The 230686-nt window shown below is 44.6% G+C and carries 230 protein-coding genes, 3 rRNA genes, 1 pseudogene and 5 riboswitches (2 of these 239 cut by a window edge); of the genes and pseudogenes, 164 read left to right on the forward strand and 70 right to left on the reverse strand.

Features of this window, described 5'->3' with window-relative positions:
* Window positions 1–108: the 3' portion of a M20/M25/M40 family metallo-hydrolase gene (locus tag OC538_RS14190; RefSeq protein ID WP_262176609.1), read on the forward strand. 1260 nt of this gene lie to the left of the window's left edge; only the last 108 of its 1368 coding nucleotides appear in the window; the start codon falls outside the window, past its left edge; it ends in the stop codon at window positions 106–108.
* 230 nt (window positions 109–338) lie between these two features.
* Here OC538_RS14190 and OC538_RS14195 read toward each other — a convergent pair whose 3' ends face one another.
* From OC538_RS14195 to OC538_RS14205, 3 genes are all read right to left on the reverse strand, one after another.
* Window positions 339–467 carry a YvrJ family protein gene (locus OC538_RS14195; protein ID WP_239431882.1) on the reverse strand — a complete coding sequence of 43 codons (129 nt, stop codon included), beginning with the start codon at window positions 465–467 and terminating at the stop codon, window positions 339–341.
* Between the two features lie 64 nt (window positions 468–531).
* Window positions 532–750 carry a DUF2922 domain-containing protein gene (locus tag OC538_RS14200; RefSeq protein WP_262176620.1) on the reverse strand — a complete coding sequence of 73 codons (219 nt, stop codon included), beginning with the start codon at window positions 748–750 and terminating at the stop codon, window positions 532–534.
* 32 nt (window positions 751–782) lie between these two features.
* The gene (locus tag OC538_RS14205) at window positions 783–1001 is read right to left on the reverse strand and encodes a DUF1659 domain-containing protein (protein ID WP_251696093.1); all 219 of its coding nucleotides are present in this window, start codon (window positions 999–1001) and stop codon (window positions 783–785) included.
* Window positions 1002–1267: 266 nt separating this feature from the next.
* Here OC538_RS14205 and OC538_RS14210 point away from each other — a divergent pair, with 266 nt between their 5' ends.
* A complete protein-coding gene (locus tag OC538_RS14210; protein ID WP_262176625.1) occupies window positions 1268–1543 on the forward strand; it encodes a hypothetical protein in 276 nt (91 codons plus the stop codon).
* Between the two features lie 102 nt (window positions 1544–1645).
* Window positions 1646–1876, forward strand: a complete 231-nt coding sequence (locus OC538_RS14215; protein ID WP_262176627.1) for a hypothetical protein — start codon at window positions 1646–1648, stop codon at window positions 1874–1876.
* Between the two features lie 341 nt (window positions 1877–2217).
* Here the strand turns inward: OC538_RS14215 and OC538_RS14220 are convergent, their stop codons facing one another.
* Both OC538_RS14220 and OC538_RS14225 read right to left on the reverse strand, forming a co-directional pair.
* Window positions 2218–2709 carry a cysteine hydrolase family protein gene (locus tag OC538_RS14220; protein WP_262176630.1) on the reverse strand — a complete coding sequence of 164 codons (492 nt, stop codon included), beginning with the start codon at window positions 2707–2709 and terminating at the stop codon, window positions 2218–2220.
* A 250-nt stretch (window positions 2710–2959) separates the two neighbouring features.
* A pseudogene (locus OC538_RS14225) lies at window positions 2960–3287 on the reverse strand (phosphoribosyl-ATP pyrophosphohydrolase).
* Between the two features lie 516 nt (window positions 3288–3803).
* Between OC538_RS14225 and OC538_RS14230 the strand changes: the two are divergent.
* The 5 genes from OC538_RS14230 to OC538_RS14245 all read left to right on the forward strand — a co-directional run bounded on the left by OC538_RS14230 (window position 3804) and on the right by OC538_RS14245 (window position 7215).
* Entirely contained in the window at window positions 3804–4574 is a 771-nt protein-coding gene (locus tag OC538_RS14230; RefSeq protein ID WP_262177816.1) for an NERD domain-containing protein, read from the forward strand.
* Window positions 4575–4716: 142 nt separating this feature from the next.
* On the forward strand, window positions 4717–5145 hold the full coding sequence (locus OC538_RS14235; RefSeq protein ID WP_262176634.1) for a DnaA N-terminal domain-containing protein: 429 nt from the start codon (window positions 4717–4719) through the stop codon (window positions 5143–5145).
* 451 nt (window positions 5146–5596) lie between these two features.
* Window positions 5597–5680 carry a putative holin-like toxin gene (locus tag OC538_RS17990; RefSeq protein ID WP_410055889.1) on the forward strand — a complete coding sequence of 28 codons (84 nt, stop codon included), beginning with the start codon at window positions 5597–5599 and terminating at the stop codon, window positions 5678–5680.
* A gap of 460 nt (window positions 5681–6140) precedes the next feature.
* Window positions 6141–6710, forward strand: coding sequence for an HNH endonuclease (locus OC538_RS14240; RefSeq protein ID WP_262176637.1), 570 nt, complete (start codon window positions 6141–6143; stop codon window positions 6708–6710).
* 76 nt (window positions 6711–6786) lie between these two features.
* A complete protein-coding gene (locus tag OC538_RS14245) occupies window positions 6787–7215 on the forward strand; it encodes a DnaA N-terminal domain-containing protein (RefSeq protein WP_262176640.1) in 429 nt (142 codons plus the stop codon).
* Window positions 7216–7623: 408 nt separating this feature from the next.
* Here the strand turns inward: OC538_RS14245 and OC538_RS14250 are convergent, their stop codons facing one another.
* From OC538_RS14250 to OC538_RS14285, 8 genes are all read right to left on the reverse strand, one after another.
* Entirely contained in the window at window positions 7624–7947 is a 324-nt protein-coding gene (locus tag OC538_RS14250; protein WP_262176642.1) for a hypothetical protein, read from the reverse strand.
* Between the two features lie 113 nt (window positions 7948–8060).
* Entirely contained in the window at window positions 8061–8450 is a 390-nt protein-coding gene (locus OC538_RS14255) for a hypothetical protein (protein ID WP_262176645.1), read from the reverse strand.
* Window positions 8451–8690: 240 nt separating this feature from the next.
* Window positions 8691–9143, reverse strand: coding sequence for a hypothetical protein (locus OC538_RS14260; RefSeq protein ID WP_262176649.1), 453 nt, complete (start codon window positions 9141–9143; stop codon window positions 8691–8693).
* A 470-nt stretch (window positions 9144–9613) separates the two neighbouring features.
* Complete coding sequence (locus OC538_RS14265; RefSeq protein WP_262176652.1) at window positions 9614–10012, reverse strand: hypothetical protein; 399 nt, start codon at window positions 10010–10012, stop codon at window positions 9614–9616.
* A 39-nt stretch (window positions 10013–10051) separates the two neighbouring features.
* Window positions 10052–10423, reverse strand: coding sequence for a hypothetical protein (locus tag OC538_RS14270; protein WP_262176656.1), 372 nt, complete (start codon window positions 10421–10423; stop codon window positions 10052–10054).
* A gap of 159 nt (window positions 10424–10582) precedes the next feature.
* A complete protein-coding gene (locus tag OC538_RS14275) occupies window positions 10583–10729 on the reverse strand; it encodes a hypothetical protein (protein WP_262176659.1) in 147 nt (48 codons plus the stop codon).
* 267 nt (window positions 10730–10996) lie between these two features.
* The gene (locus tag OC538_RS14280) at window positions 10997–11452 is read right to left on the reverse strand and encodes a hypothetical protein (RefSeq protein ID WP_251696106.1); all 456 of its coding nucleotides are present in this window, start codon (window positions 11450–11452) and stop codon (window positions 10997–10999) included.
* Between the two features lie 137 nt (window positions 11453–11589).
* On the reverse strand, window positions 11590–12138 hold the full coding sequence (locus tag OC538_RS14285; protein ID WP_262176666.1) for a lysozyme inhibitor LprI family protein: 549 nt from the start codon (window positions 12136–12138) through the stop codon (window positions 11590–11592).
* Between the two features lie 270 nt (window positions 12139–12408).
* Here OC538_RS14285 and OC538_RS14290 point away from each other — a divergent pair, with 270 nt between their 5' ends.
* The gene (locus OC538_RS14290; RefSeq protein ID WP_262176670.1) at window positions 12409–13446 is read left to right on the forward strand and encodes a putative zinc-binding metallopeptidase; all 1038 of its coding nucleotides are present in this window, start codon (window positions 12409–12411) and stop codon (window positions 13444–13446) included.
* 69 nt (window positions 13447–13515) lie between these two features.
* A complete protein-coding gene (locus tag OC538_RS14295) occupies window positions 13516–13965 on the forward strand; it encodes a hypothetical protein (RefSeq protein ID WP_262176672.1) in 450 nt (149 codons plus the stop codon).
* Window positions 13966–14117: 152 nt separating this feature from the next.
* Here OC538_RS14295 and OC538_RS14300 read toward each other — a convergent pair whose 3' ends face one another.
* The 5 genes from OC538_RS14300 to OC538_RS14320 all read right to left on the reverse strand — a co-directional run bounded on the left by OC538_RS14300 (window position 14118) and on the right by OC538_RS14320 (window position 19214).
* Window positions 14118–14891 carry an SH3 domain-containing protein gene (locus OC538_RS14300; RefSeq protein WP_262176675.1) on the reverse strand — a complete coding sequence of 258 codons (774 nt, stop codon included), beginning with the start codon at window positions 14889–14891 and terminating at the stop codon, window positions 14118–14120.
* 347 nt (window positions 14892–15238) lie between these two features.
* Window positions 15239–15736 carry a DUF1456 family protein gene (locus OC538_RS14305; protein WP_262176678.1) on the reverse strand — a complete coding sequence of 166 codons (498 nt, stop codon included), beginning with the start codon at window positions 15734–15736 and terminating at the stop codon, window positions 15239–15241.
* Window positions 15737–15919: 183 nt separating this feature from the next.
* Window positions 15920–16606, reverse strand: a complete 687-nt coding sequence (locus OC538_RS14310) for an Ltp family lipoprotein (RefSeq protein WP_262176681.1) — start codon at window positions 16604–16606, stop codon at window positions 15920–15922.
* A gap of 362 nt (window positions 16607–16968) precedes the next feature.
* Window positions 16969–18015 (reverse strand): threonine aldolase family protein, encoded by a 1047-nt coding sequence (locus OC538_RS14315; RefSeq protein ID WP_262176685.1) that lies wholly within the window; start codon window positions 18013–18015, stop codon window positions 16969–16971.
* Window positions 18012–19214 carry a dicarboxylate/amino acid:cation symporter gene (locus OC538_RS14320; protein WP_262176689.1) on the reverse strand — a complete coding sequence of 401 codons (1203 nt, stop codon included), beginning with the start codon at window positions 19212–19214 and terminating at the stop codon, window positions 18012–18014. The genes OC538_RS14315 and OC538_RS14320 overlap by 4 nt, the downstream gene beginning before the upstream one ends.
* A gap of 343 nt (window positions 19215–19557) precedes the next feature.
* On the opposite strand from OC538_RS14320, the gene OC538_RS14325 reads away from it, so the two are divergent.
* The 7 genes from OC538_RS14325 (at window position 19558) to OC538_RS14355 (ending at window position 25711) form a co-directional block, all read left to right on the forward strand.
* Window positions 19558–19896, forward strand: coding sequence for a hypothetical protein (locus tag OC538_RS14325; protein ID WP_262176692.1), 339 nt, complete (start codon window positions 19558–19560; stop codon window positions 19894–19896).
* A gap of 35 nt (window positions 19897–19931) precedes the next feature.
* Window positions 19932–20552, forward strand: a complete 621-nt coding sequence (locus OC538_RS14330; RefSeq protein WP_262176696.1) for an NUDIX hydrolase — start codon at window positions 19932–19934, stop codon at window positions 20550–20552.
* A gap of 120 nt (window positions 20553–20672) precedes the next feature.
* Window positions 20673–21584, forward strand: coding sequence for a tetratricopeptide repeat protein (locus OC538_RS14335; protein ID WP_262176699.1), 912 nt, complete (start codon window positions 20673–20675; stop codon window positions 21582–21584).
* 261 nt (window positions 21585–21845) lie between these two features.
* Entirely contained in the window at window positions 21846–22460 is a 615-nt protein-coding gene (locus OC538_RS14340; protein WP_262176701.1) for a sterol desaturase family protein, read from the forward strand.
* A gap of 57 nt (window positions 22461–22517) precedes the next feature.
* Window positions 22518–23234: a GntR family transcriptional regulator gene (locus OC538_RS14345; protein WP_262176704.1), complete on the forward strand. Its 717-nt coding sequence runs from the start codon at window positions 22518–22520 to the stop codon at window positions 23232–23234.
* 68 nt (window positions 23235–23302) lie between these two features.
* A complete protein-coding gene (locus OC538_RS14350) occupies window positions 23303–25225 on the forward strand; it encodes a bifunctional metallophosphatase/5'-nucleotidase (RefSeq protein ID WP_262176706.1) in 1923 nt (640 codons plus the stop codon).
* A gap of 303 nt (window positions 25226–25528) precedes the next feature.
* Window positions 25529–25711, forward strand: a complete 183-nt coding sequence (locus OC538_RS14355) for a hypothetical protein (protein ID WP_251696132.1) — start codon at window positions 25529–25531, stop codon at window positions 25709–25711.
* Window positions 25712–25928: 217 nt separating this feature from the next.
* On the opposite strand, the gene OC538_RS14360 is transcribed toward OC538_RS14355, so the two are convergent.
* On the reverse strand, window positions 25929–26708 hold the full coding sequence (locus OC538_RS14360) for an MBL fold metallo-hydrolase (RefSeq protein WP_262176711.1): 780 nt from the start codon (window positions 26706–26708) through the stop codon (window positions 25929–25931).
* Between the two features lie 129 nt (window positions 26709–26837).
* Here OC538_RS14360 and OC538_RS14365 point away from each other — a divergent pair, with 129 nt between their 5' ends.
* Window positions 26838–27248: an Lrp/AsnC family transcriptional regulator gene (locus OC538_RS14365; RefSeq protein ID WP_262176714.1), complete on the forward strand. Its 411-nt coding sequence runs from the start codon at window positions 26838–26840 to the stop codon at window positions 27246–27248.
* A 197-nt stretch (window positions 27249–27445) separates the two neighbouring features.
* Here OC538_RS14365 and OC538_RS14370 read toward each other — a convergent pair whose 3' ends face one another.
* On the reverse strand, window positions 27446–28195 hold the full coding sequence (locus OC538_RS14370; protein ID WP_262176717.1) for a class I SAM-dependent methyltransferase: 750 nt from the start codon (window positions 28193–28195) through the stop codon (window positions 27446–27448).
* Between the two features lie 259 nt (window positions 28196–28454).
* Between OC538_RS14370 and OC538_RS14375 the strand changes: the two genes are divergently transcribed.
* Both OC538_RS14375 and OC538_RS14380 read left to right on the forward strand, forming a co-directional pair.
* Window positions 28455–28904 carry a universal stress protein gene (locus OC538_RS14375; RefSeq protein ID WP_262176719.1) on the forward strand — a complete coding sequence of 150 codons (450 nt, stop codon included), beginning with the start codon at window positions 28455–28457 and terminating at the stop codon, window positions 28902–28904.
* Between the two features lie 85 nt (window positions 28905–28989).
* Window positions 28990–29694, forward strand: coding sequence for a CBS domain-containing protein (locus OC538_RS14380; RefSeq protein ID WP_262176722.1), 705 nt, complete (start codon window positions 28990–28992; stop codon window positions 29692–29694).
* A 76-nt stretch (window positions 29695–29770) separates the two neighbouring features.
* On the opposite strand, the gene OC538_RS14385 is transcribed toward OC538_RS14380, so the two are convergent.
* From OC538_RS14385 to OC538_RS14395, 3 genes are read right to left on the reverse strand one after another with little or no spacing between them, the layout of a single operon-like run.
* Complete coding sequence (locus OC538_RS14385; protein ID WP_262176725.1) at window positions 29771–31000, reverse strand: dicarboxylate/amino acid:cation symporter; 1230 nt, start codon at window positions 30998–31000, stop codon at window positions 29771–29773.
* A gap of 34 nt (window positions 31001–31034) precedes the next feature.
* Entirely contained in the window at window positions 31035–31898 is an 864-nt protein-coding gene (dapF, locus tag OC538_RS14390) for a diaminopimelate epimerase (protein ID WP_262176728.1), read from the reverse strand.
* 26 nt (window positions 31899–31924) lie between these two features.
* A complete protein-coding gene (locus OC538_RS14395) occupies window positions 31925–32938 on the reverse strand; it encodes a D-cysteine desulfhydrase (RefSeq protein WP_262176730.1) in 1014 nt (337 codons plus the stop codon).
* Window positions 32939–33411: 473 nt separating this feature from the next.
* Here OC538_RS14395 and OC538_RS14400 point away from each other — a divergent pair, with 473 nt between their 5' ends.
* Window positions 33412–33843: a hypothetical protein gene (locus OC538_RS14400; RefSeq protein ID WP_262176733.1), complete on the forward strand. Its 432-nt coding sequence runs from the start codon at window positions 33412–33414 to the stop codon at window positions 33841–33843.
* A 2-nt stretch (window positions 33844–33845) separates the two neighbouring features.
* Complete coding sequence (locus tag OC538_RS14405) at window positions 33846–33980, forward strand: hypothetical protein (RefSeq protein WP_262176736.1); 135 nt, start codon at window positions 33846–33848, stop codon at window positions 33978–33980.
* 199 nt (window positions 33981–34179) lie between these two features.
* Here the strand turns inward: OC538_RS14405 and gltS are convergent, their stop codons facing one another.
* Window positions 34180–35370: a sodium/glutamate symporter gene (gltS, locus tag OC538_RS14410; protein ID WP_262176739.1), complete on the reverse strand. Its 1191-nt coding sequence runs from the start codon at window positions 35368–35370 to the stop codon at window positions 34180–34182.
* 490 nt (window positions 35371–35860) lie between these two features.
* Here gltS and OC538_RS14415 point away from each other — a divergent pair, with 490 nt between their 5' ends.
* The 20 genes from OC538_RS14415 to OC538_RS14510 all read left to right on the forward strand — a co-directional run bounded on the left by OC538_RS14415 (window position 35861) and on the right by OC538_RS14510 (window position 55094).
* On the forward strand, window positions 35861–36547 hold the full coding sequence (locus tag OC538_RS14415; RefSeq protein ID WP_262176741.1) for a GntR family transcriptional regulator: 687 nt from the start codon (window positions 35861–35863) through the stop codon (window positions 36545–36547).
* Between the two features lie 21 nt (window positions 36548–36568).
* Window positions 36569–37717, forward strand: a complete 1149-nt coding sequence (locus OC538_RS14420; RefSeq protein WP_262176744.1) for an LLM class flavin-dependent oxidoreductase — start codon at window positions 36569–36571, stop codon at window positions 37715–37717.
* 2 nt (window positions 37718–37719) lie between these two features.
* Window positions 37720–38298, forward strand: coding sequence for an amino acid synthesis family protein (locus OC538_RS14425; protein WP_262176746.1), 579 nt, complete (start codon window positions 37720–37722; stop codon window positions 38296–38298).
* A complete protein-coding gene (locus tag OC538_RS14430) occupies window positions 38298–39101 on the forward strand; it encodes an alpha/beta fold hydrolase (protein WP_262176748.1) in 804 nt (267 codons plus the stop codon). The genes OC538_RS14425 and OC538_RS14430 overlap by 1 nt, the downstream gene beginning before the upstream one ends.
* Window positions 39091–40611, forward strand: a complete 1521-nt coding sequence (locus OC538_RS14435) for an aldehyde dehydrogenase (RefSeq protein WP_262176751.1) — start codon at window positions 39091–39093, stop codon at window positions 40609–40611. The genes OC538_RS14430 and OC538_RS14435 overlap by 11 nt, the downstream gene beginning before the upstream one ends.
* A gap of 41 nt (window positions 40612–40652) precedes the next feature.
* Window positions 40653–40952, forward strand: coding sequence for a hypothetical protein (locus OC538_RS14440; protein ID WP_262176754.1), 300 nt, complete (start codon window positions 40653–40655; stop codon window positions 40950–40952).
* 35 nt (window positions 40953–40987) lie between these two features.
* Window positions 40988–42433, forward strand: coding sequence for an aldehyde dehydrogenase family protein (locus OC538_RS14445; protein ID WP_262176757.1), 1446 nt, complete (start codon window positions 40988–40990; stop codon window positions 42431–42433).
* Between the two features lie 10 nt (window positions 42434–42443).
* Window positions 42444–42716: a YciI family protein gene (locus OC538_RS14450; RefSeq protein WP_262176758.1), complete on the forward strand. Its 273-nt coding sequence runs from the start codon at window positions 42444–42446 to the stop codon at window positions 42714–42716.
* A 98-nt stretch (window positions 42717–42814) separates the two neighbouring features.
* Window positions 42815–43480 carry a cysteine hydrolase family protein gene (locus tag OC538_RS14455; RefSeq protein ID WP_262176760.1) on the forward strand — a complete coding sequence of 222 codons (666 nt, stop codon included), beginning with the start codon at window positions 42815–42817 and terminating at the stop codon, window positions 43478–43480.
* 47 nt (window positions 43481–43527) lie between these two features.
* Window positions 43528–44973, forward strand: coding sequence for a cytosine permease (locus OC538_RS14460; protein ID WP_262176762.1), 1446 nt, complete (start codon window positions 43528–43530; stop codon window positions 44971–44973).
* Window positions 44974–45027: 54 nt separating this feature from the next.
* Window positions 45028–45543, forward strand: coding sequence for a flavin reductase family protein (locus OC538_RS14465; RefSeq protein WP_251696167.1), 516 nt, complete (start codon window positions 45028–45030; stop codon window positions 45541–45543).
* 668 nt (window positions 45544–46211) lie between these two features.
* Entirely contained in the window at window positions 46212–46925 is a 714-nt protein-coding gene (locus OC538_RS14470; protein ID WP_251696169.1) for a DUF5058 family protein, read from the forward strand.
* 33 nt (window positions 46926–46958) lie between these two features.
* Window positions 46959–47675, forward strand: coding sequence for a small-conductance mechanosensitive channel (locus OC538_RS14475; RefSeq protein WP_262176769.1), 717 nt, complete (start codon window positions 46959–46961; stop codon window positions 47673–47675).
* A gap of 18 nt (window positions 47676–47693) precedes the next feature.
* A complete protein-coding gene (locus OC538_RS14480; RefSeq protein ID WP_262177818.1) occupies window positions 47694–48953 on the forward strand; it encodes a M20 family metallo-hydrolase in 1260 nt (419 codons plus the stop codon).
* A 530-nt stretch (window positions 48954–49483) separates the two neighbouring features.
* Complete coding sequence (locus OC538_RS14485) at window positions 49484–50143, forward strand: GntR family transcriptional regulator (RefSeq protein ID WP_262176771.1); 660 nt, start codon at window positions 49484–49486, stop codon at window positions 50141–50143.
* Between the two features lie 14 nt (window positions 50144–50157).
* Complete coding sequence (locus tag OC538_RS14490) at window positions 50158–51363, forward strand: CaiB/BaiF CoA transferase family protein (protein ID WP_262176774.1); 1206 nt, start codon at window positions 50158–50160, stop codon at window positions 51361–51363.
* A complete protein-coding gene (locus OC538_RS14495; RefSeq protein WP_262176776.1) occupies window positions 51364–52269 on the forward strand; it encodes a hydroxymethylglutaryl-CoA lyase in 906 nt (301 codons plus the stop codon). It abuts the gene before it with no gap.
* Window positions 52269–53294, forward strand: coding sequence for a DctP family TRAP transporter solute-binding subunit (locus OC538_RS14500; protein ID WP_262176778.1), 1026 nt, complete (start codon window positions 52269–52271; stop codon window positions 53292–53294). The genes OC538_RS14495 and OC538_RS14500 overlap by 1 nt, the downstream gene beginning before the upstream one ends.
* A 28-nt stretch (window positions 53295–53322) precedes the next feature.
* Entirely contained in the window at window positions 53323–53820 is a 498-nt protein-coding gene (locus OC538_RS14505) for a TRAP transporter small permease (protein WP_262176781.1), read from the forward strand.
* Window positions 53817–55094: a TRAP transporter large permease gene (locus OC538_RS14510; protein WP_262176783.1), complete on the forward strand. Its 1278-nt coding sequence runs from the start codon at window positions 53817–53819 to the stop codon at window positions 55092–55094. The genes OC538_RS14505 and OC538_RS14510 overlap by 4 nt, the downstream gene beginning before the upstream one ends.
* Window positions 55095–55374: 280 nt before the next feature.
* Here the strand turns inward: OC538_RS14510 and OC538_RS14515 are convergent, their stop codons facing one another.
* Complete coding sequence (locus OC538_RS14515) at window positions 55375–55956, reverse strand: protein-L-isoaspartate(D-aspartate) O-methyltransferase (RefSeq protein ID WP_262176785.1); 582 nt, start codon at window positions 55954–55956, stop codon at window positions 55375–55377.
* Window positions 55957–56134: 178 nt separating this feature from the next.
* On the opposite strand from OC538_RS14515, the gene OC538_RS14520 reads away from it, so the two are divergent.
* Window positions 56135–57487: an amino acid permease gene (locus OC538_RS14520; protein ID WP_262176788.1), complete on the forward strand. Its 1353-nt coding sequence runs from the start codon at window positions 56135–56137 to the stop codon at window positions 57485–57487.
* On the opposite strand, the gene OC538_RS14525 is transcribed toward OC538_RS14520, so the two are convergent.
* The 3 genes from OC538_RS14525 to OC538_RS14535 all read right to left on the reverse strand — a co-directional run bounded on the left by OC538_RS14525 (window position 57472) and on the right by OC538_RS14535 (window position 60230).
* Window positions 57472–58098 carry a LysE family translocator gene (locus OC538_RS14525; protein WP_262176790.1) on the reverse strand — a complete coding sequence of 209 codons (627 nt, stop codon included), beginning with the start codon at window positions 58096–58098 and terminating at the stop codon, window positions 57472–57474. The two genes, OC538_RS14520 and OC538_RS14525, sit on opposite strands and share 16 nt — an antisense overlap.
* Window positions 58099–58261: 163 nt before the next feature.
* On the reverse strand, window positions 58262–59728 hold the full coding sequence (locus tag OC538_RS14530) for a hypothetical protein (protein ID WP_262176793.1): 1467 nt from the start codon (window positions 59726–59728) through the stop codon (window positions 58262–58264).
* Window positions 59721–60230 carry a sigma-70 family RNA polymerase sigma factor gene (locus OC538_RS14535; protein ID WP_262176794.1) on the reverse strand — a complete coding sequence of 170 codons (510 nt, stop codon included), beginning with the start codon at window positions 60228–60230 and terminating at the stop codon, window positions 59721–59723. Before OC538_RS14535 ends, OC538_RS14530 begins: the two co-directional genes overlap by 8 nt.
* 170 nt (window positions 60231–60400) lie before the next feature.
* Here OC538_RS14535 and OC538_RS14540 point away from each other — a divergent pair, with 170 nt between their 5' ends.
* Window positions 60401–60952 (forward strand): hypothetical protein, encoded by a 552-nt coding sequence (locus OC538_RS14540; RefSeq protein WP_262176796.1) that lies wholly within the window; start codon window positions 60401–60403, stop codon window positions 60950–60952.
* A gap of 73 nt (window positions 60953–61025) precedes the next feature.
* Here OC538_RS14540 and OC538_RS14545 read toward each other — a convergent pair whose 3' ends face one another.
* A complete protein-coding gene (locus OC538_RS14545) occupies window positions 61026–61577 on the reverse strand; it encodes a hypothetical protein (RefSeq protein WP_262176797.1) in 552 nt (183 codons plus the stop codon).
* A gap of 46 nt (window positions 61578–61623) precedes the next feature.
* Entirely contained in the window at window positions 61624–61809 is a 186-nt protein-coding gene (locus tag OC538_RS14550) for a hypothetical protein (protein WP_262176799.1), read from the reverse strand.
* A 304-nt stretch (window positions 61810–62113) separates the two neighbouring features.
* Between OC538_RS14550 and OC538_RS14555 the strand changes: the two genes are divergently transcribed.
* The 3 genes from OC538_RS14555 (at window position 62114) to uvsE (ending at window position 65552) form a co-directional block, all read left to right on the forward strand.
* On the forward strand, window positions 62114–63586 hold the full coding sequence (locus tag OC538_RS14555; RefSeq protein WP_251696199.1) for a BCCT family transporter: 1473 nt from the start codon (window positions 62114–62116) through the stop codon (window positions 63584–63586).
* Window positions 63587–63659: 73 nt separating this feature from the next.
* Complete coding sequence (locus OC538_RS14560) at window positions 63660–64319, forward strand: hypothetical protein (RefSeq protein WP_262176802.1); 660 nt, start codon at window positions 63660–63662, stop codon at window positions 64317–64319.
* 267 nt (window positions 64320–64586) lie between these two features.
* Window positions 64587–65552, forward strand: coding sequence for a UV DNA damage repair endonuclease UvsE (gene uvsE / locus OC538_RS14565; protein ID WP_262176804.1), 966 nt, complete (start codon window positions 64587–64589; stop codon window positions 65550–65552).
* 102 nt (window positions 65553–65654) lie between these two features.
* Here the strand turns inward: uvsE and menC are convergent, their stop codons facing one another.
* Genes menC through OC538_RS14580 form a run of 3 tightly spaced genes read right to left on the reverse strand, consistent with a single transcriptional unit; the run spans window position 65655 to window position 68747 of the window.
* Window positions 65655–66800, reverse strand: a complete 1146-nt coding sequence (gene menC / locus OC538_RS14570) for an o-succinylbenzoate synthase (protein WP_262177821.1) — start codon at window positions 66798–66800, stop codon at window positions 65655–65657.
* 3 nt (window positions 66801–66803) lie between these two features.
* Window positions 66804–67934: a M20 peptidase aminoacylase family protein gene (locus OC538_RS14575; RefSeq protein WP_262176807.1), complete on the reverse strand. Its 1131-nt coding sequence runs from the start codon at window positions 67932–67934 to the stop codon at window positions 66804–66806.
* An 18-nt stretch (window positions 67935–67952) separates the two neighbouring features.
* Complete coding sequence (locus OC538_RS14580; RefSeq protein ID WP_262176809.1) at window positions 67953–68747, reverse strand: MurR/RpiR family transcriptional regulator; 795 nt, start codon at window positions 68745–68747, stop codon at window positions 67953–67955.
* Between the two features lie 120 nt (window positions 68748–68867).
* Here OC538_RS14580 and OC538_RS14585 point away from each other — a divergent pair, with 120 nt between their 5' ends.
* From OC538_RS14585 to OC538_RS14595, 3 genes are all read left to right on the forward strand, one after another.
* Complete coding sequence (locus tag OC538_RS14585) at window positions 68868–70268, forward strand: YfcC family protein (RefSeq protein WP_262176811.1); 1401 nt, start codon at window positions 68868–68870, stop codon at window positions 70266–70268.
* Window positions 70269–70522: 254 nt separating this feature from the next.
* Window positions 70523–70723, forward strand: coding sequence for a cold-shock protein (locus tag OC538_RS14590; RefSeq protein WP_147058293.1), 201 nt, complete (start codon window positions 70523–70525; stop codon window positions 70721–70723).
* A 155-nt stretch (window positions 70724–70878) separates the two neighbouring features.
* A complete protein-coding gene (locus tag OC538_RS14595; RefSeq protein ID WP_251701714.1) occupies window positions 70879–71256 on the forward strand; it encodes an SET domain-containing protein in 378 nt (125 codons plus the stop codon).
* 176 nt (window positions 71257–71432) lie between these two features.
* On the opposite strand, the gene OC538_RS14600 is transcribed toward OC538_RS14595, so the two are convergent.
* Window positions 71433–71681 (reverse strand): hexameric tyrosine-coordinated heme protein, encoded by a 249-nt coding sequence (locus OC538_RS14600; protein ID WP_262176815.1) that lies wholly within the window; start codon window positions 71679–71681, stop codon window positions 71433–71435.
* A 265-nt stretch (window positions 71682–71946) separates the two neighbouring features.
* Here OC538_RS14600 and OC538_RS14605 point away from each other — a divergent pair, with 265 nt between their 5' ends.
* The 11 genes from OC538_RS14605 to OC538_RS14655 all read left to right on the forward strand — a co-directional run bounded on the left by OC538_RS14605 (window position 71947) and on the right by OC538_RS14655 (window position 79955).
* The gene (locus OC538_RS14605) at window positions 71947–72483 is read left to right on the forward strand and encodes a hypothetical protein (protein ID WP_262176817.1); all 537 of its coding nucleotides are present in this window, start codon (window positions 71947–71949) and stop codon (window positions 72481–72483) included.
* A 72-nt stretch (window positions 72484–72555) separates the two neighbouring features.
* Window positions 72556–72966 carry a DUF6843 domain-containing protein gene (locus OC538_RS14610; protein WP_262176820.1) on the forward strand — a complete coding sequence of 137 codons (411 nt, stop codon included), beginning with the start codon at window positions 72556–72558 and terminating at the stop codon, window positions 72964–72966.
* A gap of 133 nt (window positions 72967–73099) precedes the next feature.
* Window positions 73100–73291, forward strand: a complete 192-nt coding sequence (locus OC538_RS14615) for a DUF6366 family protein (protein ID WP_262176822.1) — start codon at window positions 73100–73102, stop codon at window positions 73289–73291.
* A gap of 81 nt (window positions 73292–73372) precedes the next feature.
* On the forward strand, window positions 73373–73654 hold the full coding sequence (locus OC538_RS14620; RefSeq protein ID WP_251696218.1) for a hypothetical protein: 282 nt from the start codon (window positions 73373–73375) through the stop codon (window positions 73652–73654).
* Between the two features lie 253 nt (window positions 73655–73907).
* Window positions 73908–74885 (forward strand): DUF2268 domain-containing putative Zn-dependent protease, encoded by a 978-nt coding sequence (locus tag OC538_RS14625; RefSeq protein WP_251696220.1) that lies wholly within the window; start codon window positions 73908–73910, stop codon window positions 74883–74885.
* A 105-nt stretch (window positions 74886–74990) separates the two neighbouring features.
* Window positions 74991–75191, forward strand: coding sequence for a hypothetical protein (locus OC538_RS14630; protein WP_251696222.1), 201 nt, complete (start codon window positions 74991–74993; stop codon window positions 75189–75191).
* A 184-nt stretch (window positions 75192–75375) separates the two neighbouring features.
* Window positions 75376–75975 (forward strand): hypothetical protein, encoded by a 600-nt coding sequence (locus tag OC538_RS14635; protein WP_251696224.1) that lies wholly within the window; start codon window positions 75376–75378, stop codon window positions 75973–75975.
* A gap of 310 nt (window positions 75976–76285) precedes the next feature.
* On the forward strand, window positions 76286–77563 hold the full coding sequence (locus OC538_RS14640; RefSeq protein ID WP_251695186.1) for an IS110 family transposase: 1278 nt from the start codon (window positions 76286–76288) through the stop codon (window positions 77561–77563).
* A 476-nt stretch (window positions 77564–78039) separates the two neighbouring features.
* Window positions 78040–78369, forward strand: coding sequence for a hypothetical protein (locus OC538_RS14645; protein WP_262176826.1), 330 nt, complete (start codon window positions 78040–78042; stop codon window positions 78367–78369).
* Between the two features lie 556 nt (window positions 78370–78925).
* Entirely contained in the window at window positions 78926–79474 is a 549-nt protein-coding gene (locus tag OC538_RS14650) for a GNAT family N-acetyltransferase (RefSeq protein WP_251696227.1), read from the forward strand.
* A 232-nt stretch (window positions 79475–79706) separates the two neighbouring features.
* A complete protein-coding gene (locus OC538_RS14655; protein WP_251696229.1) occupies window positions 79707–79955 on the forward strand; it encodes a hypothetical protein in 249 nt (82 codons plus the stop codon).
* A gap of 446 nt (window positions 79956–80401) precedes the next feature.
* Here the strand turns inward: OC538_RS14655 and OC538_RS14660 are convergent, their stop codons facing one another.
* The 3 genes from OC538_RS14660 to OC538_RS14670 all read right to left on the reverse strand — a co-directional run bounded on the left by OC538_RS14660 (window position 80402) and on the right by OC538_RS14670 (window position 82946).
* Window positions 80402–80908 carry a DUF4825 domain-containing protein gene (locus OC538_RS14660; RefSeq protein WP_262176829.1) on the reverse strand — a complete coding sequence of 169 codons (507 nt, stop codon included), beginning with the start codon at window positions 80906–80908 and terminating at the stop codon, window positions 80402–80404.
* Window positions 80909–81276: 368 nt separating this feature from the next.
* Window positions 81277–81681 carry a hypothetical protein gene (locus OC538_RS14665; protein WP_262176832.1) on the reverse strand — a complete coding sequence of 135 codons (405 nt, stop codon included), beginning with the start codon at window positions 81679–81681 and terminating at the stop codon, window positions 81277–81279.
* 65 nt (window positions 81682–81746) lie between these two features.
* On the reverse strand, window positions 81747–82946 hold the full coding sequence (locus OC538_RS14670) for an iron-containing alcohol dehydrogenase (protein ID WP_262176833.1): 1200 nt from the start codon (window positions 82944–82946) through the stop codon (window positions 81747–81749).
* A 291-nt stretch (window positions 82947–83237) separates the two neighbouring features.
* Between OC538_RS14670 and OC538_RS14675 the strand changes: the two genes are divergently transcribed.
* Together OC538_RS14675 and OC538_RS14680 are read left to right on the forward strand one after the other, a co-directional pair.
* Window positions 83238–83687 carry a DUF4362 domain-containing protein gene (locus OC538_RS14675; protein ID WP_262176835.1) on the forward strand — a complete coding sequence of 150 codons (450 nt, stop codon included), beginning with the start codon at window positions 83238–83240 and terminating at the stop codon, window positions 83685–83687.
* 63 nt (window positions 83688–83750) lie between these two features.
* Entirely contained in the window at window positions 83751–84050 is a 300-nt protein-coding gene (locus OC538_RS14680) for a hypothetical protein (RefSeq protein ID WP_262176837.1), read from the forward strand.
* A 70-nt stretch (window positions 84051–84120) separates the two neighbouring features.
* Here the strand turns inward: OC538_RS14680 and OC538_RS14685 are convergent, their stop codons facing one another.
* Complete coding sequence (locus OC538_RS14685; RefSeq protein WP_262176839.1) at window positions 84121–84675, reverse strand: hypothetical protein; 555 nt, start codon at window positions 84673–84675, stop codon at window positions 84121–84123.
* Window positions 84676–84786: 111 nt separating this feature from the next.
* On the opposite strand from OC538_RS14685, the gene OC538_RS14690 reads away from it, so the two are divergent.
* The 3 genes from OC538_RS14690 to OC538_RS14700 all read left to right on the forward strand — a co-directional run bounded on the left by OC538_RS14690 (window position 84787) and on the right by OC538_RS14700 (window position 87075).
* The gene (locus tag OC538_RS14690) at window positions 84787–85287 is read left to right on the forward strand and encodes a GNAT family N-acetyltransferase (protein ID WP_262176840.1); all 501 of its coding nucleotides are present in this window, start codon (window positions 84787–84789) and stop codon (window positions 85285–85287) included.
* 74 nt (window positions 85288–85361) lie between these two features.
* Complete coding sequence (locus tag OC538_RS14695; protein ID WP_262176842.1) at window positions 85362–85991, forward strand: hypothetical protein; 630 nt, start codon at window positions 85362–85364, stop codon at window positions 85989–85991.
* 409 nt (window positions 85992–86400) lie between these two features.
* The gene (locus OC538_RS14700) at window positions 86401–87075 is read left to right on the forward strand and encodes a DNA alkylation repair protein (protein ID WP_262176843.1); all 675 of its coding nucleotides are present in this window, start codon (window positions 86401–86403) and stop codon (window positions 87073–87075) included.
* Between the two features lie 44 nt (window positions 87076–87119).
* Here the strand turns inward: OC538_RS14700 and OC538_RS14705 are convergent, their stop codons facing one another.
* The 5 genes from OC538_RS14705 to OC538_RS14725 form a co-directional block, all read right to left on the reverse strand.
* Window positions 87120–87728 (reverse strand): ABC-2 transporter permease, encoded by a 609-nt coding sequence (locus tag OC538_RS14705; protein ID WP_262176846.1) that lies wholly within the window; start codon window positions 87726–87728, stop codon window positions 87120–87122.
* Window positions 87709–88590, reverse strand: coding sequence for an ABC transporter ATP-binding protein (locus OC538_RS14710; protein ID WP_262176847.1), 882 nt, complete (start codon window positions 88588–88590; stop codon window positions 87709–87711). The genes OC538_RS14705 and OC538_RS14710 overlap by 20 nt, the downstream gene beginning before the upstream one ends.
* Window positions 88590–88967: a GntR family transcriptional regulator gene (locus OC538_RS14715; protein WP_262176849.1), complete on the reverse strand. Its 378-nt coding sequence runs from the start codon at window positions 88965–88967 to the stop codon at window positions 88590–88592. Before OC538_RS14715 ends, OC538_RS14710 begins: the two co-directional genes overlap by 1 nt.
* Window positions 88968–89127: 160 nt before the next feature.
* Entirely contained in the window at window positions 89128–90645 is a 1518-nt protein-coding gene (gene opuFB / locus OC538_RS14720; RefSeq protein ID WP_262176851.1) for an osmoprotectant update ABC transporter permease/substrate-binding subunit OpuFB, read from the reverse strand.
* Window positions 90638–91588 carry an ABC transporter ATP-binding protein gene (locus OC538_RS14725; RefSeq protein WP_262176853.1) on the reverse strand — a complete coding sequence of 317 codons (951 nt, stop codon included), beginning with the start codon at window positions 91586–91588 and terminating at the stop codon, window positions 90638–90640. The genes opuFB and OC538_RS14725 overlap by 8 nt, the downstream gene beginning before the upstream one ends.
* A gap of 238 nt (window positions 91589–91826) precedes the next feature.
* On the opposite strand from OC538_RS14725, the gene aspA reads away from it, so the two are divergent.
* Window positions 91827–93242 (forward strand): aspartate ammonia-lyase, encoded by a 1416-nt coding sequence (gene aspA, locus OC538_RS14730; protein ID WP_262176855.1) that lies wholly within the window; start codon window positions 91827–91829, stop codon window positions 93240–93242.
* 64 nt (window positions 93243–93306) lie between these two features.
* Here aspA and OC538_RS14735 read toward each other — a convergent pair whose 3' ends face one another.
* The 4 genes from OC538_RS14735 to OC538_RS14750 form a co-directional block, all read right to left on the reverse strand.
* Window positions 93307–94854 carry a cation acetate symporter gene (locus tag OC538_RS14735; protein ID WP_262176858.1) on the reverse strand — a complete coding sequence of 516 codons (1548 nt, stop codon included), beginning with the start codon at window positions 94852–94854 and terminating at the stop codon, window positions 93307–93309.
* A gap of 15 nt (window positions 94855–94869) precedes the next feature.
* Window positions 94870–95232 carry a DUF485 domain-containing protein gene (locus tag OC538_RS14740; RefSeq protein WP_262176861.1) on the reverse strand — a complete coding sequence of 121 codons (363 nt, stop codon included), beginning with the start codon at window positions 95230–95232 and terminating at the stop codon, window positions 94870–94872.
* A gap of 254 nt (window positions 95233–95486) precedes the next feature.
* On the reverse strand, window positions 95487–95861 hold the full coding sequence (locus OC538_RS14745; RefSeq protein ID WP_262176863.1) for a DUF2500 domain-containing protein: 375 nt from the start codon (window positions 95859–95861) through the stop codon (window positions 95487–95489).
* A gap of 168 nt (window positions 95862–96029) precedes the next feature.
* Entirely contained in the window at window positions 96030–96410 is a 381-nt protein-coding gene (locus tag OC538_RS14750; RefSeq protein WP_262176866.1) for a VOC family protein, read from the reverse strand.
* Between the two features lie 179 nt (window positions 96411–96589).
* On the opposite strand from OC538_RS14750, the gene OC538_RS14755 reads away from it, so the two are divergent.
* The 4 genes from OC538_RS14755 (at window position 96590) to OC538_RS14770 (ending at window position 101173) form a co-directional block, all read left to right on the forward strand.
* Window positions 96590–98131 carry a DEAD/DEAH box helicase gene (locus OC538_RS14755; RefSeq protein ID WP_410055878.1) on the forward strand — a complete coding sequence of 514 codons (1542 nt, stop codon included), beginning with the start codon at window positions 96590–96592 and terminating at the stop codon, window positions 98129–98131.
* A gap of 17 nt (window positions 98132–98148) precedes the next feature.
* Window positions 98149–98940 (forward strand): YqhG family protein, encoded by a 792-nt coding sequence (locus tag OC538_RS14760; protein ID WP_262176872.1) that lies wholly within the window; start codon window positions 98149–98151, stop codon window positions 98938–98940.
* A 210-nt stretch (window positions 98941–99150) separates the two neighbouring features.
* Window positions 99151–100401, forward strand: a complete 1251-nt coding sequence (locus tag OC538_RS14765; protein ID WP_262176877.1) for an amidohydrolase family protein — start codon at window positions 99151–99153, stop codon at window positions 100399–100401.
* 142 nt (window positions 100402–100543) lie between these two features.
* A complete protein-coding gene (locus OC538_RS14770; protein ID WP_262176880.1) occupies window positions 100544–101173 on the forward strand; it encodes a hypothetical protein in 630 nt (209 codons plus the stop codon).
* A gap of 81 nt (window positions 101174–101254) precedes the next feature.
* Here the strand turns inward: OC538_RS14770 and OC538_RS14775 are convergent, their stop codons facing one another.
* Window positions 101255–102055 carry a class I SAM-dependent methyltransferase gene (locus tag OC538_RS14775; protein WP_262176883.1) on the reverse strand — a complete coding sequence of 267 codons (801 nt, stop codon included), beginning with the start codon at window positions 102053–102055 and terminating at the stop codon, window positions 101255–101257.
* A 257-nt stretch (window positions 102056–102312) separates the two neighbouring features.
* On the opposite strand from OC538_RS14775, the gene OC538_RS14780 reads away from it, so the two are divergent.
* The 10 genes from OC538_RS14780 (at window position 102313) to OC538_RS14825 (ending at window position 113507) form a co-directional block, all read left to right on the forward strand.
* Window positions 102313–103521, forward strand: coding sequence for an RtcB family protein (locus tag OC538_RS14780; RefSeq protein ID WP_410055890.1), 1209 nt, complete (start codon window positions 102313–102315; stop codon window positions 103519–103521).
* Between the two features lie 412 nt (window positions 103522–103933).
* Window positions 103934–104698 (forward strand): transporter substrate-binding domain-containing protein, encoded by a 765-nt coding sequence (locus OC538_RS14785; RefSeq protein ID WP_251696275.1) that lies wholly within the window; start codon window positions 103934–103936, stop codon window positions 104696–104698.
* 152 nt (window positions 104699–104850) lie between these two features.
* Entirely contained in the window at window positions 104851–105495 is a 645-nt protein-coding gene (locus OC538_RS14790) for an amino acid ABC transporter permease (RefSeq protein ID WP_251696277.1), read from the forward strand.
* The gene (locus OC538_RS14795; RefSeq protein WP_285847227.1) at window positions 105492–106220 is read left to right on the forward strand and encodes an amino acid ABC transporter ATP-binding protein; all 729 of its coding nucleotides are present in this window, start codon (window positions 105492–105494) and stop codon (window positions 106218–106220) included. Before OC538_RS14790 ends, OC538_RS14795 begins: the two co-directional genes overlap by 4 nt.
* A 118-nt stretch (window positions 106221–106338) precedes the next feature.
* A complete protein-coding gene (locus OC538_RS14800; RefSeq protein ID WP_251696279.1) occupies window positions 106339–106710 on the forward strand; it encodes a nuclear transport factor 2 family protein in 372 nt (123 codons plus the stop codon).
* A 251-nt stretch (window positions 106711–106961) separates the two neighbouring features.
* On the forward strand, window positions 106962–108992 hold the full coding sequence (locus OC538_RS14805) for a catalase (RefSeq protein ID WP_262176891.1): 2031 nt from the start codon (window positions 106962–106964) through the stop codon (window positions 108990–108992).
* A gap of 535 nt (window positions 108993–109527) precedes the next feature.
* Complete coding sequence (nhaC, locus tag OC538_RS14810; RefSeq protein WP_262176893.1) at window positions 109528–110946, forward strand: Na+/H+ antiporter NhaC; 1419 nt, start codon at window positions 109528–109530, stop codon at window positions 110944–110946.
* Entirely contained in the window at window positions 110943–111809 is an 867-nt protein-coding gene (locus OC538_RS14815) for an MBL fold metallo-hydrolase (protein WP_262176895.1), read from the forward strand. The genes nhaC and OC538_RS14815 overlap by 4 nt, the downstream gene beginning before the upstream one ends.
* 65 nt (window positions 111810–111874) lie before the next feature.
* Window positions 111875–112780, forward strand: coding sequence for an acetamidase/formamidase family protein (locus tag OC538_RS14820; protein ID WP_410055879.1), 906 nt, complete (start codon window positions 111875–111877; stop codon window positions 112778–112780).
* A gap of 58 nt (window positions 112781–112838) precedes the next feature.
* Window positions 112839–113507, forward strand: a complete 669-nt coding sequence (locus OC538_RS14825) for a DNA alkylation repair protein (protein WP_262176899.1) — start codon at window positions 112839–112841, stop codon at window positions 113505–113507.
* Window positions 113508–113600: 93 nt separating this feature from the next.
* Here the strand turns inward: OC538_RS14825 and OC538_RS14830 are convergent, their stop codons facing one another.
* Window positions 113601–113783, reverse strand: a complete 183-nt coding sequence (locus tag OC538_RS14830; RefSeq protein WP_262176901.1) for a hypothetical protein — start codon at window positions 113781–113783, stop codon at window positions 113601–113603.
* A gap of 137 nt (window positions 113784–113920) precedes the next feature.
* Between OC538_RS14830 and OC538_RS14835 the strand changes: the two genes are divergently transcribed.
* Window positions 113921–115567 carry an FAD-binding dehydrogenase gene (locus OC538_RS14835; protein WP_262176903.1) on the forward strand — a complete coding sequence of 549 codons (1647 nt, stop codon included), beginning with the start codon at window positions 113921–113923 and terminating at the stop codon, window positions 115565–115567.
* Window positions 115568–115631: 64 nt separating this feature from the next.
* A complete protein-coding gene (locus OC538_RS14840) occupies window positions 115632–117218 on the forward strand; it encodes a M2 family metallopeptidase (protein WP_262176907.1) in 1587 nt (528 codons plus the stop codon).
* A gap of 46 nt (window positions 117219–117264) precedes the next feature.
* On the opposite strand, the gene OC538_RS14845 is transcribed toward OC538_RS14840, so the two are convergent.
* The gene (locus OC538_RS14845; protein WP_251696296.1) at window positions 117265–117489 is read right to left on the reverse strand and encodes a hypothetical protein; all 225 of its coding nucleotides are present in this window, start codon (window positions 117487–117489) and stop codon (window positions 117265–117267) included.
* Between the two features lie 131 nt (window positions 117490–117620).
* Between OC538_RS14845 and OC538_RS14850 the strand changes: the two genes are divergently transcribed.
* Window positions 117621–118076, forward strand: coding sequence for a DIP1984 family protein (locus OC538_RS14850; protein WP_262176912.1), 456 nt, complete (start codon window positions 117621–117623; stop codon window positions 118074–118076).
* A 310-nt stretch (window positions 118077–118386) separates the two neighbouring features.
* On the opposite strand, the gene OC538_RS14855 is transcribed toward OC538_RS14850, so the two are convergent.
* Window positions 118387–119202 carry an MBL fold metallo-hydrolase gene (locus OC538_RS14855; protein ID WP_262176915.1) on the reverse strand — a complete coding sequence of 272 codons (816 nt, stop codon included), beginning with the start codon at window positions 119200–119202 and terminating at the stop codon, window positions 118387–118389.
* 144 nt (window positions 119203–119346) lie between these two features.
* Here OC538_RS14855 and OC538_RS14860 point away from each other — a divergent pair, with 144 nt between their 5' ends.
* Together OC538_RS14860 and OC538_RS14865 are read left to right on the forward strand one after the other, a co-directional pair.
* Window positions 119347–119877, forward strand: coding sequence for a DUF1572 domain-containing protein (locus tag OC538_RS14860; protein WP_262176918.1), 531 nt, complete (start codon window positions 119347–119349; stop codon window positions 119875–119877).
* A 377-nt stretch (window positions 119878–120254) separates the two neighbouring features.
* Window positions 120255–121835, forward strand: coding sequence for an FAD-dependent oxidoreductase (locus OC538_RS14865; protein WP_262176920.1), 1581 nt, complete (start codon window positions 120255–120257; stop codon window positions 121833–121835).
* A gap of 260 nt (window positions 121836–122095) precedes the next feature.
* On the opposite strand, the gene OC538_RS14870 is transcribed toward OC538_RS14865, so the two are convergent.
* Complete coding sequence (locus tag OC538_RS14870; protein ID WP_262176924.1) at window positions 122096–122995, reverse strand: hypothetical protein; 900 nt, start codon at window positions 122993–122995, stop codon at window positions 122096–122098.
* A gap of 140 nt (window positions 122996–123135) precedes the next feature.
* On the opposite strand from OC538_RS14870, the gene OC538_RS14875 reads away from it, so the two are divergent.
* The 5 genes from OC538_RS14875 (at window position 123136) to OC538_RS14895 (ending at window position 128432) form a co-directional block, all read left to right on the forward strand.
* Window positions 123136–123561 carry an SRPBCC family protein gene (locus OC538_RS14875; protein ID WP_262176927.1) on the forward strand — a complete coding sequence of 142 codons (426 nt, stop codon included), beginning with the start codon at window positions 123136–123138 and terminating at the stop codon, window positions 123559–123561.
* 556 nt (window positions 123562–124117) lie between these two features.
* Complete coding sequence (locus OC538_RS14880; RefSeq protein WP_262176931.1) at window positions 124118–125524, forward strand: serine hydrolase domain-containing protein; 1407 nt, start codon at window positions 124118–124120, stop codon at window positions 125522–125524.
* Between the two features lie 141 nt (window positions 125525–125665).
* On the forward strand, window positions 125666–125782 hold the full coding sequence (locus OC538_RS14885; RefSeq protein WP_251628850.1) for a YjcZ family sporulation protein: 117 nt from the start codon (window positions 125666–125668) through the stop codon (window positions 125780–125782).
* 329 nt (window positions 125783–126111) lie between these two features.
* On the forward strand, window positions 126112–127293 hold the full coding sequence (locus tag OC538_RS14890; RefSeq protein ID WP_251696308.1) for a NupC/NupG family nucleoside CNT transporter: 1182 nt from the start codon (window positions 126112–126114) through the stop codon (window positions 127291–127293).
* A 122-nt stretch (window positions 127294–127415) separates the two neighbouring features.
* Window positions 127416–128432 (forward strand): LLM class flavin-dependent oxidoreductase, encoded by a 1017-nt coding sequence (locus OC538_RS14895; protein ID WP_262176940.1) that lies wholly within the window; start codon window positions 127416–127418, stop codon window positions 128430–128432.
* Window positions 128433–128493: 61 nt separating this feature from the next.
* On the opposite strand, the gene OC538_RS14900 is transcribed toward OC538_RS14895, so the two are convergent.
* Window positions 128494–129714 carry a dicarboxylate/amino acid:cation symporter gene (locus OC538_RS14900; RefSeq protein ID WP_262176943.1) on the reverse strand — a complete coding sequence of 407 codons (1221 nt, stop codon included), beginning with the start codon at window positions 129712–129714 and terminating at the stop codon, window positions 128494–128496.
* Window positions 129715–129859: 145 nt separating this feature from the next.
* Here OC538_RS14900 and OC538_RS14905 point away from each other — a divergent pair, with 145 nt between their 5' ends.
* The gene (locus tag OC538_RS14905; protein WP_251696314.1) at window positions 129860–130228 is read left to right on the forward strand and encodes a spore germination protein GerW family protein; all 369 of its coding nucleotides are present in this window, start codon (window positions 129860–129862) and stop codon (window positions 130226–130228) included.
* Between the two features lie 41 nt (window positions 130229–130269).
* Here OC538_RS14905 and brnQ read toward each other — a convergent pair whose 3' ends face one another.
* Complete coding sequence (gene brnQ / locus OC538_RS14910; RefSeq protein WP_262176946.1) at window positions 130270–131586, reverse strand: branched-chain amino acid transport system II carrier protein; 1317 nt, start codon at window positions 131584–131586, stop codon at window positions 130270–130272.
* A gap of 300 nt (window positions 131587–131886) precedes the next feature.
* On the opposite strand from brnQ, the gene OC538_RS14915 reads away from it, so the two are divergent.
* Window positions 131887–133611 (forward strand): sulfate adenylyltransferase, encoded by a 1725-nt coding sequence (locus OC538_RS14915; protein ID WP_262176949.1) that lies wholly within the window; start codon window positions 131887–131889, stop codon window positions 133609–133611.
* 300 nt (window positions 133612–133911) lie between these two features.
* On the opposite strand, the gene OC538_RS14920 is transcribed toward OC538_RS14915, so the two are convergent.
* Window positions 133912–135006: a DUF2325 domain-containing protein gene (locus OC538_RS14920; RefSeq protein ID WP_262176952.1), complete on the reverse strand. Its 1095-nt coding sequence runs from the start codon at window positions 135004–135006 to the stop codon at window positions 133912–133914.
* A gap of 183 nt (window positions 135007–135189) precedes the next feature.
* On the opposite strand from OC538_RS14920, the gene OC538_RS14925 reads away from it, so the two are divergent.
* A complete protein-coding gene (locus OC538_RS14925) occupies window positions 135190–136578 on the forward strand; it encodes an MATE family efflux transporter (protein WP_262176956.1) in 1389 nt (462 codons plus the stop codon).
* Between the two features lie 62 nt (window positions 136579–136640).
* Here the strand turns inward: OC538_RS14925 and OC538_RS14930 are convergent, their stop codons facing one another.
* Together OC538_RS14930 and OC538_RS14935 are read right to left on the reverse strand one after the other, a co-directional pair.
* Window positions 136641–136934 (reverse strand): hypothetical protein, encoded by a 294-nt coding sequence (locus tag OC538_RS14930; protein WP_251696323.1) that lies wholly within the window; start codon window positions 136932–136934, stop codon window positions 136641–136643.
* A gap of 92 nt (window positions 136935–137026) precedes the next feature.
* Window positions 137027–137800, reverse strand: a complete 774-nt coding sequence (locus tag OC538_RS14935) for a DUF2268 domain-containing protein (RefSeq protein ID WP_262176961.1) — start codon at window positions 137798–137800, stop codon at window positions 137027–137029.
* A 143-nt stretch (window positions 137801–137943) separates the two neighbouring features.
* Here OC538_RS14935 and cysK point away from each other — a divergent pair, with 143 nt between their 5' ends.
* From cysK to OC538_RS14955, 4 genes are all read left to right on the forward strand, one after another.
* Window positions 137944–138885: a cysteine synthase A gene (gene cysK / locus OC538_RS14940; protein WP_262176964.1), complete on the forward strand. Its 942-nt coding sequence runs from the start codon at window positions 137944–137946 to the stop codon at window positions 138883–138885.
* A gap of 66 nt (window positions 138886–138951) precedes the next feature.
* A complete protein-coding gene (locus tag OC538_RS14945) occupies window positions 138952–139794 on the forward strand; it encodes an ABC transporter ATP-binding protein (RefSeq protein ID WP_251696328.1) in 843 nt (280 codons plus the stop codon).
* Window positions 139727–140479 carry an ABC transporter permease gene (locus OC538_RS14950; RefSeq protein WP_251696330.1) on the forward strand — a complete coding sequence of 251 codons (753 nt, stop codon included), beginning with the start codon at window positions 139727–139729 and terminating at the stop codon, window positions 140477–140479. The genes OC538_RS14945 and OC538_RS14950 overlap by 68 nt, the downstream gene beginning before the upstream one ends.
* A 23-nt stretch (window positions 140480–140502) precedes the next feature.
* Window positions 140503–141486: an ABC transporter substrate-binding protein gene (locus tag OC538_RS14955; RefSeq protein WP_251696332.1), complete on the forward strand. Its 984-nt coding sequence runs from the start codon at window positions 140503–140505 to the stop codon at window positions 141484–141486.
* Window positions 141487–141597: 111 nt separating this feature from the next.
* On the opposite strand, the gene OC538_RS14960 is transcribed toward OC538_RS14955, so the two are convergent.
* Window positions 141598–142767 (reverse strand): MFS transporter, encoded by a 1170-nt coding sequence (locus OC538_RS14960; protein ID WP_262176970.1) that lies wholly within the window; start codon window positions 142765–142767, stop codon window positions 141598–141600.
* 36 nt (window positions 142768–142803) lie between these two features.
* Window positions 142804–142903: riboswitch (purine riboswitch) on the reverse strand.
* Window positions 142904–143018: 115 nt separating this feature from the next.
* Between OC538_RS14960 and OC538_RS14965 the strand changes: the two genes are divergently transcribed.
* Together OC538_RS14965 and OC538_RS14970 are read left to right on the forward strand one after the other, a co-directional pair.
* Window positions 143019–143534 carry a hypothetical protein gene (locus tag OC538_RS14965; RefSeq protein ID WP_262176972.1) on the forward strand — a complete coding sequence of 172 codons (516 nt, stop codon included), beginning with the start codon at window positions 143019–143021 and terminating at the stop codon, window positions 143532–143534.
* 251 nt (window positions 143535–143785) lie between these two features.
* Window positions 143786–145342, forward strand: coding sequence for an ABC-F family ATP-binding cassette domain-containing protein (locus tag OC538_RS14970; protein ID WP_251701401.1), 1557 nt, complete (start codon window positions 143786–143788; stop codon window positions 145340–145342).
* Window positions 145343–145652: 310 nt separating this feature from the next.
* On the opposite strand, the gene OC538_RS14975 is transcribed toward OC538_RS14970, so the two are convergent.
* A complete protein-coding gene (locus tag OC538_RS14975; RefSeq protein ID WP_262176976.1) occupies window positions 145653–145850 on the reverse strand; it encodes a small, acid-soluble spore protein tlp in 198 nt (65 codons plus the stop codon).
* Window positions 145851–145979: 129 nt separating this feature from the next.
* On the opposite strand from OC538_RS14975, the gene OC538_RS14980 reads away from it, so the two are divergent.
* The 4 genes from OC538_RS14980 (at window position 145980) to OC538_RS14995 (ending at window position 149983) form a co-directional block, all read left to right on the forward strand.
* Window positions 145980–147263: an MFS transporter gene (locus tag OC538_RS14980; protein WP_410055880.1), complete on the forward strand. Its 1284-nt coding sequence runs from the start codon at window positions 145980–145982 to the stop codon at window positions 147261–147263.
* A 137-nt stretch (window positions 147264–147400) separates the two neighbouring features.
* Window positions 147401–148141, forward strand: a complete 741-nt coding sequence (locus OC538_RS14985) for a hypothetical protein (RefSeq protein WP_262176982.1) — start codon at window positions 147401–147403, stop codon at window positions 148139–148141.
* 85 nt (window positions 148142–148226) lie between these two features.
* Window positions 148227–148976 (forward strand): RNA polymerase sigma-I factor, encoded by a 750-nt coding sequence (gene sigI / locus OC538_RS14990; protein ID WP_262176985.1) that lies wholly within the window; start codon window positions 148227–148229, stop codon window positions 148974–148976.
* Window positions 148973–149983, forward strand: a complete 1011-nt coding sequence (locus tag OC538_RS14995) for an anti-sigma factor domain-containing protein (protein ID WP_262176989.1) — start codon at window positions 148973–148975, stop codon at window positions 149981–149983. Before sigI ends, OC538_RS14995 begins: the two co-directional genes overlap by 4 nt.
* 409 nt (window positions 149984–150392) lie before the next feature.
* Here OC538_RS14995 and OC538_RS15000 read toward each other — a convergent pair whose 3' ends face one another.
* Window positions 150393–151214, reverse strand: coding sequence for a phytoene/squalene synthase family protein (locus OC538_RS15000; protein ID WP_262176992.1), 822 nt, complete (start codon window positions 151212–151214; stop codon window positions 150393–150395).
* Window positions 151215–151754: 540 nt separating this feature from the next.
* On the opposite strand from OC538_RS15000, the gene OC538_RS15005 reads away from it, so the two are divergent.
* The 3 genes from OC538_RS15005 (at window position 151755) to OC538_RS15015 (ending at window position 152821) form a co-directional block, all read left to right on the forward strand.
* Window positions 151755–151877, forward strand: a complete 123-nt coding sequence (locus OC538_RS15005; RefSeq protein WP_262176994.1) for a hypothetical protein — start codon at window positions 151755–151757, stop codon at window positions 151875–151877.
* Window positions 151878–151913: 36 nt separating this feature from the next.
* Window positions 151914–152069 carry a hypothetical protein gene (locus OC538_RS15010; RefSeq protein ID WP_251696350.1) on the forward strand — a complete coding sequence of 52 codons (156 nt, stop codon included), beginning with the start codon at window positions 151914–151916 and terminating at the stop codon, window positions 152067–152069.
* A gap of 182 nt (window positions 152070–152251) precedes the next feature.
* On the forward strand, window positions 152252–152821 hold the full coding sequence (locus tag OC538_RS15015) for an NADPH-dependent FMN reductase (RefSeq protein ID WP_251696351.1): 570 nt from the start codon (window positions 152252–152254) through the stop codon (window positions 152819–152821).
* A gap of 38 nt (window positions 152822–152859) precedes the next feature.
* Here OC538_RS15015 and OC538_RS15020 read toward each other — a convergent pair whose 3' ends face one another.
* Window positions 152860–153984: a methionine biosynthesis PLP-dependent protein gene (locus OC538_RS15020; protein WP_262177000.1), complete on the reverse strand. Its 1125-nt coding sequence runs from the start codon at window positions 153982–153984 to the stop codon at window positions 152860–152862.
* Window positions 153985–154062: 78 nt separating this feature from the next.
* A riboswitch (SAM riboswitch) is annotated at window positions 154063–154169 on the reverse strand.
* A 137-nt stretch (window positions 154170–154306) separates the two neighbouring features.
* On the opposite strand from OC538_RS15020, the gene OC538_RS15025 reads away from it, so the two are divergent.
* The 25 genes from OC538_RS15025 to purD all read left to right on the forward strand — a co-directional run bounded on the left by OC538_RS15025 (window position 154307) and on the right by purD (window position 184421).
* Window positions 154307–154645, forward strand: a complete 339-nt coding sequence (locus tag OC538_RS15025; protein WP_251696354.1) for a DMT family transporter — start codon at window positions 154307–154309, stop codon at window positions 154643–154645.
* 3 nt (window positions 154646–154648) lie between these two features.
* Window positions 154649–154963 carry a DMT family transporter gene (locus OC538_RS15030; RefSeq protein WP_251696356.1) on the forward strand — a complete coding sequence of 105 codons (315 nt, stop codon included), beginning with the start codon at window positions 154649–154651 and terminating at the stop codon, window positions 154961–154963.
* A gap of 13 nt (window positions 154964–154976) precedes the next feature.
* On the forward strand, window positions 154977–156314 hold the full coding sequence (locus OC538_RS15035) for an MATE family efflux transporter (RefSeq protein ID WP_251696358.1): 1338 nt from the start codon (window positions 154977–154979) through the stop codon (window positions 156312–156314).
* A gap of 90 nt (window positions 156315–156404) precedes the next feature.
* Window positions 156405–157874 (forward strand): nicotinate phosphoribosyltransferase, encoded by a 1470-nt coding sequence (locus tag OC538_RS15040; protein ID WP_262177005.1) that lies wholly within the window; start codon window positions 156405–156407, stop codon window positions 157872–157874.
* A gap of 13 nt (window positions 157875–157887) precedes the next feature.
* Window positions 157888–158712, forward strand: coding sequence for an ammonia-dependent NAD(+) synthetase (nadE, locus tag OC538_RS15045; protein ID WP_262177007.1), 825 nt, complete (start codon window positions 157888–157890; stop codon window positions 158710–158712).
* Between the two features lie 189 nt (window positions 158713–158901).
* Window positions 158902–159852, forward strand: coding sequence for an AAA family ATPase (locus OC538_RS15050; protein WP_262177011.1), 951 nt, complete (start codon window positions 158902–158904; stop codon window positions 159850–159852).
* Window positions 159849–161054, forward strand: a complete 1206-nt coding sequence (locus OC538_RS15055; RefSeq protein WP_262177013.1) for a DUF58 domain-containing protein — start codon at window positions 159849–159851, stop codon at window positions 161052–161054. The genes OC538_RS15050 and OC538_RS15055 overlap by 4 nt, the downstream gene beginning before the upstream one ends.
* Complete coding sequence (locus OC538_RS15060) at window positions 161054–163246, forward strand: transglutaminaseTgpA domain-containing protein (RefSeq protein WP_262177015.1); 2193 nt, start codon at window positions 161054–161056, stop codon at window positions 163244–163246. The genes OC538_RS15055 and OC538_RS15060 overlap by 1 nt, the downstream gene beginning before the upstream one ends.
* Window positions 163247–163277: 31 nt before the next feature.
* A riboswitch (purine riboswitch) is annotated at window positions 163278–163379 on the forward strand.
* 106 nt (window positions 163380–163485) lie between these two features.
* Complete coding sequence (gene guaA, locus OC538_RS15065) at window positions 163486–165024, forward strand: glutamine-hydrolyzing GMP synthase (protein ID WP_262177017.1); 1539 nt, start codon at window positions 163486–163488, stop codon at window positions 165022–165024.
* Window positions 165024–165125, forward strand: a riboswitch (purine riboswitch). It overlaps the preceding gene by 1 nt.
* Before the next feature lie 148 nt (window positions 165126–165273).
* Window positions 165274–166608 carry an NCS2 family permease gene (locus tag OC538_RS15070; protein WP_262177019.1) on the forward strand — a complete coding sequence of 445 codons (1335 nt, stop codon included), beginning with the start codon at window positions 165274–165276 and terminating at the stop codon, window positions 166606–166608.
* 406 nt (window positions 166609–167014) lie between these two features.
* A 16S ribosomal RNA gene (locus OC538_RS15075) occupies window positions 167015–168566 on the forward strand.
* A gap of 358 nt (window positions 168567–168924) precedes the next feature.
* Window positions 168925–171858, forward strand: a 23S ribosomal RNA gene (locus OC538_RS15080).
* 87 nt (window positions 171859–171945) lie between these two features.
* A 5S ribosomal RNA gene (gene rrf, locus OC538_RS15085) occupies window positions 171946–172061 on the forward strand.
* Together the 16S, 23S and 5S rRNA genes form the textbook arrangement of a ribosomal RNA operon.
* Before the next feature lie 609 nt (window positions 172062–172670).
* Complete coding sequence (locus OC538_RS15090; protein WP_251696645.1) at window positions 172671–173198, forward strand: DUF2179 domain-containing protein; 528 nt, start codon at window positions 172671–172673, stop codon at window positions 173196–173198.
* The gene (locus OC538_RS15095; protein WP_262177023.1) at window positions 173195–173386 is read left to right on the forward strand and encodes an NETI motif-containing protein; all 192 of its coding nucleotides are present in this window, start codon (window positions 173195–173197) and stop codon (window positions 173384–173386) included. Before OC538_RS15090 ends, OC538_RS15095 begins: the two co-directional genes overlap by 4 nt.
* A gap of 84 nt (window positions 173387–173470) precedes the next feature.
* Window positions 173471–173571: riboswitch (purine riboswitch) on the forward strand.
* A gap of 170 nt (window positions 173572–173741) precedes the next feature.
* Window positions 173742–174230 carry a 5-(carboxyamino)imidazole ribonucleotide mutase gene (gene purE, locus OC538_RS15100; protein ID WP_262177025.1) on the forward strand — a complete coding sequence of 163 codons (489 nt, stop codon included), beginning with the start codon at window positions 173742–173744 and terminating at the stop codon, window positions 174228–174230.
* Window positions 174227–175345: a 5-(carboxyamino)imidazole ribonucleotide synthase gene (gene purK, locus OC538_RS15105; RefSeq protein ID WP_262177027.1), complete on the forward strand. Its 1119-nt coding sequence runs from the start codon at window positions 174227–174229 to the stop codon at window positions 175343–175345. Before purE ends, purK begins: the two co-directional genes overlap by 4 nt.
* 52 nt (window positions 175346–175397) lie before the next feature.
* Window positions 175398–175652: a phosphoribosylformylglycinamidine synthase subunit PurS gene (gene purS, locus OC538_RS15110; RefSeq protein ID WP_262177029.1), complete on the forward strand. Its 255-nt coding sequence runs from the start codon at window positions 175398–175400 to the stop codon at window positions 175650–175652.
* Window positions 175649–176335: a phosphoribosylformylglycinamidine synthase subunit PurQ gene (gene purQ / locus OC538_RS15115; protein ID WP_262177032.1), complete on the forward strand. Its 687-nt coding sequence runs from the start codon at window positions 175649–175651 to the stop codon at window positions 176333–176335. The genes purS and purQ overlap by 4 nt, the downstream gene beginning before the upstream one ends.
* The gene (gene purL, locus OC538_RS15120) at window positions 176319–178550 is read left to right on the forward strand and encodes a phosphoribosylformylglycinamidine synthase subunit PurL (protein WP_251696633.1); all 2232 of its coding nucleotides are present in this window, start codon (window positions 176319–176321) and stop codon (window positions 178548–178550) included. Before purQ ends, purL begins: the two co-directional genes overlap by 17 nt.
* A complete protein-coding gene (gene purF / locus OC538_RS15125; protein WP_251696632.1) occupies window positions 178526–179953 on the forward strand; it encodes an amidophosphoribosyltransferase in 1428 nt (475 codons plus the stop codon). Before purL ends, purF begins: the two co-directional genes overlap by 25 nt.
* A gap of 12 nt (window positions 179954–179965) precedes the next feature.
* Window positions 179966–181024 carry a phosphoribosylformylglycinamidine cyclo-ligase gene (gene purM, locus OC538_RS15130; RefSeq protein ID WP_251696630.1) on the forward strand — a complete coding sequence of 353 codons (1059 nt, stop codon included), beginning with the start codon at window positions 179966–179968 and terminating at the stop codon, window positions 181022–181024.
* Complete coding sequence (gene purN / locus OC538_RS15135) at window positions 181021–181611, forward strand: phosphoribosylglycinamide formyltransferase (protein WP_251696628.1); 591 nt, start codon at window positions 181021–181023, stop codon at window positions 181609–181611. Before purM ends, purN begins: the two co-directional genes overlap by 4 nt.
* Window positions 181608–183143 carry a bifunctional phosphoribosylaminoimidazolecarboxamide formyltransferase/IMP cyclohydrolase gene (gene purH, locus OC538_RS15140; RefSeq protein WP_251696626.1) on the forward strand — a complete coding sequence of 512 codons (1536 nt, stop codon included), beginning with the start codon at window positions 181608–181610 and terminating at the stop codon, window positions 183141–183143. Before purN ends, purH begins: the two co-directional genes overlap by 4 nt.
* 18 nt (window positions 183144–183161) lie before the next feature.
* Window positions 183162–184421 carry a phosphoribosylamine--glycine ligase gene (gene purD, locus OC538_RS15145; RefSeq protein ID WP_251696624.1) on the forward strand — a complete coding sequence of 420 codons (1260 nt, stop codon included), beginning with the start codon at window positions 183162–183164 and terminating at the stop codon, window positions 184419–184421.
* Window positions 184422–184472: 51 nt separating this feature from the next.
* Here the strand turns inward: purD and OC538_RS15150 are convergent, their stop codons facing one another.
* The 3 genes from OC538_RS15150 to OC538_RS15160 are packed head-to-tail and all read right to left on the reverse strand — an operon-like array spanning window position 184473 to window position 188040.
* Complete coding sequence (locus OC538_RS15150) at window positions 184473–185594, reverse strand: Ger(x)C family spore germination protein (RefSeq protein WP_251696622.1); 1122 nt, start codon at window positions 185592–185594, stop codon at window positions 184473–184475.
* Complete coding sequence (locus OC538_RS15155; RefSeq protein WP_251696620.1) at window positions 185573–186691, reverse strand: GerAB/ArcD/ProY family transporter; 1119 nt, start codon at window positions 186689–186691, stop codon at window positions 185573–185575. The genes OC538_RS15150 and OC538_RS15155 overlap by 22 nt, the downstream gene beginning before the upstream one ends.
* On the reverse strand, window positions 186688–188040 hold the full coding sequence (locus OC538_RS15160; RefSeq protein WP_251696618.1) for a spore germination protein: 1353 nt from the start codon (window positions 188038–188040) through the stop codon (window positions 186688–186690). Before OC538_RS15160 ends, OC538_RS15155 begins: the two co-directional genes overlap by 4 nt.
* Window positions 188041–188226: 186 nt before the next feature.
* Between OC538_RS15160 and OC538_RS15165 the strand changes: the two genes are divergently transcribed.
* From OC538_RS15165 to OC538_RS15220, 12 genes are all read left to right on the forward strand, one after another.
* Window positions 188227–189945, forward strand: coding sequence for an adenine deaminase C-terminal domain-containing protein (locus OC538_RS15165; protein WP_262177040.1), 1719 nt, complete (start codon window positions 188227–188229; stop codon window positions 189943–189945).
* A gap of 9 nt (window positions 189946–189954) precedes the next feature.
* Window positions 189955–191034, forward strand: a complete 1080-nt coding sequence (locus OC538_RS15170) for a DUF3048 domain-containing protein (protein ID WP_262177042.1) — start codon at window positions 189955–189957, stop codon at window positions 191032–191034.
* 24 nt (window positions 191035–191058) lie between these two features.
* Window positions 191059–191376, forward strand: a complete 318-nt coding sequence (locus OC538_RS15175) for a YerC/YecD family TrpR-related protein (protein WP_251696612.1) — start codon at window positions 191059–191061, stop codon at window positions 191374–191376.
* A 105-nt stretch (window positions 191377–191481) separates the two neighbouring features.
* Window positions 191482–192174: a heptaprenylglyceryl phosphate synthase gene (locus OC538_RS15180; RefSeq protein WP_262177046.1), complete on the forward strand. Its 693-nt coding sequence runs from the start codon at window positions 191482–191484 to the stop codon at window positions 192172–192174.
* A 54-nt stretch (window positions 192175–192228) separates the two neighbouring features.
* Window positions 192229–194463: a DNA helicase PcrA gene (gene pcrA, locus OC538_RS15185; RefSeq protein WP_251696609.1), complete on the forward strand. Its 2235-nt coding sequence runs from the start codon at window positions 192229–192231 to the stop codon at window positions 194461–194463.
* Window positions 194464–194475: 12 nt separating this feature from the next.
* Window positions 194476–196485, forward strand: a complete 2010-nt coding sequence (ligA, locus tag OC538_RS15190; RefSeq protein WP_262177049.1) for an NAD-dependent DNA ligase LigA — start codon at window positions 194476–194478, stop codon at window positions 196483–196485.
* 6 nt (window positions 196486–196491) lie between these two features.
* Window positions 196492–197610 carry a CamS family sex pheromone protein gene (locus OC538_RS15195; protein WP_262177050.1) on the forward strand — a complete coding sequence of 373 codons (1119 nt, stop codon included), beginning with the start codon at window positions 196492–196494 and terminating at the stop codon, window positions 197608–197610.
* Window positions 197611–197721: 111 nt separating this feature from the next.
* Window positions 197722–198009, forward strand: a complete 288-nt coding sequence (gene gatC, locus OC538_RS15200) for an Asp-tRNA(Asn)/Glu-tRNA(Gln) amidotransferase subunit GatC (protein WP_251696603.1) — start codon at window positions 197722–197724, stop codon at window positions 198007–198009.
* A gap of 24 nt (window positions 198010–198033) precedes the next feature.
* Window positions 198034–199500 carry an Asp-tRNA(Asn)/Glu-tRNA(Gln) amidotransferase subunit GatA gene (gene gatA / locus OC538_RS15205; protein ID WP_262177053.1) on the forward strand — a complete coding sequence of 489 codons (1467 nt, stop codon included), beginning with the start codon at window positions 198034–198036 and terminating at the stop codon, window positions 199498–199500.
* Entirely contained in the window at window positions 199500–200930 is a 1431-nt protein-coding gene (gene gatB / locus OC538_RS15210) for an Asp-tRNA(Asn)/Glu-tRNA(Gln) amidotransferase subunit GatB (RefSeq protein WP_251696599.1), read from the forward strand. The genes gatA and gatB overlap by 1 nt, the downstream gene beginning before the upstream one ends.
* A 145-nt stretch (window positions 200931–201075) precedes the next feature.
* A complete protein-coding gene (locus OC538_RS15215) occupies window positions 201076–201645 on the forward strand; it encodes a thioredoxin family protein (RefSeq protein WP_262177824.1) in 570 nt (189 codons plus the stop codon).
* Window positions 201646–201755: 110 nt separating this feature from the next.
* Window positions 201756–202703, forward strand: coding sequence for a diacylglycerol kinase (locus OC538_RS15220; protein ID WP_251696596.1), 948 nt, complete (start codon window positions 201756–201758; stop codon window positions 202701–202703).
* A 58-nt stretch (window positions 202704–202761) separates the two neighbouring features.
* Here OC538_RS15220 and OC538_RS15225 read toward each other — a convergent pair whose 3' ends face one another.
* A complete protein-coding gene (locus OC538_RS15225; protein ID WP_262177057.1) occupies window positions 202762–203196 on the reverse strand; it encodes an NUDIX hydrolase in 435 nt (144 codons plus the stop codon).
* Window positions 203197–203490: 294 nt separating this feature from the next.
* Here OC538_RS15225 and OC538_RS15230 point away from each other — a divergent pair, with 294 nt between their 5' ends.
* From OC538_RS15230 to OC538_RS15300, 16 genes are all read left to right on the forward strand, one after another.
* Window positions 203491–204837, forward strand: coding sequence for a cytochrome ubiquinol oxidase subunit I (locus tag OC538_RS15230; protein ID WP_262177059.1), 1347 nt, complete (start codon window positions 203491–203493; stop codon window positions 204835–204837).
* A complete protein-coding gene (locus OC538_RS15235) occupies window positions 204834–205859 on the forward strand; it encodes a cytochrome d ubiquinol oxidase subunit II (protein WP_262177061.1) in 1026 nt (341 codons plus the stop codon). The genes OC538_RS15230 and OC538_RS15235 overlap by 4 nt, the downstream gene beginning before the upstream one ends.
* 15 nt (window positions 205860–205874) lie before the next feature.
* Complete coding sequence (cydS, locus tag OC538_RS17995; RefSeq protein WP_410055881.1) at window positions 205875–205985, forward strand: cytochrome bd oxidase small subunit CydS; 111 nt, start codon at window positions 205875–205877, stop codon at window positions 205983–205985.
* Between the two features lie 272 nt (window positions 205986–206257).
* Window positions 206258–207619 (forward strand): 23S rRNA (uracil(1939)-C(5))-methyltransferase RlmD, encoded by a 1362-nt coding sequence (gene rlmD / locus OC538_RS15240; RefSeq protein WP_262177063.1) that lies wholly within the window; start codon window positions 206258–206260, stop codon window positions 207617–207619.
* 509 nt (window positions 207620–208128) lie between these two features.
* Window positions 208129–208971, forward strand: coding sequence for a phosphate ABC transporter substrate-binding protein (locus OC538_RS15245; protein WP_251696587.1), 843 nt, complete (start codon window positions 208129–208131; stop codon window positions 208969–208971).
* Window positions 208972–209074: 103 nt separating this feature from the next.
* A complete protein-coding gene (pstC, locus tag OC538_RS15250) occupies window positions 209075–209926 on the forward strand; it encodes a phosphate ABC transporter permease subunit PstC (protein ID WP_251696585.1) in 852 nt (283 codons plus the stop codon).
* A gap of 1 nt (window position 209927) precedes the next feature.
* Window positions 209928–210752 (forward strand): phosphate ABC transporter permease PstA, encoded by an 825-nt coding sequence (pstA, locus tag OC538_RS15255; RefSeq protein WP_251696583.1) that lies wholly within the window; start codon window positions 209928–209930, stop codon window positions 210750–210752.
* 34 nt (window positions 210753–210786) lie between these two features.
* The gene (pstB, locus tag OC538_RS15260; protein WP_262177066.1) at window positions 210787–211554 is read left to right on the forward strand and encodes a phosphate ABC transporter ATP-binding protein PstB; all 768 of its coding nucleotides are present in this window, start codon (window positions 210787–210789) and stop codon (window positions 211552–211554) included.
* Between the two features lie 41 nt (window positions 211555–211595).
* Window positions 211596–212255, forward strand: a complete 660-nt coding sequence (gene phoU / locus OC538_RS15265; protein ID WP_251696579.1) for a phosphate signaling complex protein PhoU — start codon at window positions 211596–211598, stop codon at window positions 212253–212255.
* Window positions 212256–212377: 122 nt separating this feature from the next.
* Window positions 212378–213718: a sigma-54 interaction domain-containing protein gene (locus tag OC538_RS15270; RefSeq protein ID WP_262177068.1), complete on the forward strand. Its 1341-nt coding sequence runs from the start codon at window positions 212378–212380 to the stop codon at window positions 213716–213718.
* Window positions 213719–214009: 291 nt separating this feature from the next.
* The gene (locus OC538_RS15275; protein WP_262177070.1) at window positions 214010–215215 is read left to right on the forward strand and encodes an ABC transporter substrate-binding protein; all 1206 of its coding nucleotides are present in this window, start codon (window positions 214010–214012) and stop codon (window positions 215213–215215) included.
* A 168-nt stretch (window positions 215216–215383) separates the two neighbouring features.
* Window positions 215384–216283 carry a branched-chain amino acid ABC transporter permease gene (locus tag OC538_RS15280; protein WP_262177072.1) on the forward strand — a complete coding sequence of 300 codons (900 nt, stop codon included), beginning with the start codon at window positions 215384–215386 and terminating at the stop codon, window positions 216281–216283.
* Window positions 216284–218098, forward strand: a complete 1815-nt coding sequence (locus OC538_RS15285; protein WP_262177073.1) for an ABC transporter permease subunit — start codon at window positions 216284–216286, stop codon at window positions 218096–218098.
* Window positions 218070–218789: an ABC transporter ATP-binding protein gene (locus tag OC538_RS15290; RefSeq protein ID WP_262177075.1), complete on the forward strand. Its 720-nt coding sequence runs from the start codon at window positions 218070–218072 to the stop codon at window positions 218787–218789. The genes OC538_RS15285 and OC538_RS15290 overlap by 29 nt, the downstream gene beginning before the upstream one ends.
* 114 nt (window positions 218790–218903) lie before the next feature.
* Window positions 218904–219671 (forward strand): 3-hydroxybutyrate dehydrogenase, encoded by a 768-nt coding sequence (locus OC538_RS15295; protein ID WP_251696567.1) that lies wholly within the window; start codon window positions 218904–218906, stop codon window positions 219669–219671.
* A 361-nt stretch (window positions 219672–220032) separates the two neighbouring features.
* The gene (locus OC538_RS15300) at window positions 220033–220158 is read left to right on the forward strand and encodes a hypothetical protein (RefSeq protein WP_262177869.1); all 126 of its coding nucleotides are present in this window, start codon (window positions 220033–220035) and stop codon (window positions 220156–220158) included.
* Between the two features lie 548 nt (window positions 220159–220706).
* Here the strand turns inward: OC538_RS15300 and OC538_RS15305 are convergent.
* From OC538_RS15305 to OC538_RS15325, 5 genes are all read right to left on the reverse strand, one after another.
* The gene (locus tag OC538_RS15305) at window positions 220707–221903 is read right to left on the reverse strand and encodes a DHH family phosphoesterase (protein WP_262177079.1); all 1197 of its coding nucleotides are present in this window, start codon (window positions 221901–221903) and stop codon (window positions 220707–220709) included.
* 87 nt (window positions 221904–221990) lie between these two features.
* Window positions 221991–224057: a S9 family peptidase gene (locus OC538_RS15310; RefSeq protein WP_262177080.1), complete on the reverse strand. Its 2067-nt coding sequence runs from the start codon at window positions 224055–224057 to the stop codon at window positions 221991–221993.
* Between the two features lie 202 nt (window positions 224058–224259).
* Entirely contained in the window at window positions 224260–224607 is a 348-nt protein-coding gene (locus OC538_RS15315; protein ID WP_251696561.1) for a spore coat protein, read from the reverse strand.
* Window positions 224608–224675: 68 nt separating this feature from the next.
* On the reverse strand, window positions 224676–224951 hold the full coding sequence (locus tag OC538_RS15320; RefSeq protein ID WP_262177083.1) for a hypothetical protein: 276 nt from the start codon (window positions 224949–224951) through the stop codon (window positions 224676–224678).
* A gap of 89 nt (window positions 224952–225040) precedes the next feature.
* Entirely contained in the window at window positions 225041–225340 is a 300-nt protein-coding gene (locus OC538_RS15325; RefSeq protein WP_251696557.1) for a hypothetical protein, read from the reverse strand.
* Between the two features lie 460 nt (window positions 225341–225800).
* On the opposite strand from OC538_RS15325, the gene OC538_RS15330 reads away from it, so the two are divergent.
* The 4 genes from OC538_RS15330 to OC538_RS15345 all read left to right on the forward strand — a co-directional run.
* The gene (locus OC538_RS15330) at window positions 225801–227198 is read left to right on the forward strand and encodes an NCS1 family transporter (protein ID WP_262177086.1); all 1398 of its coding nucleotides are present in this window, start codon (window positions 225801–225803) and stop codon (window positions 227196–227198) included.
* A 308-nt stretch (window positions 227199–227506) separates the two neighbouring features.
* A complete protein-coding gene (gene allW / locus OC538_RS15335) occupies window positions 227507–228976 on the forward strand; it encodes an allantoin permease (RefSeq protein ID WP_262177088.1) in 1470 nt (489 codons plus the stop codon).
* 77 nt (window positions 228977–229053) lie between these two features.
* Window positions 229054–230412, forward strand: coding sequence for an allantoinase AllB (allB, locus tag OC538_RS15340; protein WP_262177089.1), 1359 nt, complete (start codon window positions 229054–229056; stop codon window positions 230410–230412).
* Window positions 230413–230482: 70 nt separating this feature from the next.
* Window positions 230483–230686: the 5' portion of an allantoinase gene (locus OC538_RS15345; protein WP_262177091.1), read on the forward strand. The gene runs 1140 nt beyond the window's last position; 204 of the gene's 1344 nt are visible here — the first part of the coding sequence; the start codon lies at window positions 230483–230485; its stop codon lies beyond the right edge, outside the window.

Genomic DNA, 230686 nt, shown 5'->3' on the forward strand with positions numbered 1-230686 from the left:
TGCTATGGAACCTATCAGTTCATTATGGAAATATTGAATGAGTGCCGTCAACTTGCTAGATTGAACGGGCATTCTAATCGTCTGACAGGAAGAAAAGCAGCTAATTGAAAAACGGTTTAACAGTGAAGTGAATTCACAAGCTTCCAAGAGTGGCGCAACGGATGTGCTATGCTAAGCACATTTTCAAGACGATTCCACATCGCGTTAAAATGCCCACAACCAAAGAATTGAATGAGGGCGTGGATTACAATTTAATTTTCTGAATTAAAATTTGGAAATAGGTACCAGGCACCCAATCAATTCTTAATTGCGCGGGTGCCTGGTACCTTTATTTAAGTTCAATTCACTTTCAAAGAAACAAGTGCATTGTGTATGGCCTCGAGTTTCGTTTCAAGCCGGTGCAAGAGATAAAAAGATACAAAGATCGGAAATCCGATTTGTTGTATAAAATTTAGCCATTGTTCCATTTTGAATTCGCCTCCTCAATTTTAATGATAAAAGGCTCCCCAGCCAAGCCGGAGAGCCTTATTCTTATGCTTTTACAAGATCATCTACGGTGCGTTCGATAATGCGGGCGCCTTTTACGGTTGCAAGAAAAGAGCCATCCACTTCAAACACCTGTGAATTGATAATCTCCTGCATGGCTGCCTCCACCTCGGCTGGCGTCAATCCAGCTTTTGGCTCGTCCACTGTTAGGGATGTTTGTTTTCCCGCAGCAGTCGTGAAGTTTAATTGTAACGTTTTCGCCATTCCTCATCTCCCCTTTCTACTTAGTTTTCTACTTAGTTCATAATGTCTCCTGTTTCTACCCTTTCTGCTCCGATTAATGGATATTCGGAGAGCTGTGCCAATTGTGTAAGGGCGTTGTGTAGGTTGTCAGCCGTCGCCCCTTCTGCGATGTTACGGTAGGATTTCGATTTTCGGATCAATTTCCCATCCTCCGTCATCCCGCCATCGAAGTACACCTTTCCTACTGCATTTTTGAATTCGATTGTCGCCATTTGCTTTCCCCCCTTTCACATACTATATAGATTTGAAATGATGAAAAGGATACTATCTTCATGAATTTATTCAAAAAAGATTTTAAAGGTTATTTCCGTTGCAAGGCTCTCATTTACATTTGGACTGTTTTAGAACGGTATCTATTTAATTTATTTTCACTTTGATTTCATCGGTAAATACATATAAGATATACTTCTGTACTTCTAAGATTTGCAGAAGAAGGATGGACTGATATCAAGAATAAATGATGTAACGGAGGCTGCTTATGAATTATAGAATCAGTAACAAGCAAGTATTTGAACAAGCACAGATGCGTTCGGTTTCAGATGTACCGTTTACTGAGGAAGAACGTCAAAATGGCATGAAACTTGTAGTTTCTAAGGTGGATAATACGCTGGCTTTGTATTTGGTGGAGATAGATGGTCATAAGAAGTTTGAGGTTCGTTGGGACGATTCGCACGAGATCTTCACCGGCTGGTATTCCGCGTGGGAAAACTTCACTTGGTGTCTAAATGTCGCAGGCAACTCAGTGACTAATTAAAATCGTTTGCAGCGCCAGGTTAGGTTTTAGTCGAATTTTAAATTGCTTCGGAAACTTGCGCTCTTCGGTCTGGTATATACATAAGGGGAAGGGGTTGATAATATGAAAGTTGATAGGGAATATTTTTATGAATTAATTGACAAAATACCAAAAGAAAAATTACCTGAATTAAGAATAGAGTTGCTAAAAATGGCGATTCCCGAAGTAGAACCAACACCTGAGGAAATAGAAGCGATTGAAAGAGGCCTTGAAGAATTTGCACGGGGTGAAGTTTATTCCTTTGAAGAAGTATTTGGGGAAACGCGGAAACACGACAAGGAAGATAATGAATAAAGGTTAGCACCAGGTTAGGGTTTATATTAAAACAAATAATCCATCCTTGAGTGACTAGCTCGCATAGGATGGATTATTTCATCTCGGGCTGATCCCCCTTGAAGGAAACCTGCTATTACAGACCGCCTAATGTTAGCGCATTAGGTGGTCCTTTTTAGTTTATTCGTACTTTCACACATTATATGAATTGAAATGATGAAAAGGATACTTCTCTGTATGTTTTATTAAAAGGCTATGTTAAAGCCCAATGTGGATTTTTCACACCTGTTAATTGAGACTTCGAGATGAGAGCAGCGGGACAGGTGAGACCCCTTGGTATAAGTTTATGGACCTGGAAATTGTTAAATCAATAAGTCGTTCAAACGTATTATCTCGCATCCTTTACTTTCATAATAGTCTATCATCCCATCAATTTTCTTTTTATCATAACTGGTAATGCAATCTGATAGTACACTAACCCCATAGTTTGATTTACGTAAGTTATAGCAAGTTGACTTAACACAAGCAACAGCATCCGCTCCAGTGATGTAGAAGTCGTCTATTTTATTTATATTAATAAATTCTGTGAATTCTTCACATGTTAATGCGTTTCCTTTATATTTTGTAAAAACATTTTCTGATACTATTTTCAAATCTGGAGCTAATTCGGCACCTAGTGTATCTGTTTTAAAAGTTCTCGTACCAGGTGACAAATTCTCATGTCTTATATAAACAACATGAATATTATTTTCGACCGCCCAATCAATTGATTTGTTGATATTGTCAATGATATCTTTGTAATTCTTTGTTATATCATTTTGAATATCAATAATTACCAAAGCTTTATTCTGCATAATACATCCTCCTAATAAATAAACTGATTATTTTTTCTTGTAAACCTATTATAGAACAGGGGTTCGGCTGTGGCAAATATTAACAAAATTCTTTAACATAGCTTATTAAACACGGTTTAAGGAATAAATTTTTAGGTCTTCTGAGATGCCCGGTTGTAATGGGGATCGTAGTACAGTGAAGGATCCACAAGGGTAGAGAAACTTCTTTGGGGGAGTTAAAGATGAGGTACTTCATTTCGAATTAATAAATTTAGTCATCTTCTACTTCCACTAAAAAGATCCGCTCCTCAAAACTACCGCGTTCAACCGCTTTGTCAGCACGCACCGCTTCCAGTTCTTCCACCGTAACCCCGTGAAACTTTGCTGCAGCATGAATCAACTCCAGCAAATCGGCCAGTTCCTCAACGGCATCATCCGATGTGATAGCTCCCTCATATTCCGCTAATTCCTCATGCATCTTCTTGTTTACTTCCGTTATGTATTGCGAGTCGTCCAATATATAGGTGACACACGTCTTACCTGTCCTTTTCGATAATGCCGGGTATCAGGTCTCGAACAAGTTTGTTGTAGATTGGCATATGATCTTCTCCTTTGTGTAGTAATTTTCTATATTCTAGCACAGCGCTAAATAGAGATGTTGATAGTAATGTAAGAGAAATGTATTTTGCAAGAATTATCCCTAAATTATAAGGAATATTTTACATGTTATATGGTACTATTTAATTAATGCGAATTATGTAGAAAAAAGGCGGGGGATTTGAATGTTGAGCTTATTTAAATCAAGATGTGGAATCTGTAAAAGGATAGTATCAGAGTTCCAACGTTATAGGTTACCGAATAATAAGGTAGGGAAAGTCTGCTTAGCTTGTTGTGTGTATGCGGAGAGAAGGGCTTATCGGAAGTGTTGAAGCAGCAACGACGCGAACTTCACTGGTACTGAAAGCGCATGCTGTTCAATTAAGAGTAAAGGTGGTGTTGTTATGATTTCGGGTTTCTTTGGAGGGATTCTCTCTGTTTTAATTATGCTGATAACATCGAGTGTCTTTCCGTTACTAGTTTCATTCATAGTCTTATCGTTAGTAGTGCAGTGGAAAATGCCCATTATCAAAGGAAAGTATGGAGAGTGGGTTGTGAATTCCAAGCTTCAAAAATTAGGGGATGCATACACTGTCTTCCATGATGTGTATATTCCGAATGGCGAGCGGGGATTGACGCAAGTGGATCATATTGTGACGTCAGAGTATGGTGTGTTTGTCATTGAAACGAAACATTACAGCGGCTGGATTTTCGGCGATGAATATAAACCGTACTGGACACAAGTCATTTACAAACGGAAGACAAAAATGCACAATCCAATCCGACAGAATTACGGCCATGTGCAAGCTCTGTTTACGTACATAGGACAAGCGGAAATGAAGGATGTCCATTCGATCATCGCCTTTTCACCTAACTCTACTTTTAAATTCAAAAAGGATTTCACGTTAGCACATGTCATTCAGTTTACTGAATTGCTAGCGACAATCAAACAGTACAAAGAGCGACGTATTAATGAGACTACCGTGAGAGAAATTAATGCAAAGCTTGGAGAGCTGTTGGTTGAAGATAAAAGAGAGAAGAAGCGTTTGAAGGCAGACCATTTGCAATCAATCCGAAAGGTGAAAGGTGCCAAACAGACGGCACGGCCACATACCGGCGATTCGAAAAATATGTCCACGCAGGTCGCCTCGACTTTACAAACTACTTGTCCCAAGTGCGGTGGGCAACTGACTATGAAGGCGGGTAGGTATGGGAAGTTTTATGGGTGTAGTAATTATCCGGGTTGTAGGTTTACAGAGAATTTGAACACGAAGCAGCAGAGTGTTTAGAAAAATATATAGGGACTATTGTGGAATGAAGGAATTCACGGGATAAATTCCTTATAGGATTACCTCTAGAAGTACCATAGGTAGTCTTTTTTAGTTTCTATGAATGGACTGATACTAAATGAACGAAATAGGAGGCCCAAAATTGAAGAAAATCACAAACAAAATCGAGTTATTTGAACACTTTAGGAGCCTTGCAGTACGAAAAAGGGCTTCTGAAATTGAGATACCCGGAGTAGGGAAGTTTCGGATATTTTATCAAGAATCCGAGGGTGTCGACCGAGATGTTGCTGCAGACTTGGACGGAATAACGATAAATGATGACGAGCGATTTACACTCTGGGACAATGTATTATTGAAGGTGAAGCAAACAATCAGTTTTCCCAGTTACGAGACATGGTTCAAAAACACATCTGCAATCCTGCTCGATGATCATTATATCGGTGTAGTGTGCAGCAATAGCTTTCAAGTGGATTGGTTGCAATCATACTATAGAGACACTCTACTCACTATACTTAAAGAAGTGACAGGGGAACAAATCGGGATAGAGTTCTTTGTAGAGAACTCTCAATAAGTAGTAGAACCTAACACCGTTCATTGCATTGTCATCATGCTTGTCCTACAGGTACCGACCAATAAAACTGGAGGTAAATTATGAAAATAAAAATACACGCTGATAAGGTGATTGTCGATGGCTTTGAAATTTACGGTCATATCGATCAAGAACAATCTTGTTCTACATGTAAGAATAACTTGATTTACTATGATGACTTTGATGCGTTCTTTTGTGCGGCATGCAATTGTTGGAGTGAGTCAACATGTAGTGAGCCTAGCTGCAGGTATTGCCCTAATCGACCAGAAACGCCGCTTCCTAATCAAAGTTAGGCTGCGCAGTGCGAAGAATCATATGTGTACACACATGAACTTCCATAGAGTTGGGAACGTACGTATGGTACAATAAAATAGTAATAGAATAGGTGACTCAAGGGTGGTCGGCCATTTCCCATTAGAGGGGAGGTGGTCGTATGTCAGTATCTGAAGCGCTGATGCTCATGGTAACTTTCGGAGTATTAATCGTAGCGATATTGTCGTTCCACAATAAAAAATAATCCATCCTTGAGTGGGAGCTCATAATTGGATGGATTATTTTCATAGCTGAGCTGATCCCCTTGAAGGGAACCATCTATTACACCTTGTAGACCGCCTAATGTTGACGCATTGGATGGTCCTTTTTAGATTGGTTATTGAAACCAATTATATACCTGTTATCTTTATTATAGAGGAGTATATTGGTCGTTACAACCAATTGACGCTCCAAAACAACTCAGGAGTAACCCCCATGCCTAACCACCAAATAAAGCTTAGTCATCTTTTACTCCCGTTAAAAAGATCCGATCCTCGAAACCGCCGCGCTTAGCACTTTAACATAGAGGTGGGAAGCACGAACGGAAAAATAGAAGTTCCCTTAAGAACGGGGATATCTTTCATGTTCCATGGTATTATTGTAATAATTGAAATATTAAACAGTTGACCTGGTTGTCATAAAAAAAATCGGCTGGAGGTGATGAAGTGGGAGTAAGTATCGGTGATTCCTGCACTCTCTATAAACGATGCAAAATATGCGAAGAATACAAACACAAGATGAGTTTTCCATCACTAGGCGGAAAGGGAAGGAGCGCAGGGAAAAGAAGGTCATTTTGCTATGATTGTAAAGAACGCAGGCATGAAAGGATAATTGAACCTGTCAAGGAATACAGTTATGACACTTCCATCCTCGATGCCAACGGGGAAATAACTATCCGCGGACGAACTAAGAATAATCGTAAATATGAAAGTGTCATCAGCTATGAAAAAGCGAAGAGAATAGTGGAAGAAGGATCAGCAGGAATCTACCATAGTACGTTAATTCACCATTTCTATAATAGAAGAACAATAAAGGCGTTTATTTTAGAGCGTGATGACTATTCATGCCACTATTGTGGAAAGTATGGAGATACGCTGGATCATAAAATCCCGAAGGCAAAAGGTGGTTTAACCACGATAGCAAACTGCGTCTGTGCCTGCTCGAAGTGTAATACAAAAAAGAGCGACATGGAGTATGATGAATATATGGAGAAAATTCACGGAATCATGTCCTGATAGGATTACCACTTACAAGTGCAATAGGTGGTCTTTTTTTAGTTTCTATTAAATAAACGAAACAGGGGGCCCAAAATTGAAGAAAATCACAAATGAAATCGAGTTATTTGAACACTTTAGGAGCATGGCAATACGAAAAGGGGCTTCTGAAATTGAGATACCCGGAGTAGGGAAGTTTCGGATATTTTATCAAGAACTTGAGGATGTCGACCGAGATGTTGCTGCAGACTTGGACGGAATAACGATAAATGATGACGAGCGATTTACACTCTGGGACGATGTATTATCGAAAGTGAAGCAAACAATCAGTTATCCAAGTTACGAGACATGGTTCAAAAATACATCCGCAATCCTGCTCGATGATCATCATATCGGTGTAGCGTGCAGCAATAGCTTCCAAGTTGATTGGTTGCAATCACACTATAGAGACACTCTACTCAATATACTTGAAGAAGTGACAGGGGAACAAGTCGGGATAGAGTTCTTTGTAGAGAACTCTCAATAAGTAATAGAACTTAACACCTTTCATTAGATTATCATAGTTTATCGTACAGGTACCGACCACTAAAACTGGAGGTTTAATTATGAAAATAAAAATACACGCTGATAAGGTGATTGTCGATGGCTTTGAAATTTACGGTCACATCGATCAAGAATAATCTTGTTCAACATGTAAGAATAGCTTGATTTACTATGAAGACTATGACGTGTATTTTTGTGCGGCATGCAATTGTTGGAGTGAGTCAACATGTTGTGAGCCTAGCTGCAGGTATTGCCCTAATCGACCAGAAACGCCGCTTCCTAATCAAAGTTAGGGTGCGCATAATATTTCTGTTACCAGGTTCACATCGAGTTTCGAATTGTTTCAGAACCTGGTATCGTTTCAAAGCTCCTGTTAGCAAAAAACAGTGCATTATAGTCGTTGCTTTTCTTCTTTTGTACTTTTAGATTTGATTAGCGAATAAATATCTTTGACATGAAGTACAAGCAACCCTATCATAAGCAACCAAACAAAATGTACTTTGTTACCCAAATCGTCCATCATATATTCACGATATTTAAACGTAAAGTAGCAAACAAATATAAATAATAGCAGGTCCCAGATTACGGTCACTATTTCTTTTAGTTCTTTTTTGTCATTCAGTAATCCAGTTAAGATTAGCCTCACGATTAGAAAGGCTGCGAGTGCACTTGGATAATTTGACATATCTACATGAAAACCACGAAAAGCATCCATTGATAACCTCCTTTATTTTGATGTCCGACTTTTTTGAAATTATTTAATAAAGTGCCGACTAAGCAGCTCTGATCCTTGAGTAAAGCACTCGTTAGTTGAAGAAGAAATCCTATCTAGTTAAAAGTTTCTTCTTCCCATATTTCAAATATAACAGCTTTAAGAAACTTTCCCTCTTTGACTTCGATAGCTATAGCTTCCTTTTTATTAATATCGGTTATCTCATAATACTTTGTTCCTTCTTTATATTTATTCGAGAAATTCCCACTAGTGTCAGAAATCCCTTGTTGAGAATAGAAAGTAACTTCGCCAATTTCAGCACCTATTTCCTCTTCATTAACTTCCTCTTCTGTAACAACATAAGATTCATTCTCCCATGTAACGAATTCAGTTACCCAGCTTGCACTAGAAACAGTTTGTATTTCATTCTCTGATTTTCCATCAATCAAAGAACAACCTGCTAATATAACAACTCCAAGAATTGTTACTATTAAAATCCTTTGCATAGGTATACCTCCGATATATTAGACATTCCTAGTTTGCTACGTTGGTTCAATAAGAAAAAAGACTTTACTCCTTCCTGAAGTAAAGCACCCCGTTACTTTAAGTACAATTCTTCACAAATTCATAAATGTGAAATACATTAAAGTGGTGAATGCCATAAAATTGTTTTTTTATATGGATTTACGACCAATGAAAAGAAAAAGGAGCCACCAAAAATCTGGTTGACCCCTTTTTTAGCCCTCTTAATCAGGCGTGCATCCTAATACAGTAACAGAACCTGGTGGAAGTTCAGCAGACTGTGCCTGTAGTACAAATCCATTTATTTCTTGAATGAGGGCAAAATCGTCATTTAGACCTCCACTGTCTTGAAATATAATTGTAAAGTTTCGTGGTGTGACTTCACCTGTGACGAGACCCATACCGAGTACAACTATTCTACAACCACCCTGTGGCTCTAATGGTTCACAAATAACAACACTAATTTGACCAGGGATAGAAGTAAATACAAAAGAGTTATTATTTGGGATAGGTTCATTATCTACAAACACTACTTGAAGTGAACTTTGTTCAAGTCTATCTCTGCAAATATTTGCTGTAAAGCTAATTTGTCCAGTAGCCCTTTCATTAACAAAGTCAATTGGTACTTCGGGATCTGTGCCAGTTACAATAGCCCCACAACTACATATTAATCCCAATGGTATACACATCCTTTCCATTATAATACTATATTATATGTGAAAGGGCGGATACTGCTTGGACTAGTAGTTGTTTATCAAAAGTGTATTAATCGTTCAAGGATCAACGCACCTTTGTAGTTTAATACTTGATGGATTGCACAAATATCACCTCATCCTCCAGTGTCTTTTGATTTAGGTTACTTATACATTCGAATAAGTTCCTTTTTTACATCAATATTCAAATAAGCTCTTACATCACTTTCGCTTGGTTGCCTTAACAGTACATTCTTCCCTACTATTATTGGAACCTCATTCAAACAGACCACACTTTACATTTTATATTTCATAAATAAGGGATTCGCTGAACTCTAAATAAATCCTTCTTCAACTAACTGCACCGTTAGTTCAATAAGGAAAAATGCTTTACTCCTTCTTGAAGTAAAGCACTAGTTAGTTGAATAAGCTGAGAGTTTCCAACCCGACACTATCTAATAAATTTTCAAATCATCAATCTTCGTACGAATTTGTTTAACCATATTTGACTTGAGAAACTCATCAACACTCCAGAAAAGGAAAGATGATAGGAGGGAAATAAATAAAAAGAAATTTACTGGTTCCCAACCCTCTCCCGAAAAAACGAAAAAAAATTGTACAAATACAATGGCAAGAAGTAAATGAGTTGCTAAAGCTACTCCACCTCGTACTACTCCTTCAAGCTTCTTTGATAATAAGTCAGACAATATAGAACTTGGCAAACCGTAAGTCAAGAGAATAGGGAATAAATACATTCCAATCATAATGACAAATCCTGAAGGTTCTATAAGGAAAAATATAAACATTACCAATATACAGGCTGCTACGGCAGAAACTAATTTTCTTATTATCAAATCACCCCTCCTGTCTTCTAGTTCAACTAACCTGCTGCGTTAGTTCAATAACTCATTAATCGTTTTTGCTGAACTTTTTGACAGGGTATAGATGGTATGAGTATCGTTTAAATTCATTATCGTGCCACTATCTTCATTTATCCAAAGAAAATAGGATTCTTCACCAAATTCAACTTTATACTCAGGCTCAGCCATATTAACTATACCTGGCATTTTTACAGCGTTGTTGAACGCTTTCACAAAATCATTAACAATTTCGGAGTCTGTAAAGGAGGTCAATGAATCTTTTTTGATATCCGAAAAACTATCCATTTCGTAAACATCTACTTTTTGATTGTTTTTAGAGGAACATCCACCAACGAAAAATAAAGTGAAAACCACAGCTATCAAGAAAAGAGACAATCTTTTCAAAGTAGCACCTCCTTATAAAATAATTAGACAAAATTAAACAAATAAAGTTTCACATTTATCTTTTGCTTATTGAACTAACTGCCGCGTTAGTTGAATAAGACAAAGGTGCGGTCAAAGCTCAACGACCTTCAAGTAAAGCACCCGTTTAGTTGAATATGATTACTGTATCAGACCGACTATCCAAACTACCAAATACATTGGAACTGCAACAATTATCGCCCCTGCAAGTAAATAGCTAATCGACCATATAACAAATTTAATAACATCATATATAGCACCTGCAAAGTCATCAACAAATCTTAACACTAAAAACCCCTCCTACAACATATAGCTTGATAATTATATTTTAACAGTATTTCCCTCTACGAAAATGTTATATTAGTCCAGTCAGCGATGTTCTTCTTTAACTCTTTGCCCCGTTAGTTCAAAAAAAGCGACTTTTCCAGACTTGAAGTCAATCCTTTTATGAAATAATTTACAACATATATTATCTATTCAACAAGGTCGTAAAAAAACCTGCTTCTTCAACTAAACTGCCACGTTAATTCAATAAGCAACGAGTACCCGAGCTGCTCAGAAGGGTTCAACAAACTCTTTTTCCACCTTCTTCAAAAACTCTTCATACACTTTATAATGCTCTAGTAGACGCTTATGTGCCTGTTCACGCTCTTGGGATGTTGTTGCCTCTTCATAAGCAATAACAATTTGAACATATTGTTTCTTTGTATCCAAATACTCGTTAAGATACTGTTCTTCAATTTGTCGCTCTGCTCGTACAATTCCACCCGTAGAATTGTAGACATCAGCAAACGCATTAAATAATGTTTCAATTAATTGAGCTCTTTGAGCATCATCATACTTCTCTGCTGTTTCTTGGTATTCCAAAATTCGTTCTATCGGCTTTTGTATGATAGCCAACTCCCCATAAATGGACGCCCGATAATCTATTATCACTTGATGTTGATGATAAAAAACTGTACTGGTTGCAATCAGTAGTATGAGTAGTGCGCCGATGTAAATCTTTTTCACTAATCTATGCCTCCCCAATGTCAAGATGTATTTAGCTGCTCTTGTTTATAAGTCATTTCGAGTACCAGGTTCCCACAGAATTTCGAATTGCTTTAGCACCTGGTACCCTTCACTATCGCACAGGTATAGACAAAAAATTATTCCATAAAGTCCTCAACCAGTTCATAGCATCTCTCTTCCGTAAGGTCTGCTAGCACAACCACATATTCCAAATGTTCCTGTGTACCGCCTTGGTATTTGAGCGATGCTTCCTTCGCGGTATCATCTCTATATGTTATCCAGTTACGTTGTTCGTCCCTCAATTGATTCATTTCCTCTTTAGAAAGCTGCTCCTTTAGCACTCCATACACTTCATTCAATAACTCATCCCACAGATCATAGCGTTCTCCTTCGACTTTTTTCAATGCGAGAGTTGATGAGTCATTGGAATAAGTTTTTCGTATTTTGTCCACTTCTTTGCTTCGATTAGCAAGTTTTTGTTGATATACTTCCTTCATACTCTTTGGGGTAGTTGCAATGTCTTTTTCAGTTTCCGTGAGCGATTCATTGTCGTTGCTGTTTGAAATGTTTTGTGATGGGTCTGTAGTAGAAGTATGGGCATTCTGTGACTCTTCGGACGTGTTTCCACAAGCCGCCAATATGGCTACTAGTAGGAGTCCTACTAATGACTTCTGATAGCTTTTCATTCTATACCAACTTTCATCTTATCCGGATTTCCGGGTACTAAATATTGATAGTCAGGCAAAAAAGATTATTGTAATTATACACTTCAATTGTTTGGAGTGCTTTGATTACGAGGTCCGTAATTATCAACAAGCTGCCTGTTAATCAAACAAACTGGCTTTATAATCTTTCGGAACTTTCCGACAGACTTGCCCGTATACCATACTACGCGGGCTCTGTCGGTTTTTTAATGCTATCAAATCGCTTTTCTTACAAAGAATCGGGGGATGGATATGGGAGTATCGAAAGGGATGATCATGGGGGTATTCGCTGCAATAATGGTTTCACTTGCGGGATGTGAGGAGGAAGAGAAGGCGATTGCTGACTTGGTGGAGACGGAAATTGTTGAAGAGGTCCATCAAGTAGATGAACCAGTAGTCGATGAATACTGGTCGCAGCCGATTGATTCGGAGATATGTCAGACAGTAGGTGAATGCCGCGATGTAGGGGATGCAAACGGAAGCGAGTATTTTACTAGTTTTTCAGGAGATCTCAAACAGACAAACAATATGTCATATCTGAATGTGCAAGCGGTAGGAGATGAATCTGTTCTTGCATTTTCTGCTAATGATAAGGACGATGAAAAATCCATTATCGCTCGCTATGAATTAATAGAAGATGAATTTGTTTTGACGAAAGGCGAAGAAACGACGATCTTCAATGGGATCGCTGATATTGTGCTTGCGTTATACGATCGGGATAAAATGAATTTGCAAATCCTTGAATTTCAAGAGAACGTTTACCCGAATGTTAATACTTATGAGGGGAAATTGGTGTTGCCTTCTAATTTGGTACAGCATTGGCTTCAGTCGTCCACGGTGGCTATACTGGTTCATGAGTATGGCCATATGCTGACATGGAATAAGGCGGATCTGGTAAATTCGTATACCTGTCCAGCAGATCAGTTTCATTTGAAATTGTACTGGGAATGTTATAACGCTGACAGTTATATGAATCTCTATTATCAAGCTTTTTTGAAGGAATATGAGGAGCAGTGGTTAGATGCAGGCAATAAAACTGTGGAAGAAAGAATGGCTTTTTATGAAAGTAACAAGGATTCATTTGTGAGCACATATGCTACGGTGAATCCATATGAAGATATCGCAGAGTCTTTTGCCCACTTCATGTTAACACCGTACAATGAAAGCCCTCAAACGGTGCCAGAGACAAAGGTGAATTTCTTCTATCAGTTTCCCGAACTGGTCGAGTATCGGGCATTTGTGCTTAAAGAGCTGAAAGATCGAAAAGACGAGATGTGGTCTTTTTATTAAGGATAAAAACCTCGTATATCTAAAGCAAAGAGTCGGTAATATCTATAAAATGGGAAAGTTGGCCAGTACATGATAAAAAAACTAAAACTAATCACTTGGGAACCTACCGTTGAATTTACTAAAGAATTTATTGAAGTAGTTAAATTTGATATGAGTTTCAATGACAAGGGGCTAACTATAATCCTAGTTGATAAAAAGGGAACTAGAGTAGACATCACTTATGATAAGGGGACAAAATACTTAGGGGATTATGTAGTATCGTATCGTTATACCAGTGAAATCCCCATGTCCATACTTGCCTTACTAGCAGAGAAAGCGAGGGATGATAGTGGTCTAAATAATTTCGACTCTTGTTTTTATAAAGCACTACACTCTGATTATCTAGACCAGTTCAAGCCACATTTTCCCGGCAACTTAGCAGATGGTTTGGAACATCATATATTTCCAGTTGGCACAGGAATAGTCGAGGTTATAAGCGACTATGAGCCAAGCATTACTTTAACTAAGACCACTTACTAATTAGCAAAACCAATGTAACCATAAAAAATAATCCATCCTTAAGTCGCAGCTCATAGCGGATGGATTATTTTATCCAACTAGCTGATCCCCCTTGAAGGAAACCTATTGCTATTATTAATTATAAACCGCCTTCCCGTAAATAAAACCTCTTTCTATTTCCCTTCCTTCACAGAAACCAACTCCGTAAAAATCTTGCCGTTTTTATCTGCGATTTTTAGGATTCCGATCCCTTTTGCGAAGTAAACTCTCGAGCCACTCGGATAACGAAGAATGACAACGTTCTTAAATGTACCGGCTTTCACGGTGACTGTTTTCGTCGTGCTTTCAACCAGAACTTTTTGCTCCTCGAACATCAAAGATGAATCTATTATGGTAGCCCCTTGTTTCAATGGATAGGGGACGTTGATGAAGATGTGGTCGGAACTCGATACACCCATAAGCAGTCGTTTCCCGTCTTCGATGTAGGTAAAGTTCGATAAATCCGGGTACAGGGAACTCTTTTTATTGTACAAGTACGTGTATTCATCTTCTTTTTCAACAGTAAACGTTTCTTTCTTCTCTTCTAAGAACGATGGTGCATACGTAAGAATCAACCCTGCTTTAGGTGCGAGGCCACCGGTAACCGTTGTTGATGCGCTTTTCGGGTTTTTCTTGGATAAAGCGGACGTATACACATATCCTTTGCTTTTGCCGGCTTGTACATAGGACCATTCCTTTGCTGAAGAGATGACAGTAACTTTCGAATGGTTCTTAATGGTGCCAAGCTTTTTCGCGTTTTGTTTTGGTTCTGCACGCAGGACAATATCATTTTTCGCATGTACATACATTTCGGTTGTTGCTTTAGCGGTTGTATGCTGAGGAACCGCATAAGAACAGCCAAGGATTAAGACCATCATTGCGAAGATTATTTTTCTAATTTCAACCACTCCTCACTATAGTTACTACTAAACGAGGTTATGAAGCCTGTTATGAAAATAGAACATATTGCAGGGGAGGACGCCTGGCATGAAGCTCACCGATCAGGAAGTATACGGATTAGTTACTAGTTCTGTACCCCATAATACTGAAATGCATTCGAATCTAGTATCGAATGATGACTTTCAATTGCTTCACAACAAAAAATCCATCCTTGAGTGTCTAGCTCACATAGGATGGATTATTTCTACCTCGTCAGATCCCCCTTGTAGGGAACCTTCTATTACAGACCGCCAACTGTTGGTAGCATTTTGACGGTCATATAGATAACTAAATACCTGTGTTTTACACCTTAACATTAGGCCCTATATTTTAAAGCCAACCCTTTTAAGAAGTTCCTGGCGTATCGATCCAGGCACGGTTTATAATTCTTGTGCCCTTCTTTTCTCAATACGGCGCTTAATTCGCTTTTAGAGATACTGACTCCTGCGTCTTCTAAAATCTCAAGCATATCCTCACTTGTTAACGCGAGTGCTATTTTCACTTTCTTTAGAAGGAGATTATTCACACTTTCATTCGTCACGGCAGATACTGCTGGACCTTGAGGTTGTCCTGGTTTTGGTTCTTGTTTTCCTCTTTTATAGATAATCAGGCCATTTAAAAATGAATCCAACATTTGATTCGTACACTTCATTTGTTCTACATTTTCCGTTTCATCATCATTTGATTTTGTAAGCAACTGGAGCACATCTTCTTTTGTCACTTCAACGCCGCCCAGTTTGAAAATGTCTACCATCTCAGTATTGTTAAAATCCAAAGCATATCGTAATCGGATTAATATATCATTATTATTCATTTGGAGACCTCCTGTATATAGTGCCGTACGTACAAAATGACTCAATCCTTATTATTGCCATTTTGTTTGTTACTAGTATGTAGTTAATCGATTTACCCCTAATAATAGCACAAAAAAAGTGCAAAAGATTCCTGTGCATAAAAACGCCCTCGCCATAGAATTGGACGAGGGCATGATTGTGTTTTATTTATCTAAGTTTGCAATAGCGTAATCGGCTTCTGCTTGTGTGAATTTCTCACCGTAATCAGAAGTCAGTTGGTCTCTTATTGCTTCCGGTGACATACTCATTGATTCCTGATAGCTTTTTGCTTTTTCTAGGGCGTTCTTATTAAAATCCGCTTTCATATTGTCAACAGCGTACTGTGCTTCATCGGCAGTAAATTGTTCACCATGTTCAGAAGTAAGTTGATCATAGACTCCTTTTTTGGACATATGCATGGATTCGGAATAGGATTCGGCCTTTTTCAAAGCGTTTGCTTTCCAGTCAAATTCAAGATTAGCCATTGCATACTCGGCAGCTTCCACGGAGAACTTTTCCCCATATTCGGATGTTAGTTGATCAAAAATAGCGTTTTTGGACATGTTCATTGTTTTTGCGTACGATTCAGCTTTACTCAAAGCAGATTTATGTTCTCTTGGTACGTTATCCTCTACCTTAGTATCTTCTTTTTTCGGCTCCTCTTTTTGGGGTTCCGCCTTTTTCTCCTCAGGCTTATCCTTTGCCGATTCAGTTACAGCCGGCTTGTTTTCCTCTTTGGTTGCGTCCGCTTTGTCATCATCGTTGCTATTGACAGCAAACACAATAATAATGGCAATCAGCCAGACCCACCATTTTTTATAGAATGGTTTTTTCGGTTTTTGTTTCTCCATTTTTCGTATCTCCTTTTATGTATCTTCAGGTAAATTATATCATATATCAAACTGGTAATATAGTTCCAGTTTCTTCATGTGGTATGGTACTATTATTATAATAGTTGAAAAGTAGATACACTGATTTGGTTGCAAACTGAAATGGGGGATATCCTAGCGCTAATGCTTATATTTACATTCGGGGCATTAAGGAGAGCAGTCGATGAACGCGACATCTGTCGCAACGGACTGCATGACCCGCGTCCTGTGGGCCTCGATATTGTCATTCCACAATAAAAAATAATCCATCCTTGAGTGGGTAGCTCATTACGGATGGATTATTTTATCTCTAGGACTGATCCCCTTGTAGTGAAACTGCTTCTTCATCCCTTGTTTTCTAGAAGTTCCTTAAATGAACTAACAACATAATTTACCTCATCATCCGTAATTAAATAATGTACAATCATTCGAATTTTTTTTTGCCCTATCTGTTTTACTTTTATCCTTTTTTCTTTAAGAAAGCTAATTAGTTGCTCTGCATCCATTTCACAATGACGTATATCTACTGAAATGATATTCGTTTGTACATCTTTCAAATTAATAATGAGACCTTCTATAGTAGATAGTTTCTCAGCCAATCGTTTCGCTCTATCATTATCCTCTTTCAATCGATCAATCATATTTTCCAGTGCATAAATCCCAGGTGCTGCAATTATACCGGCCTGTCTCATTCCACCGCCTAGTCTTTGGCGGTTTATTTTTGCCTTATCGATAAATTCTTTTGTCCCAACTAGGACAGATCCCAGTGGACAACCCAATCCTTTCGTTAGGCAAAATTGAGCTGCATCTACATACTTACAAAACTCCGAGGGTTCTATACCTAGTTCAACTGAAGCATTGAAGATCCTAGCTCCATCCAGGTACACAGGTAGGTTATATTGCTTTGCTACATCTTGAATTTCTTTCATGTTTTCAAGAGAAACAATTTGTCCAAGGTTTAAATTATACGTATTCTCCAGGGAGATTAAAGCTGTTTTTGCTCTCTGAATATCGCCTGTGGAAATTGCCGACTCCACTAATTCCGGATCGAAATATCCATCCTGTACATGAATAGGCCTTGCCTGCACTTGTGCTACTGCCGACATTGCAGCCCCTTCTAAGTTATAAATATGAGATTCGTTTCCAAGTATTATTTCCTGTCCTCGTGTTGAAAATCCCATAATTGCAATTTGATTTGCCATGGTGCCAGATAGGACAAGCATTGCGTCTTCCATCCCAAGTAGAGTAGCGGCTTTTCGTTCGAGCTCATTTACAGTAATATCTTCACCCATAATATCGTCGCCGAGAGTTGCGTTTGCGATTGCTTCTATCATTTGGGGTTTCGGCAGGGTGACTGTATCACTTCGAAGATCAATTTCTTCGATTATCATACAAGTTCGTCCTCTATATTAGACGAATCCGCAGTTACTTGAACATCTTCTTTCTTTCCGAAAAAACGATTGACAATCATCAATATCGATCCGTCACCTGCAATATTTGTAGCAGTTCCAAAGCTATCTTGAATCATGAATAGCGCTAGCATAAGACCAATTGCTTCATCTCCGAATCCGAGGGTTGACTGTAATATTCCGATTGCGGCTAAAGCGGATCCACCAGGGACGCCTACAGCTCCTACCTCAATTACGCCAAGAATAAGAATGAAAGAGATGATTAGGCTGACTGGTGGAAGGACCCCGTCTGTAATGAGTGAAACTGTGATTGCACTTATTGTTAACGTCATTGCAGCGCCTGAAAGATGAACGTTCGCAGTAAGCGGCATGACAAAATCTGCAATTTTCTTATTAATAAATGGAATCGTTCTAGCTTGTTTAAGAGAAACTGGCATTGTGACTGCGCTAGACATTGTCCCGAATGCTGTGAAATAAGCGGGTAGCATAGCTTTGAAAACAATAAATGGATTCTGCTTAGAAATTACCCCTGCTATTGCATATTCAATGATTAGCCAAATAAACTGCATTATAACAATTAAAACGAGCATTTTACCGAAAATCGATATGGTTCCAAACAATGCTCCCTTTGCCGCTATCCCTGCAAATATGCAAGCGATGAAAATCGGGATAACAGGAATAATAAATTTTTGAATTACACGCTCAATTACGTTTCTAAATTCGATGACAGCACCAGAAAGGATGGTTGCTTTACCCCAGGTTGAAGCCATTCCGATAATTATCGCTAATACCAAAGCGGAAATTATATTCATTAGTGGTGGGATGTCAAGGGTGACAAAAGGTGCGCCGATTGCAATACTTTCTACAGCTTGGCTTGCTTGTAAGGCGAAGTTCGGGATAATTAAATATGCGGCTACGGCAGCTAGTGCACAAGCTATTATCGTATCCAAATATGAAATACCTATTGTGAAACTCAATAGTTTACCTGCTTTTGTTTCAAATTCTGCAATACTTGCCGCGACGAAAGCAAAAATGATTAAAGGAATAAAGAATTTGATGAGGTTGCCCAATAACATATTTCCGGTTTCCGTGAGGCGGATCATCCAGTCGGGGCCAAAGATTCCTATCAAAATACCGATACCAAGACCGAGCAACAATTTAGGAATAAGACCAAACTTCATATACTCTCCCCCTATCAAATGTATCTTGCTGCGTACACAAGACTATATGCTTGGACACCATTAGCCATGCCTTCATCCTTAGTGGAGGGGTATCTGGAAATGGGATGATTCTGTTAATTTTATTTGAAGGTTGCATGCAGTATACGACAGGCAATTCGGATGAAATCAATTTATTCCAATGCAGTACCTGTTGTGAATATAAAGGATGCTGAGAACTGAAGTTGCAATGAATGAATTGGTTATTGACCGGTAGTATATCGCTGTTCGAGAAGGATTGTGAGGGCGGTTGAGGCTTTGAATGTGAAGCAGTAGAATATAGTAGTGTTTAAAAGGAGAGGTTCGAATGTACAATACTGATTTGTTTGAAGAAGAAGAGTATATTCTTTGTAAAAGTAAAATGGAAAAGCAGACATTTACTATATTAATGGATGCTTGTGATAGGAACGAAGGGGAAGGAATCCCGTTTCCTCTGATAGGCATTATGGATGTATGCGAAGATAAGGCCCATTATGGTAAGTTCTGGACTAGACTTTCAGATTTCAAGAGGGAATATCTGTCCCATAATAGTTATTATGGAGATCTGTTTAAGGTTTTAGCTTATACAATCTTTGGATATGGAAATTGGTCAAACAACGATCGACTCAGAAAAGGTTTGAAACCAATTCGATTTAAACAGTTGTAATGAGTGACTGTTTTGGCGGAAAGGGGAATGATGTCATGAATCAGGAAAGATGGAGAGAACAACTGCGTACCAATCAAGAGTTGTTCATTGGTGAGGCGACTGCTCTCCGTTCAGCTGTTTTGATTCCACTCGTCCAATTGGAAGGGCAATGGCGTGTGTTGTTCGAAGTCCGTTCGGCGACGATGAGGAGCCAGCCTGGCGATATTTGTTTTCCTGGCGGCCGAATTGATCCTACCGACGAATCTCCTCTATTCGCGGCGTTACGGGAAACGCATGAGGAGCTTGGGGTGAGCCCCGATACTGTAGAAGTGCTGGGTTCACTAAGTCCGTATGTTGCCTCTCCGTCATTTGTTGTCTATCCGTTTGCCGGGATTGTGGATTATAAGGAAATCATTCGGTCCTATAATAAAAATGAGGTTGAAGAAGTGTTCACCGTGCCGCTTGATTATCTGCTTAGTCATGAGCCGTATATGCATCCGGTTATGGTGAGTCTCTCGCCCGATTCGAATTTTCCTTACGATAAGATCCGGAATGGTGAGAACTACCAATGGAGAGGGCGTACGATGGAAGAATGGTTTTTCGAGTACGGACCTTACACGATTTGGGGACTTACCGCGAGGATTTTGAAGCATTTCATTGAGATTATCCGTAGATAGTTCTGTGTAAATGGTTGTTGAAGGAAAACCAGAATAAGTATGCTGCATCCTTTAAAGGGTGCTTTTTATATTACATAAGCTTCATTAGCAATCATTGATTTTGGAGAGGAGGGTAAAGATATGGCCATCAATGAAAAAGCGCTTCAGTTATTTGAAGACAATAACTATACAGAGGCACTCGAGCTGCTAGAACAAGCGGTTATAGAAGAGCGCACTGTGCAATCGCTGAATAATCTTGCGTGGATGTATCTATATGAAGAAGAGGATGCTCACCGTGCAAAACCGCTTCTCGAAGAAGTGGTGGCACTGAATCCACAGTCATATTTTCCGTATAATATGCTCGGTGAAATTGCGCTACAGGAAAAAGACTGGGAAGGCGCAAGGGATATTCTGAAAAGATCAATCGCCATCCAGCCGTCGCCTGAAGCGATTCATAATTTGGCGGTTGCCGACTATCATACCGGCCGTTTCCGACAGGCGGCAGAAGGGTTTCATTCCATCGCTAAAGACTCGGATTGCATCAGCTGGTATGAAGTGATTGCGCGCATCCAAAATGAAGAGACGGCGGATGCCAAATTGATATTGGACAGATGGAACAGCGAGTCAGATCATTATCTAGGTGCTCTCGAAGCAGCGGATGCCTATGTGGAACTAGGCTGTTTCCAAGAAGCGCGGGAGATGTATGAAAAAGAGTGGGCGGACTATTTTATTTCGCCTTATGTAATTAGCCGGTATGCGTATGTTTTATTTCATCTGCAAGAATTGCAGGTTTGTCGGCAAGTGATCGATCAGGGAATTGCAGGCAAGTTGAATGAATTAGAGGAAGAGAGACAGGAACTTTGCGATGAAAGTTGGTCTGAAACCGATAAAGCAGAAAGGATAGAGGAGCTGAAAGAAGAATTGAGCGGACTGCAGCAATTGTTTTCAAAATTGCAGTCGGGATTCCGTCCGGCTTTTGAATTTGAGTTGCATCATGAAGGCGGTTGCTATCTATTCGGATGCAAGCTGCACGGACACCCGGAATATGTTTAGGAATAGATCGTAGCCATACTGTCGTTCCACGATGAAAAAACCTATCGCTATTATTTATTACAGACCGCCTAATGTGGGTGGTCTTTTTAGTTTATTCATTTGCCCACTCGCCAAAATATAAATTGAAAAGAAACAATTGTAAAACTATCCCGGACGTTATATAGTTAGGTAACACCAAAAAATAAATTGGTCTTACCAAGTGAACGCTTTCCAAGTTAGGAAATTGGGAGGAAGTTCAACTGACAGACAGGGGGATTATCAATGAATGCCAAGTACGTGAAAGAGTTTGTTACGTATCCGGACGTTACGATCATGCTTGTTCTGCTTGCTCCGCTCATGGGCTATACGTTTTTCCATCTTCTTTCCTATGGTACGTGGATTGCGTTCGGCATCGGGATGGCTACGTATGGAATTAGTGAGTATGTCATCCATCGTTTTATATTTCACATGAAAACGCCGGAAAATCCTTTTTTATTGAAAGTGATTAAGCGCTTACATTTCGATCACCATGCCTACCCGGATGATCTAAAATTGCTTTTCCTACCGATTTGGTTCAGTTTGCCCGGCTTCGCAATCTTTTCGACCATTTGCTACTTCATCACAAACAATTTCACATTCACGATTGCTTATCTTGCAGGTATTGTCCTCTATTTTATGATTTATGAATGGAAGCATTATGTTGCGCACCGGCCGATTCAGCCGCGCACAGCATTCGGAAAAAAGATTAAGAAAGTGCATCTATGGCATCATTTCAAAAATGAGAACTACTGGTTTGGTGTGACGCATACCTCTATCGATAAAACATTTGGAACGTTTAAAGATCAAAAACTGGTCGAGAAAAGTGAGACGGCCAAGAATTTGGAGAAGCGCGCCTGAATGAAAGGGAATCGTGCCCGGCACGCTACGGGTTGCGCAGTCAAAGGAGATTTTGCGATGAGTCGAACAGCAGCTGTTGAAAAAGAACTGATAAAAGCAATTCTCCAAGGAGACTATCCGGCAGGAAGTCAGTTGGAGACGGAAAGAGAATTAGCTGTGATGTATCAAATAGGGCGTCCAGCCATACGGGAAGTATTGCAGCGCCTTAGCCACGGTGGATGGCTGTCGCTCAGAAAAGGGCAGCGTGCGGTGGTGAATGATTATTGGTATGAAGGCAACAGTACGACAATCGTCGATATTATCGAGTACTTCGATGAGGTGCCGGATGCGTTTGTTCTCTACTTTTTGGAGATGCGAGTTGCACTGACACCCCATTATGTAAAAAACGCATTGAAGCTCCATCAACCTAAAGTCATCGGATTGCTGTCGGAAATCGATGAGCTGCCGGATACTGCGCAAGCTTTCGCTTCTTATGATTGGAAGATCCAAAAAGGGCTGGCAAGATTATCCGGGAATCCCCTGTTCTCGCTTGTTCTCAATAGTTTTGATTCGGCCTATGAGAAGATAGCAATCAAGTATTTTGAAAGCGCTTTTCGGCGCCGGGCATCGTTAGGCTATTATAAGGAATTGATGGACGCCGCTTTAAGAGGGGACTACGGGCAAGCAGAAGAGCTCGCACGCGCCGAAATGGAAAAGAGCCATGCGCTGTGGAGAGATGAATTATCACCTCACGAAAAAATCGGCGTGAGGTTCAGCTTCGCAGACATGCAGTAAGAGAGCCATACTGCAGAGATAGATGGAAGAGGGGGATTCCGATTCGTAAAGTAGGGAGCAGTTTGGTTTTGTTCATTTTTATTACATCAATCGTCTTTTTTATGCCTATTCCTAATGGAAGCGCAGATACACCCGGAGATTCCATCACAATCCTTTTCACGCATGACATGCATGACAATCTGCTGCCATTTGAAGTTGAGAGGGAACAAGGGAAAATGACCGTCGGCGGATATGCCCGATTATCCAGCGCCATTCAGGAACAGAGGAGTAAAGATCCGGATGCAATCGTAGTGGATGCCGGTGATTTCTCGATGGGGACGCTGTTTCAAACCGTCTTCACTTCACACGGACCGAGCCTCACCATGCTTGGTCAGATGGGATATGACGCGACCACATTTGGGAATCATGAATTTGACTTCCGGGCAGACGGTCTTGCAGAAAGCTTGCTCGCTGCGAAAGACAGCGGCGTGCGGCTTCCCGGCATTGTTATGTCCAATATGGAATTCCCGAAAGATGAAGACGGAAAGATAGCTGCCGACGTACAAGCGTTAAAAGAAGCGGTGGATGCATACGGCGTAAAGGATTATATCGTCCTCGAACGTAAGGGGGTCAAGATTGGCATCTTCGGGCTGATGGGGGAAGAAGCCGCCGGTAACGCACCGATGTCTGGTGTGACTTTTCGTGACGCGGTAGAGAACGCCAAGTCAACGGTCGCTGCATTGAAGGAAAAAGAGGGTGTGGACCTTGTGATTGCACTCTCCCATTCGGGGACAGCGACTGACCCGTCCAAATCGGAAGATGAACGACTGGCAAAGAGCGTGTCGGGCATTGATGTCATTATTAGTGGTCATAGCCATACGACACTCATGGAGCCGATTATTGTGGGGGATACAGTTATCGTGTCGGCAGGTGAGTATGGAGAGAATTTGGGCATCCTCAACATTTCTCAGGACAGCAAGGCTAACTGGGCAGTCAATCAGTACCAATTGCGGAAGATCGATGAATCGCTCCCTGCAGATCCCGTGATCGCCGTAACAATCGAGGACTATAAACAGACGATCCAGGAAGAATACCTCAACCGCTTCGGGATGGAATTTGATGAAGTGCTCGCTGTATCATCTTTCGATTTCACCCCGTTCACAGAACTCGGGGTTGAACAACGAGAAGAACCGATCGGCAATTTGATTGGTGACGCATTTATTCACACGATACGGGAATTGGAAGGAAGCGCTTATGAGCCGATCGCTGCAGCGGTAGTGCCGTACGGGAATATCAGGGATTCATTCAGCAAGGGACCTATTACGGTTGCAGATGTGTTTAAGGTGTATTCATTGGGCGTCGGATCGGACGGGAGTTCCGGCTATCCGCTGTTGGATATCTATTTAACGGGGAAGGAACTGAAAACCGTTGCGGAAGTCGATGCATCGATCACACCAATTATGAATGAAGTCCAATTGTATATTGCAGGTTTAAGTTATACGTTTAATACAAACCGCTTCCTATTCAATAAGGTGACAGACATTCAATTGCAGTCTTTTGATGGCACAAAGGAAGAAATCGATGACGAAAAGCTGTACCGTGTTGTGGGCGGCTTATATTCCGTTCAAATGCTGCCTTATGTAAATGAAAAGTCATTCGGCATTCTGTCGGTTGTCCCGAAAAATGAAGACGGCAGCCCTGTAACGGACTTTGAAGACCGGATCATCTATATGAATGAACAACAGGAAGTGAAAGAATGGTATGCGATTGCGAATTACTTCAAATCCTTCGAAAAAATGGACGATGTTGCAAAAGTACCTGCTTATTATGAACATGCAAAAGACAGGAAAATCGTCGAACATGATGCGAATATTTTAGCGGTCCTTACAAAGCCGAATGGCATTATCTTAACCGCGTACGCCGTTTTGCTCACTTTTGTCGGCCTGCTTGCACTACTGATTGCCGTCTTACTGAAAAAGAGGAAACGTAAATTGGGGAAGGTATCTGTGTGAAAGCTACGTTTAAAAAAGAAGAAGCTGGATAGTAACGGGTTCGGTTGATGGCGAGGAAACGTTAAAAAGCGTAGCAAATGGGGACACAATTCACACTTGAATTGGTGTCCCAATTTTTGTTGTAAATTTATGTGCCTCTGCTAATTGCGCTGCTAATAAGATTATTGATTGGGGGTTGAGAAAATTTGTTAGAAATAACTCAAGACGTTTAAGGGAGTAAAAGATTTTGTGCTAAAATAGAGCTATAAGAAGACGGCTTATTCAGCAAGCGGACCCAGATAATGGAGTAAGGAGGGGATTACTTTGAGCCCTAAAAAGAAAAAGTTATTTATAGTTCCTTTTATCATTGCTTCACTTCTTGTAATATCTGTTGTTTCAAACTTTAACTCGTTTCAAAATGCGAAAAATGCCTGTGCGGAAAACAATATGACAGCTCAAGTGGAACAAGACTTTTTAGCTATTAATTGGGAAGTTCTTTGTGAATAATACACAATGCGCTTATTGCTTTAACGGGCGCGATTGTTGAACAAATGATAGGACAATAAAAAATGCCCAGGTAAATATGCCTGAGCATTTTTTATTACTTTTTATACTGTCAATTCGGGTGCGAATCGTACGCTATTTTAGTTGCTTATTGGGGTGTGTTTTTGTATTTTCTCCCCATCAACCGAACCCGTTAGAAAAATATCTGTCTGTTTTTATTTTAAAATGAGTATGATTCACCGTCATCTGGCACTAAAACATTAGATGAGATTCCTTTTTCATTAATGAAGCTTTTTAATTCTTCTCTTGATAATGTCCAATGATTGACAGCTTCCATATGAACCGAAATAATTCTTGCGTCCGGAGCAGCCTTATAGACTTCATAGACATCATCTTTCCCCATTACTAAAGAACCACCTATTAAGAATTGATTATCTCCAGCATTTACGACAATAATTTCAGGCTTATGTGTGTTAATTACTTCCTGAACGGCATCATACCAAACCGTATCTCCAGCAAGATAAAATGTTTTCTCCGACGAGTGTTTAAAAACCACTCCACATACGTAACCAGCAGCTTTTAAGATTTCACCTCTTCCGTGTTCGCCTTTTGTTTTAATCAATTGGACATCCTCAAAAACGGTATCCTCTTGTAAAACCTCGACATTTTGGAAACCAGCATTTCGTATTTCTGTTGCATCTTCTTCATTTTGGGAGAATAGTTTAATGTCCTTTGGCAATGCTTCTATAGCTGCCATATCCCAGTGGTCAGGATGCAGATGAGTGACGATGACTGCATCAATATCTTGGATAATAGTCTCAATGGATGTTGGTAAGCTTACCAAAGGATTCTTCTGATCTTGTCTTGGTGCATCAGGTAAGCCCACCTCAGGTCCAAAAGCAGGCAAAGTTCCTTTTTCTGCTAACATTGGGTCTATTAAAAACTTTTTACCTGCGTACTGAACAACGAGTGTAGCGTTGCGTATAAGTTGTATATTCATATTTAATTAACTCCTTTTTTGAGATTTTCTTTGAACAATGTATAGTCTATACTATGACCCGTAGACGGATACATAGATAAAATAAAGTCTTTTGGCCGATTCACTTTATTAATGAAAGGAGTTAAATAAATGTTAGATAATACGGATATAAAAATCTTAGAAGAACTCTCCAAGAACAGTCGAATTACAATGAAGGAATTGGGTGATAGAGTACATTTGACTGGACCAGCTACTTCAGCTAGGGTGGCAAGATTAGAGGATTTGGGAGTTATTGAGGCTTATACAATTAAAGTTAACCGAGTCAAATTAGGTTTTACTATACATGCATTTATCACGATTATTACAGAAAGCATTTTTCATCAACCTTATCTGTCATTTCTAAGAACACAAGAGAAATATTTAATAAATAATTATAAAATCAGTGGAGATGGTTGTTACATTCTCGAATGTAAATTTCCATCCACAGAATTAATGAGTCAATTTCTGAAAGAATTAAATGACTATGCAAACTATAAATTATCCATTGTTATAGATAAATAGTAATCCTATAACATAGGTTTACAACTTATTATATTTATTCCATTAACCGGCGCGAATGTTAAACAAATGATAGGACAAGAAATAATGCCCAGGTAATTATGCCTGAGCATTTTCTTATTGCTTTTTATACTGCCAATTCGGGTGCGAATCGTTCACATTTGCAGCAGTAATCGCAGCAAGACTGTCATTTAATTTTCTCAAGTGGTTTTTATCAATTTAATCCGATAGGAAAGGCAACTGGATAGCGCGGCCGTTTCTGTATATGCCCATTTGTCGAAATCCATGGCACCGCCAGGGAAGATGCCGGTGATTGTCAGTCCGGCTTTTTTACATAGTGCACTTATTTCGTCGACTGTATAACAACGCAGCGACTGTGTAACGACTTCTTCCGGGTTCTCGTTATGCCACCAGCTATCGATCATTCGACAGTTCTCCTCGTCAAAAGAATAGATCCGCTCCGCCTCGTCAATCTTCATCTTTTGGCCTGCTGCAATGGTGCGCCAATAATTAGGGTTATAGATGTCAATGAGTGCAAAGCCTTCATTTTTCATCCAGCTTTTCATCCGTTTCAGAAGAGTCAGCTGGTCGTCATCGGTACCGATGCCAAAGCCGTCGAAATAGCTGACGACGTCGAATTGGGTAGGAAACGTATAAGTGTAGAAATCACCCATATGAATGTCAATCGTTTTCGGTGAACGAAGTCTCGAAGCTTCGACTAATTCAGGAACAAGTTCCAACGTAGTCATCGTGATGCCGTGAGCGTCCAGAGCCCTGGCGATACTGCCGATCCCTGCTCCAATATCAAGCATTGATTCGAACCTGGCGCCGATCTGCTCTTCGATTTTCTCGGCATCTTTTTGTAAGTAACTTGCCATTTCTGGTTCTATGTCTCGTAACCATTCAAATTGATTCTTATAGAAAGGGATGACCCATTCGTTTGTTGTCATGTTTATTCCTCCTGTAATTGTTTTCTCATTACAGGTGGTTTTTTAAGTTCCGGATGCCCATATACGATCGCTCCTCTCGTCTCCATTGTACAAAGAGGGGGATGGAACCGCAAGTCTATTCTGAAAATTCATCATGGGACAAGTTTGAAAGGGTTGTACATAAATTTGTCGAATAAAGAGGGCTTTCTTTGTTTGTTGGGGAAGGAAATGTACCTTACTTGTCGAAGTAGTACATTATGAAGAGAATGGAGTGAGATCTATGTCAATGGACTACAAACAAATAATTATCGCAATAGATGGATCAGAAGAGGCGGAATGGGCTTTCAAAAAGGCGGTGGCAATTGCAGACCGAAATGAAGCCACATTGAATTTGGTCAACATCATTGATACACGTTCGTATTCTTCTGCTGAAGCTTATGACCGTTCAATCGCTGAAAGCGCGTATAAATCCGCCGAGGAATTGCTAAACAACTACAAAGCGGAAGCTGTCCAAGCTGGTGTGCAAAACGTCAACGTCGTTGTCGAATATGGCTCACCGAAAGTGATGATTTCAAAAGACCTCCCGAAAAAACTGAATGCAGATTTAATTATCTGCGGGGCCACGGGTTTAAATGCAGTGGAACGTTTCATTATGGGCAGCGTCTCTGAAAATGTTGTACGCTCCGCAAAATGTGATGTTCTTGTTATTCGAAGACCTGAAGGCTTGTAATGGAAAAGTGAAGGCAGGCACAGTCAGTGGTTAGTTGGTGAGGGGAAAATGGGTATACTCCTTTCAAAAGGAGTTGCATGCACTGATGACTGTGAAAAATTCAGAGCGTTTTATTGTCGCTTATAACCGGATTGAGAAAACACTTTCTGAAAAAGCGGAAGGCGATGAGTATACCCCATTTTATCGCCTGATTGATAAAGTGAAGATTACAAACTCCGTTGTTCGCAAATACGAAGATGATTTGCGGGAGCTTGGAGATTTGCGTAATGCAATCGTTCATAATCGAACAGACATCGACTATGTGATTGCAGAACCCCATGATGAAATTGTGGAGCGCATCGAATTGATTGAACAGAAACTAAGCAATCCACTTCGTGTAGGTGCTCTTTTCGGCTGTAAAGTACATACTTTGCAAGCGGAGGATCCGTTAACTGCGGCATTGAAATTGATGGCCGAAAGCAGGTTCACCCAAATCCCATTTTATCAGAATGGTAAATTCAAGGGCTTGGTTACGGCTGCAGATATCACCTATTGGTTGGCGGGCCATTCGACAGAAGACTCCATTTCCCGGGAAATACCGACACTTTCCGAGGTGTACAATTATGAAGATCGTAATGAGCCATTTGAATTTGTCGACAAAGACCTTTCTGTGTATGAAGCTGAAGATTATTTCAAGCGGGCGATTTCAAGAGGTGTCCGTTTGGAAGCATTGCTCATTACAGAAAACGGTCATGCTGATGGAGAATTGATTGGGATCATTAGACCTTTTGATGTGCTCAAGATAAAATAAACTAAAAAACCCCATCCTAATACTGGATGGGGTTTTCCGATTCGTTTGGACTTTTGGATATATACTCTTTCTGCTCTTATTCTACGCTCACATTATCCATCCAGTCTTTTCCTTCCAGCTGCCTCGTCACAAGCATACTTGCGACTGTGTCACCGGTTGCGTTAACCATAGTTGCAGGAGGGTCAACAACGACGCCGATTGCTGAGATCATCGGCAATGCCTGGATCGGCAGGCCGTAAAGTGTGACGATGACCATTTCACCGATAAATCCGCCGCCAGGAATTCCGCTCATCACAACACCTGACAGTAAGGAAATCGCAATTGCTGTCACGAAGGTGCCGAATCCTGTGAAATCCATATTGAACACTCCGAAAACGAACGCGATTTTGAGAATGGCAGACAGACAAGATCCATCCATATGAATGGTCGCGCCGAGCGGCAAAACGGTTTCCCGTATATCCTTTGGCACGCCGATTTGTTTTGCTGCCTGCAAGTTAATAGGTAGGGTTGCAAAACTGCTCCCCGTGCCAAGTGCGGTTGCCGCGGGTGCAAGGATGTTTTTCCAAAAACGGACAACTCCTTTTTTTCCGCCGGCAATGAATGCGTAAAGCGTGAATCCAAGTACAAAGTATAGAAAAGCAACAGGGTAATATAGGATGAACGCTTGCGCATAATCACCAATCAGTTCTCCGCCGAAATCTCCGATAAGCGCTGCGAAATAGGCGCCCAAGCCGATCGGTGCATAGTACATGACGAGTTGAATCACTTTCATGAAGATTTCAGAGCCGCTTTCTAAAAAGCGGGCAAATGGCTTGCCAGCTTCGCCGGTGAGCCCAGTTGCAATCCCTAATAACACCGAGAATACGATTAACGCAAGCATATGTTTACGTGAAAATAAATTTACGAAGTCCGGTACTGTAAAAGTATTTACGAGTTGATCGGATAACGACAGAACTTCCGTGTTTTCAACAATCTCCATAGGAACATCCACCCCGGAGCCGACCGGGAAAATAACAACGGCCACTAACATCGTGATGGATGCAATGATCCCTGTAATAATAAATACCGACAGCATGGAACCCATGATTTTTCCTAGACGTTTCATGCTATCCATATTCGCGACAGCTGACGAAATGGAGAAGAACACAAGTGGAACAACAATCATGAATAGTAAATTTAAGAATAAATCCCCGAACGGTTTAATGACACTGGCCTTTTCTCCAAAAATAAGCCCGATAATAGATCCGATGATAATGGAAGCTAGAAGAATGAGTGGAAAACGATACGCTTTTAATTTTTTCGCCATGCAATTGCTCCCCCTTTTGAATGATATCTATTTATTACTCCTGACGCTTCCAGTGGAAGACCCCTTGAATCGTAGTCTCCGCCGGTCCGGTCATCCAAACATGATCATCGTCTGCCCATTTAATGTATAGATCTCCGCCGCTCAAATGGACTGTGACATCGATCCCTTTATCGATATAGCCGTTTAAAATCGCTGCGACGACAGCCGCGCTTGCTCCTGTTCCACAAGCTTCTGTTACACCGGAACCTCGTTCCCATACTCTGTAATTCATTTCATGTCGAGAGAGAACTTCAACAAATCCGACATTCACCCGATCCGGGAAACGCGGATCATCGGTAACGATTGCGCCCAGCTCGTGTAAAGGTGCTTCCTCGATCGCATCGACAAAAAACACAGCATTTGGATTGCCCAAAAATAAGGCCGTCACTTGCAATGAATGCGCCGCAATGTGAAATTCTTCTGCAATCACTTGGTTATCGTCAGGACCGTGCATCGGAATTTGACTCCGATTTAATGAGGGTGGTCCTAAGTCTACTGTCACTTTGTCTATACACTCTCTATCGCCGTACACTTCGACAGTTACGATAGCCGCCTTCGTTTCAATACGGAAGACGTTACTAGAAACAAGATAATTTTCATAAGCATATTTTGCTGTGCAGCGTAAACCGTTGCCGCAACTTTGCCCTTCCGACCCATCCTTATTGAAAATCCGCATTCCGACATCCGCCACGTCACTCCGATGGATCACAATGAGTCCATCCGATCCTATGCCTGTATTGACATTTGAGACGTCTATCGCTAATTGATTGAAGATCGAATCATCGAATTCATGAGTGATCGCATCGATATAAATATAATTATTTCTAATTCCATGCATCTTCGTAAAAGGTATTTTCATAGGCTGTCCTCACTTCCGGTATAGCTTCATAACACAAATAAATCCTCATCGAACAGGGTAGGATTTGCATATAACGACGTAGACCCACCTGTATGAACAAACAGGACGTTGTCTTCTTTCTTGAATGCTCCCTTGCGAATCAAGTCGATGAGTCCTGCCATCACTTTTCCTGTGTAAACGGAATCAAGTAGGATGCCTTCCGTTCTCGCCAACATTTGTACCGCTTCAATCATCCCTTGTGTCGGAATAGTGTAGCCCTCACCAACATAGCCATCGTAGCAGTGGACACGAGCAGCTAATTGATTGTCTGATACGTTTAGATAATCCGCTGTTTGCTGCACAAGATTTGTAATGAGCGGGATCTGTGTTTCGTTTGTTCTAGAAACATTGATGCCATGCACGTTAATAGGCGCCCTGCTTGCATGGAAACCGACAATCAACCCTGCCTGTGTTCCGCCGCTGCCACTCGCAACGACTACATCGTCCAGTACAAGTCCGTCTTCAAAAGATTGTTGAAGGATCTCTTGGGCGCACGCTGCATATCCAACCGATCCCAATTCATTAGATCCTCCGATAGGAACTACATAAGGTGTCCTGCCTGCCATGGCTAATTCCTCGCCCAATGCGTGCATTTCCGCTAGCATATCGGAGCCATGCGGCACAACCTTGATAGACTCGGCACCTAGTAAGTTAAATAGCAGATTATTGCCGTTTGCATTTGGATCGTAAGGAGTAGCAACACCTTCCTCCAAAATTAGCTGACATTTTAAACCTTCCTTAATGGCGGCGGCTAACGTGAGTCGGCAATGGTTTGATTGGAGAGCACCACCAGTGACAATCGTGTCTGCCCCGATGCGGATTGCATCGGCAATTAGGAATTCCAGTTTTCTCGTCTTATTCCCGCCACCGGCAAGTCCTAGTAAATCATCCCGTTTTATATAGATTGTAGGACCGTTCAATAGCTTGGTTAGATGAGTTAACTTTTCTATTGGTGTTTTTGCGTGTGTGTACCTTCTTCTCGGATACTTTGCTAGTAACATATGGGCATCTCCACCTTCAAATTATTTGGGTCTGTATACTAAGGCGATTTTACATTTTCATCTCCTTTCGAAATTATGTGTAATTCAAAGTATCGATTAGAAAAAGTTTTCTGTCAATCCGAATTTCGACATTGTTCTACAAATGTGGGGGTGATATGCCTAACGAGTCATGGGTGTACTACAGTATATTTTAGGAATTACTTATTATGCTTTGCTTGCTGCAATGGATGGGCATACAAAAAGATAATCACCAACCATCGACAAAAAGTCGGAAATGGTTGGTGATTTTTTATTGAGAAAAAATAAATTTCCTCTCGCAGTATCCTTTTCCCAAACTCGCATCTATATAAGGGATGAAAGGTCTGGTCAATACATGCTCGCGCAGTTGGAATTGATCGTGTCGAAGAACAGGAAGGGACCGGTGGGGACAGCTTATGCGGCTTACAATAAATTTATTGGGGAGGTCATTGGAATTGGAGCTGACAGTGAAAGAGCTATTTCATGATGCGGTTTTGTACGATGAACCAAATATGGCGCATGCTGTCTATTACGCAGTGCAGAAGGGGCTTGTGCAGTGGGATGACCCTGAAAGCCGGATTCCTTATGAGCAATTGGATTACGGGGCGATTGGGAGAATGCGGAATGAAAATTGGTTGGAGATGTGTACAGTCAAGCTTTTCGTCGTGCCGATTGGCGGGAGACGGTTCGCGGTATATTTTGCGGAAAGAGAGGAGGAGGCGAGGAAGCAGCATCGTAGGATTTACGGCATTCCTGCTAGGCGGGTGGGCGATGTGAGCGGCAAGATGGATGCGTCCGTTTATTGTGAAGAATCGGGACTATGGCGGTCGTTTTGGGAGTTGAAGCGGCAGGCGGTGGAGTTTCCTTGTTTTGTGGGGGAGTTTTAAGGGTGGGCTGGCTTGTTATCGGTCAAATCTCAATGGTTATCGATCATTTCTCACTTTTTATCGGTCACTTTGCGAGGGATATCGGTCAATTACCAGAAGTTATCGGTCACTTTCGAGGAGTTATCGTCATTTCGTGACTTTGGACCTGAAGTGGGCGGGATTAATTATGAGGTGCCTGTGTAAGACACTATTCAGTAAATACGCTACAATTGTATAAAAATTAAATGAGAAGCCGGGAGCACCAGCTTCTCATTATAATGATGTATACTTATTCAAATTGGTTGAATTATCATGAATGTTTCTTGCACAGGCACCATCAAAGTGGCACCGTCAAATTCACTTAGGTGCCAACAAGTTAATTGTTGTGATGATGATCGGTGCGCTGAAGACGACGTCCATTAGAAACGCGCCTACGATCGGTACGACTAGGAATGCGGTGCGTGAAGGGCCGAACTTATTGACAGTGGCTCCCATATTGGCCATCGCGTTTGGTGTGGCACCGAGTCCGTGTCCTAGGAAACCGGCAATCATTACCGCTGCGTCATAATCCTTGCCGAGTGCGCGGAACATGATGAACACGGAGAATCCGACAATGAAGACCACTTGAACGAGGATAATGCCCACGAGCGGAAGTGCTAGACCCGCGAGTTCCCATAGTTTTATGCTCATGAGTGCCATGGATAGGAAGATGGCGAGTGACACGTCTCCGATGAGATTGATTTCCTTCATATTGACAGTTCCCGGCAGGAAACGGTCCATGATGTTGCGGATGAGCACCGCAAAGAACATCGCACCTATATATCCGGGCAAGACAAAGCCGGTTGCTTCGGTGAACAGGTCGCCTAGGACTATTCCGCCTGCCATCGCTAATGTGATCATTGTCACTTGAATCATGAACGAATGTTGGCTGATCGGCTTTTCATCCTCTTCCATATACTCAGCCACTACGCCTTCCTGCGGTTTCAAGCCATGTTTGCCAATTAGGTGCCGGGCGATCGGACCGCCTGACAGGCTGCCGCAAATCAAACCGAGTGTTGCTGCTGCCATCCCGATTGTCACAGCGGAAGTAATGCCGAGACCCTCAATCGTCTGACCGTATGCAGCCGCTCCTCCGTGCCCTCCGCTCATCGAAACAGCGCCGCTCATTACGCCAAGCAGCGGATCAATATTGAACACTTTTGCAAGTGAGACGCCGATGACGTTCTGCATGAAAACGGTTACGCCACACAGCAGTAAATAGATGAGTAGTAGCTTGCCGCCAAGTTTGATCAGCTTAAAACTTGCACCCAGTCCAACTGTCGTGAAAAAGGCTACCATGAACAAGGACTGCAAGGATGTATCCAATGAAACCTCGATAATGCCGGTAGATTTCAAAATGAGTGCGACAATCGCGAACAGTAGACCGCCAACGACCGGCGCAGGAATGAGGAACCGGTCAAGGATGCCGATCCGGTTGACAAGCGCTGTGCCGAGCAGGTACAGTGCTGCTGCTAGAAATAAGGTTGATATCTGGTTGAGTTCAATCATGCAAGTTCACCTTTCCTTTACATTTGAGAGGACGATTGGATGCAGCTACTTCCTCTCCATTTAGTCAGGCCTTATCTGTGTACGATACCCGTTTCAGGATATTAAACACGCATAACCCATCCTTAAAAGGTAACAAATCTATAGCCAACTTGGAACAGTATAGGAATATAAAATTGTCTTGGGAATTTTCTTGGAAAATAAATAAATTGAACCCATCCTACAGGGACCGCGCAATTGAATTTTTCGAAGTTCATCTTAATGAGGATTTTGCGTAGGGGAGAGGGGGGTAGTGAAATAACTACAGTAAACATTCTAAATATTTGTTGACATCTGATTAGTTCTATATTAATCTATTATCAAATCTCCTTGCATGGTACATGGTAAATGCAAGAGGATACTAGTTTTTACTTCAATGTAAGTCGTCTTGTTAGGTAATGCATACGTTTTTCTACCATGGTACATGGCAATACGAATAAACAGAAAGTGAGGTGTGTTAGTCATCACTCAAACGATATTAACAACAAGTATCACGACTCAAGTAACCAATGCGATACGTACAGCAATCATTACGGGAGAATACGAACCTGGTAAACAATTGTCTGAAGCTGCATTATCACAGACGTATAAGGTGAGCAGGACCCCGATAAGGGAAGCGTTAAAGCAACTAGAACGTGAGGGCTTAGTTGAAATAATCCCACGCGTTGGAACTTGCGTACTGAAACCGACGGAAAAAGATTTGGATGAATTATTTACGGTGAAAGAAGCTTTGGAAGGCTTTGCAGCAGGTGTCCTTACGGAAAGTGGAAACGAGGAAGCGATCGAAAAAGTTAAAGAAGCAGTAGCTTTAATGGAGAAAGCTGTAGGGGAAAAAGATCATAAACTGTTTGTTGAATCAAATAATCAATTCCACAAAGCAATTCTAGATGGAGCTAATAACTCTAAGATGGGGTATTTCTACAATCTTTTATTAAATCAAATTCCATACAATGGATATGTTTACCTAAGTATCGATGTTCCTAACCGTTTGGAAGAATCTCTGAAGGAACATCAACGTATATTGGCCGCCATCCTAAGTGGGGATCGGGAGGCAGCCGAAAAAACGATGCGAATGCATGTGAAAGAGAGCGCAAAGGGATTGAAAAAAGGGATAGCGAAAAAGTTGTATAACGATAACTGAAAACAAGGGGGAAGTATTGGTATGAAGTTCGGAATTTTTGCAAACCTAGCGGGGCCAGGTCGTCATGACGAGTATTACAAAGTATTGGATGAGGCGCGTGAACAAGCAATCTATTGCGATGAAAACGGTTACGATTCCATTTGGTACACAGAACATCACTTCGGTCATGAAGGAAATGAATTGATTTCAAATCCACTGATGATGGGTGCAGACATTGCAGCTAGAACAAAAAATATTCGCATCGGTCAGGCAGCGAATGTCGCTACTTTTTGGCATCCATTGCGCTTGGCTGAGGATATTGCCATGCTGGACCAATTGAGCAAAGGACGCGTGGAAGTTGGTTTAGCACGGGGACTATACGGTCGTGAAGCAGCTAATCTAAATCCATTAGCAGATCCGAAAAACAATGATCAAAACCGCGCTTTGTTTGAAGAAACGTTGGAGATTATGAAGAAGGCATGGTCCAATCGCTTCTTTTCACATGAAGGGGATATTTACAAGTATCCGCCAGAAGGATTGAAATGGAGTCACCCAATGAGTCCAGCGTCTCCCGAATTCATGGATATGGAAAAAGGTGAAATCAATAAAATTTCGATTATGCCAAACACCTACCAAAATCGAATGCCTACGATTTGGCAAACGATTGATTCCCCGCGTTCAATTGAAATTGCGGCTGAAACCGGCATCAACGGGATGTTCTGGATGCCTACAGTGAAAGAGCTGAAAGGGCGTTTTGAATTATATCGTGAAAAAGCCTCGAAAGCACGTGGCTACGAAGTGCCGCTAGGCGAAGGGATTGCACTTGTCCGCGATGTGTATGTAGCAGAAACGATGGAGCAAGCTCGTGAAGACGCTGCCGAAGCAGTACTGAACACATATCGATGGATTTGCCACTGGAGGGGTCTTGGAAATCTGATGGATCCAGGTGAAGAAGTGAAACATGGCCAACAGTTAACGTATGAATTCCTTCATCCGCGAAACCTATTATTCGGTACACCGGAGTATGTGACAGAAAAAATCCAGGAACTACAAGAAGAGTTGAATTTACAAAATCTATTGCTCTGGGTAAACCATAGTCATTTGTCGCATGAGAAAATGATGAAGAGTCTGAAGTTATTCACAGAAGAGGTAATGCCTAATTTCACAAAAAGTAAACAGGGGGTACTGTAAACATGCTAGAAATTCGTAAAGTATATACAGCGATTGAGGAAACACGTATTGAGGGCGGAAAGCAAATCGAAGATTCGATTAAAATGATCACAACGATGTTAGTGATGAAAAACCCATGGGTCAAGAGAGGTTTTGTTGAGGATTTGATGCCTGAAATCAACGAATATGCACCGCAGATCGGTGAATTGCTAGTGGCGGAACTGTTTAAGCATATTGAAACGGCAGACGATGTTGAAGCATTCGGTAAAGCCGCTGTTGTCGGAGTGGATGGGGAAATGGAGCATGCATCTGCCTTTATTCATACCTTAAAGTTTGGTAACAAGTTCCGAGATGCGGTGGAAGGCAAGAGCATTTTGCCGTTCACAAATAAACGTGGCGGTGCAGGGACAGCGGTCCTTATTCCGATGGTGCATAAAAACGAAGATTCGAAACGCTCCCATTTCCTTACATTCGAAGCGACGATTCCGGATGCGCCAAGAGCAGATGAAATTGTTGTTGCCATTAGTGTATCGACAGGAGGACGTCCGCACCCAAGAACGGGAGATCGCCATCAAGATATGGTCGAGATGGGACTTATCTAATGCCAACGTTTTCGTATGATCAGGGGACCATTCATTATGAAGAAAAAGGACTGGGTGAACCGCTCGTTTTCATTCATGGAGTCGGCTTAGATCATGCAATGTGGGAGCAACAAGTGAAGCGTTTGTCTGAAGAGTACCGCGTAATTGTGTATGACATGTTAGGGCATGGGGGATCTTCGCATCCTCCCGGTCCTTATTCACTTTCCCAGTTTGTCGAACAACTTACTGCGCTTGTAAATGGACTTGGCCTTGATAAAATTCACCTCGTCGGGTTTTCCATGGGCGGGATGGTTGCACAGGCATTTGCATTGGCACACATAGAGAAAATGAAAACGCTCACAATCATGAATGCGGTCGCAAATCGGACGGAAGAGCAACGAAAAGCAATTCTGGCACGGGTGGAAGAAGTGAGGAAAATTGGACCTGAAACTACGATTGAACCAGCGATTCAACGTTGGTTCACCCCTGACTATCTTACTGCTCAGGAAGGAATTGTTGGTCGAATCCGTACACGTCTTCAGACAAACAACCCGATTTCTTACCTATCTGCCTATACGTTGTTTGCAACGGCCGATCAGGAACTTTGGGGTAAACTGGATCAAATCAACATTCCGACATTGGTAATGACGGGGGAAGAGGATATCGGCTCTACACCCGAAATGGCGAAGCAAATCCAAAAGAAAATTGCTGAATCGGAATTGCTGGTTGTCCCTACTATGAGGCATATGCTTCCTGTTGAAAGACCGGATATCGTCAACGAAGCAATTCATTCATTCATCGGGAGAACAGTATTTGCGAGGTAAAGGAGATGCAGACTTGACAGAACTGATTACAGAGCTAAAAACATACGACATGTATATAAATGGAGAGTGGACAGCGTCATCAAGTGGAGAGTACTTTCCAAGCTATAATCCAGCGACGGGAGAGGCTTGGTGCCGCGTAGCAAAAGGAACGGCTGAAGACGTAGATCAGGCGGTGCGAGCTGCACATCAGGCGTTTTTGAATTCAGAGTGGACCCATATGACCTATACCGAGAGAGGCAAGCTCGTCAGGAAACTGGGTGAGTTGATCGCTGAAAACGTGGAAGAGCTTGCGCATTATGAAACGATCGATAACGGCAAGTTGATCCGAGAAATGCGGGGACAATTAAATTATTTACCTGAATTCTACTATTATTACGCAGGTCTTGCCGATAAAATCCATGGCCAAACGTTGCCGATGGATAAGCGGGATATGTTTGCCTTTACGACTCGCGAACCGCTTGGCGTTGTCGCTGCAATCACGCCATGGAATTCACCGCTTTACTTGACGACATTGAAACTGGCGCCTGCACTCGTAGCTGGAAATACGATTGTCATTAAGCCATCTGAAATGACGTCCGCTTCTCTTCTTGAACTTATGAAACTTGTGGAGGAGGCCGGATTTCCACCGGGAGTTGTCAATGTGGTGACTGGATTCGGCATGCCGGTTGGCGACTCGTTGACTTCTCATCCGCTCGTAAGACGGGTTGCCTTTACAGGAGGCACCGAGTCTGCTCGACACGTCGTCCGTAATACAGCGGAGAACTTCGCACAAGTATCACTCGAACTCGGCGGGAAATCACCGAATATTGTTTTCGATGATGCAAATCCCGATAATGCCGCAATGGGAATCATAGCCGGGATTTTCGGCGCTTCCGGGCAGAGCTGTGTCGCCGGGTCACGTGCATTTTTACACGTCGACATCTATGACAAAGTAATGGAGAGACTTGTTGAACGTGTCTCGAAAATTAAGATTGGTGACCCGTTTGCAGCGGATACAGAAATGGGACCGCTTGCAACAGAGGCACAGTTGGCTCGAGTTGAGGAGTACGTATCCATCGGGAAAGCGGATGGGGGGACAATTGTTTTCGGAGGAAAGAGGCCGGAACACTTGGAAAAAGGGTGGTATTTTGAGCCAACCATCTTCGAACATACCGATAACAAAGCGCGCATTACCAGGGAAGAAATCTTCGGGCCTGTCTTAAGTGTCATTCCATTTAAAGAAGAGGCGGAAGTGATCGAGTTGGCGAATAGCACAGATTATGCATTAGCGGCAGGGATTTGGGCGAGTGATATTGCAAAAGCCCACCGAGTGGCCAAGGCTGTAAGGGCCGGAATTGTGTGGGTGAATACGTATCGCAGCATATCGCCAATCGCACCGATCGGCGGTTCCGGTTTAAGTGGACATGGCAGAGAAAGCGGTTTTGATGCAATTTATGAATATACGCAAAGTAAAGTCGTCTGGGTGAATACTTCATCCGAACCGATTCCTGATCCGTTTATTATGCGATGAACGGCGAAGGTGAACTATTGATAGAGAGGAGAGCATTTGACATGCAAATAGACAAAACGATTCATTTGCCGGATCTGTCGTTCATCCGTTTGTGCAATGAAAAATATGGTGTCAACAGGGGACTCTATAATACTATCGATACGTTTTTTTATGAACGCGGATTCGAAAGAATAGTGGAAAGACGGAAAATCATACTCTCATTTCTTGATTACGTCCAAGAAGGTATGGATGAAACTACTAGCCGTACTAAATTTGGAAGTGGTGGATTAAAGATAAAGATTGATGAATATTTCAGTGAGGTTGAAAAACATCGTGAAAAATCAATAGCGGCAACCTGCTAAACAAGCCCATTCACAGAAAGAAGGTTAACCTGATCATGACAGAATCGTTAGCAAGTGTGAGAAAGAAACATCTACTTATTAATGGGGAATGGGTAGAAGCTGGTGAATATAGTTCGATTCGTTCTCCATATTCAGGTGATATCATCGCGGAAATACCTATGGCGACGGGAGCGGAAACAGAGCTGGCGATTGAAGCAGCTATGAATGCGAGGCAGGAAATGGCGAAAATGCCCGCTCACAAACGCGCAGAAATTCTGGAGAATCTGGTTCGTTCTTTGCAAGAAAGAGCCGAAGAAGCTGCTGAAATCATAGCGTTAGAAGCGGCGAAACCGATTGCTACAGCAAGGCAAGAAGTTAGCCGAACGATTGAAACATACAAGTTTGCGGCCGAGGAAGCGAAGCGCATTCACGGTGAAACACTCCCGCTTGACGCTGCTCGAGGAGGAGAAAACCGGTTGGCTTATACAGTGCGTGAACCAATCGGTGTGATTGGGGCCATTACTCCTTTCAATTTCCCGATGAATCTAGTTGCGCATAAGGTCGGACCAGCCATCGCTAGCGGCAATACGATTATTTTAAAACCTGCATCGCAAACACCGCTATCCTCATTCTTCATCGCAGAGCTTCTTCTTGAAGCGGGATTGCCTGCAGGAGCACTGAACGTTGTGACAGGAAGCGGCAGAGTGACAGGTGACAAACTCGTAACCGATCATCGTGTCAGTATGATCACGTTTACTGGAAGTCCGGCGGTCGGAATCGGAATACGAAGCAAGGCAGGGCTGAAAAGAGTCACCTTGGAACTCGGATCCAACGCGGCGGTGATCATCGATAAAGGTGTCGACATTGATAAGATTGTTCCACGCTGTGTAAGCGGTGCTTTCGCTTTCCAAGGGCAAGTATGTATTTCATTGCAGCGTGCCTATCTCCATGAGGATGTATATGATGAATTCGTTTCGAAGCTTGTCAATGAAACGGAAAAGCTGATAATAGGAGATCCGTTAGATGAAAAAACAGACGTGTCAGCATTAATTTCATCCGGAGACGTAGAGCGCACATTAAGCTGGATTCAAGAAGCGGAAAGTCAAGGCGCTACAGTTGCAGCAGGCGGCAAGTCGGAAGGTAACATCCTTTATCCAACAATTATTTGTGATGCGGACTCTACGATGAAAGTGTCTTGTCATGAAGTATTTGCACCAATCGTTGTGATCAATAAAGTGAAAAATATAGAAGAGGCAATAGAACTCGTCAATGATTCACGATATGGACTTCAGGCGGGAATTTACACAAATGATATTAATACAGCGTTGAATGCGGCTGAAAATCTATATGTCGGCGGCGTAATGATCAATGATATCCCGACATTCCGAGTCGATAATATGCCGTACGGCGGAGTGAAAGAAAGTGGAACGGGTCGTGAAGGTTTGAAATATGCAGTAGAAGAAATGACGGAAATGAAGCTGGTTGTCTGGAACCGGAATTAGGGGGGAGAAGATGACGTATTACGCGGCACTGTTGCACATGATCGATTCTGTGAAAAATAAAGAAATTCTCCCCCATCATATAGCCTATCTGGATAGATTGGATGAGCAAGGGAAGATCTTTGCAAGAGGCCCTTTTACCGATGGAACTGGCGGACTAGTCGTCTATATCGCTGATTCATACGAAGAAGCTTTGGAAATGGCAGAAGCGGATCCACACGTCGTTGAAAACGTACGCAGACTTGAACTGAAGGAATGGAAACCGATTGTAAGCCATACCGAATAGGTGGAAAAGTTTCAGAGTCATGAAGTTTTTCCAATCAAACCATGCATGGTACATGGTAGATTTACCTCGGGGAAATGATCTAGAAAGGAGGCTGGCGAATGAATGGAGAGAATACGGCACTACTCTTAATTGATCTCCAAAAAGAAGGTGGTACTTCAGATGTCGTTGGAATGGAAACGATCATTAAAAAAACAGCAAGTCTAATTGAGATATGCCGTCAAAAGAAAATCCCTATCATTTACACACGGCATTTAAATAGGGGAGATGCGATTGGACTTGGAAACAGGGAACCGTTGAACGAAAAAGGAGAGCCGCTCTACTACCATACCGGTACAGAGGCTATTGAAATAATGGAAGAAGTGAAGCCCGAACCCGGTGATATCATCGTTGATAAATACAGGTATAGCGGATTTCATGAATCCAGTTTGGATTTACTGTTAAAGGGTCTGAATGTAAAGCATTTACTTATTGGCGGCGTCCTCACGGATGTCTGTGTAATTTCGACGGCGATGGATGCTTACTATCGTGATTACCAGGTTAACTTGGTAAAGGATATATGCGGTACAACTACTGAAGGTTCACATATGGCGGCAACGCTAATGATGGCGAACTGGATTTATGACATACAAGTCTTTGATGCCAATCAACTTTGCAACAAACTATTGGGAGAAGAATATAGGGTCTGGGCATCTGAGGGACCTGATGAATTGCAATTTACACCGGAGACGCTACGAGATGCTTATGCGAAATTAACAGTTACCTAATCGCAAGAGCTTTTCGCAACGATTTTGAATACAAAGGGGGAGAATGATTGAAAACGGCGGAGAAAGTGGACGTGTCAAGCATTGGGGTAGATGTTACGGAGCAAGCGTACGGTGGTCAAGATGTCGTTACAGTAGAACATTACGCGACGGATGAAGTTCCGATGAGCCAAAGAAATATAGGTTTCTTTGACATGATAGCAATATGGGTTGGAGCGAACTCGAATAATGCATCCTGGTACGTTGGGGGAACGGTTGCTGGAATGGCATTTGCCGGAGCGATTACAGTCACATTAATTTCTAATCCGATCGCTTATCTCGTTCTGGCACTTGTTGGCTATATGGGTTTCAAAGTTGGAACTTCCACAATGGCATTAACAAGGCCGGCTTTTGGAATTAAGGGAAGTCTTTTGCCAACGGTGTTAAATACCATCGTTTTTTTAGGATGGGCGGTTGTTAATACGTTCATTGCCGTCATATCCATGAGTTTCATATTAAAAGGTTTATTTGGTTGGCCCGCTTATGGTGAGCCAGGTAGCGCGGGACCGATGATTCTGGGCATTGTCTTCATGAGCATTTTGAATTTAGCTGCCGTTTCATTGGGAAGGAATTCAATTAAAATTGTCGAAAGAATTGGAATCGTGTTAGTTCTGGCTTTAGGTATTTGGATTACGGTTGTCGTGTTGAAAACACATTCAATTGCAGACATCATGGCTTGGAAGGCACCGGCGGATGCGATTATGCCGGTTGGGAAAGCGATAGATATTATGGCTGCATTCAGCTTAGCTTGGGTTCTAGGTATTGCTGAGTTCACGAGGTATACAAGGTCCGCTAAAACAGCAACAGTTGCACCGCTTTTAGGGGCATGCCTTTCTCTCATGTGGTTTGCATTTATCGGCATAATCGCTACCATTGGTGCGGCGATTACGACAGGAACATTTAATCCGGATAATTCGGATCCAAGTTCAATTGTGACGAATCTTGGACTTGGTTGGTTTGCATTGGTGCTGATTGTTGTCGCATGTATTACAACAAATGTGGTGAATCTGATGGCCGCGGGAATTTCAATTACCAATGTAACGAAGAAAATCAAACCGCTTCATTCTATTTGGCTTGTAACGGTATTGGCGGGGTTTGCCATGCTCATTCCACTTTACTTGGCCAGTTTCTTATATACATTTATGGGCTTCTTAGAATACATCGGTATGGTATTGAGTGCATTGTTGGGAATTTTGGTTGCCGACTACTTCTTTGTCCAAAAGCGATCCTATGATGTTAAGGAATTTGAGAAAGTGGGCGGGAAATACTGGTATTCAAAAGGTGTCAATATAAGAGCTGTAGCTGTCTGGGCATTCGGGGTAGTCTTTTTCTTACTGGTCCGTGACTCTATATTATTGGGGAATTCTGTAGGTGCCGTATACCCAACCATTATTGTCACGGCAGTACTCTACAGCCTCGTATCTTTGCCGCGACGGAAGGTTGCAAATTTGTTGTAAGTAGATAGAACGGTAGCAGGAGATAGCATTTTACTTAAAAAGGAGAGATCAATCATGCAAAAAGCAGAAAAACAGGATTTATTCAAACAAATCATGGGGAATTACCCAACAGGGGTAACAATTGTGACAACAACGGATGAGGACGGAAAGCCTGTCGGGTTGACAGTTAATTCATTCGCCTCTGTCTCTTTAGATCCGCTTATGCTTCTATGGTCCATTGATCACCGTGTGTCGTCACTGAAAGCGTTCACAGAAGGTGGCAAATTTGCGGTCCACGTTCTGGCAGGTGAACAACAAGAGCTTTGTAAAACGTTTGCAAGTAAAGTTGAGGATCGATTTGCTGCGTGTGAGTGGAACCTTTCCGAAAACGGCTTGCCGATTATTGACGGTGCATTCGGAGTGTTTGAATGTAAAACGTTCAAAGCGATTGAGGCAGGCGATCATACCGTTTTGATTGGAGAAGTTACAGATATTCGTATTGATCAAGAGAAAGACCCGATGCTCTACCACCGAAGAGTGTTCGGACCGATTCCCGAAGAGTTTTACACGCCAAAACAACCTATCGCGTAAGTTACTACTAAAAGAAGCCCCAATCCTTCATTTAGAAGAGGTTGGGGCTTCTTATGATAATAAGTGAACGATGTAGACGTTGACGGGGCACGCAAAGGGATGCCTCATTTTGGCCATGTGGCAATGGATTGGATAGACATCTGTATTAAAAATAGGCAGCAGATACCCGAACAATTTCAAATTGTACAAGTGCCTGATTTACTTACTAATCTACATCCAGCACCAACCTATCGACAAAAAACGTCGGTCATGGGTCGGTGTTTTTTCATGGTGTGCAGAAGATCTGGACCGCAAAGGACTGTCACAAAATAACCAATATAGGCAACTCCCATTTAATACTTTCATTACGGAACGTAGGTTCTAATAACTAACTAAGTTCGTAAAATGGTTACATGTAATTAAAAAATTAATAATGTCCAAATATCCTTGCACCTAATTTGACACTGTTGTATAGTGTTAAGAATCAAAAGAATCAAATAATATTGTTTTTATATAGTAAGAGTTTAGATAAAAGAAAGGAGAGATACGATGCTAGATGAAATTTATCGGGGTAGGCGTCGTATATGGTGCACACATCTGTAAGGCTTTTTATAGGAACTGTTTTTGAATATCTATCAGATTAAATAATATTTTGGTTGCATCTGACAATCTAGGAAGGAGAGTTTTAAATGCCGGGAAATGTAATGAATATCGCTAGCAGCAATATCGTCTGGATCGTTGCTTTCTTCGTAATGGGTGTCGTGATTTTTCAAGCAATCATGTTCATGAACATTGCTAAAAAAGCTGCCCCTGATGCAGGATTAACGCCTACGGAGGTCTCAAGAGCGATAAGGACAGGTTTTATTAGCTCACTTGGCCCTTCATTTGGGATTGCCATTGTTATCGTTTCGTTAATCGCACTCCTTGGTCCACCTATAACAATGATGCGAATCGGAATTATCGGATCCGCGGCAACAGAAACGGCGGCTGCTCATATCGGCGCGAAGGCTTTCGGCGTTGAGCTAGGGGGCGCTGGATTTAATGAAAAAGCGTTTGCGACAGTCGTTTGGACGATGTGTTTAGGTGGGATGGGCTGGCTTCTCGTCACATTTCTTTTCACAAAATCCCTTGGAAAAGCTGAGAAAGCAATCCGTAGGAAAAACCCAAAAGCGGTGGCAAGTATTTCCTTGGCGGCAATGCTTGGTGCATTCGGATATTTAGCAAGCGAACAAATGCTTAAAGGGTTGGGCTTTTTCTTCGCAGGAATCGCCTCACTCGGAATTATGATTGTCTGTATGTCAATTGCCGAAAAGAAAAATATAAGTTGGCTGCGAGAATGGTCACTTGGAATTTCAATGGTTTGTGGAATGATTGTCGGAACGATGGTCATTGCACTTACCTAGAAAATTACTTTGTATAGTTAAGGAGGAATGAAAATGAGCATGAGTCAAGAGGTTGTTCGTACAGCTTCCAAAGCAAAATCCGTGCCTGCTAGCAGTTCAATGACGAGGTTTCATGAACAGTCCCACTTTTGGGGTCGCTTAACTATTTTATTAGTAATGATTGCTTCAGTAGGATTACCGATGTACTTGTCGTTCGTACTCGGTGCCCACCCGGGATGGGGAGCGATTTTTGCCGGACTCCTAGGTTATGCAGCGTTTATCGGGGTGTTATGGATTGTTGAACCTGTAACGTACTTCCCGATTCTCGGGATCGGCGGAACGTATATCGCCTTTTTATCGGGAAATATTGCGAATCTATGTGTCCCTTGTTCATCAGCTGCCCAAAAAGCTGTCGGTGCTGAACTTGGAACGCAAAAAGCTGAAATAGCTGGCGTACTCGGAATTGCCCTTGCTTCTTTAACGAATACGATCGTCATTATTTTAACTGTTTTGGGCGGAACATTTATCGTCAATTTAATCCCTGAATCAATCCAAGCGTCATTTGTATTCGTCCTGCCTGCTATTTTTGGTGCAGTGTTAGGTCAATTTGCCTTTAGTAAGCCTAAATACGGCGTCATGGCGGTACTACTCGGGATTGGGGTCTTTTTCTCGCCAATCCCATCATTAATTAAAATTGCTTCTTGTGTTGCGATTTCAATCGCTGTCATTTATAACGTGGAAAAAGCGAAGGATAAGAAGGCTAACGGGTAAGGGGGAAAAAGATAAATGGTGAATACGAGTCTACAAAAACTAACAATCAACCATAAACGATTACAAGAACATATTGATCAGCTCGCTGAGATTGGAAAGTTTGGTGAAACTGGCGTATGTCGATTGGCTTTGTCAAAGGAATATAAAGAAGGAATTGAACTTGTGAAGCGGTGGATGGAACGAGCCGGCTTACAAACGAGAGTCGATGACTTCGGGAATTTAATTGGCCGACTGGAAGGAAAAAATCCGGATGCGCCCATTTTGATGCTTGGCTCACACATTGACTCACAGCCTTCCGGTGGACGATTTGACGGTCCGATCGGTGTGCTGGGCGGATTGGAAGTTGTCCAAACGATGCAGGAAAACAATATACAGTCTGAAATGCCAATCGAAATTATGGCGTTTTGCGATGAAGAGGGCTTCCGTTTTAATAAAGGGTTATTCGGATCCAGGGGGATTACCGGTCAATTAGATGAAGGCGAACTTGAACGTTCGGATAAGGACGGGGTAACAAGACGTGAAGCGTTACGTGAGTTTGGGGCTGATCCTGATAAGCTCACTGCTTCAGAATATCCAAAAGGATCGATTGATACGTATATTGAATTGCATATTGAACAAGGCCCTGTGTTAGAGGAAGCAAATGCTCCCGTAGGAATCGTTATAGGAATCTCGGGGCCTCTCTGGCTAACCGTAGAACTGACTGGGTCCGCGGGCCATGCCGGTACCGTTCCAATGAAGTTGCGAAAAGACGCATTAGTTGGTGCAGCTGAAATAATTTCCGGATTGAAAGGTATCGTAACGCAAGATCAAGATGCCCCGACTGTCGGCACAGTTGGCAACTTAACCATATATCCGAACGCGAGAGCAATTGTGCCGGACAGGGTGATCTTTACGATCGATTTACGAGATAGTAACTTGGACAGACGCAATCGATATGAAACACAATTGCGTGATTACATTGATAAAACCGCCCAAGAAAATGGTCTGAAGTATACGATATACGAAGATACGAATATCTCTCCAGAGCCATGCAGTGAGCATATTGTAGACGTTATGCGTGAAGAGAGTAAAGCGATGGGTCTGGAAGTCGTTCCGGAACTAACGAGCGGGGCGTTCCACGATGCGCTCTCCATGGCACAAGACTGTAAAATTGCAATGATTTTTGTACGATCTAAAGATGGCATCAGTCATGATCCAGCGGAATTTTCAACCTATGAAGATATTGCTGCCGGGACTGAGTTATTGTATAAAACAACGGTTAGACTAGCGACTACATAAAAGAAAAAATGGCACATTATCTCGGCAACCTGTTTGACTCAGGGAAATCCGAAATAATGTGCTTTCTTTGTTTACTTCAAAGTTGCATCGGTACGTGAAATCATTTTTCCAAACTGAGATACCTTTTGAGAGGAAACTTGCTGCTATTATAGTCAATCCACTTTTCCAACTCTCGTTGAACAGCCCTGTTTTGCCATTCAAACCATACCTCTGAACATTCACCGCAATGGCTTTCCACTCCACTATTATTATGGGAATCTCTGTAGGTGAAAAAGGTGGTTTTGCGACAGATATAGCAAAATACTTTTTTATCCTCATAATATTTATGTGCCAAGAGAATCAACTCCTCAACTTTTACACCCATTCTTTCCAGTTCTACTATATTTCATACGAAAACAGAAAGTGGGGCTTGTATTTGTTCGTTGTGACAGACTATTTATTATATAGAAATATAATTGACAAATTGAAAACATTGTTCTATTCTGACTTTAGTATACCGTATACTGTCGACGAGAATTGAGGTGGACAAAATGTCGCAGTTCGTAGTGAAGAAAACGACTTTGAAGGAACAAGTCTATGACTATTTGAAAAACGGAATCATCATGGGGGAAATTGCTCCGGGCGAGCGGCTGATCGAAGAGAAAATCTCTGAGACGTTGAAAGTGAGCCGCAGCCCGATTCGTGAAGCTGTCAGGATGCTAGAGAAGGACGGATTGTTGGATGTGCATGCAACTGGTGGAGTGACTGTGGCCAATCCATCGACGGAGGATTATCGGAACCTTTACGAAATAAGGGTGGAAATGGAATCGCTCGCAGCTTATTATGCTGCGCAACGCAGAAGCCGGGACGAGATTATATTAATGGAATCCTATGTAGAAACCATGAGAAAAGAAGCCGATGCCAACAATCTGAAAGGGTTGCTGGAAGTAAATTTCAAGTTTCACGAATCGATTGTCTATGCTAGTCGAAATCCATTCCTCGAAACGATGACACTGCAATTACGGGGGGTGAACAGCTTTTACAGAAAGGCGATTTTGGAAAAGAATCCAGGATATGCGCAAGAAGCACACGATGATCACGAAAAAATCTATCAGGCGATTGTTGAACAGGACCAGAATAAAGCTAGGGAATTAATGAGGCAGCATATCGAACATGATTATCAATCATTCATGATAATGGCCGCTAAGTAGGGGGGAATCCAACCATGTTAAACAAACGAAAGCCTCTTGAAGGCGTGAAAATATTGGAACTGGGCAATTTGGTCGCAGCACCGTATGCAGGTAAGCTTTTTGCGGAATTCGGAGCAGAAGTGATTAAAGTGGAGGAACCTACAAATGGTGATCCTTTACGGAACTGGCGGGTGATGCACGGGGATACGTCCGTATGGTGGTACGTCCAGAGCCGGAACAAGAAATCGGTTACCATCAATCTTCGAGAACCTGAAGGGCAGGAAATCGTAAGGTCATTAATTGGCAAGGTAGATGTTGTTCTTGAAAATTTCAAGCCGGGCACATTGGAGAGATGGGGGCTGGGCTATGAAGAGCTTCAGAAGGTAAATCCATCGATTATCCTCACCCGCATATCGGGATATGGACAAACGGGTCCCTATAAGGAAAAGCCCGGTTTCGGAAGTGTTGCGGAAGCGATCGGTGGTCTACGTTTTTTGACAGGCTATCCGGATCGTCCGCCAGTCCGTGCAGGCATTGCGATCGGTGATATGATTGCAGGCTTATATGCGGTAATCGGAACATTGATGGCACTTCGTGCACGGGATGAGGATCCGGAAAAGAAAGGGCAGGTCGTTGACGTCGCGCTCTACGAAGCGGTGTTCAGCCTGCTGGAAGGCATTCTTCCGGAGTATGATTTAACAGGACTCGTAAGGGAGCGGACGGGAAGCACGTTACCGGGCATAGCTCCTTCGAACACATACAAATGTGCTGATGGAAAGCATATTGTCATTGGCGGAAATGGAGATCGCATTTTCCAGCGTCTCATGACAGCGATCGGCAGGGAGGATTTGGCGAATGATCCGCTATATGCGACGAACCAAGATCGTGCGGATCATGCGGACTTCATAGATGGCGTGATAGAGGACTGGACGTTGCAGCACTCCATGGATGAAGTTCGGCGGATCTTGGATGAAGCGTCGGTTCCGGTTGGTCCGATTTACGGCATCAATGACATCGTGAATGATGAACATTATCAGGCGCGCGATATGCTGAAGGAAATCGTATTGGAGGACGGAGTGAAGATGACCGTTCCCGGGATTGTGCCGAAGCTATCGGGGACACCGGGTGATATCGATTGGATCGGCCCGGTTCTGGGAGCCCACAATGAAGAGGTCTATTCGGATCTCCTCGGCCTGTCGGAAGACGAGTTCCAGCGTCTGAAAGAGAAAGGGGTCATTTGAATGGATGGCGTTACGATCATTGACGTCAGCCCCCGCGATGGTTTGCAAAACGAGCCGAAACCGGTAGATGTGGAGCAGAAATTTCAACTAGTAAACAAACTGATTGCTGCCGGGATTTACAAAGTGGAAGTAACCTCCTTCGTCCATCCGGCGAAAGTACCCCAAATGGCTGATGCAAACGAATTGCTCCAAGCTCTTTCCGATAAGGAAAATCTCGAAGCGATTGCATTGATTCCTAATCTGAAAGGGTATGAACGGGCAAGGGAACATCGTTTATCCGAAGTGAATTGGATCAGTGCAGCTACTGAAACTTTCAATGAAAAGAACATCGGGATGTCGATCGAGGAGAATATGTCGCAGTTCCTCAGGGTTTTGGAGGAAGCGAAAAAAGACGGCATTAAGACTTGCTTTTCAGTCGCTGTCAGCTTCGGCTGTCCGTATGAAGGAGCGGTGGATGAAGAGGACGTGCTGCAAATTGTCCGCCGTGTCAAAGAGGCCGGTGTCGATCGGATTGGAATTGCGGATACGATCGGAATTGCAACACCCGATCACGTCGACAGTCTGATGAAGAAGGTGCTCGCCATTGCAGGCGACACGCCAGTAGCTATTCATTTGCATGACACGCGGGGACTTGGGTTGACGAATGCATATGAGGCTTACAAGGCAGGCGTGAGAATTTTTGAAACGTCCGCAAGTGGCATCGGCGGCTGTCCATTTGCGCCGGGCGCCGCGGGTAATTTGGCAACAGAGGATCTCGTTTATTTATTCGAAAGGATGAATATATCAACAGGGGTCGATCTTCAAAAACTGTTGGGTGCCGCTGATTATGCGGCAAGTCTATCTACAAAAAATCCATTGGGACGGATCCGCCACGTGGAAAAACAAAGGGAAAAGGGGAATGAGTGATGAAAAAATGGCTGTTAGGTTTGTTTGTATCAATTCTTGGGGTGGTTGTGTTGTCCGCCTGCAACAACGAAAAAACGGATGATAAGGCTACTGCTGATAGCGGGGACGGCTATGAGGCAACGACAATCCGTCTTGCCTACAACTTGCCTCAAGATCATCATATCTCGGTTGGTATCGAAGAATTCGCGAAAAAAGTTACCGAAAAATCCGATGGCAAAGTGAAAGTGCAAGTGTATCCGGCGGGACAATTACTAAGCGATAAGGACATGAACCAGTCGATTCTTTCAGGTGGTGTTGAAATGGGTGTGAACTCTTCCACTCTATGGGCGTCCACTGTTCCGGCAATGGGGATTTTCGATGTTCCTTATGTATTCAATGATTATTCAGCAGTAGGAGAAGCGGTAAATGGTGAATTCGGCGATAAACTTCGTGGTGCAATGGAAGAAAAGGGTGCGAAAGTTCTGATGTTCGCTGACTATGGATATGTTCAATTTGCCAATAACAAGCGCCCGTTAAAATCTCCTGAAGACTTCAAAGGATTGAAAATCAGAAGTATCGGAGATTTGCCTTCCGAATTAATTCAAGCATATGGGGCTTCACCTGTTTTCATGGGTGGGGGGGAAGTATACATGGCCCTTCAACGTGACACAGTGGATGGGGCAACATCAGGTACGACAGCGATGCTTCAACGTAAATATGATGAAGTTACGAAATACTTGACGATTAATAACTATGCCTATCTTGAATTCCTTTTGGCTGTCAATAAAGACTACTGGGATGGCCTTCCAGAGAAGACTCAAGACCTTCTAACAGAAGTGGCCGCTGAAACGGAAACGTGGATCCGTGAGCAAGCCGAAAAAGAAGATAGTGACTCTGCTAAAGCACTTGAAGAAAATGGAATGGAAGTTTACGTCGTACCTGAAGACGAGTTGGACGTATGGAAAGACGCGGCTGCACCGGTGCGTGACGTATTCGTGAAAAATGCCGGAGACCTAGGGAAAGAACTTTTAGACTTGGTAGACTGAAATAACTAGATTTGAGGGGGGAACCGCTTTGAAAAAGGTCTATACTGTTATGGATCTGCTCATCAGATGGGGCGCTTACATTGCGGGTGTGCTTATTTTGATCACGACCGTTATGACATTCTATGAAGTTGTGTCAAGATCGTTTTTCCATAAACCGACTTCGTGGGCGACTGAGCTATCCATCTATGCGATCATTGGCAGCTGTTTCTTAGGTAGCGCCTATGCGGTTCGGACCTATTCGCATATTACTGTCGATTTATTGATTAATAATGTTAATGATCGAATTAAAACCTTACTGGCATACCTGACGAATTCTCTCGGATTGGTGTTCAGTATCATCTTTACACTTTACAGTTACTTGCATGTCATCAAGACATTCAACTTGGGAGTCACATCCGCATCACTGTTGAGGATTCCAATGTATATTCCGGAATCCCTCCTCGTGATCGGGGGCGTTCTTCTATGCATCGCCTTCATACTACAGATTATAGATGGCGGCATCCATAAGGGAGGGGAACACCTATGAATTTATTTTTTACGGGTGGATTGGGAATTCTTCTCCTCATCGGACTGCCTGTCGCCTTTACGCTCAGTTTGCTCGCGGTTGCAGGGATGTATTTCTTTAACGGAGGTACATTCGCCTTCATGCAGATTCCGATTATATCGTACAAGTCATTGGATGATTTCTCGCTGACTGCCTTGCCGATGTATGTATTGATGAGCCAAGTGCTTGTTGTGAGTGGTGTCGGACGGGACTTGTATGAAATGGCCAGCAGATGGTTCAGGCATTTCCCTGGCGGACTTGCGATTGCGACATTGTTCTGCTGTACCGTATTCTCAGCGATTTCAGGATCCAGTGTTGCAACGGCTGTTACGGTCGGTTCTGTCGCACTGCCTGAAATGGTGAGAAGGGGTTACAACAAACGTCATGTGTTAGGGCTATTGGCTGCGGGTGGAACACTTGGCATCTTAATTCCTCCAAGTATTCCGATGATCATTTATGGTTCAGTGACAGGAGAGTCTGTTGGTAAGCTTTTCATTGCTGGAATCATACCTGGTGCAATTCTGACAATCGCGTTCATGATTTTCTCGGCGTATCAAACTCGCCATATTAAAGACATACCGGCGACTTGGGGCGAGAGAATGGAGGCATCTCGCAAGGCGATTTGGGGATTGCTGCTGCCAATCATTATCATCGGCGGGATCTACACTGGTATTTTCACACCGACGGAAGCAGCTGCTGTCGGCGTTGTACTCAGCTTTGTCATCGCAATTTTCGTCTATAAGAACATCAATTTGACTTCGATGAAGGAAATTCTAGTTTCTACTGTCAAAACGAATGCAATGATCCTATTCATCATCATCGGTGCAATGCTATTGGGCTATATCCTGACAATCCTTCAGATTCCACAGGGAATCGTCAACTATGCGACATCCCAAGATATTTCACCATGGATCATTTTCATCTTGATCAATATCGTGCTTTTGATTCTCGGTATGTTCTTGGAAACTGTTTCGATTCTCGTCATCACGTTGCCAATCCTTTATCCGATCATCATGGCGCTCGGTTTCGACCCGATCTGGTTCGCCATTATCATGGTCATCAACATGGAGTTGGCTCTCATCTCACCGCCGGTCGGACTGAACCTGTTCGTATTGAAAGGGTTGAACAAAGAAAACACCATCAGTGAAATCGTGAAAGGCGTTATCCCGTATGCCGTCATCATGCTTGTCTTCATGGTTATTCTTTCGATCTTCCCTGAAATCGCAACGGTGTTGATCCATAAAGATATTAAATGAGTAAAGCCCACGAGGAAAAAACTCCTTCGTGGGCTGTTTTGTTATGAAATGAGTGGGTGAGCAGTTGGGATTGAAGCAGGTAGAATTATATCGATCATTTCCCGCGGGTTATCGTTCATTTCCCATGGTTTATCGATCATTTCGAGGAGGATATTGATTATTTCCCAACATATATCGATCATTTCCCGAATTATATTGTCATTTTGTGAGTAAGGACCTAATAGGTAGTGCACTAAATGTCGATTACAATCAAAAGAGAAGTCTAATAAAGTTATGACCTCTACTCATACTTCCCCCTCAACGGAACAAACCTCACTTCCTCCAGCACTGTCGTATCAATCTTTCCGTCTTCATCTTTTTCCAACAGCAGGAGCTCCTGTAGAAGGGGTGGACCTACCGGAATGATCATTTTTCCTCCGGGTGCTAGTTGATCGATGAGCTCGGTTGGCACTTGGGCAGCGGCGGCCGTCACCATAATCCGGTCATACGGAGCGTTTTCTTCCCAACCGGTGCTGCCGTCATCCAATTTGAAATGGATGTTGGAGAAGCCGGCTTTTTCTAACCGTTCCTTTGCCCGTTCATGCAAGGCGGCGATTCGTTCAATTGTATAAACGGAGTCCGAGAAGGCGGCGAGCAGGGCGGTTTGGTAGCCGGATCCCGTTCCGATTTCGAGCACTTTTGAACCAGGCTGCAAATCGAGGGCCAATGTCATTTCAAGTACGAGGGATGGCTGGGAAATCGTTTGTTCGTGCCCGATTGGAATGGCCTCGTCCATATAGGCGAATTCTTTTAGTTCATCCATGAAAAAGCTGCGATCAAGTTTTTGAAAATAGGTAAGGATGTCTTCGTTTTGATTGGTCATTGTCGTATGCCCCTTCAGCTATATAGTTGGTTACCCATATCCTCTATTGGGCAGTTGTAAACAATATACATAAGCTAACATGGTTGATCTATTGTCTTGAAAATGTTCATTCTTCATTTCACTAACACATAAATGTACTTTCTGGTGGAAAGCTATCTTTTATGTGGAGGTGTATGTAATGGGGAAAAAAACGTCGGGCGGCAAGGATGAAGAAGCAAGTCTTGCTTGGTGGCAATTATCCCTAATTGGAGTAGGCTGCATTATTGGTACAGGTTTTTTCTTAGCGTCAAGTATTGCGATTAAAATGACAGGTCCTTCTGTCATCCTGGCCTTTATCATGGCTGCAAGTGCAACCTATATCGTATTTGAAGCACTTGCGAAAATGTCCGCAAAGGATCCACAGAAAGGATCATTCCGAACGTATGCCAAAAAAGCATATGGACGTTGGGCTGGGTTTAGCAGTGGTTGGGTCTATTGGTGTTCGGAGATTTTAATCATCGGTAGTCAGCTTACTGCAATTTCATTGTTATCAAAGTTTTGGTTCCCTGACATTAAACTGTGGATGTTCGCTTCGATTTATGCCGTATGCGGCCTTCTCGTTCTTTTTATTGGGACCAAAGCGTTTGGGAAATTAGAGAGCGTGTTTGCAGTAATGAAAATTGCTGCTATTTTTATGTTTATTGTAATTGCCATTTTAGCGTTGACAGGGATAATTGAGGGCGATTCCAAAGCAGAAATTCCTCAAACTGTAAAAGGATTTTTTCCTAACGGTATCGTCGGATTTTGGAGCGCTTTATTGTTTGCCTTTTATGCTCATGGTGGAATTGAAGTAATGGGCGTAATGGCCATCCATCTTAAGAAAAAGGACGATGCTCCTAAATCGGGAAAAGTCATGTTAGGATTACTCGGAGCCATTTACGTTACATCGCTATCTTTAGCGCTTTTGTTATTGCCATATGATAAGTTCAGGGAGAACAAAAGCCCGTTTGTTGAGGCCTTATCAGGTTTTCATAATATTGAGTTTTTCCCACATGTGTTTACAGCCGCAATTATTATTGCCGGTTTTTCGACGATGTCTGGAGCTCTTTTTTCGGTTACCACGGTACTTCAGACAATATCTGAAGATGGGGATGCACCTAAACTATTTAGTAAACAAACGAAAAAGAAATTCAAAATGCCGTTACCTGCTATCGCTTTAACGACAACCGGGCTTATTCTATCCATAGTCACCTCATTATTATTGCCTGATAAGGTATACGAATATATAACGACTGCCGCAGCATTAATGCTGCTTTATAATTGGATTCTCATTTTAAGCATGTATCACAGATTAATCGAGCCGACTACTGCGGATAAAGTTAAAAGAGTGATCGGAATGATTCTTGTTGTTGCAGCCGTAAGCGGAGCACTTTTTCATAAAACAAGTCGACCTGGCTTTTTTATCAGTTTACTATTTCTTACGGTAATTGGACTCATCGTCCTGTTTTTACGGAAAAGGTGGAAGAAAGAAGAGGCTCAAAATAATGCATGATAAGCCTGAATGCCAAAGTATATACCGAATCCAATCATAAACAGGGAAGAAATAATGGATATCACCTTCAAAAGCTTGATGGATAATAATCTGCGGGCACCACTGGATAGAGTGGCCATTATTGTATCCCATAAAAGGACACCAACTATAATGGCTATACTAAAAATCAGTAGTTGATCCCCTGCAAAGGTTTCAGCAGATTGTGCAAGAACTGAACCATAGATCCCCAGCCAAAAAAGAATCGTTAGTGGATTCAAAAGCGACATGAAAAAACCAGATAACAAGGAACGTCTAAGAAGGATTTTCTTACCTAATTTCATTGCTAGTTCAATTTTATGTAGTGATAATAAATTTTCGATTCCAGTATATAAAAGAACAAAACAACCAAATGACCAAAGAATTATTTTTACCAGTGCGAACTCGATAATTTGTCCGACTCCGAAATATACCATGATCATATACAAGACATCGGCTGATAACGCTCCAATACCAAAAATCCAGGCATGAAAAAAACCGTTTTTAATACCCGTATTTAGCTGCGCGGCGTTAACCGGTCCGACTGGCGCAGCTAAAGACACGCCTAAAATGATATAGGCAGCTATCGAATTCATGTAAAGTCCTCCCTTAAATAGCGTCTATGCATCCTATTCAAGAGGAGTGATTGGTACAACCTATAGAAGAAATATTATTGAATAAAAGACTTTTCCATAGCCCATATAAAATAAAAGCCCACGAGGATGATTTCCTTCGCGGGCCATATCTATAGATATATGCTCAATCTGCCGAACCATCAAATTTCTTTACCCATTCCTGATCATTCCAAATATCCGGGTTGTCGATTATTTCATTCTCTCCACGCACGATAAAGTCATACGTATCTTTTCCACCCGTATACCAATCAACGATGAATAACTTACCGTTTATATTGCGTACGAGAAATTCGGTTGCTTCACCATAACCGCCTACATCCTTATTGACCATTACGGGTACGTGCAAATAGAGAAAACCTCCATTAGCATCTTCAGTATTCTGCGCTTCCCAATCCCCAATTTCAACATCTTTCACCGGATCATTAAAGCCTCCATATCGATCATGTTCGAATTGAACCTTCTTATCTATATACTGCTTAAGGTTTTCGTTTTCAATGAATAAATTCGAGTCGAAATCTGTCCCGTTCCAGACAGATTTATAATAGTCCGTCAGCGCGGTTACACACATTTCATAAGCCGTTTCTATATCCTTTTCAGAAACTCCCGTTGGATTCTCAGGTGTGAATTCAACTACAGTATTGTTAGAAAGTACTTCCCACTCCGTCACCTTTTCGTAAGTTAATGAACTGCCACGTGAAGTAACAGGGTAGGAGAGAGTGTCGTAAACAATCCTGATGTCCATGCCGGGCGAAATCTCGTTTGAAGCGTGAGGGATGACAAACCGGGCGGCGGCTCCATTTATGATCAACTTTTCCTTTTTCGACGGAGCGTCCTCTACGAATCCTTGCGTGATAAGGACTTGCTCACCATCGATCGCGGCGACTGTCCCTTCAAGCTCTTCGTAATTGACGGACAGATCGAAAGGGGGAATCGCCTTTTGTTCCATGAAATTGGCGATAGCATGCTCGTGTTTATTCTGGAATGAACCGAGTGCTTCACCTTTTGTTATAGGTTTTTCCTGTGGATGGCGAACGAGCCATTCTTCGGCTTTCTCGTATCGGCTAGTCCATTTTAGTATGACATTGAAATAGTCGTCATAGGAGATTCCGAAATTCCTTTCCTGTGTTTGGAGAATTGTCTTCTTTTTCTCTTCATCTTCTTTGTTCAGATCCGCATAAAAAGAATCCCGCTGTTCCGCCACGGTTTTTTCGATTGCTTCTATGTCTTCCGTGTAGCCCATCGTTTTGGCATAATCAATTAACGCGTCAATTTGCAGTATGTTTCGCAAAACCGCTTGCTTCATCTCGTTCGTGGAGTCCTCTTCATTGCCGTTCGACTCTGACCGTAGCATGTGATCATAAATTAATTCATTAACTTCATATTCATCTTGATCCGCGGTGGAGATACCGTCCTTCAGCACGTTGAATGCAAAAAACAGGACCGTTGCGGCGACAATGGCAGTCGCTGCCACTGGGAAGGGATTTCTTTTCTTTTGCCTACGTTTTCCGGAGAGGACTCTTCGTTTCACATCTTCCACATCTTCTGAATTAATTCCGGACACAGCATCTAGACTCTTCTTCACTTCATTCATTAGATAGCACCTCCCAATCACCGGTTTTCAGTTTTTCCTTCAATATCTTCCGCGCCTTCACCATTCGTGCCTTCACCGTGTTTTCGGATAGCTCCAAAAAAGCGGCGATTTCCATGATCTTGTATTCTTCATAGTAATAAAAAATGATAATTTCCCGATATTTCATCGGCAGCTTCAATATCGTGATGGCGAGTTCTGCCCGCTCTTCATTCAAAATAACAGGGTCCTGTTGTGTATGTATCGTTTCCATCCAATCCTGCGTGAACAGCAAATTCCGGAATGACCAGCTCCGCAGATGGTCTTTACAGCGGTTGACGGTCAACTTAGTAAGGTAAGCACGCAGTGTCCCTCGTTCCTCATAATTCGCTGACGTATAAAAGGAAATGAACACGTCTTGGACGATATCCTTCGCCATCTCGCGGTCCCGTAAATAAAAGAAAGCCATCCTCAATAGGTGTTCGCCATGCGCATCCATGATCGCTTCCAATTCTCCCTGGTCCATTGTCATCACCGCCTCTTCATAATAGTAACGGAGCTCGAGAGGGAATGGTTGTTGTTTTTTGCTATTACTCAGAAATTTAAAGGATGCGCCATGGTGTTATATGGTAAAATTGACGCAAAAGAATTAGTAGAGGGATAACTAATGTTTGCTCAAGTTGGGGGAAATGAAAGATGATCATTATAACGGGCATATTATTTTTGTTTCTTTGTTTCCGAATTTTCCGCTTATTAATTAGAATGAAACAACCTGTCATTTTCCCAGTCACGGAGGAAGACTTGCAAGAGATTCGAATACAGCCGAAAAAAGCAGTCGAGCTGCCGATTATTAATCAACAAAAAACCGGTCTTCTTTGGCTGGGTCTCACGCTACTGTTTCTACTCATTCTTGTAGTTTATGATCTGCTCAGCACTAGTAAGGATAAGGATTTGTCTTACGCCATCATCCCTCTCCTTGCATTATTCACTTTCAATCAAGTTTGGAATCTATTTGCGATTGTGGAAAACGGGGTGTTATGTGGGGGCAGGTTTGTGTCATGGAAGAACATTCAATCGTATCATTTCGAGGGAATTGATCAGAACCACCGTTTTTACGGGTATTCCCCGGAAGTGAATAGCGGGTATGAACTGTGGATTACAACGAAGTTCTCTGAAGTCAGCTGTATTGTTACGTCTGAAGCGGTGAAGGAGAAATTAGCAGGTATACTGGATGGTCATGTATCGTAACCGCAAAAAAATAATCCATCCTTGAGTGTAAGCTCATAAGGGATGGATTATTTTATTTGCTATGCCACCGCAGTTACTCCAGCCCTCCGCTAATTAAACTCCTCAATAATTGCTTGTCGCCGAGGTATGACATTTTAGCGATTTTGTCGTCGCGCATAATGGCAACGCCTGTTATTTCGATCGCCGTTTTCTCCCCGTCTTTATTCACATAATCAAGATCGACGGTGAAGTTATAATTTGTTGGTGTCACTTCGTTCTGCTCGACGTTGACATCGTTCACCTTCAATTGATACCCGTATCTGTCGGCTACTGTATGGAAGATGTCGAACTCACCTGTTCGAGTGTACAGATCGAATGTGCTTTCAGTAAAGTAAGGGGCGTATGTTTCCTTTAAATATGCATTATATTGTTCGAATCCTTTCTCCGTGTCCTCTATATTATCCGAGAAGTAATTCTTGAAGATTGCTTTTTCATTAGGTGCATTCATCTGCAGTTCAACGACGGTTTTGACTGTTTCCTTAATTTCATCTTGTTCATTTGACTTCGAACAACCTGCACAGATCAGACAAATTACACTTAGATAAATAGCTATCCCTGTCTTCCAACGAGAATTCTTTTTCTTCATGTTCTCACCTCGTACATTCGCATTTTCAGTTCATTACTTATACGGATTATCCACGATAAATGATTCGTTTTTTTAATTTTGGCTGTGTCGGATTTTTATCGGTCACTTTAAGATGATTATCGGTCAAATCAGGGAAGTTATCGATCATTTCAAAAGAGTTATCGATCATTTCCAGTGAGTTATCGGTCAATTTCACAATTTTATTGTCATTTTGTGACCTTTGACCTATCAAATGTGGCCCTCAAATAACCCAGATGATTTTTCAGAAACCTTTGAAGCTATTCCTAGGGTTCTACGTCTGCTTCGGCTCACCCACACAATGTTTGAAGTTTTTTTAAATGGGTATAATTGAATGCTGAATCTTTGTTAGCCGTCTATGACGATTTTTTAAATCGGATAGGCGGCTCGTTTTATAGTGTTTAATGTATAGCTGGGAAGTCTGGTTCTCATGCTATGGAGGGGGAGATACCATTGATATGATTTATGAAATACTTTGAAGGTATGAGTAGTGGAAATTGGAGAGAGGGGAATTTTTTTTGCATATTACTAGGGTGTTTTGGTATGCAGTCGTTATTTGTATAGCGATTGTGCTTTGGGGTTCAATTGCCCCGACGAATTTGAACGATTTGACTGTAGTTGCAACCACATTTATTTATGATCACTTTGCATGGTTTTACATATTTGTCATTGTTGCGATGATTAGTTTTTGCATATATATTATGTTTTCGCGTTTTGGCAAAGTTACATTAGGAAAACAAAATGAGAAGCCTGAATTTAGTTTGCTTGCATGGTTTGCCATGCTGTTCAGCGCGGGTATGGGCATTGGATTGGTGTTCTTTACAACAGCGGAAACCATTTCGCATGCTTTCATCAGTTCGCCGAATGCAACACCAGGGTCTGATCAGGCAATCATTGAATCGCTTCAATACGCGATGTTTCACTGGGGCCTTCATGGCTGGGGGCTGTACAGCATTGTAGCACTCGTACTCGCTTACTTTAAATTTCGGGTTGGCGCTCCCGGGTTGATCAGTGCGACGCTTGAGCCGTTGTTCGGCAAGAAAATCATGCGGGGCACAGTTGGACATATCGTAGATACGCTTGCAGTTTTTGCGACTGTTGTAGGTGTCGCATCCACACTCGGTTTCGGTTCAGCGCAAATTAATAGCGGGTTGACGTATCTGTTTGACGCCCCTAAAACGTTTTGGTTTCAGTTGATCATTTTACTCATCGCGACGGTATTATTTATCTTATCCGCATGGTCGGGTATTGGACGGGGCATCAAATACTTAAGTACCATCAATATTGTCGTTGGATTTATCCTGTTACTTCTCTTGTTTATTGTCGGCCCGTCCATGTATATTTTAAATCTATTTACAACTTCAATCGGTAAATATGCAGGGAACTTCATTGAAATGAGTTTTGAGCTTAAGCCGTTGAATGGCGATCAGCGCCAGTGGATTAATGAATGGACGATTTTCTATTGGGCATGGTGGATTTCCTGGGCGCCATTTGTAGGCATGTTCATTGCACGTGTTTCAAAAGGCCGGACAATAAGAGAATTTGTCGCAGGCGTATTGCTTGCGCCGACACTTGTGACATTCATCTTCTTTGCCGTTTTTGGCGGCTCGGCATTATATCTAGAGCAAAACGGGATTGCCAAGCTGTCCGCATTAGTGACAGAAACGGTGACATTCGGCATGTATGAGCATTATCCACTTGGAACGATCCTGTCCTTGATTACCGTGTTTGTCATTGCCGTATTTTTTATAACGTCTGCGGATTCGGCAACATTTGTACTCGGCATGTTCAGTACAGGTGGACAACTGAATCCTTCGAATGTTGTCAAGATCATTTGGGGGCTCACATTATCAGCAATGGCGGCCATTGTCATGTATTCCGGAGGCATTAAAGGCTTTCAAAACATGCTTATCATATCGGCGTTGCCTCTCTCCCTAATTATCATTTTAATGGTCGTATCCTTTTATAAAGTCATACAACAAAAAGAGTGATCCGCGGATTATTCATTAAGTCATTGGAATGAAACGTGACAACAAACCAGAAAAAATATAAGGTGGGGTCGTAGTGAACTTATTAAACGTTAGAAGAGGACAATTTGTTTATTATCAAAATAAACTCCATAAAGTGTACTCTGTAAACCCATTTTTCAGGAAATCCGTGCATCTGATCCGGCTTGAAGATATGGAACAGCAGCTCGTAACTGCAAGAGAAATTACATTGTATAGACCGAAGCATTTGGATAGTTTCACTTTTAATTATCAACGTTATACGCTTCACAAAGAAGTGAGAGCAAAAGTCGGTGATTATATTTTAATCATAAATCCTAAACCTGACTCCATTGACCATCACCATCTTCACGCGATTGAAACTGTATCATCAATAGAAGCGAACGGTGTGATTAGCAATAGATCGAATGGAATCAGGCATAGCGAGTATTGGGTAATGGTGCCGGGGCTGGAAGAGGGTGCAACAATCATTGATCGGGCACAGCATGATGGGAATGAACCAACTGCACAAGCGAAGGTGGAGGAACACCATCCAATCCCGATCCATATACCGAAAATCGGCGATGTGTACCAAAAAAATAATAGTGATCCCGTCGTTCTCGCAATGGTCGTTGCCATTAAAGGGGAGACCGTCTATTTAGGTGGGGATATTGAAGTCCATATTGATAAATTAACGAAAAGCGGTGTGTGGAGCCTACAGACACAAGTGCCTTTATAAAATGAGGGCACGGTGCCTGTGTAAGACACTATTCAGTAAATACACTACAATTGCATAAATGTAATTTGTGAAATCAGTAGTATTAGCGTTTAGGTGGACTACTGTTGTATTTTTATTAAAATACATGAATTGTCATAAATGCACCACGCACAGGCACCCACCCAATTCCCACACAATTTACATGTGTTTGCGGAAGAGCTGTATAGTTGTCTAGGTAGGGAAGAGACTAATCATGGCTTTTCAATCATGGATGAGTTGAGGTGCGATATGACAATTGTACGAATGGGATTTGTAGCGATGAGCATGGAACTGAAAAATGCTTCCCCGTCTAAAACGATGACGTTTACGCAGTTCCAAAAACAAGACGACCGTGAAGCGGCAATCCGCAAATTGGAACGGATTGCACTGGAGAATTTGGAGAATACACATCGGATCCTAAAACATAACCACTTTAATGAAGTCCATTTTTATCGTTTCAGCTCCAAACTGATTCCGTTAGCGGACCATGCAGAGCTTGCCGGATGGGATTATATGCAGCCGCTGAAAGGGAAGCTCGCTGAAATTGGGGGCTTCGTAAAAAAGCATGGGATGAGAGTCGATTTTCATCCTGACCACTTCGTCGTTTTGAATTCCCCGAATCGAGACGTATTGATCAATTCGGTGAAAAACTTAAAGATGCATTATTTGCTGTTAAAAGGAATGAAGGTAGATTCCACTCATCGCTGTGTCCTCCATGTCGGGGGCAATTACAAAGACACTGAAAAATCATTAGAGCGCTTTGTGGAGCAGTGGGGTGATGTTCCGCTGCCCATTCAACAGATGATTATGCTGGAAAACGATGACACATCCTTCACCCTTGAGGATACGCTCTATCTTTGCGAGAAACTGGGCATTCCGCTTGTGTTTGATTATCACCATCATCTAGCCTTTCATCGTGATCACATTTGGGAAGATAAATGGGACCGTGTAGTCGACACATGGAAGGCGTCCCCTCTGCCGATCAAGATGCATATTTCCAGTCCGAAAAGCGAGGACAAGTTCCGTCACCATTCGGATTACGTGGGTGTGGACATGTTTTTCAGGTTTCTACATGAAATTAAAGGTTCCGTCCCGCAAATTGATTGTATGATCGAGGCAAAACAGAAGGACGAAGCTCTATTTACGTTAATTAAACAGATCAAAGACAGGGCGAACGTTGAAATGATAGATGGCTCTTCTTTTTATTTGAAATGAAAACCGCTACGGTGTCAGTGTTTTCATCGCATCCATTGGCAATTAACTCTAAATAACAACTACCTGCACGGGAATAATCCCCCATGCAGGTAGTTGTTTCTGTTAGGAAGGGATCGGGTGGGAAGATTCAGCGGACGTAATCGTTTCCCTGCTTGTCAGCACCTTCTTCAGTTTCTCCTGATCTACTTCATAGCCGATTCCATCACCGGACGGGACAAAAATTATGCCGTGGTCCATTGTGATTTCAGGAGTGACAATGTCTTCTTCCCAGTAGTGGGAGGAAGGCGCCGTGTCTCCCGGTATCGTGAAGTTTTGGAGTGTCGTCAATTGGATGTTATGAGCGCGTCCTACACCCGTTTCGAGCATTCCGCCACACCAGACGGGAATATCGTTTGCTTGGCATAGGTCGTGGATCCGTTTCGACTCCGTCAGTCCGCCGACCCGTCCGATTTTAATGTTGATGATTTTACAGCTGCCGAGCTCGATTGCCTTGCGGGTATCTTCCAAAGAATGAATGCTTTCATCTAGACAGATTGGCGTACTGATCTGTTTCTGCAAAGTGGCATGATCAATGATATCGTCATGGGCGAGCGGCTGCTCGATCATGAGCAGGTTGTATTGATCTAGCTTTTTCAATCGTTCGATATCAGCCAGTGTATAGGCGGAATTGGCATCTGCCATAAGAGGTATATCGGGAAACGTTTTACGGACTGCGGCAATATAATCAAGATCAGCGCCGGGTTTGATTTTTACTTTGATTTTGCGGAACCCCTCATCTACATACTGGCGGACCTTCTCGACCAGCGTGTCCGGATCTATTTGGATTCCGATGCTTTTCCCGACCTCTATTTCGTTCTTGGTTCCACCGAGAAGTTCAGCGATGGACTTTCCGTTTTTCTTTGCAAATACATCCCATATAGCTGTTTCAATAGCGGATTTTGCAATGTTATTGCGACGGACGAATTGCAGCATGTCGTGTACGTCTTCAGCATGCTTGATTTCCTTGTGAATCAATCGGGGGATGAGAAATTCCTTCAACATATACACAGTCGTCGCTGTTGTTTCCTCGTTGTAATAGGGCTCGTTACTCGTTACGGTTTCTCCCCAACCTGACATCCCGGATTCGTCGATCACTTCCACTAAGCAGACATCCTTATGTTGCATCGTACCAAAGCTTGTCGTGAACGGTGCAGTGAGAGAGACGTTGATATGATGGAGAACAACTTCTTTTATCGTTATGGATTTCATCATTCATTTTTCCCCTTTCGAATGTAATTCCAAAATCTTCATGAGTACGTCGATGCCGTTGAACATGGCGTCCCGTTCGAATGTCATGTTCGGATGGTGTAATCCGGGCTTCAAATCGCATCCAAGTCCGACCATCGTTGCTTTCAAGTGCGGTTTTTTGATTGTGTAAAAATGAAAATCATCTCCGCCCGGCGTAATAATCGGTTCTGTCGTGTTTTCTTCACCTAATACGGCCGCAATCGCGCTTCTCGCCATCGCTTCCGCTTCCGGATGGACTACAGCAGCAGCGATGCCATACTCCTCAGTAATAGTGATCGTTGCATTGAATAGTGAACGGGCGGAGTCGAGAACATCGTGCACCCTCTTCACGAGAATATCCATAGCTTCGTTCTGTTGCGCACGCAAATCGACTGCAAGTGTGGCGCTTCCCGGTATGATATTCGTGCTCCTGCCGCCTGCTTGAAAGCGGGTCACTTTAGCGGAGTGGGGAATATTCGGGTCGAGATGGATCGTATGAATGGCATTGACGATATAGGTACCGATCTCAACTGCGTTGCGGGTAAGATGTGGACGGGCTCCGTGCGCATCATCTCCGCGGATTTCGAATGCAATAGTCCCTGTCGCACCATGAACAATAGCAGGAGCGGCTTTGCCATTTTCAGTCTCCTGGAACGGCCGCAGATGGATGCCGTAATAGAAATCGACATTGTCGACGACCCCTTTCTCCACAAGTTTCAGTGCCCCTGCGCCAACTTCTTCAGCCGGCTGGAAGATGAACCGGATGCCGATTTGATCCAAAATGTCCTTTCTGTCTCTCACGCGTTGCAACACTCCAAGCACCATTGTCATATGGGCGTCGTGACCGCATGAATGATTTGCTTTCATTTCTCCATCGACTTCCTGCCACAATGCATCCATATCCGCTCGGAGTGCAATGATCGGCACGTCCCCTGATAAGTTTCCGATATCACCGACGACACCCGTGCAGTCGTCAAACACAGTCACAGTGCAGCCTGCATCTTCCAACTTCCCTCTAATAAAAGCGGTCGTATTCACTTCTTCCCAGCTCAGTTCCGGATTTGCATGCAAATGATTGAATGTCTCCATTACCAGTTCCTTTGTAGCATTGCTCATACTAAATCCCCCTTTAGTTCATTGGATGTAATAATTATTCGTCGGATTAATGAGATCCAACTTATCGATTCGGTGCGCAATATGAAGCAGGAGGCTATTCAACACCGAAAATGTGACCGGCCCTTTTTCCAATACGGATCGTTGGGCGAACGGTATGACGAGTGCATGGTCGGCATATTCCACAACCGGCGAAGAGCGGGAATCGGTGATGACGATGACTTGATTGCCTTTATCCCGAGCTTCCTCCGCTAACCGAATTGTGCCGAGTGCATACCGGTAGTACGAAAAAATGACAACACATTGGCCGCTTCCTTGCTTTGAGATGCCGATATCCGTTTCGGGACGGTAAAGCTGCGTGTTGCCGAGGAGCTTGTTCAGAAGAACCGCAAACCAATGGGCATACGCGAAAGATTGGTAGTAGCCGACCACTTGGATATTCTCTGCTTTCTGTAAAGAGTCCACGATGTTCTCTGCTATCACCCAGTCCAAATGGTCGACGATCTGGTTGATGTTATTGCTGTCACTTTCCATGACGCGGCTGAACGGATGCTTGTCTTCGGAAGACTCCTTCCCGGGGGGCTTGATTGTCAAGAGGTCGCGCTTGACGTCCGCCTGGAGTGAGCCGAATCCGTCATAGCCGATCGCTTTGGAAAAGCGTACAACCATCGTTTCGCTTACATCCAGCACATGGGCAATTTTTTTTGCGGGATGCGTGGCGAACAGGATAGGGTTTGTCAGCAATACTTCTGCAACCTTCTTTAGTCCCGGCGTCAGATTTTCGTACTCGTTTTTCGTCTTGTCGTAGTATGTCATGCCTACACCAGTCTTTCTTTTGTAATAAATCATATAATTTGGTGTTGTCAAAATAAATTATATGATTTATCATGTGAATAGTCAACGGAATATAAAGATAATTCAGGAAGGAGTGGCAGCATGGAGAAGAAAAAGAAGATAACGTTAGGCATACCGGATGCATATGTAATCCTATTCATGATACTTGTCCTTATGGCTATCTTGACGTACATAATCCCTGCAGGTGAATTTCAGAGGGAAGAGGTTGATGGCGTTACCGTCGTCGTTCCGGGAAGCTATGAGAAGATTGAGTCCTCAGCTGTCAGTCCGATGGATGTTTTTCTGGCAATCCAAGATGGAATGATCGCTTCTGCGCCGCTGATTTTCTTAGTGTTAATCATCGGGGGCTCATTTGCAGTCATCGAGTCGACAGGAGCAATTGATGCGCTCATATTAAAAACGATCGAGAAAACGAAGAACAAGGAAATTGTCTTAATCACGATTGTCATGGTCTTGTTCTCGATATTTGGTACGCTCGGCATTATTGTAAACGCGGTAATCGCCTTTATTCCAATCGGTATTATTTTAGCGCGTTCGATGAAACTGGACGCGATCGTCGGGGTGTCAATCATCTACCTCGGTGCTTACGCAGGCTTTAATACCGCATTTCTAGATCCATTGACGACAGGGACGGCGCAACAAATTGCGCAACTGCCCCTTTTCTCGGGTATCGGCTACCGGGTGATTATCTATATTGCGGTCTTGATTTCGACAATTCTGTACGTCGCATGGTATGTAAAGCGGATTAAAAAGGATCCGGCGAAGAGTGTACTTGGGGACAATCCGTTTCCGAAGTTGGAAGAGCAGAATGAATTGAAAGAAGAAGTGCGAATAACAGGTACACATAAGCTTGTTCTGATATGGCTTGTACTCGGCATTGCGCTGTATGTATTCGGCGTATTCAAATACGAATGGAGCCTCAATCAAATGGCTGCCATTTTCATTATCATTGCAGTCGGAACGGCGGTTATCGGCCGGTTGACACCGAATCGCCTTGTAAAAGAATTTTTTGAAGGGGCAAAGGGACTTGTCTACGGAGCGATGATCATAGGGATGGCCCGTTCAATTGTAGTCGTTCTCGAGAATGGAAAAATCCTGGATACGATCGTTCAAGGAATGGCCAATGTAATGACTCCTTTCACTAGTGTGAGTGGCGCAATCGTCATGTTTATCGCCAACGAACTATTCAATATCCTCGTTTCGTCAGGAAGTGGGCAAGCAGTCATCGTCATGCCGATCATGACACCGCTTGCGGATTTGATGGAAATTCCAAGACAAGTGGCAGTACAGGCATACAAAATGGGAGACGGCTTCACAAATGTCATTACGCCTACATCCGGCATCTTGATGGCGAACCTGGCTATTGCGGGGGTAGCTTGGACGAAATGGATCCGCTTCGTATTCCCGCTCTTGCTCATCTGGACAGTGCTCGGCATAATCTTCCTGTCAATCGGAGTCATGATCGATTGGGGCCCGTTTTAAGCAATCAACTGCAGGTGCCTGAAGGATTGTCATAAATGCACAATGTACGGGCGCCTGCTATGCATGGTATAAGACGATTTCAATATCATTATTGAAATAAGAATCGTACTATTTGCTATTTCATCATATGTCTGTTAATCTAAGGAAGAGTTATTTTTGTTCTTTTTTGAGAATAGATTTTGTTATTCGTCTAAAGCATTTGAACAAAGATAGTAACATATTGTGTGGATATCCACACATAGGAGGCAATAACTATGGAACAAGGTACAGTTAAGTGGTTTAACGCAGAAAAAGGTTTTGGATTCATCGAGCGTGAAGGTGGAGAAGACGTATTCGTACACTTCTCAGCAATTCAAAGCGACGGTTTCAAATCTTTAGACGAAGGTCAAAGCGTAACATTTGAAATTGAACAAGGACAACGTGGCCTACAAGCTACAAACGTTCAAAAAGCTTAATAATTGCATGAAAAAGCCCCTACCATGTAGGGGTTTTTTTGCGCCTAATTGTAATGACTGTGCCACTTTATTTTTCAAGAGTGAATAAAACCACTCACTCCGGCGATACATGTTATAGTAAGAAAGTACATTTTACAAGTGAGTAGGTGAACAGCATGATAGAAGTAAAAACATCTTCACTGAGTGACGGTGAATTCAATAGAGGGGTCTTTGCTACATGTGATATCGCCAAAGGAACGATGGTGCATGAAGCACCCGTCATTGCATATCCGAACGACCAGCATCCCCACATTGAGAAAACATTGTTGTCTGATTATGCCTTTGAATATGGCATTAATCATACCGCGATCCTTCTTGGGTATGGAATGTTATTCAACCATTCCTATGAGCCGAACGCAACGTATGAAATCAGTTTTGAAAAGCATACGTTTGACTTCTTTGCATACACAGATATAAAAGCCGGCGAAGAGATTTTGATCAATTATAACGGTGACGAGAATGACAAAGAACTGCTGTGGTTTGATCAGGAATAAATTCGGCAGGTTTTTTTAACAGGTGCCTGTGTAAGACACAATTCAGATAATGCACTACAATTGTATAAAATGCAATAGGGAAACCAGTGAACTCAATGTTTAACTGGATCTCTATTGCATTTTTATTATTTTTAATGAATTGTCATAAATGCACCATGCACAGGCACCGACACAATTTAGTAGTATGGCGGCGTCCACGGCCTCCAGTAGTTGTTGGCTGCAGCTATTGTTTGGAAATGGATTGCGATGACTTGTGATACTGCGATTAAGCTATCAGCATCCTTGGAATATACCGGCCTCAGCAATTTTCTGATCTCTTCAGAAGGCTGTGTAACTCCCACCCCTTTTTGTGCAAGCTTAACCGCTAATGCAAACCCTTCTTCCGGTGTTTGTGTCAACAGCGTCTGCAATGGGTTGCTTGGCATGCAGTTCACCTCCTACGGTATTCATATGCCTATTCCTATTTGATGGTGAAAAACCCCTTATAGTAATTGCGAGGTATGTAATAAAAAACTCCGACTATTGAAGGGGAAATGAGGAGTTCAAAGACTGTCCCATGTTTGTACAGGGGCAGTCTTTTTAGTTGGGTTCTCATACTGTTTTGAAAATTATCGAAACTTTTGGTTGGTCAGATCGTATTAGTATTTACTAATAGGGTTTCTATGGTCTAAAGTTATTGGGGGATGGTATATGAAAGCGAGATTGGCTGTATTACTTTTGTTACTTATGATCGCCATTTTCACTTACTACAAAGTCAGCTACAGGGATTTCGATGAAGCTATAAGAGATTCGAATGTCCCGGTTGATGAAGTTTTCTACACTATCGACTTTAATGATAACCTGATTGTATTTTATGGCAGCCATGGTGATGTTTTATCAGTAGCATCAATTGAGAAGACACTTCTTGGTTTTCGGTGGGTGTTTGGAACAGGAAGTAAGCAATTCAACGAAGGGGATAGAATGCTGACCCACATGTTTAGTAACTTACAGCCAACAAGGAAAATGTCGCATGATAATGAACTACTATCACTGACATTCGGGGTTATTAATGACCCTTTGATTGAGACCCTTGAGATAAAATACAAAGACCAAGACTTCGCCAAAGCAACAATCATTGAAACAAGTCAGGGACGAATATGGTATTGCTTTTCAGAGTCCCCTGTTACTTATGATCCTGAAGTGAAAGTCCATTATTTGGACGGAACTGAAAAGACAGGTTGGCATTGAATGAATGGAAACGATTGTTGAATGGATGGTTTTTACGTGATTGTGCTGTTAAATAGTGATTGGAGTAATGATATGGGTAAGAAAATATGGATATCGAGTAGTCTAGTTTTGACGGTAGCTTTTGTATGGTGGATAAGCAAACCAACCAATGACACTACTATTGTTTATCATTTACCTGAAGGCTTCAAAGGGTGTGTTAACATATATTTCAATCAGCCTAACGAGAAAGAACTGGAAATTGTAGATGATACGCTGCTATTTGTAGTGCCTAAACAGGGAGATATTCTAACTTCATCAACATATAAGATTATTACAGATTTAGGGTGGCACAAAGAAAAAGCTTTTTATGTAGACAAAGATGGAAAGCCGGTAAATGAAATTAACACTACAGAATTTCCTATCGGTGGCTACATTTCCAATGGTAATCCATTATCCGAAAGGATGATTAGAACATTTGATCCGAGTCAAGAACAATGTTATTGACTAAGGTTACTTATCAACTAACGGTGCCCTACTTTAATAACAATACTCCACAATCGTGAGTGTTTGCGGAATTAGAGAATATGTCCGATAAAAAAGGGACCAGAAGGCGGAAAAGCTTCTTAAGGGTGAGAAAATGAGCAGACATAACGAAACTCCCGAAGATAGAAGAGAGAGACTAAGACAAAAGGAATTAAAACATCCTTCAAGCAGTATTCACGGAAGTAACCTTTCTGATTTGGTCGGTGGTTTAGGTTGGAAGGGTACAGGGATAATAATTCTGTTATTACTGGTAGCTATTGTAATATATTCTGTATTACTCCAATAATGACCGCAGTTGTTGCTAAGAGTGGGCAATATTATTAGTTTTTATTAAGGCTCTGTTTGATAGATGAATCGAGGTTGATTTATGAAGATATATAAGAAATTTAGTTTTTGGCTTACAATCATTGCTATCGGTATATGCCTTTTCAACTTATTGGGTTTTGATGACAAATCCATATTGTTATTCCTTGCAAGTCCACCTTTTTGGATAATGGGAACGCATTGGTTTGTTGAAAACTTTACACACCCTGCCAATATTTCAATAGTAATGAAGTACGTTTTAACTATATTGTTTTGGTTTTTAGTTGGTATTTCAATGGATAAATTTATCTCTCAACTGTCGAAAAAAGACGATAACAATGAGTAAAACATTAGTTGTATATACTTTATATGTGTAATTTCCATATTATAAGTTAAATAATCAACAATATCCTTTAACAGATCGTTTAATAGAAGAGAGAGGGAGGAAATATATTGGGCATTGGGTTAATCCTATTAGGGATTTTCATATTGGTTTTAAGTTTAATGACCCCTATAAATATTTGGACAGCATCATTAGTTTCCATGGTTCTTATTGTTTTTGGGGTTATTTTAAATAAGAAAAGGAAGAGTAGAGAGAGATGAAACTTTTAAGTGTAAATAAAGTTTTACTTTCAATTTGTATGCTCCTCATTTTTACGTTATCTGCCTGTAAGAAAATTGAGCAGCCACACGAAGATATTAACTTGGAAAATGACCAACAAGATATTTCCTATTCTTTTAACAACCCCAATACGGGGCAAGAGTTTACTATTATTCATGCTCATTTGTTATATGAAAATTACTTTGAAGCTGTAAAAGATCATCCGGATGAATCTCTCTATAAATTATATCAACAAGAAGTTGTACAACCTGTGTATGAAGCATGCTTTGAGGACTCGCAATATGCAGATTCCGCCACTGTACTTAATTGGGTTCCAAGAGAAAGTGATTTTGATAATTTTAGGAATCAAATTGAATCAATCAATAAAGATTATTTGAATGAATTATTTGAAGAATCACTCGTTAAATCCTCAGACATACTTTCATCAGATAAAAAAACAACAGTATGTGTATTTCCTAAAAGTGAAAGGATTCCTTCTGATATGTTAACACTTTTATCAGGGAAAATTATCGTCTTTCACAGCAGGCCTGATCAAAGATATCGAACAAGTATGTCTCATGAATATCATCATAGCGTTTGGATGGGAAAACATTATACTGAAAATTATGCCCTGACAGGATTAGATCATTTAATAGTGGAAGGACAGGCCGTGATGTTTGAATCCATAGTGTATCCGAATTTAAACCATAGTCATTATGTGGTTGACGAAAGATATAACAAAGAATATTGGAGCAAGATCGAACCATATCTTGAGAATGTTATTACTCGTGACATTCATGATGAAATGATTATAGGTGGCTCTAATGGTCTTCCTAATTCATATGGTTATAGTGAAGGATACAAAATGATGAGATCATACTTGAATCTGCATCCTGATATGACAGTAGAAGAATGGACTTCCAAAAGTCCGAAGGAAATATTTGAAGAAGGAAACTATGCAGCTAACTATCAGTAGGTTTTTCCGTTTCCCTTGGGATATCATGTAGTGCTCAACTTAAGATAATGGCCAGTTGAGACGAAATCAGTATGTGTTGTATAGAGAATGAAGGGGTGTAATAAAATGAAGAAACAATCACATTCAGAATGGCGATTAACTCAAATCGTTCTGACAGCACTTCTTGGGACTTTTATTGCAATCTTTGTCGTTAGCGGTGAACTGAACCTAACATTTGCGATAGGATATCTGTCTGTTTTTGCATTAGTGGTAGCTTGTAATGCGATTTACGTGTTCTATAAAAGAAAGAAAACGCTAAAATCCTAAACAGGTTCAGTTGATTGGGAGAAAACAAAAAAATACTGCATTTGGGGACACATCGAATTTGACGTAGTATCCATTGACCATAAATCTACATTTGATAAAAGACTACTCGGAAAAGAACCCCATCACCTTGAAATTACAAGTCAAGCTTACCTACATATCTTGTCTTGAAAGAGGAGTAGACCCGATGACGTTAAAAGAGGAAATTAACAGACCAGTGAAAGCGGATAATCTTATTGTCTTTACATTTTTTCTGCATCTTTTGTTTGTGTTAGTGGCCAGCTCTGTACCGGAAGGACAGTTCTTTTTTTGGCTGCCCATCAACTTATCATTGGAGGCTTTCATTATGTTCCGTCTCCTCCTATTGTGGAGACGTTATAGTAAAAGCGAACCGAGGCGGTACAATTCCCTCCAGTTGTATTGGATACTTACCGGACTATCTATTTTTGCAATGATGCCTTTTGTTAGGGCGGTATATGGTTCGGTAGCTTTTTGGCCTTTCCTGGTCGTTACAGTGTTTTTATTCATAGTGAGTCATTTATGGAAAGAGCGGATTGCTTCAGTTTTTGTGAATCCCGGCAAAACGAAGCAACTCGTAAAGTGGCCGAAAGCCCTCGCCATCATGATTATCGTAGGGATTGTCATTATGTCTGCGCTGCGCTTCACACCGGCACATCCAAACTTGGGACTTAGTGTCTTCGTATATATAATAGGTGGTTTTATGGTTTTTCTTGCAACTCCTTTTTCAATTTCCAAAGAACGAATCGAAGAGCTGATAGACGAATAAGAAATGGTACTAAATGGGGGATTGGATAATGGGGGCTTATCAAGAAATCGATTCTTTACTAAAAACGATAAGAGCAAAGAAGCCCTAGTCAAGCGGGTGCTGATAATATTGAGGTGCAAAATTAACAATGTCTTTACTAACGAGTGCTTCACTTGAAGATCGTTGATCTGCTGGGACTCATACATATAGAACTAACGAAGCAGCATTCCTGTTTGAAGGATTTGCGCCATCTTGAAAGAAAAAGAGCCCTCTTGTATGATGCTGAGTGTCAACGTGGAATTGACCCATCATCTAACAGGAGGACTACTTTATGTATTCTAAGTGGAATGAAAAGCTAAATCAAGTAACTGAAAACACATTAATTGTCGGCATGGATATCGCTAAGAGTACTCATTACGCATGCTTTGTAGATGAACGCGGACGTGTACTTGAGAAAGCTTTTGCCGTACATCAATCCAGAGAAGGATTTGAAGCATTATATCAAAATGTGCTTCGTGCTATGAAAGCACATGAGAAAACTGATGTTATCGTTGGGATTGAGCCTACCGGCCACTATTGGATGAACCTTGCTTATTTCTTTGATTCCTATGGAATCCCGCTTGTAATGGTCAACCCATTACACGTCAAGCGGTCAAAGGAACTGGATGATAACTTACAGACGAAGAACGATAAGAAAGATGCAGTCGTCATTGCTCGGCTCATGAAGGACGGGCGTTTCAGCTATCCCCGCATCCTAAAGGATATTGAGGCAGAGTTGCGAATTGGCTCTACACTTCGTTCAAAGCTGACAGAGGACTTGTCGAGTCTCAAGAACCGGATCATTCGCTGGCTTGATCGGTACTTCCCGGAGTTTACACAGGTCTATCCGACCTTCGGGAAGATGGCGTTCGCTACACTCGAGAAAACACCGTTGCCACAGGACATCATAGGGAAGACGGCTGAAGAGTTAGTCTTTCTCTACCGGCAGGTAGAGGGGATGAGAGCGCCGCAATTACCAAAGGCAAGACTTCTGGTTGATGTAGCCAACCAATCTATCGGGTTGACGGAAGGATCACAGATGGCACGATTCGAAATCGCCACGCTCATCCGTCAGTACCGATTGTTAGAGGGAGAAATAGAAGAGGTAAATAGCCAATTAGCCGAGTTGGCTAAGTCTACAGGAGAGTATATATACCTCTCCACTGTACCCGGCTTAGGGGATGCTACAATCGTTGATCTACTCTCTGAAGTCGGTAGCTTTTCACATTATGAGGATCCACGCCAACTCATCAAACTAGCGGGATTAACATTACGTGAAAATTCATCCGGCCAACATCAGGGGCGGAAACAGATCTCTAAACGAGGCCGGAAGAGGTTAAGGAGCGTACTATTTAAAGTCATCGTTCCACTAATCAGGCACAACGAAGCGTTTAAACGGCTTCATGAATACTACACGACGCGCCAACAAAATCCCCTACGGGGAAAACAATCGATGGTCGTGCTATGCGGTAAATTACTGAAAGTGTTACATGGAATTTGTAAAAAGAAAGTTCATTTCGATGAACGGCATATGATGAATGATCTCCATTGTCTCGCAGTGGCAGCGTAATACATTTCAAATCAATTAATCTATAACAATAAGGATGACACGGAGAAGCCGGCACAGTACTAACACTAAGACCAAGAGTCCCTGAAGCAGCTTAGCAGGCCTCTGCCTTATGAATAGACCGAACGAAGGAATGTCAGCGCTCAGACGCCAAGAGACATGGGAGGGTACGTCGTCATAAGCATCGCAGAGATCCATTGTGCATCAAATAATGGATAAGAAAAGCTAATGTTTTCCATTAGTTTTAGCGAAGCGTACTCTCATCTTGGTAATAAAAACAATAATTTCAAATCTATGTTTATTAATCAGCATAAAAATAATTTTCCTCACATCACGAAGTGATGTAAACCGTTGATACTTCAATGTTTATAGAGGGAGGTTAGTTGAAGAGTGTTGTTTAACTTCTGTTCAACAATCGGACCATTTTGAGGAACACTGAATAAGTGATAGAAGTGAGGTTATACGAGAGGCGGGATGTAATGACGTGGCTTATTTTGTTGGTTTTTCTAATCGTAAGTTACTATTTTATCATGAAAGCTAAATCAAAAAATATCGAGAAATCTTTTTCTTTATTATCCCTGTTAATGTTTATGTTAATGGCTACTCCAATTTGGAACGAAAGATTATTTGATTACATCATAGATATAAGTCTATTTTTGCCTTTTGTGTTTGGGATGTTAGGAATCATATTTGGATGGTTTGGTATTAAAGATGGTACAAGAGCAAGTTTCATCCTAATAAATATATTTGCATTAATTTTTTATCTCATTGTTTTTCTGATGGGAACAATAGGTTTTCAAGAACCTTAAAATGACTTTTCAGTTATCAAAGGCGGGATTATTGTATTATCCTCGCTATTCTTATTGAACAAACGGGGCAGTTTAGTGCAAGAAGAATCAAATAGAAAAGCGATTTCAAAATGAGATATTTAATGTTCCAAAGGGGGCAATGCTTTGAATAAATTTCGCAAAATAATAGGGGTTTTATTTTTCATTATAAACTTCTGCTTTATATGGGTTTCTACTAAAATCGCTGAAATTATTGTTGCACTAAGTAGGTTTGACGAGAGTAAAGGGTACATGATAACCGAAGCTGAGGAATTTATGCTTTTTCTTGTTATCAGTATCCCAATGTTCTTGATACAATTTCTTTTCTTACTTTTTATTTTAATTTATTTTAAAAAAAGGCTATACAAAAAATCATCAATCATACTGAACTTAGTAGCACAGTTTCTTCTTTTTTTGTGGTTTATCTTTAACGTATATCAATTCACAATAAATGGTTATTAAACTAACGGGTGCTTTACTTGAAGTAGGATAGTTTAAGTATGGTGTTGAAGTGAATGGGAGAGAGGAAGAGTTTTGAGTGCTTAAAGTGGAGATAAGAAGGCCAAAAATTGAGGACATTAAAGAGTTAAATTCATTTTTTAAAATAGTGATTACTGATACTTTTAATAAAGAAGGTTTAGGCAAGAAGTTGAAGGATATTAATGATGAAGTCAAAGTTAAGGAAAAATATTTACAAAGTGATTTTGAAAGCAATGGAGAGAAACGATATTTCCTGATTGCTTTAGATGGTGATAAAATTATTGGTTCAATTGAATATGGTCCAGCAAGTGATCTCATATGTGATTGTACAAACAACGCTTTTAAAGAGCTAAATGAGGTAGGTACATTATTTGTTCAGCCGGACTACCAGAGAATGGGGATAGGTAATTTGCTATTGAATAAGATGTATTTTACTTTACAGAGTAAAGGCATAGAAGAATTTTGTTTAGATAGTGGATATATTAATGCACAAAAAATCTGGAAAAAGAAATTTGGGGACCCTAATTATTTGTTAAAGGATTATTGGGACAAAGGGTACGATCATATGATTTGGAGAATCAAGATTAGCAATTTGCTATTAGGTTGAGAAGTAAGAAAATTAAGTGTTTCTTCAAAAAGGTGCATTACTTCAACAACTGGGAATGCACTTTTTTCTTATTCAACTGACTTTTGAGTTTGTGAAGGAATGTACTTAAAGTAACGGGTGCTTTACTTGAAGATCGTGGCTGCTAAGACAACGGCTCTTTTTTCTTCAACTAACAAGGCAGGTTAGCTGAAGAACAAACTCTAACTGTTTCAAAAAAAAAGGGGGGTATTCATTGCATCCAGCTGAACTAATTGAATTGATCATAGTCGGTGGGATTTTACTTGTTATTCTATTAGTTTCTCTTATTTTGAAAGGAAAATGGAGAAAAGTTATTCAGGGATTGGCTATATTATTTTTGGTGTCTTTTGGTATTTTTTATTTTGTACGTCCAGATTGGATTGATATACAAATTGAAAAAAAAAGTAGGTTATATTCAGATGCATTTGGAAGAACAGTACCCTGGGGAAACGTGGGAATATAGGATAGTGCCTCATCGTGAGGACGGCTATAAACACCTGAATCCATATTATATAGGCGTAATATTTGATACCGAACCACTAGTGGAATATAAATATTTCGCCCGTAATAAAAGTGATATTACCCAACGAGGGTGGGTTACACCTGATTTACACGACCTAAAACATTTAGAAGGTTTAGGAGAGTAATTACTGTTTATTATGAAGTTTCATCTTCTCTAATTGATTTGAATATTAATCTTCATTATGATCTTTAAATTACGGGTGCTTTAGCTCAATAAGGAAAGTAAAATATTTCGCAAATAAACGCTCAGATTTGAGCGTTTACTTGTTTTTTATATAGCTATTTCACTGTTGAAATAAATGCTGATTAGCCTGTTAGTTACGTTGTTAATTGGACTTTTCTCCCCATTAACCGAACCCGTTAATTAAACGTGTGAAATCGAGCCCGTTAATTAAATAACTCGTCTGCTTTATTTTCATCATCCGAATGTTTTTGTATGAACGTTTTTACTTCATCCTCACTTTGCAATCCTGTAAAATCTTCTCCAAACCAATTTTTTAGTTTATCTTTGGTAATTGTGTATTCTTCATTCTCAAAATTAAACATGATCCAATCTGCATTCTGAATTAAGGTGAATAAAAATGTAGCATTATAAATAACAATATCTTTATAATCCTGTTCGGATTCTTCATGGCTGTAATTCAAAATGATGCCATACGGCTCCTCATCTGTTTTCAGTTCGAATCCTGTAAACCGCTCTGCATTCTTTAATCGACTTACAATATTCCCTACTGCACTGTTATCCCCAACATAAGCATCCTTATATTTGAATAAATCTCCGACATAACCGAATTTAATGTCAAGAGGTTCTCCGTCCCTGCTTTTTGAATCACACCCACTCACTATCAGAGCTACCAACAGTAAAAGTGATGAAAGTATACGTATTTTTTTCATAAGCATCCTCCCAAGAATGAATTACCTATTCAACAGGATGCATTTGTTGAATAAGCCGTCTTCTTATAACTCTATTTTAGCACAATATCCCTTGCTCCCTTTACTATTCCAATTACTTCAGAATTCTTTTCAAGGAGTTATTCCACCTACCAATTAACACGTATAGTAGCTGTGTTAGTAGCAGGGCACATAATTTAGATACCGTTGTTGATTCGCTAAACAATTGCGGTGGGATTTACTTCCAATTTACTTGAACATTGATACATCAACAAAAAAGGGACCCAATTCATATGCGAATTGCGTCCCCGAATGCAATGGTTTCTTCCCCTCAACCGAACCCGTAACGCTTTCTGTCTAGCTTCTTTTCTTCACCAACCCAGCGCCATCCGCAGCGTGCAGCAGCTGTTTTGGGCATCGCTGTTCGAGAAGTCGATCCGGATGCCGGAGGGTGTGTAGGAGAGATTGTATTTGATGGTTACACCTGTCGAGCGGACGAGCCGCTCAACTTCTTTTTGGTCCGAACGTTGTGCTGCGTCCATGAGCCGGCGGGCGAAATCATCTGAAGCTGTCAGCGTACCGATGAATAGATTCGCTTCATTCATCACTTGTTTGAACCGTTTGGCCGACTCGTTTAATTTCCGCGTATTTACCGGAGGAAAGGGGCTTCTTCCGTCTTGCGGTGCCGGAGTGGGCATCGCCATATATCCTGGGTGGACCGGCATGAAAGCTTGTTGCCGAGAATTGAATCCATAAGGAAAAGAGGAATAATACATAGGCAACCTCCGCATTTCTTCGATGCCTCAGTATATGCCTATTGCGGGGGTCTCGTGTTTTTCCTTCACGCCCCGATCGTTCGGATCAGCTTATCCATATCCTCTTTCAGTAAAATCTTCGGCACCGGGTAAAGCGGATTCGCTTCTTGTACCGCGCGCTCCGCCATGAGCGGGATGTCGCTGTCGATAATGCAGTCCACATTCACCGGAATTTCCATCTTTTCATTCAAATCCTTGATTGCCTGAATGAATTTCAGTGCCTTCTCCCTGTTGGAGTCGGAAGATGCGCAAACACCGGCTGCCTCCGCCAATTCTGCCAAAGGTTCGTGCACAGTTTCCCCGTAATAGTCGAGGACATGAGGCAGGATGACGGCATTGGCGAGTCCGTGTGGCACATTGTAAAACCCGCTCAGCGTATGGGCGATCGCATGGACATTGCCGACATAGGCACGTGTGAACGCCATTCCTGCGAGATAGGCGGCTTTTTGCATATTCGTGCGAGCAATTATATTTTCGCCAATGGAATAAGCTTCGTATAGATTTTCGAAAATGAGCTTCACTGCATCGATGCTCCACTGTCTCGTCTGATTCGTGTTGCTGTTGCCAATATACGCCTCGACCGCGTGCGTCAGTGCATCCATTCCGGTCGTGGACGTGATATGCTTCGGAAGTTTCACGGTGAGCAGCGGATCCAGCACCGCGAAATGCGGAATGAGTGCGGTGTCCATGAGCGCAAATTTTTCATGGGTCCCGCTGTTGGAAACGACGCAAGCGAGTGTCGCTTCACTGCCAGTCCCAGCTGTCGTAGGGACTGCGAACAGTGGCGGCATTTTTTTAATCACTTTCAAAATGCCTTTCATTTGAGGTATTGTTCTGTTTGGTCTCGCCAAACGCGCACCGACCCCTTTGGCACAATCGATCGGCGATCCGCCGCCAAATGCGACAAGACCTTGGCAATGGCTCGCTTTATATAGTTGCAATGCCTCTTCGATATTGTCAATCGTCGGATTCGGGACCGTTTTGTCGTACATGGCAAACCTGATTCCTTCATTCCGCAACCCATCAAGGAAATCTTCCATTAAACCGGTCGCAACAATCCCTTTATCCGTAACAATCAAAACCGTTCCAATGCCTTCGCGTTTAATTAACATCGGAAGTCCTTCCAAACTATTTTCCCCTTCGAGTAGCTGAGGTTCCCGCCATGGCAGGAAAAAGGCAGTCGCTTTCATCACTTGCTGAAAGCTTCGGCAATATAATTTGTACATGCAAATTCACCATCCCTCAAGTAGATGTAACATTCTAACTATTGTACCTTGAAATGGCAGTGAATTGCTATAACCCTTTATAAGATGTAACGGCTTAAAAAGTTATCGTTCATTTCCCGAAGGATATCGTTCATTTCCCAAGGTTTATCAATCATTTCCCGAGTTATATTGTCATTTTGTTACTTTGGACCTATCCAATCAGAGAGCGAGTCCCAGATGATTGCTAGAAATAAAGGGACCAAACTGACGCATATAGTGAAGGTGAAACACAAATGTCATTGGAGGGATCATATGCCGAAAAAGTTGTATTTCCTTTTGCTGCTTGGATTATGCCTAATAGCCGGTTGTTCGTATGATAGTGAAAAAGCCGTCAAAAACGGGGATGTTATCAATATGAACGGGCCTATTTTCAATTTTGATCGATTCCAAGATTTCTTAGAAAGTGTCGAAGAGGATGAAGCAGCATCCGTCCGGATCACAAATTACACGCTCGAAGGAAGCCCGACATTGTACAATTTATCTTTCGATGGAGCTGAATTCAATTTGGAAATCGATTGGTCGAAAAATAAAGAGTGGGGGGACAACCCTCGTAAAATGAGCATGTCCTGCACGGAGCTAATCTCAGAGGAAGGGCAACAATTATTCAGCTATACGCTGGAAGGGTGTCAGCATGAGTCGGCTGCTGATCGTTTCCTTCTATTAAATATCTTGAAAGAGCAAATCGATGACCATGAGCATTAATGGAACCTTACGAGTCGAAAGAAGGTCATTACAAAGGAGGGAAACTACAAAGGGGGAGTAGTGGTGGTCGGTTTACTGAATGTCGGCAGCCTGGTGCTTGGTCTCATTGCTTGGCTACTGCCGGTTGTGAGTCTCATGCGAACTACTAAACATCGGGCCGCTTTATCCATTATGAGTTTGAGTGCGTGTGCAATTTCACTCATTCTCCAGATCTATTACAACTATCATCTCGTACACATTGAAGATTGGACTGCGCTTATGGATACGATGCGGGGAGTGGTGGTCGCCGCGACAGTTCTACTAATTGGTACGCTTTTGTTAAATACAATATCGCTGATTGTCTATCGGAGGAATATATATTGAAGCAGGATCGGGTTTCCCAATAATAGATTAGGCTCCCGAACAAATTGAGATTGTAAGGGTGCCTAATCTATTATTTCTGCTCACCATACAATAAGTTCTTTAATTCATCATGATTCCTTATATGGTACGTGATCTTCGCGACTTTCCCATCGCGGACAATCGCTATGCCTGACATCTCGATTTCCTTTTTATCTTCATCTTTCATTTCATAATCCAACGTAACTGTGAAGTTATAATTCGTCGGTGTCACTTCGTTTTGCTCCACCTCAATATTTTTCACCTCAAGTTGATAGCCATGTTGGTCGGCTCTCCGGTGGAACATGAAGGCTTGATTCGTCATAATGAATTGTTCAAGACCACTTTCTGTGAAATAAGGTTCGTACGTTTCCTTTTGGTACTTATAATATTCCTCTAAAAATCCTTCGCCTGCCTCTTCGGCTTCTTTTGATTTGTATGGTTCTTCTAGTAATCGGATTGCCTCTTCATCGGGTGCATTCAAATCAATTTCCAAAACGGTTTTAATGACTTCAATGTTTTCATCCTGCGGTTCAGGCTTTGAGCACCCAGCAACAAGCAGACTGCCGAGAATGAAAACGATCGCTATGCCTAGTTTCCATCGATGCATCCTCTCACTCCTTTCAACAACGTTCACACTTTTTATACGCATTACGTAGACGAATGGTTTCAATTGTGACAGAATATTAAGATGAAGAAAATAAAGATTGGGGGGCTTTATATGAGGCTTGAGAGACCGTCCTTGAAGTGGAAAACGGAACATATTACATATATGAATGAGTGGGATGATGACCGGATGACGCCTAGCAGCTTTCATTTGCAAGCGGACATTCCTTATGAAGTATACTTGGAAGAAATGGCGGCAAAGGAAGCAGGGTTAGACAACCGGATGCTGAATACGAATTATTTTCTTATCGATGACAACGAACGAATCGTAGGAATGGTTAATATCCGACATGGCTTGAATGACTCTTTACGCCAAATCGGCGGACACATCGGCTACGGAATCCGCCCTTCGGAACGGCGGAAGGGGTATGCGACCTATTTGCTATCCGAAGCATTGAAAAAATCGGACCTGCTGGGCATTCGCTCTGTATTAGTTACATGCAATGAAGACAATGTCGGTTCAGCCGCTGTCATTATCAAAAATGGCGGTGTAGAGGACGAGAGCTTCACGGAACCGCATGGCAATGTCGTTCGGAGGTTTTGGATTGAACGGTGATCTTAGATTAGTACGTTTCTATCAACCGTATTTGAATAATGGTAGAATGAAACAAAGTGATTGGAGGAAATGTGATGACTACTACTCAAACGATGTCGATTCACCGTGCGCTATCCGAGTTGAAAACATTGAATGACCGTATCCCGAAAGCGATTCAGGAAGCGGATTTTATTGCAACTGACCGGAAATCTGCAAAGAAAATTAATGGTCTATCTATTGAGGACTATGAAAAGACGATCCAAGCCGGCTTCGACAAGGCTGTATCGTTAATTGAAAGGCGCAATCGACTGAAAGACGCGATTGTCCAATCGAATGCAATTACTGAAGTAGTGGTGGCTGGTGAGTCAATGACGGTGGCAAAAGCGATTGAGCGAAAGTCATCCATTGCGAATGAAGAAAAATTGCTTTCGACGATGGTAGGAAAACGCCGAATGGCCATTAATAAGTTGTCGATGGAAAACGAAACGCTTCCGTCACGACTTGAAGACTATCTAACAGCAATTTTAGGCAATAAAGAGCACGCGAAAAAAGAAGAAGTTGAACTACATACGAAATCATTCATGGAGCGGAATGAGTATCTCCTTATCGACCCTTTGAATCTCGATAAGCGGATTGAGGAATGGGAAGAGCGGATCTCCAGCTTCAAAGCTGAAGTGGATGCAGTCCTGTCCGAGTCCAATGCCCTTACGAAAATCACAATATAAGTTGTATTGCATGAGTAGTCGAAAACGACATCCACAAGACCCTTCTTTTCCCGGATTTCTTTGGGTGAAATAGAAAACCGGCCTAACCTTACTTTTAAATAGTGAAACGAGTAGAGGAAAAGCTCAAACCTTAACGTTCAAAGCTATAAACCTTACAACTTAAAGTTCTTTATTATTTAAAGATTAACGCTAAAAGTTCAAGGCTCTTTCAAATCTTGGGGAACCAGTTATGGGATTCTTGTGTTGGCCCGTCGTTGCCTGCCAAGCTGATTATATCGTGCAATCTCTAAACCGTCGCAGGGTATTCCCTGGGGCGGTTTTTGTTTTAGTAATTGTCATGAGATTTGAACGTATGTTCGAATGGTGGTATGGTGTGATTAATAGTATGCAAAATATGGAGTTGACGTCAGTGAAAAAACAATGGAATCATAAGGGGATTATCGAGAAGTTCGAAATGTGCCGGAACGTTGAGCAGGCAGAGCCGATGAAAGCATATATGAAACACCACTTTCCGTTTCTAGGGATTAAAAGTCCGCTGCGAAAAGAGCTGTTACGTGAGCAATTCCGGGAATATGCGTTGCCTGAAGTTGACGAGCTCTTTGACGAGGCTTGGAAGCTATATGAATTGCCCGAGCGGGAATATCAGTATGCTGCGATTGCTTTGCTCGATAAAATGAAGAAGCATTTTACGACTGACGATTATCCAAAGCTGTTGAAATTCATCGAAACGAACTCGTGGTGGGATAGTGTGGACTCAATCGCACCGAGTCTTGTCGGGCATGTCGTCAAATTGGACCGTGCTTACGGAAAATCAGTGATGCTAGACTGGTCGCGATCCGATAATATGTGGACAAATCGCTCCGCAATTCTACATCAATTAAAGTTCAAAAAGGACACGGATACCGAGCTGTTATTTGAAATCATTCTTCAGCATGTGGAATCAAATGAGTTCTTCATTCAGAAAGCAATTGGGTGGGTATTGAGAGAGTACGCGAAAACCGATCCGGTCATTGTAAAGCAATTTGTCGAAGAACATACGCTGAAACCGTTAAGCAGGCGGGAAGCGTTAAAGCATATCGGTTAACTAAGAAAGGGACGCATGCACAATTGGCATGTGTCCCGTCGTTTTTAAAACACTTTCCGACTATAAATCCGTACCGAGAGCATCCAGGAAAAAATGTAGAGAAGAATGACTGACAATACGGCACCTCCATACAACAGTGAATGATCTAAAGAGACTATCGTTCGAACAGCCTCTCTAACTCGATCATTCAAATCTGGGATGAACTTACTCACAACTATCATATACAGGACAAATAAAACAATAGAAGCAATCATCAAATACTGGCTTTTGAACAAATATGAAAATGGAAAAGCAAGGGAGATAAACACAGCAACAACGCCTGCGATAAACAATAATTGTTCCCAAGGGACTAACTCTTTAGTAACAACCAGATTCCCAATTAAAATGGTTAGCATAACCAGAAGTGAGAACACGCAAGCACCTGCGTACTTGGAGCTGACAATTTCTTTCCGCGTGTACGGCAAAGAATTCATTAAGTAATGGACGGACGATTTTTCATCCGTAGCAAAGCTTTGCATAATGATGGCGATAGAAAATAAAATCCCTACGTAGATCCTAGACCCGTCTAAAAATGAATCGAGAAATAAGAGAGGCAACAGAATCAGTAATGTGTTTTTTTGTAACACAATATCTTTACGAATAAGATTCAACATATTTATCATTTCCCTTCTTTGTATACAGCATAATGTCTTCAAGTGTCGGCTTCTCCAAAATGACTGTATTGCCAAAGATGTTTTGTGTCCGTTGTCTATTCGTCGTCAATGCCTCAAATCCATAATTGGATCTTCGGATACCTATGAATTCTCGTTCGGTATCACGATCTAATAGATTCGTCTCACCTTTCACAATCGCATAGTCTTCCTCGATTTTATAATGCTCTTTTGTGAAAATATGTTGGCCGTTATGGATGAAGGTAATATAATCAGCGATCCGGTCCAAGTCTGTCGTAATATGCGTTGAAAAGAAAATCGTTTTTTCACCATTCTGCATTATGTCATGGAGGATGTCTAACAGTTCTCTTCGAAATATAGGGTCTAATCCAGATGTCGGTTCGTCCATGATTATTAATTCAGCATGGTGGGATAATGCAAAGGTCAAGGAAGCCTTCATCAGCATGCCTTTTGAAAATGTCTTTATTTGTTTCTTCAGCGGAAGTTCAAATACATTTACATAGTGTTGGAATACGGTATCATCCCAGTTTTTATAGGCTGGTTTTATTATTTTCTTCATTTCAGACAAAGTAATGTTCTCATAAAGAATATTGTTATCGAACACAAAGCCGATTCGCTGTTTTATTTCTCTTTCGTTCTCTCTATAATTCATACCAAAAAGTGCAACCTCTCCACTATCCGGTCGCAGTAAATTCATGATCAACTTGATCGTTGTGGATTTTCCTACTCCATTCCCGCCGATGAACCCTGTTACGAAGCCTTTCTTGACCGAAATAGAAAAGTCTTTAAGCTCAAACCCTTTGAAGGATTTCGTTACATTGTTCAATTCAATCACGTTTTCCATCATGTGTCCTCCTTATATAGCAGTGTTAGTAATTCTTGTAATTCAGCCAGCTCGAGACCTATTTCTTTGCTGTTTTGGATTGCAGCCAGTAGCTGCTCTTCTATTGCCTTCCTTTTTTGTTCAAGAATCATTTCATTATTCTGTTCAGACACAAATGACCCTTTTCCCACAACCGAGAAAATGAACCTCTCTTTCTCCAACTCCTCATATGCGCGTTTCGTTGTAATGACGCTTATATGTAAATCCTTTGCAAGCTGCCGCATAGAAGGGAGGACATCGCCTGCTTTTAATTCCCCCGATAACACCAGTCCTTTAATTTGTTCTGTGATTTGATTATAGATAGGCTCTTTTGAGCTGTTGGAAATTAAAATATGCATATCGATCCTCTTTTCACCGTATCACTCAGCATTGTGTATATACACACTATATACAATATGCACATCCAATGCAATCGCTTTTTATGTAATTTTAAATTAATTCAAAAGAAAAAATCAGCCGGGGCAGAAATGAGCCCCAACTGATTAATGTCTCTTTATTTTATTCCAATAAACCCGCATCCCGTAAAAATGCGCGTGCAACGTCCTCCGGTTTTTCACCTTCCGCGTTCACCTTGTAGTTCATGTCCCTCATCTCGTCGTCGGTCACTTTGCCCGCGAGCCGGTTGAGCACTTTCTCGAGTTCGGGATACGTCTCGAGCGTTTCTTTCCGGAGGAGAGGGGCCCCTTGATATGGCGGGAACAGCTCCTTGTCATCTTGTAAGACGGTGAGTTCATATTGTTGCAGTTCACTGTCCGTCGAATAGGCATCCATGAGGTTGATATCCCCTGATTCGATTGCCTGGTAGCGCAGTTTCGGCTCCATCGTCTGGACGGAAGGGAAGTCGATTCCGTACAGGCTTCGGATGCCTCGGTAGCCGTCTTCGCGGTCGTTGAATTCAAGGGTGAATCCGGCTTTTACGGCATTTTGAATCGCAGCGAGGTCGGAGATTGTTTGTACGTCGTACTGCTCTGCGAACGTTTTGGATACCGCAAGTGTGTAGGTATTGTTATATTCCATCGGCGGCAGGAGGACGAGGTCGAATTGTCCGGCAAGCCCTTCTCGCGCCTGCGCGTATACTTCGTTCCGGTCATTGCTGACGGCCGCCTCTTTCAAGAATTCCGACAGCGCCGTCCCTGTGAATTCAGGATAGATGTCGATGCTCCCTGATTGCAAGGCGTTGAAGACGAATGATGTTTTGCCAAGTCCCGGTTTCAGCTCGACGGACAGGTCCGTCTCTTCTTCAATGAGGAGCTTATACATGTTAATTAATATCTCGGGTTCCGCCCCTAATTTAGCACCGATGACAAGCTGTTTGTCATTGCCAGTAGGCAAGAGGGGAAGGACGATTATTAGTATGGTAGCGACCAAAAATGCCATCAGTGCAATGGAAGCCCGTCGGAACGATAGCCCCTCGAATTTTCTCAGCAACAAGTCGAATGACAGGGCGAGTAGTGCTGCTGGAATAGCGCCGAGAACGATTAGGGAAGGGCTGTTCCGATCGATGCCGAGCAAGATGAGATCGCCGAGACCGCCAGCGCCGATCAGTGCAGCAAGAGTGGCGGTTCCTACGATCAGCACCATCGATGTCCGGATGCCCGCCATGATGACAGGCATGGCAAGGGGCAGTTCGACTTTCGTCAGACGCTTCCGCCGGTTCATCCCCATCGCGGTCGCCGCTTCGATTAAGGAAGGGTCGATTCCCTTTATGCCTGTATAGGTGTTGCGCAAGATTGGCAGCAATGCATACGCAACGAGTGCGATGATGGCAGGGATCTTGCCGATGCCGAACAACGGGATCAACAGCCCTAGCAATGCGAGCGACGGAATGGTCTGCAGCACGGCGCTTGTCCCAATCACTGTTTCTGCAATCCGCTGCCGGGTTGTCAAATAGACGCCGACCGGGATTGCTATGAGGATGGCAAAGAAGAGTGCGATGAGCGAGATTTGGATATGCTCCAACAACGCCAAAGCCAATTCGCCTTTCCTCTCTTGAAAAACGTTTACGAATTCACCCATGCGCTACATGTCCTCCTTCCTGCCCGTTTGCCAAATAGGCGATGACCGATTGTCTTGAAATGGTGCCGATCCGTTCCTCTTCTCGCTTGATGACGGCCCGGTCTGATTGGGCGAGTGCATGCAACACTTCATCCCACCCGGCATTGAAGGACAATACAGGCAATCGGTCCGTATCTGACGTCATCGGCTCCAGATGCTCGGCTATAACGAACGGTTTCAGGCTGTCGCTTTGGATGAATTTGCGGACGAATGGTGTGGCAGGGGTTAACGTAATTTCCTCCGGAGTGCCAAGCTGTTCGATTTTGCCATTCTTCATGATGCAAATACGGTCTGCAAGCTTCAAAGCTTCTTGAATATCGTGTGTGACGAAAACGATCGTTTTCTGAATGGACCGTTGCAACTGCACCAAATCATCCTGCAACTTTCCCCTGCTGATCGGATCAAGTGCGCTGAACGGTTCATCCATTAAGATGATGTCAGGGTCTGCGGCAAGGGCCCGGACGACGCCGACCCGCTGCTGCTGGCCGCCGGATAGTTCATGAGGCTTCCGGTGCCGGTATGTAGTTGGATCGAGTCCTACCATTTCGAGAAGTTCCGTCACCCGCTGATGGATTCGGTTTTTATTCCAATTCTTCAGCTCAGGAACGATTGCGATGTTTTCCTCGATCGTCATATGCGGGAACAATGCGATTTGCTGCAACACATATCCGATCTGCCACCGCAATTCATGGATTGCGTATTCACTGACCTTCCTGCCGGCGATCCATATCGTCCCGTCCGTCAGTGGAATGAGGCGATTGATCATTTTCAACGTAGTCGTCTTACCGCATCCGCTCGGCCCGATCAGTACGAGAAATTCCCCTTTGGCAATCTCTAAATTAATGGTATCAACGACAAGTGTTTGATTATCATATGATTTTGTTACACCTTCAAAACGTATCATCGAATCACACTCCTTCATTCTCAATATCGTGACACAAATCGGCCCACAAAGAAAATATTTGGCAATCTTACCAGTTGAAAGTACCGTGATAAAACGATGAGGATTGATGAGAAATAACGATAGCATTCCTATAATAAAAAGCGTACGATGGACATAATGCCAAGCATAGTATTTCTGCTTCGGGATTATTCAGCGTACGCCTTATTGGCGATATACATAATGAGAGGAAAAGGGACAAATGAATTTATTATCCGGGAGAATCGAAAAGGATTTTTTAGGGGAAAAAGAAGTTCCCGAACATGCGTATTACGGGATTCAAACGATACGAGCGACTGAAAACTTTCCAATTACGAAAGAGCATATGCACCCCGAATTGATTCGCGCAATTGGGATTGTGAAAAAAGCGGCAGCCATTTCGAATGTGCTCGTCAATGACTTGCCCAAGGATGTAGGGCTTGCCATCGTTGAAGCTGCGGACGAAGTGATTGAGGGGACGTTGACGGATCAATTCATCGTCGATCCGATTCAAGGGGGTGCAGGCACTTCATTCAACATGAATGCGAATGAAGTGATCGCGAACCGTGCGCTTGAAATCATGGGGCGTGACAAGGGCGATTACAGCTTCATCAGTCCGAACAACCACGTTAATATGTCCCAGTCGACAAATGATGCATTCCCGACGGCGATTAAAATTGCGACACACCAAATGGTCAATCAGCTGGTGGAAACGCTTGAGCGATTTGTGGACGAGCTGAAGACGAAGGAAAAGGAATTCGATGGCGTCATTAAGATGGGAAGAACTCATCTGCAAGATGCTGTTCCCGTCCGGTTAGGCCAGGAATTCAGCGCGTACCGAAGTGTCATTGAACGCGATATCGAGCGGATCGGCAGGACGAGAGTGCATCTATCCGAGATCAATATGGGCGCGACGGCAATCGGCACTGGGCTGAATGCAAATGCGCAATACATTGAAACTGCGGTTGAACATCTCCGCACGATCAGCGGTTTGCCATTGAAATCCGCTGACAATCTGATTGATTCAACACAGAATACGGACGTGTATACAGAACTTTCTTCAGCATTGAAAATTTGCATGATCAATCTTTCGAAAATGGCCAATGATCTACGTCTCATGGCGTCAGGTCCTAAAGCCGGCCTGAATGAAATTAATCTTCCGGCAAGACAGCCAGGTTCATCGATCATGCCTGGGAAAGTGAATCCGGTCATGGCGGAAGTGATGAACCAGATCGCCTTCCAAGTCATCGGCAACGATCATACGATCAGCCTCGCTTCCGAAGCGGGCCAATTTGAATTGAATGTCATGGAGCCAGTACTAGTCTATAATTTATTGCAATCATTGACGGTCATGAACAACGGCATCGAAGTGTTCCGCAAGTACTGCATCAGCGGCATCACAGCGAACGTCGCTCAAATGCAGGACTATGTGGAAAAAAGCCTCGGCACGATCACGGCGCTTACACCATACATCGGTTATGAAATGTCATCAAAAATTGCACGTGAATCGTTCGAAACAGGCGTCCCGCTTAAGGAACTTTGCCTGCGTTACAATGTACTCACACTCGACGAGTTGACCCGCTTGCTTGACCCTTATCAAATGACTGAAATGAAAAGGGAAGGCGTAGCGCATTCTTAAAAACTACAACAAAGCCCCCGGAAACCGATTTCTCGGTTCCGAGGGCTTTTCCTATTTTATAAAATTATCCTTCCGCACCACGATAGCCAGTTTCCGCTTTGAAACGGACTTCCGCATAAGCGACTTCCGCAGCTTCGTGGCGTTTCGCACCGATATATGTGCCGACGATGGCAGCAAGGAACCCGGCCGGAATGGAGATGATTGCCGGATTGACGAACGGGAAGAGCGGTTCGCCAACGAAGAATGCAGCGCCTTCAACCGGATTGATGATATTCGGGCTGACCGCGACAAGGACGAGGGCAGTAATAAGCCCTGTCAGCATGGAAGCAACTGCACCTGTCGTATTGAATTTTCGCCAGTAGATCGTGAACAGGATTGTCGGTACATTCGCGGACGCTGCGATACAGAATGCGAGCGAGACGAGGAACGCGACATTGAGCTTCTCCGATCCGAGTGCAAGCAAGATGGAAACGAAAGAGACACCGATTGCTGCCATCCGGGCTGCAAACACTTGCTGTTTTTCCGTCACTTTGCCTTTTTTAATGATTTCCGCGTAAATGTCATGTGCGATTGCTGATGCGCCGGAGAGCACGAGCCCTGCAACGACTGCTAGAATCGTAGCGAATGCAACGGCTGCGACGAACGATTCAAGCGGATCCCCGCCAAGCACTCCCGCGAGCATTGGAGCGGCCATATTGCCCGCCGAGTTTTCTGCGATGATTGCGTCCCTGCCGACGAATTTTGCGGCACCGAACCCAAGGAAAATCGTCATAACGTAGAAAATCCCGATAATCCACACTGCGTAAACGACCGAAGAACGCGCTGTTTTCGCGTCTTTAACCGTAAAGAAGCGCATAAGGATGTGCGGCAATCCCGCAGTTCCGAGAACGAGTGCGAGAAGTACTGAAATGAGCCCGATCGGATCTTTATAGACAACACCGGAATGGAGATACGACTCTCCATGTACCGTCGCCGTCCGCATGACATCGAACATGCCAACGAAATTAAAATTGAATTTCATAAGAACGAGGAACGAAATGACGATTGTCCCGACCATGAGCAAAATCGCCTTGATGATCTGCACCCAGCTCGTAGCAGTCATTCCACCGAATAAAACATAGACCAACATCATCACACCGACAATAAGAACTGAAATCCAGTATTCGATGCCGAAGAGCAACTTGATGAGCGCACCTGCGCCGACCAGCTGTGCTAGCATATAGAAAAGGACGATCGTAATCGTATTAAGTGCAGCAGCCCCACGGACTTTCTTAGCTCCGAAACGTGAACCGATCATATCGGCCATCGTGTACTTCCCAAGATTCCGAAGCGGTTCCGCGATTAAAAACAAAACGACGAGATAAGCTGTCAACCAGCCGACGCTGTAATAGAAGCCGTCAAAGCCGTTCAGTGAAATGGCTCCGGCAATCCCTAGGAATGAGGCAGCTGATAAATAGTCCCCCGCAATGGCCATTCCGTTCTGCCATCCTGTCAACGAACCGCCGGCCGTATAAAACTCACTCGCCGTGCGAGTCTGTTTAGCAGCCCAATAGGTGATGTAAAGCGTCAAAGCGATAACTGCAAAAAAGATTGAATAGGACCAAAAACTCATAATTCATTCCCCCCCTTATTTCCGAACGTGTTTTCCGAGCAATTGCTCGACGTCTTTATCGAATGATCTAGCCTTTTTTACATAAATTTGTGTAAGCACCCACACCATGACAAACATTCCAAAAGCATAGACCCATGTCCACGTCATCCAGCCGATTGCCCGCGCTTCAAGGATTGACGTATACCCCGTCAAAATCGGAAGCATTAAATAGATTGCAAAAAAAGCGATGACATATGGCCTGAAAAAGTGCTTCTTCTTTTTCACAAGCTGCTTGAACTCATCCGTTTCGATGAGCCGCTCATAGTCGAGCTGACCGTCTGTTATCAGTTTCCCCTTCCGATTACCGGGCGTGTCCGCTTTCTTCATCTTCACTGTCATTCCTTCATCCCCTTTGCCACAAAATGTACGCCATGCTGAAGCTTACATGAGCTGATCCCCATATCAACCCTGACTAGTTTAGAAGACTTCCAACATGCCATATTGTACAACGTAACAAAGTAACAGAAAATAATCAATATTATATTTATAAAACTGTTGGAAAAATCGAATAATGAGTAGAAGGTAACAAATTAGAGTGCAAGCGGAATAAAAAAACCATCCTAGAGTTCGAAACTCGAAAGGATGGATCTTTTTCAGTCGGCCGTGCCTTTTCGTTCAAATCCCAAGTACCGCGTGCCTTGAAAGGTGGGGATGCCGAGGTCGCCTTCAGCTAACATGCCGTACTCTTTCCCGGGCATTTGCAGTTCCATCCGGTCTCCGCTTTCCACTTGGAACGTGACGTAGTAACTCGTGTGTGCAGAGGAATCGCCGCTGCCGCCACTTGTATTTGTACGCTTCGTTTTCACCTGCGCCGGGACAGTCAAGCGCGGTGAATTGTTATTTGAGGACCATTGGCTAATGCCTTTTACAATTACAAAAATGAATATACCTATGACGAGAGCGAAAACGATGAAGCCGAAAATCGGCATAGCACTAAACATAAAATCGTCGACCGGAGAAAAGCCCATTCCGACACCACCTTCCTTATCGATTGTTTCATTCTATTAAAAAAAGCCATGGAATTTCACAATTAATTATGCGCTAGTTTACTATACGGAAAAGAGGACAAATGGTTTCAAGGGTTAAAAGAAAAAAATCCCCTTCTTAGCCGCCAAAGGCATTGGAAGGGGGATATCTCAAGGGCGATTCACATGCTGATCTACAAGAATCAGATTGCCATCCGGATCTTCAAGTGTGAAATGCGCAACACCGTCACTTTCTTCATCCGCCTCGGTCAGCAGTTGAACCCCTTTCTCTTTCAGTTCCTTTTGAAGGTCTCTGACATCCGTAAATGATTCGAGGTTTTCCGCGTTTTGATTCCATCCAGGATTAAATGTAAGAATGTTTTTTTCGAACATTCCTTGGAAGAGACCGATGATCGTATCTTCATTTTTCATAATGAGCCAGTTCTGATTTATGTCGCCTCCGAACGATTGAAATCCAAGGTTTTCGTAAAATGCCTTCGATGCGTGGATGTCTTTCACGTTCAGGCTTACAGAGAATGCTCCTAGTTTCAAGTTTTGTTCCCCCTCAGTCGTTTTAAAAATTCAGACGTTTCCTGTTGAGTATAAAGGAGTATTTTGCAATAAACAATAATTCGTTGGGAATTTGATTGCCAAAAAAGCAGTGTTGGCTCCGTCATACACATAGGAAATCCGTTTTTGGACAATCTAACAAGAAAATATCGGATGAGGGGATGTTTATGCAAATAGAATGGTCGTCCGATTGGAAAGAGGGCTTTGTTGAACGGTTGGAGAATCGCAGAGCTTGGGATAATTGGACGTTGTATAAGATGTGCTATGACGTTGAAAAAGCGAAATTGATTACAGACTTCGACGGCCTTCAATGCCCAAAATATTTACCTGAACTGAAGCCTTTTCCTCATCAGTTGGAGGCGGCGGAGACGGTCATCGAGCGGATGAACGGGAAAGCGATTCTTGCGGACGAAGTAGGTCTCGGGAAGACGATTCAAGCCGGGTTGATTCTGAAAGAATATCTCATTCGTGGCCTTGTCAAAAAAGCGCTGATCCTCGTTCCTGCATCACTGGTGAATCAATGGATTGAGGAACTGAATCAAAAATTTCATATACCAGTGATTCAATATAAAAAAGCCTATGATTTAAACTACTGCAATATCGTCATTGCCAGCATCGATATGGCGAAAAGAAGTCCTCATAAGGAAAATCTTTATGATCAGGATTTTGATTTGATTATCATCGATGAGGCACATAAATTAAAGAACCCGAAAACGAAAAACTATGAGTTCGTGCAAAACCTGAAGAAAAAGTTCTGCCTGCTGTTAACAGCTACGCCCATTCAAAATGATGTGTTTGAGTTGTTCAACTTGATTTCATTATTAAAGCCAGGGCATCTCGGAAATTTCGAGACGTTCCAATCCGTCTTTTCCGCAAGCAAACATAATGTGGAAGAGGATGAGTTCCTTAAGGAATTGATCAACCAAGTGATGGTGAGAAATTCAAGGCATGATACGGGCATCGAATGGACGAGCCGTCGTGTGCAAATCATTCCGCTCGAGTTCAGCGATGAGGAAAAAGAAGTGTACGACATGATTTCACAGTTGAAAAACGTGTCCTCTGTATTTTCGGGTGCATTCTCGATGATTACATTGCAAAAGGAAATTTGCAGCAGTAAAGAAGCGGCCTACTTGACGTTGAATGAAATGTGCCAAAAGTGTACGCAGCCGGACGAAATTGCTTATACAGAGGAGTTGCTGCGGAAGTTAGCTGCACTTCAAGTGAACACGAAAGCGGAAAAGGCGTATGAAATCATTACGCAAGCGAACGGAGAAAAGGTCATTATTTTCACGGAGTACCGGGCAAGCCAAACCTTTTTAATGAACTATTTATTTGAAAAGGGCATTGTCAGCGTTCCGTTTAATGGGCAATTCAGCAAGAGCAAACGTGAGTGGATGAAGCAATTGTTCAAGGAAAAGGCGCAGGTATTAATTGCTACGGAATCTGGGAGTGAAGGGATCAACCTTCAATTTTGCCATCATGTGATCAATTATGATTTGCCGTGGAACCCAATGAAATTGGAGCAACGGATCGGCCGTGTACATCGGTTGGGGCAAGAGCATGATGTTAATATATACAATTTGGCTATCAAACATACAATTGAGGACCATATATTGGAGCTGCTGAATGTGAAAATCGGCGTCTTTGAAAAAGTCGTCGGTGAGTTGGATGATATTTTAACCGCATATAAAATGTCTATTTAGATGCAAGGAGGTTGCACATGTATCCGCAGCAGATTCATCAATACGTACGGCGGTTCTTCATTGAGAACAATTGCCCCATCTTGCGTGAGAATGAGCATTTCGTTAACGTTCAATTAACGATTGAGATGGATAAAAAAATAATGAATCGACCGTTTTATTGGAAGTATGTAGAGAGCACGGGAGCCGAGCCGAATCCTGCCCAACTGACATTGATCACCGATAAAAACAGGCTGACGGAGAGCGTTGCTGGGGAGGTCGTCCACTACGGATCCCCCCGCCTCAGCCAACTGTTCCGAGTGACGAATGAGCTTGGTTCATTCGTGCAGATGTATGAGAAACCGCCCGCGGCTCAGGTTCCTGCGCAGATCATCTTGACGCCTTGGCTAGGGGTGAATTATAAAATAACGTATTCCAGCCACCGGACACAGGAAACCCTTTATTCACTGGGCATTAACTTGATGACCGGGATGATTATCAACGGTTTTCAGGAATCAATCAGCGGTCTGGATCTGGAGAGTGCGATATCCGCAAACACATTCCACTTGCCGTATACTATTAAACCCCTCCGCGCCTTGGAACGATTGGACGCGGTAATTGAAAATCAAATAAAGCAAGATGATCATACATGGGCGGAAGAGGCGCAAGTACGGAAACAACGGGACATTCGCGTGTTGGATTATTTCTACGAAGGAATTGAAGATAAGCCCGAAACATACGAGAGCGAGAAAAAAGCGATCGAAGAGCAATATAAAACCAAAATCCGAGTCGAAATCATCAATGGCGGACTGTTTTACCTACGATCGATATGACAAAATGAGCGGTGCCTGTGCAGCACACAATTCAGATTATGAACTACAATTGTATAATTGAATTGGATGATTGTTGATTATATGCTGTTTGCATGAAGTATGAGTGCATAAATCTATCAGCAGTACGAATTGTCATAAATGTGTGTTACACAGGCACCGACACAATTTTTTTGATAAGCTAGAGGGAGTATTGTAAAGGAGTGGTGATAGATGAAAAAGTTTATTAACGCGACTATATATGGTGATCCGGAATCTCATGAAATTTTACTAGAAGATAAGAAATTCAAAGCGATAGGCACTGATTTGGGTGATGCTGATGAAGTGATTGATTTAGAAGGCCGTTTGGTGTTGCCGCCTTATGTGGATCCTCATTTGCACTTGGATTACATCTTTTCAGGTCTCGGCGAAGGGAATGCCAATGTATCAGGTACGTTATTCGAAGGCATCCAGCGTTGGAGTGAGAATAAGAAATCCCTGACGGAAGAGCTAGTGCGTGAGCGTGCGTTAAAAGGAATTCAAAAAGAAGTGAGCAAAGGGGTTCAGTTTATTCGTACGCATGTCGATATTACGGATCCTAATTTGACAGGGATGAAGGCTTTACTTAAAATTCGTGAGGAATTAAAAGATATCGTGACTCTACAACTTGTCGCATTTCCTCAAGAAGGATTCTTCCGCTATAAAGGTGCGGAGCAGTTGATGGAAGAGGCGCTTAAAATGGGAGCTGACGTCGCAGGTGGAATCCCTCATTTTGAAATCTCCTATGAGCATGGCGTTGAATCATTGAAGCGGATTGTCGATCTGGCAATAAAGTATGAAGTGATGATTGATATTCATTGTGATGAAAACGACGATCCGAATAGCCGGTTTTTAGAAGTGCTGAATGCGCTTGTGATGGAAAAAGACTATGGCGAGTACACAACAGCAAGCCATACGACGAGCTTCGGTTCTGTTGAAAACAGCTATGCGAATAAAATGTTAGGGTTATTTAGAGAATCAAAAATCAACTTTATTTCTTGTCCGACTGAGAATGCTCACTTACAAGGACGCGGCGACAGCTATCCGAAACGCCGCGGCTTAACTCGAGTCAAAGAGTTATTGGCGAATGGAAATAACGTGGCGTTTGCTCAAGACTCCATCGCGGATTACTGGTATCCGTTAGGGAATGGAAACATGATGAACATTCTCGACAATGGCATCCATTTAGCGCATTACACGCATATTGATGAAATTAATAAAGCGCTCGATTTGATTACATATAACGGTGCTAACGTTATGAGAATGAACGATGAGTATGGAATCGAAGCAGGAAAACCAGCTAACTTTATCGTGTTGGATGCACAAGATGCTTATGAAGCAATTCGCGAACGTGCAGAAGTACTTATCTCCATCCGGAATGGGGATTATCTGTTTAAACGTGAGCCGCGGAAAAATGAAATCGAAATTGATTTCCTGAAACAATAAAGCGTTTACTCCCCTCTGCGCAGTATTGGCGAGGGGATTTTCTTGATTGACTGACGGCGCGCGTACAAAGGACTTTCATGCGATATGTCGAATAAGTAGATGAGATAGTCATAGTCAAATTGAACAATGGGAGGCATACATAATGAATCGAGAAGAATCACGAAGGCTACAATTCCAGGTTCCGGACCTTCGTAAAAAGGAATTGCGGTCAAAACTGACAGCTTCAGAACAGCAGGAATTGGATAAAGGGAGAGCCATCATGGCTGAAGAATACCCGAATCGCACAACTGAGCAATATGCGGATAAGGTCAGATTAATGGCCATAAGAAACTTCACTATCAAAGACACGACACGCAAAGAATCGCTTTTTCAAAAGCTGTTCAAAGAGGTAAATCCTAAAGAATACAGACTTCAGTTCCCGAATGAGGAGGATGATGTGGCGGAGTATACTTTTCCATTCACATTCGGCCTTGACCTCCGTCAATTGATGGAAGATGTCGGGCTCGAAATGGATTGGCCGAAAATGTTGCCGGTAGATGACGGCATGTGCCATACAGATCCGCTTGAAGAGGATGACAAGAAATGGTTTGAAGCTTTCCCGGATCCTGCTTGGTGCGCCTTAAAACTGCAGGAGGCTCAAAAACTGGAGGAGAAAGCCGCTGCTCATAGTGAAGAGATGGTGCAGACGATTCAGTGGATCAAGAGGCACTGGGAGAATGGGTATAAAATCTACGCGGACATTGATCCTTGGGAAGAGGACGATCTCGATTGAAAAAATACAGGGCATCCCGCTGACGGAGCGCCCTGTTTGTGATTCTACATTCAATTCCATCACGACACCAATTACCAAAAGTTAATCGGTTTTTTTACCTATATACATTATATGTTCAGCGAAACTAAGCAAATCCTCCCGTTCACATACCTGTTCAGCCAAATCCAACCAAGCGTTAATCACTTCAGGTTGATGTTCGAGTAGTTCTGCTTCTCGGAGATATAAAAAACTTTCGCTATTAATTAAATGAAGTTTTTCAAGGTTGAAAAGGTTGAAGAATGGAAGTACGTTTTTAGGTGAGATGAAAAAGTTGTCTGAAAACCCTTCTCCCGCAAAATCCTCTTCTTCCACTATTTTGTTTAGTTGTGCTTTTCGTTCATTATCTAAAATGAATTCAGGATTACGTATGAGGTAGTCCCAAACGAACGAATAAGAGGAAACAAATGCCACAAAGATAATTCCGTTCGATTTTAGTTTTTTTAAACATTCTACGATTGTTTTGATTCTATCGTCTTCACTTTTGAGATGATACATGGGGCCCATGCATAGAATAAAATCATATGTTTCTTCTTCAATACCGGATAAATCACGACTATCTGCTTGTACGCCTTTAAGAGGGAGACCGAGTTCTTTTGCTTTATTTATTGCAAACTCTACATTGTTTTGCGATAGATCAGCTAATGTCACATCGCAACCATTTTCAGCAAGATATAAAGAATACTTGCCTGGACCACCACCGAGGTCTAATACTTTATCTTTAGGCTTGATATAACGATTTAGGAATCGTTTGGTAAGTTCAAATTCAACTTTGTGACGTTCGAGTCGTTCCCACTCATACTGTACTGTTTCATCATAGAAATTCCTTACAACTTCTAAGTCCATGCTAGATCAATCCCCCTTTCTTATTCATTCAACAAAAAAACTCCCGCCTCCAAGAAATAATTCTGGAAGATGAGAGCTATATTTCATGGTGTATAGTATTACCAATTGTATATTCAATTTTAGGAACTGTCAATATACTCCTTGCTGGCTGAATTAAAATAGTCATAAAAGCGTAGCACCGAAACACTTCAACCTGGATAGGAGTGATGAATTATGAAACAATAACAGAAAGAGAAGTAGAAAGGGCGAGTGCATTCATGAAGAAGAAAATCTTTGGCGTGCATGATGATAACACGTTGCGTCAATTCAAAAATTGCTTGCGGACAGGGCAAGTGGCGGGCGGCGTGCTATGTGCTGATGGGCATTACGGATATAGTCAGCCGGTCGGGGGCGTGGTCGTGTATGACGGCCAGATTTCGCCGTCCGGTGTCGGTTATGACATTGCCTGCGGAAATAAAGCGGTCCGGACCAATTTGAAGTTGGCCGATATTGAAAAGGATATTCCTCGTATCATGGATGAAATTGCATCTTCTATTTCGTTCGGCTTTGGCCGGAAGAATAAGGAGAAGGTGGACCATGAAGTATTCGACGATCCCGATTGGGCAGTGTATCAGGAGATCGGCAAGCAGGAACACGATCGGCTGAAGAAATTGGCGAAGGACCAATTGGGGACAGTAGGAGCCGGGAACCATTACGTCGATTTGTTAGTGGAGAAGGAGACCGGAGCTGTGTGGGTGGCGAATCATTTTGGCAGCAGAGGGTTCGGCCATAAAACGGCGAGCGGATTTTTGAACTTGGCGATTGGGCGGGAGTTTGATGATCGCGCGCCAGGCGAAAGCATGGAGCAGGCGCCGACATTGATTGATTTGGATAGTGAATTGGGCGACCTTTATTATCGTGCGATGACGTTGAGCGGGAAATACGCGTATGCGGGCAGGGATTATGTGATGGATGAAGTGCTTTCCATCTTAGGTGCAACTTCCGAGTTCGAGGTTCATAATCACCATAACTATGCATGGAAAGAAACTCACTTCGGCAAGGAGTATATCGTCGTCCGAAAGGGAGCAACCCCTTCGACTCCAGGGCAAATGGGCTTTATTGGGGGGAGCATGGGCGACATTTCCGTCATTGTACGCGGCAAAGAGAATGAAGCGAACGCCGATGCCTTCTATAGCACGGTCCACGGGGCAGGCAGGATCATGAGTCGCACAGAAGCGGCGGGCAGGATGAACTGGAAAACGCGCACACGACGAGGCGGGAAAATCACCCAGGAGCGGATGGATCAAGCCATCAAAAAATATGGCGTGGAACTCCGAGGCGGGGGAACGGATGAAAGTCCATTCGTCTATCGCAAATTGCGCGACGTTCTGGAAGCGCACAAGGAAACGATCGATGTACTGCACGTATTGAAACCAGTAGGCGTCTGCATGGCCGGCGCGAATGAATACGACCCGTTTAAAGATTGAGGTGCCAGATTGAGGTGCCTGTGCACCACACTACTCAGATTATTCACCACCATTGTATATTTTGCATGTGTGAATGCTAATGGAATAATCTTTTCTAGGAGTTTGATCGTATAATTATTCGTTTCATTAAATAGTCATAAATGTTTGTCGCACAGGCACCAGAACAATTCCGACAATACACTACAATTGCATATATTAAAAGCAGGAAAGCGAACACGTCGGTGTTTCGCTTTCCTGTTTTTGAATATAAATACAAATAGTTGAATTGTCATAAATGTACCGTGCACAGGCACCGTTGATTTCTGCATAGTTCCTCTAAATAACCAGTTGAAAGAATGTTTGAAATACGGCTAACAATCTGATTGGGGTTGTGCTATATTTAAGTGGGAAATAACAAAGGGGGAAATGAACTATGAAGAAAATTGGTGCTTTAGTTTTGTTGATGTCAATTATGCTCGTCGTTGCAGCATGTGGCGCTGACAAGAGTTCTGGTTCAGGGGGAGGAACAAAATATAAAGTCGGAGTTGACAATACGTATCCGCCTTTTGAATTTGAAGTAGATGGCAAGCTGACGGGAATCGATATCGATATTATCTCAGCGATTGCAAAGAACCAAGGATTTGAAATAGAATTCGACTCAATGGATTTTGGGGGAATCATCCCAGCAATGCAAGCAGACCAACTTGATATTGCAATTGCAGGTATGAGTATCACTGATAAGCGTAGAGAAGTTGTTGATTTTTCGGATCCGTACTTTGATGCAGGTTTGTCATTAGTCATTAATGACAAAACGACAGATATTACTTCACTTGAGGATTTATCAGGCAAAGTGATTGCTGTTAAAAACGGTACAACTGGCGCCAGCTTCGCTCAAGAACACGAAAGTGAATATGGCTATAAAGTTGTTCAGTTTGATGACAGCCCGGCAATGTTCCAGGAAGTTCAAAATGGAAGTGCTGATGCCCTGATTGAAGACTACCCTGTCATTGCATATGCAATCTCTCAAAACAACCTTGATTTGAAGATTGTAGGGGAGCGCTTAAACGGCGACCAATACGGAATTGCAGTTCTTAAAGGAAAGCACAGTGATGTTCTTAAGAAAATTAATGATGGATTACAAGAACTTCGTGATAGCGGGGAGTACGACGAGATTTTAGCTAAATACCTTGGCGAATAAATGGAACTTTAAAATATAGCGTGTTAGTTGCGCTATATTTTTTTATAGACTCGGAAAGATACTTTTCACGATAGAACCCATACCAATCACTGCTCTGCTATCGCCAAAGCAATACGGAGATAGCGGAGTGTTTTTCATAAGGAGATGAGTTGATGGAGACAATAATTGCCGCATTTCCCTATCTGCTTCTAGGAATGAAAGTAACACTTTATATCTTTTTCTTTTCAATTATATTTGGTTTTTTAATTGGTTTACTAACTGCACTTATGCGATTAACAACTATAAAACCGTTAAATTGGATTGCGAAAGTATTTGTGGATATTATTCGAGGAACTCCATTTATCGTTCAACTGTTCTTCATTTATTTTGGATTGAATGGACTGGAGTTTATTTCATTAGACCGGACAGTTGCTGGGATTTTGACTGTTTCAATTAATGCAGGAGCCTATTTCTCTGAAATAATCCGTGCAGGAATTTTGTCGATTGACAAAGGGCAAACGGAAGCTGCTAGATCCCTCGGTCTTACTAAAGTGCAAACGATGAAAACCATTGTGTTACCACAAGCGTTTCGAACGATGCTGCCGACTATTACTAATCAATCCATTATTAGTTTCAAGGATACTTCACTCCTATCCATTATCGGGATTGCTGATATTGTTCAAAGAGGAAAGGTTCATGCGAGTACAACATTTAAACCTTTTGAAGTATGGTTGACAGTTGGTGTCATTTATTTTGTAATCATCTACCTGATGTCGTTACTTTCCAGCTTTATTGAAAGGAGGTACAAAATTAGATGACGTTGATTCAAGTGAAAAATCTTAAAAAGTCCTTCGGTGAACTCGAAGTACTAAAAGACATAAATGTTGAAATTAAGGAACAGGAAGTTGTATGTGTAATCGGACCGTCTGGTTCAGGTAAGAGTACATTTCTTAGATGCTTAAACCGCTTGGAAGGGATTACGGGCGGTCATGTACTAATCGATGGTAAAGATATAACAGATCCGAAGCTTGATATTAATAAAGTAAGAGAAAATGTCGGAATGGTTTTTCAGCAATTTAATTTATTCCCACATATGACCGTTCTTCAAAATATCATGCACGCACCTTTACAACTACGAAAAGGTGATAAGCAGTCAATTGAAAAGCAAGCCCTTGAGTTGCTGGCAAAAGTGGGCTTGTCCGATAAAGCGAAAGCGTCGCCAAGCGAACTTTCGGGTGGACAAAAGCAGCGTGTGGCAATCGCCCGGGCCTTAGCAATGAATCCGAAAATTATGCTTTTCGATGAGCCTACATCTGCACTTGACCCCGAAGTTGTAGGCGACGTGCTTTCTGTTATGAAACAACTTGCATTAGAAGGAATGACGATGATTGTTGTGACGCATGAAATGGGCTTTGCGCGTGAAGTTGGGGACCGTGTTATTTTTATGGATGGAGGTTACATCGTAGAAGAGAATGTACCTGAAGAATTGTTTGGGAATCCACAGGAAATCCGAACAAAATCATTTTTAAGTAAAGTACTCTAACTATTGATGGGTGCCTGTGTCGTACACTACAATTACGAAAATGGAAATGGAAAGTGAGACACGTCACTGTTTCACTTTCCGTTTTTGAATATCGCCAAAACGAGAGGGTGTTACTCCTATGGAATTGCTTAAAAACATAGCAATGAATTATCTTCAACTGATTGTTGCAGGAGAGATTGATGAGGCTTATGAGAAGTACGCAAGCCCTGAGCTCCGCCACCATAATCCATATTTCCCCGGGGATGGGGAATCGCTGAAGAAGGCGATGAAAGAGAATGACGGCATGAGTCCGAACAAGACGCTTGAAGTGAAACAGACGATTGAAGAAGGGGAAATGGTGATGGTTTATTCCCACATCAAACAGAACCCTGACGATCTCGGAGCCGCAGCCGTCCATATTTTCCGCTTCCATGAGGGGAAAATCGTTGAGATGTGGGATGTCGGCCAACCTGTACCGGAAGAATCACCGAATGAGAATGGGATGTTTTAAAACCGGTGCCTGTGCAGCAAACAATTCAGATTATGCACTACAATTGCATAAGGAAAAAAGAGGGAGTCATTCAAACTAACGTTTGGATGGCTTCATTTTGTATTTATATACCTTAAGTCGAATTGTCATAAATGTATGCTGCACAGGCACCGGGACAATACAGGCACAATTCAATTTAACAGTTTAGTAGTTTGGTACATGGGGAAGAAAGTTAACGACTACTGATATTACTTTGAAAGGATGATGTAGGAGTGGATCAGAAGGACGAACAGTTACAGCATTTCCGGAAGCAGAACACGGGACCGGACAAGCAGATGCAGGAAGAGAGCGGCATGAAGGTGTCGAATGACCAAAAGACGCTAAGGGCGGGCAAGCGCGGTCCTCTAATGATGCAGGATTTCCATTTCTATAAGAAGCAGACGCATTTCAATAGGGAACGGATACCTGAGAAAGTTGTCCATGCGCGGGGGTTTGGGGCGTATGGTGATTTTGAGTTGTATGAATCGATGAAAGACTATACAGTTGCGAAATTTCTGCAGAAGCCGGGTACGAAGACGCCTGTATTTGTAAGGTTTTCGAATTTCATCGGGAACAAGGGATCGAAGGACACGGCGGTGGATATCCGCGGTTTTGCAGTGAAGTTTTATACGGAAGAAGGGAATTATGATTCGCTGGCGTTGCAGTTCCCTGTTTTCATTCTCGCAGACGCGATGAAGTTCATGGATGTGACACATGCTGCAAAGCCTGACCCGATGACGCATACTCCGCAAGCAACTGTGGCGCATGACCGATTCTGGGATTATGTCGTGAACAACCCGGAATCCGCCCATATGGTCATGTGGCTCATGTCCATGCGAGGCCGGCCGAGAAGCTGGCGGATGATGGAAGGGTATCCGATCAACACATTCCGGTTCGTGAATGAAGCGGGTAAGTCGACATTTTTCCGTATGGTTTGGAAGCCGAAGCTGGGTGTCCACTCATTGCTGCTGGATGAAGCAAACCTGATCGGCGGAGTCGACCCGGATTTCCATCGGAATGATTTGATCGAAGCGATCTCGAGCGGTGCTTTTCCTGAATACGAGCTAGGAGTCCAACTGATTAATGAGGAAGACGAGTTCAAATTTGACTTTGATCTATTGGATGACACGAAGTTATGGCCAGAAGAGGTAGTTCCGGTAAAGATCATCGGTAAATTGACGTTGAACCGTCTTATGGACAACTTCTTCGCTGAGGCGGAACAGTCCGCTTTCAATCCCGCGAATCTCGTTCCGGGAATTGAGTTTTCGAATGATCCGGTATTGCAAGGGCGGTCGTTTGCGTACCGCGATACGGAACTATACCGTCAACATTCTGCAAACTACGAGGATCTCCCAGTGAACCGGCCGCTGAAGGAAGCGACGAATAATCTACGGGACAGCTACATGAAGTACCATATTGAAACGGATCATGTCCATTACCATAACAATTCGCTCGCCCAAAACACGCCTGCCGAGACGCCTCCTGAGGAAGGCGGATATGAGAATTATCCTGAAAAAGTCGAGGGACATGTGACTAGGGAACATCCGAGCGATTCATTCCAAGACTATTTCTCACAAGCAAGAATGTTTTGGAACAGCCTTTCATTGCCTGAAAGACAAGACCTTGTCGAATCATTCAGCTACCACATCGGGGGCGTCAAGGACAAGACAATCCGCCAGAAAAACGTGGACATGTTCGCGAATGTCGACGTTGAGATGGCTAGCTTGATCGCTGACAATGTCGGTGTCGAGGCACCAAAAACGGCAAATGTCGAAAATGATGAAAGCTATCCTTCCCTCAGTCAGTTGAATTCCCCGCATTCCGCTATGACCCAAAAAGTCGGAGTATTGATTGGCAACGGGTTCAATGGAGAAGAAGTCCAAAGCACGTTGGAAAGCTTCAAGCAGAATGGCGTTCTATTCGAACTGATCGGCGAGAAGCTGGGCACTGTCACTTGCTCAGAGCGGAACGAGCTGGAAGTGGATAAAGCGTTTCTAAACGTCCACCCAGTTCTGTACGATGCCATTTACGTAGTCGGAGGCACTGCCGGCAATCAAATGATGTTCGACCAGCACATCGCTGATTTCATTAAAATGCAGTATATGCATATGAAACCGATCGGCGTTGCAGCAGGCGGTGAACAATATCTCCTAAATACGGAAGAGAATAATATGGATGGTGTCGTCGTCGCCGGAGAAAATGAGGACTTCACCGATAAATTCATTGAAGCCATAGCTCAAAAACGATTTTGGGATCGGACATAAAAAGAAATCTGCGGTGCCTGTGCAGCACACTATTCAGATAACGCACTACAATTGCATATAAAAAAAGTGGAAGTCATCCAAATTAACGTTTGGGTGGCTTCCTTTTGTATATATATACATTATAATAAATAGTCATAAATGTGTGATACACAGGCACCAAAACAATTCGGACGGACAATGGTAGACGTTTAAAAAAGGCTTGACTTCTCAGGTAGGCATGGTAAGATTCAAAGAATTACTTTTATGCAGGAACATTTCAATTACATAGATAATGAGAGATGGTGCAGTAATTCGATTGTGTGCAGCAGCAAGAGACTGAATGGTTGGTGGGAATTCAGGCAGCAATCAGGGTGAAGTACGCCATTGGTATTGCTCAATTTGACATGAAGTGGATGGCCGATTACCTATCGGATCATCAAGTAGGGTGGTAACGCGGAGAACTCCTTCGTCCCTTTCCAAGGGATGAATGGGGTTTTTCTGTATTCATTTTTTAGTTTAGCCCCAGTGATTGTTAAAAGAAAAGGAGATGTCATGAATGAAAAAAGAAATGACTTTTGGACTTTCAATTATCCCAATATTGGCATTAGTAATTTCGGCAACTTCATCGATTTTCATTTGGAAAGCGGGGATGCATATCCCGCTGCTCATTGGGGTGTTTGCTGCAGCAGTCATTGCGAAAATTTGTGGCTGGCGTTGGGAGAAAATCGAAAAAATGATGGTCAATGGGGTATCCCGGGCATTGCCCGCAGTTTTTATCTTACTGATTATCGGTATCATTGTTGGAACTTGGATTGCGAGTGGTGTGATCCCGACGATGATTTACTATGGTCTATCGATTATTGAACCATCGTTATTTATTCCACTTGTCGCACTCATCACTGGAATTGTTTCGATCACATTGGGAAGCTCATTTACTTCCATTGCGACAATCGGGATTGCTTTCATGGCGATTGGGGAGGGGTTGGGATTTCCTCCGGGACTTGTAGCGGGGGCAGTCATTTCCGGGGCATACTTCGGTGATAAATTATCGCCGTTGTCCGATACGACAAACATCGCGCCTGCCATGGCTGAAACAGATTTGTTCGGCCATATAAAGCACATGCTGTGGGATACGATTCCTGCATTTGTCATTGCACTAGTTTTATATTGGTTCGTAGGTCTTTCAGGGGTAGCAACCCATGCTGTGGATTCGGCTGGCATTAATGTAATCAAAACAGGATTGGAAGGTGTCTTTACCATTCATCCACTATTGCTTCTGATGCCTGTATTTACAATCGTTTTGATGATGAAACGTGTACCGGCCATTCCAGCGTTAACGATTGTTGGACTTTTAGGGGCTGTACTTGCAGTAATCGTTCAGGGTTCTTCCATATCCTCAATAGCGCAAGTGATGACGAGTGGATTTTCAGTCGATTCGGGAGTGGCTACGGTGGATTCTTTGTTGAATAAGGGTGGTCTTTTATCGATGTTAGGAACAATTGGGCTGTTAATCATCGCCACTGCTTTTGGTGGGATTCTTGAAGAAACCGGCTCTTTTGAAGTGGTCACAAGAAAAATGATAGCAGGTGTCCGTTCAACGGGAACATTAATCAGCACGACCATTCTTTCGACCTTTGTTGTGGCATTCGCAAGTGGGGCACAAATGTTAGCGATTATTTTACCTGCAAGAACATTTGTCCAAACGTATAAAGAGATGGGAATCGATACGAAAAACCTTTCCAGATGTGTTGAAGCGGCGGGTACGGTAGGCATTAACCTTGTCCCGTGGAGTGTTCCTGCAATTTTTGCAGCAAGTACTCTAGGGGTAAGTCCAGGACAATTTATCCCATATGCATTCTTTGCGTTTTTAGTTCCGCTAATTAATATCGTTTTCGGCTTCACGGGCTGGACGATTACGAAGAAGAGCTATCAGAAGGAAGATGAAATAAAAACGGAAGGAGCTATTTCGCTATGAGCAAGGTCGTTTTACATGTGTTAGGAACGGCTCAAGATGCCGGTCTGCCGCATCCAAATTGCTTTTGTAAAAACTGTACGGAAGCCATAGAAAATCCAACGTTCAGGCGCACTGCAGCGTCATTAGCCATTGTGCTTCCTGAAGAAAGGGCATGGCATTTGATCGATGCAACGCCAGATCTGAAAGAGCAGATGGCAAGGGTACAGATGAAGCACAATCTGCAAGGGCAGCTCATGTCGAGCATCTTTTTGACACATGCTCATCTAGGCCATTATCCCGGACTATTATTTTTAGGGAGAGAAGCGATTGGTGCAAATAAAGTACCAGTACTGGCAGGGGCGAAAATGAAGAAGCTGTTGGAAGAACAAGCGCCTTGGAGCCAATTAACAAAACTCAATAACATTGACCTGCAAGAAATACATGATGGTCAAGCGATTGCTGTTTCACCGGAAGTCACCGTTATACCTGTGGATGTCCCGCACAGAAATGAGTTTTCAGAGACATTTGCGTTTTGGATTACAGGGACGGAGAAGAAAGTTTTGTACATTCCGGATATCGATCGATGGGAACAATGGGACAAGGACATTCATGAAGCGTGCAAGGAAGCGGACATCTGCTTACTTGACGGCACATTTCATTCCACCGAAGATCTTACAAACATTGGCCGGGATTATCGGGAAATCCCTCATCCGCTCATGACAGAAACAATGTATCGCTTACAAGATCTAGTGGAGCAAACTGAGATTTATTTCATTCATCTCAATCACTCAAATCCCGTGCTTGATAAGGAGCGGATTGTTCGGAATGAGCTTGAAATGAAAGGCTTTCATATTGCGGAGGAAGGCATGGAGTTTATTCTGTGATATTGGTAAAAATAAAGAAAGTTTAGTATACTAATGGAAACTAATTTACATAGAGAGGGGATAGGATGATGACGAAAATTGGCTGTGACGAGGGGATCATCTATGAATTCAATAAGGTGCATGAACCGATACGGACCATCCCGGCCGGTTCAACGGTCACGATTCAAACGTACGATTGTTTCCAAAATCAAATTCAATCAGCTGATACGGAAGTAACTGCAATCGATTGGAATAAAATCAATCCGGCGACGGGGCCTCTTTACGTGGAAGGTGCAATGCCGGGTGATGTGCTAAAAGTGAAGATCGAACGGATCGACATCGGGGACCAAGGCGTCATGGTTGTCGGACCGGATTTGGGTGTAATGGGACACGCTTTATCCAAAATGGAATCCAAGATCCTCCCTATCAAAGATGATCATGTCCTTTTCAATGACCTACAAATCCCTGTGAATAAAATGATCGGCGTCATCGGCGTAGCACCTGAAGGGGAGGGCGTGAATTGCGGGACGCCTGGCGCGCATGGCGGCAATATGGATAATAAAATGGTGACAGAAGGCGCCACATTGTACTTCCCGGTATTTGCAGAAGGGGCATTGTTCGCGCTCGGCGATCTGCATGCCGCGATGGGCGACGGGGAAGTGAGCGTATCGGGCGTTGAGGTTGCAGGGGAAGTTACCGTGACGCTTGATGTAATAAAAGGAGTATCCTTGCGCCATCCAATGCTTGAAAATGAAGAAGTGTTCACTCAAATCGTCTCCGCTCCGACGTTGGACGAAGCAGCAAAAACAGCAGCCGTGGAAATGATCGAGCGCATTGCGGAGAAGGCGTCCATGCCGGTAAGTGAAGCAACGATGCTCATGAGTGCAGTCGGCCAATCGGAAATCTGCCAAATCGTCGATCCGCTCATGACAGCAAGATTCGTCGTGCCGAAATGGGTGCTTAGTGAGTTGGGTGTTTCTTTTTTTGAATGAAAATGTTAGCAACTACTAATAATCTAAGGAACAGTGCTTTAGAAAAGGAGTGGTATGAATGACCGAAACTAAAGGCACAGAAATAATACGCTCTTCAAAAGCAGAAACCATTCTCTCTCAGATCAATAGTAAAACTAAGCTAGGCGACTTACGAAAAATCGCCAAGGACATTAAAAAAGATCACGAACTAGCTATGGAACTGTGGTCAACCGGAGAGTTTTTGCCGAGACTATTAGCAATCCTAATTATGGACAAAAAACTGCTTACACAAGATGTGCTAAATCAGCTTGATAAAGATATGCAGGCTCACACTTTGGAGGAGCGAAATAACATAATGGATTGGTTAATGGCGAATCAGCTCACCAAAGACAAGAAGACGATTTTCTTGATGGAGTCATGGGAAAATAGCCCTTCTGCTCTTCAAAGGCGAGCTTTCTGGTATTATCAAGCGCGATTGAGATGGACTGGACAAACACCGCCTGATAACACCGAAGACTTGCTATCTGCAATAGAAGCGAATATCACACAGGAAGAACCGGAAGTTCAATGGGCTATGAATTTTACCGCAGGCTGGATAGGCGTATATGATGAAAAGAATCGTGCGCGTTGTATGAAAATAGGTGAGAAAGCGGGCCTTTACAAAGATGAAAAAGTATCGAGAGGATGTACTCCCAACTATTTGCCGGAGTTCATTACGATTGAAGTTAACAAACGGATTAAGAAGTAGTTATCTATGAATAATATTTTATGTTTACATAAAACGTTCGGATGACTCCGAACGTTTTATTTGCTATTCCCGTTACATTTCCCTCACCTTTATTTATTTTTCTCGATCATCCCGCCGCTCATTTCGTGGTGCTCTTGCGTCAAAGTCTTCCGCGAATTCCTGTGTGCGGTTTTCGCCTGGATTATTTGTATTGCTGTTTGTGTTTTGAGCCTCTTTGTAAATATCAAAGCTATTATGCGTTCTTTCATTCATTGTCTTCTTATTATTTTTATTCACCGATTACTCACCTCCTCTACGTACTATGCACGTCAGCTGAAGAAGTATACGCCACTGTCCGCAATGAAAAGAAGGGATTGGAAACGTCTACGCCGAAGGTACGTAATGTGGGATTTACTTACATTGGGGGATGCGACATGAATTATGACGTCATTGTAGTGGGAGCAGGTCTTGCCGGATTGGTGGCGACTTCGGAGCTCATCAAAGCTGGGAAAAAGGTTCTCTTACTAGACCAAGAGCCGGAGTCGTCCATGGGCGGGCAGGCGTGGTGGTCGTTCGGGGGATTGTTTTTAGTTGATTCGCCGGAGCAGCGTAGGCTTGGCATAAAGGATTCCAAAGCGCTCGCTTGGCAGGATTGGATGGGAAGTGCGGGGTTCGATCGGCTCGATGATGAGGATCATTGGGCAATGAAATGGGCGGAAGCATATGTGGATTTTGCCGCGAATGAAAAACGGGAATGGCTTCATTCGCTCGGCGTCCGGTTTTTCCCTGTCGTCGGCTGGGCGGAAAGAGGCGGATATTTAGCGGAAGGGCACGGTAACTCGGTGCCGCGGTTTCATATTACGTGGGGAACGGGTCCGGGGCTCGTGAAACCGTTCGAACAAAAGGTCCGTGAGGGAATCGCCAATGGGCTTGTCGACTTCAAGCCTCGGCATCAAGTGGATGAATTGATCGTTGAAAATGGGGCAGTCGTCGGTGTGAGAGGATCTGTGCTCGAACCGAGCGAAGTCGAGAGAGGGAAAACAAGCTCCCGGACCGTCATCGGAGAATTTACATACAAAGCACCTGCAGTCGTCGTGACAAGCGGCGGGATCGGCTCGAATTTCGACCTCGTCAGGGAAAACTGGCCGTCGCGTTTAGGGGAGCCCCCGAAGCAGATGATTTCAGGCGTGCCGGCCCACGTCGATGGGCGGATGCTTGGGATATCGGAAAACGCGGGTGGTCGGATTGTGAATAAAGACCGGATGTGGCATTACACGGAAGGGATCCGGAATTGGAGTCCTATCTGGCCGTCCCATGGCATCCGTATTTTGCCGGGACCGTCTTCCATCTGGCTTGACGCAGAAGGGAACCGGTTCCCGGCACCGAATTTCCCGGGCTTCGATACGTTGGGGACGCTACAAGCGATAAAGGAAACGGGCTATGACTATTCATGGTTCATTCTCACCGAAAAGATCATTGAAAAGGAATTTGCATTGTCCGGATCTGAACAAAATCCGGATTTGACGGGTAAAAGCATTAAGAAGGTGTTATCGAGGGTGCTCCCGGGTCCACCGGCTCCCGTGAAAGCGTTCATGGATCACGGCGAAGATTTCATTGTTGCGAAGACGGTGGAAGAATTGGTGGCGGGAATGAACCGAGTTGCTGGGAATGAATTGATCGATACTAAAAAGATCGAGCGGCTGCTGCTAGCGAGAGACAGGGAGATGGACAATACATTCACGAAGGACTTGCAAATTACGGCGCTTCGCGGGGCAAGGAATTATATCGGCGATAAGCTGATCCGCGTTGCGAAGCCGCATAAGATTCTGGATCCGAAAAACGGACCATTGATTGCGGTCAAGCTCAATATTCTAACCCGAAAAACATTGGGCGGACTTCAGACGGATTTATCGGGCCGTGTGTTGAATGTAACCGGAAATCCCGTCCCCGGATTGTATGCGGCAGGGGAAGTTGCCGGATTCGGCGGAGGTGGCGTGCATGGATACCGCGCATTGGAAGGCACTTTTTTAGGGGGCTGCCTGTTCAGCGGCCGTATTGTCGGGCGAACGCTGTCGGAATAAAAAAGGGGAATTGCCGCTCCATATCGAATAAATAGATAATGACAGATAAAAAGGGGAAGAGTATATGACAGTTCAACAGTTTTTGGAAGAGCAAAATAAAGCGATCAAGGATCTGCATATCGCAAACGCGGAAACCTCGTGGATGGCGGCGACGACAGGGGAGGACGAATGGAACCGGAAAACCGCTGAGGCGGAGACGGCTTATGATCTTTATTTAGCCGATCCGGAACGTTTTCAACAAGTGAAAACATACCTGGCGCAGGATGATCTGACAGCTATCGAACGTCGTCAGCTCGATAGCTTGTACAATGGCATGGTGTCGAACCAGGTGCCGGAAGAGGACCTCAAGGAAATGGTGGAGCTTTCAACAGAGCTGATCGCCAAATTCAATACATTCCGCGCGACGATTGACGGAAAGCCTGTATCGGAGAATGATGTCCGGGAGATCTTAATTAAAAGCAATGATTTGGCGGAGCGTGAAGAGGCGTGGCATGCGAGCAAGCAGATCGGGAAAGAAGTTGAAGAGAAGCTATTGATTCTCGTGAAAAAGCGGAATGACATAGCGCGTTCTCTTGGGTACGATAATTACCACCAAATGAGCTTTGAGCTGCAGGAATTGGACAGGGATGAAGTGTTCTCGATTTTCCACAAGCTGAAAGACCTTTCGGACGAACCTTTCCGTGAAATGAAGCAGGAAATGGACAGCGAACTGGCGGAGCGATTCGGCATTTCAATTGACGAGCTTCGTCCATGGCATTATGCCGATCCATTTTTCCAAGAGGCGCCGCCGATGAAGGAATTGGATCTCGATCCGTTCTATGCCGGGAAAGACCTTGAGAAACTGACAATCGCAACATTCGATTGCATGGGCATGGACATTACGGATATGCTTGCGAAAAGCGATATGTATCCGCGCGACAAGAAAAACCAGCATGCGTTCTGCACGGATATCGACCGTGAAGGCGACGTCCGCGTGCTATGCAATAATGTACCGACCGATTATTGGTCCGTTACGACGTTGCATGAATTTGGCCATGCGGTTTATTTTAAATATGTCGATCGTCAGCTGCCATTCCTTTTAAGGACTTGCGCGCATACATTGACAACGGAAGCGATTGCGATGCTCTATGGACGTTTTGGGAAAAATCCAGCATGGCTGCAGCAGTTTTTAGGGCTGGAGAAAGCTCAAGTGGAGGAACTGACGCCGCTTATCGAGAAATCACTGCGCCGGCAAATGCTCATTGCAGGCCGCTGGATCATGACATTCACGTTCTTTGAGCGCGAGCTGTACGAAAACCCGGATCAGGATTTGAACGAGCTTTGGTGGAAAATCGTAAAGGACGTCCAATTTGTGAACCCGCCGGAAAACGTCGACTACCCGCATTGGGCAGCGAAAATCCATTTCACGCTTGTCCCGGTTTATTATCAAAACTATTTGCTTGGCGAGTTGACGACTTCGCAGCTGCAGTCCTATATTGAGAACAACATCTCAAAAGACATGTTCACGCCGGAAGTGGGCGCGTATTTGGTGGATGAGTATTTCAGGCCGGGTGCGCTCTACCCGTGGAATGAAAAGATTGAAAAAGCGACAGGTGAGAAGTTGAATCCGCAATATTTCATTGATCAATTCGTAGTGCAAGCACTTGTGTAACTAAAAACATGCCGAACAAGATTAGAAAATCCTGTTCGGCAGTTTTTCATCTTCTCTTCTTTTTCGCTAATTCTTCGGCAGCCAATTTCTTTTTATCCACAACTTTTTCGAACTCGACAAACACATAATACACATTTTCCTTTATTTCCTCGACACTCATCACTTTACCTTTACGACCTTTCAGCGTCACATTGTCGTCGATGGAAGGGATGTTTCTGAGTACTTGATTGAGTACGTAGTTTTTGTTTTCGTAGAAATGAATGGCATACATAATTCGAATCTCCTTTAGTAGTGTGATAGTTGGAATCCATTCATTTTATGATTGTCCAATAGATTTAGAACAAAGGACTTTTAGCGGGTCATGTCGAATAAAGGACTAACGGAACAAAGGGAGTGGTATCGATGAAGCTTGCCGAAGCGTTGATTGCACGGGCGGACTTGCAGAAAAGGAACGAACAGCTGAAAAGGCGGATCAGCATGAACTTGAAGATTCAAGAGGGAGAAAAGCCTGCGGAGGATCCGAATGAAATGTTGGCGGAGCTCGACAGCAATATGAAAGAATTGACGAGTTTAATTCAGCGGATCAATAGAACGAATTGCTCCATCCAATTCGACGAACAGCGGACGCTCGCTGATGCATTGGTCGAACGCGACCAGAAGTGGGACAAGCGGTTGATCCTCGCCAAAGTTGCGGAGGAAGGATCGATTCGCAACGACCGGTATAGCCGGTCCGAGATTAAAATTATGAGCACCATTGACGTCTCTGCCATTCAGAAGCAAGTCGACCAATTATCGAAAGAGTTCAGGGAACTGGACACAAAGATTCAAGGGTTGAATTGGAGCATTGATTTGCTCTGATTTGATCAGCAAGTCGGTAGCTGCATCGCAAAGGTGAGTACAAACCCGCCGACTGGGAAAGTCGGACTCAATGGTCGGTAGATGGGGCTATACCAATCGGTTCGAAGCCGTCATGAACAACTTATGCCCAGTACCGTGACATGTGTACAAGTAGAATGTAATTGTAACTTCCATGTACTAATTTGCGAAGGCAGTGAGGGTGGGTTCGGGGACTTGATTTGGAATGTAGCATCTATGGTTCTCCGTAGGTGCTATTTTGTGTGGAATAAAAAATGACGGGCACCCAATAGGAATGGATACCCGCCGCATATTACTCATTTCCTTCATTTACAATCGATCGGATAATATGGATTGAATTCCATTCGCCGAATGAAAAATAAGTGATTGGATATTGTTTCGGGAAAAGCCGCGCGTGGATTTCGCGCACTTGGTACCCTTTCTTGCGCAAGGCAAGCGTGTTTTCCCGCAGCTCTTGCAAATACGCAAGTTTCTTCTGCAACGCCATGCGCCCGTCCTTCACATAACCTGCGTGGCAGCAAAACAATTCTCCGAAGTCATACGACAAGGTCTTTTCGAGTGAATTGATAATGGCAGGAATGCTTTCATCACGTAAAATGAGTTTTGTATTAGGATGCACGTACAAATCCCCGGTGAAAAGCTGTCCCGTTTCTTTATTCAGAAAGGCTAGATGATCTGTTGCATGTCCTGGTGTCGGGATGACCGTCCAGTCGGCGTTTCTCGAACGGAATGTTTCGCCAATCGGCTCCGCCTTAAAAGGCTGTCTTTTTCCCCAGAAAAACTTCCGGTAGAATGGATAGTCCGCTTTTTGTGCACATTCTTCGATTGCCATTTCGTTCATGAAAATGGGTAGCCCATATTCTGTTTGCAAGTACTGTGCGCCCCCGGTATGGTCCTCATGCGCATGCGTAATTACGACTTTGTCAACATCGGCCTGTGTGAAGAAATCCTTGAACTCCTCCGCCAATGATTGGGAGCCAGTATCAATCAGCACCCCATCCGTTTCAAAACAATATACATTCAGCTTTACACTGTTCAATTGAACAACTCCGTTTACAAATCGGACATTGCTGCATTCATCTTGCATTGATTTCGTTTTCAAGAACAAGAGCTTCACCCCATATCGTCTTATGATTCACTTACTAGTAGACTACCATATTGTGAATGATTATTCATTCAGTGAAGAATAATCTTTCAATGAAGGATTTTTACTTGCTTGAATCGAATACAGTACCAAAAAGGGGGTTACCGTATGTCAGTCGGAACAGAATATTTACGGGTTGTGAGGGAACGGTTCGCGGTCATAAAGGGGCAAGGGGAAAAGACTTTCGCTCAATTGGATGAAGACGGCTTTCACTGGACGATGAACGACGCGTCAAACAGTGTCGCGGTTCTTATCCAGCATATTAGCGGAAACATGGTATCGAGGTGGACGGATTTTCTGACGACGGACGGTGAAAAGCCGGACCGGAATCGGGATGGGGAATTCGAGGCGAAACAAATGTCCAAGGCGCAATTGCTGGATTGTTGGGAGCACGGCTGGGGCGTATTTTTGAATACCTTAGAAAGCTTGGATGAGCAGGACTTGGAAAAGACCGTTCATATTCGCGGCGAGGCACATTCCGTCATCGACGCGATTGAGCGGCAAATGGCGCATTACGCTGCCCATATCGGACAAATCATGTTCATCGGAAAACAGGTTAACGGGGAGCAATGGGAAAATTTAAGCATTCCTAAAGGGGAATCGGACGCGTATTTGCAGCGGATGTTGAAAGGGCAATGAGGAATGATAACGGAAAAAGCCTGTGAGATGGTGTACTATAGCCGCTTCACAGGTTTTTTAATTAAGGGCTCACCTAATCTGCCAGAGTTCCCATAGTCGCGCGTTTGGAGTTCTCGTTCTTCTACAAAAAGTTCTCATACTCGCGCTCGGAGTTCTCATTCTTCTACAAAAAGTTCTCATACTCGCGTTTGGAGTTCTCGTTCTTCTTCAAAGAGTTCTCATACTCGCGTCCGGAGTTCTCGTTCTTCTTCAAAGAGTTCTCATACTCGTGTGCGGAGTTTTCGTTTGCCCTCCACCTTTTAAAAATCATCTCCATGTTTACATTCCGCCGGCCAATGGGAATCCTATCTACAGTACAACCTACAGGAGGGCAAGAAATGAATAGTCAAAGCAATGGAAAATTGCCGGAACATCCGGAGCCGTTTTGGAGGACGAGTGTCGACTTTCCGACCTTTCCGAGTTTGAAGGAAGATCTCGAAGTAGATGTAATTGTTGTTGGTGCGGGCATCACCGGGATTACATCCGCGTATTTATTGGCAAATGAAGGACTCAAGGTAGCCATTATTGAAGCTGATAAAGTGTTGAACGGGACAACGGGGCATACGACCGCGAAAATTACGGCGCAGCATGATTTAATTTATGATGAGTTCATTCAAAACATGGGGCGGAATACGGCAAGATTGTATTACGAAGCGAATATTGAGGCTCTTGATTTTATTAGAAAAACAGTGGAGGAGCATCAGATTGATTGTGATTTAACAAACGAAGATGCGTATATTTACTCCGTCTCTGAGAAGTACGCACGCAAAATCGAGAAGGAAGCGCAAGCCTATGAAAAGCTTCATATCGATGGCGGCTTAGTCGATGGCATCCCTTTTGAAATTGACAATGTGCAAAATGTCCTTGTCATGAGAAATCAAGCCCAGTTCCATGTGACCAAATATTTGGTTCACTTACTTAATTTATTTCAGCAAAAGGGTGGGCAACTCTTTGAGAACACAGTAGCTGTCAATATTGAAACGGGCGAGCAGCCAGTCGTTCTGACTCGTGACGACAATCGAATCAGCGCCAAGCATGTGCTGATTTGCACGCATTTCCCGTTTTACGAGGGGACAGGCCTTTATTCGACAAGGATGTATGCGGATCGGTCATACGCTCTTGCGGTGAAAGCGAAAAAGGAATTCCCGGCGGGCATGTACATTAGTGCGGATGAACCGACTCGTTCGTTACGTTCTGTCAAGGACAACAATGGCGAAGAACTGGTTCTCATCATCGGAGAGAATCACAAAACCGGTCAAAGTGAAGTGGAGACAATGGAGCATTACAAGTCGCTCGAGCAATTCGGCGAAGAGGTTTTCGGTCTCGAGAAGATCGTTCAAAGATGGTCGGCGCAGGATTTAGTCACATTGGATAAACTGCCATACATCGGCGAATTAACTTCCGGAAATCCAAATATCCTCATTGCAACCGGCTTCCGGAAATGGGGAATGTCCAACGGAACGGCCGCTGCATTGCTGTTCCGCGATATGGTCACTGGAAAAGAAAGTAGATTTGAGGAATTGTACACTCCGTCAAGATTCTATGCACACCCAAGTTTGAAAAACTTCCTCGTCCAAAACGCAAATGTTGTCGGCCAGTTGATTAAAGGAAAGCTTGGTTCACCGAAAAGAAGCCCCGATGATTTAGCCAAAGGGGAGGGCGCGGCCGTGACAATTGACGGTCATCGGAAAGGCGCTTACCGAGATGACGAAGGAAAAATCCATATTGTCGATACGACGTGTACCCATATGGGATGCGAAGTTACATGGAATAGCGGCGATCGGACGTGGGACTGCCCATGCCATGGATCCAGGTTTAAACCGACGGGCGAAGTGGTTGAAGGTCCTGCAGAAAAACCGCTGCAGACATATGATTATACGATTATGGATAATTTGACTTCTGAGGACTCGGGATATTGAATTAAAACGCCCCATCTGGCAACATGCCGGATGGGTTTTTTCATCGAGGGTCCATTCTTTTCATTTCAAGGTCCATTCTTTCGCGCGAGGGTCCATTCTTTTCGTTTCAAGGTCCATTCTTTCGCGCGAGGGTCCATTCTTTTTGTTTCAAGGTCCATTCTTTCGCGCAAGGGTCCATTCTTTTCATTTCAAGGTCCATTCTTTCGCACAAGGGTCCATTCTTCGCCTTCTAAGGTCTATTCATTTTCGCGAAAGTGTTTCTACAAATCTCTCCGATATACACAAGGCTTAAACCGTTTCCACTCTTCCTCCAACTCCGCCCAGTCAACAATCTTCCACGGATTGAAATACGTCTGTCCATTTTTATTGAAAAACAATTGTCCGTCAATGCAATAGGCTGCATGTTGAACATTATCATTCTCATCAATCCAGACGACAGCATCTCCTGCATTAAAGCGGTCTTCGACTTTCTTGAATGAGGCTAGGGTCAATTTCCTCATAAAAGTATCGCCATGAATCCATTCGTGAATTATCCATTCGTCCAAACTAGGCTCGGAGCTGATGGCGAACAGGGTGGCGGCCAGGCAATTGGCACCTGGCTCTGTGGAAAATGTATTTGCATATTTGCTCAAATGAGTAGGCGTGGAATCAGGTGGTTGCAGGGAAGTCCATTCATCGTATTGCTGTGCGGTCTTGCGGGTGATTTCTTCTTTGATGGAAGTGGGCAATTTCGTCCACATCGCCCTTTGCAAAACACCGAGTCTCTCTCCGTTCATTTCCAAAATGTAGTCCTCCGGAAATGAATCATGCTCAGGCAACAACGAAAGCGGACCGACTAGACCTCTTCCTAACTCATATTGCAACGCAAACAGCGCATTTCTCGTTACGTCGGAAAGTGAGGTGATCCACTCAGGCTGCGCAACGATTACAAGCTCGGCATCTCTTGAAATCATCCAGTACATATAACTATTCACCATTTGAATGCCGTTGTAGGAGGAATGCTTGAAAAATTCTTCTCTAGGGAAAACCAAAGTTCCTACTACATCTTTCTGGAATAAAGATAAATCGCTCTCCCTAAGGAAAAACAAATCCTTTTCAGGTACATATTTTTCAATCCAGTGATCTAGCTGTTGTTGTGTGGGCTGTATTTTGATAACCACTTGATGCAGCTCCTTTTCGAATTTTCCAATACCTTCTAACTGTATACCGGATTGGGAGGATGAACAAGGATTCATTTAATCAAGAGGATTTACAGCCCAACAAATCGAATATATAAAGTAGAAATAGTGGAGGTGGGAAGATGAATACAGACATAACAACAAAAATGAAAATCAATAAACCGGCAAGTGAAGTGTTCGAGGCGATTGTCGACCCTGAGAAAATGGGCGGCTATTGGTTTTCATCAGGTACGGGAAGAGTAGAACAGGGTAAGACAATCACTTGGAGGTACGAGGAATATGGTGCCGAAGGGGATATCGAGGTATTGATAGTTGAAGAGAACAAGGAAATTGTTTTCAATTGGGGAAAAACGACGGTCACGATGACATTCCACGAGAGGGATGGAAGTACGATCATGGAAGTAACCGAATCGGGCTTTAACGCGGACGATCCTGAAATCCTCTACAAAATGCTGGACCAAAAAGGGGGCTGGGTGTATATGCTCACTTGCATGAAGGGGTACTTAGAAAATGGCATCACAACATTGCGGGCTTCGTTAGTAAAATGATTGCGCAAATCGGCAGCGAAGTGTTTTCGTATGCAAGCAAGAGTATGTAGGATAAGTGATAAGTGCCAGATGCGGATACTTCCTCATCTGGTTTTGTTATTTCCGCCATCGATAGCTCATGAATTGTAGTCATTCGGTGATAAATTCATCGGAATCGGTGGTAAAGTCCGTCAAACCGGTGGTAAACCGTTGAGAATCGGTGGTGACGTCCGCCGAATCGGTGGTAAACCGCCTCGAAACGGTGGCAACGAGTTGCAGTGCCATTTCCACGAACGTGCACAGCTGAATTAAAGTGGATTTCCTACAAACTTATAAGCGTTATGCGTGATTGTTGGAGTTTATGCGTGTCTGCGGTGATTTATGCGTGGATTTGCGGCTTTATGCGCGGATTTCGAGTTTTATGGACTTCTCCAGCGTTTTATGCGTGAATAATAGAATTTATGCGTTTTTGGCGATCTCTGCGCCGCTTAGGATGGGCAGCGATGATGAGAAAAGAGGGAAAACCTGCGACGTGGCGAATAACCATAGTATGAAGTAGTATCTAGGGGGAATTTACATGGGAGAGACAGCAGCGGTGAAACCGTTTCATGAGTATGCGCGGGATTATGTCGAGAAGCAGTTGATTCCGGGGGCGATAATCGGCATTGATTCAGACGGCGAGAGGATGTACGAGCTGGAATTCGGCTATCGGAATGTAGCGCAAAAGCTGCCGGTGACGGGAGATACGGTATTCGGGATTGCTTCGATGACGAAGTCGTTTACGAGTGCGGGCATTATGAAGCTGCAGGAGCTAGGGAAGTTGTCGGTGCATGATCGGATTGTTGAGTACCTTCCGGAGTTGAAGAAGCCGGGAACACAAGTGGAGCGGATCACGCTCCATCATCTGATGACGCATACTGCGGGCTATCCGCCGCTTGCGACGCATGTGTATGCGCGGAAGAACAGCATCGAGCAGGATCCTTCCGCAAAAGATTATGGATTGGACCTATTGAGCAATCCGGGACCGCATATCGAGACGTATGATGAAATGCTTGCGTTCATGGCGGCGGACGACTTTGAATGGCTCGGAGAACCGGGTCAGTTTTACAGTTATTCGAATGATTCGTATGGGTTGCTTGGCGTCATCATTAGCAGGGTGAGCGGACAGCCTTATGAGGAATTCATCGAAGAGAACGTTTTGAAGCCAGCGGGAATGAAGAACAGTTTCTACTCGCTTGACCGGTTGGACGAAATCGAAAACGTAACAACGCTCTACATGAAGGCGAAAGACGGCTCTCACGTGTATGAGGCGCCTCTTTGGTGGGATGCACCGTCAATGCGATCGGTCGGTTATTTGAAGTCGACAGCAAATGACATCCTCCGCTATTTGGAGATGTATTGGAATGAAGGCGTCGTTGGTGGGACGCGGATCTTATCGAAAGAAAGCGTCGAGCAGATGATTCATCCGCATGTCGAATATGAGCCAGGGAGATGCTACGGGTATGGGTTGCGGATTGTCCCCGATTATTTCGGCTCTACATTGATCAGCCATGGCGGCGGATTGAAAGGCGTTTCTTCTTATATGTGTGCAATCGTTGAAAAGAAGAAGGCGGGCGTGATTCTGACGAACGTTTCAGACGTGGATGCGGGCGGCCTGTTGCTGAGTACGCTGAATGTCACGGAAGGCCGGAAGTTGGATGCTTCCCCTTCAGCGCATGAAGTCCGGGAAGTCGATGCGGGGGAACTGCGAAAATTCGTAGGCACATTCACCTCGAGCGAAGGAATGAATGTGAAGGTGACTCTGAAGGATAACCAATTAAGTATTGAATCGAATGAAGTGTGCCGGAAGTTGAAATGCATTGGGAAAAACTTTTTTATCGATGAAGATGAGAAAGAAGGCATTCTGCAGTTCATTGAAAACAAAGACGGAGAAATTGAGCGGATCGTCTATGGCGGTAGGCATATATTGAAGGAAAACGTTTAACTTGTAGCAAGTCTTTCACAATCATGTGGGAGGCTTTTTTTATTCCATGAAGCGAAAAGAAGCCTTCTAGGGGAATGTCATGGGCAAGGATGGTTTGCATACATAGAATAACAGCATCAGGGATTTTGGAGGTGTTGAAGAATGTCGAATGAAGTCGGTGGCAATGTTGGGTATGGGAACGGATTTACGTTGATCGTCGTATTGTTTATTCTACTAATTATTGTCGGAGCAGCATACCTAGGTGAAGGATACTGTTAAGAAAAAATTATTAGTAAATAAATTAACGGAAAATGCATGAAAATCAAAAAGTGGAGAGGGGCGCAACCGCGTGCTCTCTATTTTTTTATGTGCTAATTTTGTCAATCCTAATTCAGGGAAATCTATGTTATTATAGGCAAGTTGGGAAAAAACATATAACATTTTCATTCTTATCCGACTAATTTGGCGCTTATGACGATTATTATTTTTTTGTATATAAACACTGGGATTGTCGAATAACTAAAGTGATTCCCGACTTGGGAAGATATAAGAAAATGGCATTGTTTGCTCCACACATAGTTTATGCATCCAGAGAGGGGGAAACCGCTTTGAAATTCCTTATCTTCATTGCGGCATTACTTGTTATCTTTATCCTTGCGTTCATCGTAAGCAATGGTAAAAGGAAGATTAAATATAAATCGATTGTCACGATGATCGGTTTGCAGCTCGTATTGGCGTTCGCTTTATTGAACACCGAAGTTGGCCTCATCCTGATTAGGGGAGTGGCGAATGCTTTCGATAAGCTTTTAGAATATGCTGCAGAAGGGATCAACTTTGTTTTCGGCGGGCTTGCCAACGAAGGCTCTTTTCCTTTCTTCTTGAATGTTTTATTGCCGATCGTTTTTGTTTCCGTACTTATCGGGATTGCCCAGTATATTCGGCTGCTTCCTATCATTATCCGTTTTCTCGGATTAGTATTGAGCAAAGTCAATGGCCTTGGGAAATTGGAGTCGTTCAATGCGGTCGCTTCTGCGATCTTTGGACAATCCGAGGTGTTCATCTCCATTAAAAAACAGCTGCCGCATATTCCGAAGCATCGGATGTATACGTTGTGTACGTCAGCTATGTCAACGGTTTCCGCTTCAATCCTAGGGGCATATATGACGATGATTGAACCGAAGTATGTCATTACCGCACTCGTCTTGAATCTGTTCGGTGGATTCATCATCGCCAATATTATCAATCCTTACGAAGTGTCGGAGGATGAGGATATCATTGAAATTAAGGATGAGAGAAAACAGTCCTTCTTCGAAATGTTAGGCGAATATATTATGGATGGCTTTAAAGTGGCGGTCATAGTCGGTGCGATGTTGATCGGTTTTGTCGCATTGATTGGCATGATTAACAGTGTTTTTGAGGCGGCAGTCGGCGTCAGCTTCCAGACCGCGTTAGGATATGTATTTGCACCATTTGCATTCATCGTCGGCATTCCGGCATCTGAAGTGGTACAAGCCGGCACAATCATGGCAACGAAATTGCTGACGAACGAGTTCGTGGCAATGATGGACTTGGCTAAAATTACATCATCTCTGTCGGACAAGTCGGTCGGCATTATTTCCGTCTTCCTCGTATCATTCGCGAACTTCTCTTCAATCGGAATCATTTCCGGAGCTGTGAAAGGTTTGAATGAAGAGCAAGGGAATACGGTCGCTAAATTCGGTTTGAAATTACTCTATGGGGCGACGTTGGTCAGTTTATTGACGGCGGCGGTCACTGGAATTATGTTGTAAGGGAGTCCCTAGTCAGGGGCTCTTTTTTTGTGCCTCAATCCCCTTCAATGGAAGTAGGAGTGCCGAACGGGTATCATGGAATGGAAGAATAATACCTATTCACTACAATTGGAGTGAGGCAATTGATAACTAATAGAGCGAAGAAATTCAACGGCATCCCGCTGTCGATTCTTGATCTTGCGATGATCAACGAAGGGAGCGATGCCGGACAATCGTTTAAAAACAGTGTCGATCTTGCGCAACATGCCGAAAACTGGGGCTATAACCGATTCTGGCTTGCCGAACATCATAATATGTCCGGAGTCGCAAGTTCGGCGACGTCTGTCATCATCGGTCACGTGGCAGGTGCGACGGAAACGATCCGTGTCGGAGCGGGAGGCGTCATGCTGCCGAACCATGCACCGCTCGTCATCGCAGAGCAGTTCGGCACGCTTGATGCATTATATCCGGGCAGGATCGATCTAGGCTTAGGACGCGCTCCCGGCAGCGACCAGGCAACGGCTTATGCGCTGCGACGGACGTTGCAGAGCAGCGGCAACGATTTCCCTGACCAGCTGGACGAATTGCGCGCATATTTCAAGCATGACCCTACCGCCCGCGTCCGCGCGATTCCAGGGGAAGGGCAGGATATTCCGATCTGGCTTCTCGGATCGAGTGATTTCAGTGCGCGGCTAGCTGCGGAATTAGGTCTTCCTTTTTCATTCGCAAGTCATTTTGCACCGACCTATATGATGCATGCGCTAAATCTTTACCACCGTAATTTTAAGCCATCGAAGGATCTTCAAAAACCGTACGCAATGCTTGGAATTAACATCATTGCCGCGGATACAGATGAAAAGGCGCAATGGCTAGCAACTTCGCACCAACAAATGTTCCTCAATATCCGGAAAGGGATCACGACGGAATTCAAGCCGCCGCTCGATGATGTTGACGCTGTCTGGAACGAGTTGGAAAAAGCCGCCGTCGCCGAATTATTGGATTGGCCATCAACGATTGTCGGCAGCCCTGAAACGGTCAAGCGGAAATTGGAAGCGTTCATGGAAATGACGAAAGCTGACGAATTTATTATCAGCTCAGGGATCTTCAACCACGGGGACCGCCTCCGCTCGTATGAGATTGTCGCTGAAATGATGGCATGACTACCTTGCTTTATGAATAAAATAGCCAAGTATCGGACGGATAACCCGATGCTTGGCTTTTTCATATTTTCCTTCTTTTTTCATGCTGATCAATCAATCTTGTCCCTACGAGGTCGCCAGTGACGTTCACTGCGGTTGCCCCCATGCCGATCAAAGCATCAATTGCAGTCAGCAACGCCACCGCTTCCATCGGCAAGCCGAGTTGGACGAACACGGTCGCAATCATGACGATTCCTGCGCCTGGAACCCCTGCTGTCCCGATGGAGGCGAGCGTCCCGATCAATACGACCATCACCATATCGGAAATGGTGAGCGGGGTACCGGCGACATTGGCGGCAAATACAGCGGATACCGCTATGCGGATTGCGGCGCCATCCATATTGACAGTTGCGCCGAGTGGCAGGCTGAAGCCGTATAAGCTTTTTGGAACCCCCATTTTTTTCGCCGCACCCAGTGTAAGGGGCAATGTGCCCGTGCTGCTTTGCGTGACAAATGCAGTGATCATCGGCGTGCGTGCATAGTTAAAGAAAGACCCGGGTTTGATTCCGAAAAGAAGCAGGAGAACGGCATACAGCATGATATGTACGAGTAGCGCAGCGTAAAAGACGCCGATCATGCCGCCTAATGAAAGAAGCGTATCGATGCCTTGACTGCCGACCGTATTCGCGATGATCGCGAAAATTCCGATCGGCACGTATTGCAGGATCGCTTTCAAAATAAGAAGGGAAGCTTCATTCAACGCTGTAATCGTCGTCAGTAATGAATCGCCCAACCCGGCATGTTTTTCAGAGGAACGCATGGCGGAAATCGCAATTCCGAAAGCGAGCGCTGTAAAAATGATGCCGAGTAGATTCATTTCCGTAAAAGCGGCGACGATATTGGACGGCACGATATTGAGGAGCACTTGTACGATGCCTGGATTGTCCGGAACCTCGAATGATTCATTGCCAGTGAGATGCATCCCCCTGCCTGGCCGCAACATGCTGGCGACGAGCAGGCCGACGACGATCGCGAGCGCCGAAGTGACTGTGTAATAGATGAAAACCTTGCTGCCCATACGCCCTAAATTGGCAATGTTCGTCTGATTTATCCCTACGATGAGTGTGAATAAAATGAGTGGGATGATCAGGAAGGTGAGCAGACGGAGAAGAAGATCGCCGAGCGGTGCTAGGATTACGGCTTGTTCCCCCAATAGGAAACCTGCAACAATTCCAAGAACTAAGGCGACCGAAATTTTCATTATTAATGAAGCACGTAAATATGATTTGAAAATGCTTTTCATCACGACGCCTCCTTTTCAGAACTGCGAGTATTGAAGGAATTCTGAATTCCACGTTAATACAGTGTGGTCAGCGTGTCAAAATACATGCTTCTGAAAAGGGAAGTAGCGCCAGTATGTCGAATAGGTAGGAAAGGAGGGATGGACGATGGTGCAGTTGCAAGAACAAGTGGATACTGCTGAACGGAAGGAATTTGTCGAGACGCCCGTCAAAACATTGTTCCAGAAGTTTGCTGATCATAAGGATGTCTCGCTTGTATTCGGAGATCCAGTCGAAGTCGGCTTGACGAAAGTGATTCCTGTTGCGAAGCTGCAATACGGTTTTGGAGGAGGAGGCGACAACGCAGGCAATAACGGAGGCGGTGGAGGCTTTAGAGTCAGCCCTGTAGGTGTCTATGAAATCACACCTGAACGAGTTACATTCAAACCGACTCGCAGCGGTAGGCAAATCATCGTAATGATGTTGTTATCGGGTCTGTTTTTCTTCTTAGGAAAGAAATCAAGTAAAAAGCGGTGAAAGAAAAGGACTCCCTGCATGCTGGAGTCCTTTAGTCATTTCTATTGATGTGCGCACTTTCGGACCGAAGCGATTACGAAGCCGATTCCAGCGAACACAATGGCGGGGAGTATCCAACCGATCCCTTCTTCGTAAAGGGGCAAGTGGCGGAGCATATCGGTAACCGGAGCGATCGGAAGGCCGAACGCCTTAAGCATATCGAAAAAACCGATAAATCCAGCCGCAGCCAGTGCGAAGAGATACACTTCCCGGTGGCCGTTGAACCAGTTATGGAAGAAGCTGATTGTAATCAAGACGATCGCCAGCGGATAAACCCCGATGAGAACTGGCAATGTAATCTCGATTAATTGCGTAAGCCCGATGTTCGCAATGAACGCACTGAAAATGCAGATGATCAGCACCACGAGCCGATACGAAAATTTTGGAAATGTATCCGAGAAAAAGGCGGCACATGAAGAAGCGAGGCCGACGGATGTTGTCAGGCAAGCAAGGAGTACAGCCAAACCTAGCAACACTTGTCCAGTCGTCCCGAGCAGTGAATAAACGAGCTGCGTTAAAATTTCCCCGCCATTTGCAGCATCCGGTGCAACAAGCCGACTCGTTGTTCCGAGATAAGCGAGCCCGGCATACACGAGGCAAAGACCCGCAACGGCAAAGGCGCCTGCCTTCATCGTAATGGCTAGGGTCACTTTCTTATCCGATACACCCTTAGCTTTGATCGCGTTGATGATGACGATGCCGAATACGAGTGCAGCCATCGCATCCATCGTTAAATAACCTTCGATGAATCCTTTGATGAAAGGATTTTGGATGTATGGTTCCTGTGGCGGTCCGATTGTCCCGGCAGGCCTGATAATCCCTACCGTGACGATGAAAGCGACAAGGACCAGGAGAACCGGGGTCAGTACATTCCCGAAACGGTCGACCAATTTACTCGGCTTCATTGACAGCCAAGCGGTGACCGCAAAAAAGAGGACTGTGAATAACAGCAAAGCGATCCTCTCCGCCGAATCGGAAGTGAAAGGAGCCAGTCCCATTTCAAACGTGACCGTCGCCGTGCGCGGAACTGCAAACAATGGTCCGAGCGCTAAATAGACAATAATTGCGAAGACTAGGCCGAATAAAGGATGTGCCTTTCCTGCGAGATCCCTCAACTGGCTGCCGCTCATCGCTACCGCAACGACACCGAGAAACGGAAGGCCGACACCGGTAATGAGAAACCCGGCAATCGCAATCCATACATTTCCTCCTGCCAGCTGCCCGACGAGCGGAGGGAAAATCAGATTTCCGGCGCCGAAAAACAGCGCAAACATCAGTAACCCTAACTTCAATGTATCCTTATTTGTAAAATCGTTCATACTTGTTCCCTCCAACATATTTAGAAAGCGCATAAAAGCGGTCTACACGCATAAATGGTCATAGGTCCGCATAACCCATAAATCTCCCAATAAGTCCATATTTGTAAATGGTAACGCATAATTCGTCATAAAACGCCATTAACGATTTTAACATACCCATGCTATAACTTTTACCCATTTTTGTCGAAAAGAGAAAAATTATTAATTTCTGATAATAACTATATACAAGTTTAAAAGTATGTTATTATTCAGAAGAGAATATTATTTTATGAATATGAATTGGAATGGAGAGGAATTGGGATGTTAAACGTTACAGAAAATCGGTTTGCCAACTACCCTCAACAGCCGCACGGGGGAAAACTGGTGGACAAAGTATTGACGGGGGCGAAGAGGGACGAGGAGCTGGAAAAGGCTAGATTGCTGCCTTCCATCATGGTAGATTTGGAAGCGGTCATTACGCTTGAAATGATTGCGACAGGCGTCTTATCTCCGAATGAAGGATTCATGAATGAAGTGGATTATAAGTCTGTGTTGACTGAAGGACGCTTGGCGAATGGGACGGTTTGGCCAGTTCCACTCAGCTTTGCGCCGATTGGCAACCGCAACAAGGAAATCATCGAAACGCTATCCGTGGGGGACGAAGTGGCGCTTTGCGATGAACAGAACGAGCCAGTGGCGATTTTACGTATTGACGATATTTTTGCATATGATAAGGAGTACCGGGCTTCCCATCTATTCGGCACGACCGATCGGAATCATCCAGGTGTGGATGCGATTTTCAGGAGGATGGGCGATGTCGCGCTCGGCGGCCCGATCCGGTTATTGCAGCGGGTTGACTGGGGGCCATTCGAGAAGCTGCGTCTCGAACCGAAAGATACATGGCATGAATTCTATGAAGTGAAGAAATTCCGTTCCGCTGCAGGGTTCATTACAGGGGCGAATCCACTGCACCGCGGACATGAATACATCCATAAAAATGCATTGGAAGAAATCGACGGTTTGCTCCTTCAGCCGCTGGTCGAAATGGCGAAACGCGAATATACGCGCCATGAATTCCGGATGCTATCGTATAGAAGCGTGCTGGATACGTATTATCCAAAAGGTCGGTCCATCCTCGCACCTTTGCGGGTGACGTATATTTTTGCTGGTCCGCGGGAGACGGTGCTGCACGCACTTATCATGAAAAATTACGGATGCACACATGCACTCATCGGACGGGATCATGCGGGGATCGGCGATTATTATGATAAATATGCGAGCCACACCATTTTTGATCAATTCAAACCGGAGGAACTCGGAATCGACATTCGACTTTTCCACGAGGTGTTCTACTGCACGCGTTGTGACGCACCCGCGACAGAGCAGTCTTGCCCGCATGACAATCAATACCGGATCAATATTTCTGGAACGGGCATCCGGGAAATGCTCCGCCACGGCATCATGCCACCGAAGGAAATCGTCCGTCCGGAATCTGCGCGGATCGCAATCCAAGGCGTCCAACCGAAAGGCCTTGATGAATTTGAAAGCGCTATCTCGCCAGTAGGAAAGGTTATTAAGAGCATGTTCCCATTCTATTTGGAGCGTACAAGACTTGGGGGACGGAAGCGAAAATCGCCTTTGAAGGTCGATGATTTGACGAACGATGATCTCGAAATGGTGAATCTGGACGTCCGTGCGAATGCCGACCGGATCTATCAGGAAATTTTCGAGGAATATTCGAGCGTGGGTGACACAAACCGTGGCATGCAACCTGAATGGGTGATGGACGCAAGGGAATCCTTGCAGACGCAGCAGCGGATGGTCATCCAGGACTTGGAGGAGAAAGTGAAGCAGGCGCCGGAGACCGCTTCGGACGAATTCATGTATCAGGATAAAGAGGAATCGTTGCGGGAGTTGGAAGTGGCGAAGAAAATCCTCGGGGATATTCCAAAAGTGCTTCGCGCGGCCGATTTCGACTATCGGACGTGGAATGTCCTGCCGTATAAGCGCTACCGCGGCAGCGATGAGCCGGAGGAAGGAAAATAAGTCGAGAGAAAAAGCTTTCCGCCAGTAGGTGGAAAGCTTTTTCACGTTACTAATGAGATTTATGATCACTCGTCGTGGCTTATGATCACTTATCGTGATGTATGATCACTCGCCGTGACTTATGATCAGTTGTTTTGATTTATGATCACTCGTCGTGACTTATGATCACATGCCGACACTTATGATCACTCGCCGTGATTTATGATCACTTGCTTTGACTTACGATCACTCGCCCTTAATAAGCTCCCAGCAAATAAAAAAAGTGCTGGAAACCGGACCTCCCAGTCCTCCAGTACTCTCTTAAAAAAATGAATGAAATGGTATATAGGACTCCTTGATTCCATGAATCATCGCTTTTTTTATTGATGACTGACTAGTAGGCGCCGCGCGGAATGGGATTTTATACTTTTTAGCGCATTCCTTCGCCAATCCGCTGCTGCGGTGCGATGAATGCTCGCTTGCGGAAATGATCAAGTCCATATTTTTAACAGCGGCTTTGATACGGTTCCTGCTTTCATCTCCACTGAAAATATCCAATGAAAAGTTTCCGTTTTCCGCAAGTGGCAAGAAATCCGCGCTTCTGAAATCAGCTCCGATAATAACTATTTTTTTATCTCTTAATAAGTTCAATTCAATATCAGTCCACATATTTTCCTTTTTCGATGTATTATCTTTATAAAAACTAGATGGTTTCGGTTCGGGCCTTGCGATTTCACTATTGCGTTCCGGATAACACCAGACGACACGGAACGATAAGGGATCGGATTCATGGTAAGCAATCGCCACTACGCTTCCGTCTTTCAAACTATACGAATCAATATCTCTTTGGCTAATTAAAAATTGATAGGGGGACTCGCCATCAAGTTTTATTCTCGATAGCTTTCCATCTGCGATTGTTTGATCTGCAACTAATAATCCATCAGACGTCTTTGTGAGGACACAATAATCGATTTCAATCCGATTACTATCATCCTTTGTCACACTGTTTTTTCGTTTAATAAACACTAAATCTTTTATACTATCTCCGATTGCCTCAATATAATCCCCATGTTCGAACCCATGCATCCTCACAATCTTTTCCGGGACGTATATATCCCCTTGTTTTCCTTTTAAAATCCCGCCTTTCAACTTTCTTTCCATAGGGGTTCCTAGATTCGTCGCATCAGTACTGCTCGTGACGATCATTCTCTGGGATGTTTCATTACGTGAAGTAAGTGCTTCCCCTTCCTTCTTATCACGTTCGTCCGAACCATTAATCGTTGGGATGGAGCCCCATAATCCCATCGATAGTTCGATGAAATCGAATAGCTTGTTGACCCGTTCCCTTGTTTCAGCAACATTTTCTTCCGTCAGTTGATGGATACAGCTGATTAGTTCATCAGAAATCTGTTTCATTTATTCAACTCCTTTCACTAATTATAACTTAATTTTCACAACATATTGATAAAGATTTGGTGGAGCCTAGTCGCGAAAATATTTTTTGAAAATATCAAGCATACCCATTGTGAAAGTACTAATTTTTATGGTAAGCTATTTCCTGTTTTGAACATCTTAAATAGAAATGAAGGCGATAGATAGATGGCAGCAGTTGCAGCCAACGGCCCGGGGAAGAAACTTAATTTGTTTCGTCTGACGTGGCCGATTTTTCTTGAAATATTTTTGTTCATGTTGATGGGGTTGGCGGATACATTCATGTTGAGTGCGTTATCCGATGACGCAGTATCCGGCGTCGGGGCGGCGAATCAATACGTGATGATTGCCATTCTCGTTCTGGAGGTTGTCGGAAACGGTGCGGCAATCGTTGTTTCACAATATTTAGGTTCAAGGCGTTATATTGAAGCATCGAAGATTTCAGCAATCGCTGTGTCCTTGAATCTACTTGTCGGATTAGGAATTAGTGGTGTGTTCATTCTATTCACAAGCCGCATGATGAATGCGATGAATTTGCAGGGTGATGTCCTTGCCCATGCGGAAGCCTATTTGATTATCGTCGGCGGAGGGATTTTCCTGCAGGCTGTCATCAATTCGCTCGCGGCAGTCATTCGTGTGCACGGGTTTACGAAACAGACGATGTTCGTTTCGCTCGGCATGAACATCATCCACGTCATCGGGAACTATGCGCTCATTTTCGGGAAGTTCGGGATGCCTGCTTTAGGCGTACAAGGGGCAGCGATTTCATCTGTCGGCAGCCGGGTGATTGCAATGTTCGTCTTTATTTGGCTGCTGTATCGGGTGCTTGAATACCGCATTGAATTCCGTTATTACATTACGTGGTCGAAGGAATACGTTAAAAAGATTTTGAATATCGGGCTCCCTTCAGCGTTCGAACAGATCCTGTACCAGGCGTGCCAAATCATTTTCCTTTACTATGTCACTTTCCTAGGGACGGAGGCGCTTGCCGCGAGACAATATGCGACGAACATTTCGATGTTCAGCTATTTGTTTGCACTCGCGATTGGGCTCGGGACATCGATCATCGTCGGCCGGCTCGTCGGAAGCGGCGAGAAGGATGAAGTATACCGGCAAGTTTGGGCATCTCTTAAGCGTGCACTCGTCTGCACGGTTGTGCTAGTGGCGCTCGTCATGACGTTCCGTTATCCACTCATGCGCCTGTTCACTGAAAATGAGCAGATCATCCAGCTTGGTGCTTCTGTCTTGCTGTTATCATGTTTACTCGAAACCGGCCGGACGTTCAATATGGTTATCATTAATTCACTCCGTGCTTCAGGCGACGCGAAGTTCCCTGTCATGATGGGAGCCATCTCGATGGTCATGATGAGTCTGCCGGTCGGCTATTTCTTTGTGTTCGTCCTTGACCTCGGGCTTGTCGGCGTATGGCTCGCCGTCATCATGGATGAATGGCTGCGCGCGATCGTCATGTCGCTCCGATGGAAGAGCAGGGCGTGGGAAAGGTACGCGCTTGTTGAACCTGTATCTGAAATCGAACCGAAACCGGAAACTGTTTGAATGAAAAATAAAAAGAGCAGGCCTCTCACTAGATTCAAAGTGAGAGGCCTGCTCTATTATCATCAAAAGAAGAAAAAGGGGAGTAGCGCAAAGGTTACGATTGATCCGAGTGCAATGCCTGCACCGAAAGCGAACCCACGCCCAAAGCCGAATCCACGTCCTCCATAGCCGTATCCGTATCTAAATCCGTATCCGAATCCGCCTAAATTTCTTTGGCGGCCGAATGGTTCTAAAAAAACTCGATTGCCTCTGACACCTTGAATGATCCCTCTATGTGTTCGTCCATCTCTCGTTCCGATGACGACCGCTCTTCCGGTATGCCTGCTGCACAAAGAATGATAGTTTTGAACTGACATCGTGTTGTCACCCCATTTCGATTCAACATAATACATCATATGTGAGGGATTTTTCTTCAGGGAGGACAAACACACCAGTGTATCTGCGCTCTTTATAGTTGTGCAATCTCTGTTGATGGGCGGGTCAATAAGTCAACGACATGGAAGTCCGTACCCTTTAAGAAGTTCCGGACGACATAATAGCCGACAGCGTAACCTGCCATATGTGGATAGCGGCTCAAACCATAGAGAACTTTATCATGGATTTTGCTCTCTTTGAGGTGATTCCTATTCGGATAGACGAATTCTTTCCAGAACCTCGCCAACTGTCTCTCTGAATAAAGTGAAGTCCAGGAAGAGGTGAAATCCTCGCCGAATCGTTCCGCAACTGCAACTTCCGCCAGCCCCTCCAGGATGATTGTATCTAACAGCGTACAGTCCTCTTCTCGCTTGGGAAACATATTAAGCCGGCATACATGGTTGTATTCATGTGTCAATATCGCCTTTATTTCAGTTTCCGTATTGTTGGGCGAAATAAATAAAAAGATTTTATCTGCATAAGCTAACCCGGACTTTCCTTTGAATTCGCGAGCCAACACTTTGTTATCTGAATCCGACGGGAAGATGAAGACGGGAACGGATGGCCCTTTCCATTTGCTGCGCAACAGCTCCAATTCATTTACGGAAATATCCCATACGTTATTCGATTGCAGCTTCTTCGTTAGCGCTCTCCCTTGTTTTGCGGAGAGGTACATGCCGAACATCGTTAAATGATGATGGATATCAGAGACGGAAACAGTTGGGAAGTACCGGGATAAGTTCGCGCAAACTTCGGATGGGTCTCCACCCGATTCTTCAATCCATTTGTCAGTCCGAACGACAGTCATACTGCGACACCTCTTTTTTGAATTATCATATTCTAGAGAGAACTGGAATGACTGAGTGTTCAAAGTATACTAAATTACTATGTATTATAGGGATTAATCTGCTATAATCAATTAAACTAATAAACGACAAGGAGTTGACCGGCTTGCGAGTAGTGAATAATATAGCCGAATTGATCGGTGACACGCCTTTGGTAAGGTTGAATCGCCTTCCCGATCAACAGGGTGCTGACGTCTATGTGAAACTCGAATATTTTAATCCGAGCAGAAGCGTAAAAGACCGGGCGGCATACAATATGATAATCGAAGCGGAAAAGGCGGGTCTATTACAACCCGGGGATACAATCATTGAACCGACATCCGGAAACACAGGAATCGGAATCGCGATGAGCGCCGCGGCGAGAGGATATAAGACGATCATCGTCATGCCTGATTCTTCAACACTTGAGCGGATTAATATTTTAAAAGCATACGGTGCAACGGTTGTATTGACACCAAGTGATTTAAAAATGCCGGGAGCCATTCAAAAGGCGGAGGAAATTGCGGCGGGAATTCCGAACAGCTTCATTCCAATGCAATTTGAAAATGAAGCGAACCCGGATATTCATCGGCATACAACAGGACCTGAAATCATTCGGGCGATGGAATCGTTGAACCGAAAACTGAACGCTTTCGTCTGTACAGCGGGAACTGGCGGTACCGTTACAGGAACCGGTGAATATTTGAAGGAATACGATAGCATGATTACAGTGCATATAGCAGAACCGGCGGGGTCTCCCGTCCTATCCGGCGGAAAGCCAGGGAAGCACAAACTTGTCGGAACAAGTCCAGGGTTCATTCCATCGATATTAAATACATCCGTTTATGATGAGATTTTCAAGATTGAAGACGAGGACGCCTATCAAACGGTCCGTGAGTTGGCGGCGCGTGAAGGCTTGCTGCTAGGACCGAGCGGAGGGGCTTCCGTCTATGCGGCGATGCAAGTGGCGAAACGGTTGACCCCGGATGATACCGTCGTCTGCATTGCACCCGATAATGGTGAACGGTATTTATCGAGTGATTTATTTGATTACGAAGGAGAGGAATAAATGTCCTCTCCATTTTCATAACATTAATTCCGACTAAACGAATAAGGGAAGTCGAGGTGCGTAGAAATGTATGTAACAATCGATGGAATCGAGAAGAGTTTTCTCAATGATAGAAATGAGCATGTTCAAGTGCTCGACCATATTGATATCGATATGGAAAAAGGGAGCTTCGTCTCCATCGTCGGTCCTTCCGGATGCGGCAAATCGACGCTCCTCTATATGATTGCAGGCTTGGAGAAGGCGGATAAAGGCAACATCCGCATTGCCGGGAATGAAGTGAAGAAGCCTGGCCCCGACCGGGTTGTCGTTTTCCAAGAGGCTGGGCTTTTCCCATGGTTGACCGTTTTGGAAAATGTGAAGTATGGCTTGCTGCTGAAAAAGATGCCGAAACAAGAGGCCGAGGAAAAAGCGATCGACATGCTGAAAATGGTTCACCTGAGCAACTATATCCATTCCTATCCGCACCAACTATCGGGGGGAATGAAGCAAAGGGTATCCATTGCGAGGGCGTTAGTGATGGAACCGGATATTCTCCTGATGGATGAACCGTTCTCCGCGCTCGATGAACAGACGAGGATGGTGCTCCATAAAGAATTGATCGATATATGGAAGAAGACGAAAGTGACAATCTTTTTCGTTACGCACAATATCAGGGAAGCCGTTTTACTCTCGGAAAAAGTGATCGTGTTCGGCACACGTCCCGGAAAGGTGAAGGAAGTCATTCCTGTTCCGACATCGACGGACGGCGTGTTGCCCGATAGTGTGACATTGCATACGGAGCAACGGATTTTAGCTATTTTGGAAGAGGAAATCGAAAAGGTGTTAAAGGAGGAAATGGGTGATGACTACAGCTTTAAGACGAATCATCTTCATCGCAATGATAGCGGTGATATGGGAAGTCACATCTAGACTTTCGGTGTTGCCGGATTTCATGTTTCCCCGACTGACACAAGTATTGGAGACACTTTTCAACGGCCTCGTGAACGGGCAGATTGTAGCGGCGATCGGCAAAAGCATGAGCCGGCTGCTGATTGGGTTTGCGATAGCAATCGTTTTAGGTGTCGTCATGGGCTATCTCATTTGGCGCTATAAGCTGGTCGAGGATACACTCGGCTTCCTCGTTACCGCGTTGCAGTCCATTCCGAGCATCGTCTGGTTTCCGCTCGCAATCATCTGGTTCGGATTGAATGATTTTGCGATCTTGTTCATCGTCACGATCGGTGCCACTTGGACGATGACCGTCAGTGCAACGAGTGGATTCCGAAATGTGCCGACCTTGTACCAACGGGTCGCCAAAACATTCGGTTCGACAGGGCTCCATTTCATTCGCACCGTCATTATGCCGGCCTCCGTTCCGCAATTGCTATCGGGCCTCCGCATTGCTTGGGCATTTTCATGGCGGGCATTGATGGCAGGGGAATTGCTTGGCTCTGGCGGAGGGCTGGGGCAATTGCTGGAAACAGGGCGTTCCCTCGGTCAAATGGATCTCGTCATTTCCGTGATGATCATCATCGCGGTGATCGGGACGATTATGGACAATGTCGTGTTTATGCGTTTGGAGCGTTCTGTTCAGAAAAAATGGGGTCTTGCATGACCTATACAAAGGGGAAATGGATAATGAAAAAGTCATTGATTATGACAGTGTTAACGGTTTTAGTAGTGGGGATCCTATCTGCATGCGGTTCGTCTTCGTCAAGCGGCAAGACCGTGAAAATCGGATACTTCCCGAATTTGACCCATATCGCTACGATTGTTGCGCTTGAAAACGGCTATTTCGCGGAGGAATTCGGGGACGATGTGAAGATCGAAACGAAAACGGTGAGCAACGGCGGTCTCTTCATGGAAGCAATGACGACGAAATCGATAGACGTCGGTACAGTCGGTCCTGGACCATTGCTGAATTTCTACGTGAAAAACCCGACATTCCGTTTGATTTCAGGAGCAGTGAACGGGGGAGCTGTGCTTGTCGCGAGTGAAGGCGGCGGCGTTACGGAGCTTGCCGATCTAGACGGCAAAAAAGTCGCCATCCCTGTCATCGGAAGCACGCAAGACGTCATGCTTCGAAAAGCGTTGAAAGAGGTTAATCTTGAAACAACATCGAATGGCGGCACAGTCGAATTATTTGCGGCGGCACCTGCAGATACCGCGACACTCTTCGTTCAAAACTCGGTCGATGCTGCGGCCACACAAGAACCGTGGGGAAATATCCTTGAAACGCAAGCGAACGGCAAGCTGATCCTCGACTGGGATGAATTTGCATGGGGGAAGGAATCCACGAACACAGTCGTAGCAGCAAGTGATGAGTTCTTGAAGAACAAAGAATTTGCCAAAGCATATTTGAAAGCGCACAAGCGGGCAGTCGAGTTCATCCAGCAAAACCCGGAGGAAGCTCAAAGCTTGGTCATTAAGCATATTAAAGATTTGACGGGCAAGGAAATTAATGAAAAAGAGACAGCCGCTGCATTCGCGAAGCTTGAAGTTACAACCGATGTGAATGAGCAAGTGATCCAGGAAATGGCGGACATCAGCAAGGAAGCGGGCTATGTTACAAGCAGCGACATCAAGGGGATGATTGATCTCTCTTATTTGTTGGGAGAATGACAAAGCCACCTACGGAACCTGTTTGCCGGGTTCCGTTTTTTCTTGGCAATAAAAATAGGATCCCAATTTGGTAAAAGGGATCCATCTGCAATTCATTTAGTAACAATCGGCTTAGGCTTCCCGCATACGCTTTGCCTTCCCAGTAGCCATAGATATAGAAACGGCAGCACATATGAACGCCAAGACGACGACTCCACTACCGACAGTCGGCATGCTTGTGACCGAATCGGAATAGCCGAATACGACCCCGCCAATTCCCGACCCTACTGCAATCCCGACTTGTATAGCAGAATTATTGAAGCTCTGATTGATATCAGATGTAACAGGATCTTCCTGGATAATATAATCCTGCAGCGGCGGCGCAAGGGCCCAGCTTAATGCACCCCAAACCATCATGATGACAATGAAGAACGGTAAAGAGAATGTCGAGTAGGGCAATGCGAATAGACTGATTGCGAAAGCGCCAATAATGACGAGAATGCTCTTCTTCGATCCGATCCAGTTTGCAAGATTGCCCCCGAATGCTCCGCCACCAACTGCCGCTAACCCAAATAGGAAGTAGCAGATGCTGATCCAGTATTGGTTCAGGTGCAGTTTCGTTTCCAGGAATGGCGTAAAGTAGGCGTAAACCGTATAATGGCCAGCCAACATGAACATCATCGCAAAGTGGGCAAAGACGATTTTTTTATTCGCCAGTGCTTTGATTTGCGCGGAAAGCGGAAGAACGTCTCCCCTCTCCATTGTCTCAAGGAATATGGAGATAAGAATGAATGCGCCGATTGAAAGGACAGCAATCCCTAAAAAGACGCTGCGCCAGCCGAATGCATTCGTAATAAGTATACCGAGTGGCACGCCTAATACGAGGGAAGAACTAAGCCCCATGAAAATATAACCGAGCGCTTTTGCACGATGAGGAACATCGACAATCCGCGCGGTAATCGTCAAGGAAAGGACGATGAGAAGCGCCGCACTTAACGCGGTGATGATTCGGGCAATCATCAAGAATGTGAAAGTAGGGCTGAAATATGTCAATATATTTCCGATGAAAAAGACAGACATTGAAAACAAATACAGCTTTTTCCTTTCAAATTTCGCGGTTAAAGATAGTAATACCGGACCCGCAATGGCAAACACGAGCGCGTATACCGTTATGAGCTGTCCGGCGGTTCCGATTGAAACGTTCAAATCATCCGCGATAATCGGCAAAATGCCACCGACAATCAATTCAACGAGGCCGACTGTAATCGTTGAAATGGCAATGATGAATACTCTAAAGTTCATGCAAAATCCTCCTCTGAAAAATAAAAAAACTCCCGACTGCAAAGTGAGTTCCTTTGTAGTCAGGAGTTAATGGTTCCTGGTAGAGACCCTCAATCCATATTATTGAGGTTATACATATATATCAAACGTATGAAATTTTCCATTCATCAATCTAACATGGTTTGGGCATTATATCAAGAAAAATTTCCTTTTCCGAACGAAAAATGGTTACATTGAAAGTAATGGCATATCAATTTTTTGGAGGAATTAATTTGTACGATCCGACAGTATTTGAAAATCTTAAAGTCGCATTTGAAAACCAACTATATGATCTCGATACGATCGAGCGTGAAATAAGGATCATCAACCGATCGGATCAAATGGATTTTGCTATCCTTGCAAGGAAATTCGCTTTGCAATTTACGCTTTTCGATATAGAGGATGTATCAGCTGAAATCATTCTGGAGGCAGCTCTACAGGATTTGGCGAATGAAATAATGGAAATGCCCGGGGGAAATCCCGGATGTTCACTGACATTGTGCTTCCAAAAGCATGTCAAACAGGAATCGGAGCAATGCCCGCAAATTGAAGAGGCGTTGAGCGATATATGGGAAAATGAAGTGCTCGTCACTCAAACATTGAGTTTCCTGTACGGGGAGGAGCGAACCGGCTTCTCAAATAACGTCGAAGTGAAATTCAGGACGAAAATAAATGAGGAAAATATGCGAGAGATCCCGGACTTTCTGCATAGTGTTCTGATGGCGCTGCGCGTACTGCATGCCGTTTGAGCGTGAAAAACTTTTGGATATGCTCTATCCCGAGAAGGGAAATCGCTATATAATGGAGGACAGTTGGATGAATGCGCGTTTATGCGCTTTTGAGAGCATTTATGCGTGCTTTTCGCGATTTATGCGTCGGAAAAACGTATTATGAGCTTTTGGAGCGGTTTATGCGCGTATGCGAAGAATTATGCGTACTTCTACGGTTTTATGCGTTTTTAAGGAAATTTATTTTGACAGAAGGAATAGGTGTACAATATATGAGTTTATTGACAGTAAGTAATTTAAGTCACGGGTTCGGGGATCGGGCGATTTTCGACGATGTGTCGTTCCGGTTATTGCAAGGCGAGCATATCGGACTGATCGGTGCGAACGGCGAGGGGAAATCGACGTTCATGAACATCATTACCCGGAAGCTTGAGCCGGATGCGGGAACAGTTGCGTGGGCGAAGCGGGTGCGGGTCGGTTATTTGGATCAGCATGTCGTGCTGCAGCAAGGGATGAGTATTCGTGATGTGCTCAGGACGGCGTTTCAATATCTCTATGATTTGGAAGCGGAAATGAATGTCCTTTTTGCGAAGATGGGTGAAGTCGACGCGGATGAGCTCGAGAAGCTGCTCGAGGAAACGGGGCAGATGCAGGATGAGCTGACGAATAACGACTTTTACATCATTGATTCGAAAGTCGATGAAGTGGCGAACGGACTTGGTTTGGATGAATTCGGGCTGGAGCGCGATGTCCATGATCTGAGCGGTGGGCAGCGTACGAAAGTGTTGCTCGGCAAGCTCCTCCTGGAAAAGCCGGATATCCTGCTCCTTGACGAGCCGACAAACTTTTTGGACGTCGAGCATATCGAGTGGTTGCGCACTTATTTGCAGAACTATGAGAATGCGTTCATCCTCATATCGCATGATGTTCCGTTCCTGAACAGCGTCATTAACTTGATCTATCATATGGAAAATCAGCAGGTCACGCGGTACGCAGGGGATTACGATGAGTTTCTGCGTGTACATGAAATGAAGAAGCAACAAGTGGAAGCGGCGTTCAAAAAGCAACAGAAGGAAATCGCCAATTTGAAGGACTTTGTTGCGCGCAATAAAGCGAATGCAGCAACGAGCCGGATGGCGATGTCACGTCAGAAGAAGCTCGACAAGATGGATATCATTGAACTCGATGCGGAAAAGCCGAAGCCGCAATTCGATTTCAAGCTTGCCCGTACACCGGGGCGTTATTTATTCGAAACGAAAGGCCTCGTTATCGGCTATGATGAGCCGCTGTCAAGGGAGCTCGATCTGACGATGGAGCGCGGGCAGAAGATTGCGTTGTCAGGTGCGAACGGAATCGGGAAGACGACGCTTTTGCGCAGCATCCTTGGTGAAATTCCTTCTCTAGCAGGATCAGTGGAACTTGGCGATCATCTTGAAATTGGCTATTTCGAGCAGGAGATGAAGACGGAATCAAATCGCACTTGTTTAGAAGAGGTATGGGATGAATTCCCGCATTTCACGCAGTATGAAGTGCGTGCGGCGTTGGCGCGATGCGGTTTGACGACGAAGCATATCGAGAGCAAGGTGAAAGTCCTGAGTGGGGGAGAACGGGCGAAAGTACGCCTCTGCAAGCTTATCAACCGGGAAACGAATTTGCTCGTCCTCGACGAACCGACGAATCATCTCGACGTCGATGCGAAAGCTGAATTGAAACGTGCGTTGAAGGAGTATAAGGGCAGCGTTTTACTTATTTCACATGAGCCTGATTTCTATGAAGGCGTTGTAACGGATGTATGGAATGGGGAAAACTGGACGACGAAAATGTTCTAAACAAAAGCGGAGGGCGCTCGCTCAGCTGCGACAGGCATAAGACTTCCGAGGAAGGCAGTCTAAGTTCGCCACGTCCTGTGGCAACGACTGCATACCCGCATCCATGCGGGCACGAAACGGCGTCTTTTGCCGTGCAGCGGAGCTGGCTTATGACCCGAGCGAATCGAACTGCGCAGTGTTTGATTTGCCGTATTTCTGCGGTTTTTGCAGAAATTAAGGCAGCCATTAGCGCCCGGAGTCTAGACGTGAATAATAGGGCACCTGAGCGATTTTTTATCGTCCGGGTGCCCTATTTCATATTTCGAGTTACTTATTTACCCCTATCAAGTTCCTCTGTCAATTCATCGATAATCTCTTCGCGGCGTGCATTCTTTGCTTTAATGGAAGCTAACTCTGCGCCTTCTGCTGTTTTTGCCGCTTGATTCGCAGCGAACTGATTGCTGACCGTCTTATTCAACCGCTCTTCCTTATCGGCTGGATCATTCGGTCGTGGCGTTATTCCTGGCATCTGAATTCCTCCTTTCATTCAATCACATAGTGTTTCCATACGACTCATAATTATGTATAACCTAGTCATCTCGCATAATTATAAATTGTTATATATAATACCTTTATCAAAGAACGGGGGCGGGAGTTGATGGAATTGGAGCAAGTGGTTCATTCACCTGAAGCACAGCGGCAGCTATATAAGCGATCATTACTCGTGGTCATTATGTCGCAAATTTTTGGCGGAGCTGGCCTAGCGGCGGGGGTAACTGTCGGTGCACTCCTTGCGAAGGAAATGCTTGGCGGGGAAAGCTATGCAGGAGTACCTGCAGCATTGTTTACACTTGGGTCTGCGCTGGCCGCCTTTTTGGTCGGTCGCATTTCTCAGAAATCTGGTCGCCGGTACGGTCTTTCACTCGGCTTCATCGCTGGTGGAATTGGAGCAATCGGCGTCATACTTGCCGCCACTATGGGTAATGTGTTTTTATTGTTCGTTTCATTATTCATCTATGGTGCAGGGACTTCGACGAATCTTCAAGCGCGCTATGCCGGGACAGATTTAGCGAATGAAAAGCAGCGTGCAACAGCGATTAGTATCGCGATGGTATCAACGACATTCGGCGCGGTCGCTGGCCCTAATCTTGTGGAGCCAATGGGGGAAGTCGCGCTAGCTCTCGGAATCCCAGCTTTAGCTGGACCGTTCATCTTGGCAGCAGTCGCGTATTTACTAGCAGGGTTGACGTTTCTTATTTTTTTAAGACCTGATCCGTTTCTTGTAGCAAAAGCAATTGCTGCTGAACATGAGAAACAAGCGCTGGAAAAGAAAGACGCACGTAAGGTAGTGCAACACACTGTAAATCGTACAGGGGTTTTAGCAGGAGCGGCTGTACTGATCTTGTCGCATTTCGTCATGGTCGCCGTCATGACGATGACCCCGGTCCATATGCAAAATCATGGAAGCGGATTGTCGGCAGTTGGGATGGTCATCGGCTTCCATATTGCCGCGATGTATTTACCGTCCCTCGGAACTGGAATTTTAGTTGATAAACTGGGACGTACGTTTATGGTCATTGCTTCAGGCATTATACTTTCCATTGCGGGATTGATGGCTGCCTTTGCACCAACAGAATCCCTCTTCTGGCTTACGTTTGCACTTATCTTGCTTGGACTCGGCTGGAACTTCGGGTTGATCAGTGGAACTGCAATCATCATTGATTCAACGGATATAAAAACCCGTGCAAAAACGCAAGGTTCTGTTGACGTATGGGTGGCCATTTCCGGAACGGCGGGCAGCTTGCTGTCAGGCATTATTGTTGGCAATTCGAGCTATGCCGTATTGGGCTTCGTCGGAATGTATTTATCGTTGCTGCTCATTCCAGTAATTATTTGGGTTCATGTTAAAGGGAGAAGCAAGGAAGTCGCAGAAGTTATTTGATGTATTAGGTGAGGTAGGCATCGGATTTAATCCGGTTGCCTGTCTTTTTTTATTTCCGACCCCCACAAAACGACAAGCATCGTCGAATAACTAGTATGTCCGACAAAAGGGCAAAAAATTGACGAGGTGATTTATTTATGAAAAACAGATGGAAAAAAACAGGTGCAGCACTACTAATCGCAGGATTGACAATTGGCGGGACAAGCTATGCGCTTGCGGATGGCGGAAAAGTGACGGAGATTATCGATCTTAGCCAACTTAACGAAGACAAAGTTGAGAAATCACGGGTAAGCCCAGTAAGGGAAATCGTGGAAACAGATGACAAGGAGACGAATAACGTCACTGCTTCTATAACGGACCAAGAAATTGCAGCGACAGAAACTGACAAAAAAGATGGAACATCAGAATCTAAAAAAGAAGAAGCAACTGAATCAGATAAAAACGAACTTCCTGAAATTCCAGAAGGCTATACAGCAGGAAATCTTGCTGCCCTAGCGAAAGCGTATGAGCAAGCTGGAAGTCCAACTGCAAAAGCGGCGATTAAACGCAATATGGAACGCTCCATCGCGAAATGGGAAAGCAAGCAGCCAGTAGTGGAAGCTCCTAAAGAAGAAGTGAAGGAAACAGCGCCGGTAACTGAAGAAACGCCTAAAGTTGAAGAACCAAAAGAAAAGCAAGTTACAGAAAAAGCACCAGTACAAGACGAGAAGCCTGCTAATGTAAAAGCAAAAAATCCTCAGGCTGAATTGAATGCAAAGCATAAAGAGCAAAAAGAGACATTGAAAGCTGCTCAAAAAGCTGAACGTGAAGCACTAAAGGAAGAGCGTAAAGCTGCAAAAGAACTTGAAAAACAAGAGAAAAAAGAGAAGAAAAACTAATTTACCAGAGTTTACTGCTTCCTATTTTCCGTTGCACCCATTAGAATCATAGCAATCGGAATTGATGGGAACGGAGGGTTTATACATGCTTTTGACCATCATACAAGGGATTTTCAATAAGAAGTCTGATACAGCATTGAATGAGCTTGTATGGAAGGCGAAGACTGGCGATGAGAAGATTATGAACGAGCTTCTCATCGCATTTACTCCGTTTATGAAAAAGACGGCTTCTTTCGTATGTGATCGATTCATTGACGAAAGTGATGAGGAATTCAGTATTGCGATGGTCGGATTTCATGAGGCGGTTTTGATATACGATCCTGAAGAAAAAGCATCGCTTACGACATTTGCTCATTTGATCATGAAGCGGAGGCTGATCGATCATATCCGAAAAGAAGCGGTGAGGAATGCGAACGTCCTTCTATCCATAGACGATGATGGGGATGCAAAGACCTTTGAATACGCATTTGACAAATCGTCGATATTTACCTTTTCGGAAGAGCGGCAAGCGGCGGAACGTCGGGAAGAGATGGCTGAATATAGCAGGTTGTTGGCCGAATTTGGCTTATCATTTCGCGAGCTAGCAGCAGTATCACCGAAACATGCCGATTCTCGAAAGAGAGCATTTCAAATCGCACAAATCATAGCGGAGACGCCAGAATTTTATGAGCATCTCATGGAAAATAAAAGACTGCCAATCAAGCAGTTGGAGCATATTGTTGAAGTTTCACGAAAAACGATCGAGCGACATCGGAAATACATCATTGCGGTTACCTTGCTGCTGAACCACAATTTTACATACTTAAAGGAATACGTCAAAGGGGAACTCATATGATGCGGACATATAGAGGCGTTGTTTGCGAAAAGAAAACTACATATATGGTGTTCCTGACGGAGAAAGGCGAATTTCTGCGCGGAGTCCCGGTTGGGAACCCTCCTGAAGTTGGGGAGGAAGTTGAGTTCACACTCGTTGCTCCATCTTTTATTACCAGAGGAAAGGCGAAGCCGCGGTTCGTAGGAGCTGTACTGGTTGCAGCGGCAGTATTATTTTTCATTCTGTCTTCATTAATTCCGTTGAATGAAAAAGTGATGGCGTACGTACAACTGGATGCGGGCATAGCGATGGAATTTGGAGTGAACCGGGAAGGACACGTCATTTCCTGGCGAAATTTGAATGAAAAACGGAAAGAACAGGATCTATTGTCAGGTTGGAAGGGCCATTCAATCCTCGATGTGCTTGACAAGGCAATATCGGAAGTGCCTGCACTTGGCAAGGAAATTACAATTACGACAATCTATCCAACACGTGAAAGCGAACGGGACACTCGTTTGATGATTGGTGATGCTGTACAAGAAGCTAGTGAGAAACATGACGGATGGGACTGGAATGTCCATGAAGGCACGCCAGAGGAAAGAAAAGTTGCGAATAAGAAAAACATGTCGATTCATCAACTTAAATCAATCGAAAGTAAATCGAAAAAGCATCCTGTAAAGAATGTGAATCCGGTTGAGAAGAAACCCGTTCCGCCGCAAAAAGACGCTTTGCAGAAACCGAAGAAGGAAATCGTTCCTCCTGTGCATCCGCAACAAAAGAAGATGGAGAAGGAAAAGGAACGTCCACATAAGTCGGAAGATCAACAAGGTCCACCTGCGGAGAAATCTAAGAACAAACCGGACAAAGAGCGAAGTGAAAAGATGCCTCCTCATGCGGATCAGCAAGGACCCCCGTCTCATTCGTCATCGGTCGATAAACAAAGTAAAGACAATCAAGGGCCACCTGCAAAACAACATAAGGATAGTCCATCAAATAATAACAAACAGAATCCGCAAAATAACAAATGAGGCTGTTGCAGATCATCAGTTTTTACTGACAATCTGCAGCAGCCTCTTCTTATTAGTTCGTAAATTGTGGCTCGCGTCAGAAGTAAACCCCAAGCGCTCATAAATCCATTCAAGTGATCATAACCCGTGGCGAGTGATCATAAACCTCGTCAAGTGATCATAACCCACGGCGAGTGATCATAACCCACGGCGAGTGATCATAAACCTCGTCAAGTGATCATAACCCTCGTCAAGTGATCATAACCCATGGCGAGTGATCATAAATCCTAACAAGTGATCATTAACCCCGTCAAGTGATCATAACCCACGGCGAGTGATCATAAACTCTTTCAAGTGATCATAAAACATGGCGAGTGATCATAACCCCCGAGAAGTGATCATAAAACGGGAAACAAGCGCTCAAACCTTCTTACACTTCTTTCAAAATCGCTTCCACTGTCGATTCAACTTCCGCGCGGTTCATCTTATCCTGTCCGCCCTGCATTGCGCCGATCGTCCGCTTCGCAAGGGCAAGCGGGATTTTGCAGAACAGCAGGATGTTTTTATTCGAAATCGATTCGATATAGTCATCAGCTTTTTTCAAATTCGCCTCTGCATACTCGAACAGGTCATGCCTGTCCCATCCTTCAGGAAGGAAACGGACGCCGCGCTCCGCATCTTCCTCTTGATTGCGCAGCATATTCACCGCCTGCAATCCGCGACCATACCCGATCGCCAAGTCGCGATCCGTCTTTGTCCCGTCATACTGCTCCCAAATATCGGAAAGCATCACACCGACAAGACCCGCTACATAATATGTATAGTCGTCTAAATCCTCTTTCGTTTGCACAAGAAAATCCTTGCCGACCCATTTTGCCATGCCATCCGCCATGATGCTCGTCGACTCTTTCACTTTGGCGACGATGCCTGCAGGACAGACGGCGAGCCAGTCGCCAAGTCGCAATGTCACTTCCGGCAAGAGGTTTTCATAGGGCTTGAGGAGAGCGCGATACGCCGCGACGTCAAATAGGTCGGTTTGCAGCAGCTTGCTCGTCGACTGCAGCAGATGCTGCTTGCTTTCCGGATGCAGTTCTTCATGATCTTCTATTTCATCTATCGCACGCATACATAAATAAGCGGAGCCTACCGTCTTCCGCAAGGTGGGATTCAATAATTTAATCGGAATATAGAAGGTTCTGCTCGTCAGCTTCAGTACGTGCATCGCTTCTTTTTGCAGTTTCGCTTCGTTCATAATAGGGGTCCTCCTTCATTTCTTGAAGCAGTTCTTATTGAATATCATACACTATTCCATGAAGCAGTTGCCAACCCTATCGTTGTAGAATAAATAAAAATAGAGAAAGTTTTTCAAATTACCTATTGACAATGAATAATTGGAAATGGTATCCTCAGAAAGTAAGTTATTCTAGTAATAGAGGAGGTACGGAAAATGAAAAAAGCAATCGTAATCATAAACAACTTCATACTTGATCCGTGCCTGACTAATCTCTCTTTCTAATTGTAGACCGAGGAATGGCATGGTATGCCGTTCTTTTATATGAGCACACGCTTATGCAAAAGGCGTGTGCTTTTTTGTGTCTTCATATGAAAGAATATTCGGTGTTTTCACGCTGTGCGTGTGGCATATAAACAAAAACTAGATGAAAAGGAGTGTTTCCGATGATTAATGTAGGGCTGCAACGGAAAGTATTGATGATGGTGTCTCTGGATAGTGGGTAGCGATGTTCCCCGCAAGTGAATTGATTCAACTAAAAAATAAAGGAGGAAAAGCAAAATGATTATTCAAAACGCGAGACATGAAGAGCATGAACGAATAAATAAAACAAAATTGATGGAGTGGGAATCTCCAAAATGGTTAGATGATAACGGCGGCACGATAGGTGAACGTCGACTGTAATCTCGTTTAAGGTCCCTCTCCAAGAGGAGAATATATATGTATACAATTGATAGAGAAGTAGTTCAACGACATATGGAAGATATGCGGCAGGAAGTCGAACAGTTCCGCATGGAGCAAAAAGCGCTCAAACGCAAAAAGAAAGAGCGGAAAAACGTTCCATTCTGGACGATTTTCTTCTGCTTCTTCAATTAAAAGATGGAGCGTTCCCTAAGCAAATAGGGGAACGTTCTTTTCTTATGAGCAGATTTATACGAAAAGTATCTTGAATGTGAGATAATTACCAGGTCAATAAATGATGCCCCAGTTTTATAGGGGAACGCATACCTTCCTATAGAGAGGCAATGCTAAGATAAAAAGAGAAGGAGTCCAACAACATGACTATATCAGTAAAAGCGATTATCGGCAGCACAAGCTCGTCTTCATACAACTTGAAAGTGGTTGAATATTTGAGGAAGAAATATGCAGATAAACTTACTATTACACCTGTATTCATTAATGATGTCGAAATGTTTTCTGTTGATATAGAAGGCAATCCGTCAGAAAACGTTACAGATTTCCTGGATAACGTTCGGGATTCCGATGCGGTCCTATTTGCAGTGCCTGAATACAACTTCTCCATTCCAGGAGTAATGAAAAACGCTGTCGACTGGCTGTCGAGAAGCAATTTCGCAATTAAAGACAAGCCTGCTTTCATGATCGGTGCTTCAATGGGTGTGATGGGAAGTGTCCGTGCTCAACTGCATTTACGTGAGATTTTGACGAACCCGATGCTTTCTCCTGCGCTCTTGCCAAACAATGAAGTATATATCGGTTCCGTCCATGAGAAAATGGACGAAACGGGTCAATTGACAGACCAAGCGACGATTGATTTCTTGGATAAAGTCGTTAACAACTTCATCGATTTTTATTCGCAAAGAAAAGAGTTAGCTGAAATCTCTAAATAATAAAAGGACCGTCTCGTTCACCGAGACGGCCTTTTTTATTATTGACTGACAGCCGTCGTTTCTGCCGCTGCATTGATGGCTTGCTTAAGATCGGCGATCAAGTCTTCGGCTTCCTCGAGTCCGACCGAGAAACGCAATAACCGTTTATCGACACCGCGCCTTTCCCGTTCTTCCTCAGGGATTTCTGCATGGGTCTGCGTCGTCGGATACGTGATCAAACTTTCCACTCCTCCGAGACTTTCGGCAAATGTGATGAGCTTCAAGTTTTGCAATAGCGGATCGACCCATTCGCTTTCCCGTACCCTGAATGAAATCATGCCGCCTTTTCCTGCATAGAGGACGTCATCGACAAGCGGTTCGTTTTTTAAATAAGAGACGAGTTCCTTCGCATTGGCATCATGCTGTTTCATGCGCACATGCAACGTCTTCAATCCGCGGATGACGAGCCAGGAGTCGAACGGGGAAAGCGTCGCGCCGATCGCATTATGATTTTCGCCTAGACGGTTGCACAGCTCTTCTCCCTTGGCGACGACTAGCCCGGCAAGCACATCATTATGACCGCCGATATATTTCGTCGCGCTATGGATGACGATATCTGCCCCGAGCTCAATCGGGCGTTGGTAGTACGGAGTCAAAAATGTATTATCGACGATGACAAGCAAGTTGTGCTTTCTCGCAATCTCTACATACTGTTCGATATTGATTTCCAGCATCAGCGGGTTCGTCGGTGTTTCGATGAAGATCGCCTTCGTGTTTTCGGTGATCAGCTTTTCCGTTTCCTCGACGTTATCAAAAGAAGAATACGACGTCCGGACGTTATACAGATCTGCGTAATGGTCAAACAATCGGAATGTGCCACCGTATAGGTCGTCAGGAGCAATCAATTCATCTCCCGATTTGAACAGCGAAAGGAAGAGCTGAATCGCTGCCATGCCCGAGCTGCACGCGTAGCCGCGGTCGCCGTTTTCCAAATTGGCGATGCCTTCCTCGAGGATCGTCCGTGTCGGATTTTTTGTCCGTGTATAATCGTAACCGGTTGATAGACCCAATCCATCATGCTTGTACGCTGTTGAAAAATGTAGGGGAGGATTGACCGCCCCGGTTCTCGGATCGCTCTGGTTTCCTATTTGCACCAATTTTGTGTTAATGCTCTGCTTTGTCAAGTTGCCCATCTCCTTTGCCTAGTAAAAAAGAGGCCTCTCCAATTAAGAAGAGGGCCTCCAACATCGTTGAAATCAATCTTCTTATCTTCAAGGCGCAGTTCGCCTTTTGGAATTAGCACCATACCAAAATCGGGCTGGTTGCTGAGACTTCATCGGGCCAATCCCTCCGTCTCTCGTGATAAGAATCAAAATATGTAATTGTTAGAAAAAACATTTATCTAAAGTTATCATGCATCCAGACGGATTGCAAGAAGTTTCGGAAATGAATGTCCGTGACCTTTTGCTATAATGGGTGCATGTTGAATGATGAGGAGGATTTCCATTGGCTTGGCTTTATGTTTTATTGGCGGCGATCGTCGAGATCTTTTGGGTGATCGGACTTCGGTATTCCGATTCGGTACTCGAGTGGGCAGGGACTATCGTTGCAATCGTCATTAGCTTCTACGCAATTATAAAGGCATGCGAGACGTTGCCATCCGGGACGGTGTATGCAGTCTTCACCGGTTCCGGAGCGGCGGCGATCGTTCTAATCGATTTCCTGTTTTTCAATGCGGAGTTTTCCATCGCTAAAGTGATCTTCATCGCGATTATCATCGTGGGAGTTATCGGGATAAAAATGACGACGGCTGCATCCGGTGAAGCAACGGAAGGGGGCGATTGAGATATGGCGTGGATATATTTAGTCATCGCAAGTTTAGGGGAGATTTTCGGCGTCATGGCCATTAATCTTTATTTGCAGAAAAGATCATGGCCCCGCCTGCTGCTCATCGTCGGGACGTTTTCGGTCGGTTTTATATTTCTGTCCCTCGCAATGCGCGACATTCCGATGGGGACTGCGTATGCGATTTGGACGGGACTCGGTGCGGCGGGTGCCGTCCTTATGGGCATCCTGTTTTTCAAGGAAGCAGCCGGGTGGAAACGGATGCTATTCCTTTGCTTGATCATCGGAGGGGCGGTCGGACTGAAGGTATTTGGATGAAGGGGGGAGCGCCATGGCGAAACAATATGATTTTACGGAAGGCCCGCTTGCAAAGCAGCTTATTTTTTATTCAGCACCGATCATTCTCACGAACCTTTTGCAAGTGTCCTACCAATTTATCGACAGCTTATGGGTCGGAAACCTTATCGGTGCCGACGCGCTTGGCGCAGTTGCGATTTCGGGTACTGTCGTGTTTACCGTCCTCTCTTTTGTCATCGGCCTGAATAATGCGGCGCTGACAATCCTCTCCCAGCAGAAGGGGAGGGGGAGCGAGGCAGGCTTGCGTAATTATTTGAACGCATTCGTCGTTTTATTGACGATCATGTCTGTTGTGTTAAGTTTTGCGGGCTTCTTTTTAGCGAAGCCGATTTTGGCATTGCTTGGAACGCCCGACTCGATGATTGAAATGGCAACGTCCTATTTGCGTGTCAATTTTTTCGGGATTCTGTTTCTGTTCGGATATAACTTCATCAACACCGTGTTCCGGTCTGTCGGCGACTCAAAGACGCCAATCTATTTCGTTTTGACGGCCGTCCTGCTAAACACGGTACTTGATCCGATTTTCATTGCCGTCTTCGGATGGGGCGTCCAAGGAGCTGCGGTTGCGACAATCGTATCCCAAGGGGTTGCATTTGCGACTGGCGCAATTTATTCCGTTCGCAAAAAGCTCGTGCCGTTTTCAAAGCCGCATCTGCCGGCTAAGCGTGAAGTGCTTGATATACTGAAATTGGGCATTCCGGCGGGTTTGCAAATGAGCGTCATTTCGGCAGGCGTCATGGCGATCATGAGTGTCGTCGCTTCTTTCGGCCCTGCGGTAGTTGCGGGGTACGGGGCTGCGCAGCGGCTTGATAGTCTGATCATGCTGCCGGCGCAAGCGATCGGAACGGCAGTGAATAGTATGGCAGGACAAAACATCGGTGCGGGGAAGTGGAACCGTGTCCACAGGATTACGTTCATCGGCTTTCTATATAATCTTGGCATTATGTTTGCCATCGCCGGAATTGTCTACGCTTTTGCGGGGGCCGGTATCCGACTTTTCATTTCCGAAGCGGAAGCTGTCCGTTTTGGTGCGGACTATTTGAAGATGATAGCATTTTTCTATCCTTTTTTAGGCATCAATTTCGTACTCAATGGCGCTGTCCGGGCATCGGGGGCAATGTTCCAAGTGCTTGTGCTCAATATCATTTCGTTTTGGATATTACGTTACCCCGTTACGTACTTCCTGTCTGGCTTCATGGGAGATAAGGGGATTGCCCTCGGAATCGGTGTCAGTTTCGTCATTAGCAGCATCATCGCATTCCTGTATTACCGGTTCGGAAAGTGGAAACAAGCCGATATTTTTGGAGAATGAGGCAATTTAGGCGCATGTTATTTATAATGAAAACAAGGGTAAATAGTGTATACTGAAACTATCAGAAGATGCGGAAGAAGGAGATTTGACATGACTTCGAAATATGCTGACGACAGTTTGGCGCTACATACAGATCTTTATCAAATCAACATGATGGAATCGTATTGGGCGGATGGCATTCATGAACGGAAAGCGGTATTTGAGCTGTACTTCAGAAACCTTCCGTTCGGTAATGGCTATGCGATTTTTGCGGGACTTGAGCGGATCCTTGATTACTTAAAGGATTTTCAATTCAGTGAGAGCGACCTGACCTATTTACGGGAAGAGCTCGGCTATAGAGAGGATTTCCTATCTTATTTGAAAGACATCCGTTTTACGGGGGATGTTTATTCGATGAAGGAAGGGGAACTTGTATTTGCAAACGAACCGATCCTGCGAGTGGAATCGACGTTGGCGGAAGCCCAGCTCATCGAGACGGCACTGCTCAATATCGTCAACTTCCAAACGCTCATCGCAACAAAGGCGAGCCGTATTAAGCAAGTCGTCAAAGATGAAGTCGTCATGGAGTTCGGAAGCAGACGGGCTCACGAAATGGATGCTGCAATCTGGGGAGCGCGTGCCGCTGTCATCGGAGGAGTGGAAGCAACAAGCAACGTCCGTGCCGGCAAACGCTTCGGCATCCCGGTTGCGGGAACGCATGCCCATTCATTGGTCCAGGCCTATCAAAGCGAATACGAAGCGTTCCACTCGTACGCGAGACGGCATAAGGACTGTGTATTCCTCGTTGATACGTACAATACGCTGAAAATCGGCATCCCGACGGCCATTCAGGTCGCGAAGGAGCTCGGCGATAAAATCAATTTCATCGGTATCCGCCTCGACAGCGGCGATATTGCATTCCTGTCGAAGGAAGCCCGGAAAATGCTAGATGCAGCAGGATTCCACGACGCGAAAATCGTCGTCTCGAACGATTTGGACGAGTACACGATCTTGAACTTGAAAGCGCAAGGGGCGAAGGTCGATGTATGGGGGATCGGCACGAAGCTGATCACCGCTTACGATCAACCGGCTCTCGGCGCGGTATATAAAATCGTTGCCATTGAGAATGAAAACGGTGAAATGGAAGATACGATTAAAATTTCGTCCAATGTCGAGAAAGTGACGACGCCTGGCCAAAAGAAGCTCTATCGGATCATCGACAGGGAAAACGGCAAGGCGGAAGGCGATTACATCACGATGTACGACGAAGACCCGACAGTGGAAAAAAGGATAAAAATGTTCCACCCGGTTCACACATTCATATCCAAATTCGTAACGAACTTCGATGCTGTGAACTTGCATACGCAAGTGATCGAAGGTGGAAATGTGATTTACAAAAATCCTACATTGAATGAAATGCGCCAGTTCGCCCACGATAATTTAGATTTATTATGGGATGAATATAAACGTTCCTTGAATCCAGAGGAGTACCCGGTCGACTTGAGCCAGAAATGTTGGGACAATAAAATGCGCAATATCCGTGAAGTGCAGGATCGAGTGGATGAGTTTTCAATGAGATGAGGAGGTGCGGAAAATGACTTTTCAAGAACAGGTCATTGCGGAGCTGAAAAGCATGCCGTCAATTGACCCGCAAGAGGAGATCCGCAAATCGATTAATTTCATGAAGGAATATGCAGTGAAAAATACATTCGTAAATGGTTTCGTCCTTGGCATATCGGGCGGGCAGGATTCATCGCTCGTCGGAAGGCTTGCACAAATGGCTGTCGATGAGCTGAACGAAGAGAACGGTACGGACCGGTATAAGTTCATTGCCGTCAGGCTTCCGTATGGGAAGCAGTTCGATGAAGACGATGCGCAGGACGCCCTTGACTTCATCAAGCCTTCCTTGCTCTATACGGTAGATATCAAAGGCGCGGTCGATGCAAGCGAGCAGGCATTGGCAAAGGCGGGCATCAATATTTCCGATTATACAAAAGGGAATGAAAAAGCCCGGGAGCGGATGAAAGTCCAATACTCCGTTGCAGCGGCGCATAGCTGTGTCGTTCTCGGGACCGACCACGCTGCAGAAGCTGTGACCGGATTCTACACGAAATTCGGTGATGGCGCAGCGGATCTTATGCCGATCTACCGGTTGAATAAAAGACAGGGCCGCCAATTGATGAAGGCGCTCGGCTCCCCTGCGCATTTATACGAAAAAGTGCCAACTGCAGATCTTGAAGATGACAAGCCGGCATTGCCTGACGAAGTTGCTCTCGGCGTCACATACGAGGAGATCGATGACTTCCTAGAAGGGAAGCAAGTTTCAGACAAAGCGCTTGAAACGATTAAAAAGCATTATACAAGATCGGCGCATAAGCGTCACATGCCGGTTACGATATTCGACGATTTTTGGAAATGAACATGAACCCGCCATCGAAGCAAATTCGATGGCGGGTTTTTTGCTGTTGAATCGGTTTGCAAATTTTGTAAGATGTTGTGAAGCGACGGGTTTTACGTTATTATGAAGTTACATTTTGTAAATTTTCGGACATGTTATTGTAAAATATTGGGCAGGTTATAGAGAGAAGTTGGAATGGGAGGAAATAGAATGACTCATGCACAAGTAATCGACAAAGTTCTCGCGAATATTGATAAGGTGATGATCGGCAAGCGGGATATTGCGGAGCTTAGCCTTACAGCGCTTCTAGCAGGTGGGCATGTTCTCTTGGAAGACGTCCCTGGCGTCGGGAAAACGATGATGGTAAAAGCGCTCGCGAAATCGATCGGCGCTTCATTCAAACGTATACAGTTCACGCCGGATTTATTGCCATCGGACGTCCTTGGCGTCTCCATCTACAATCCGAGGGAAATGGAGTTCGAATTCAGACCGGGACCGATTGTCGGAAACATCGTCCTGGCTGATGAAATTAACCGGACGTCCCCGAAAACGCAAGCCGCCTTACTCGAGAGCATGGAGGAATCGTCCGTAACGGTGGACGGGGAAACGATCCGGATCCCGCAGCCGTTTTTCGTCATGGCGACCCAGAACCCGATTGAATACGAAGGGACATATCCGTTGCCGGAGGCCCAATTGGACCGATTTCTCTTCAAGCTGAAGATGGGCTATCCGAAACGGAGCGAAGAAATTGAAGTTCTGTCCCGTGCTGAAAAATCGGTGCCAATCGACCATCTCGAAACAGTCCTGACGATTCAAGAATTAGCGGAGCTCCAACATGCAGTGAAAGAAGTGACTGTCGACCAAACGATTAAAACGTATATCGTCGATTGTACGTCGGAAACGCGCACTAATCCGCACGTCTATCTCGGAGTGAGTCCGCGCGGATCGCTTGCGCTCATGAAGTCTTGCCAAGCATATGCGCTTATTAAAGGGCGGACGTATGTAACGCCTGACGACGTGAAGTATTTGGCTCCTTTTGTGTTCGGACATCGGATGATCCTCCGTTCGGAAGCGAAGTACGAAGGGATCACTTCAAATGAAATCGTCGACCGGATCCTGACGCGGGTGAGTGTGCCGATTGACCGGGTCGGTTTGAAATGAAAAAAGGGAAAGAATTGCTATCGGTGACAGGCCGCTTCGTTTTCATCGTCGGCCTTTTCTTTTCCGTCTACGTCTTTGCGATGTTCCAAGGCGGTAAAGTGAGTTGGACGATCTTTTACATGTTGACGCCCTTCCTTTTGTATTCAATCGCTCTATTTGCCTATCCGATAAATAATATAAAAGCTGAGCGCATCATCCGGACGAAAACGATCGAGAGCGGTGGGAAGCTCGCGGTTACCGTTAAACTTTCGCGGACAGTCCGATTCCCATTGCTATATACTGTCGCGATTGAAAAATGGGCGGATCCCGCCATGGTCAGAAGCGCGAAAGCTAACACAAAGCATATCTTTCTATTCGGCTTCAAAAAGAGTATGGAGTTTTCATATGAAATTGACAAGCTTCCGAGAGGGGAGCATATTGTGGAAGGCGTCGAAATGGAAGTTTCCGATTTTTTCGGTTGGATTAAAAAGCGTGCATCCATAGAACTGAAGGATGCCATCCTTGTTTATCCGAATACGACTTCCATTAAATACGTGCCGATTAATTCCCAATATGACCGCGGATCTCTCATCTCCCCATTTTCGCTCGTCAAGGATACGACGATGGCGACAGGGGTGAGGGATTATCAGGCGGGCGACCGGGTCACATGGATCCATTGGAAATCCTTTGCCCGTACGCAAAATCTGATGACGAAGGAATTCGAAGATCGGCAATCGGAAGATATTATCGTGCTGCTCGACGGCAGAGAATCAAATCTGTTCGAAGAGAAGGTTGAACTTGCGGCTTCCATTGTCGAGGAGGCTGCGAACCATCAGGCGAATATCGCTTTCGTTTCTGCGGGGGCGGAGACGGTTGCGTTTCCATTCATCCATTCAGCGGACCAATTGCGCGATGTATTCGTTCATTTGGCTAAAATAAGGCCAACTGCTAGCGAAGGCATACAGCCGATAGCGGCGACACTGCCAGCGGTTGCCGGCAGCGTCGTCTTAGTGACGGCCGATCCCGACTGGTTGTTCATCCAATCGATGATGGCTCTCGTGAAAAATACGAAATCGGTCATCTGTTTCGTCATCGTTGAAGGGGAAAATCAGTTGCCTCAGCAGCTTCAAGAGCAGATTAGATTTGCCAAAGCAAAAGGGATCACTATACATGCACTTAGCAGAAAGCAATTTTCAGAAGCCTTTAAGGAGGTGGCCAGTTAATGAAGGAAGTAAAGACAGATATGCGTTTCCTCATACTTATGTATGCGCTGGCTTTCATCCTGCTCCGGGAATGGCTGCTGCCTGTCATTGAATTGACCGACACGGAATATATAGCGGTTTTCCTTTATTTCATCGGTATTTCCTTCCTTTTCGGATTGCTGAGGATGAGATGGTGGCTATCCATCCCATTGAAACTTATCTATCTTTTTTGGTCGCTTCATTATGTGTTTTTTGAAACTGTCATTCTTTCGAGAGAAACAGTTTCTTTGCTCATAACGGATCTCATGTCGAATATCGGCATTATCGCCGCTTGGAATTGGGAAGGCATTACGAATCCGTTCCGTACAGTCCTCTTTTTCGTCCTGTTATGGATGACGATCTACTTGATCCGCCATTGGATCGAAGTACGGAAAAGCATCCTCCTATTTTACGCAATGACGGTCATCTTCATCGCCGTTTTGGATACGTTCAGCTCCTATTCCGCGGAGGGCGCCATTTTTAGAATCATGGTATCAGGCCTTTTATTAATAGGATTATTGACGATTTCTCGCATTTCCGATAGACATAGACGGAAATTGGGGACGGGAATGTTCGCTGCCTTTTCCCTTCCTCTGCTATTTGCTGTCGTTTGCAGCAGTGCATTCGCGAGCATCATGCCAGATCGGGGACCGTCCTGGGCCGACCCTGTCCCTTTCTTGAAGTCGGTTGTGCAAGGTGAAGGGCTCGGGAACGGCAGTTTTGCTGCGAAAAGCGGATACGATACGGATGACTCGAAGCTGGGGGGGGCTTTCTCACAAGATAGCACCGTCGTTTTCAGTGCGACCGTCCCAAAGAAGCAATATTGGAAGATTGAAACGAAGAACACATATACGTCAAAGGGCTGGGAACAAAAATCCGACGAGACTATGCCAGTCAATATCGATCCGGGATCATTGCTAGCCTTTTCGAGTGCTGACTTGCTTGAGAAGACCGAGTTCCTTCACGCTGAAATCAATATGAAGCAACAATTGCCTTATCTCGTTTATCCATATGGTACGTCCAAAATCCATACAAGGACGGATGTCGTCTTGCAGAATCAGGAGGAAACTGGACAGTTTTGGGTAATGAAAGACGGAGAAGAGACGGAGCTTGATTCGTTCGGCATCGACCTCGTCGAACTGAACTACAGCTTAAAGGCACTTCGTGCAACCTCGATGGATGATTATGCGCTCGAATCCGTGGACTTTTCCGAATACTTACAGCTCCCTGAGCAATTGCCGGCCCGCGTTCGCGAATTGGCGCTCACAATTACTGGAAGGGAAGAGAGCGTATACGAAAAGGCGAAATCAATCGAACGCTATTTCGCCAGAAACGGTTTCATGTACGACCAGCAGAATGTGGCGGTGCCGAAAGGGAATGAGGATTATGTGGATCAATTCCTCTTCGATACGAAACGTGGATATTGCGATAACTTTTCAACGTCCATGGTCGTCATGCTGCGTGCATCCGATATTCCTGCACGATGGGTAAAAGGTTTCGCTCCGGGTGAAGGGAAAACGAATCCACAGGGTAAGATGGAATATCAAGTGACGAACAATGAAGCGCATTCATGGGTAGAGGCTTACATTCCGGGATTCGGATGGATGCCTTTCGAACCGACAATCGGATTTTCGAATATGACCGGCATCGAATACGATCTCGAAATAGATATGAGCGATCCGGAAGCTCCGGACATGGAAGAGCGTGAGAAGCCGGAATCCGACCGGACGAAAACGCCTGCCAAGAACGATGAAGATCATGGTGTTCTCGCTTTCTTCAACAAGATGGATAAGTTCCTTCGTGAAAATGCATGGGTCGGCATTGCTGGGCTTGTTGGGATTGTAGTTATTGCATGGCAGGTATATAAGCATCGAGGAAGATGGATTCCTAAACTGCTCATAAACGCTTACCGGAAAAGGCAAGCGGATTGGGTTACGTACACGAAACAATACAAGGGCCTAATGAAGCAGTTGGAACGGTTCGGATTTAAACGGACGAACAGCATGACGCTATCCGAATATGCAAAAACAGTCGATTCGCACTTCGGTGGCCGTCGGATGCGGATGCTTACCGAGGCGTATGAACGCGGCCTCTATGGAGGATATACAAATCATGATGATTGGGCAGGCTTGCAGGAAATATGGGAAGATTTAATCAATAGGGCTTCCTGTTGATTTTTGCAAGTCGGAGGCGTAAGATTGAAAAAAAGAACAACCGATATGCCCTCATATAAATCCGATAATATGGTTCGGATGTTTCTACTAAGCCACCATTAATGGCTTGTCTATGAAGGCAGGACAGTTATGTCTGTTTCTGCCTGCAGTAGAACGTTGAGACGCGTGGAAAGAAGGACTTTCTTACGCGTCTTTACTTATTTAGCGGCAACGGAAACTAATTGGAAGAGGTGGATCAATTGTCGACGGCTCCTTTATTGATTGAACAGGAAAAGATTGTAGTACTGAATTATGGTAACGCATATAACCAACTGATCACACGCACAATCCGTGAGCTCGGGGTTTACAGTGAATTGCATCCGCACACGGTTACAGCGGAGGAAATCAAAAATATGCAGGCTGTCGGAGTCATCCTTTCCGGCGGATCAAAGGAAGTTGATTACGGAATCGACGCCGGCATATTCGATCTCGGTATCCCTGTACTCGGAATATCCTCCGGTGCGGAACTGATCGCCAAGCAATTCGGCGGAAAAACGGAAGTGGCGGAAGATGCCGCGGACGTTCAGGAAGTCAATGTGACTCCTGCTTCAAAGCTGTTTTCGGGACTTGCAGGAAAGCAATCCGTCTTAATGGGCAAAGGAAATGCGGTGTCTGAATTGCCGACTGGCTTTACAGCAATCGCGACAGGCCCTGACGGCGGAACGGTCGCTTTCGCAAATGAAGAAAAACACCTTTATGGCGTACTGTTCCATCCGGAAGCTCCGCAATCCGCTGATGGCAAAGAAATATTGAGCAAATTCGTGCTCGCGGTTTGCGGCGCACAAAAAAGCTGGACGATGAAAAGTTTCATCGATATCGAAGTTGAAAAAATCCGTTCGCAAGTCGGCGACCGGAAAGTCCTTTGCGCACTAAGCGGCGGCGTCGATTCATCCGTAGTGGCAACGTTGATCCACCGCGCGATCGGCGACCAACTAACTTGCATTTTCGTTGACCACGGCCTTCTTCGTAAAGGTGAAGTGGAAAGCGTCGTCGACACATTCAGCAATCAATTCCATATGAACTTCATTAAAGTCGATGCCCGCAAACGTTTCTTGGACAAGTTGAAAGGCGTCACTGATCCAGAAGAGAAACGGAAAGTGATCGGCAATGAATTCATTTACGTATTCGATGAAGAATCCGCAAAACTTGAAGGAATCGACTTCCTCGCGCAAGGTACGATCTATGCGGACATCATTGAAAGCGGAACTGCGACAGATGAAGTGATCAAATCACATCATAATGTCGGCGGTCTGCCGGAAGACATAGAGTTCGAATTGATCGAGCCGTTGAAAGCATTGTTCAAAGACGAAGTGCGAGCGGTCGGAGCAGAACTTGGCTTGCCCGCTGATATCGTACAGCGCCAGCCGTTCCCGGGCCCAGGCCTCGGCGTTCGGGTACTAGGAGAAATTACGGAAGAGAAGCTTGAAATTGTCCGTGATGCGGACTGGATCCTCCGTGATGAAATCGCGAAAGCAGGACTTGATCGTGATATTTGGCAATACTTCGCAGTCCTGCCGAATATCCGAAGCGTCGGAAAGAGGAATGAAAAACGTTCCTATGACCATGCAATCGGCATTCGCGCTGTTCATTCGGTGGACGGCATGACAGCGGATTGGGCGCGCATCCCTTGGGACGTCCTAGAGAAAATCAGTACACGCATCACATCGGAAGTTGACCAAGTGAATCGCGTTGTCTACGATATTACCGCTAAACCACCGGGCACAATCGAGTGGGAATAAAGAAAACTGAATAACTGCATCGTATATCTTTGGGGATATGGCCCAAACGTCTCTACCGGAACGCCGTAAATGTTCTGACTACGATGATTGAATTTAAGGCGTAAATCGTTTTAATTTGATTGTCATGGGGAAGTATACGTGTAACTATCGTATACTTCCTTTTTTTGTATTTGATTATCAATGGATTTCCGACCTGACGACAACAGACCCTAGATTTCATTATAAAAATTACATAAAAGGACGGTTATCATGAAGAAATACTTTGAGTTTGATAAGCTTGGAACGAATTACCGGAGGGAAATCATCGGTGGGCTTACGACTTTCCTTGCAATGGCATATATTTTAGCGGTCAATCCACTCATGCTTTCATTGGAAGGGATACCTGACCTCCCTGATGCGATGCGCATGGATAAAGGCGCCGTTTTCGTAGCAACCGCGTTAGCAGCTGCAGTCGGTTCATTATTTATGGGGATAATTGCAAAATACCCGATCGGCTTGGCTCCAGGTATGGGATTGAACGCATTCTTCGCCTTTACAGTTGTGCTAACCTATGGAATCCCGTGGCAAACAGCATTGACGGGAGTTTTATTCTCTGGACTTATCTTTATTATTCTATCGTTGTCAGGATTGCGTGAAGCGATCATCAATGCCATACCATCACAATTAAAATATGCAGTTGGTGCAGGTATCGGCCTCTTCATCACCTTCCTCGGCTTCCAAAACGCAAATATAATCGTTGCGGATCCGAACACGCTTGTGACACTCGGCGATTTATCAGCTGGACCTACGCTGCTCGCCATCTTCGGCTTAGTTATTACCGTTATCATGATGGTACGGCAAATTAAGGGTGCAATATTCTACGGCATGATTCTGACAACGATTTTAGGGATGATCGTCAGCTTAATTGATATCCCGACGAAAGTGGTCGACAAAGTTCCATCCGTTGCTCCCACATTCGGTGCTGCATTCGAAGCGATCTTCAACGATCCCGCTTCATTAATGACAACTCAATTCCTTGTCATTGTCATTACCTTCCTCTTCGTCGACTTTTTCGATACGGCAGGTACGCTTGTTGCGGTAGCTACACAAGCAGGTTTGATGAAGGAGGAAAAATTGCCGCGAGCCGGAAAGGCGTTGTTGGCAGATTCGATGGCTACAGTGACTGGTTCGATTTTCGGAACGTCCACAACGACTTCTTATATTGAGTCCACTGCAGGTGTGGCAGCCGGAGCTAAAACAGGCTTTGCTTCTATTGTAACGGGAACACTATTCCTATTGGCATTGTTCTTCTCTCCATTACTGTTTGTCATTACTCCTGAAGTGACAGCACCAGCACTTATCATCGTAGGTGTACTAATGGTATCAACATTAGGGAATATCGAATGGTCGAAATTTGAAATCGCCGTACCGGCATTCTTCACAATCATTACGATGCCATTGACATACAGCATCGCAACTGGAATCGCAATCGGCTTTGTCTTCTATCCGATCACGATGCTGCTCGCCGGTAGAAGGAAAGAGATTCACCCGATCATGTATGGACTCTTCATCATCTTCATTATGTATTTCATCTTTATTAAATGAAGTAAGTGTATAATTTCTAAGTTAAGTGGGACGGCTCCTATGGGGCCGTTCCTTTTTATATACTATTAATTGAATAAGGATATAGTTTGTTTTTAAAATCCCCCGTGCAAATGAAGTTGTCATTTGTCTCGATGTAACGGCCATTTCTATAGAGGAAATCAAGTATGTGAAATTTATTCACTAAAACTGTTGACACTTTAAATTTCATTTGGTATAGTAATAAAGCAGTCGAGAGAACGACATAAACCGACAGCGAAATACATGAACCTTGAAAACTGAACAGCAAAACGTCAACAAATAAAGTTCTGGAGCCGACCCTGTCGGTGAAAAGAACAAACGAATCTTAGGATTCAAATTGACATCTTAATTGATGCCAGCAAGAAACTCGAGCTACTCGAATTTCTCTATTATGGAGAGTTTGATCCTGGCTCAGGACGAACGCTGGCGGCGTGCCTAATACATGCAAGTCGAGCGGATTGATGGGAGCTTGCTCCCTGATTTCAGCGGCGGACGGGTGAGTAACACGTGGGCAACCTGCCCTGCAGATGGGGATAACTCCGGGAAACCGGGGCTAATACCGAATAATCGGTTCTTCCGCATGGAAGAACTCTGAAAGACGGTTTCGGCTGTCACTGCAGGATGGGCCCGCGGCGCATTAGCTAGTTGGTGGGGTAATGGCCTACCAAGGCGACGATGCGTAGCCGACCTGAGAGGGTGATCGGCCACACTGGGACTGAGACACGGCCCAGACTCCTACGGGAGGCAGCAGTAGGGAATCTTCCACAATGGACGAAAGTCTGATGGAGCAACGCCGCGTGAGCGAAGAAGGTTTTCGGATCGTAAAGCTCTGTTGCGAGGGAAGAACAAGTACGGGAGTAACTGCCCGTACCATGACGGTACCTCGTCAGAAAGCCACGGCTAACTACGTGCCAGCAGCCGCGGTAATACGTAGGTGGCAAGCGTTGTCCGGAATTATTGGGCGTAAAGCGCGCGCAGGCGGTCCTTTAAGTCTGATGTGAAAGCCCACGGCTCAACCGTGGAGGGTCATTGGAAACTGGAGGACTTGAGTACAGAAGAGGAAAGCGGAATTCCACGTGTAGCGGTGAAATGCGTAGAGATGTGGAGGAACACCAGTGGCGAAGGCGGCTTTCTGGTCTGTAACTGACGCTGAGGCGCGAAAGCGTGGGGAGCAAACAGGATTAGATACCCTGGTAGTCCACGCCGTAAACGATGAGTGCTAAGTGTTAGGGGGTTTCCGCCCCTTAGTGCTGCAGCTAACGCATTAAGCACTCCGCCTGGGGAGTACGGCCGCAAGGCTGAAACTCAAAGGAATTGACGGGGACCCGCACAAGCGGTGGAGCATGTGGTTTAATTCGAAGCAACGCGAAGAACCTTACCAGGTCTTGACATCCCGCTGACCGGCATGGAGACATGTCTTTCCCTTCGGGGACAGCGGTGACAGGTGGTGCATGGTTGTCGTCAGCTCGTGTCGTGAGATGTTGGGTTAAGTCCCGCAACGAGCGCAACCCTTGATCTTAGTTGCCAGCATTCAGTTGGGCACTCTAAGGTGACTGCCGGTGACAAACCGGAGGAAGGTGGGGATGACGTCAAATCATCATGCCCCTTATGACCTGGGCTACACACGTGCTACAATGGACGATACAAAGGGTTGCAAACCCGCGAGGGGGAGCCAATCCCATAAAATCGTTCCCAGTTCGGATTGCAGGCTGCAACTCGCCTGCATGAAGCCGGAATCGCTAGTAATCGTGGATCAGCATGCCACGGTGAATACGTTCCCGGGTCTTGTACACACCGCCCGTCACACCACGAGAGTTTGTAACACCCGAAGTCGGTGGGGTAACCCTTACGGGAGCCAGCCGCCGAAGGTGGGACAGATGATTGGGGTGAAGTCGTAACAAGGTAGCCGTATCGGAAGGTGCGGCTGGATCACCTCCTTTCTAAGGATAATTACGGAATATGAACCTTAGGTTCATACGTTGACGTTTTGCGTTCAGTTTTGAAGGTTCATCTTCTGATGATCTTTCAAAACTTGTTCTTTGAAAACTGGATAAAACGACATTGAAGCAACAAAACATCAAGTAATCAACCGAGTCGATCACTTTTTGTGATTGAACAATACTTTTTTAACGAGTAGTTTCGTGTACTTATCGCTAAGTACCACTACTCACCCGAGGATTACGAGAAGCAAGCAATGCTAGGAAGCGATGGAGAGAGGGAAGGAGCGTATTTTAATACGTGACTGACTGATCGACTGAGCTGACAACGCAATGCGCAGCTTATCGAAATCCGTATAAAGGTTAAGTTAGAAAGGGCGCACGGCGGATGCCTTGGCACTAGAAGCCTATGAAGGACGGCACTAACACCGATATGCTTCGGGGAGCTGTAAGTAAGCTGTGATCCGAAGATTTCCGAATGGGGAAACCCACTGCCCGTAATGGGGCAGTACGTTCACGTGAATACATAGCGTGAACGAGGCACACCCGGAGAACTGAAACATCTAAGTACCCGGAGGAAGAGAAAGAAACATCGATTCCCTTAGTAGCGGCGAGCGAAACGGGAAGAGCCCAAACCAGGAAGCTTGCTTCCTGGGGTTGTAGGACACTCTATACGGAGTTACAAAGGAACGGATTAGACGAAGCAGCCTGGAAAGGTTCGCCATAGCGGGTAATAGCCCCGTAGTCGAAAGTCCGTTCTCTCCAGAGTGGATCCTGAGTACGGCGGAACACGTGAAATTCCGTCGGAATCCGGGAGGACCATCTCCCAAGGCTAAATACTCTCTAGTGACCGATAGTGAACCAGTACCGTGAGGGAAAGGTGAAAAGCACCCCGGAAGGGGAGTGAAATAGAACCTGAAACCGTGTGCCTACAAGTTGTCAGAGCCCGTTAATGGGTGATGGCGTGCCTTTTGTAGAATGAACCGGCGAGTTACGATTCCATGCAAGGTTAAGCAGCGAATGCGGAGCCGCAGCGAAAGCGAGTCTGAATAGGGCGAATGAGTATGGGGTCGTAGACCCGAAACCAGGTGATCTACCCATGTCCAGGGTGAAGGTAAGGTAACACTTACTGGAGGCCCGAACCCACGTACGTTGAAAAGTGCGGGGATGAGGTGTGGGTAGCGGTGAAATTCCAATCGAACCTGGAGATAGCTGGTTCTCTCCGAAATAGCTTTAGGGCTAGCCTCAAACGAAAGAATCTCGGAGGTAGAGCACTGTTTGGACTAGGGGCCCATCCCGGGTTACCGAATTCAGACAAACTCCGAATGCCGATGATTTATGTTTGGGAGTCAGACTGCGGGTGATAAGATCCGTAGTCGAGAGGGAAACAGCCCAGACCGCCAGTTAAGGTCCCCAAGTATCCGTTGAGTGGAAAAGGATGTGGCGCTGCCCAGACAACCAGGATGTTGGCTTAGAAGCAGCCACCATTTAAAGAGTGCGTAATAGCTCACTGGTCGAGTGGCGCTGCGCCGAAAATGTACCGGGGCTAAACGGATCACCGAAACTGCGGATTGACACCTATGGTGTCAGTGGTAGGAGAGCGTTCCAAGGGCGTTGAAGCTAGACCGTAAGGACTGGTGGAGCGCTTGGAAGTGAGAATGCCGGTATGAGTAGCGAAAGAAGGGTGAGAATCCCTTCCACCGAATGCCTAAGGTTTCCTGAGGAAGGCTCGTCCGCTCAGGGTCAGTCGGGACCTAAGTCGAGGCCGAAAGGCGTAGACGATGGACAACAGGTTGATATTCCTGTACCACCTCCCCGCCGTTATCAGCAATGGGGGGACGCAGAAGGATAGGGTGAGCGCGCTGTTGGTCATGCGCGTCTAAGCAGTGAGGTGTGGAACGAGGAAAATCCCGTTCCTATAACATTGAGCTGTGATGGCAAGGGGAATTATCCCCGGAGTCCCTGATTTCACACTGCCAAGAAAAGCCTCTAGCGAGGCGGGAGGTGCCCGTACCGCAAACCGACACAGGTAGGCGAGGAGAGAATCCTAAGGTGATCGAGAGAACTCTCGTTAAGGAACTCGGCAAAATGACCCCGTAACTTCGGGAGAAGGGGTGCTCTGGTAGGGTGTTAAAGCCCGAGAGAGCCGCAGTGAATAGGCCCAGGCGACTGTTTAGCAAAAACACAGGTCTCTGCAAAACCGTAAGGTGACGTATAGGGGCTGACGCCTGCCCGGTGCTGGAAGGTTAAGAGGAGAGGTCAGCGCAAGCGAAGCTTCGAATTGAAGCCCCAGTAAACGGCGGCCGTAACTATAACGGTCCTAAGGTAGCGAAATTCCTTGTCGGGTAAGTTCCGACCCGCACGAAAGGCGTAACGATCTGGGCACTGTCTCAACGAGAGACTCGGTGAAATTATAATATGCGTGAAGATGCGCATTACCCGCGACAGGACGGAAAGACCCCGTGGAGCTTTACTGTAGCCTGATATTGAATTCCGGTGCAGCCTGTACAGGATAGGTAGGAGCCTTGGAATCCGGAGCGCCAGCTTCGGAGGAGGCAATGGTGGGATACTACCCTGGCTGTATTGGACTTCTAACCCTTGCCCGTGATCCGGGCAGGAGACAGTGTCAGGTGGGCAGTTTGACTGGGGCGGTCGCCTCCTAAAGTGTAACGGAGGCGCCCAAAGGTTCCCTCAGAATGGTTGGACATCATTCGTAGAGTGCAAAGGCATAAGGGAGCTTGACTGCGAGACCTACAAGTCGAGCAGGGTCGAAAGACGGGCTTAGTGATCCGGTGGTTCCGCATGGAAGGGCCATCGCTCAACGGATAAAAGCTACCCCGGGGATAACAGGCTTATCTCCCCCAAGAGTCCACATCGACGGGGAGGTTTGGCACCTCGATGTCGGCTCATCGCATCCTGGGGCTGTAGTCGGTCCCAAGGGTTGGGCTGTTCGCCCATTAAAGCGGTACGCGAGCTGGGTTCAGAACGTCGTGAGACAGTTCGGTCCCTATCCGTCGCGGGCGCAGGAAATTTGAGAGGAGCTGTCCTTAGTACGAGAGGACCGGGATGGACATACCGCTGGTGTACCAGTTGTCTTGCCAAAGGCATCGCTGGGTAGCTATGTATGGACGGGATAAATGCTGAAAGCATCTAAGCATGAAGCCCCCCTCAAGATGAGATTTCCCATTACGCAAGTAAGTAAGATCCCTCAAAGAAGATGAGGTGGATAGGTCCGGGGTGGAAGCGTGGCGACACGTGCAGCTGACGGATACTAATCGATCGAGGACTTAACCTTATGTTATTTAAGTACGGTTGAACTTGAAGTTCAGCAACAATGTCTGTTTTATCCGGTTTTGAACGAATAAGTATCGTTCATACATAGTCTGGTGACGACGGCGAAGAGGTCACACCCGTTCCCATACCGAACACGGAAGTTAAGCTCTTCAGCGCTGATGGTAGTAGGGGGCTTCCCCCTGTGAGAGTAAGACGTCGCCGGGCAAAGGCCATCTCCAATTGGGGATGGTTTTTTTGTTTTTGGAAATACAACAGAAGGTTATTAAAAGCTTATCCCTTTGCATACCGATATAGTTAAGTTCTTCAGCGCTGATGGTAGTAAAGCGGCGCAGCCGCTTTGCGTAATTTACGCCAACGGTGTAAATTACGCAGGGAACAAGCTTCCCCCTGTGAGAGTAAGACATCGCCGGGCAAAGGCCATCTCCAATTGGGGATGGTTTTTTTTGTGTTTATAATTACTTGTGAATAGCAAATCTTTAATTTGTCAAAGGCATTTGGCGCGATTCAGGATTAGTTCAGAAATGTATTATTGTCCCGCGCCTAAAGTCAGCTACTCCGCGCCCAAAGCGAGCCCCCGCGCGCCTAAAGAGTGCAATTCCGCGCCCAAAGCGAGCCTCCGCGCCCAAAGCGATCCCCCACGTGCCTAAAGAGTACCGTTCCGCGCCCAACTCAAGCCTACATGCACACATCACCCCAGCAAAAAATACATAAATCCTCTAAAATACCTACTATCCTATAGCCGCAATTCCTTGTAATCCATTGCTCCTCACGATACGATGAAGGTCAACCGAGTCTTGGGAGGTTTGCTAAAGAATGAAAATGGTATTAATCATATTTCTTATAAACATCGTGTATGTATCCTTCTTTACCATCAGGATGATTCTTACTTTGAAGGGCTATCGATATTCTGCTGCCTTCGTGAGTATGATCGAGATTGTCATCTATATTGTAGGTCTTGGATTGGTATTGGATAATCTGAATGAAATACAGAATATAATTGCGTATGCACTAGGGTACGGCAGTGGTGTCATAGTCGGAACGAAGATTGAGGAGAAGATGGCGCTTGGGTATATTACCGTGAATGTCATTACGGCTGGCATTGATTATGAGATGCCGAGGTTGTTGCGCGAGAAAGGATATGGGGTGACGGATTGGTCTGCGCACGGATTGGAAGGAAGTCGTTCGGCGATGCAGATTTTGACGCCCCGGAAAGATGAATTGAAGTTATATGAGACGATAAAACAGATTGATCCGAAGGCGTTCATTATTGCATATGAAGCAAGGACGATCCATGGAGGATTCTGGGTGAAGTCTGTGAGGAGAGGGAACTTATTTAAATGAGTACGAAAAAGAAAACGGTATGGTTTGAAGTCGGAGAAGACGAGACAATTGATGATTGTTTGCGGCGATTGGCTGCGGAAGGCTATCGCGTGGCTGGAAGGATGGAGGAGCCTGTTTTTATGGAGAAGGATGGCGAGTACGTCCCGATCCGGCAAGTCATTAAGTTTAAAGGGATTTTAGAAGAGTAAAATGTCTATTATACGAACGATGGTCATTCTTGAATGTCTATTGTTCGTATTTTTTATTGACGTATTCGAATTCAGTTGGTACACTGAGTGTAGTTCGATAACCCACATATATGCTGAAGGATCGGCTTCAGCGTTTCTACCAGGACGCCGTAAATGTCCGGACTATGTGGAAAGCGATTTCTAGGATTCAGCGAAGGGTGTGCCATATCTTATGGATACGTTCATCTTGAGCATTGTGAATATCCTTGAATGAACTGCTTTCCATGCATTTGGAAGGCAGCTTATTCAAGGATTTTTTAATGGAAAATTAACGAAGTGAAATTCTTCATCAGTTTACTAAAGGAGCGGATTGTCTATGGGACCGAAAGTCGGCGTGATCATGGGGAGTAAAAGTGATTGGGAAACGATGAAGCATGCTTGCGACATACTGGACGAGTTGGGCGTTGATTATGAAAAGAAGGTAGTATCAGCACATCGTACTCCGGACTTCATGTTTGAATATGCAGAGCAGGCGCAGGACCGGGGGATTGAAGTGATTGTCGCCGGTGCTGGCGGTGCTGCCCATCTTCCAGGAATGGTAGCAGCGAAGACATTATTGCCTGTCATTGGTGTTCCGGTCCAGTCCAAGGCGTTGAATGGAATGGATTCATTGCTATCCATCGTTCAGATGCCAGGAGGCGTTCCGGTCGCTACCGTATCAATCGGTAAAGCAGGTGCTACGAATGCCGGATTGCTCGCTGCCCAGTTTTTAGCCGTCCACGATTCGAAGCTGCGCAGCCGCCTTGAAGAACGTCGAACACAAATGAGGGATGCGTCATTGGAAAGCAGTGGTGAGTTGCTATGAAGACGATTTTGCCGGGACAGACAATTGGAATCATCGGCGGCGGACAGCTTGGCCGCATGATGGGCCTTGCTGCAAAGGAAGCCGGATTCAAGATTGCCGTGCTTGATCCAAATATGGATTCACCATGCGGCCAGATTGCAGATATCCGTATCGTCGCTCCGTATGACGATGAAGCAGCGCTTGAGGAGCTTGGCGAAGTGAGTGATGTCATCACATACGAATTTGAGAATATCGATTACGAGGGTCTTGAGCGACTCAGCCAAATCGCCTATGTCCCTCAAGGAGCCGAACTTGTAAGAATTACGCAAAATCGGATAGCGGAAAAAGCGGAAATACGGTCATCCGGTGCGCCGGTCGCCAATTATGTCGCTGCTGATTCATTTACTGATTTAATAGCAAAAATCGAACAGGTTGGATTTCCATGCATCGTGAAAACTGCGTACGGCGGTTATGACGGGAAAGGGCAAGTGAAGCTTGAGTCTGCTAATGATCTTGAACTAGCGGAACCTCTCTTCGCCCATTCAGCTTGCATTGCGGAAGCGTTCGTCCCTTTCAAGACGGAAATCTCCGTCATCATCCAACGGAATCCTGAAGGGGAATCGTATTGCCTGCCGATCGCGGAAAATATTCATAAGCATCATATTTTGCATGAATCGATTGTTCCTGCAAGGGTTGCCGAGGCAGTCATCGATAAGGCGGAGGAAGCAGCGAAAAAAATCGCGGATCACTTGGAACTTGTCGGAACGCTGGCAGTGGAAATGTTCGTGCTCGATAACGATGAAATTGTCATCAATGAGCTAGCACCGCGTCCTCATAATTCAGGCCATTACTCGATTGAGGCATGCAATGTATCACAGTTCCATCAGCATATCCGTGCGGTGTGCGGCTGGCCATTGCGCAAGCCGAGGCTGTGGGCGCCGTCCGTCATGGTGAATGTGCTCGGTGAGCATGTCGTACCTTTGAAGAAAGTGGTTATGAATCATCCTGATTGGTCGATCCATCTATATGGGAAGGCTGAGGCGAAAGAAAAACGGAAGATGGGACATGTGACCATCATGACTGATTGTTTAGAGAAGACACTGGAAGAAATTGATTCGACAGGCATTTGGGCTTAACACATACACATTAAATCGATGACAAACTTAATCCATTCGGGAGGAAATTGACATGACAAAAGTGAACGTTTACGTAACATTACGCGAAAGTGTTGTTGATCCACAAGGAATTGCAACTCAGGAAGCACTTCAAACAGTAGGGTTCAATGAAGTCGAAAGCGTCCGTATCGGCAGACTGATCGAGCTTGAGCTTGCAGGGACGGACAGTGAAATCGAAACGCGTGTAAAAGAAATGTGCGATAAGCTGCTTGTCAATAAAGTAATCGAGGACTATAGCTTTGAAATCGGGGAGGTTGCGGGCAAATGAGGTTCGCAGTTCTAAGTTTCCCAGGTTCCAGCTGTGATGTGGACATGTATCACGCCCTCTTGGATATCGTCGGCGTCGGCGCGGAAATCGTCAGCCATCAGGACGCAGACCTAAACAATTTCGATGCTGTCGTCATTCCTACAGGAGCTTCCTACGGTGATTATTTACGTCCGGGCGCACTTGCCCAAAGCTCCAAATCGATTGACAGTCTGAAGGCATTCGCGGATTCCGGCAAGCCGGTGCTTGGCGTAGGGAACGGATTCCAGATTCTTGTCGAGGCAGGAATCCTACCAGGTGCTTTCTTGCGGAATAAAGGATTGAAGTTCAGAAGCGGAAACGCAAAGCTGGCTGTTCAAAATACTACATCGACATTCACAAGCATTTATGAGCAAGGACAGCAAATTACGCTTCCTTTCGCCCATGAATACGGCAATTATTACGTCGATGCAGCCACTGCAACACAATTGAAAGAGCAGAATTGCATTGTTTTCACATATGAAGACGGCAATCCTGACGGCAGTGTAGAGAAAATCGCGGGCGTATTGAATGAACAAGGGAATGTCCTCGGCATGATGCCGCTGCCTGAACGTGCAGTGGAGGAAATCATCGGCGGGACGGACGGTTTGCCTTTATTCCGATCAATTCTGAAGAACTGGAGTGAGAAGAATGACAACCATGCATGAACCTACAGCGCAGCAAGTCAAAGATGAAAAACTGTATCGTCAAATGGGTATGACCGATGAGGAGTTCGATCGTGCAGTCGAAATGATCGGACGTCTTCCGAATTATACGGAAACAGGATTGTTCTCGGCGATGTGGTCGGAGCATTGTTCTTATAAAAGCTCGAAGCCGGTATTGCGAAAATTCCCGACAGAAGGCGCGCGCGTCTTGCAAGGTCCTGGGGAAGGTGCGGGTATCGTCGATATCGGCGATAACCAGGCGGCAGTCTTCAAAATGGAATCGCATAACTCTCCATCCGCTATCGAGCCATTCATCGGCGCAGCTACAGGAGCGGGCGGCATCATCCGTGATGTCTTCTCAATGGGAGCGCGTCCAGTAGCGCTTGTGAACTCGATGCGTTTCGGTGACTTGACAGATGAGCGCGACCGTTATTTATTCGAACAGGCGGTTGCAGGGATTGCGAGCTACGGGAATACGATTGGGATTCCGACGGTTGCAGGCGAAGTCCAGTTCGATAATTGCTATTCGAAGCGTCCTCTCGTCAATGCGATGGCTGTCGGTTTGTTAAATCATGAAGATATCCAGAAAGGCATTGCATCGGGTGTCGATAATACGGTGCTATATGTCGGTGCGAAGACGGGTAGGGACGGAATCCACGGTGCGACAATGTCTTCTTCTGAAGTTGCGGTTGATAAAGAAGAAGAGTTGCCGGTCATGCAGGCAGGTGACCCGTATCTTGAGAAGCTGCTCATGGAAGCTTGCCTAGAGTTGGTTAAATCGGATGCTTTGATCGGAATCCAGGACATGGGTGCAGCAGGACTGACTTCATCGTCAGCGGAAATGGCTTCGAAAGCGGGCTATGGCGTTGAATTGAACTTAGACCTCGTTCCACAGCGCGAAGAAGGCATGACCGCCTATGAAATGATGCTTTCCGAGTCTCAAGAGCGGATGCTCGTCGTCGTGAAGCAAGGCCGTGAGCAGGAAATCATTGACTTGTGCAAGAAATATGGTCTGGAAGCAGTGTCGATCGGGAAAGTGACGGATGACAAAATGCTTCGACTTACACATAAAGGTGAGATTGTCGCGGAAATTAATGCAGATATTCTAGCGGAAGACGCGCCAGTCTACTATAAAATATCGGAAGAGCCTGCTTATTTCAGTGAATTCCAGGCGATGGAAAATGAAGAGCCGGCTGTCGAAGATTTAAAAGAGACGTTATCAGCTTTATTGCAACGACCGACAATCGCGTCGAAAGAGTGGGTGTACAGCCAATTCGATTCGCAGGCACGCACGAATACAGTCGTAGCGCCAGGCTCTTCAGCAGGAGTGATCCGCGTACGCGGCACGAATAAAGGCCTTGCAATGACAGCGGATTGCAACTCCCGGTATATTTACCTCGACCCGGAAACGGGCGGGAAGATTGCAGTTGCGGAAGCGGCTCGTAATCTAGTCTGTTCAGGTGCGGAACCAATTGCGGCAACGGATTGCCTGAACTTCGGAAGTCCGGACAAGCCGGAAGTGTTCTGGCAGATTGAAAAATCGGCTGATGGCATTGCAGCGGCGTGCCGAACGTTGAATGCACCGATCATCGGCGGAAACGTATCGATGTCGAATGAAGTGAACGGAGTTCCAGTCTATCCGACACCGACGATGGGCTTGGTTGGCCTCGTGCATGATCTGTCGCAAGTGACGACGACTTCATTTAAACAAGCGGGCGACGCGATTTACTTGATTGGCGAGACGGCAACGGAATTCGGCGGAAGTGAGCTTCAACAAATGATCCATGGCACGATTTTCGGGAAAGCGCCTGCTATCGACTTGGAAGTAGAAGCAACTCGTCAACAGGCTCTTTTGAAAGCGATCCAAAGCAGACTCGTCCAGTCCGCTACTGATTTGTCGGAAGGCGGTTTCGCAATTGCACTTTGCGAGAAGGCATTTGACGCGGAAGGTCTCGGAGCAGAAGTGACTGTGACGGGTTCGGCGGTGACAGCGTTATTCAGTGAGACGCAATCTCGCTTCCTCGTGACGGTAAAAGAAGAACTTGCGACAGCGTTTGAAGCGATCGTAACGGATGCAGTGAAAATCGGTACAGTTACCGATCAAAATAAAATCGTAATTACTGGCGATAACGATGCGGTGTTGATTGACGGGACGGTGGAAGAATTCCGTTCCGATTGGAAAGGGGCAATTCCATGCTTGCTGAACTCAGAGGCCTGAACGAAGAATGCGGCGTGTTCGGCATTTGGGGCCATGAAGATGCGGCGCAGCTGAGCTATTACGGCTTACACGCGCTGCAGCACCGCGGGCAGGAAGGTGCTGGTATCGTAACGAAGAATGGCAAAGGATTTCATGTCGTTAAAGGGGAAGGCCTTGTGAATGATGTGTTCTCCGGTGACGCATTGAAAAGCTTGACGGGACGTTCGGCAATCGGCCAAGTCCGTTACACGACGGAGGAGGGGCGGGGCGCTGAAAACGTGCAGCCACTCGTCTTCCGTTCCATGACAGGCAGTTTGGCGATTGCGCATAACGGCAATTTAATTAACGCGAAGGATTTGAAGGAGAGTCTTGAAAAGCAAGGAAGCATCTTTCAAACGACTTCCGATACGGAAGTGCTTGCCCATTTGATTAAACGGAGCGGCAGCGGTTCTTTGACGCAGCGGGATCGGGTGAAAAAGGCGCTGTCGATGTTGAAAGGTGCCTTCGCATTCGTCGTGTTGACGGAAGATGGTTTGCTCGTCGCTCAGGATCCGAACGGGTTGCGGCCATTGTCCCTAGGGAAATTAGGAGATGCATGGGTTGTTGCGTCTGAAACATGCGCGTTCGATTTGATCGGCGCAGAAACGATCCGTTCGGTTGAACCGGGCGAGTTGATCGTCATCAATGATAAAGGCTTGCATTCCGATCGATTCGCGGAAGCTGCTGACCGGGCAATCTGCTCGATGGAATACGTCTATTTTTCAAGACCGGATTCGGATATCGACGGCATCAATATCCATATGGCGCGGAAACGGTGCGGCAAGCAGCTTGCAAGGGAAGTCAACATCGAGGCGGATGTCGTGACGGGCGTTCCGGATTCAAGTATTTCTGCAGCGATTGGGTTTTCCGAGGAAAGTGGCATTCCGTACGAACTTGGGTTGATTAAGAACAGGTATGTCGGTAGGACGTTCATCCAACCGACGCAGGCGATGCGCGAAAGAGGCGTGAAGATGAAGCTTTCTCCAGTACATCAAGTCGTCGAAGGGAAGCGGGTCGTCATGGTGGACGATTCGATTGTCCGCGGGACGACTTCGAGACGGATCGTCAAAATGCTGAGGGATGCGGGTGCGAAAGAAGTGCACGTCGTCATTGCGGCGCCTCCGCTCGTCAGCCCTTGCTTCTATGGCGTTGACATCAGTACGGATTCCGAATTGATTGCGACAGGACGTTCTGTTGATGAAGTGCGGGAATTGATCGGCGCTGATTCACTGACGTTCCTTTCAGCGGAAGGGATGCTGAATGCAATCGGCAGACCGTCTGAAATGAAAAATTGCGGACAATGTCTTGCGTGCTTCACAGGTGAATATCCGACGGAAATTTACGCGGATACAGTATTGCCACACGAAAAAGAAATCGGGCGATAAGGAGGAACTTCCATGTCAAAGGCGTATGAAAAAGCGGGAGTCAATATCGAGGCGGGTTATGAATCGGTTGAACGGATGAAGTCGCATGTCGCGCGTACGGCGCGGAAAGGCGTTGCAGGTGCATTCGGCGGTTTCGGAGGGATGTTCGATCTTTCGGAGCTTAACTATAAAGAGCCAGTGCTCATTTCCGGCACAGACGGCGTCGGCACGAAATTGAAATTGGCGTTCATGGCGGATAAGCACGATACGATCGGCATCGACTGTGTCGCGATGTGCGTGAATGATATCGTTGCCCAAGGAGCGGAGCCGCTTTATTTCTTGGACTATATCGCACTTGGTAAAGCGGTCCCTGAAAAAGTTGAGGCAATTGTCAAGGGAATTGCGGACGGCTGCGTGCAGTCGGGTGCTGCGCTGATCGGCGGAGAGACGGCTGAAATGCCAGGACTCTATGATGTGAATGAATATGACTTGGCTGGATTTGCGGTCGGTGCCTGTGAAAAGAGCAAGGTCGTTACAGGGGAGAAAGTCGCTGAAGGGGACGTTCTTGTCGGCATCGCTTCAAGCGGCATCCACTCGAATGGATTCTCGCTCGTACGTCAGATCGTTCTGGAAGAGCAAGGGTATAAGATTGATGAGTATATCGCTGGGTTCGAGGAGCTCGGCAAGGTCGGAGCCGCTTTGCTTGAACCGACGAAGATCTATGCGAAGCCTGTCATGCAAATCCATGGGGAGCTTGACGTCCATTCGATGGGGCATATTACGGGCGGAGGATTTTATGAGAACCTTCCGAGAATGTTCGGTGAAGGGTTCGGTGTCGAAGTAGATCTCGGATCATGGCCAGTGCTGCCTGTCTTTAAAATGCTGAAAGTGAAAGGCGATCTATTGGATAAAGACTTGTACAGCGTCTTCAATATGGGAATTGGGTTCGTTATCGCCCTTCCAGAAGAACAAGCAAAGCGAGCCATTCAAATTGCTGCGGAACACGGTGAGGATGCATACGAAATCGGTCGTGTCGTGCGCGGATCGGGAGTCGTTTTCAAAGGCGATCATGATGGGAGCTTAGCAGAATGAACGGAAAAGCAAGAATCGCGGTATTCGCTTCCGGCAGCGGCAGCAACTTCGAAGCGCTTGAAACAGCATGCCGGGAAGGCGAGCTGGACGCGGAAATCGTCCTCGTCATGACAGACAGGCCCGCATCGTTCGTCATTGAACGGGCGAGACAGACGGACATTCGAGTCGTCGCAGTAGAACCGAAAGCCTTCCCGTCGAAGCAGGCGTATGAGGAAGCTTTGCTCGATATATTGCATGAAGAGGAAGTTGAATGGATTGTGCTTGCTGGATACATGAGGCTCATCGGACCGACGTTGTTGGCCGCGTATCCTTCACGGATCGTCAATATCCATCCGTCGCTGCTCCCTTCATTCCCGGGGAAAGACGCAATCGGACAGGCAATCGCCCACGGTGTGAAACTTACCGGCGTCACCGTCCATCTTGTTGATGAAGGGATGGATACGGGGCCGATCCTCGCGCAGGTGGCGGTTCCTGTCGTGGAAGGCGATGCGGAATTGACAGCACAGGCGATACATGCGGTGGAGCATGTGCTTTATAAAGAAACATTGCAGAAGTTGATCTTAACAAACGGAGGGATTCATTCGTGAAAAAACGGGCATTGCTCAGCGTCTCGGACAAAAACGGAGTCTTAGAATTCGCTCAAGCACTAGAAGCACTCGACTATGAAATTCTGTCAACCGGCGGAACAATGAAACATCTGAAGGAAAACGGCGTCGCGGTGACGGCGGTCGATGAAGTGACGGGCTTCCCTGAAATTATGGAAGGCCGCGTCAAAACGCTCAACCCGATGATCCACGGCGGACTGCTGGCAAAGCAGGACGACGCGGCACATCAAGCGCAAATGAAAGAACACGGCATCCAGCCGATCCATATTGTCTGCGTGAACCTATACCCATTTAAAGAAACGATTTCGAAACCTGACGTAGCCATCAATGACGCAATTGAAAATATCGATATCGGCGGTCCGGCAATGCTTCGTGCATCCGCAAAAAACCACGCCTACGTCACAGTCATCGTCGATTCGGCAGATTACGGCCAAGTACTTGAAGAGCTGCAAACGGAAGGGCAGACGACACTTGAAACACGCCGCCGCCTTGCAGCGAAGGTCTTCCGTCATACAGCTGCGTATGATGCACTCATTTCCGGATATTTGACTGACCTTGCAGACGAACAATTCCCTGAGCAAGTGACGTTTACATACGAGTTGAAACAGCCGCTCCGCTACGGCGAAAACCCGCATCAGAAAGCGGCGTTCTATAGCCGTCCGCTCGGTTCAGATTTCTCCATCGCGAATGCGGAGCAACTTCACGGAAAAGAGCTTTCCTATAACAATATCCAAGATGCCAATGCGGCCATCCAAATCGTCAAGGAATTCAACCAACCGGCGGCAGTGGCAGTTAAGCATATGAACCCTTGCGGCGTAGGTGTCGGAGAAACAATCGCCGAGGCGTTCAATAAAGCATACGAAGCCGACCCGGTTTCCATCTTCGGAGGCATTATCGCCTTGAACCGTGAAGTGGATGATGCAACAGCTGAAAAGCTCTCGGGCATCTTCCTCGAAATCGTCATCGCGCCTTCGTTCACAGACGAAGCGATTGATGTATTGACGAAGAAGAAAAACATCCGTCTACTCACAATCCCGTTTGAACAGCATAAGCAAGAAGCTTGGAATACAGTGTCGGTTGAAGGTGGACTGCTCATGCAGCAACCTGACGCATACGGCTTTGACGATGCAGAGATCCGAGTTGCAACAGACCGTGAACCGACGGAATCTGAATGGGAAGCAATGAAGTTAGGTTGGGCAGTCGTCAAGCATGTGAAGTCGAATGCGATCGTCGTATCTGATTCGCAAAGGACGCTCGGCGTTGGAGCGGGGCAGATGAACCGTGTCGGAGCTGCTGCGATTGCATTAACGCAAGCGGGAGAACGTGCGAAAGGCGCAGCGCTAGCCTCGGATGCATTCTTCCCGATGGATGATACCGTGGAAGCGGCAGCGAAAGCGGGCATTACGGCAATCATCCAGCCCGGGGGATCCGTGAAGGACGAGGATTCCATCAAGAAGGCGAATGAATATGGCATTGCAATGGTATTCACAGGCGTACGTCATTTCAAACATTGATTGAAGGAGAAGATACAGATGAAAGTACTCGTAATCGGCAGCGGAGGCCGGGAGCATGCGATTGCAAGGCAGTTCAATGAATCGCCATCCGTTTCAAACGTATATGTTGCACCCGGAAACGACGGCATGAAGAACGATGCGGAATGTATCGGAATCGATGCGGCTGATTTTGAGGCGCTAGCTTCATTCGCTATCGAGCAAGGGATTGACTTGACGTTTGTAGGTCCTGAGCAGCCGTTGGCGGAAGGGATCGTCGATTTTTTCTCAGAAAAAGGCTTGCGTATTTTCGGACCGACGAAGGCTGCTGCTCAAATCGAGGGCAGCAAGTCTTTCGCAAAGGAATTAATGAGTAAATACGGTATCCCGACGGCAGCATACGGGACGTTCACGGACGCTGAGGAAGCAAAGGCGTTCATCCGTCAGCAAGGTGCGCCGATTGTCGTAAAAGCGGATGGACTCGCAGCGGGGAAAGGCGTCGTTGTCGCAATGACGTTGGAGGAAGCGATTGTAGCAGTTGACGATATGATCGGCAATCAGCGTTTCGGGGAGTCATCTTCCCGCGTCGTCATCGAGGAATTCCTGGACGGCGAAGAGTTTTCGTATATGTCTTTCATCCATGATGGACAGATCTACCCGATGGTCATCGCGCAAGATCATAAGCGTGCGTATGATGGCGATAGAGGGCCGAACACAGGCGGGATGGGTGCTTATTCTCCGGTTCCGCATATTCCGGAGCATGTGATTGAAGAAGCGTATGAGAAAGTCGTCGTTCCGACAGTCCATGCCATGACGGAAGAAGGGACGCCGTTCACGGGAATCCTGTACGCGGGACTCATCTTGACGGAAGAAGGACCGAAAGTGATCGAGTTCAACGCACGCTTCGGTGACCCGGAAACACAGGTTGTGTTGCCAAGAATGCGTTCGGATTTCGGGGCATTCATGATGGCGCTTATGAATAAAGAGCCATTTGAATTGGAGTGGCATGATGATGCTATGTTTGGTGTTGTCATCGCGTCCGACCGTTATCCAGGCAACGTTGTGAATGGGGCGCGACTTCCCAATCTTAATGTGTTGAACGGACTAGACGTTTTCCATGCCGGCACGAAAGCCGTTGATGCTCATTTTGTCGGCAATGGCGGAAGAGTTCTGCTCGCTGCGGCAAAAGCGGAAACGTTGGAAGAGGCGAAAACTCTAGTGTACGAAAGATTGAATCAAACCGAATGGAATGGATTTTTCTACCGGATGGACATCGGTTGGCGCGCATTCCAAAGTAAATGAATAAAAGGGGTTGTCCAGAAAAACTTCTGTGACAACCCCTTTTAACTGATTCTATTCAACCGCTCCGGTGCTTTTCAGCTCTATATTCACTTTGACATTAAATTTGATGTCGGGATAAATGCGCTTCTCCCATTCTTTATCAAGACCTTTACGCGATAGTCGTGTCGCCCGATATCGGAGGCCGAAACCGAATGGATCGACATTATTTTCTTGGAGTTTTATCAGCAGGTCGGTAACTGTCTTTCCGATTTCTTTACCAGCTATCTTATTGTATTTCTCTAGCTTTTTACTGTTCAAACGCTTGTTGGATTCGCCGACAACACCGACCTTCGTAATTTTCATATCAATTCGCGGATCGCCATCATTGAGGAGGATTTTATAATTCATCCTGATTTCGTCAAAGTTCAATATCATGATCAGATCATCTTCTTTGATTTTGTAACTGAAGCCATAAGCTTTATTCATAAGGGAATTAAAATACTTTGTTTCCTCTGGTGTCAATTCCACTGGTGGTGCTCCCCGTTTAAGAATAATCGACTTGTCAATAACGAAATCATGATTTTCTTCATCTGTCCCGATGATCGGCATAATTGTATCGAGGCCTTCCCCTAAAACCTCCCGTCTGAACTCAAATAGAAATGTTGTCACGACAAATGGGCTTTCCGTTCCGGTATTATCGAAATAGTTATAAAGAGCAATCGATGCAGGAGCTTCAGTTGTCGGTTCAAAAGAGATGATCTCTTCAGCCGTTTTATCAGCTACAGCGACGTAAGAAATCATCTGGATATCCCCGCGCCTCGTGAAAAAGTCCATGAAGGTATCTAAATCCTTTGTTAGTAATTCCTTGTGTATAACGATGATTTTGCTATGTCCGAAATCCAAAACTTTATCGACACGGGTTTCCATCTCATGGATGGCTTCTGCAACTGATTCGGCATCATGGGAAATATAGAGATAAGGCGGGGATGTTGATTGTTTTATATCACCGACTTGCTTGGCCAATTTCAAAGTGACTCTGAAGCCGTTCCTCATTTTTTCCGACGGGTCAATACCGAATCCAAGGACAAACACCCTTTTGTCAATATCCTTGAAAGCACATCCCGCTTGAAAGAGCAAGGATAGCAAAAGGATGAAGGCAATGCACCCTTTCATCATTTTTTGTTTTCCCGCCATTTAGAAGAAGCCCCTTTCTTCGCTAAAAGTAAAGAACCGACTAGCAAGATGAGCATGGCCGGTAAAACGAAGTCGTCATACATTTCGACTGTTCTATAAAGTCCTTCCACTGTCATCCGTTTCGTCAGAGTCATTGCAACAATCCAGAAAAAGACGATAAATAAAGGAAGGGTCAAATTATATGACTTCCATTTTAAACGCTTCAATTGAAAGACGCTCGAAAATAAGTGGATGGAAACATGCCAATGTATGATCATACTGACAACGCCAAGAGCCAAAAAGGAGCCGATGAATATAAAGACAATCCTTTCAACGACCCCGAATTTCATCCGGATGGAATCACTTGTCATGATCCACGGATACAATGCATTCTCAAGGGAATCGAACCCCCCGAAGCCGATTGGAAGTAGATAAGTCGTCGCGAGGATATACATAAAAGCAACCGTAAGAATAGCCATTCCTTTCAGAGTCGGTTTTTTCAAAGTTGTGAAAGCCCGATTGAAAATAACTAAGTTTGCAGTTCCTATGACGATGAAAAGTGAAGACGTAAAAGCCCCATAATCCGGCAGCTGATTAACTTGCATGAGAGCAATCCGGATATAATCCCAATTTAAAGAAGGGTCTAGATAGCCCTTCATTTGAACGAAGACGATAAATGGGACAACAAGAATAAAGATGACTTCACTCATATATATAATATTTCTAGTTGCCATTAACACTCCATACGTGACAACGAGGGCGAACGTCAAAACAATCGTGTAGATTGACATTTCGGGTGTCAAGAAACGGAGGATGATGAATGTATAAATCATAAGTGTAAAGAGACCTGCGACATACCAGGCTGCAGCCATAAATAGGAGAACGGGAACAGCAAACCATTTAGGTGTGTAAGCCTTCAAAATCTCCGGCAAGCCTTGACCGGGAAAACGGCTGAACAGGATTACTAGGAAATAGGTCAATACAATTCCAGTACTAATCGCAAAAGCCATGCCGAGGACTGTACCTGTGTTGCCCCCGGCAATTAGAATTCTTGGCGTAATAGAAACCATGTTCGTCAGGGTATTAATTAGAATCAAATAAATTAAGAAGCGGTTCATTTATTGTCCATCCCCAATTCAGCATTCTTGCCCTTCCATGGAATCCGTAAATACGGTTCGCCCAAGCTATCCTTGTTCGCTAAAAACATGATGAATCCCATGAAACCGAGCAATAGTCCGACCAACCCGAAAAGTGAAGTGTAAATAATCAAAAGGAACCGTACAACACGAACTGCAAAGCTCATTTCATTAATCGGTATGACGAATGTGGAGATTGCAACAGCTGAAATAATAATGACCATTATGGTTGATGTGAGTGCTGCTTCCGTTGCTGCCGTCCCTAGTATAAGCCCGCCGACAGTCGTAGCGGTGCCACTGACCGCTTTCGGTAGCCGCATGCTCGCCTCTGTCAGTAATTCCATGAAAAAAAGCATGAAAATAACTTCGATAAACGAAGGATATGGCACGCCGATTCTGCTGCCTGCAACGGTAAGGGCCAGTTCAATCCTAAGTATTTCGGGGTTATAAGATGTCATCGCTATATATAAACTTGGAAGCAAAATACATGTGAATAAACCCAAATACCGTAACATAATTGTAAACCCTGATATGACAGAAACATGGTAATTGTCTTCCATTGATGCCATGAAATCGAAGAAGACAATAGGTGCAACAATGACATTCGGACTCCCGTCTATTACAATGATGATTTTTCCAGCGACCAAATTGTAGACGATACGATCGGGACGTTCCGTTACCATTGTCGTAGGGAAGAGGGTGAATCTGCTTCTGTTCAGGAAATGTTGGAGCTCCCCCCCTGATTGGAATAATGGCGTATTAAGATTACCAAGCTGGTCCTTTATTTTAGCTAGAATTTTGGGATCGGCTCGGTCGCTGTCATAGAGTATAGCGACCGGAATATTGGTGACATCGCTAGTAGCGAAATTTTCAACTGTCAAAGTGGCCTTATGGTACCGTTGCCTGATCAGATTGATTGTCGTTTCAATGTCCTCACTTAATCCTTTTTGAGGTCCATGAATTGTCGGCTCCATCGTCGTTTCTTGCACTTCATTGTTTTTGACGAGGCGGAGATCGAGTAAGAAAAGGCTGTCTTCAACAGCCATCAGTACAGATCCGGCACTTATCTTAATGGGCAGTTGGTTTTTATCAGGTACTTCAGATTGATTCGGCAAAGATTGAATATAGGAAGCAAAGTCTTCTTCGGAAGCCATTTCAAAAAAAGGTCGAATGACTGTCTGTTGAAGCTTATCGCCATCTACGACCGATTTCACATAAAATAGAAATGCGTACTGGCCTTTCATTTGCAGAGGCGTCTGAATGATGTCGTCTGAAGGCTTGAACTTTGCGGACATCTCGTTGAATAAAGGAGGGGCCTGCTTACCGGTCATTTGCAACTCTCCTTTCACTGGAGCATGGAAAAAAGTTTGACCTTAGCGTGCCCGGTAAAAGCGAATTGATACACTTACTAGCAATGCGACTGAAATTTCATGCAAATGATTCAAAACATCTATATTTCAAATGGATGCTATGCTAGGATAAAATATATAGAATTCTCTTAAAAGGGGTTTATCGATATGTGGGACCAACATGAAATACAACGACAACTCGGGGTCATCAATGGAAAAGTTGCCCCGGACCTCATCATTCAAAATGCGACGTATCTACATTCCATCTTCAAGAAATGGGTGACGGGCAATATTTGGATTAAAGAGGATCGGATCGTCTATGCAGGCGGCAGAATGCCAGCCATGACAGAAGGCTCGGAAATCGTCGATGCAACCGGTAAAAAAATCGTTCCCGGCTATATCGAGCCACATGTCCATCCGTTCCAATTGTACAATCCCGAAACATTCGCCGACTATGCTGGCAGGCTCGGAACGACGACGTTCTTGTCGGACAACTTGACGTTCTTCATGCTGCTCGGAAATGAAAAGTCATTCAAATTGATTGACCAATTGAATGAGCTGCCGTTTTCATTTTATTGGTGGGCACGGTTTGATTCGCAAACGGTTTTGCAAAATGAAACGGACGTTTTCAACCAAGAAGCGATTGGTGAATGGCTGAAGCGGGACGATGTTCTCATGGGTGGAGAGCTAACAGGTTGGCCTCGTCTATTGAAAGGCGATCCGGATCTGATGGCGTCTGTCCTTGCAGCAAAACAAGCGGGGAAAAAGATCGAAGGCCACTTCCCGGGGGCTTCAGAGCGGACGCTTGCGAGGATGAAATTGCTCGGAACTGATGGCGATCATGAAGCGATGACAACCGAGGAAGTCGAAGCGAGACTATTGCAAGGATACGCAGCGACGTTGCGTCATTCATCGATCCGTCCGGATTTGCCTGCTTTGTTGAAAGGTATATTGGACAAGGAATTGGATGTTTTCGACCATCTTATGATGACGACGGATGGCTCGACGCCTTCCTTCCATATCGATGGGGTGATAGACAAATGCATCCAAGTCGCACTCGATGCAGGGATTAAACCGGTTGACGCTTATTTGATGGCTTCTTATAATGTTGCCCGCTACTACGGCATCGATGATAAGCATGGCATCATCGCAACAGGGAGATATGCAACGCTCAATTTCCTGGAGGACGAATTGAACCCGGTACCGACGGACGTCCTGTCAAAAGGTAAATGGCTGAAACGTGAAAACGCGCCAACTGCTCCGTTCAAGCAAGTCGATTGGTCGCTCGTCCCGTCATTCGAATTGGATTTCGATTTGGATGAAATGGATTTTGATTTCAAAGAAACAGTTGGCATTACTATGGTGAATGACGTTATTACAAAGCCATATGAAGTGACAATTGACTTATCGGCGGACAAGCTTTCCAATGAGCACGATGAAAGTTTCCTCATGCTGATTGATCGAAATGGGAAGTGGCGGGTGAATACGGTCATTAAAGGTTTCGCGAACCACGTGCAAGGCTTTGCGTCGTCCTATTCCAATACGGGCGATATCATCCTCATCGGTAAGGACAAACATGCGATGATGCTTGCGTTCGATGAAATGAAACGGATGAAGGGCGGCATGGTTCTCGTTGAGGACGGTGATATAGCTGCGTCAATTCCGCTGCCGATCGGCGGGGGGTTATCGGCAGAACGTATGGATGTTTTAATTGACCGGGAGATTACAATGAAAAAGGCATTAGCAGAGCGGGGGTACAAACATGGCGATGCTGTCTACACGTTCCTGTTCCTCCAGTCTACACACTTGCCATATGTACGGGCGACACAAATAGGGCTCTATGAAGTTATGAAAAATGAAGTAATCATTCCGGCGACGGGAAGATAGGGGGAACGGATGAAAGGGAATAAGAGAGGGTGGCTACTGGGAGTTGCCATCATGTTGCTGTTGCTGTCAGCGTGTTCGAAAAAAGAGAAAGCCGGCGCGGAAGAGATTGTACCGGAGCCGGAAGAGATGGAAGAAGTCGAAATTGAAGAGCCGATGGAAGAGCCTGAGGAAGACGGTACCCTCCGTTATCAGGCGCCATTTACAGGCGTGTTGACCGAAGAGGAGAACTGGGCGAGGCCAGTGCTTGCAACAATCAACAATCACCCACATGCAAGGCCTCAATCGGGGGTAAGCCAGGCGGATATCATTTATGAATTCATGGCGGAAGGGAATGTCACGAGGTTTTTAGCATTGTTCCAAAGCGAGCTGCCGGATACAGTCGGCCCGATTCGAAGTGCGCGTGATTATTTCATTTATCTCTCAAAAGGGATGGATGCATTTTACGTAGCGCACGGATATAGCCCTGATGCGCAAAAGCTGTTGGCGAACAGACATGTCGATCATGTGAATGGCATGCAATATGACGGGACTTTATTCAAAAGATCGACTGACCGTAAAGCTCCCCATAATTCGTATATAACCGGCGAGAACATAATGGCTGCGATGGAGAAGGTCGGCGCATCTGACGAAATCGCGAAGGTCCCTCCATTTGCTTTCCATGAATCAAGTGAGGATGCTAAAATAGGGGATAGCGCATCGATGATTGTCGTCCGATTCAGCTCCAGCAAGGATTTCATCAACACGTTCTCCTTCGATCCGGAGACGGAAACGTATAATCGGATGGTGAATGGTATCCTTACGATAGATAAAGGGAACGGAGAACAAGTGGGACTGTCCAACATCATCGTCATGGAGGCGGTGCATCGCACGATCGACAATGTCGGAAGACAATCGGTCGATATTGAGAGCGGCGGCAAGGCAATGCTGTTCCAAGCGGGCTCCGTGAAAGAGCTGGAATGGAAAAACGTTGATGGATTCCTCGTACCGGTGGAAAATGGAGTTCCTGCAAAATTAGTTCCCGGCAAGACGTGGATCCATGTCATTCCTACGTATTCCGGGATTGCAAATTCTGTAACGTATACGCCTTAAATCTTGATAGAAAGAGGGGGAACTATGCAAATCGATAAAATCCGAAGCGAACAAACGGATCAGCTGTTTAAAGCGATATTGGAATTGAAGGATCTTGAAGAATGCTATATGTTCTTTGACGACCTTGCGACGATGAGCGAGTTGCAGTCGTTGGCACAGCGTTTGGAAGTCGCACATGCATTGAGACAGAAAAAGACGTATGACCGGATTCAAAATGAAACCGGCGCAAGCACTGCGACAATCTCAAGGGTGAGACGGTGCGTCGATTACGGATCCGGGGGCTACAACACCGTGCTTAACCGCCTCTATCCGGAGCTTGCGGACAATAATGATAAGAAGTGATCGGGCGGAGAAACTATCCGTCCGGTTTTTTTGGTATACTGGGGAATAGCGGACGCGCGAGGTAACGAGAGCGCATCTAAAAAGCAATAGTAGGTGGAAGATATAATGGACTATATGAATTGGCGCCACGCCTTTAAAGTGGACCCTGCAAAACCATTGGCGGACGATGAGCTTGAACAGCTTGCGGAATCCGGAACGGATGGCATCATCATCGGAGGAACGGATGGCGTGACACTCGAAAACGTCCTTGACCTGCTGGCGCGCATCCGAAGATTCTCCGTGCCCGTAGCGCTTGAGGTGTCGACTGTGGATTCGGTGTCGATGGGATTCGATTACTATTTCATTCCGACGGTCCTGAATTCGACCGATACGAAATGGGTGAACGGCATCCATCATGCCGCTTTGAAGGAATACGGCCATATGATGGATTGGGATGAAGTCATCGCGGAGGGTTATGTAATCGTCAACACCGATTGCAAAGCAGCACGACTCACCGGCGTGAAAGAGGCTCCCGACGAAGAGGATGTCATCGCTTATGCGCGGATGGCGGAGCATCTGTTCAAGCTGCCGGTATTTTATTTGGAATATAGCGGAACGCTTGGCGATCCGGCCATCGTCAAAGCAGCGGCGCGTGCCCTTGAGCAGACGAAGTTATTTTACGGCGGCGGTATCCGCAATGCGGCCGACGCAAAAATGATGGCGGAGCTTGCGGACACGGTCATTGTGGGCAATATCATTTATGATGACCTGAAGGCTGCCCTTTCGACAGTCGAAGCAGTGAAATCGGTATCTCTTTGAGGAGTTTTAAGATATAATGAAGAACAGATGTTCTTTGGAAAGGCGGTATGATGTATGAAGGAAATTGCGGAAGATCTGCTTGTAGGCATGAACCCTGAACAAGCCCGCGCAGTGAAAAAGACGGAAGGGCCTCTGCTGATCATGGCAGGCGCAGGATCCGGGAAGACTCGGGTACTGACCCACCGGATCGCTTACTTGATCGTGGAAAAAGGGGTCTATCCTTCGAATGTTTTGGCGATCACATTTACTAACAAAGCAGCCCGTGAAATGCGCGAACGGATTGACGGGTTGCTTGGCCCCGGGACTGGCGAACGAATGTGGGTCTCGACATTCCACTCGATGTGCGTCCGAATTTTACGGAGGGACATCGACCGCATCGGAATTTCGAAAAGCTTTACAATCCTTGATACCTCAGACCAATTGACGGTCATTAAAAATGTCTTGAAAGAGCGCAATCTCGATCCGAAGCAATATGATCCGAGAGCAATGCTAGGGGCAATCAGTTCGGCGAAAAACGAATGCATCGACGCGGAAGCATATACTGCGCAAATCAATCCGCATAACCCTTATGAAAAGACGATTGCAAATGTCTATGAAAGCTATACGAAAAGACTGAGACAAAACCAATCGCTCGATTTTGACGACCTCATCATGATGACTCTCAAATTATTCGAACGCGTCCCTGAAGTCCTCGAATTTTATCAAAATAAATTCCAATATATCCATGTGGATGAATACCAGGATACGAACAATGCCCAATACCGCCTCGTCAATATGATGGCGGCGAAATTCCGGAACCTATGTGTCGTCGGTGATTCCGACCAATCGATCTACAGATGGCGCGGCGCTGACATCGGCAACATCCTATCATTTGAAAAGGATTATAGTGATGCAACCGTCATTTTACTCGAGCAGAATTACCGTTCGACGAAAACGATTTTGCAGGCGGCAAACGACGTCATCAAGAACAACCGGAGCCGCTACGACAAGAAGCTCCGTACGGAAAATGCGGAGGGCGATTCAATCACGATCTATAAGGCCTCCGATGAAAAGGACGAATCCCAGTTCATTGTCCAACAGATTATCGAGCTGAAAGAACGCGAAAACTTGACGCTTGATCAATTCGCGATTCTTTACCGAACGAATGCCCAATCCCGTGTCATCGAGGAATATCTCGTGAAATCCAATTTGGAATATACGATCGTCGGCGGCACTAAGTTCTATGACAGGAAAGAGATCAAGGACTTGCTCGCTTATTTGCGGTTGATCTCCAATAACGATGACGACTTGGCACTTGCACGCATCATCAACGAGCCGAAACGGAGCATCGGTGCGACTTCCTTCGAAAGGATGGCGTCATTTGCGATTGAGAACGACAGATCCATATTTGACGCGTTGCAGGAAGTCCATTTCATGGGGCTGACGGCAAGGGCTGCAAACGAAGCATCTAAATTCAGGGATATGATCAGCGGGTTTACACAGATGCAGGAATACTTGTCCGTTACGGAGCTTGTGGAGCAAGTGCTTGAAAAGACGGGCTACCGTGACATGCTCATCCGTGAGAAGACGATTGAATCGGAAAGCAGGCTGGAAAATATCGAGGAATTCCTTTCCGTCACGGAAGCTTTCGAAAAGAGGGCCGAAGAAGAGGAGGGCGACCGTTCGCTCGTCGCATTCCTGACAGACCTGGCATTGATTGCCGATATCGATTCATTGGATAAAGAAGAGAACCAATCAACGGAAAAAATCGTCCTAATGACAATGCACGCGGCAAAAGGACTTGAATTTCCGGTGGTTTTCGTCATTGGCATGGAAGAGAACATCTTCCCACATGTCAGATCGATCGGCGACGATGAAGAGATGGAAGAGGAACGCCGGCTTGCCTATGTGGCGATCACCCGTGCGGAGCGCCGGCTCTTTTTGACTTGCGCTTCCTACCGGACATTGTTCGGCCGTTCGAGTTTTAATAATCCATCCCGTTTTTTAAATGAGATTTCAGATGATATTATCGAAGTGACATCCAATAACAATCAAGGCTTTTCATATGGCGGATTTTCTCGTGGGGAAGCACCAGTGCGTCCCGCTGTCAAAAGGCCGGTCTATAAAACAAGCGGCGGAGAGAAGATGGGCTGGAAGGCGGGCGACAAAGCGACCCATAAAGCATGGGGGACAGGAATGGTCGTCAGCGTCAAAGGGAATCATGATGATCTCGAACTCGACATCGCATTCCCGGAACCTGTAGGCATTAAACGGCTTCTTGCCAAATTTGCACCGATAGAAAAAGCGTAGGGAGAGGACAGAATGGATCGCAATGCAGTTGAAAAACGTGTACAGGAGCTCAATGATCTGCTAAAGGAGTACGGGCATGCCTATTATGTGCTGGACAAGCCGGCCGTGCCTGATTCCGTCTATGACAGCCTCATGCAGGAATTGCTGTCTATCGAGGCGGAAAATCCCGATCTGATCTTTCCCGATTCGCCATCGCAGCGGGTTGGCGGGGAAGTGCTTGAAGGTTTCAGCAAAGTCGTCCATGAATACCCGATGCTGAGCTTGTCGAATGTGTTTAATGAAGAGGATATACGCGACTTCGACAGACGAGTGCAAGCGGAGGCGGGGAATGCCACGTATATTTGTGAATTGAAGATTGACGGACTTGCTGTTTCATTAAAATATGAAAACGGGACGTTCGTCCAAGGTTCAACGCGAGGGGACGGGACGGTGGGAGAGGAAATCACCGCGAATCTGAAGACAATCCGGACCGTTCCGCTGAAGCTTGCCGAACCGGTGACGATCGAAGTCCGCGGGGAAGCATATATGCCGAAGAAATCGTTCATGAGATTAAATGAAATGCGGGATGAAAACGGTGAGGAGCCGTTCGCGAATCCCCGGAATGCAGCTGCGGGATCGCTACGGCAACTTGATCCGAAAATAGCCGCGAGCCGCAATCTTGCCGTGTTCATCTATGGTGTCGGTGGGGATGGTACCGCTTTCGGGCAGGACAGCCATTCCGATTCGCTTGATTATCTTGCTGCTATCGGATTCGAAACGAACAAGAAAAGCAAACGGTGCAAAACGATCGAGGAAGTGCTCGACTATATAGAGTCCTGGCAGGAACACAGGCAGGACCTGGATTATGAAATCGACGGAATCGTCATTAAAGTGGACAGCTATGAAGATCAGGAGCAACTTGGATTCACGGCGAAAAGTCCGCGTTGGGCGACCGCGTATAAATTCCCTGCGGAAGAAGTCCATACAAAGCTGCTTGACATCGAGTTGAGTGTCGGCAGGACAGGAGTCGTTACGCCGACCGCCATTTTGGAACCGGTCCGAGTTGCCGGAACGACAGTAGCAAGGGCTTCCCTCCATAACGAGGACCTCATCCGTGAAAAGGATATCCGTATCGGTGACACAGTCGTCATCCGTAAAGCGGGGGATATCATTCCTGAAGTCGTCACTGTATTGATCGAACAACGGAACGGGAATGAAGAACCGTATCATATGCCTGATAATTGCCCAGTCTGTGATTCCGAACTCGTCAGGATTGAAGGAGAAGTGGCACTTCGTTGCGTCAATCCGCAATGCCCAGCGCAGATGAAGGAAGCGCTCATCCATTTCGTATCCCGTAATGCGATGAATATTGAAGGAATCGGCGAACGGGTCGTAGATCAATTGTATACGTCAGGTCTCGTCCATGATGTTTCGGACCTTTACGGTTTGACGAAGGAACAACTACTGTCACTCGAGCGTATGGGAGAGAAGTCTGCTACGAATTTATTGACAGCGATTGAAGTTTCCAAAACGAATTCTTTGGAGAAGCTGCTGTTCGGCCTTGGAATCCGGCATGTCGGGGTAAGAGCGGCACATATCTTGTCGGAGGAATTCGGCACGATGGATGAAATCGCTAAAGCGGATGCGGACCAGCTTACATCGATTCACGAAATCGGCGACAAAGTGGCGGACGCGGTCATCACATTTTTTAATAATGAAGATGTACTGGAAGTGCTCGGCAAGTTGAAGTCGTACGGCGTAAACATGGATTTTAAAGGCAGAACACGCCAGGAGCTTCCGACTGATGGCCCGTTTGCAGGAAAAACAGTCGTTCTGACGGGAAAGCTTTCGATATTGACGCGCAATGAAGCAAAAGAGCGGATTGAAGCGCTTGGCGGTAAAGTGAGCGGGAGCGTCAGTAAAAAGACGGACCTTGTCATAGCCGGGGAAGAAGCCGGATCAAAGCTCGTGAAGGCGGAGGAGCTCGGTATTACGGTATGGAACGAAACAGAGTTGGTCGACGCGCTCGGCGAAAAGGAGTAATTTTCAATGAAAAGGCTATTAGTATTATCCGGAATGGCGGTTGTCCTTACGTTAGGCGGCTGTATGCCGTCAATCGGACCCGACAAAGAGGAAGTCATCCAGGAAAATGATGAGGAACAGGTTGAAGAAACTGTCATGATTCCAGATGTACAGGTGAATGACACCTATTACAAGACTGTCACCCCGTTCAAGAAAAGCGCGACCCGCGGCCTTGTCGTGAGCAATATCTATACGAAATATGATATCGGGGAAGCGGAAGAAGGGCTATTTCGTTTATCTGCCCAGCATTTTGACACGAAAAACTATTTCTTCCAAGAAGGGCAGTACATCGATGGAAAAACTGCACGCGCATGGCTTGCCAGAAGTTCTACGAATGAACAAGGCTTGAATCCCCCTGAAGCGGAAGGGGAAGATGCGGAAGAGAAGCCGATCTATTTGGCGCATATTATCGAGCAAAACTATTTGACGCTGACGGACGAAAAGAAAGTACGTCTGTCCGGTGTTTCGATTGGGCTTGCGTTGAATTCCGTCTATTATTCCAAAGACGGGAAAGAGATTGAAATAACGGATTCGGTACTCGAAAAGCAAGGCATCGCCATGGCGGACAAAATCGTCAGCAGGATGCGTGCAAAAGAAGGGTTCCAGGATATTCCGATCGTCATCGGCCTGTTCAAACAGGAGAAAAGAAATGCAATCGTACCTGGCACTTATTTCGCAACCGCTTTTGCTGATAAAGGAAAATCATCAGCATCTGGATGGAAAGAAGTGAATGAACGGTACGTGTTGCTTCCCGCTCCCGCTGACATTGATAATTACCGAGATATCAATACGAAATTCAGCAATTTCAAACAGGATATCGATAACTATTTTCCGAGCTTCGTCAATGTGATCGGAAAAGGCTTTTTCAAAGACAAAAGGATGCAATCGATTTCCATCGACATTCCGATCCAGTTTTTCGGGAAAGGTGAAGTCATCGGCTTCACACAGTTTTTGGCTTCGCATGTCATCAAGTACTTTCCCAACATCGATGTCGAAGTGAGTGTCACCTCGGTAAACGGCCCGGAGGCGCTCATTGTCAAGGAAGCCGGTAGTGATGAACCTTTCGTCCATATTTATGGCTATTAGAATATCAGTTTACATGCGCGTCCATGCTGTTAACCATGGGCGCAGTTGCTTTTCAACATACCGGTTAGGTGGTATGATAAGTCGTACAATTGCAATTGGGGAGGAAATCAAATGACGAAATTTACGACAGAAGACGTACATTACTTCGCGAACTTTGCGAAAATCGCCTTTTCGGATCAAGAAGCGGAAGTGTTTTCAGAAATCATTTCCGATCTTGTGGAATTTGGAGATGCGTTGAAAGAAGTGGATACAGATAATATAGAGCCGATGACTCATCCGTTGCAGATGTTCAATGTGCTTCGGGAAGACGTCCCGCAAGATGTACTTGATCGCGACGAAATGTTGGCAAGCGTAAAAGAGCATGAAGACGGAATGATCAAAGTTCCGAATATCCTGTGATAACGGTTTTTAGGAGGAAGTAACATGACGTTAATGAAAAAGACGGCAGCAGAACTTCAAGCACTTTTACATAACCGGGAAGTCTCTGTCAAAGAAGTTACCGAAGATTCATTCAAGCAGATTGCAGCGCTGGATGGTCAAGTGAAAGCATTCCTGGCGTTGACGGAAGAAGAGGCGCTAGCGAAAGCGGAAGCATTGGACAACTCATCGCAAGAAAGCCGCGGCCCGCTTTTCGGATTGCCAATCGGCATAAAAGACAATATCGTTACAAAAGGAACAGTGACAACGTGTGCAAGCAAGATGCTTGAGAATTTCGTACCTGTCTATAACGCTACAGCCGTAGAAAAAGTGAACGAAGCGGGCATGGTCAGTGTCGGTAAATTGAATATGGACGAGTTTGCCATGGGTTCCACAACTGAACGTTCAGCATTCCAGACAACGCATAATCCATGGAATTTGGACTGCGTGCCTGGCGGTTCTTCAGGTGGTTCTGCAGCTGCTGTTGCAGCGGGCGAGGTGCCATTTTCACTCGGTACGGATACTGGTGGATCGGTTCGACAGCCAGCTGCGTTATGCGGAGTCGTCGGGATGAAACCGACATACGGAAGAGTGTCGCGAAACGGTCTAATCGCATTTGCTTCCTCTTTGGATCAAATCGGTCCGATCACTCGGACTGTCGAAGACAATGCACTGTTATTGAACGCCATTTCAGGTGTCGATCATAGAGATTCCTCATCTTCACCACAGCAAGTGCCTGATTTCAAATCCGCTTTGACTGGAGATATTAAAGGCTTGCGCATCGCCGTTCCAAAGGAATATTTAGGTGAAGGCATCGCAGATGATGTAAAAGATAAGGTCCGCGCATCGTTGAAAGTGCTTGAATCGCTTGGCGCATCTATCGAAGAAGTGACGCTTCCGCATTCCAAATATGCGTCGCCGACTTACTACGCGATTGCAACAGCAGAAGCTTCTTCCAACCTCGCGAGATTCGACGGAATTCGTTACGGATACCGCTCAGAGAATGCTGGAAATCTGGAAGAGGTCTATACACGTTCACGTGCGGAAGGGTTCGGAACAGAAGTGAAAAAACGAATCCTCTACGGCACATATGCACTAAGTGCAGATCATCATGAAGAGTTGTACGTTAAAGCGATGAAAGTCCGTACGCTGATCGCTCAAGATTTTGCATCCGTATTTGAAAATCACGATGTCATCGTCGGACCAACAAGTGCAACAACTGCATACGAAATCGGCGGCGTCGCGCAAAACCAATTGACATTGTACGCCAACGACATTTTGACAGTGTCTGTTAACTTAGCTGGTATTCCGGCCATTTCAATTCCGTGCGGTTTTTCGAATGGATTGCCAGTCGGTCTCCAAATCATCGGGAAGCATTTCGATGAAGCGCTCATTTATAGAGTGGCGCACGCATTCGAACAAACGACTGATTTCCATAAAAGCACTCCATCTTTAGGGGAGGGTACTAACTAATGAACTTTGAAACGATTGTTGGACTTGAAGTCCACGTTGAATTAAAAACCGATACGAAAATCTTTTCACCGGCACCATCCCATTACGGTGCAGAGCCGAATATGAACATCCATGTGTACGACTTGGCATACCCGGGAACATTGCCTACGTTGAACAAACGTGCGGTGGACTTCGGAATGAAAGCTTCACTCGCATTGAACTGTGAAGTGGCAAAGGTCATGAACTTTGACCGTAAGCACTATTTCTATCCGGATAACCCGAGCGCCTATCAAACTTCGCAAGACAAGCGTCCAGTTGGCCAAAACGGCTGGATTGAAATTGAAGTCGAAGGCAAAAAGAAGAAAATCCGCATCGAACGCGTTCATCTTGAAGAGGATGCAGGAAAATTGACGCACTCCGACAACGGCTACTCACTCGTCGACTTGAACCGACAAGGCACACCGTTAATCGAAATCGTCACGGAAGCGGATATCCGCTCTCCAGAAGAGGCATATGCATTCCTCGAGAAGCTGAAAGCAATCATCCAATATACAGGCGTTTCGGACGTCCGTATGGAGGAAGGCTCGCTTCGTTGTGACGCCAATATTTCACTGCGCCCGTTCGGACAAGAGGAATTCGGAACGAAAACCGAATTGAAAAACTTGAACTCCTTTAACTTCGTCCGCAGAGGAATTGCGAATGAAGTCGAGCGCCAGGAGAAAATCCTTCTGTCAGGCGGAAAAATCCAGCAAGAAACACGCCGTTACGACGAAGCAACGGGTCAAACTGTGCTTATGCGTATAAAAGGCAGCGCGAACGATTACCGTTTCATCAACGACCCGGACTTGCCGGAAATCCATATCGACCAAGAGTGGGTCGACCGGGTACGTGCCGAGATTCCGGAGTTGCCAGATGCTCGTAAAGCAAGGTATGTCAATGAGCTCGACCTGCCGGAATATGACGCGCATGTGTTGACGTTGACGAAAGAGATGTCCGATTTCTTCGACGCAACTGTTGAAGCGGGAGCTGATGCGAAACTTGCGTCCAACTGGCTGATGGGTGAAGTGTCTGCATATTTGAATGCTGAACAGAAAGAGCTTCATGACACAGCACTCACGCCGGAAGGCCTATCCAGCATGATTAAATTGATCGCGGATGGAACAATTTCATCCAAAATCGCTAAGAAAGTGTTCAAAGAATTGATCGAAAACGGTGGGAATGCCGCTGACATCGTCAAAGAGAAAGGCCTCGTCCAAATTTCCGACGAAGGCACACTCCGCACAATCGTGACGGAAATTCTCGATGCGAATGAACAATCGATTGAGGACTTCAAAAACGGCAAGGACCGAGCAGTCGGCTTCCTCGTTGGACAAGTCATGAAAGCGACAAAGGGACAAGCAAACCCGCCATTGGTGAATAAAATTCTCCTTGAGGAAATCAACAAGCGATAAGTCCGAAATTGAATCGTCCTATACGGGTCTTGCGAAAGTCTCCGTATAGGGCGTTTTTTGATTGTGTAAATGTAAAGTTGCACCGGCATCCTATTTGATTCGAGCAGCGAATAGGCTTACACTTAAGAAAAAGGAAGGTGTCGGAATGAAAACTGAAAAGCAATACTTCGAAGAAGCGATTTCACTTGCAGATTACATGGATCGCATGGACAAACATAAAGAAAACAGCTTCGGTATTTATGAAAAATTCGATGTTCCTCAAGACGATGCATTTATTGAAATAGCAAAAACGGAAAAGCCCAATATACTAGTAATAACGGAAGATTGGTGCGGGGACGCAATGATGAACAATCCGATCCTGCGCCGTATTGCAGAAGCTGCTGACCTGGATGTACGTGTGGTCTATCGCGATGAAGACACGGATTTAATTGACAGGCATCTAACAAATGGCGGCCGCTCAATTCCAATCTATTTGCTGCTTGATAAAGAAGGAGAAGTACTGGCGAAGTGGGGACCACGAGCAACGTCCATCCAAGAGGATGTAATGGAGCGCCGCAAACAGCTTCCGGCAAAAGAGGCGCCGGATTTTGATGAAAAACAGCGGGAATTCATTTCTGAATTGATGAAGCAATATACGACCCAGCCAGAATTATGGCTTACCGTCTACGAAGATATCCGCAAAACGTTCATGCCCGCATTACAGCAGACGAAATAATACTGCAGTGGGAACTTTTTGGCAGGACCGATAGTCCAAGTAAGCGATTGTTTGCTGGATTATTGACGACTGCAAGCGTTGCATTTTGTATGAATTGAGAGGGAACATGTATGAAGCGTGCAAGAATCATTTATAACCCGACAGCAGGACGTGAAATATTCCGGAGGCACCTGGCCGAAGTATTGGAAAAGCTAGAAGTGGCCGGCTATGAAACATCCGTACATGCGACTACGGCGGAAGGAGACGCAACCATTGCTGCCAAAAATGCCGTGGAGAGGGGCTTTGACGTCATTATCGCATCAGGCGGAGATGGTACGTTGAACGAAGTCGTCGCCGGGGTATCTCCCTTTGAAAAACGGCCGACGATCGGGCTTATTCCGACCGGTACGACGAACGACTTTGCGAGGGCCATTCGAATTCCGAGGGATATTGACGAAGCCATCGACATCATCGTCCGCGGAGAGACAATTCCGGTGGACGTCGGCCTCATGAACAATCGTCATTTCATCAACATCGCAGGCGGCGGGCGTATGACAGAGCTGACATATGAAGTACCAAGCAAGCTTAAGACGGTACTCGGCCAGCTTGCCTATTATTTAAAAGGGATTGAAATGCTCCCTTCCATCCATTCGAGTAATGTGAAAATCGAGTATGATGATGAAGTGTTTGAAGGGGAAGTGATGCTCTTTCTCGTCGGTTTGACCAACTCCGTCGGTGGGCTGGAGAAATTGGCGCCGAATTCAAGCATCAATGACGGTAAATTCACGTTATTAGTATTGAAAAAATGTAATATGGCCGAATTCATCAGGATTGTCACACTAGCATTGCGCGGTGAGCATTTGGATGATCCGCTCGTCATTTCCGCAAAGCCTTCGAAAGTTACAATTACATCGTCCGAAGAAGTGCTGCTCAACTTGGATGGGGAATACGGCGGAACCCTTCCTGCCACCTTTGAAAACCGATATCGCCATATTGAAATGTTCGCCCCGCTCGACCAATTGCGTGAGCAGGATCGAATTGATAATGAACTTGAAAATGAAGAAGCTGCATTGGATTGAACATCCATGCAGCTTTTATTTTTTGTGGTTATTTACATAAGGGCTCCATTAATTCGCCTCAAATTATAAACTCGAGTGCTTTATCCTGACTTGCAGCTAACTCGGGCAACTCATTCACCGGAATCCAGCGGCAATGGAAGATCATGCCGTTGTCTTTACCGGTACTGTTGACGCAAGTGTCCCATTCCGATTCATCCTCGCCGATATAGGTGAGATGAAAGATATTCCGCTCATGGATGACATTCGGACGGTTTTCAGGAAAATAATTCTCCTTATTCACTTTGCCATTTAACTGCAACTGCTCACGCCGAATGCCGGTTTCTTCCTCGATCTCGCGGTAGAGCGCATCTAAGAGCAATTCATCCTCTTCAATCGTTCCGCCCGGCACTTGCCAACCTGCTTCCGGATTATCCTTATGCTCGAACACAAGGAGCTTCCGTTCTGCATTGTCATCCTTCGTAATGTAAGCCAGCACTTTTCTTTTAATTTCCATTGTGTTCACCTCTCTTTAATCTCTCCATTATACACAAGATTCCAAATACTCTCAAGAGCAATACGTCAGTTGAAAACATTTCACAATTCATGTGACAATCCTGTTATTTCAACCGTAAATAGGGAAAAGTAATGAACAGTTATCTTATGATAATAAAGAGGAATTCAACGGACGGAGGGATCCCGTGTATAAGAAACAAGAGAAGTGGCTCATGTGGCTTGTCTTTGCAGTGGCGGGAATCATGTTGCTATCAATTGTCGGTAGAATTTTCGGAAGTTGAAGGAGGGGAAATAGATGGGAAATGAAGAAGCCGTTTTTTATTCGCGTGTCCTAACAGAACTTACATTATCATTCCATATTATTTACGCGACAATCGGCGTCGGTGTCCCACTCATGATCATGATTGCGCAATGGGTGGGCATCAAGAAAAACGATGAACATTATATATTGCTTGCCAGACGGTGGGCGCGAGGTTTTATCATTACCGTGGCTGTCGGGGTTGTTACAGGAACCGCCATCGGTCTGCAATTATCGTTGCTTTGGCCGAATTTCATGGAGTTCGCGGGAAATGTCATAGCGCTTCCGTTATTCATGGAAACGTTCGCTTTCTTTTTTGAAGCCATCTTCCTCGGGATTTATTTATACACATGGGATCGATTCGAGAATCAGAAAAAGCATTTGCTTTTATTAGTTCCAGTTGCAATCGGCGCTTCGTTTTCTGCCGTTTTCATCACAATGGTGAATGCATTCATGAATGCGCCTCGAGGATTTGACATCGTGGACGGAGAAATCGTCAATATCAATCCGATCATTGCGATGTTCAACCCGGCGATGCCGACGAAAGTGGCGCATGTCGTCATAACGGCGTACATGACTGCGGCATTCGTGCTGGCTGCGATTGCGGCATTCCGTTTATTGAGAGGCTCCGACCATGTTTATCATAAGAAAGCACTGTATTTAACAATGAAACTAGGGTTTGTATTTTCAATCGCAACTGCATTGATCGGGGATTTCTCCGGTAAGTATTTAGCCGAGTACCAACCCGAAAAACTTGCTGCGGCAGAGTGGCATTTTGAAACGCAGGAAAACGCTCCGCTCATCTTATTTGGTGTGTTGAAAGATGGGGAAGTGAAGTATGCCATTAACATTCCGTTCGGGCTTTCCATGCTTGCATTTAATAATCCTAACGCGGAAGTAATCGGTCTGGATCAATTCCCTGAGGATGAAATACCACCGCTCTATATCCACTATTTATTCAACATTATGGTATTCATCGGCATGTGGATGACAATCCTATCTGCATTATATTGGATCGGTATCAACCGTGGCTGGAAACGCGTATCGACAAAATGGTTCCGCTGGCTTATTGTCCTCGGAGCACCGCTTACAATGATCGCCATCGAATCTGGTTGGTGGCTTGCGGAAGTCGGACGGCAGCCGTGGATACTTCGGAAGATTATGCGAGTCGAGGATGCCGCAACGACAAGCGGGCAAGTAGACCTCATGCTGATGCTGTTTGCATTACTGTATCTCGTCCTCGGGATTGGAAGCGTCGTCGTCCTGAGACGGATGTTCAACAAAAACCCAGTCGAACGCGAATTGGAAGATCGTCATAAGGAAAAAGGCGGTGATGTACAATGAACTTGGAGATTTTAGGGGTTTCAGTTCTTTGGACATTCCTCTTCGGTTATATTCTCGTAGGCGCCATTGATTTCGGAGCTGGCTTTTTCAATGCATACAGCTTGCTGACCGGTAAACAGCGTATTTTGACGAAAGTCATCCAGCGGTATTTATCTCCTGTATGGGAAGTGACGAACGTTTTTCTCGTCTTCTTCTTCGTAGGGATCATCGGGTTCTTCCCGAAAACAGCTTTCTATTACGGAACGACGCTTTTGGTTCCTGTCAGCTTTGGCATCATCCTGCTAGCAATCCGCGGCTCGTATTATGCTTTCGAGACATACGGCGCAAGGGGCCATAAAGGCTATTCATTCATGTATGGTCTGGCGGGTATATTGATTCCCGCGTCGCTGTCAATCGTCCTGACCATTTCAGAAGGCGGCTTCATCGAAATTGTCGATGGAAATCCGGTGCTCGATTACTGGGTCTTATTCACAAGTCCATTGACATGGTCAATTGTCGTCTTGAGCATTGCAGCGACGCTATACATTTCGGCAGTGTTCCTGACATGGTATGCGCATAAAGCCGGCGACGTGGAAGCGACCAATTTGCTGCGGAAATATGCGCTCATCTGGTCATTGCCGACGATCATTACTGCAGGGGGCATCATATTCGAGCTTCGTAAACATAATCTCGAGCATTACAACAACATCCAAACGTTTTGGCCAATGTTCCTCATCTCGTTCCTATTGTTTGCAGGAACGGTTTGGCTGCTTTGGAAGCGCCACAATTACGGGTGGGCATTCATTTTGCTCATGGGCCAATTTATCTTTGCGTTTTTCGGATATGGTGCGTCGCACTATCCGTACTTGTTGTACCCGTATTTGACGATTTACGACAGTTTCACGAATCCTGCGATGGCAATCTCGCTCATTATCGCGTTCATCCTAGGACTGGGACTCTTGATCCCTTCGCTTGTATTGCTCATGCGACTGTTCCTGTTCAATAAAGGATACGTCCGTGGGAAGAAGGATTTCCATGTGTAAAGGGGGCTTATGGGCATGACTGATTTCATTATTTTCTATGCACCTTTTATCATCTTGATTGCAGCCATCGTCGTCGCGTTTCTCATCGCGCCGCTAGATGGTTCGGTAACGGATAAAGAGGAGTAACGTGGAAAACAGACGTCACTGACGTCTGTTTTTTACATCTTGAATACTTATCGATCATTTCCGGGAAGTTATCGATCACTTTCACAAGTTTATCGATCATTCCCAGGTCCTTATCGATCACATTCACAATTTTATCGGTCACTTCCGAAGAGTTATCGTCATTTTAGGACTCTTGACTCATCTGCAGTTAGTGAAATACCTGCCGCTTTGCATGCCTGCCAACATTCGCTTTTGTGATAAACTAAGTACATACGAAATTTGGAGGAAATATCATGTCTTTTATTGTGAATCAAAATGATCGTCTCTCTGTCTATGTGGAGGATTTGACGCATGACGGATCGGGCGTTGCAAAAGTGGAAGGCTACCCGCTTTTTATACCTGGCGCACTGCCTGGCGAGGAAGTAGAAGTCAAAGTAGGGAAGACACTGAAGAATTATGGATTCGCGCGCCTGTTGAATGTGACAAAGGCTTCTAAGGATCGCGTGGAACCGCCATGCCATGTGTTCTGGGAATGCGGCGGCTGCCAGCTGCAACATCTATCATACGAAGGCCAGCTCATCCAAAAGCAAAAACAGGTCCGCGACGTTATCGACCGCATCGCGAAGTTGCCGCACGTACCTGTCCACCCAGTCAAAGGGATGGAAGACCCTTGGCGCTATCGCAATAAATCCCAGATCCCCTGCAGCGAACGGGATGGCAAAGTCGTATCCGGCTTTTACCGGTCACGCTCCCATCATATCGTCGACACGGACGTCTGTATTATCCAAAGCGAAGAGGCAGATGAACTGATGTCCACGCTGAAGCACGAAATGCATGCACTTGGACTCGAAGCGTATAACGAAAAGACCCATCGCGGCATGCTTCGGCATCTGATCGTCCGGAAAGGGAAGGCGACAGGTGAAATCATGGTCGTCCTCGTGACGTTGAAGAAAAAATTTCCACAGAAAGACGCCGTTGTCGAACTCATTAAACGGGTTGTGCCGGAAGTGACGTCGATCATGCAAAACGTCAATGGAGAGAAGACGAACGTCATCTTCGGAAATGAAACGCTCCCTCTCTACGGCAAGTCGTTCATCATCGACAAGATCGGCGACATCGAGTTTGAAATATCGGCACGCTCTTTCTATCAAGTGAACCCCGCCCAAACCGAAGTGCTGTACAAGCAAGCACTCGACTACGCGCAACTGACAGGCGACGAAATGGTTATCGACGCATACTGCGGAATTGGCACCATTTCACTGTTCCTCGCACAGAAAGCGAAGGAAGTGTACGGAGTGGAAATCGTCCCGCAAGCGATTGAAGACGCCAAACGCAACGCCGAATTGAATGGCATGACGAACGCCCATTTCGAAGCGGGCGCAGCGGAAAACGTCATCCCAAGATGGTACGCAGAAGGCAAACGGTTCGATGTACTAGTCGTCGACCCACCACGCAAAGGATGCGATGAGAAGCTATTGCAGACAATCTTGGAATACAAACCGAAGCGTGTCGTCTACGTATCATGCAACCCAGGCACACTGGCCCGCGACTTGCGGATCTTAGAAGACGGCGGCTACAGGACAAAAGAAGTCCAACCCGTCGACATGTTCCCCCAAAGCAGCCACGTCGAATCCGTCGCCTGGCTGGAAATTTAAACGGTGCCTGTGCATCACCCATTTATGACAATTCAATAATTCGCATATCTATTCATAAGGTAGGCAACCAAAGCTTGACATGGTTGCCTACCTTTTTAATTATATACAATTGTAGTGTATTGTCTGAATTGTGTTGGTGCCTGTGTAAGGTGCATTTATGACTATTCACTATGAGGAATATAAATTCAGTAAATATCCAGTAACCCATTGATGAATTCAACTTTGTGAATTTACATATTCAATTGTAGTGCATAATCAGAATAGTTTGCTGCACAGGCACCACCGAAAAGCGCACCTCGAATAGAACCTCGAAAGAATTGAACGTTTGTAAATAGATTCTTGAAAGAAGGGAAAATTGAATGAGAGAGAGATAATCGATTGCTGTATATATCGCACAATTCGGAATGTGTAAAGTGAATTTACAAAACCTTTACAAGAATACCTAAGTAAATTTACAAACTTCCATTATTATTTACAAAGAGCCAATAAATCATGTTGGAGGTACATATATGAAAATCATGAGGGATGCACTAAAAGGATTATTCGTTATCTCCATAACAGTCGTACTAGCTGCATGCGGCAACAATGCTGAAGGAGATAGCAACTCGTCAAAAGACGGTTCAACGACAATTGCTATTTCAGGGTCTACTTCGGTAGGGCCTTTAGCTGAGAAATTGGCATTTACCTATGAGGAGAGCAATGATGTCAAAATAGAGATCAACCAGATTGGATCATCGGCTGGCATAACAAATGCGATCAATGGAGTTTCTGAAATCGGTATGTCTTCCCGTGATTTGAAACAGGAAGAGGTCGATAGCGGTTTGAATGAAATTGTTATTGCTTACGATGGCATTGTCGTCGTCACTCATCCGTCGAATAAAGTGAAAGATCTCACGATTGAGCAAGTGAAGAAAATATTCACCGGTGAGGTAACGAACTGGAAAGAGCTCGGCGGCGGTGACATGGAAATTGTCGTCGTTTCTCGCGAGGATGGCTCCGGATCCCGTGATGCATTTCAGGAAATCGTTGACTACTCATCAGGTGAGTTAGTGAGAAGCGCCATTATCGCAAGTGGAAACGGAAATATTAAAACGACAGTTGCAATGAATAAGCATGCGGTAGGTTTTATTTCCTTCGAATATGTGGATGAGTCCATTTCAACCGTTGACATTAATGGAGTGGAAGCGACAGCGGAAAATGTTCTGAAACAAACATATAAACTATCACGTCCGTTCTTGTTCGTCGCCAAAGAAGGAAGTCTAACCGATGCAGGACAACGATTCATTGATTTCATTTTAAGTCCAGAAGGACAAGATGTAGTTGTTGAAACTGGGGCTATCCCGGTTAACTGATTACGTCTATCACCAATAGTGATCTCGGAGGGATGCAGCTATGACAAGCCCGCCTATTGAAAAACAAAACATAGGTAACGGTAAATCAAATAGAAGGAAATATATGTTGGAAAGTTTATCATCAAAGCTTTTCTTATTCTGTGCACTTTTATCAGTTCTAAGTTTGCTGTTAATCGTAGGATTTGTATTTTATCGAGGCTCCCATCCGTTCATTGCAGAGGGGTACAGCTTTTTCGACTTCATCTTCGGAGTGGATTGGGTGCCAAGTGAGGATAAATTCGGGATATTCCCAATGATCGTCGCTTCTATTTATGCGACAATCGGGGCGCTGCTTATCGGGGTACCGATTGGTTTATTCACAGCGATCTTCCTTTCAGAAATCGCGCCGAAACGGTTTGCTAAAATCATATCGCCAGCCGTGCAGTTACTTGCCGGGATTCCATCTGTTCTGTATGGTGTTTTTGGACTTGCGATTATCGTGCCGTTTTTGCAGAACAATTTAGGATTAGTGAAAGGGCAAAGCTTATTGGCTGTCATTATCGTATTAGCGATCATGATGCTTCCTACAATTGTGACGGTTGCTGAAACGGCGATCCGCGCTGTTCCAAAAACATATCGGGAAGGTTCTTTGGCACTCGGTGCTTCTGAAATCGGCACGATATTTAAAGTGGTTGTACCTGCAGCCAAGTCCGGTATTATGGCAGCCATCGTTTTAGGCTTAGGGAGAGCGATTGGTGAAACGATGGCGGTCATTTTGATAGCAGGAAACAGTTTGATCACGCCTACAAGTCTGACTGACAGTGTCCGCCCATTAACGACTAATATCGCTTTGGAAATGGGTTATGCGGCAGGCGTACATCAGGAAATGTTATTTGCGACAGGTATCGTGTTGTTCTCCTTTATCTTGATTTTAAATTTTGTTTTGGCAAAAATCAGCGCAAGGGGTGCTCACTAAAATGAGGATGTTTAAGGATAATGTATTGCGCGGGCTTCTATGGTTTTCGGCTTTCGTCACGGTTGGTATTCTTTTGCTGATTGTAGGATTCATCTTTTATAAAGGATTCCGACTCATCAATTTCGAATTCATCTTTGGCGACTATTCACCGACAGGCGGCGGTGGCATTTGGCCAATGATCGTTACAACCGTGTATACAATCGTCATTTCACTTGTTATTGCAACACCGATCGGAGTTTTAGCGGCAGTCTATCTTCAAGAATACGCTAAACAAGGCAGGCTTGTTAAAACGATCCGTTTTGCTACAGAAAGCTTAACAGGGATTCCATCAATCATCTATGGATTATTCGGTGCCGTATTCTTTGTTACGACGTTAAAGCTTGGCATGTCGATCATCGCGGCGTCATTGACGTTGACGATTATTGTATTGCCTGTCGTCATACGAACGACAGAAGAAGCATTGAAAACGGTCCCTCAAACGTACCGTGAAGGCTCTTTGGCTTTAGGTACAACTAAACTTCAAACACTAATGAAAGTCATCTTGCCAAGTTCAATGCCTGGAATCCTATCAGGGATCATCCTTTCCATGGGGCGGATTGTCGGCGAGTCGGCTGCGATATTTTTAACCGCTGGAACTGTGGCGGCTATGCCTGCAAGCATCTTCTCTTCCGCGAGGACACTGACGGTTCACTCCTATTTAGTTACACAGGAGGCGGGGGATATAGAACTGGCAGCCGCGATCGGAATCGTATTAATCGTCATCATCTTGATATTGAACTTCTCAGCTACGTTCATATCCAAGAAACTAAATAAAGCAGATTATTGATGTTGCTAGAAGTAAAGGAGGAAATGTAGCGCTTATGAAGCAGTCAGAGAAAACGGCAAAAATCAGTGTAAAAGATTTGAGTCTTTTTTACGGAGATAAACAGGCACTGTTTAATGTTTCGTTAGATATTGATGAAAAGAAAGTGACAGCGTTAATCGGACCATCCGGTTGTGGAAAGTCCACTTTTCTACGTACGCTCAACAGGATGAATGATCTAATCGATGGGGTGAAAATCACCGGGGATATTGTAATCGACAATGAAGATATTTATAAATCCAATGATGTCATTAAATTACGTACAGTAGTCGGAATGGTATTCCAAAAACCTAATTTATTCCCAATGAGCATTTATGATAATGTCGCTTACGGACCTCGGGCGCAAGGCATTAAAAATAAGAAAGAATTGAACAAGATTGTTGAAGAGAGCCTCCGTGGTGCTGCGATTTGGGATGAAGTGAAAGACCGTCTCAAGTCATCGGCACTCGGTCTATCAGGCGGTCAACAGCAAAGGGTTTGTATTGCCCGTGCAATTGCGATGAAGCCAGACGTTATTCTAATGGATGAGCCTACATCGGCACTTGACCCGATTTCTACATTAAAAGTTGAAGAGTTGATTGCACAATTAAAAAAGGAATATACAATTGTAATCGTAACTCACAATATGCAACAGGCTGCACGGGTATCAGACAAAACAGCTTTCTTCCTTAGTGGAGAAATTGTTGAATATGATGCAACAAATAACGTGTTTTCAAATCCGAAAGACCAAAGAACAGAGGATTATGTAACTGGCCGTTTTGGTTAATTAGCCAAGGCGAAACTGATTATAATCAAGGGGTGACTTTCATGAACGCAAGGAAGAACTTTGACAAGAACTTGCAAGAATTACAAAACAAAATGTTGGAGATGAACAAACTTACCATATCCGCATTTGAGAAAGCGTTCACTGCGTTTAAGACACAAGATATTGAATTGGCATTGCGAGTCATCGATGAAGACACAGCCATTGATAATCTTGACCAGGAAATCAACCAATTTGCTGTATGGCTTATTGCAAAAGAGCAACCTTTTGCAACAGATCTACGAAGAATCATCGCATCACTAAAAATCACTTCTGATATCGAACGTATTGCCGATTTTGCTGTAAACATTGCAAAAGCGACTGCTAAAATCGGAAAGACCGAATCACTGATGAACATTACAAAGCTTGAGCAAATGAATGAGACATCCCTTAAAATGCTGAATATGGCCGTGTCCGCATTCATCGATGGGAACATGGCTCTTGCTAAAGAAGTCGCCGCTCTAGACGATCAAGTCGACAATGCCTATGCAGAAACATATAAGAGCATTACTGAATACTTACGCCAACACCCGGAAGAAACAACACAGCTCGTCCAATTACTGTTCATCAATCGCTTTCTTGAACGAACAGCCGACCACATAACAAACATTGCCGAAAGCGCTGCATATTTAATAAAAGGTCAGATTTATGATTTGAATCAATAACTAATTACATAAGGTGGAATCCTTCATAGCGTAAGGATTCCACCTTATTTTTTTATTAGTTTGCACTATATTCATTATTTTGAGAAGATAAGAATAAAAGGGGAATGTGGTGGAGGGGTATGATGACATCAGTAACGGATAGATTAACGGAATCGGTCTTACTAGAGATATTGGAGAATGCATTTCAGTGGTTTGTTGTCGTTGATAGAGAAGCGAACATTTTATATATCAATGAAGAATACTGTAAGTTCCTAGAAACGACTCGTGAAAAAGCAATCGGAATGCCAGTAGAAGAAGTCATTGAAAACTCTCGGATGCATGAAGTTGTACAGACAGGTGAGGTGCATATCGCATCGCCGCATTTTATAAAAGGAACCTATATGTTAGCGAACCGTGTCCCATTGGAGGTTGACGGAGAAATTGTAGGGGCTTTCGGAAGTGTCATGTTTAGAGATTTAAACGATTGGAATAATTTGAGCTCCCATGTGAGAACGACAATGGAAAAAATTAAGGTAGGTCATGCAACAGAAAATACGATTTTCCAACTGCAGGATATCCTTGGATCTTCTGATTCGATCAGATCGGTTAAAGAAACGATTCAGATGATTGCTCCAAGTGATTTACCTGTATTGATTCAAGGAGAAAGTGGAACAGGTAAGGAAATGTTTGCGCAGAGTATTCATTACCTCTCGAATCGCTCTGACAAGCCTTTTGTGAAGGTGAATTGTGCGGCAATACCCGTAGATTTTCTGGAACTTGAGCTTTTTGGAAGTGTTGGATCTACCGAACATAGCCAAAGAAAAGGGAGATTCCATCAAGCTGAAGGCGGTACTTTGTTCTTGGATGATTTAGGCGACATGCCACTACCGCTGCAAGTTGAATTATTGCGGGTGCTCCAAGAAGGAACGATTGAGCCGATCGGGTCACAAAAAGCAATTAAAGTAAATGTCCGAATCATCGCTGCTGTAAATCAACCATTGAAAACCTTAATGGAATCCGGGAAATTCCGCGAGGATCTCTATTATCGGATTCATGCAATTACGTTGCAAATTCCACCGCTTCGTCAGCGAATGGATGACTTCGAGGAAATCACAAGTCACTTTTTTCACGGAACAATTGCCAAAGTGGGAAAGCGTAATCTATCGATAGCAGCAGAGACAATGCAATATTTAAAAGAATATAGTTGGCCAGGGAATGTGAGAGAATTGTATAACGTAATTCAAGCAGCAGTCTATTTAACAAATGGAGATGTGGTACTGCCTAGTGCCCTGCCTCAAGAAGTCCGGCTCAAGTCCCTATACTATACGAGCAATACACAAACTCTGCAGCAAGCTGTTGAACAATTGGAGATGAATATCATATCTGAAACCCTTCAGGCATTTCCTAGTAGGAGAGAAGCTGCAAAGTTATTAGGCTTAAGTAAAAGTACGTTTTATGAAAAGTTGAAAAAATATAACTTTTGACCTAATTTCCGAAAATACGGACACTAGTACGGAAATCCGGACGTAAAGAAAAGCCAGTATCATATAGTGGAAAGCGTTATCAATTAACAGTCCGAATTCCTGGACTGTTTTTTCTCTTTATCTAGTAAGATGCCCAGAAATAAAGGTTTGCAAGTTTTCATAAGATTTGATTAAATGAATTGAAAGCGCTTTCTCTCTACATAAATTGGAGGTGGTTCCAAGGGGGACGAGCTATAGAATCGGTTGATGGGAGAGTAACTTTAGGTTTATTAAAAAGGGGGAGGAATTACTTTGAAAAAATCAAGCGCAATTTTTCTAGTGGGCTTTATGGTGTTATTTACAATTTTAGCTGGATGTAGTCCGCAGGTAAAAGAAACAGGTTCCACCAGTACTAGTGATCCAGTAGATTCTAAAGGTCAGGATACTTTTAACATTGGATTAGCTATTTCTATGTCAGGTGGAACAGCTCTATTTGGTGAAGGAGTAAAAAGAGGTGTAGACCTAGCTGTTAAGGAGTTTAACGATGCTGGCGGTTTTGAAGGGCAACAAGCGAATTTAGTTCTATACGATGATGAAGCTAAACCAGAAAAGTCAATCGAGATTGTTCAAAAGTTAATCAATCAAGATAACATTGTAGCCCTAGTTGGACCTGCGAACTCGGGGAATGCCATGGCACATATTCCATTTGTTCAAGAGGCGAAAATTCCTGAAGTCGTACCAGTAGCTACAGGGACAAAAATCACACAAGAATATAAAGATGCTGATAAAAACTATATTTTCCGTGTGGCTCCTCTTGATGGGGTTCAAGTGTCCGCTATTTTAAAAGAGCTGATCGATAAACAAGGACTTACGAAACTTGGTGTTATCCATGATACAGAGGGATACGGGCAAGGTGGCCGGGAAGATATTCTTAAACAAATGAAGGAAAACTACAATATGGAACCAACTGTCATTTCAGCTTTTGATCCAAAGGAATTAAATCTCGAGCCTTCTATTCGTGAAATGAATAATGCAGGGGTGGAGGCAGTCGTCTTCTACGGGCTTGCTCCACAGTCAGCAAAGTTACTGGAAGCTCGATTCAACGAAGGGTTAGATGCCCCTATCTACGCGACTTGGGCTACAGGTGATCCTACTGTATTAAATCTTGTTGGTGATCTTGTGAAAGATGATTTGTATTTTGTACAGTCCTATACGATTGATCAAAATGAAGTAGCAAAAAAATTCCATCAAAAAGTAGTGGACACATATGGAGAAGACGTGTTCCCTATTGCTACGGCACAAGGATATGACAGTGCAAAACTTATCTTAGATGCAATAAAAAAGGTTGGCTTGGATAGTGAGAAAATTCGTGATCAAATTGAATCCTTCACGGATTTTGAAGGTGTAACAGCCATTAAATCAACACCTTTTACAAAGGAAAACCATGAAGCATTTGGTATTGATGAAGTATTCATTGCCACATATAACGACGATTTACAAATTATTTCAGCAGAATAATCGAGTTATTTAACTATATTCATCAAATGTTTTTTGTGCCGAAAGCGCAGCGCACAGGAAACAAATACGCCAAGGCGCATTTGTTCTGGTGTAAAGGGGAGTCCATACGAAGATTTCCCTTTTCACCTTTGCTGTTTTCTGTAGCAAATTACAAGGGGGACGTTTGCTTTGGATTTAACAGATGTATTAAAAGCCATTATTAATGGGTTAGTGTATGGAAGTGTTTATGCGATCATCGCCCAAGGCTACTATATTACTTTTATTACAACTAAAACGATGAACTTTGGTCAAGGTGACTTTGTCATGCTTGGTTCACTTATTGGATTATCTACCTTTACGGCAATAACAGCAGCAGGCATGGGTGTTTGGATTGCCTTTATAGCATCCTTGCTATTGGTAATCATCGTAGTGGGTATTTCCGGTTGGGCATTGGAACAAGTCGCTATCCGACCGTTACGAAGTTGGCATTCCATTGGTTGGATATTAAGTACTGTGGCCGTTGCCATGATCGTGAGAAACGTAGCTATGCTTATATGGGGAAGAGATGTTTTGATGGCCCCATCTCCATTTGGACGCGCTATTTTAGATTTAGGTATATTGAAAATCCGTTATCATGAAATATTTGTACTAGTTGGCGCCGCAGTTATCATGTTACTATTATACGTTTTCTTAAAGAAATCGTTATTCGGAAAGGCGCTTGAAGCGGTTGCCTTTAATAAGGATGCTGCTTCACTAATGGGCATTAATCCACGGTTAATGGCTTCCATTGCTTTTATCATTGCAGGTACCTTAGCAGGAGTAGGTGGCGTTTTAGTCGGGCCTATGGTACATCCAGGTGCATTTATTGGTCTTTTCCTTGGATTGAAAGCATTTGCGGTTGCAATTATTGGCGGTATCGAAAATCCACGGGGCATTTTTATCGGAGGACTTTTACTAGGTGTATCAGAAAATCTCTTTGCTCTATATAGTACATCCATGAAAGAAGCTGCTGCGTTCTTTTTAATTCTTGTCATTTTAGCAGTCCTTCCTCAAGGGTTATTTGGAAAACGAGTAAAGGAGAAGTTTTAAATGACAAAAGCAAAATGGTGGATTTATCAAATTGGTATCCCGCTCGTCCTCCTATATGCATTTCCTTGGGTTTTTAACAATGCTCATACGATCCATGTAGCCCAGTCATTTTTAATTACTTACATTGTCATCGTCGGGTTAAATCTACTTGTAGGTCTCTCCAAGCAGCTATCCTTGGGGCATGTTGGGTTCTATGCGATCGGAGCATATTTATCTGTAATCCTTACCATGAAAGTAGGATTGAATTTCTTCGTAAGTGTTATTATCGCTGCATTAGTTGCTGCTTTATTTGGCGCCGTGGTAGCTCTTTTGTCGTTACGAGCGAAAGGTCCTTATTTGGCAATGGTAACAATTGCATTTGGAGAATTGGTTGGTATTATAGCCAACCGCTGGGTAGATGTCACTGGCGGTCCTGCAGGAGTTCGAACCTCACAACCATCCATATTCGGTTTTGAACTTGGTCCAATTGAGTATATGTGGTTTATTGGGCTCTTGGCTATAGTCATTACAGCAGGCGCAACAAATATCTTTAGAGGTCGTTATGGTCGGACCATGACTGCTTTTGGAAATAGTGAAGTTGCTTCAGAGGTGCTAGGGATTAATGTTCGAGGTTGGAAAATTTTGGCCTTTTCAATTTCCGCTTTTTTAGCAGGATTCGGTGGAGGGCTCTTCGCTTTTCAAAATCAGTTTATAAGTAGTACCACTTTTGAATTGAATTTATCAATTCTGTTCCTTATCGCGGTTATTATCGGAGGATCAGGAACAAAGATAGGTCCTATTATAGGTACAGCGATTATCGTTGGGTTACCGCAATTCCTACACAACTTTGTAGATTATCATTTAATGATTTTTGGTGGAATATTATTAGTCGCACTAATCCTTTTACCAGATGGTATCGTAGGTGCCTTCACCAATCTTTCGTTCTTTAAAAAGCTTTCTAGTAAGAAAGTTACTACTGAGTTAGGAATCTTACATGATGATCGGGAGGCAACAATCGATTTACCTGACGGGATTAATGGAAAGCTTTTGGAGCTTGAAAATATTTCAATGCATTTTGGTGGAATAAAAGCTATCGACGATGTTGAAATCGAGGTTTGGGGTGGAATTGTTCACGGAATTATTGGCCCGAACGGTTCAGGTAAAAGTACGACAGTTAACGTCCTAAGTGGAGTCTATATGCCGACTGGCGGGAACCTACTTTGGAAAGGGAAGAACATTACAAAATATGCTCCTCATGGAATAGCGCAAGAAGGGATTACGAGAACGTTCCAAAACCTGCAGTTGTTTGAAGACATGAGCGTTTTACAGAACGTTATGGTTGGTTTTCATCTTCATTTCAAAACAGGATTCCTGAAAAACGTATTATATCTAGGTCAGGTATCTGATGAAGAGCGTTATTATGCACAAAAAGCCTATGATCTATTACGAATTGTTGGCTTAGAAGAAAAAGCCCATGAAAAAGCATCTGACTTGCCGTATGGGGAACAGCGATTAGTTGAAATAGCTAGGGGGTTAGCTTTAAAACCTTCTTTACTTATTTTAGATGAACCGGCAGCAGGGGCCAGCCCAAAAGAAATTGAAAAAATCATGGATGTCATCCAACGTCTGAAGAATGCAGGATTGTCTATTATATTGGTTGAGCATCATATGGATATCGTTATGAATATTTGTGATTATATTACAGTATTAGATTTCGGCAAGAAAATTTGTGAGGGAACTCCTGAAACTATTCAAAACGATCCAAGAGTAATTGAGGCCTATCTTGGTGGGGAAGAGGTGAACCAGCTTGTTGCAGGTACAAAATCTATCAGTTAGTTATGGTCGGGCATCCGCTTTACACAATGTGACAATGGAAGTGAATGAGGGTGAAATTGTTGCTGTTATTGGTCCTAATGGGGCCGGTAAAACTACGCTATTGAAAGCGATAACGGGGTTGCTGAAGGCGAAGGAGGGTACGATTCGCTATAGAGATAACGTGATTACAGGTACACCTGCTCATAAAATTTTAGGGGTTGGGATATCCCATGTCCCTCAAGGCCGTCAAGTCTTTGGTGATCAGTCGGTAGAGGATAATCTGATTTTAGGTGCATTTTCGATTAAAAAAGAAAAACAAAAAATTGAAGAGCTTATAGAAAGAGAATACGAAAGATTTCCGAGACTAAAGGAGAGAAGATGGCAGCATGCGGGTACATTAAGCGGTGGAGAGCAACAAATGCTAGCAGTATCCAGAGCGCTTATGTCTGATCCTGATTTTGTTATTCTTGATGAGCCATCCATGGGTTTATCACCTATATTTGTAAAACAGATATTCGACACGCTACTAGAGTTGAAGAAATCTGGCAAGACGGTAATGGTCGTCGAGCAATTAGCCATGGCTGCTTTAGCTATATCTGACCGGGCTTATGTTTTACAAGTAGGTGAGGTGAAGTTACACGGACAATCACGAGATTTATTAAGGGATGACGGTCTGGTAAAAACGTATTTAGGTGCAGCTTCACCGAATTAACAGATATGTAAAATACGCTGTTATGTATTTCGATTACCGGAAGACAGTTTAACCTTTGGAGCGTTATAGGTACATCTCGTAAGCGCCCTGTATTTTGTGTGGGGAGGAATTCACATGGTAGAAGGAAAAGTTTTATTTATAACAGGAGCTGCACAAGGGATCGGCTTTGAAGTTGCCCAAGAGTTTTCTAAAGCAGGCGCTAAAGTTGTACTTTCAGATATTAATGGGGAAAAAGTGAAGGATGCTGCCCAAAGACTGAGTGGAGATGCGATTGGTATTAAGTGTGATGTCACGTCCGAAGCAGATCTGGAAAAGGCGATCAATGAAGCAATTACTTATTATGGAAGAATTGATATTCTCATTAATAATGCTGGGATGCAGCATGTTGCGATGCTCGAGGATTTTCCGACGGAGCGATTTGAATTGCTTGTGAAGATTATGCTGACAGCTCCATTTATCGCAACGAAACTCGTATTGCCGCATATGAGGGAGAATGGATTTGGACGTATCTTGAATATGGCTTCCATTAATGGACTTGTCGGCTTTGCGGGAAAAGCTGCGTATAACTCAGCCAAGCATGGTGTAATCGGGTTGACGAAAGTCGCGGCTCTCGAAACGGCAGCGGATGGGATTACGGTAAACGCAATCTGTCCTGGCTATGTTGACACGCCATTAGTGCGCAATCAGTTCCAAGATTTAGCGACGACACGCAATGTTCCACTCGAATCCGTACTGGAGGAAATCATTTATCCATTAGTGCCTCAGAAGCGGCTGTTAGATGTTAAGGAAGTTGCCGATTTAGCACTGTTCCTTTCGAGCGATGCAGCGAAAGGCATGACAGGTCAAGCGGTCGTGCTGGACGGCGGATATACGGTGCATTAACGAGTAACCTAGCAATTTGGAGGGTTACTTCACTTCTGACTGTAGACAAACACAAGAGATTTTGGTGTTTGCCTATAGTCTTTTTTCTATTAAAATAGTGTTGAAACTAAACAAAGTTGATTTCCGCTGCGGTCGGACGCTTTCCGCGGGCACGGCTTCAGCCAATCGAACAACGTAGGGTTCGATTTGCCGTATTTCTGCGTTCCTTGCAGAAATTAAGGCAGCATCCACATCCTGCTCGCAACGCTTCGCTTGTGCTCGCAAAAGCCGTTCTTCGTAACGGCTTTCGCAGGAGTCGCCGACCTCCACTCCAATCAACGGTGTCTTTTATAAAATAAATGAGGTAATGGATATGCATATGATGACGAAAAATCAAATCAATGAAGGTGAACAGTTGGAAATGCTGACTATAGAGCAGTTAGTTCCACAAGACCATCTGGTTCGTAAATTGGATGCTGCGATTGATTTCTCCTTATCTATCCATTAGTCGAATAAGCTGGCCAGCTGGACATGGAGAATGCCAATCATGGCGTAACATGAACCAAAATCGGAAAAAATCCAAGACACTTTTCTGTCAACACTCTGAAGTAACCTCTCAATGTAGAGAGGTTACTATTTAGGTCATCTATAGGAACTTAATCGGCAATTAACTAATTTGGCCACAAACAAAATGGCAGGGGAAATATAAATGGATGTCCGATTTTCGCTAACACCGAACCGTTGAGTTATTAATTGATTGGACAATTGTTTGTATGAGGTTTTCAACCATATATGGTTTATATTTGATGTATTTATTGATTGTAAGTAGCTTCGTTGATTGGAGTGGAAGGCGGCGACTCCTGCGGGACAAGCGTGTCCAGGTGAGACCCCGCAAGGCGCGAAGCGACGAGGAGGCTCACGGACCGCCCGCGGAAAGCGTCCGCCTGAAGCAGAAATCAACACTGTATTGTTTATCAGAGCCTATAAAATAAGGCTAACGAAGAAAATCATTTTTTGCTGACATTATGGACAGTCCCTTTACTATTATAGATTGGATCAGGCTTTTTCAGTCTGCTTACTAGCCTTTACCTGTTCCATTAAATAATCGACGAAAGCGTCGTCCCGTACAAGCCATGCTTCGTACTTTCTTTTAAGGAAACGCTCCGCTTCCTCAAAGCTAGTAAAGGTCTGTTCCACCTTTATGTCATTTTGCTTAATTACCCATGTTTGATCGTTTTCCGGGTAGAGGAAAAAGCTATCGTCCATTCGGTTTTTATAGAGGGAACCGAAGGAAGAATGTTTCAAGTTGTATCGATTTCGCCGCGCATCTTCCCTTAAAGGTTCTAAGTGGAACGTGTCCAAAACAAACTGTTGAAAAGCCTCGGTAGTCAAAGAGCATCCAGAAGCTTTTGCATGTCCGCCTCCACCGAATTGACCGGCCACTTCGGATACATCAACATGCTCATGGATTGTTCGGAAACCGGCTCGTTTCCCCCCCATATTTAGGATTACAATGTAATCAAGATGCGGGTATTCTTTGCCAAGTTCATTGCCTAGCTCTGAATGATAGGATTCCGCATAGACGATTCCCGCAAAGTGTTCACCTGTTTCCGTTTGTACAAGTTCTCTTCTCTTCCGACGAATATAGCGTTCGATTTTATCTTCTTCCATATCAAGTAGCTTCTTTTCGAATTCATCAAAGTTAAAATGTTCATCCGAAGAGAGTCGACTGATCATCTTGTCTTCAAATTCCTCAATAGTCATAAGAAAGAAGAGGGCATTGAGACGTTGTGCACTCTGATTATTATTCTTCTCCCATTCCCATGTATCATACTGCCTGACGAGCTCGACAAATTCGGCAATAGATTCAGACGGTTCCATGTGTTCATGTGTCACAAGGTATTCATATAATAGGGAGGTCGCCGAAGTTAACTTTTCTTCCTCATCCTCGACTTCGACATGCCCCCACTCATACTCATTAAAGTGAAGCGCTGTCTTATGGTGATCAATCAATTGAACCTTTCCACCGTCTTGATAAAACCTCTCAAGTCTATTCTCATTTTCTTCATTTACAGACAAATCGGTAATGAACAAGAATGTTTCCTTATCCCCATTTTCCAGAAACCATTCTACTTCCCGATTAAGACCGGAAATGGAATTGTAGCGTACTTTGACCTGCTTCCCAAAAGCCATCTTCGCTAAAATTCCGCAACCAACGCCGTCCAAATCATTATGAGACAACAATTTATACATATCCATCACTCCTCGAACGACAGTATAGTCAATTTACGCGGGTGACAGTCCCATCTTCGGATCATTCTCAATAAAAAAACCCCCCGTTTACCGGGGGCTTGTAACCTCTGCGTTTACACCAAGCTTATCAAGAACAAATGCGTAGCATTCCGCAGCTTCCTTCAAATGGTTGAAGCGGCCAGACTTGCCGAAATGGCCGGCACCCATATTCGTTTTCAGTACAACGACGTTGTCATCGGTTTTTAACGCTCTCAGGCGTGCAACCCACTTGGCCGGTTCCCAGTAACCGACACGTGGATCGTTTATGCCGGTTGTAATGTACATATGAGGATAGTCTTTCGCTTCCACATTGTCATAAGGACTGTAGGACTTCATATAGAAGTAATCCTCGCGATTTTGTGGATTGCCCCATTCATCCCACTCCAGCGTAGTCAGGGGAATGGTCGTATCGAGCATCGTCGTCACGACGTCGACGAATGGCACGGCAGGAACGACTGCCTTGAACAAATTCCCGGCCAAGTTTGCCACTGCGCCAACGAGCAAGCCTCCCGCACTGCCTCCGCGGGCCGCCATTTGGTTTGGAGTTGTGTAACCCTGCTCGATAAGATGCTTCGCTGCAGCAATAAAATCTGTGAACGTATTTCGTTTATGCTCCATCTTTCCATCTTCATACCAACTCCGTCCCATTTCGGAACCGCCACGCACTTGCGCTGTGACAAATATGATACCCTTGTCCAAAAGCGGGAGACGATACGGATCGAAATGCGGATCGCTGTTTGCTCCATATGAGCCATATCCATAAAGAATCAATGGTGCAGGCCCTTCATCGAGCGCATCTTCCCGATAGACGACGGTCATCGGCACGTTGACGCCATCCTCGGCGACTGCCCATAATTGCTCTTGACGATAGCTTGAACGGTCATATTCTCCGCTGACGGAAGCCACTTGCAATTTATGCTTCACTCCGGTTGACAGATTCAGTCCATATGTCGTTTTTGGCGTAAGCAGCGACTCATATTGAAGCAACACTTCAGTCGTCTCGTAGCTCTGGTCGGATAAAACCGATACAGTATAGAGCGATTCATCCCATTCAATCGGATTCAACTCGCCGTCCTGTAATACCCAGATCTGCGTCAAACCGTTCTCCCGGCCGGAGACAAGAAGCTTATCACGAAACGGATACACACCTTGAAGATAGCGATTTTCGCTATACGCAATGACATTCACCCGTGACCTGATGTCGTCGAGTGGACAGCGGAGCAGTTGAAAGTTCAGCGCATTTTCGTTTGTCAGTATGAGCAGGTCATCGCCCCAATGCTCCACATCATAGAGAATCCCATCACGCCGCGCATCCAGTAGTTGCAAAGGGGATGACGGGGCATCTGCATCCAACATGCGAATTTCGCTTGACGTTTTCGAATGTGAATAAACAAAAATAAACTTCCCGCTTTGCGATTTAGACACGTAGAGCGTAAATGTCTCGTCTTTTTCTTCATAGACAAGCTCATCACTCTTCACGTCACTACCTAATCGATGCCTCCATAATCTGCAAGGGCGTTGATTCTCATCAACAGTAATGTAAAATATATAGTCGCCACAACGGCTCCATTCCATGCTTCCATATAAAAACACATCCGAAATCCGGTCTGGTAGAAGTTCGCCAGTTTCGATGTCCTTTATATGGATAGTATAACGATCGGTGCCATCACGGTTCTCTAAAAAGGCCAGACGGTTATGATCGGTACTCATACGCTGCACCGTCACGCTTAAATAGTCACTGTCCTCGGCCAATTCATTCAGATCGAGCACCACTTCCTCCGATGCCTCATCTACTAGTTCTCGGCTTGCCGCCTGCTTGCGTGCATATATCGGGTATTGCTTGTCCTTTTCCAAACGTGAATAATAGAAGTATTGTCCATTCTGTACAGGCACTTTCACTTCGGAATCGGGAACACGGTCAACCATGCTTTGATAAATCTGGTCGGTTTGTTCTGCCAAAGGCCGCATGACGTCATCGAAATACTGATTTTCTTCTTCTAAATAATTGATGACCTCGGGGTTATTGCGATCCTTCAGCCAATAATAGTCGTCTTCGCGTACATCGCCATGCAATTCATGGGGATGGGGAATCCGTTTTGCTATAGGTGGTTTCATACTAGTTCCTCCTCTCCTTATAAATAGTAGTTTCGTGATAATTACAGAAATACCTCTTTTTAAATGAAGCGTGACGGATTCGTAACAAACATGTGGGTCATTGCATATTTTAGGCTAATGAGATTTCCTTGCAGACAACCGCCCCCGTCAACTTGGGAGTCGCGGGGGCGGTCAGTGTAGAGAACTGCTTATTCTCTTGGCCTTATAGAATGTCCAGTTGTACGATTAATGCCAAGAGGATTTGTAGCAATAGCTGCAAGGAAATCGCTACATCGGTGTCTTCCGTAGTTACTTCGATATCACGGGAGTTGACGATGATCAGTCTTTGGCGGTTGGTCTGCCGGATCTGTGCTCGTTCCAGTAATTCAGCTGTCACTCGTTCCGCCCTTGTACCATCAGCAATCGAGATGTTAACAACAATCGCGATGGCTACTTGGAGCGCTGCTTGCAGGGACACGGCAACTTGCGTGTCAGTCGTTCTGACAGTGACATCGCAAGAGTCGCGGATGACAATTAATTCGTTGGAAAGCTGTTCGATATCAGTATCCAATTCCGCGTCTGCACCCGTATTCTCTCTATCATTCCTGCAATGAGCGATTGGGTGCCTTGAATCAGCATCTAATGCAGACCATCTGTCTCTGTCTCTATCCCGGTCTCTATCTCTATCCCGGTCTCTGTCTTTGTCTCTATCCCGGTCTCTGTCTCTATCCCGGTCTCTGTCTTTGTCTCTGCATCTGTCTTTGTCTCTGTCCCGGTCTCTGTCTCTATCCCGATCTCGATCTCTGTCTCTGCATTTGTCTCGATCTTTGTCTCTATCTCTGTCTCGATCTCGATCTCTGTCTCTGCATCTGTCATCTTCACGTGAATAATATTCATAGTCATAGTCATTGTCATAGTCCATTATTCTTCCCTCCTCTCTCTTTCTATTACATGTGCGGGAAAGTTCTTGAGTTGGACAAATTATCTATTCCTGTTCATTTTTTTTATTTTTGCTTTTGCTGTTTCTTCTTCATGAATGCTTCCCGTAGCGGATGAGGCGCCTGTCCGTCTGTTTTTTCCTGTGTATCGGTTACTTTCCGAACGGCTTTCGATTCCAAAAAGCCCTCTACTTGAGTTTTTAGCTGTTCAACTGTCTGCTTCAAGCCTTCACGTTGCTCATCTGTCATGCGTTGTTTTGCTCCATCGACATTGATTTTGTGTTTGGAGAATACATCAGCTACAAACAGCTCCATCAACTGGCTCGACAATCCATATAATTGTTCGCGGTTATTTTTGTCTTCCACTCAAATCACCTCCTTTTGCACTTACAAATATGTATACTCGCGCAAACCCACTTCAGCAGGGCATCTATACATATAACAGGAAAAAAACCGTAAGGATCAAGAGGTAGAACCACTTATATAATAAAAAGGAAGAACATGCCCTTGAAACGGGAAATGTTCTTCCTTTTCATTGATTCTGATTGTTGGTACCTGTACCAATGAATTCCAAGGAGAGGCCAGAAAGTCAAAAATTCGTTGGTTAAAGTGCACAAAGGTTTGGCTGAATTAGTGATTATCGTAAAAACCTTATGCACAGTACATAGCGAGGCCTTGTGCATTTTGGTCACTAGACATAAAGACCTTAGCTATAAAGCTATGTATAATAAGTGGTGCAAGAAGAAAAAGTTTTAGTAGGAAAGTATTTATCAGCCAAAATAAACTAAATGCAGTTGAAAATACAGCATTGAAAGGGGCAGTTGATATGACTGTAATAAATGAAGCTATCGACTCAAAAGCAATTCAGGTTGAACAAAACTCGACGTTGGATGAATCACTGCATCCGAAAACCGAGCAGGATAGGACCGTCAAGCCAAAAGACTATGTCTTCATGTGGATCGGTGACGGGGTTAACTTAGGGAATATGACGTTGGGAGCGAGCGTAATTGTCGCGGGAGCAGCAACATTGAACATCTTCCAAACAATCCTGGCAGCTCTGATCTCCATAGGGATCATTTCAACTATCTTCGCATTGAATGACCGACTAGGTTATCGGGAAGGTATTCCGTACGTTGTACAACTTAGAATGTCCTTCGGGATTAAAGGGAAAGTCATTTCGTCGTTATTGCGCGGTGTACCTGCCATCGTCTGGTACGGTATTCAAAGCTGGATAGGCGGTACTGCGTTGAATGAAATAATGAAAATCGTTACAAACGGAGCATTTAATAATGTTGTCATCTGTTTCATCGGACTTCAATTGTTCCAGATTGTCCTTTCGCTCTTCGGTTTCCATGCAATTAAATGGGTGGAAACAGTTGCATCTGTCGTTTTCATGGCAGCGCTCGTCTATGTGTTTGGGATCCTTATGACTTCACATACAACTCAGATTGCTGAAACGTGGGTACAAGCTAAAGGATCATGGGGCTTGCCGTTCTTCGGACTCATCATGGTCTTCTTGGGGAACTACGCAGGAATATTCGTAAGTGCTGCAGACTATTCTCGTGAGCTGAAAACTGGTTTGAGTGATAAGAAGCGTGGAGCATTATACTTTATTCCAATAACAATTTCATACGGTTTTGTTATTGTCATCGGTGCAATGTTGGCAGCTGCAACAGGTGTAACGAACCCTGCACAAGCACTTCCAATCATACTCAATAATGATTATGTTTCCGTGTTCGTATCAGCCTTTATCGTCGTAGCAGTCATTGCAACAAATATGGTGGCGAACATCATTCCGCCGGCATATGTCATTACATTGCTGACAAAATTGAAATATAAAGCATCTGTAACGATTACAGGATTGCTTGCGTTAGGTGCATTTCCTTGGTTGCTTATCCAAGAGTCATCGGCTACAGGTTTGAATATGTTCATCCTAATCTATTCAGCATTTTTAGGACCTGTTATCTCCATCCTTCTCGTAGATTATTATATTTTACGAAAACAGAAAGTGGATATGACTGACCTGTATAATGACGAAGGATCATTTGCCGGATATAATCCAGCAGGGTTGATTGCTATGTTCATCGGTGCAGCCGCTGCATTCATAGAGGTTGAGCTAGCATGGATTATCGGTTTAGTAGTAGCTGGTACAGCTTACTACCTTCTATCGAAATATGCATTTAAAAATTCAAACTTCAAAAAAGGAACCATTTTCGAGAAATAATGAATTGTACAAATTGCCTCATGGAGAATCCAACTTCATGAGGCAATTATTTTGTTCATCTTGCACAAATGGTTATCTAAAGTGTCTATTATTCACCCCCGACTTATCCACTGTATCTAATAAAACATCATTCTTTTGTTTAAGTGACCTAAAGAAGTATATCAATATAGGTTGTATAATGAGGTTGTCCACTACTAAGTGTAGATGTGAAGCTTGTTGGGGATAACAATGTTTACGAACATTGATGATGAACCTCATTATAGTAAAGGTTTCGATTACTAGTGGTAAATTTTTGAGGAGGGGTTTTTTTGACTCTTTTTGATAGAGAAAAAATGAAGAATGCTGGATATAGTGAAGATGTATTGCCCACAAAAGTAGAAGAACGAAAATGGGGTATAAGCAATTTCCTGACGGTCTGGATGGGTTCGGTTCATAACATTCCAAACTATATTGCCATTGGTGCTCTTTTTGCTTTGGGACTGTCGGTCGGCCAAGTGTTTACTGCAATTATGGCTGCCTCCATTGTCATAGCATCGATGCTTGTTCTAAATGGCCATGCAGGATCAAAATATGGATTGCCGTTTGCGATGTTGCTGCGTTTATCTTACGGCCCGAAAGGCGCAATGATTCCGGGTGTGTTAAGAGGAGTCATTTCTGCAATTATGTGGTTCGGGTTTCAAACGTACGCAGGAAGCCAAGCATTATCAATTTTAATTGGTAAGCTTTGGCCGACGTATTTGACATTAGGTGGAGATTGGAACCTTCTAGGGTTATCTTTGCCAGCGTTGATATCGTTTTTACTGTTCTGGTTATTGAACATTGCTTTAATTTATGGAGGAATGGCTTTCCTAGGGAAGTTTACAAATATCCTCTCGCCGCTTGTGTACATTGTTTTTGGAGGAATGGCAATTTGGGCCATTAACTTAGCTGGAGGAATCGGTCCTATTCTTTCGTATACAGGTACAGGAGTTCCAGGAAATAAAGTAGTTATTTTCTTCGCGGCTGTAACGGCAGTAGTTGCAGCATGGGCAGCACCGATTGTTAACGCTTCAGATTTCACGAAGCTTGCAAAATCGACGAAGACGCAAGCGATAGGTCAAACTGTCGGCCTTGTTGTAACGTATTTACTATTCGCGGTTGCAAGTATCGCCATCATTGTCGGATCTGAAATCGCCTTTGGAACACCGATATGGAACGTATTGGATGTTGTAGCTCGTTTTGACGGGACATTTGCAATCGCTATTTCCGTTCTAACACTTTGCTTAACAACTTTATCTGTTAACGTAACTGGAAATATTGTACCGGCTGGTTACCAACTAGCATCTTTATTCCCTAAGACACTCACATTCAAATCGGGTGCAATTATTGCAGCAATTACTGGAATTCTCGTTATGCCGTGGAAGCTGATGGAAAATGCAACAAGTATTTTCACTTTCTTAAACATTATTGGCGGAATCCTAGCTCCGGTTACTGGAATCATGCTAGCCCAGTATTTCCTCATTTCAAAAACTAAAATTGATTTGAATGCTTTATATGATGCGGAAAAGGGAAAGTATCATTATACAAAAGGATTCAATGTAAATGCGATAATCACAACGATAATTGCAGGTGTGATTTGTTTGATCGGAAACGTCGTACCTGTCCTCAAACCGCTTTATGATATGTCTTGGTTTGTAGGAATCATTGCAGCATTTATTCTCTACACGGCGCTTGAATCGACTTATTCAAAAGGTGCCTTGACGCGAAATGCTCCAGAGTTATCTAAAGAGAATAGGTAATTCCATATATGGCGAAACTGATGTTTGGTGTGAAGTTGGCGGTAAAAAATCATTGATAACTGAGAGGGGAAATTCAAATGGCATTCGATTTAGTTATTAAAGGTGGAAAAGTGGTTTTACGTGATGGTGTTTATAACGTTGACTTAGGAATCAAGGATGAAAAGATTTCATGCATCGCCCAGAATATTACGGATGATGCTAAGGAAGTTATTGACGCGTCCGACCAATATGTCATGCCTGGAATGATTGATACGCATGTACACATCAGCGAACCTGGACGTGCGGAGTGGGAAGGATTCGAAACAGGATCGAAATCACTGGCTGCAGGAGGCACAACAAGCTACGTGGAAATGCCGCTGAATGCCCTGCCGGCAACAACGAACAAAGCGGCGTTGGATCTTAAGTTGGAAGCGGCGGTAGACCAGAACTACGTCGACTACGCGTTTTACGGTGGACTCGTCCCTGGAAACGTGGATAAGCTGAAGGAAATGTCGGACGCTGGCGTTCTTGCGTTTAAATGCTTCCTATCCGATATTACAAGTGACATTCCGGATGATTTTGTAAATGTGGATGACTACACTTTGTATAAAGGCATGCAAAAGTTGGCTGAATTGGATCAGATCCTATGCATCCACGCGGAAAACGGATCAGTACCGTCTGGCCTTGCAAAGGAATTTGCAAGGGAAGGCAAAAACTCCGGAGTCGAATATGCGGAATCCCGTCCGATTTTCACAGAAGTGGAAGCGGTTCAACGTGCGATTCTTTTCGCTAAAGAAACAGGCTGTAAATTGCATCTAGTTCATATCAGCACTTCAGAGGCTATCCAGGTGATCTTAAAAGCGCGTGAAGAAGGCGTCGATGTAACAGTTGAATCTTGCCCTCACTATTTCGCATTCACTGCCGATCAAGTCGATGAAATTGGTCCTAAGGCAAAATGTCAGCCTCCAATCAGAAAAGCGGAAGACCAAGCAAGATTATGGGACGAGCTTCTAGCAGGCAATATCGACTGGCTGACGTCTGACCATTCGCCTTGTACGGAAGACTTGAAGCAAGGAACGATTTGGGAAGCATGGGGCGGAATTAGCGGCGCGCAAAACAACGTCGACCTCATGTTTGACTTGGCTGTGAAACAGCGCGGACTTCCGGTTCATGAGTTCGTTAAATTGATTTCAACAAACCCGTCTGAGCGTTTCAACATTGCCCATAAAGGTGAAATCGCAGTATCCAAAGATGCGGACATCATTTTAGTCGACCCGAACCAATCGTACACAGTGAAGAGGGAAGATCTTTACTACAAAAACAAACATAGTGCATACGAAGGCAGAAAAATCGACTGCCGCGTAACAAAAACAATCGTTCGCGGACATGTCGTATTCGACCTAGAAGAAGGCATTGTCGGAGAACCTGTCGGCAAGTTGATTGCTGCCAATAACTAATTCATTCATACCTTTGCCGTTGTCCAATCCGGCAATGGCAAAGGTAAATTTGTGTTTGGAGGAATGAAAGATGACTACATACGATTTGATTATTAAAAACGGTAAGATTGTTACAGCTGAATCCGTTATCCAAGGTGATATTGCTGTTAAAGACGGTAAGATCCAAGAAGTTGGCCAAGCGCTGCAAGGCACGGCTGATCGAGTGATCGATGCAGAAGGGAAACACGTATTACCAGGATTGATTGACACGCATGTCCACTTCAATGAACCGGGT

It is taken from the genome of Saccharococcus sp. Marseille-Q5394, from assembly GCF_946901335.1.
Lineage (GTDB): Bacteria > Bacillota > Bacilli > Bacillales_A > Planococcaceae > Sporosarcina > Sporosarcina luteola_C.

Bases quoted from the DNA above. Each gene is read 5' to 3' on its own strand.
- OC538_RS14195 (WP_239431882.1), bottom strand. From the start codon at position 467: ATGGAACAATGGCTAAATTTTATACAACAAATCGGATTTCCGATCTTT.
- OC538_RS14200 (WP_262176620.1), bottom strand. From the start codon at position 750: ATGGCGAAAACGTTACAATTAAACTTCACGACTGCTGCGGGAAAACAA.
- OC538_RS14205 (WP_251696093.1), bottom strand. From the start codon at position 1,001: ATGGCGACAATCGAATTCAAAAATGCAGTAGGAAAGGTGTACTTCGAT.
- OC538_RS14210 (WP_262176625.1), top strand. From the start codon at position 1,268: ATGAATTATAGAATCAGTAACAAGCAAGTATTTGAACAAGCACAGATG.
- OC538_RS14215 (WP_262176627.1), top strand. From the start codon at position 1,646: ATGAAAGTTGATAGGGAATATTTTTATGAATTAATTGACAAAATACCA.
- OC538_RS14220 (WP_262176630.1), bottom strand. From the start codon at position 2,709: ATGCAGAATAAAGCTTTGGTAATTATTGATATTCAAAATGATATAACA.
- OC538_RS14230 (WP_262177816.1), top strand. From the start codon at position 3,804: ATGCCCATTATCAAAGGAAAGTATGGAGAGTGGGTTGTGAATTCCAAG.
- OC538_RS17990 (WP_410055889.1), top strand. From the start codon at position 5,597: ATGTCAGTATCTGAAGCGCTGATGCTCATGGTAACTTTCGGAGTATTA.
- OC538_RS14250 (WP_262176642.1), bottom strand. From the start codon at position 7,947: ATGGATGCTTTTCGTGGTTTTCATGTAGATATGTCAAATTATCCAAGT.
- OC538_RS14255 (WP_262176645.1), bottom strand. From the start codon at position 8,450: ATGCAAAGGATTTTAATAGTAACAATTCTTGGAGTTGTTATATTAGCA.
- OC538_RS14285 (WP_262176666.1), bottom strand. From the start codon at position 12,138: ATGAAAAGCTATCAGAAGTCATTAGTAGGACTCCTACTAGTAGCCATA.
- OC538_RS14290 (WP_262176670.1), top strand. From the start codon at position 12,409: ATGGGAGTATCGAAAGGGATGATCATGGGGGTATTCGCTGCAATAATG.
- OC538_RS14295 (WP_262176672.1), top strand. From the start codon at position 13,516: ATGATAAAAAAACTAAAACTAATCACTTGGGAACCTACCGTTGAATTT.
- OC538_RS14305 (WP_262176678.1), bottom strand. From the start codon at position 15,736: ATGAATAATAATGATATATTAATCCGATTACGATATGCTTTGGATTTT.
- OC538_RS14310 (WP_262176681.1), bottom strand. From the start codon at position 16,606: ATGGAGAAACAAAAACCGAAAAAACCATTCTATAAAAAATGGTGGGTC.
- OC538_RS14315 (WP_262176685.1), bottom strand. From the start codon at position 18,015: ATGATAATCGAAGAAATTGATCTTCGAAGTGATACAGTCACCCTGCCG.
- OC538_RS14320 (WP_262176689.1), bottom strand. From the start codon at position 19,214: ATGAAGTTTGGTCTTATTCCTAAATTGTTGCTCGGTCTTGGTATCGGT.
- OC538_RS14325 (WP_262176692.1), top strand. From the start codon at position 19,558: ATGTACAATACTGATTTGTTTGAAGAAGAAGAGTATATTCTTTGTAAA.
- OC538_RS14330 (WP_262176696.1), top strand. From the start codon at position 19,932: ATGAATCAGGAAAGATGGAGAGAACAACTGCGTACCAATCAAGAGTTG.
- OC538_RS14335 (WP_262176699.1), top strand. From the start codon at position 20,673: ATGGCCATCAATGAAAAAGCGCTTCAGTTATTTGAAGACAATAACTAT.
- OC538_RS14340 (WP_262176701.1), top strand. From the start codon at position 21,846: ATGAATGCCAAGTACGTGAAAGAGTTTGTTACGTATCCGGACGTTACG.
- OC538_RS14345 (WP_262176704.1), top strand. From the start codon at position 22,518: ATGAGTCGAACAGCAGCTGTTGAAAAAGAACTGATAAAAGCAATTCTC.
- OC538_RS14360 (WP_262176711.1), bottom strand. From the start codon at position 26,708: ATGAATATACAACTTATACGCAACGCTACACTCGTTGTTCAGTACGCA.
- OC538_RS14365 (WP_262176714.1), top strand. From the start codon at position 26,838: ATGTTAGATAATACGGATATAAAAATCTTAGAAGAACTCTCCAAGAAC.
- OC538_RS14370 (WP_262176717.1), bottom strand. From the start codon at position 28,195: ATGACAACAAACGAATGGGTCATCCCTTTCTATAAGAATCAATTTGAA.
- OC538_RS14375 (WP_262176719.1), top strand. From the start codon at position 28,455: ATGTCAATGGACTACAAACAAATAATTATCGCAATAGATGGATCAGAA.
- OC538_RS14380 (WP_262176722.1), top strand. From the start codon at position 28,990: ATGACTGTGAAAAATTCAGAGCGTTTTATTGTCGCTTATAACCGGATT.
- OC538_RS14385 (WP_262176725.1), bottom strand. From the start codon at position 31,000: ATGGCGAAAAAATTAAAAGCGTATCGTTTTCCACTCATTCTTCTAGCT.
- dapF (WP_262176728.1), bottom strand. From the start codon at position 31,898: ATGAAAATACCTTTTACGAAGATGCATGGAATTAGAAATAATTATATT.
- OC538_RS14395 (WP_262176730.1), bottom strand. From the start codon at position 32,938: ATGTTACTAGCAAAGTATCCGAGAAGAAGGTACACACACGCAAAAACA.
- gltS (WP_262176739.1), bottom strand. From the start codon at position 35,370: ATGATTGAACTCAACCAGATATCAACCTTATTTCTAGCAGCAGCACTG.
- OC538_RS14420 (WP_262176744.1), top strand. From the start codon at position 36,569: ATGAAGTTCGGAATTTTTGCAAACCTAGCGGGGCCAGGTCGTCATGAC.
- OC538_RS14425 (WP_262176746.1), top strand. From the start codon at position 37,720: ATGCTAGAAATTCGTAAAGTATATACAGCGATTGAGGAAACACGTATT.
- OC538_RS14430 (WP_262176748.1), top strand. From the start codon at position 38,298: ATGCCAACGTTTTCGTATGATCAGGGGACCATTCATTATGAAGAAAAA.
- OC538_RS14440 (WP_262176754.1), top strand. From the start codon at position 40,653: ATGCAAATAGACAAAACGATTCATTTGCCGGATCTGTCGTTCATCCGT.
- OC538_RS14445 (WP_262176757.1), top strand. From the start codon at position 40,988: ATGACAGAATCGTTAGCAAGTGTGAGAAAGAAACATCTACTTATTAAT.
- OC538_RS14450 (WP_262176758.1), top strand. From the start codon at position 42,444: ATGACGTATTACGCGGCACTGTTGCACATGATCGATTCTGTGAAAAAT.
- OC538_RS14455 (WP_262176760.1), top strand. From the start codon at position 42,815: ATGAATGGAGAGAATACGGCACTACTCTTAATTGATCTCCAAAAAGAA.
- OC538_RS14465 (WP_251696167.1), top strand. From the start codon at position 45,028: ATGCAAAAAGCAGAAAAACAGGATTTATTCAAACAAATCATGGGGAAT.
- OC538_RS14470 (WP_251696169.1), top strand. From the start codon at position 46,212: ATGCCGGGAAATGTAATGAATATCGCTAGCAGCAATATCGTCTGGATC.
- OC538_RS14475 (WP_262176769.1), top strand. From the start codon at position 46,959: ATGAGCATGAGTCAAGAGGTTGTTCGTACAGCTTCCAAAGCAAAATCC.
- OC538_RS14485 (WP_262176771.1), top strand. From the start codon at position 49,484: ATGTCGCAGTTCGTAGTGAAGAAAACGACTTTGAAGGAACAAGTCTAT.
- OC538_RS14490 (WP_262176774.1), top strand. From the start codon at position 50,158: ATGTTAAACAAACGAAAGCCTCTTGAAGGCGTGAAAATATTGGAACTG.
- OC538_RS14495 (WP_262176776.1), top strand. From the start codon at position 51,364: ATGGATGGCGTTACGATCATTGACGTCAGCCCCCGCGATGGTTTGCAA.
- OC538_RS14500 (WP_262176778.1), top strand. From the start codon at position 52,269: ATGAAAAAATGGCTGTTAGGTTTGTTTGTATCAATTCTTGGGGTGGTT.
- OC538_RS14510 (WP_262176783.1), top strand. From the start codon at position 53,817: ATGAATTTATTTTTTACGGGTGGATTGGGAATTCTTCTCCTCATCGGA.
- OC538_RS14515 (WP_262176785.1), bottom strand. From the start codon at position 55,956: ATGACCAATCAAAACGAAGACATCCTTACCTATTTTCAAAAACTTGAT.
- OC538_RS14520 (WP_262176788.1), top strand. From the start codon at position 56,135: ATGGGGAAAAAAACGTCGGGCGGCAAGGATGAAGAAGCAAGTCTTGCT.
- OC538_RS14525 (WP_262176790.1), bottom strand. From the start codon at position 58,098: ATGAATTCGATAGCTGCCTATATCATTTTAGGCGTGTCTTTAGCTGCG.
- OC538_RS14530 (WP_262176793.1), bottom strand. From the start codon at position 59,728: ATGAATGAAGTGAAGAAGAGTCTAGATGCTGTGTCCGGAATTAATTCA.
- OC538_RS14535 (WP_262176794.1), bottom strand. From the start codon at position 60,230: ATGGACCAGGGAGAATTGGAAGCGATCATGGATGCGCATGGCGAACAC.
- OC538_RS14540 (WP_262176796.1), top strand. From the start codon at position 60,401: ATGATCATTATAACGGGCATATTATTTTTGTTTCTTTGTTTCCGAATT.
- OC538_RS14545 (WP_262176797.1), bottom strand. From the start codon at position 61,577: ATGAAGAAAAAGAATTCTCGTTGGAAGACAGGGATAGCTATTTATCTA.
- uvsE (WP_262176804.1), top strand. From the start codon at position 64,587: ATGACAATTGTACGAATGGGATTTGTAGCGATGAGCATGGAACTGAAA.
- menC (WP_262177821.1), bottom strand. From the start codon at position 66,800: ATGAAATCCATAACGATAAAAGAAGTTGTTCTCCATCATATCAACGTC.
- OC538_RS14575 (WP_262176807.1), bottom strand. From the start codon at position 67,934: ATGAGCAATGCTACAAAGGAACTGGTAATGGAGACATTCAATCATTTG.
- OC538_RS14580 (WP_262176809.1), bottom strand. From the start codon at position 68,747: ATGACATACTACGACAAGACGAAAAACGAGTACGAAAATCTGACGCCG.
- OC538_RS14585 (WP_262176811.1), top strand. From the start codon at position 68,868: ATGGAGAAGAAAAAGAAGATAACGTTAGGCATACCGGATGCATATGTA.
- OC538_RS14590 (WP_147058293.1), top strand. From the start codon at position 70,523: ATGGAACAAGGTACAGTTAAGTGGTTTAACGCAGAAAAAGGTTTTGGA.
- OC538_RS14595 (WP_251701714.1), top strand. From the start codon at position 70,879: ATGATAGAAGTAAAAACATCTTCACTGAGTGACGGTGAATTCAATAGA.
- OC538_RS14600 (WP_262176815.1), bottom strand. From the start codon at position 71,681: ATGCCAAGCAACCCATTGCAGACGCTGTTGACACAAACACCGGAAGAA.
- OC538_RS14605 (WP_262176817.1), top strand. From the start codon at position 71,947: ATGAAAGCGAGATTGGCTGTATTACTTTTGTTACTTATGATCGCCATT.
- OC538_RS14610 (WP_262176820.1), top strand. From the start codon at position 72,556: ATGGGTAAGAAAATATGGATATCGAGTAGTCTAGTTTTGACGGTAGCT.
- OC538_RS14615 (WP_262176822.1), top strand. From the start codon at position 73,100: ATGAGCAGACATAACGAAACTCCCGAAGATAGAAGAGAGAGACTAAGA.
- OC538_RS14620 (WP_251696218.1), top strand. From the start codon at position 73,373: ATGAAGATATATAAGAAATTTAGTTTTTGGCTTACAATCATTGCTATC.
- OC538_RS14625 (WP_251696220.1), top strand. From the start codon at position 73,908: ATGAAACTTTTAAGTGTAAATAAAGTTTTACTTTCAATTTGTATGCTC.
- OC538_RS14630 (WP_251696222.1), top strand. From the start codon at position 74,991: ATGAAGAAACAATCACATTCAGAATGGCGATTAACTCAAATCGTTCTG.
- OC538_RS14635 (WP_251696224.1), top strand. From the start codon at position 75,376: ATGACGTTAAAAGAGGAAATTAACAGACCAGTGAAAGCGGATAATCTT.
- OC538_RS14640 (WP_251695186.1), top strand. From the start codon at position 76,286: ATGTATTCTAAGTGGAATGAAAAGCTAAATCAAGTAACTGAAAACACA.
- OC538_RS14645 (WP_262176826.1), top strand. From the start codon at position 78,040: ATGACGTGGCTTATTTTGTTGGTTTTTCTAATCGTAAGTTACTATTTT.
- OC538_RS14660 (WP_262176829.1), bottom strand. From the start codon at position 80,908: ATGAAAAAAATACGTATACTTTCATCACTTTTACTGTTGGTAGCTCTG.
- OC538_RS14665 (WP_262176832.1), bottom strand. From the start codon at position 81,681: ATGTATTATTCCTCTTTTCCTTATGGATTCAATTCTCGGCAACAAGCT.
- OC538_RS14670 (WP_262176833.1), bottom strand. From the start codon at position 82,946: ATGTACAAATTATATTGCCGAAGCTTTCAGCAAGTGATGAAAGCGACT.
- OC538_RS14675 (WP_262176835.1), top strand. From the start codon at position 83,238: ATGCCGAAAAAGTTGTATTTCCTTTTGCTGCTTGGATTATGCCTAATA.
- OC538_RS14685 (WP_262176839.1), bottom strand. From the start codon at position 84,675: ATGCATCGATGGAAACTAGGCATAGCGATCGTTTTCATTCTCGGCAGT.
- OC538_RS14690 (WP_262176840.1), top strand. From the start codon at position 84,787: ATGAGGCTTGAGAGACCGTCCTTGAAGTGGAAAACGGAACATATTACA.
- OC538_RS14695 (WP_262176842.1), top strand. From the start codon at position 85,362: ATGACTACTACTCAAACGATGTCGATTCACCGTGCGCTATCCGAGTTG.
- OC538_RS14705 (WP_262176846.1), bottom strand. From the start codon at position 87,728: ATGTTGAATCTTATTCGTAAAGATATTGTGTTACAAAAAAACACATTA.
- OC538_RS14710 (WP_262176847.1), bottom strand. From the start codon at position 88,590: ATGGAAAACGTGATTGAATTGAACAATGTAACGAAATCCTTCAAAGGG.
- OC538_RS14715 (WP_262176849.1), bottom strand. From the start codon at position 88,967: ATGCATATTTTAATTTCCAACAGCTCAAAAGAGCCTATCTATAATCAA.
- opuFB (WP_262176851.1), bottom strand. From the start codon at position 90,645: ATGGGTGAATTCGTAAACGTTTTTCAAGAGAGGAAAGGCGAATTGGCT.
- OC538_RS14725 (WP_262176853.1), bottom strand. From the start codon at position 91,588: ATGATACGTTTTGAAGGTGTAACAAAATCATATGATAATCAAACACTT.
- aspA (WP_262176855.1), top strand. From the start codon at position 91,827: ATGAATTTATTATCCGGGAGAATCGAAAAGGATTTTTTAGGGGAAAAA.
- OC538_RS14735 (WP_262176858.1), bottom strand. From the start codon at position 94,854: ATGAGTTTTTGGTCCTATTCAATCTTTTTTGCAGTTATCGCTTTGACG.
- OC538_RS14740 (WP_262176861.1), bottom strand. From the start codon at position 95,232: ATGACAGTGAAGATGAAGAAAGCGGACACGCCCGGTAATCGGAAGGGG.
- OC538_RS14745 (WP_262176863.1), bottom strand. From the start codon at position 95,861: ATGGGCTTTTCTCCGGTCGACGATTTTATGTTTAGTGCTATGCCGATT.
- OC538_RS14755 (WP_410055878.1), top strand. From the start codon at position 96,590: ATGTTTATGCAAATAGAATGGTCGTCCGATTGGAAAGAGGGCTTTGTT.
- OC538_RS14760 (WP_262176872.1), top strand. From the start codon at position 98,149: ATGTATCCGCAGCAGATTCATCAATACGTACGGCGGTTCTTCATTGAG.
- OC538_RS14765 (WP_262176877.1), top strand. From the start codon at position 99,151: ATGAAAAAGTTTATTAACGCGACTATATATGGTGATCCGGAATCTCAT.
- OC538_RS14770 (WP_262176880.1), top strand. From the start codon at position 100,544: ATGAATCGAGAAGAATCACGAAGGCTACAATTCCAGGTTCCGGACCTT.
- OC538_RS14775 (WP_262176883.1), bottom strand. From the start codon at position 102,055: ATGGACTTAGAAGTTGTAAGGAATTTCTATGATGAAACAGTACAGTAT.
- OC538_RS14780 (WP_410055890.1), top strand. From the start codon at position 102,313: ATGAAGAAGAAAATCTTTGGCGTGCATGATGATAACACGTTGCGTCAA.
- OC538_RS14785 (WP_251696275.1), top strand. From the start codon at position 103,934: ATGAAGAAAATTGGTGCTTTAGTTTTGTTGATGTCAATTATGCTCGTC.
- OC538_RS14790 (WP_251696277.1), top strand. From the start codon at position 104,851: ATGGAGACAATAATTGCCGCATTTCCCTATCTGCTTCTAGGAATGAAA.
- OC538_RS14795 (WP_285847227.1), top strand. From the start codon at position 105,492: ATGACGTTGATTCAAGTGAAAAATCTTAAAAAGTCCTTCGGTGAACTC.
- OC538_RS14800 (WP_251696279.1), top strand. From the start codon at position 106,339: ATGGAATTGCTTAAAAACATAGCAATGAATTATCTTCAACTGATTGTT.
- nhaC (WP_262176893.1), top strand. From the start codon at position 109,528: ATGAAAAAAGAAATGACTTTTGGACTTTCAATTATCCCAATATTGGCA.
- OC538_RS14815 (WP_262176895.1), top strand. From the start codon at position 110,943: ATGAGCAAGGTCGTTTTACATGTGTTAGGAACGGCTCAAGATGCCGGT.
- OC538_RS14820 (WP_410055879.1), top strand. From the start codon at position 111,875: ATGATGACGAAAATTGGCTGTGACGAGGGGATCATCTATGAATTCAAT.
- OC538_RS14825 (WP_262176899.1), top strand. From the start codon at position 112,839: ATGACCGAAACTAAAGGCACAGAAATAATACGCTCTTCAAAAGCAGAA.
- OC538_RS14835 (WP_262176903.1), top strand. From the start codon at position 113,921: ATGAATTATGACGTCATTGTAGTGGGAGCAGGTCTTGCCGGATTGGTG.
- OC538_RS14840 (WP_262176907.1), top strand. From the start codon at position 115,632: ATGACAGTTCAACAGTTTTTGGAAGAGCAAAATAAAGCGATCAAGGAT.
- OC538_RS14845 (WP_251696296.1), bottom strand. From the start codon at position 117,489: ATGTATGCCATTCATTTCTACGAAAACAAAAACTACGTACTCAATCAA.
- OC538_RS14850 (WP_262176912.1), top strand. From the start codon at position 117,621: ATGAAGCTTGCCGAAGCGTTGATTGCACGGGCGGACTTGCAGAAAAGG.
- OC538_RS14860 (WP_262176918.1), top strand. From the start codon at position 119,347: ATGTCAGTCGGAACAGAATATTTACGGGTTGTGAGGGAACGGTTCGCG.
- OC538_RS14865 (WP_262176920.1), top strand. From the start codon at position 120,255: ATGAATAGTCAAAGCAATGGAAAATTGCCGGAACATCCGGAGCCGTTT.
- OC538_RS14875 (WP_262176927.1), top strand. From the start codon at position 123,136: ATGAATACAGACATAACAACAAAAATGAAAATCAATAAACCGGCAAGT.
- OC538_RS14880 (WP_262176931.1), top strand. From the start codon at position 124,118: ATGGGAGAGACAGCAGCGGTGAAACCGTTTCATGAGTATGCGCGGGAT.
- OC538_RS14885 (WP_251628850.1), top strand. From the start codon at position 125,666: ATGTCGAATGAAGTCGGTGGCAATGTTGGGTATGGGAACGGATTTACG.
- OC538_RS14900 (WP_262176943.1), bottom strand. From the start codon at position 129,714: ATGAAAAGCATTTTCAAATCATATTTACGTGCTTCATTAATAATGAAA.
- OC538_RS14905 (WP_251696314.1), top strand. From the start codon at position 129,860: ATGGTGCAGTTGCAAGAACAAGTGGATACTGCTGAACGGAAGGAATTT.
- brnQ (WP_262176946.1), bottom strand. From the start codon at position 131,586: ATGAACGATTTTACAAATAAGGATACATTGAAGTTAGGGTTACTGATG.
- OC538_RS14915 (WP_262176949.1), top strand. From the start codon at position 131,887: ATGTTAAACGTTACAGAAAATCGGTTTGCCAACTACCCTCAACAGCCG.
- OC538_RS14920 (WP_262176952.1), bottom strand. From the start codon at position 135,006: ATGAAACAGATTTCTGATGAACTAATCAGCTGTATCCATCAACTGACG.
- OC538_RS14925 (WP_262176956.1), top strand. From the start codon at position 135,190: ATGGCAGCAGTTGCAGCCAACGGCCCGGGGAAGAAACTTAATTTGTTT.
- OC538_RS14930 (WP_251696323.1), bottom strand. From the start codon at position 136,934: ATGTCAGTTCAAAACTATCATTCTTTGTGCAGCAGGCATACCGGAAGA.
- OC538_RS14935 (WP_262176961.1), bottom strand. From the start codon at position 137,800: ATGACTGTCGTTCGGACTGACAAATGGATTGAAGAATCGGGTGGAGAC.
- OC538_RS14945 (WP_251696328.1), top strand. From the start codon at position 138,952: ATGTATGTAACAATCGATGGAATCGAGAAGAGTTTTCTCAATGATAGA.
- OC538_RS14950 (WP_251696330.1), top strand. From the start codon at position 139,727: ATGACTACAGCTTTAAGACGAATCATCTTCATCGCAATGATAGCGGTG.
- OC538_RS14955 (WP_251696332.1), top strand. From the start codon at position 140,503: ATGAAAAAGTCATTGATTATGACAGTGTTAACGGTTTTAGTAGTGGGG.
- OC538_RS14960 (WP_262176970.1), bottom strand. From the start codon at position 142,767: ATGAACTTTAGAGTATTCATCATTGCCATTTCAACGATTACAGTCGGC.
- OC538_RS14970 (WP_251701401.1), top strand. From the start codon at position 143,786: ATGAGTTTATTGACAGTAAGTAATTTAAGTCACGGGTTCGGGGATCGG.
- OC538_RS14975 (WP_262176976.1), bottom strand. From the start codon at position 145,850: ATGCCAGGAATAACGCCACGACCGAATGATCCAGCCGATAAGGAAGAG.
- OC538_RS14980 (WP_410055880.1), top strand. From the start codon at position 145,980: ATGGAATTGGAGCAAGTGGTTCATTCACCTGAAGCACAGCGGCAGCTA.
- OC538_RS14985 (WP_262176982.1), top strand. From the start codon at position 147,401: ATGAAAAACAGATGGAAAAAAACAGGTGCAGCACTACTAATCGCAGGA.
- sigI (WP_262176985.1), top strand. From the start codon at position 148,227: ATGCTTTTGACCATCATACAAGGGATTTTCAATAAGAAGTCTGATACA.
- OC538_RS14995 (WP_262176989.1), top strand. From the start codon at position 148,973: ATGATGCGGACATATAGAGGCGTTGTTTGCGAAAAGAAAACTACATAT.
- OC538_RS15000 (WP_262176992.1), bottom strand. From the start codon at position 151,214: ATGAACGAAGCGAAACTGCAAAAAGAAGCGATGCACGTACTGAAGCTG.
- OC538_RS15005 (WP_262176994.1), top strand. From the start codon at position 151,755: ATGATTATTCAAAACGCGAGACATGAAGAGCATGAACGAATAAATAAA.
- OC538_RS15010 (WP_251696350.1), top strand. From the start codon at position 151,914: ATGTATACAATTGATAGAGAAGTAGTTCAACGACATATGGAAGATATG.
- OC538_RS15015 (WP_251696351.1), top strand. From the start codon at position 152,252: ATGACTATATCAGTAAAAGCGATTATCGGCAGCACAAGCTCGTCTTCA.
- OC538_RS15030 (WP_251696356.1), top strand. From the start codon at position 154,649: ATGGCGTGGATATATTTAGTCATCGCAAGTTTAGGGGAGATTTTCGGC.
- OC538_RS15035 (WP_251696358.1), top strand. From the start codon at position 154,977: ATGGCGAAACAATATGATTTTACGGAAGGCCCGCTTGCAAAGCAGCTT.
- OC538_RS15040 (WP_262177005.1), top strand. From the start codon at position 156,405: ATGACTTCGAAATATGCTGACGACAGTTTGGCGCTACATACAGATCTT.
- nadE (WP_262177007.1), top strand. From the start codon at position 157,888: ATGACTTTTCAAGAACAGGTCATTGCGGAGCTGAAAAGCATGCCGTCA.
- OC538_RS15050 (WP_262177011.1), top strand. From the start codon at position 158,902: ATGACTCATGCACAAGTAATCGACAAAGTTCTCGCGAATATTGATAAG.
- OC538_RS15055 (WP_262177013.1), top strand. From the start codon at position 159,849: ATGAAAAAAGGGAAAGAATTGCTATCGGTGACAGGCCGCTTCGTTTTC.
- OC538_RS15060 (WP_262177015.1), top strand. From the start codon at position 161,054: ATGAAGGAAGTAAAGACAGATATGCGTTTCCTCATACTTATGTATGCG.
- OC538_RS15070 (WP_262177019.1), top strand. From the start codon at position 165,274: ATGAAGAAATACTTTGAGTTTGATAAGCTTGGAACGAATTACCGGAGG.
- OC538_RS15090 (WP_251696645.1), top strand. From the start codon at position 172,671: ATGAAAATGGTATTAATCATATTTCTTATAAACATCGTGTATGTATCC.
- OC538_RS15095 (WP_262177023.1), top strand. From the start codon at position 173,195: ATGAGTACGAAAAAGAAAACGGTATGGTTTGAAGTCGGAGAAGACGAG.
- purE (WP_262177025.1), top strand. From the start codon at position 173,742: ATGGGACCGAAAGTCGGCGTGATCATGGGGAGTAAAAGTGATTGGGAA.
- purK (WP_262177027.1), top strand. From the start codon at position 174,227: ATGAAGACGATTTTGCCGGGACAGACAATTGGAATCATCGGCGGCGGA.
- purS (WP_262177029.1), top strand. From the start codon at position 175,398: ATGACAAAAGTGAACGTTTACGTAACATTACGCGAAAGTGTTGTTGAT.
- purQ (WP_262177032.1), top strand. From the start codon at position 175,649: ATGAGGTTCGCAGTTCTAAGTTTCCCAGGTTCCAGCTGTGATGTGGAC.
- purL (WP_251696633.1), top strand. From the start codon at position 176,319: ATGACAACCATGCATGAACCTACAGCGCAGCAAGTCAAAGATGAAAAA.
- purF (WP_251696632.1), top strand. From the start codon at position 178,526: ATGCTTGCTGAACTCAGAGGCCTGAACGAAGAATGCGGCGTGTTCGGC.
- purM (WP_251696630.1), top strand. From the start codon at position 179,966: ATGTCAAAGGCGTATGAAAAAGCGGGAGTCAATATCGAGGCGGGTTAT.
- purN (WP_251696628.1), top strand. From the start codon at position 181,021: ATGAACGGAAAAGCAAGAATCGCGGTATTCGCTTCCGGCAGCGGCAGC.
- purD (WP_251696624.1), top strand. From the start codon at position 183,162: ATGAAAGTACTCGTAATCGGCAGCGGAGGCCGGGAGCATGCGATTGCA.
- OC538_RS15150 (WP_251696622.1), bottom strand. From the start codon at position 185,594: ATGGCGGGAAAACAAAAAATGATGAAAGGGTGCATTGCCTTCATCCTT.
- OC538_RS15155 (WP_251696620.1), bottom strand. From the start codon at position 186,691: ATGAACCGCTTCTTAATTTATTTGATTCTAATTAATACCCTGACGAAC.
- OC538_RS15160 (WP_251696618.1), bottom strand. From the start codon at position 188,040: ATGACCGGTAAGCAGGCCCCTCCTTTATTCAACGAGATGTCCGCAAAG.
- OC538_RS15165 (WP_262177040.1), top strand. From the start codon at position 188,227: ATGTGGGACCAACATGAAATACAACGACAACTCGGGGTCATCAATGGA.
- OC538_RS15170 (WP_262177042.1), top strand. From the start codon at position 189,955: ATGAAAGGGAATAAGAGAGGGTGGCTACTGGGAGTTGCCATCATGTTG.
- OC538_RS15175 (WP_251696612.1), top strand. From the start codon at position 191,059: ATGCAAATCGATAAAATCCGAAGCGAACAAACGGATCAGCTGTTTAAA.
- OC538_RS15180 (WP_262177046.1), top strand. From the start codon at position 191,482: ATGGACTATATGAATTGGCGCCACGCCTTTAAAGTGGACCCTGCAAAA.
- pcrA (WP_251696609.1), top strand. From the start codon at position 192,229: ATGAAGGAAATTGCGGAAGATCTGCTTGTAGGCATGAACCCTGAACAA.
- ligA (WP_262177049.1), top strand. From the start codon at position 194,476: ATGGATCGCAATGCAGTTGAAAAACGTGTACAGGAGCTCAATGATCTG.
- OC538_RS15195 (WP_262177050.1), top strand. From the start codon at position 196,492: ATGAAAAGGCTATTAGTATTATCCGGAATGGCGGTTGTCCTTACGTTA.
- gatC (WP_251696603.1), top strand. From the start codon at position 197,722: ATGACGAAATTTACGACAGAAGACGTACATTACTTCGCGAACTTTGCG.
- gatA (WP_262177053.1), top strand. From the start codon at position 198,034: ATGACGTTAATGAAAAAGACGGCAGCAGAACTTCAAGCACTTTTACAT.
- gatB (WP_251696599.1), top strand. From the start codon at position 199,500: ATGAACTTTGAAACGATTGTTGGACTTGAAGTCCACGTTGAATTAAAA.
- OC538_RS15215 (WP_262177824.1), top strand. From the start codon at position 201,076: ATGAAAACTGAAAAGCAATACTTCGAAGAAGCGATTTCACTTGCAGAT.
- OC538_RS15220 (WP_251696596.1), top strand. From the start codon at position 201,756: ATGAAGCGTGCAAGAATCATTTATAACCCGACAGCAGGACGTGAAATA.
- OC538_RS15225 (WP_262177057.1), bottom strand. From the start codon at position 203,196: ATGGAAATTAAAAGAAAAGTGCTGGCTTACATTACGAAGGATGACAAT.
- OC538_RS15230 (WP_262177059.1), top strand. From the start codon at position 203,491: ATGGGAAATGAAGAAGCCGTTTTTTATTCGCGTGTCCTAACAGAACTT.
- OC538_RS15235 (WP_262177061.1), top strand. From the start codon at position 204,834: ATGAACTTGGAGATTTTAGGGGTTTCAGTTCTTTGGACATTCCTCTTC.
- cydS (WP_410055881.1), top strand. From the start codon at position 205,875: ATGACTGATTTCATTATTTTCTATGCACCTTTTATCATCTTGATTGCA.
- rlmD (WP_262177063.1), top strand. From the start codon at position 206,258: ATGTCTTTTATTGTGAATCAAAATGATCGTCTCTCTGTCTATGTGGAG.
- OC538_RS15245 (WP_251696587.1), top strand. From the start codon at position 208,129: ATGAAAATCATGAGGGATGCACTAAAAGGATTATTCGTTATCTCCATA.
- pstC (WP_251696585.1), top strand. From the start codon at position 209,075: ATGTTGGAAAGTTTATCATCAAAGCTTTTCTTATTCTGTGCACTTTTA.
- pstA (WP_251696583.1), top strand. From the start codon at position 209,928: ATGAGGATGTTTAAGGATAATGTATTGCGCGGGCTTCTATGGTTTTCG.
- pstB (WP_262177066.1), top strand. From the start codon at position 210,787: ATGAAGCAGTCAGAGAAAACGGCAAAAATCAGTGTAAAAGATTTGAGT.
- phoU (WP_251696579.1), top strand. From the start codon at position 211,596: ATGAACGCAAGGAAGAACTTTGACAAGAACTTGCAAGAATTACAAAAC.
- OC538_RS15270 (WP_262177068.1), top strand. From the start codon at position 212,378: ATGACATCAGTAACGGATAGATTAACGGAATCGGTCTTACTAGAGATA.
- OC538_RS15285 (WP_262177073.1), top strand. From the start codon at position 216,284: ATGACAAAAGCAAAATGGTGGATTTATCAAATTGGTATCCCGCTCGTC.
- OC538_RS15295 (WP_251696567.1), top strand. From the start codon at position 218,904: ATGGTAGAAGGAAAAGTTTTATTTATAACAGGAGCTGCACAAGGGATC.
- OC538_RS15300 (WP_262177869.1), top strand. From the start codon at position 220,033: ATGACGAAAAATCAAATCAATGAAGGTGAACAGTTGGAAATGCTGACT.
- OC538_RS15305 (WP_262177079.1), bottom strand. From the start codon at position 221,903: ATGTATAAATTGTTGTCTCATAATGATTTGGACGGCGTTGGTTGCGGA.
- OC538_RS15310 (WP_262177080.1), bottom strand. From the start codon at position 224,057: ATGAAACCACCTATAGCAAAACGGATTCCCCATCCCCATGAATTGCAT.
- OC538_RS15320 (WP_262177083.1), bottom strand. From the start codon at position 224,951: ATGACAATGACTATGACTATGAATATTATTCACGTGAAGATGACAGAT.
- OC538_RS15330 (WP_262177086.1), top strand. From the start codon at position 225,801: ATGACTGTAATAAATGAAGCTATCGACTCAAAAGCAATTCAGGTTGAA.
- allB (WP_262177089.1), top strand. From the start codon at position 229,054: ATGGCATTCGATTTAGTTATTAAAGGTGGAAAAGTGGTTTTACGTGAT.